The organism is Paeniglutamicibacter terrestris, from assembly GCF_012271785.1.
In the GTDB taxonomy this organism is placed as follows: Bacteria; Actinomycetota; Actinomycetes; order Actinomycetales; family Micrococcaceae; genus Paeniglutamicibacter; species Paeniglutamicibacter terrestris.
Genome location: NZ_JAAWVT010000009.1, coordinates 1 through 174,331, shown reverse-complemented (window position 1 = coordinate 174,331; position 174,331 = coordinate 1). Strand labels below are relative to the sequence as shown.

The following is a 174,331-nucleotide window of genomic DNA, read 5'->3' as shown; positions in this document are numbered from 1 at the left end:
GAATTGTCTTGACGCCCTTTGGGGCACAAAAAAGCCAAGGCTCATGAAGATGAGCCTTGGCTGAAGTTTAGGTCCGGAGCGCTAGTTCTCCGAAGGGTTGGCCGGTACTGGCCTAGGAAGAACCGTGTTCGTCGCGTTTACGCTGTTCCCACTTGTTTTCGAGATCGCTCATGAATCCGGATTTCTGCGGCCCCTTTGGGGCGCCTGGCAAGCCAGTCTTCTTGGTTCCACCACGCCGAGAGAGCGCGAGGTACACACCGGCAAACATTACGATGAACCCAAGAACACCGATAAGGATTAGTTGACTCGAAACCCCATAGATCAGCACTCCGAGTCCTACGATGCCGGTCAAAGCACCCAAAGCTAGGTTTCGCGTTGAGTAGTTCCCCGCCGTCGACGCAGACTTCATCGTCGAGGCAAAGCGATGATCCTCATGTAGCTGCTTCTCCAGCTGCTCCAGAAGACGTTGCTCATGCTCGGAAAGTGGCATCGTCTCTTCCCTTTCACTTCTCGGTCAAGGCTCTCGCCTATACCTACTTGAACGTATAACGTCTTGGCAATGTTCCCGGCCGATCAGGCTGGCTGGCTACTTCTTCCAGAATAGTCCCGAAACTTCCTAATAAGGTAGTCAGGATTCAACTCTGAGCATACTCACGGCTAATGAGTCAGCGAGTTACTCAGTCTATTTGTCCTTTTGACCGCGTTCAAGCAAAGATGCTGGTCGCAGAGCGCCAGCAGGGAACCGCGAACTGATTAAATCCATGGTCGCTTCAGCTTGTCGCCAATTGTCATCACGTGGATCAAAACTCAATTGCATTCCCCCTCCAGCCTCCGTCAACTTTTCGGCCCGAATCCCGACCAGACGTACCGCTTGGGGCCGGGCTCCAAGTTTTTCGAGTAGGCCTTCGACGGCTCCCACCAGTTCGCCGGCCGCATTGCTGGGCACGGGGAGGGTTCTGCTACGCGAAAGTGTGGAGAAATCGCTGTACCGCAATTTCAGGGCTACAACCCCAGCGACCTTGTTGGCTTGACGTAGCCGGGCAGCCACTCGATGACCCAGATGAAGAATTTCACGCCGCAGTGCCTCTTCGTCCCATAGATCTACGGCGAAGGTCGCTTCGGCACCGATACTTTTTTCCTCACGCTCGGTTTCTACTGCGCGGTCGTCGCGTCCCCACGCCAAGGCATAAAGGTGGTTCCCCGTCGTGCCAAGTCTCCTACTTAACGTGTTCTCCGGTGTCGCGGCCAGCTGTGCCACGGTACCGATGCCCATCTCCCGAAGCACCTCAGCCGTTTTGGCTCCGACCCCCCAAAGTGCGCCCACGGGCAACGTGTGGAGATATTCCAAGGTCCGTTCTGGCTGAATTACCAGCATGCCATCGGGTTTCGCGCCGGTTGAAGCAACCTTTGCCACGAACTTGGACGAAGCAATTCCCACGCTGGCCGGCAGCCCGAGCTCATCGCGAAGGCGTTTTCGAATCATGGTGCCAATGACCGGAGGCGGCCCCAGCCGCCGCATGCTTCCCGTCACATCCAGGAAGGCCTCGTCCACACTGAGTTGCTCCACCAGTGGTGTCACCTCGCGGAAGATCTCCATGATTCTTGCGGAGTACGTACGGTACAGCCCTTGTGTTGGTTCGATCACTATCGCCTTCGGCGCCATGCGGGTAGCAATAGACATCGGCATGGCCGATTTCACGCCCAGCGCGCGGCATTCATATGAGGCCGAAAGGACCACCGAGCGCTCCCCCACATGCCCCACAATGATTTGTTTCCCCACCAGCTCGGGGCGAGTGAGTAGTTCGACTGACACGAAAAAGGCATCCATGTCGACGTGCAAAATCGCGCGAACCTTACCCTGAACCATATTTTGAAGTCTAGCCAAAGACTCCGACAATCCACTGGGTGACGGTGGCCCAGCTAGAGTTAAGGAGACCTCACTTTGCGCAATCTCTGGATGGGAATCATGACTCTTAATGCCGCGGACACTTCCGACTCGAAAGCGGCACGGGAAATTTCCGCAAAATTCTCGGAACGATTGGAAAAACTACTTTCGACGTTCCTCGCGCGGCAGCATGAAGTCATCTCCGAGATTGCCCCCGCAGCTGCCCAAATCGTCACCGCCATTGATGATCTCACCAAGGGCGGAAAGCGCCTACGGCCGCTCTTTGCCTTTTGGGGATATCTCGGAGCCGGCGGCGATCCCGAGTCCAATGACATCGTTATTGCCGGTGCTGCTTTGGAACTCTTCCAGGCAGCAGCTCTCATTCACGATGATCTGATTGACCGCTCCGACACCCGTCGCGGCCAGCCGAGCGTACATCGCCGGTTTGAGTCCTTGCACCGCGCCTCGGGCTGGCAGCGAGACGCTCAGCGCTTCGGTGAGGCGGCATCGGTCTTGGCCGGGGATTTGTGTCTGTCCCTCAGTGAACAACTTTTTGCAACCATCAACCCGGTGGTTCCCGAAGCACGCTCGATCTTTGATCGAATGCGGGCGCAGGTCATGGCCGGCCAATACCTTGATGTGTTGGAAGAGTCGGCCGGCCCTTCCTACGGCCCGGCCGAAGCGGTCAAGCGTGCCCGAACGATCGTGCGCTATAAATCGGCGAAGTACTCGGTGGAAAATCCGACGCTATTAGGCGGTGCGCTGGCCGGGGCCGAGGCGAATCTGTTGGAGGAATACTCTCAGTTCGCGCTTCCCTTGGGGGAGGCTTTCCAGCTGCGCGATGATGTTTTGGGCGTCTTCGGGGATCCGAGCGTCACGGGCAAGCCCGCTGGCGATGACCTTCGTGAAGGCAAGCGCACGGAAATCATTGCCCACGCACTCACGCTCGCATCCGCCGCCGATCAGGAATTCATCCAGTCACGACTCGGTGCCGATGACCTTCGCGACGATGAAGTCGAGCGCATGAGTGGTCTTTTGGAATCCTGTGGAGCCCTCGCTGCGACCGAGCGTTCCATCGCCGAGCTCTCAGATCAGGGACTCGGGGCACTGGATGGACTCAGTGTTCCTCCGCTGGCTCGCCACGGACTGCGGACTCTGGGCCTGGCGGCCATCCGCCGCACCTCCTAGGACAGACAGCAAAACGGCGACGTGCTGACATTCCAACCGGAGGGGGGGAATTGATGCACGTCGCCGTTTTGCGTTGTCCCTCATGCAGGGACGAATATCATCGAAAGGTTATTGGCTACCAGCTCAAGGACTGGGCGCGACGACGGATCTCCGTCTTACGTCCAGCGCGCAGCGCGTCCATGGGAGTTCCGTTCAGGGACTCGTCCGGGGTAAAGAGCCACACCATCAGCTCTTCATCGTTATAGCCGGAGTCTTGCAGCACGGAAATCGTGCCCTTCAGGCTCTCGACAATGCCGCCGTCAAACAGGAAGGCTGCGGGTACGCTGCGAATATTTCGCGCGCCCACACGGACGGCGATGATGGCGCGTTCGTCGATGAGGCTATGCACGCCTTTAATCGATACGTTCAGCGCTTCGGCTAGGTCGGGCAGGGGCAGCCAGTCGGCCACAAGTTTCTCAAGATTGCTCACCATTCCAGCGTCCCACATTCGAGGGTCGATCTGGAGCCAAATGGAAATTTAGTTCGTGGGATCTTTCACAAAGCACTGGCCGTGGTGTAAATTCACATTAGTCACATCCGCAACTTGAGTCACATTGGGCACATGAGTGCATCTCGCGTGTCCCGATGCCGGCTGTTGATACGTCCTTGCCCCAACCCAAAGGATCGCTTCATGTCCCTTGCACACAACAATCGCGTTAGAGCCATTGGCAGCGCAGTCGCTACAGTCGCAATCCCCGCAGTTGTCCTCGGATCCCTCGCTGTACCCGCAGAAGCGGCAGAGCTCCCAACCCGGAATCTGTTGCAGCCCAAGGCGGCTACCCCAGCGATGGTCAAGGCCGCAGAAGCCCGCATCAGCGCCAATCTGGTTGCTGTCCAGGTGCCCGGCGTCAACATTCATATGGCGGCCAAGGGTGGCACCACGACCGTGAAGAACGGCGACACCCTCTCCCACATCTCTGTACGGACCGATCTTTCGATCGCCGAACTGAAAAAATTCAACAAGCTCTCCTCCGATCGAATTTACCCCGGACAGGTGCTCAAGCTCAGCGGAAGCTCATCAAAGTCATCATCCTCGGGCAACTCATCGTCATCCGACAAGGCACAGAGCTACACGGTGAAGAACGGCGATGTCATGGGGACCATCGCCAAGAAGCTTGGCGTCTCACTCTCTGCGGTGCGCAACGCTGCCGGAAACCCTTCAGGCGACACCATTATGGTTGGGCAGACCCTTCGTTTCGGGTCCAGCAAGTCAGGTTCCGGAAACTCCAAGAGCTCGAGCAACGACTCAAACTCTTCGAGTTCCAGCACCTACACGGTCAAGTCCGGAGATTTCCCCTCCACCATAGCCATCCGTCACAATATGTCAGTCTCGGCGTTCATGTCGTTGAACAACCTTTCGGCCAATGACCGGATCTACCCCGGTGACAAGTTGAAGGTCAGCGGTTCGTCGAAGAGCACCTCTAACGGATCCAAATCAAAGTCGACACCCACCAAGACCTCCGGTAGCAGCAGCTACACCGTGGTTTCGGGTGACACCCTGGGCCACATCGCCCTGAAGACCAACACCCCGCAGAACACGCTGCTCAAGCTGAACTCCGGATTGACGTACTCCACGGTCCTGCGTATTGGTCGGGTGCTAAAGGTTAACGGTGGCGGATCAAGTAGCTCCGCTCCCTCCTCGGTGAAGCCGACCAGCAACGCCCCGCGGATTAAGGACTCGTTCCTGGGCCGCAGCTATGGTTCTTCAACCAACCACAGCGCCAATGAGAACAAGGCCGAGCTTCTTTCCCGTGATCTTCCCTCCCGGGCACAGATGAAGTCGATGGTTGCCAGCACCGCACGGCAAATGGGCGTTAACCCGGCACTGGCCATGGCACACGCCTTCCAGGAATCGACCTTCGACATGGATTCGGTCTCCCCGGCAAACGCCGTGGGCGTCATGCAGGTTATCCCTGCAGCCGGCGAGTGGGCCGAAGGCCTGGTCGGGCGTCAGCTTGACCTGCTGGACCCACAGGACAACGTCACAGCCGGCGTTGCGATCATCCGTGCTCACCAGAACAGCGCCGGATCTCGCGAAAAGGGCATTGCCTACTACTACCAGGGTGCCGCTGGTGTGGAGCGCAATGGCATGTACGAGGACACCAAGCACTACGTCGCTAGCATCCTCTCGCATATGAAGAACTTCAGCTAACACCCGCCGAATAGCGAAGGGCGGTGTGCGGATTTCACAAGAAATCCGCACACCGCCCTTCGCTTTTTCTATTTCCCGTCTAATCCGGGGCGGTAGCTAGCGCTTAGCTAACACCGGCAACTCGATCAACACCCGAGTACCGGGGCCGGTGCGATCTTCCCAGTCAATATTTCCGCTTAATTCGCTACTGACGAGTGTGCGAACAATCTGCAGGCCTAGCCCTTCCTGCCGCGGACCGGCGGGAAGTCCCACCCCGTCATCGGTGATGGTGACGATGAGGATGTCCTCGCCTCCGGCATTACGCCGGCGCTCGGCATCTAGTCCCACCGTCCCATCGCGGTCAACCAGACCGTGTTCCACGGCATTGGTTACCAACTCGTTGATGACCAGGGAGAGCGGGGTGGCAAGTTCGGCCGGCAACTGGCCGAAGGAACCCGTCCGTTCGGTGGTCACGTGCTGCCCCGGTGAGGCGATCTCCACAATCATCCGGAATTGCCGATCAATCAATTCATCAAAGTCCACGCTCTCACTCAAACCCTGCGAGAGCGTCTCGTGGACCGCGGCAATCGTGGCGACTCGACGCATGGCCTGATCCAGGCCCTGCCGCCCCTCCTCGGATTTCATGCGGCGTGACTGCATACGCAGCAAGGCAGCTACCGTCTGCAGGTTGTTCTTCACCCGGTGGTGAATCTCGCGAATCGTGGCGTCCTTGGACACCAGCTCCTTTTCCCGCCGACGTAGCTCACTGACATCGCGACACAAGACCAGGGCACCATAGCGGCCCTTGGAGTTACGCAACGGAATCGAGCGCAGGGACAGGGTCACCCCCATCGACTCAATCTCGGTGCGCCACGGCATCTTGCCCGAGACCACCAGGGGCAGCGCCTCATCGGTCATTCTGCGGTCCTTGACCAGCGCCATGGTCGCCTCGGAGAGCGACTTACCCTCGAGCGTTGGTGCCGCGCCCAGGCGACGGTACGCGGAGACGGCATTGGGGCTGGCATATTGCACCACGGCCTTGGCATCCAGGCGGATGAAGCCGTCCCCCACACGCGGCGCGCCGCGCCGCGAACCGGTTGGCGTCGCAAAGTCCGGCCACAGCCCACGGGTACACATGCGCAATAGGTCCTCGGCGCATTGTTTGTAGGTTAATTCCATCTGCGATGGCATCCGCGTCCCGGCAAGGTCAACGTGCACCGAGAGCACCGCCAAGGTCCGCCCATTGCGGACCATCGGCACCGCCTCGATGAGCATCGAGTGCTCCCCGGCGCTCGTGTCTCCGGCATCCGAACGCACGATATCCTGCGACTGCCAGGCGGCATCCACCAGGGGTTTAAGATCCTTACGGATCCGCTCCCCCACAAAGTCGGTATGGAAGACCGTGTGGGAGGTGGAGGGACGTACATGGGCAAGCGCCATGTACGTCCCACCGGGGACCGGGAACCACAACACCAGATCCGCAAATGCTAGATCGGCGACGAGCTGCCAGTCCCCCACCAAAAGGTGTAACCAGTCTTCATCTCCCGGACCAAAATCCGCTGTCTCTCGCAGTTGGTCAGTGAAGATGGCCAAGGGTTTACCTCCGTACGATGGAACGCAACAGCCGCAGGGCTACCGACAGTGACGCCATATCATCGCGTTCCAGCCGGTTCACTTCCGCGAACATGTTCTGTGCACGATCAAGATTAGCCGCGTTCGCTTCCATCCACGTATTCACACGCGCCGCCGGATCAACTTCGCTCGAATCCGTGGCACTGACCACGTCCCGGGTGAAGTCGATGACCGTCGAGTACAGGTCATCACGTAAGGCCGCGCGAGCCAGCGCCTTCCACCGATCATCACGCGGCAGCGCGGTGATCCGTTCGAGGAGCGAGTCAATGCCGAACCGGTCATAGAGCACGTAGTAGACCTTGGCCAGTTCGCTGGGCTCGGTACCGGTGCGGGTGGCCAGCTCGGCAATGTCCAGCAGCACAAATGATTCGAACTGCTCGGACCAGCGCCCGGCCAGCGCTTCGCCCAGACCCCAGCTCCTGCCCTCGGCGGCCAGCGCGGCCACGCGTTCGGCGTCGGCGCCACGCAGTAGCTCCCCGATCCCCGGGCGCAGTGACTGCACGGTGGGGGCCAGCGCGTCGATGGCCCCCTGGACTCCGCGTTCGCGATCCACGTGGTGGACGTACCAGCGGGTGGCTCGATCCAACAAACGACGCAGGTCCAGGTGCACTCGGCACCAGTGCGCCGAGTCGAAGGCGGCCGGAAGCGCGTTGATCGCATCGATCTGCTCATCAAGCATGTAGATCTCGCGCAGCGCCACAAAGGCCTTGGCCACCTGGGACTCCGAGGCCCCGGTCTCCTCCATCACACGGAAGGCGTAGGTGGTGCCTCCGATGTTCACCATGTCGTTGGCCACGACCGTGGCGATGATTTCGCGGCGCAAGGGGTGGGAATCGAGTTCCGCGCCAAAACGCTCGGCCAACTGCGTGGGGAAGTAATTGCGCAGTGTCTGCGCAAAATACGGGTCATCGGGAAGATCCGAGAGCGCCAGTGCCCCGGCCAACTGGATCTTCGCGTAGGCGACCAGCACCGACAGCTCCGGGGTGGTCAGCGAGCCGCCGCTACTCAGCCGCTCCTCGAGCACCTCGGTGGAGGGCAGGAACTCCAGGGCACGGTCCAACTCCGCGTGCTCCTCGAGCCAGTCCATCAGCCGTTCGTAGGCCGGTGACATGGCGGCGAGTTCCTGCTTGTCGGTGACCAACAGGACGTTCTGGTCATAGTTGGTTTTAAGGACCAGGCGGGCGACCTCGTCGGTCATCGAGTGCAGGAAGTCTGCACGCTCCCCCGCAGCCAGCTTGCCGGCAACGACCATGCGGTCCACGAAAATCTTGATGTTCACCTCGTGGTCCGAGCAGTCAACACCGGCGGAGTTATCGATGGCGTCGGTGTTCAGGATGACCCCATGCAGCGCCGCTTCGATACGCCCACGCTGGGTCATGCCCAGGTTTCCGCCCTCGCCAATCACGCGGGCCCGTACCTGATGACCATCCACCCGGATGGCATCGTTCGCGCGGTCCCCCACCTCGGCGTGGGACTCGTCGCTGGCCTTCACATAGGTGCCGATGCCGCCGTTGTACAGCAGGTCAACGGGCGCACCGAGGATGGCGCGCAACAGCTCGTTCGGGGCCATGGTGCTCACGGTGCTGCCCAGTCCCAGGACGTTGCGGACCTCGGGGGAAATCGGAATGGACTTCAACGAACGGGAGAAGACTCCACCACCGGCGGAAATCAACTCCCTGTTGTAGTCGGCCCAGGAAGAACGCGGCAGCTCAAAGAGGCGCTGACGTTCATCAAATGCTGCGGAAGAATCCGGGGTGGGATCCAGGAAGATATCGCGGTGGTCAAAGGCCGCCAACAGTCCGATGGTGCGCGTACGTTGCATGCCGTTGCCAAACACATCCCCGGACATATCGCCCACCGCCACGGCGGTAAAGGGCTGGGTCTGGGTGTCGACGCCGAATTCGGTGAAGTGGCGCTTCACCGATTCCCAGGCACCGCGGGCGGTGATGCCCATGGCCTTGTGGTCATATCCCACCGAGCCGCCGGAAGCGAAGGCGTCACCGAGCCAGTGTCCACGGTCAGCGGAGATCTCGTTGGCGATGTCGGAGAAGGACGCCGTGCCCTTATCGGCGGCCACCACCAGGTAGGTGTCATCCCCGTCCAGGCGGACCACGTTGGCCGGTGGCACCACGCGTTCGCCGTTTTCATCGGCGACCAAATTGTCGGTGATCTCCAGCAGCGAACGAATGAAGATTCGGTAGGCTGCCTTGCCTTCTTCCATCCAGGCCACACGGTCTTCACCGGGATTGGGCAGCTGCTTGGCAAAGAAGCCACCCTTCGCCCCGGTGGGAACGATGACGGCGTTTTTCACCATCTGCGCCTTGACCAGACCCAAAACCTCGGTGCGGAAGTCTTCACGACGATCACTCCAACGCAAACCACCGCGGGCCACCTCGCCGAAGCGCAGGTGCACACCCTCGAGGCGCGGGGAGCAGACCCAGATTTCGTACTTGGGCCGCGGGAAGGGAGCATCATCAATGGTGCGCGGGGACAACTTGAAGGCCAGCGCCGCGGGATCGGTGAAGTAGTTGGTGCGTAGGGTGGACTCGATGAGGTTCACAAAGCGGCGCAGCAACTTATCGGCATCCAACGTCGGGACCTTTTCCAAGGACTCCTCGAGAATTGCCTGGGCGTTCGCGATGGCCGCCGCCGACTGCTCGGCGCTCAGCTTAGGGTCGAAGGTTCCCTCGAAGAGAGCGATGATTCCGCGGGTGACATCCGGGTTGGCCACCAGGGTGTCGGAGATGAACGCGTAGGAGTTTGATACCCCCAGCTGATGCAGGTACCGGGAGTAGGCCCGCAGCAGCGCTACCTGTTGCCAGGAAACTGCCTCCAGGAGCACCAATCGGTTCATGGTGTCCGATTCGGCCTTGCCTCTCACCACCGCGGAGTAGGCCTCGCCGAGCAGTGGGGCTGCCTGAAGCGGGTCAATGCCCGCCGGGAATTTCAGCCCCAGATCGTAGAGGTAGCGCGGTTCGGCGTCGGCCGGGGTGATGGCGAAGGGCCGTTCCTCCACCACTTCCAGGCCCAGGTGCTGGAGTACCGGAAGGATCTTGGACAGTGAGAGCGGCGCCGTGAGGTACAGCTTCATCCGGGCGTTAACCTCGGAATCGATGTCCTCGTCGGGGACGGCAAACTGGACCACCGGGCCCTGCTGGTCGGGCTCCTTGTACTGGCCAAAGCGCTCGATGTCGGCCAGCGCGTCTTCGACCTCAAAATCTACGCGGTAGGTGGCGGGGAAGGCCTCGGCCCAGCCGGAAGCCACTTCGGCACCCTTCAGTGCCCCGTAGCGTTCGTTGGCGGCCATGCCGATCCCCTCGGACCAGGAACGCACCGCTGCGACCAAGCGCGTTTCGAGCGCCGCGCGATCAACCACGGGGGTCAGCCCGTGGCGCTGGAGGCGGATTCGGTAGAACAAACGGACCAGCGAGGATTCGCTCATGCGTGTTTCGAAGTCCATCGACTCCGCGTTGAAGGCGGCCGAAAGTTCCTTCTCGATGCGCAGGCGTACCCCGGTGGTGAAACGGTCACGCGGCAGGTAGACGATCGCCGACATAAAGCGCCCGTAGACGTCCGGTCGCAAGAAGAGGGAGGTGCGGCGGCGTTCCTGCAGGCGCAAGATGCCCAGCACCGTATCGGTCAAATCCTCCACGGAGATCTGGAAGAGCTCGTCGCGCGGGTAAGTCTCCAAGATGGTGACGATGTCCTTGCCGGAGTGCGAGTCCGGGGCGAATCCGGCACGCTGGAGCACCGCGGCGACCTTGTCTTTGACCACCGGGACGCTGCGCACCGAGGAGGTGTAAACGCTCGAAGCGAAGAGCCCGATGAAACGACGTTCACCGTTGACGTTGCCCGCCGCGTCAAAACGCTTAACACCCACGTAGTCCAGGTAGACCCCGCGGTGCACCGTCGAGCGGGAGTTGGCCTTGGTGATCACCAAGGCGCGCTTGTCACGGGCCATGGCCCGGCCGCGCTTGGTCAGGTGCTGAAGCCCGCTGGCCGATTCGGTATTGCGCATGAGCCCCAGACCCGATTCAACCTGCAAGCGCAGCACATCTTCGTGGTTTTCGGTGATCAAGTCGTATTCGCGGTACCCCAGGAAAGTGAAGTTCCCGTTGTCCAACCAGTGCAGCAAGTCAACGGCACCGTCGAGGTCCGGGATCTCACCGGCACCGGTGACGGTGCTCAGCGAATCGGCAATCTCGTGGGCCTTGTTGCGCATCGCTGGCCAGTCATCAACCGCCGCACGCACATCGCGCAGGATCCGTTCCAGGCCCGCGACAAGTGCGGCCAGTGCCTCGTCGCTGGGTTCTCCGCCCAGCTCCACCGAAATCCAGGATTCGATGGCCGTGTCGCGGCTGCGGGCCACCAACGCGGAGATATCCGGGAGCGCGGCGGTGTCACCGCTGGCGATGTGTTCGTTGGCAGCCACGGAGTCAAAGGAGGTGATGTGTCCATCAACGCTGTCCCTGCCCACGAGGAAGGTGGGGTGCACCACGACGTTGATGGCCTGCTTCTGGCGCACGATCTCGGCGGTGACCGAGTCCACCAAAAACGGCATGTCGTCTGTGACCACGTAAACGAGGCTGACTCCATCATGTCGAGACACCGCGACACGGGCGGTTTTCGCCTGCCGTTGCCAGCCGGCGGTGAGGTGTGCCGCCACCCGAGCGTGCAATTGCGCCGGGGTGTAGGACGCAGCATCTTCCGGTGCCAATTGCGCATAGTAGGTGCCGACCAATGTGGGCGTGAGTATCTCAGCGATGAATGTTTCGGACATGCTGGACTCCGACGAGTTCAAAAGAACGCCTCCGTGGTTTGAAGTGCTTTGCGCGTCATTGCGCACTGCTTGTGTTACAACACTATCCCGCCCGGTTACGGACGTCACATCGAGCGGGAGAATCGGCGCAAGATCGGCATTTTCGACCGCGGATGCTGCCCCGCAAGGGCAGAGATGGCCAGACGCAGCTGCGAATTCGGAGCTATCTCTGCTAGCGCGCTGCCCGCCAACAACGCCGCATCGACCGCCGGCGCGTCCTGTGGCAGGTATCCGGCAATGGGAACTTTCGGCCCAAACCGGGCCCAGGTCTCGGCCAGTGCCGTGCGCGGCGAGGCCCCCACGTTGGCGGCCGAGACTCTATTAAACAAGACCTTGGTATCCACATCGCCGAGCACCTCATGCATTTCTTCTAGGGCGCGCACCAACCGCGGTACCCCGATGCTGCTGGCCGTACCCACGGCATAAATCTCATCGGCTATTCGCAGCATGGCGGCCGTGACACCATTGCGTTGCGGGGCCGCGGTATCAAAGGTCAGTTCCTCATCAAGTTCCACGGGAGCAGCAACATCGATCACGATGTCGTCGCAGATCTCCTGCAGTGCCATCACCGCGCGGCGTAAGGCCGTGGGACGCAGCTCTGGCCACCGGCTGGCGCGCGGCAACCCGGTGGCCACCCGCATGCGGGCGCCGGCAATCACCACGGGCGCGCAGATGCGTTCCAGAGTCCGCGCATCAAATCGCCCGGCATCAACGATCCGGCACATCTGGGCGATCCCGGCCGCCTCATCGAGCAGCCCTAGCTGCACGGCCTGGGAGGCTCCGTAGGTATCGGCATCCAGCAACACCACATCTTTTCCCCCTAGGGCTCGCTCCACCGCATAGTTCAGCGCCAACAACGACCGTCCGGGTGATCCGACGGGTCCCCAAAACACCACCACGCGGGCCTTGTGCGTGGACGCCGGCGCCGCAGGTTTTCGTTCCGCGGCCGGATTTTCTCCGGGTTCGCGGTGTCCAAGTTCCGCCCTGGCCCGGGCGACCAGAATGCCTAAGTCTTCGGCGCTAATCGAGACGGCTGCCACGTAGGCCCCGGCCGCGCCGAGTCGGGCTCCCTGGGCGCCGTCGTCGCACAAGACCACCACCGGGACCCCGCGCTCGGCCATGGCATCAATGTCGGCCGTCTCCACCAGAGCGGGGTCCCCGGCCAGGATGACCGCATCGGCCAGCCCGGTTTCACAGAGGGCGATAGTTTCGGACATTTCGGTGCAACTGCGGGCGACCGTGAGCGCGCCGCGGTGACGTTCTAATCGCTCAATGACCGCGCCGTCGTCGCCATGGACCACCACCGAGATACTCACGAGGCACTGGCTTGCGGGTTAAAGACCACGGTGATGCGAGCGTCGTTGGCCATCGCCTCCAAAAGATCGGCCAGCGATTCATCAACCACCAAAATCTCTACCAGCGTGCCATCGGTGCCGCCGAATCCCGTGGCACGCTCGGTGCGGGCCGTGACCTCGGCAGAGGGTAATAGCAGCGAAGGTGGGGCGAAGGCGTTGGCGGTCCGGTCCTTCAGCGATACCCAAACATCAACATGGGCACCGGAGGTGATGGCCGCCGGCAGGGTATCTGGCAGGTTGATGGACACCGGACGCCGGTTGGATCCGTCCGAGAGGCCAAGCGCGCTGCGCGGCACCAGCTGTCCCGATCTGACCAAGCTATTGGCACGTGTGCCTTTCAGCAGCGCGGGGTCCGCAGGCACGTAGCGTTCCTCCAGAGAATCAAGCTTCACGTTCACCACCAAAAGCTTCTCGGCAGTAATTTCCTCGCCGAGGGAAATATCGGCCTTGGCCGCATACATGGGGGTAGTGCGGTCCATGGTGCTGACCAGCGTAATGACCCCGACGCAGGATGCCAATACGATCAGAATACCCAGTAGCAGTCGCGGATCCTTCCAGCTGGGTCTACCCAACCTTTGGGCCATCGGTGTGCCAGCGTCCTTCGCCTTCCCCATGCCAATTCCCCCTCGGTCGATGCCCACCGGTGCCCCTTGGGGGTCACCCTACGCCGCGCTCACGGCCCTGAAAAGGGGCCGATGAGCGGTTGTGGATATCAACGCTGTTGCATCTGGTGCCGCGGGTGCCTCATGACCCGCTGCGCACCCGGGCGATGGCGTGAAAGGGAATACTCACCCGCCCGTTGACCGCGGGGCTTCGGCGGAATTCATCGTGGGGGTGCAAGGCCACCTCCACGAAGTCCTGGCCGACTTGGTCGAGGGTTCCGCTGGCCAGCAAGCGACCGTCGATGCCACCAACCGAGACGCGCGCCCGGTCGCGCACCAGCACGCGTAGCGCCTGGGAAAACTTCACGCGGCTCTCCGTTTGCTCCGCCAACGTCCGGGTCCGCTCCCGGGCCGTCCACCAGCTCACCGCGTTGATCGGGACTAGCTCCTCGGTGCCCGCGCGGTTGAGCATCAGCCAGTCCTTGCCGATGCCCGCTAGCCGCCCGCCCAACCGTTCACCACCGAGTAGTTGCAGATCAACGTCGCCACCCACGGCACTGGCCAGGCGCTGCATGAGTGTCTGGCGGGCGCGCTCGATCCGCACGATTTCTTGGACCTCACTAATCTGGTTGCGCGCAGCCGCGGCCGCGAATTGCGCTTCTAAGTCGGCGAAGAGCGATTCCCATCTCATGTGCACACCATAGATCCAACAAAACGCTCCCGCCTACCCCTAGCAACTTCGGAGATGAAGTGTCATCATACATTTACAAACAACACCAAATAACATCAAACGACATCTAAAGAGGTCAAGATGCTCACTCGCAGGGGCAGGGACGCCCTGACACTCATGGCACTCACACTCCTGTCCCTGGGCATGCTGTGGGCCAGCGCGGTGCTCTGGGCGGCCGTGGGCGCACATTCACTCCCCGAGGCACCGTTGGATTTTTCGTCCCTTGAACGCCTCACGGGTGTGGCTCTCGGTCTGCTTGGCGCCATGGTCTTGCTGTGGTTGGTCGCCGCTTTCGCGTGCGCACTGGGCGCCCGCGTGGCATTAGCCTGTGGGCGGCGCCGGGAATCTGCAGCACTGGCTGCTCTGGTACCGGGCTTTGTGGCCCGTCTGACACTGGCAGGCTTGGGCGGTTCGTTGGCGTTGGCAACGATCACCCTCGCCGCTCCCCCGGCTGTGGCCGGTCCCGCGATGACCGTCGCGGCCGACTGCCAGCCCTTCAGCAAGATATCACCATCAACATCTCCCCTGGCCGACACCGCATTGACATCAAACGATCCGGGCGCTGCCGAGTCCAGCCAGAATGGCGACGAGCTTCTGAGTCCCGGCTGGATCCCGCATCGCGTTCCGTTGCCGTTGCAGCGCCTGCTCGGTGGCGAATCCACACGTACCGCCATTGAGGTGGTGGTCCGTCCCGGCGACAGCCTATGGGCCATCGCCGCCCGCAACCTCCCCGAGGATGCCTCCGTTAGGGACATCGCCGAGGCCTGGCCCCGCTGGTACGAGGCGAACCGCCAGCTGATCGGTTCGAACCCCAACCGCCTTGCCGTCGGAGCCATTTTGCGAGCCCCGCACCATGATACGCAGCGCTCGTAGGCTCCACTGTGCAACACCGTTCGTCGAGAAAGTATCATTCGTCCATCAGGAGCTAACCGATGTCCGTCATCGCAGTTCAACCATCGATTCAGACCACCGAGCCGATCCACGTATTCAGGAATAACCCGCTATCCGGCGCCGACCTGCGGGCACCTCGCACCACGGCCAGACGCTTTCCCGAAGCATTTCGAGCCCCCGCCGTTGCCCGCAGAAGGCGCTGTCTGCGCGATGCCACGGCGCCGCGTGCCCTCCGGTCGCTTCCCGAACCTGCGCTGCAGGCCGTTGATGAGGCAAGGCGCTGCTTTGAGGACGACCCACCGGAGAACTACCCCAGCATGGCCGCGCAGCAGGTATTTGAGAAGCTCTTTCCACCAGAGCTGAGCACGCTGGGGTTAGGGGAATCGGTGGCCGCGGTTGTCCATGCCACGGCACCGGCCGTTCTTGAAGTCCTGGCCGGCGCACGGCCGGTCCGTCAGCTGAACCGGGCACTCAGTCCGGATTGCCTCGGAAAATTGGAGGCACATATGCTCCTGAGTGAACCCCTGCGTCCGGATCCCACCACGCGCTGCTACTCCAACCCACGGGTGATGTGTATGCGGGTCACACAGGTGCTGCCGCTGGTATTTGAAGCTGCGGTGATCCTGCGCGACATGCAAAAAGTCCGTGCCACCGCTCTACGAGTAGAGCGGTGGCACGGACGCTGGCAGATTACTGCCTTGGAGATTGGCTAGCTACGCTTGCCCTTCTTCTTTTTGTTGGCATTCTTGGCTGCGGCTTCCGGTGCACCAGCGGTGCGCTCGGTGTGCGTTACCGCCTCGCCGGTTTCTTCCGGTGCGGTGTAGCGCAGTGTTGACGGTTTAGCCGGAGCGGCCAGTCCCGGAGTATTAAGCACCGGCTCGGAGGTCATCGAACGAGCATCGGTGACACCAGGTAGCGAGATTTGCGGCTCCTGGCGAGTTTCGACCTCAATGTTGAAGAGCATGCCGATGCTCTCTTCGCGAATGGATTCCATCATGGTCTGGAACATCACGAAGCCCTCGCGCTGGTACTCGACCAGCGGGTCACGCTGAGCCATGGCACGCAGACCGATACCTTCCTTGAGGTAGTCCATCTCGTAAAGGTGTTCCTGCCATTTACGGCCAATCACCGAAAGTACCACGCGACGTTCGAGCTCACGCATGTTCGTTTCACCGACGGCTTCCGTGCGGGCTTCGTACTGCAGACGAGCGTCGGAAAGGATTTCACGTTCCAGCAGGCCGGCGGTGATGGCGTCACGGTGACCGGCCTCCTCGCTCACCTCGTCGATGGTGATCGAAATCGGGTAGAGCTGCTTGAGGTTCACCCACAGTTGTTTCAGGTCCCAGCCCTCGGCATGACCCTCGGTCGTGGCCTCCGCGACCATGGACTTCACCACGTCTTCGAGGAAGTGACCAACCTTTTCCTGCAGGTCTCCACCCTCAAGAATCCGGCGGCGGTCCCCATAGATGGCCTCGCGCTGACGGTTCATGACATCGTCATACTTCAGCACGTTCTTACGCTGTTCGGCGTTGGTGCCTTCCACCTGTGCCTGAGCGGTTTCGATGGCCTTGGAAACGATCTTGGACTCCAGGGCCACATCGTCGGGCATCGAAGGGTTGTTCATGATGCGCTGGGCCGCACCTGCATTAAAGCGGCGCATGAGTTCATCGGTCATCGACAGGTAGAAACGAGACTCACCAGGGTCACCCTGGCGGCCGGAACGTCCGCGCAACTGGTTATCGATGCGGCGGGACTCGTGCCGTTCGGTACCCAGCACGTACAGGCCACCGGCGTCGGCAACCTCCTGAGCCTCGGCCTGAACTTGCTGCTTGGCCGCGTCAAAGACTCCGTCCCAAACGCGCTCGTATTCCTCCGAGTTTGCTTCCGGATCAAGTCCGCGGCGCTCCATCTCGGTCACCGCGTGGAATTCGGCGTTTCCGCCGAGCATAATATCTGTACCACGGCCGGCCATGTTGGTCGCCACGGTCACCGCGCCCTTCTTACCGGCCTGAGCGACAATCGCCGCTTCTCGGGCGTGCTGCTTGGCGTTAAGGACTTCGTGACGGATGCCTTGCTTGGCCAGCAGACGGGCCAGGTATTCGCTCTTTTCCACGCTGGTGGTACCCACGAGCACCGGCTGGCCGGTGGCGTGGCGTTCGGCAATGTCCTGGACCACTGCGTCGAACTTCGCGATCTCGTTCTTGTAGATCAAGTCGGCCTGGTCCTTGCGCAGCAGCGGCTTGTTGGTGGGAATCTCCACCACACCGAGCTTGTAGGTGCCCATAAATTCGGCGGCCTCGGTCTGCGCCGTACCGGTCATGCCCGAGAGCTTCTTGTAGAGGCGGAAGTAGTTCTGCAAGGTCACCGTCGCCATGGTCTGGTTTTCGGCCTTGATTTCCACCCCTTCCTTCGCCTCGATGGCCTGGTGCATGCCCTCAGAGTAGCGACGGCCAGCCAATGAACGACCGGTGTGCTCGTCAACGATCATGACCTCGCCGTTGATCACGACGTAGTCCTTGTCGTTCTTGAACAGTTCCTTGGCCTTGATGGCGTTATTCAAGAACCCGATGAGTGGCGTGTTTGAAGCCTCGTAGAGGTTGTGAATACCGAGGTAGTCTTCAACCTTTTCGATGCCGGGTTCCAGGACGCCGACGGTGCGCTTCTTCTCATCGATTTCGTAGTCGGTTTCCAAGCTCAGACGGTTCACAAGTTTGGCGAATTCGTTGTACCAGCGGTTAACGTCGCCGGTGGCCTGACCGGAAATGATCAGCGGGGTACGGGCTTCGTCGATGAGGATCGAGTCAACTTCATCGACGATCGCAAAGTTGTGGGCGCGCTGGACGAGCTCATCGGAGCTCCAGGCCATGTTGTCCCGCAGGTAATCGAACCCGAACTCATTGTTCGTTCCGTAGGTAATGTCGGTTTCGTACTGTTTGCGGCGCAGCTCAGGATCTTGGTTGGACAAGATGCAACCGTTGGTCAGACCCAGGAAACGGTAGACACGGCCCATCAGGTCGGACTGGTACTCGGCCAGGAAGTCGTTGACCGTCACCACGTGTACGCCCTTGCCGCTGAGCGCATTGAGATAGGCCGGCGCCGTGGCGACCAGAGTTTTACCCTCACCGGTTTTCATTTCAGCGATATTGCCTAGGTGAAGTGCGGCGCCACCCATGAGCTGCACGTCGAAGTGGCGCATGCCGAGGGTGCGGTCGGACGCCTCTCGGACAGCGGCGAAGGCCTCGGGAAGCAGGTGGTCAAGGGACTCGCCGTCGGCGATACGCGCCCTAAACTTGTCGGTTTCACCACGCAGCTCAGCATCGGACAAGGCACGGAATTCGCTATCAAGCACGTTGATGGCGTCCGCGTATCCCCTCAAGGTCTTCAGCGTCTTCTTATCGCCGGTACGCAGGATACGTTCAAGCAGTGATGCCACGAGGCAGCTCCCAAATCTCAAGCACAGGAATTCTGGCGTGTTCAGTCTACGTGAGAGATTGCTTTCACTTGTGGCTTTTGGCCGGTTTCGGGTGAGCTCAAGGAAAACTCCAAGGCCGCGGCCAGATTCCCGTGTTGCGAAACAACCACCTCGTTGAGGCCAAGCCACTTCGCCATCAACAGCAATTCGGCTGCCAATTCAACCGCGGTGTCCCCCGGCGCCCCCGGTTCTGCGAAGGATCCGCGGACCAACAGGCGACCCGAACTTCGATCGGCTTTCAGATCAACCCGGGCCACCAATCGCTCCCCCAATAAGAAGGGCAAGACGTAATAGCCATAAACTCGTTTGGCTGACGGCGTATAGATTTCTAGGCGATAGGTGAACCCAAACAGATTCTCGAGGCGTCTGCGATTAAAGACCATGGAATCGAAGGGACCCAGCAGAGCCCGACCGGCAGCCTTTCGCGGGATCTTTGTATCGGGCAGCAGGTAGTAGGTCTCGTTGATTCCGGCGATTTTGGCTCGTTCAAGGATGCTTCGTTCGGCAAGTTCCTCCAGAACGACGGCGCTTTGCCGCAAAGGGAGCCGAAAATAGTCCGCGAGGCAGTGCGCGCTCCCCACACCATGAGCACGAGCCGCAGCCACGAGCAATCGCTCCATGCCGGTACGCCCGTCCGAGGTGGTGGCGGGAATGCCCTTCGGAAACACTTTGTGCAGCGAGGTGTAGCGGCGCTCGAAGGCACTATTTCTGCCCTCGGTGCCAATCAGTCCTTCGGCGAAAAGCGCTTCCAAAGCCCGTTTAACCACCGACCAATTCCAGCCCCACGCGTCGTTAACCTTCACGTGCTGGTGTCCGAGCTCCGTGGAAATCTCCCGAGATGTCATCGCGTGACTCGTATCCAGCAGGTCAAGAATCTGCTCGGCCAGGACTTTGCCGTCCTCATCGAGCGTTTTTAGGCTGCCGATCCACTTTCGACGCTGCCAGGGCACCAGGTCGCCAAAGTGCTCGCTACGGACCAACGACGCTTCGTGTGCCCAGTATTCAACGGCCTGCCGCGGATGGCGCACCGCGAGTCGATCCAGAAGTTCGGGAGCATAGGGGCCAAGACGCGAAAAGATGGGAAGGTATTGCGCGCGAGAAAGCACGTTAACCGAGTCGATCTGGATGAGCTCCAGACGCGCGAAGGTCCGGCCCACCGCACCAAGAGTTACTGGTGTGGCGGGCCGGACCTTGTGCAAACCTTGGGCAGCTACGGCAACACGGCGGGCCTGAGAAAGACTAAGCGACCTGTTCATGAAATAACCGTAGTGCCTGTTCGCTAAGCGTTGACCGAACTAGCCTCGCGGTAACCTCGGGTCTCGACCGTTGCCTCATCTTTGGCATCCGGATCCAGTGTGATGGTGCCATAAGAATATTGCTGGTCTCCCTTGGTCTTTCGAGCGTAGAGGACCGAATGGGCACCGGTGGCCGCATCAACGAAGAGATAGAACGGGTGTCCAATCATTTCCATGCGGTCCACGGCGTCATCAACACTCATGGTTTCTGCAGGGAAGACCTTGCGGCGAATTTCGATGGGCGGGGCGCCGTTTAATGCTGCTTCCTCGGCCAGCCGTGCTTCTTCCTCTTGCTGAGCAAGCCGGGTTGATTCGTGCAGCGGGATCGAGCTGGCCGCTGGTTCCAGGCCGCTGGTCGCCTCGTGGACAGCCTTTGGTGTCCGGGTGCCGTGGTGAACCTTGCGGCGATCTCGTGCCTTGCGCAGACGCTCAAGCAACTTGGCGAAGGCGGTGTCGAATGCCGCAAACTTATCAGCGGCTTTTGCCTCAGCACGGATTGCAGGACCCCTACCCAACACCGTCAATTCAACGGTCAGAGCAGAATCCGCATTTCGTGCGTGCTGCTCCTTGGTGACTTTAATGTCCAAGCGCTGGATCTTCGTGGCAAGTTGATCGACCTTGTCGATCTTCTCGTCTACGTACTCGCGAAAGCGATCCGTAACACTGACATTGCGTCCGTTGATCGTCATCTCCATGGTGTCCTCCATCATTGCTCAGGTGACACAACAGCGACCGAAGAATTCACTCCTTCCGGCCGCTGAAGATGGGTTCCTTTCCCCTTTCGGGGTGCCCATACTTCACCCTATGTCACATGCAATATTAATCAAGGATGTGCGGAGTATTTCTTCATCGCGCTCAGCGAACAGCACGGTTTTCATCAGGTGCCGGAGTTGCTGCTACGACCACGGCTCCGCATACTACAAGCCCAGAATCCGCTAGGCAACGCTGTGCCTCGGCCAGCGTGGCACCGGTGGTCAACACGTCGTCAATGAGGAGCACCTGCGCCCCGCGTGTCGCTAATTGGGCCATTTTTTGTGACCCGTGCGCCTGCATCGTGTTGCGCACCGACACTCTGGCTTGTCTATTCTTGCCCTTTTGCGCACCCGCGAACTGGTACCAGCCGCGATACCTCAGAAGGTTTTCCACCGGCACCGCACTGGGCAATACGCCGGAATGCCTTAGACCTTTCAACAACATACCTACGGGAAAATAGCCACGCCGAGACCTGGCGGCAAGACGAATCGGCACCGGAACCAATACGACCGGCAACCCAAACGTGGTCAGCGTGGCTATGCCTTCGCGCAACGCCCTGGCCAGCGCCGGCACTAAAACCGGAGCGAGGCCAGGCATCTGGCGGTTTTTGAAAGCCAAAATGACGGCCGCCAATTCGTGGTCGTAGGAGCCTGCTGCCAGAACCGGGAGGGGTTGCTGACGCGGATTGAGTGGCAGTGCCTCGGCCCATTGCTCGACCCGTCGCGGGTGCAGGACCCCAGCGCGCAAACCAGTCCCGCAGGCAGCACAGATGGTGAAATCTGGCCGTCCACAGCAGACGCAGGCAACCGGCAGCAACAACGCGGCGGTACCACCTAGGGCGGCACGCATTCTGCGAACTGCGCCATGGTTCCACAGGGCATCGGCGTGTCGGAGCCATGGTGAGGCCCCTCGACGAGCTTTCAGGGGACTTCCGACGTTAGGAACCGAACGAAGCATCGCGCTGCTGAGTTTCATGATTCACACTCTGGTGCCCAGCCGCCGCGGCGCGAATCCAATTCTGCCGGGTTGTGGAGAAGCGCTGGGGGTCTAACCGGGGTACGAAAGATCCCTGACCATCACGTCCATGATGTGCCACGAACTACCCACGCGTGTGTGGATCTTCTCCTTGGTCTCGGCATACACCTGACGGCGATCCCCAGGACCTGCAGAAAGATCTAGTAGCCCCAACAACGGCAGATACGTCACGGTGGTGCCGGCCAGGCTGATCTCCTGTGCTTCGACTTTTTCGGTGGCGCTGGTGGTCGAGACGATGATGGAGATATCTGAGTTCCAGACCGCTTGGGTCACCGGAACGCTGGGGTAAATCTGCTTTGGTGGAGCGAAGCCTCGCGGCGCACCGTCGCTGTCACGCAAAATGCCGCTAATCGACACGCTTGATTCACCGTTTTTCGTCGAAACGATCAGGGCGCGCGTGCCATCGCGGGAGACCCGCAATGATGAAATCTTCGCCTTGGTGAACTCGCTGGCGGTGATCGGTCGAACCTTGCCGTTGACGGCGATATCCTCCGGAACCGCAAGGATTCGGGTGCTGGCCGAGTTATCCACGGTCCAGGTCCACCCGAAAGCATCCATACTGGGGCGGACCAAGTCTGTGCCGGTGGCGACCACCGAGGAAGTGCCCTCCTCATCAATGGCGACCAGCTTCGAACGCGTCGAGTTGAGGAACGCAAAGCGGTTGCCCAGTGGGCTCATGGCCGGCAGTCGCGGCTGGTAGCCGGCGATGTCGTTGATGCCCCCGACCAGGCTGGGTGACTGCCCCTTGAGGAAGTACAGCGCGTTGTCCTTGATGCCGATCTGAGTGTCGGGCACCGCGGGGTTCACCTCGGCCGCCACAAACGCTGGATCGGCGGCGCTGAGCTTGATCTCCGACTGCTCATCACTCATCAATACCGAGCTGACCCCACCGAGACCGCTCAGCGTTAACTCCAACTGCTGCTCCATCTGCTGGCGCGAGAGCTCGGTGGAATCGATAAATGTTGCCGAGGTCAGGTCGACGGTGGCCCGCTGGGACTCGATGGGTACCGAAGAACGGACCAATGCGCTGCCCTCGGGGAAGGCCGAAACAACGGCATTCTCAAGGTATGGAGCGGGTCCGGCTAAGAGCGCCTCGACCATGGAGGCTGCAACGCCGGTGCGGGTGAGGAACCAGCGCACGTCTGGGACGGCGTATTGGTAGCCAACATCGTAGAAGTACAGGGTTTGCGGGGCGAAGACATGCGAGAACTGGTTCTTCTCCATCATGATGCCGTCGGGCAGCTTCGAGATGCGCCACTGGCCGTCGACCTGGACCAGGGAAACATCAACGGCGCGGGTGGTGTGCGGGGGCATTTCGGTCAAAATGCCTGCGGCATCGACCTCGGAGATGACCTCCATCTGAATGGTGAAGGTGTTGGGCTTCTCCCCGGATATCACCGAGGGGCGTGCGTCATAGACCAGGGTCCGCACCGTGCCCTTCCAGATTCCCGAGGCCTTCGGGTTCAGAAATTCGCGGGCTACTTTGTAGTCGTTCTGGGCGTCGATGCCCGCTTCGATGAATCCCTCGACGATTTCGGTTGGTGTGGCATCCGTGACCGGGCCGGTGCCGTTAAAGACCACGTTGTTCTGGTCCAAGGTGCCTTCCGGGGCGATGGACTGCACCGGTGAGTTCCGTGGGATGGACGAACACCCGGTGATGACCAACATGATGGCCGCCAGTACGGCAAATAATCGCATTCCCGCTGCCCTGTTCCTACTCATGTGGGTGTTGCCTTCCTTGCGGGTGCTCGCTGACGGAGCGTTCGTCCTGCCCCGAATTTTCTTCGGGAATCAACGGCGCGGCAGGTTTGAAGCCGATGGCCGGAATTTCCCCGGTCAGCGGGAAGGAGACAACCATTCCGCTGTCCAGGATCGCATCGGCCAGCACGATGGGTTCCAGCGGGAGCGGAGATGCCACAATTTCCTGCCCCAGCTGACGTGGCAGGGTCAGCCGGAAGCAGGAACCTACCCCGCGCTCACCCCATGCCTCCAACCGCCCGGTGTGCAGCCGGGTATCTTCGAAGGCGATCGACAGGCCGAGGCCCGAGCCACCGGTGGTGCGGGCACGGGCTGGATCGGCTCGCCAGAATCTGTCAAAGACTCGGTGCGCAGATTCCGGGCTCATGCCAATGCCACGGTCGCGCACGGAGATGGCAACGGCGTTGTCATTTCCGGCGACGGTGATGTCGATGGGGTTACCCTCACCGTGTTCGATGGCGTTCATGACCAGGTTCCGAACCACGCGTTCAATGCGTCGGGCGTCCATTTCCGCCACGGCTCCCCCGGATGGGGTGCCCAAGCGCAGCACCGAGCCCATGGCCTCGGCATGTGGATTTGCCGCGTCGATGACGCGCCTGGCCACCGACACCAGATCGGTGGGGTCAGCGTCCAGTACCGCCACGCCAGCATCAAAGCGCGATACCTCTAGCAGGTCGTTAAGCAGGATCTGGAAGCGTTCAACCTGGTTGTACAGCAGCTCGGAGCTTCGCTTATTGATGGGGTCGAAGTCCTCACGGGCGTCGTAGAGTACCTCCGCTGCCATCCGCACGGTGGTCAGCGGGGTGCGCAGTTCATGGGAGACATCCGATACGAAGCGCTGCTGCATCTGCGAGAGTGATGCCAGCTGATTGATCTGCTCCTGCAGTGATGTTGCCATGTGATTAAACGAGTGGCCAAGCCTAGCGATTTCATCCTCGCCGGAAACTTTCATACGTTCATCAAGCTCACCGGAGGCTAGCTTCTCGGAGACCTGCGCCGCTGCCGCCACCGGGCGGACCACCGCACGGGTGACGTACCAGGTGATGCCGCCAACCACCAGCAGCAGAATCCCGCCAACCAGACTCATGGCGCGGTTAATGAAGTCGAGGGTTTTTTGCACACTGGTCAGGTCATAGACCAAGTAGAGACCGTATTCGGTGCCCGGTGGCAAGGTCACCTTCGTGCCGAAGATCAGTCCGGGTCCGGCATTGGGACCGGTGTTGAGCTCGATGGATTGCCAGTAGACGGCGTTGGACTCTTGGATCTGCGTGGACAGCGCTTCTGGGACGATGCGGGAGGTGAGATTGCCGCTGGCCGTGGGTCCCACGTAGAGGTTGTCGGCCCCGCGCAGCGGAACCAAAACAAAGTCGCGCGGCACCAGAGCGGTATCACCCTCAAGGATTTTCAGCGTGCTCGTGACCAGTGAGTGGGTGCTGCTGCGATCCGTGGTGGCTGCCGAATCGAAGATTGAACGGACCTGATTCAGCCCACGCAACGACTCGGACTCGACCTGATTAAATCGTTCCTGAAAAAGTCCTGTAGCAATCTGGTTTGATAAGAACGCGCCGGCACCCAGCAGCGCGACCGCCGTTAAGACAACGGCGGAGATCACGGTGCGGAAGAGCAGCGAGCGGGTCCAACGCGAACGGGTCTTCGCCTTGACCTGCACCACAGCCCCCACGGCACGGCCGTACCAAGGAACCTTGGGCGCAGCTGGCACCAGCGCATCCGTTGGCAACACAGTATTGGGCCCCCGCAGGGGTTGGTGCGGCGGGAGAGAATTCATGCTTCCCGTCATGTGCGGGCTCAGGCCTGTCCGGCCTTATATCCGACGCCGCGCACGGTGAGCACAACTTCGGGACTTTCTGGATCCAGTTCCACCTTGGAGCGCAGACGCTGGACGTGCACGTTGACCAGGCGGGTATCGGCGGCGTGGCGGTAACCCCACACCTGCTCGAGGAGCTGCTCGCGGGTGAAAACTTGCCACGGCTTGCGGGCCAATGCCACCAGCAGATCGAATTCCAGCGGGGTCAGGCCGATCGGCGCATCCGCTCGGGTCACCCGGTGCCCGGCGACGTCAATGCTCAAGTCCCCAATTTTCAGCGTCTCCGGGGCATGCTGTTCTCCGGTGCGCAGCCGGGCCCGCACGCGGGCCACCAGCTCGGCCGGTTTAAAGGGTTTAGGGACGTAGTCGTCGGCGCCGGATTCCAGGCCGCGGACCACATCGGCGGTATCAGATTTGGCGGTCAGCATGACGATCGGGACGTCATCTTCGGCGCGGATCAGCTTGCAGACCTCAATGCCATCGAGCCCCGGCAACATCAAATCGAGCAACACCAGATCGGGCTTGACCTCGCGGAAAACTCCTAATGCCTTGGCACCGTCGTAGCAGAATACGGCTTCAAAGCCATCATTCTGCAACACGATGCCGATCATTTCGGCCAGCGCCTCGTCGTCGTCGACAACCAAGATGCGTGCCTTCATAATCTGCCCTTTCGTAGCTATGCTCGGGAGCCCAATAATAGTAGGCACCCGGATACCTCAAGAGTACATGAGCGCACCGGGCAAATCGCTTCGGAAACGGCAATTCACCACGTGCTTTGGCTCCAGAGCCGATGTCGACGAAGCCGCGGCGGCACAGCATGACGCCGCGCGACACCCGGTGGCGCGCCCGGCACCACATTGATGCGACACGCCGCAGGCACCGCCGGGCCAACCACTCACCGATAGCACCGGGAGCCCTAAGCGTCGACGCGTATCTGGTTCAGTGCCTCGGCGTAGCTGGCCAGCCGCCCCAGCAACGTTGTAGCGCCAGCGGGCGAGAGCTCACCGAGCCCACCGGTGGGCATCAGCACCAACGCGCCAAGGTTTTTATCGCTTAAGCCCAGCTGACGCCAGGGCCGCCTCAGACCCGCCACGGCGTCCACAACTCCCGGTGCCTTCTGGCCCGGTTCTAAGCTCCCGAGCCACAAACGCTGACCGGACTCCACGGCACCGGCCAATAATTCCCATCCCGGGACACTCAGTGTTGCGGCATTTGTACCCAGCCCATCGGCTCCCGCCTCTAAGGCGGTGGATGCCAACTTGGTAAAGGTCTCCGGCTCGGCATTCAATCCGAAGACCACCGAGGCGGCGCCGGCGGCGTGCAGGGAGTCGACCAGCTCGCTCCACCACCCGCGCAGTTCGGCCCGGGGCACCGAACGCAGGGTGCGGTATCCGCTGGCCGTGGGCAATGTTCCGTTCAGGACATGCCCGGCATCCGGTTCATCGATGTAGACGGTGATCCGTTGGCCACCGGTGATCCGTGCCAGCGTCGACAGGTGGCGTGCGGCGCCAAGGGCTAGGGACGCGGCAAGGTCGCGACGGGCCCCGTGGTCCACCACTGCTCGTTCACCGCGGTGTAGATAGAGGTTGGCGGCCAGCGTTGCCGGGCCGGGAAACTGAATCTTTAGTTCGGTGCCGGAATTTTCCTCCGCGCCGATGGCGTCGGAGAGCACGTTCATGTCGGTGCGCAGCGCCGAGGCCGCTCGTCTGGCATCAATCCCGGGGGCAGCTGCTAGCCGCCAGCCGTGCGGCTGCAAGTCAACTCTGAGCTCCTCGAGGAGCTGGGCGCCACGACCAATAGTGTCGGATCCGACCCCGCGCGCGGGGAGCTGGTGCAGGTACGGCAGGTTGGGAGCACCCAGCTCGCCGCGAATCACCAGCGCCGATTCCATCGGGTCGGTCCCCGGCATGGGCCCATGGCCGCTGGCCTGTACGGCGCGTTCCATCGGTTCCGGGGTCGAGGGCTCTTGGCTGGGGGTCATCAATTAGTTTCCGGACTCGGCATGTGTTGCCGAAATGGTGTTGTGGTGCCTGATGACCTCGGAAATGATGAAGTTCATGAACTTCTCGGCAAATTCCGGGTCAAGATGCGCCTCATGGGCCAATCGACGCAGGCGTTCGATCTGCGCCTTTTCGCGTCCCGGATCACTCGGCGGCAGGGAGTGCACGGCCTTGAGGTGACCCACCCGTTGCGTGGCTTTAAACCGCTCGGCCAGCAGGTAAACAAGCGTCGCATCGAAGTTGTCGATGCTGCCGCGAATCGACAACAATTCGGCCATGACCTCGTCCTGGACCGTGTCGGCCAGGGATGATGCGGTGGGGTCATAAGGGTCGGTGTCGGCGCCGCCGTCTGCCTGCGGGTTGATCTGTTGGCTCATGGTTTCAAGTCTAGGGTTGCCCGCGCCTCAGCTGGTAACCGTGACACGTCTTTGCGCCAGCGATCAGCGCTGGGCGTATGTTCGGCGCTCATGGCGCGGAACAAGTGGTGGTGGGCGTGTCCCCCAATCAGAACCCACCCACCACCAGACCCGATGACGATCAGGCCTTCAGGAAGGCCGCACGCCGAGCCGCTTGCTCCACTGGGTCCGGCACCGGAAGCGAGGCGATCAGCCGCTTGGTGTAGGGATGTTCCGGGTTACCCATCACTTGGGATCCGATGCCCTCCTCCACCAATTTGCCGCGGTACAGCACGCCCACCCAGGTGGACAACATGTCCACCACGGCCAGGTCATGGGAGATGAACAGGGCCGCGAAGCCCAACTCCGCCTGTAATTCCTTGAACAGCTCAAGCACCTTGGCCTGCACCGACACATCCAGTGCACTGGTCGGCTCGTCGGCGATCAGCAGTTTGGGATCCAGCGCCAGCGCCCTGGCCAGCGAGGCACGCTGACGTTGGCCGCCGGAGAGCTCGTGCGGGAAACGCTGGGCAAAGGCCGCCGGCAGCTGCACCGCCTCGAGCAGTTCATTAACTCGGGTTCGTGCGGCGCGTGGATCAAGTCCCCGGTGCACCAGCAGCGGCTCGGCCACACATTCGCCGATGCTCAGTTGCGGATTAAAGCTGGCCGCCGGATCCTGGAAAACGAAGCCGATGTCCTGGCGCAGCTTCTTGAAGCTGCGTTCCTTGTAATCGAGCATTTCGTAGCCGAGCACCTTCAGCGATCCGCTGCTGATCTTGTTCAGCCCGGCAATGGCGCGACCGATGGTCGTCTTGCCGGAGCCCGACTCCCCCACCAGTCCGTAAACCTCCCCGGCGCAGATCTTCAGCGACACCTCGTCCACGGCCCTGAATCCCGGTGAACCGAGACGACCGGGGTACACGATGGAGAGGTCTTTCGCCTCCACCAGCACCTCCTTATCCTGGCCCGAGCGTTCGCTCATCCCGGCGGAGGCCGAATGCCTGCCCAGGTGTGGGACTGCCGCGAGCAACGCCTTGGTGTAGTCCTCGCGTGGATTGGCAAAGAGCTCCACGCTGGGTGCACTTTCCACGATCTTGCCCTGGTACATCACCACCACGCGATCCGCGAGGTCGGCGACCACGCCCATATTGTGGGTGATCAGCACGATCCCGGTATTAAAGTCGTCCCGTACCGCGCGCAAGAGCTCCAGAATCTCCGCCTGCACCGTGACGTCCAGGGCAGTGGTTGGCTCGTCGGCCACGATCAGTGACGGGTTCAGCGCCAGTGCCGCGGCGATGATGACACGCTGCTTCTGTCCACCGGAGAATTGATGCGGGTAGTAGTTCACCCGCACCTCGGGCTCCGGGATGCCGACCTTGCGCAATACCTCGATGGCGCGCGCCTTGGCTTCCTTCTTACTGATTTTGGTGTGCGCTCGAATGCCCTCGATGATCTGCCAGCCCACGGTGTATACCGGGTTCAACGCCGTGGACGGCTCCTGGAAGACCATCGAGACGTCCTCGCCGCGGGCGGCACGCAATTGTGCCGGGCCCAGAGTGAGCATGTTTTTGCCCTTGAGCAGCACCGCGCCGCGTGCCACGGCCGTATCTGCCAGCAGACCCAGAATGGTGCGGGCGGTGACCGACTTACCCGAACCAGATTCTCCGACCACCGCCACCACTTCCCCGGCAGCAACATCAAAGCCCACGCCGCGTACCGCCGCCACTTCCCCGGCATCGGTGGTGAAGGTGACTTCAAGGTCCTTGATGGACAGGACCGCGCCGTCTACGCGCGTGTCTACGTTGTTCGTTTTCATGCTGCTGCCTTTCCGCCGCGGCGCTTAGCCTTGCGGCGTGTCCGCAGGCGCGGATCCGCCAAGTCATTCATGGATTCGCCCACAAGCGTCAGCCCGAGCACCGTCAGAACGATGGCGACACCCGGGAAGACACCGGTCCACCAGACGCCGCTGGTCGCGTCACTCAGCGCGCGGTTCAAGTCAAAGCCCCATTCCGAGGCCTTGGTCGGTTCGATGCCAAAGCCCAAGAAGCCCAGTCCCGCGAGGGTCAGCAGTGCCTCGGAAGCATTGAGCGTAAAGATCAGCGGGAGCGTGCGGGTGGCGTTGCGGAAAACGTGTTTAAACATGATGCGCCAGGTTGAGGCCCCGATGACCTTCGCGGATTCTACAAAGGGTTCTGCCTTCAGCCGGACGGTTTCGGCGCGGATGACGCGGAAGTACTGCGGGATGAAAACCACGGTGATGGAGATGGCCGCGGCCATGATGCCACCCCAGAGACTCGATTGCCCGCCGGAGATCACGATGGACATCACGATGGCGAGCAACAACGAGGGGAAGGCATAAACGGCATCGGCCAAGACCACCAGCACCCGGTCAAGCCAGCCACCGATGTACCCGGAGACCAGGCCCAGGAAAACACCGATGAAGATGGAGAAGAGCACCGCTACGACGATGACGGCCACGGCGGTCTGGGCTCCCCAGATGGTTCGTGAGAACACATCAAAGCCACCGACGGTGGTGCCCCAGATGAACTTTCCGCCGGGGGCTGCCTGCGTGGGGAAATCCCCGTCGGCGTCGGCCATTTGGGAGAACCCAAACGGGGCGATCAGCGGGGCAAGTGCCGCGGTGAGCAGGAAGGCGACGGTCAGGACCAGGCCCACCACCAACATGCCGCGCTGCAATCCGGCGCTCATGCGCAGGTGTGAGATCACCGGAAGACGGTAGATGAGCGATCGCTTCGATGGCACCGAAACGTGAGTTGTTGTACTCATAACTTAGAACCTCACTCGGGGGTCGATGAGGGCGGCAATGATGTCAACAATGAAGTTGGTCAGTGCGACGATGACGGCCAGCAGCACCACGATGCCCTGCACCGCAACGAAGTCACGCGCGGTGAGGTACTGGGCCAACTGGAAGCCCAGGCCCTTCCATTCGAAGGTGGTCTCGGTGAGCACCGCGCCGCCCAGCAGCAGCGCGATCTGCAGTCCCATGACCGTAATGATGGGAATCAGCGCGGGGCGGTAGGCGTGTTTGGTGAGCAGCCGGTATTCGGAGACGCCGCGCGAACGCCCGGCTTCCACGTAGTCTCGGCCCAGGGTGCCGATGACATTGGTACGCACCAGACGCAGGAACACTCCGGCGGTGAGCAAGCCCAGGGCAACCGCCGGCAGGATCGCGTGCGAGATGACATCGGATGCCGCGCTCATGTTTCCCGAGCGCAAGGCGTCCAGCAGGAAGATACCGCTGGGGTTCTGCAGCCCGGTGAGCTGCAGTTCGGCGTTGACTCCCGCGCGTCCGGCGATCGGTAGCCAGCCCAGCCACACTCCGAAGATGAGTTTGAGCAGCAGGCCGGCAAAGAACACCGGGGTGGCGTAACACAGGATGGCGAAAACACGCAGCAGCGCATCGGGCCAACGGTCACGCATTTTGGCCGCGAGCAACCCGAACGGGATGCCGATCAGCAGTGCGACGATCAGCGAGTTCACTGCCAACTCGGCGGTCGCGGCACCATAGGTCGCCAGGACCTCGGTGACGGCGCGATTATCGGAGATGGTGCGACCGAAGTTACCGGTAAAGATCTGCCCGAGGTATTCGAAGTACTGAACGATGACCGGGCGGTCGTAACCGGCGGCGGAAATTCGTTCGGCCAGCTGGTCTGGGGTTAATCGTCCACCCAGCGCCGCGGTGATGGGGTCACCGGTCACGCGCATCAGGAAGAACACCAGGGTAACGAGGATAAAGATGGTGGGGAAGATCAGCAGGAAGCGTGTGAGCAGATAGCGCGCAAAGCTGCCTCCCGCCTTGGCTGCCGGTCTTGTCGGCGGCGGGGTGACCGCGGGGTTTTCGGTCAAGTTAATCGTGGTGGCCATGGCCAAAGCGTCCTAGCTTTAAAAGAGTGGTTTCCAGAAAAAATGGGCCGCGGGTTCCTCCCACACAATGGGGTGAAGAGGAACCCGAGACCCGTGCACGATGGTGACTACTTAGAGATGGCGCCCATGCGGAACTTGAAGGAAGCATCCAGCGTGGTCTCAACGCCCTTGACGTCGGCACCGGATACGGCAACCTGTGCACCCTGCAGGAGCGGGATCGTGGAGAGATCACCGGCGACCTTGGTCTGGATCTCCTCGATGAGTGCCGTGCGCTTGGCACGATCGGTTTCCACCCGCTGCTCGTTGATCAGGTTGTCAACCTCGGGGTTGTCGTACTTGTTGCCCAGGAAGTTGTCCTTGGCGAAGAACGGCGACAGGTAGTTATCGGCATCCGAGTAGTCCGGGAACCAACCGAGCTGGTAGGCCGGGTAATCGGTGACACGTGACTTTTGGTAGGTCACCCATTCGGTGGACTGCAGGTCCACCTTGAACAGGCCGCCGGCTTCCAGCTGTCCCTTGACCGCCGCGTACTCATCGCCCGAACTGGGGCCATAGTGATCGGGGTTGTACTGCAGCTTGAGGTTGACCGGGGTGCTGACGCCCGCGGCTTCCAGGGCTGCTTTGGCCTTCTCCTGCGACGGCCCACCGTCCTGGCCGTAGAGCTCCTTCAGTGGTTCGATGGCGCCGGTGAAGCCCTGCGGCACAAACGAGTAGACCGGGGTGTAGGTGTCCTTGTAGACCTTGGTGGCGATGGCCTGGCGGTCGATGAGGTTGGCTACGGCCTGGCGAACCGCCAGCGACTTGGCGGCATCCGCGTCATCAGACTTCGCGCCGAAAGGCATAATGTCGAAGTTGAAGACCATGTAGCGCAGTTCGCCACCGGGGCCCTTGTCGACCTTGACCTTCTTGTCCTTGGCCAGGTCGGCCACGTCGGTGGGAGAGAGCGAACGCCATGCCACGTCAATGCCGCCTTGCTGGATGTCCAGCTTCAGGTTGTTGGAATCCGCGTAGTACTTGATATTGGCCGACGTATTCGCCGGAGCCCCGAGCAGGCCCTGGTAGCCGTCATAGGCCTTGAGCGCTACCAGCGAGTTTTTCGCGTAGGACTCGATGGTGTACTGACCGGCAAAGGCCTTGCCCTTGATGATCACGTCATCGGCGACGACCTTGTCGGCTGGGAAGATCTCGTCATCAACGATTGGACCGACAGGGCTGGTGAGCACCTGTGGGAAGGTCTGGTCGTTGCCCTTCTTGAGCGTGAAGACCACCGTGGTGGCATCCGGGGCAGCAACACTCTTCAGGTTGCCCAACAGCGACGAGGGACCATTCGGGTCAGCGATCTTGACCTGTCGGTCGAAAGTATTCTTGACGTCCTTGGAATCCAGGTCGTGGCCGTTGGCCCACTTGAGCCCGGCCTTGAGCTTGACCGTGTACTCGGTCGGGGTGGTGAACTCGGCGGACTCGACGATGTCGTTCTCCGGTTCGGCCGATCCGGGCTTGGAGTTCAGCAAGAACGGGTAGATCTGGTTCATGACCATGAACGAACCGTTGTCATAGGATGCGGCCGGGTCAAGTGACGTCACCTTGTCCGTGGTGCCTACGGTGATGGGTGCGCTGGCGGCACCGCCACCGGACGTGGAGCCGCTGGCCCCTGGCGTTGCCGCGGGGCCGGTGCAAGCGGTCAGGGCCAGGGCAGAAATGCCAACCACGGCTGCGGCGAGACGCAGGCCGTTCTTCGAGCGGGTCATGTGGTTTCCTTAATTTTTGCTTTGCGACGCTGTGATCCAAAACACAGCGAACTACATAGTAGTTGCTTCACATCACAAAAGGCCATGCTTTCTGCCGAATATTTACAGGAAATGTAAATGACATCTTTCAGATCTATGCTTCTTGATGCGGAAAACCAGAAACGGAACTTCGCTTCTCCGCCCGCAGCAACGATTTTGCGGATTGTGGCCTAGGCTTAAAGGTGATGATGACACGTAGAGACGCCGCGATTGCCCTGGACATCTCCATGGAAATGGCGAAGCGACACAATATTCCCCCGCGCATGAGCGAAGCCGAGTTCGCAGCACTGAACGCCAACGCGCCGGCCTGGCTCATCCAGTCTCGCGCTAACAGGACCGGGAAGCGCCCCGTATGGATCCAGCTGACCTGCGCCGTTTGTGGTTTCACCGAGGCCGAGCGACCCAAGAAGTGGTGGCCCAAATTCGACTTCGTACACTGCGCCGAGCACGGTCCGGCCCAGCTGCCGAGTCTCGAAGCCGGCAAGACCCGTTTGGAATACCCCGATATCTCCACTCGCATGTATGGCATCGTCGACGAGGATAAGGCCTAGGCACTCAGACTCTCGACAGCTTGTCCCGCACGTTATCCGCTATTTTGCGGAAAACGGGCGGGACATTTGTTTATGAGGTGCACCACTGACCAACCGCGATTTCCTCCCGAGGCGCACCGTCCCTCGAGCTTGAGATAGCGCACCAGCCTCGCAGCCGTGCTGAAAAGCATTCGGGCGCCTAATTCCTGCGGCGCCCGGCTCCGCCGCGGGGTTCATCCCTGATTCTTGAGATCCGCCACCGAGCGCGAAAGCAGGCAAAACTCGTTGCCCTCAGGATCGGCCAGAACCACCCAGCTGACATCGGAACCTTGACCGATGTCGGTGCGCCGCGCGCCAAGGGCCAGCAAACGTTCAAGCTCCAGAGCGGTGGACACCCCGTCCGCCCGCAGGTCGAAGTGCAACCGGTTCTTCACGCTTTTACCCTCGGGCACCGCGAACACTTCGATGGCTGGCCAGGCACCGTCCAATGGTCCAATGCCGATGCCTTCGTCGTCTTCTTCAATCACGTGCCAACCCAGCACCGCGCACCAAAAATCGGCCACCACGCGGGGATTTGTCGCATCGATGCTGATGGAGGTCAGTCGACTGGTCATGGCCACACACTAGTCGCCCGACCGCGGTCAGGGAACAGAGCACAGGGAACAGGCCCGGAAGCGCCGGCCGGAGGTAGTGGAGCAGCTGCGCTTGCACTCACTCAACGACGAAGGCCCCGCCGGTGCAGCCAAGCAACCGGCGGAGCCTTCAATGAGGTGTGGTGGTTCTCAGGAAATCAGGCTCGGGTCCCATGCCGTGGAGCGTGCCGATTCGATGGTGGCCTGTCCCAGCACCCGGGTGCCCTGGTAGATGACCATGGTCTGACCCGGTGCTACGCCGCGCATCGGGTTGATGATCGTGGCCACCAGCACGCTGGAGCCATCCTCCTGAACCTGCACGCTGGCGCGGGCATCAACCGGATCACCGTGCGCACGGACCTGAACCATGCAGTCGAATTCGGTGCCGGCGCTCGCCTCAGCGATCGGCAGCCCGGCCCAGGAAATCCGGATGCCGCGCAGCTCATCAACGGCCAACAGTGCCTCCGGGCCAACAATGACCTTGTTTTCCTTCGGGCGGATCTCCAGCACGAAGCGTGGCTTGCCATCGGCCGCCGGGGTGCCAAGCTTCAGGCCCTTACGCTGTCCGACGGTGAAGGCGTGAGCGCCCTCATGCTCGCCCAGGGAGGTTCCCTCCTGGTCAACGATCTCGCCCTTGGTCATATGGATGCGCTCGGCCAGCCACCCGCGGGTATCCCCATCGGGAATGAAGCAGATGTCGTAGCTGTCGGGCTTATTGGCTACCGAGAGCCCGCGGGCCTCGGCCTCGGCCCGCACCTCGGCCTTGGAAGGGGTCTCGGCCAGCGGGAAGATGCAGTGCTCCAGCTGTTCATGAGTCAGCACACCCAGCACGTAGGACTGATCCTTGGCCCAGTCCGCGGCGCGGTGCAGTTCCGGATGTCCCTCTTCATCACGAATCACCTTGGCGTAATGCCCGGTGCATACCGCGTCAAAACCCAGGGCGATGGCCTTTTCCAACAGCGCGGCGAACTTGATGCGCTCGTTGCAGCGCATGCAGGGGTTGGGCGTGCGACCGGCCTGGTACTCGGCGATGAAGTCCTCCACCACGTCTTCTTTAAAACGCTCGGAGAAGTCCCACACGTAGTACGGGATGCCGAGTTTATCGCAGGCGCGCCAGGCATCGTTGGAATCCTCCACCGTGCAACAGCCCCTCGATCCGGTGCGCAGGGTTCCGGGCATCCGGCTCAGCGCCAGGTGCACCCCCACGACCTCGTGGCCTGCTTCAACGGCTCGTGCCGCCGCCACGGCGGAGTCAACTCCGCCGCTCATCGCTGCCAAAACCTTCATCGCGTAAACCCTGTCCCTGCCGTTTGAATGCTACTGATTTGTGCGGCCATTCCGGCCTTTTTGGCGCGCTCGTACGCTTCGGGTAAAGCCGCCACCAACTTCTCAACGTCTGAAGTGCCAGTTGTATGCCCGAGGCTGAAGCGTTGTGCGCCACGTGCGGTTTTTTCATCTCGGCCCATGGCCAACAATACGTGTGAGGGCCGCGGGACCCCGGCGGTGCACGCGGAGCCGGTGGAGGAATGGATCCCGAGCATGTCCAGCACAAATAGCAACGAGTCCCCCTCGCAGCCCGGGAAGGTGAAGTGCACGTTACCCGGAAGCCGGGTGCCGGTGTGCTGCGGATCCGCGCTGCCGTTCAAGACCGCTTCGGGGATCAATCTCCCGATGGAAGTGATCAGGCTGTCGCGCAGCGTGGCCAGGCGTTCGTTCTCGGTGCTCAGCGTGGCGGCAGCGGTACTGGCGGCCGCGGCAAAGCCAGCGGCGGAGGCGGAGTTCAAGGTTCCCGAACGCAGCGCACGTTCATGTCCGCCGCCGTGCTGCACGGGAGTCAATGTCACATTTCGGCGTACCAGCAGCGCGCCAATGCCCACCGGACCGCCAATCTTGTGCCCGGAGATGGCCATGGTGGCCAGTCCCGATTCGGCAAAGTGCGTGGGCACCGAGGTGAAGGCCTGCACGGCATCACTATGCACCGGGATGCCATGGGGTTCGGCGAGCGCCACGACCTGGTGGATTGGTTGGATGCTGCCGACCTCATTGTTGGCCCACATGCAGGTGATCAGCGCGATGTCCGCGGGGTTCTGACGGATCAGTGCCTCGAGGTCGGAGAGGTTGATGACCCCGTCGGTATCCACCTCAAGCCAGGAAATGGTGGCGCCCTGCTGGGCGGCCAGCCATTCGACGGTATCCAGGACCGCGTGGTGTTCGATGGTGGGCACGATGATGCGAGTACGGGTGGGGTCAGTCGCCGTGCGGCTCCAGTACAAACCCTTGAGCGCAAGATTGTCCGATTCGGTTCCGCCGGAGGTGAAAATGACCTCAGAGGGGTGTGCCCCGGCCGCGGCGGCCAGTTGTTCCCGGGCTTCTTCCATCACTCGGTGGGCGCGGCGCCCGGCGCCGTGCAGCGAGGAGGGGTTGCCGGTCTGTGCCAGCTCATGGGTCATAGCGCTCAACGCGGCGCCGGACATCGGCGTCGTGGCGGCGTGGTCTAGGTATGTGGGGCTCATGGACACCGAACAATTCTAGCCGTGTTGCGCGGCGACGGCGCGGAGTCATTGCTCACATGCACCCGGGGAGGCCGAAGCCGAGCGCTTGGTGCACTGCCCCGTGCCGAGCATCGTGAGCCCGTCGAACCAGCCGAACCCACAGCGTCCGCCGGTTAGTTCTCCTCGCCGGCGAAGTATTCCCCGGCCAGTTCCTCGGGGTCAAAGGGGGTGGCATCGGGTATCGGCAATTGATTGTGCGTATCCCCCTGAGCATCAAGCCGCGCATCCGCGCTCACCTCCAGTGCTTCAACCCCGGGGCAGGCAAGCAGCGCGTTGATCAGTTCCTTGCTTCCCCCCACGATGGTCGAGTCCTCATAAAGTTCGGTGGACAGAATCCAGGCACGGTCCTTGGGCCAGGCCAGATTCGGGGACTGACGCTGTTCCCCCAGTGAGGTCCGCGCCCACAGCGGGCTGCGCAGATCCGTTCCGTCCCCACTGAACAGGTAGAAGGAACGGTAGCCGGAGCCAATGGTGAGGGTGGGTCCGTTTCTGTCCTCGTGGGAAAAGGCCGGGGCCTTCGCCGCTGCCGCCAAGTCGGCGGCTCGCACGAGGTTCTGCTCAATGCTCAGTGCGGGATCATCCTCGATGGTGATCTCCACCTGATCCCCACCATGGATGAAGGCCAGCCCATTCCACAGCGCCAGGTAGATCTCATCCGGGCTCTGCGTGTTGGCTACCAAGAGGGGGGCGATGGCCGCCAGCTCCTGGGCACCCAGTCCGTCCCACCCCGGGGCCTCACCCTCCCAGGAGTCCTCGGCGAGCGGCACTCCGTCCTCACCGATCCCCGAGAGCGCGGCAAATTGTGCCAGTGGATGCATGGTGGATCCGCGACGTGCAGCAATCTCGCCCCAACTCACCGGCTGCCCGTCCAGTCCCATGGCGGGGTGGAAGATGCGCACGTAGGCGGCATACGAGGCAGGTACCTGTCCGGAGACCAGATTGGCGGTCTGCTCATCGCGTCTCTGGGATTGGAGGGCATCAACGATCCACGCCCCGGCATCGGGCGCCACAAAGTTCAAAGTCATTAAATCAGGGTACCCAGATCCGAGGCCCATGGGCATTTAGCAATGCGAGAGCTACCGTACGTTTCTATTGAGTGTCGTGACGCGCGGGCACGCTGAGCGCACAACAAAGCTGATAGGAATGAACTAACAGTTCTAGCCGAGGAGTTCCCCCATGGGCATGTACCTACCCGCGCTTCGTCACCCCATCCACCATTTTGCCCACCGGAGCATCAACTTCGATTCGAAGGTGGCGTTGATGGCGATCATCAACCGCACTCCCGACAGCTTTTACGACGGCGGAGCGACGTTCGGGCTGCGCAGCGCGGTGGATGCCGCGCTGAAAGCGGTGGGGGCCGGTGCCGACTGGATCGATATTGGCGGGGTGCCCTTCTCCCCCGGGCCGGCGCTGAGCTGGCACGAAGAAGCCGAACGCATCGTCCCGGTCATCGAAGCGGTGCGCCAACAATCCGATGTCGTGATTTCCGCCGACACCTTCCTGCCCGAAGTTGCTGCGGCGGCCATCGGCGCGGGAGCAGATGTTATTAACGACACCACGGGGCTCAGCAATCCGGAACTCGGGCGAGTGGTGGCAGATGCCGGAGTCCACTTGGTGATCACCCATTCGCTGGCGGCACCGCGCACCAGCTATCCGCGGCCCCACTACGACGACGTCGTGCAGGAAGTCACCGGCTACCTGCGGCGCAAGATCGACTACGCGCTGTCGCTGGGCATCGGCGAGGACAAGATCATCATTGACCCCGGGCACGATCTGAACAAAAACACGCGCCACACCCTCGCACTCACCGCCGGATTTGAGGCCATTGCGGCGCTGGGCTACCCCAGCCTGGCCGCGGTCTCCAATAAGGACTTCATCGGCGAGACCCTAGATCTACCCAAGACACAACGCACCGCCGGATCCATGGCTGCCGCCGCCATGTGCATCATGAATGGGGCGCGCATCATCCGCATGCACAATATCCCCGAGTCACTGTCCACCGTGCGGATGCTGGAGGCCGCCATGGGCTGGCGCGAACCTGCCTATCTGATCCACAACATGGGTGAGGTGAACGCCCCAGCACACCCGGGGAACCAAGCACCTGCCCACGCCTTAGCGGCCGGCGGTTCGGCACTGATTAATGCGGCCCCGCACACCACGAACGACGGTGCCTGATGCGCCGGATACTCCCGCCCTGCGCTGATGCTTCGGCCCAAGATGTTGACGACGAAAACTTGCTCACCGGTTATGCCCCGGAACCCGGAACAGAGGCCTTTGTGCGCTTCAACTTCGTCTCCTCGTTGGACGGGGCCGCCACTCATCAGGGCCGCTCCGGCGCGCTGGGCACAGCCGCGGATCACCGGGTCTTCATGTTGCTACGTCGACTGGCCGATGTCATCCTCGTGGGCGCCGGGACGGTGCGTGCCGAGGGCTACGAGGGTGAATTACTTGATGATGCATCCCGCGCCTGGCGCCTGGCGCACGGCATGAGCGAGCGTCCGATCTTGGCCGTGGCCTCCGGGCACCTTGACCTCGATGAACACGGCGCCCTGTTCAGCCAGAACCCCGGGGAAATTCTGCTGCTGACCTCCGCCGCTGCCCCTGCGCAGCGGATTGCAGCCCTCGGTCAGGTGGCTGAGGTCATCACCGCAGAGGACAGTGGTGCCGGTCTTGACCCACACTGGATCATCAAGACGCTGCACGATCGCGGAATGCGGCTGATCCATGCCGAGGGCGGCCCCACACTCTTCGGAGATTTCCTGCGTGCCGATGCCATCTCGAGCCTGGCGCTCACCTACTCCCCGCTGCTGGTCGCGGGAAACGGGCCACGGATCGCCGGCGGAGCTCACCTGGAGGTGCCGGTATCCATGGAGCTGCACCTTTTGCATGAGCAGGACGGTACGCTGCTGGCTGACTACCGCCGCGGCTAAGCTCACCGCTAACTCCTCACCGCTCACCCAGCAACACCCGGTAAGATCGCTGAAGCAAGAACGCGCCGTGCAGCGGAGCGAGCGCAGCACCTCATCTTCAGCAGCGAGCGAAAGGCGGCCCCGTGGCCCAGCGGCAAACCCACTACGAAGTCTTGGGCGTTGCTCCCACCGCTAATGCCACGGATATCAAGTCCGCCTACCGCAGGGCCGCCCGGGCCACCCACCCCGACCACGGCGGAAACGCCGAGGACTTCGCGCGTGTCACACTGGCCTACGAAACCCTCATCGATCCGGCCTCCCGCACGCGCTATGACCGCAGCTACGGTACCGAGTCCAGCTACCTCCGCGGTAAGGCCCCCACCCGTGAGGATGACACCGGCGATGCGGGCCAGCGCGGTTCGATGCGCTTTGATACCTCCGGGACCCGGCCCTCTGCCACCACACCCACCGAGTATCTCCCACCCCTGGACGCCCCGGGCGCCGTGGATCGGGCCACCTCCATCCGGCAGGTCCATGGCACCCCACGCAAACGCGGCATTTTTGGCGCACAGGCCCGACTAGCCCGCGAGACCCGGACCGTAGCGCTGCTCTCGCGCCAGGTGCTCACCGCACTGCCATCGGCCCGGCTCATCAACGGCCTGCATGCCCCGGGCGGTGGCTACATCGACCACGCACTGCTGGGCGGCTACCGGCTGGCGCTGATCCACTCGATGCTGCTGCCCAAGGGCGTGTATCGCTGGGACGGTGATTCGCTACTGCGCGATGGCAAACACATCGAACCTCCCCGAATCACCCCGGTGGTACATCAGATGCAGTCACTCTTCCCGGAACTCAACGTGACCGGGTGGACGGTCCTGCTCGCTCCCGATGGCAACCTGCACGAACCGGTCATCGACTATGTACGCGGCGGTGTCCCCGGGGACATGAGCGTGGCCAACGTGGTGAACGCCATCAACCTGGTGCGCGAAATGAAGATGTTCCTGGGCACCGGCCCTGCCCCACACGTGGTGGATCGCACGATCCTAGCTAGGCTGCTCGGCGGAATGTATTAGGGCGTGACGCGCACACCCCGAGATGCGGATCAGCAAAGATGGCTGGCCCCGCCGGTCGGAGCAGGCTCTTTGGCTCAACGCACAGTAAACTGATGGGCGTGTTCCGAATCCTTTTTTACACCCCAGAAATTCCCGGCAATACCGGCAACGCCATCCGTTTGGCGGCGGTGACGGGTGCCGAGTTGCACCTCGTTGAGCCGTTGGGCTTCAACTTTGAGGATGCCAACCTGCGCCGCGCCGGCCTCGACTATCACGACCTGGCCGTGGTCACCGTGCACAAGGACCTCGCCGCGGCCTGGGAAGCACTCCAACCCGATCGTGTCTTCGCCTTCACCTCCGAGGGCAGCACCACCTATTCAGATATCGCCTACGAGCCCGGTGATGTGTTGCTCTTCGGCCCAGAATCCGTCGGACTTCCGGCGGAGGTCAAGGTGGATGAGCACGTCACTGCCACGGTTCGGCTGCCCATGTTGGAGGGGCGACGGTCACTGAACCTGGCCAATTGCGCATCGATCGTGCTGTACGAGGCCTGGCGACAAAATTCGTTCGGCGGATCTACACACTAAACGCATAGCCTTCTCCCCTAAGCTTGTTCGGTGGTTATTAACCTGCCGCACTCTCCCACTCGAATTCCTAAGGATGGCAACTCATGACCGGCACCGATCCCGTTTACCCCGGGCACCGCGGCGACGAGAACGACGACAATCTGGGCATGGATCTTGTTGACCAGGTAGCCACCGAAAACGATGTTCCAACCCGGCGCCCGCTGAAAAAGTGGGTCCTGGTAGTTGCCGGACTCGCAGTACTGGTCATCGGCGTCATCGCCATCGTGGTGAACCTGCTGCCCACCGACTACGTGTCGAAGGTCGAGGGGGCCTCGGACCAGGTTGTGGTCCAGGCCGAGGTCAAGGGCGGCGGACATGCCGCGCTCACCACCTCTACCAAAGTTGACGCCGGCACCCTGGAACTCACCGACATGCCGGTGCTGGACCCGAGCAAAACCTACACCCTCTGGTTGATCGAGGTAGACACCGACCGGCCGACCCGTTTGGCAGATGTCCCCAGCGATGGCGCCGCCGCCAAGGAGGGCTTTACCGGTCTGGAGAAGGTTGCCTCGGTGATGGTCTCCGTGGAGTCTTCCGATGCCACCAGCACCACTCCGAGCAGCGAGCCACTGGCCGTCTTGGATTTGCCGGAAGCTAAGTAAAAATCGCGGCGAGCTTTTCACCGCAGTAACAACAACACAGCAAACGCCGATGGGCCGCTCTCAAGCGGCACATCGGCGTTTGTTTTGACTGCGTCTGTACTGACGTAGTTGGTGCTGCGTGTGATCCCGGAGGCTTAGAACCCGGCGATGGTATCTGCAGCGTTCACTGCGACCACGTGGAAGGCCTCGGCCAAGGCACCGGGGCCAAGACCCGCCGCAGCCCCCTGCGCGGCAGATTGCGCGCGGACATAACGTTCCATGGCCGGCACATCGGGGTGCTGACTCAGGTGTTGGCGCAGCGCGGCCAGCTTCTTCTCAAACACCGCGGTGATCTCCACCCGGTGATTCTCCCGCTCGGCCGGGGCACCATAAAGCCAGAGCCACGGCAGCTTGTAGGCCGCAAGACCCGCCTCTTCCAGCTCCGGGTAGGCAAAGGGGTTCTCCACCGCCGGGTAGATGGCGCGCGTGACCGCCTCACCACAAGCCAGATGATCGGGGTGCGAACGCTGGATCCGGTCCCAATTACGTTCGGTGTGCATCCCCAGCACCACCTGTGGGCGCAGGGTACGGATCAACGCGACCACCTGCTTCATCACCCGGTGATTGGGTTCGAGGTAGCCATCGGCCTCGCCCAAAAAGTGCACGGTGTCCACGCCCACCAAGGCAGCGGCCGCCCGCTGTTCGGCGTGCCGAGTGGCGGTGATCTCCGCGGTGGTACGCGCATCAAAACCGCCGGCGTCACCATCGGTCATGATGCAATATTCCACGTGAACGCCCGCGGCCGTCCAGGTCGCCACGGTGCCCGAGGCGCCAAAGTCCAGGTCATCCGGGTGCGCGGCAAAACACAGGACCCGGGTGATTTCCTCGCTGGCCGGGTCAAAAATTCCCACGCCCACTTAGCCCTGTCGCCGACGAATTTCGGCGGCGGCCTGCGGCAAGACGCTCGCCAAATCGCCGATGATGCCCAGGTCAGCGATCTCGAAGATCGGCGCGTCGGGGTCCTTGTTGATCGCCACGATGTACTTGGCGCTCTGCATGCCGGCCTTCTGCTGGATCGCCCCGGAAATGCCGGCGGAGATGTACAGCTGCGGCGAGACGGTCACACCGGTCTGGCCCACCTGGGCCGAATGATCAATCCACCCGGCGTCGGTGGCGGCGCGCGAGGCGCCCACCGCGGCGCCCAGTGCGTCGGCCAAATCCTCCACGGGACCAAAGTCCCCATCCACGCCGCGGCCACCGGCCACCACAAAGCGGGCCTCGGAGAGTTCCGGGCGACCGCTAGCGATGTGCGGTGCGGTGGCGGTGATTCTTGCCGCTGGCCCGGATTCACCGAGCTCGAGCGTCTGCACGGGCGGCACCTGCGCGCCGGAGTCCTGCGCTTCGGCCGGCTGAACACTGTTGGCCTTCAGCGTGATCAGCGCGGGACCACGGGTGATACGGGCGCGCACCGTGTAGGAACCGGCGAGCACCGATTTGGTGACGTTCAGTTCCTGATCCACGGCCACGGCGTCGGTGATGACCCCGGAGTCCAGGCGTACCGCGGCACGCGCGGCAATCTCGCGACCCTCCATGGTGTTGGGCAGCAGCACCGCGTCGGCACCCGCCGCACGGACGGCTGCCACCAGCAGCGACACGGCCGGGGCAATGAGTTCGCCGCGCAGCTGCTCCGGTGTCACCGCGCCATAAAACGCGGTGGCGCCGGCACCGTGGAGCCCGGCACGGGCCGCGTCATCGGCGTTGTCTCCGAGCACTACAGCTGCCTCACCGAGGCTCGCGGCAAGGGCCAGGAGTTCGCGCTGACCCTTGGTGGGTGTTTGCGCGGGAGCGTGAATGTAAACAAGAATTTTCAGCATGCTTCTTTTCCCCTTGGGTAGTGCTAGATGAGCTTGGCGTCGGCGAGGAAGTCCACCAGGGCCAGGCCGGCTTGGCCCGAGTCGGTGATGATTTCCCCGGCACTTCGTGGCTCATGTGGTGCCGCATCCAGGACCCGGGTCCCCGATCCTGCGGTGCCCACGGTTGATGCTTCAATGCCCAGCTCGGCTAGCGAGAGGGTGGTAATCTTCTTCTTTTTGGCCGCCAGGATGCCGCGGAAGTTCGGGTAGCGCGGCTCGTTGGCCTGATCCGTGACCGAGATCAGCACGGGCAGTGGCGCGCTCAGGGTCTGTGCGCCATCCTCGCCCATGCGGGTCGCGGTGATGATGTTCGCATCATCAAGTTCCACCGCCGAGAGATTGGTCAGCTGCGCCAGGCCCAGACGTTCGGCCAGCTGCGCCGGGACCAGGGAGGTCTCCGCGTCGGTGGACGCCATGCCGGTGAGCACCACATCAAATCCGCCCAAGTGCTTGATGGCTGTGGCCAGCACCAGCGAGGTGGCTCCGGCATCGGAACCCTCAAGTGCCGCATCACTGATGTGAACGCCGGCGGAGGCGCCCATCTGCAGTGATTTTTTCACCGCGTTGGCTGCGCCGGCCGGTCCCATGGTCAGGGCCGTGACATGGTTGCCACCCTTTTCCCCACCGCGTGACTCGGCCAGTGCCAGGGCGGCCTCGATCGCGTATTCGTCGAGTTCGGACAGGACGGAATCTTGGCGATCCAGCCGGTGGCCATTGGGCAAAAGATGCCGCTCGAATTGGACATCTGGTACGTGTTTGACCAATACAAGAATGTTCAAGGGCGTGCCGGTCTTCTGGCTCATTACTGCCTTTCTGAAAAACGTGGACATCTCCATCGCGGAGCGCCGTGGCCATCGATGCGCACGGTGACCTATCCTTCGGTAATACCCGAGCGGCGCAGGGCTCCGCCATCCATGGTATCGGTGATTTCTGAGTCGATGATTGATGACGGCGCGCGTCGGCACCGTCTTGGACACATTTGTCGTTCGGGGTGCCATCTCACGCAATGCCACGCAATAAAGCGGCGGGGCTCCGGGCGCATGATGCGCTCGAAGCCCCGCCGCCGGGTGTTTATTGCTACTTTGTTACTCCCCGGTGTTTTCGCCCACCGTCACATTCGCGCTGCCGTCCTTGCCATTACGCGTGTAGTGGATCTCCGCGGTGCCGCCGACGGCGATCTCGCGGATGGCTGCCGTCAGCGAGGAACTGTCGGAGATGATGCGCGAATCCACACCGGTGATGACATCGCCCTTTTGCAGTCCTGCCTTTTCCCCGGCACCGCCGGCCACCACGCTGGCAACCTCTGCGCCGACGCTGAAGGAACTGCCGCCGCCGCTGTTATTCACGTCCGCGGCCTTGGCCTGCACCGTAACGCCCAACAAACCGTGGGTTGCCTTGCCGTTGGTGATCAACTCATCGGCGATGCGCTTGGCGTAGTCGATCGGGATGGCAAAACCGACGCCGATGGAGCCGCTCTCATCACCGCTGGTGGAGCCGGAGCCCGAGGAGGCGATGGCCACGTTCACACCGATGATGTTGCCGTTGACATCCACCAACGCACCGCCGGAGTTGCCGTGGTTGATGGCGGCATCGGTCTGAATCACGTTGATGAAGATCGAGCCGGCCGAGCTGCCTTGCTGCTGCTCACCGGGGAACTGGAAATTGAACTGGTTGGAATCGCCCTGGGAATTATCCGAACCCTCGGTTTCCTTCGGAACGGCGGAGGACGCCACCGAGATCGTGCGGTTCAGGGTGGAGACGATGCCGTCGGTCACCGTTCCGGCAAGCCCCAGCGGGGCGCCGATGGCGATGGCGGTATCCCCGACGTTGAGCTTGCTGGAGGATCCGAGGGTTGCCGGGACCAAGTTTTCCGCATCGATCTTGATGATCGCCAGGTCCGAGAGGGGGTCGGTACCCACCAGCGTCGCGGCGTGTACCTTGCCATCGTTGGTGCGCACGGTGATCTTCGGGTCCGATGTCACCCCGCCTAGGGTGACCACGTGGGTGTTGGTCAGGATGTGGCCGGCCTTGTCCATGATGATCCCCGAACCCGAACCGCCGGTGCTACCGCTGGAGACCTCGATGGTCACCACGCTGGGGCTGGCCTTGGCCGCCGCCGCCGTGACAGCTGTGACGTTCTCCGGGTTGTTGATCACCACATCACCCTGTGGGGTGGCCGAACCGGCGCTGGTGGCGGTGACGTTGGAACCCATCACGTAGTTGGCGCCGATGGCACCTCCGGCACCGAGCAGTGCCGCGGCAACCATGCCCACGATCAGCGCGCCGGAGGTGAACTTCTTGCTGGCACTCTGCTTGCGTGGCGGCAGCGCTGTCCCGAAGGCCGAGGTATGTTCTTCCGGCGTGGGGGTGCCATAGGGCCCCGGTGCCGAGGCGTTGGTGTAGGCGTGTTCCGGGGAGGCAGCAGCTGCTGCCTGTGGGTACGTCGGCGCCCCGGGATGTTGGGGTGCCGCTGGGGACTCGGGCATCGGTGGGGTTTCGGAGTGACGGGGCAGCGACTGAGTCTGATCCGCAGCGCCAGAAATTTTGGAGACCGGAGCCTGTGTTGCCTCGGTACCGGCATCGGCGCTCGGGGGGCTCACCGGACGTGGCGGTATGTTGGCCGTTCCACGCGCTCCGTCGTCGTTGCCATCGGTGCCTGGTTTCTCAAAATTGTTCTCGCTCATGGCGGCTGTTCCAATCCCTTGGTGGTCGTTGAACTGGGGTTCTTGGTAATAACTATGCCTGCGCGGGCTGTGGCAACGAAAAGGAGCAGCTGAGTGTCAGCTGTGAGAAGGCATCGGGTATTCAGCCGACAGGCCAATCCACCGGCGATTCTGTGGACGCGGCTCCCCCACCACCCTAGAATCGATATCGACAGCAGAAAACGGATCACCACACGCGTTTGCGCACGTGGCGCCGGGCATCTTCTGCGGCCGACCACGCAAGGTGAAGGAATATTATGAAGTCGCTCCCCCGGCGGATGGCCCTCGTGGCAACCGCAGGAATCCTGTCCATGTTCGTTCTTGCGCCAGCCGCGTCGGCAGATTCACCCGTGAACATTCCACCGGGACAATTTGTCATCGATAAGGCCGGAGTCCTGGGCTCAGATACTGCGGAGGTCAACGCCGCGCTCACCGAACTGCGCAGCGAAACCGGCCAGAATCTTTTTGTCGTCTATGTTGATTCCTTCACCAACCCCGACGATCCGGATCAATGGCTGAAAGAAGTAGTCCAGAAGAAGAAGCTGGGCAGCAGTGACTCGATCCTTGCGGTCGCCGTCACGCAGCGCGCCGCGCGATTCGAGTCTCATGACAATGGTGACATCGTCGAATTCGACAAGGAGATCTTCACCAAGATGATCTCCCCGCAGCTGACGAAGCTGGATTGGTCGGCAGCGGCACTCGGTGCGATCACCGGCATCGAAAACGTTGCCAATGGCAAGAGCCCCACCGGAGGCGAGCAGAGCTCCAGCACGTCCGAAACCTCAGATTCCGGCGGCAATGGTGGCTGGCTGCTGGTCGGCGGAGTCGTGGTGGCCGGTGGCGCCACCGCCTGGGCACTCTCGCGACGCAAGAAGTTGCCCGCTGGCACCCCGCAGGTGGCCGCGGGCCCGGACGGCAAGCCGATTGACCCATTGGCCTCCCTGAGCATCCCCGAGCTGCGCACCAAGGCCGGCAGTTTGCTCATTGCCGCCGATGATGCCATCCGTTCCTCGGAGCAGGAGGTCGGTTTCGCCCAGGCGCAATTCGGCGACGAAGCCATCAAGCCGTTTACCGAAGACATCACCGCCGCCAAGGAACACATGTCGGAGTCCTTCAAGTTGCAGCAGCAGCTTGATGACCACATCCCCGATACCGAGGAAGACCAGCGTTCCTGGCTTGGCGAGATCATCCGCCGCTGTGAGTCGGTCAATGAGGCGCTCGAGGCGCACACCGAGGAATTTGCTTCACTGCGCGAGCTCGAAAAGAATGCCCCTGCTGCAGCCGCGGAGCTCAAGACTCGTATTGAGCCCCTGCGCACCCGCCTCACCACGGTCCAGGGCACTCTCGCCGAGCTCTCCACCACGTACACCGACACGGCGCTGAATCAGGTCCACACCAACATCGCCGAAGCCACCAACCGGCTGGACTTCGCCGATACGGCAGTATCCACCGCCGAGGCAAAGATCACCGCCGCGCAGACCGCCGAGGCAGCCGTTGCCGTACGTGCCGGTGAAGATGCTGTGCACCAGGCCACGGTGCTGCTTGACGCGGTGGCCCATGCCGGTGACGATCTGGCCAAGGCTCGCACCGATCTTGAGTCGATGGTCTCCACCGCCGCGCAGGATCTGGCTCAGGGCCGGGCCCTGGTAGCCGACGGCTCACATCCTGAACTTGCTGGTCCGGTGGCAGCACTGGAACCCGCGCTCGCCTCCGTTGCGACGCAGGTGGGCAGCGGTCGCGTGGATCCCGTCGCGCTGCTGGCCGAAGTTGATTCCGGACACCGGCCCCTGAATGAGGCGCTGAACCAGATCCGCGACACCCAAGAACGCAACCGACGGGCAACAGATCAGCTGGCGTCGGCCATCCGTGGCGCACAAATGAAAATCAGCGGCACCGATGACTTTATCCGTGCCCGCCGCGGCGGTGTCGGAGCCACGGCCCGCACACGGTTGGCCGAGGCCCAGCGCAACCTTGATGAGGCCCTGCGCATGGCCCCCTCTGACCCGGTCAATGCGCTCGCCTTCGCCGAGCATGCCGCGGCGCTGGCCGACCAGGCCGCCCGCGAGGCAGAAAACGATGTTAATGGTTTCGGCGGTGGCGGCGGTTTTGGCGGCGGCGGAGGCGGTAACAATGGCCTCGGCGGTGCCATCCTCGGCGGCATCCTCATCGATTCCATTCTGCGCGGCGGCTCAAACTCCGGTGGCGGTGGCATCTTCGGCGGCGGCGGTTTCGGCGGCTTCGGTGGAGATGGCGGCGGTGGCGGCGGATTCGGCGGCTTCGGCGACGGCGCGGGAGGCAACTTCTAACCCTCACCCCACCCGCACGTTCCGGTGCACCGGGAGCACATCCCGGGTCCCCGGAACCCCAGATTGTTGTACCGCGCTTTCCTCACGGGAGGTGCACACATAGGTAGTTCACTAGTCAGTCAACGAAAGGTCTCATCGTGGTAAAGCAGTCTATTTTCGGTCGTGTCGCCCAGCTGGCCAAGGCCAACATCAACGCCATGCTCGATTCGGCGGAAGATCCCCAGAAGATGCTCGACCAGATGGTGCGCGACTACACGGACAACATCGCCGAGGCAGAAACCGCAGTGGCCCAGACCATCGGCAACCTTCGTATGGTCGAGGAAGATTACGACGAAGACGTTCAGGCCTCCTCCGACTGGGGCAACAAGGCCCTCGCCGCCTCCGGCAAGGCCGATGAATTCCGTTCCGCTGGCGACACCGCGAATGCAGACAAGTTTGATTCGCTGGCTAAGGTGGCCATCCAGCGTCAGATGCAGTCCGAATCCGAAGCCAAGAGCGCCGAACCGAGCATCACCTCGCAGCGCGACGTCGTGGATAAGCTCAAGACCGGGCTGGACGCCATGAAGTCCAAGCGTCAGGAACTGGTTTCCAAGCGCGATGAACTCGTGGCCCGAGCCAAATCAGCTCAGGCTCAGAACCAGGTGCAGGAGGCCGTGAAGTCCATCGACATCATGGATCCCTCCAGCGAGGTCGGTCGCTTCGAGGAAAAGATCCGCCGCGAAGAGGCTCGCGTGCGCGGTGCTGCAGAACTTGCCTCATCCTCGCTCGATGCCCAGTTCAACTCTCTTGAGGATCTTGGCGAGCAGACGGAGATTGAAGCCCGCCTGGCAGCCCTGAAGGGCCCGAAGTCCGCCCCGTCGCTCACCACCGGCACCTCGGAGTAGTCCTTCACCCCAGCAGCATCGGATCGGGGCAGCGCTGTCGCTGTCCATAACGATCCCTAAGTGCGGCGCGTACGCTCGGCATCATGCCGGGGGCACGCGCCGCATTTCTGTATCCGGCGCACCCCCTGACGTGCGCCCGGCGCTCACCGCACCCACTTCCCCGCACAATAACTAAGCCCTTCAGGCCCCAGCAACAGGGCCGATGGGCATCATCCGCAGCGGTTCTCCACAGCTTTCACCTGCCCTATGGCACCGGCATAGCTCCGACGGGCATGCTCGATGTCATGAGCAAGCAAGAGTCCAACCAGCACCAGAGAGATGACCGTGGGTACACCGGCCCGTCCTCGGGGCCCGATCTCCACGCGAGAGGGGCCGAGCGTTTCCGTGCGCTGCTTGCCGCAGAAGACTTTTTCATCACCGCCGCCGCTGAATTGGCGGCAGAAACCCAGTCACCAACGGAGGCCGCAGCGCTGGCTCTGGTGATCGAGCGGGCGCACCGGCAAACGAGCTACCTTCAGGTACTTGCCGCACAAGCCGCACAGCGGACGCTGGCCCACGAATTGCCCCTTACCATCCTCGAGGTACTCAGCGATGCTTTGGCTCGCCCCGAGGACTTCCTAGCCACCGACGCACGGCTCCCAGAAGACCCGGCCACCCATCCCCCTGGCCGACTCCCCCACAAGAACACCACCGAATTTCTCCAGCATCTGCTGGGCTGCAGGTACTTCGAGAGCCGCGACCGGGTCCGGGCGGGAACCGCCATGTTGCCCCATACGGATGTCAACGGGATCCAGCACCCAGCTCGGTACCCACGGCTATCGGCCGATGCCAAGGCCGGAACTATCGATCCCAAGCAGGCCATTCAGGTAGCAAAAAAGCTTGACGCAGCGGCACCAGAAATCCAGTCCAGGCCCGACGCCGCATCCTTGGCCACCACCATCGAAAAGCAAGCCCTCGATTCACTTCATACTCAGGGCCCCGCAGCCACCAATAAAATGATTGCGTCCTGGCGGGCCTCATTGGAGGACACCGCATCCAGCGAACCCAGCGACGAGGAGATCGCTTCCAAGACCGGCATCTTCCTGACTCGGCGCACGGAACACTTCAGCTATTTCAGCCTATGCATGCTCAATATCGAGGCAGAGGTGCTGCTGTCCCATTTCGCCAACGCCGACAATCCCCGCACGGCGGCCGGAAATCGAGAGAAACTGGCCCGGGATGCCACGTCACCAGATTTTTCGGTCGAGCCGAGCAACGACGACGAGAAGCCAGTAGCAGCGAATATGGATGCTGATGCTGATGCTGATGCACCTAGACTCCCAGCTTGGGCAGCAGATCCCGAGACGCCCAAGGATCAGCTCCCGCGGTCGACATACAACGACGTCGGTCTTGCTGCAGCTCATGTCAACCGTCCCCAGGGCGGCAGGGACACAACACCACCTGACTTGTCCTCGTTCAACTTTCTGGACAACGACCCAGGGCAAGATGGGCTCTCCCCGGCTCGTCGGCGCCTCCAAACGATTCTCAACGTTTTACGAAGCGTCAAGGGCACCAAACAGAAGGAGAGCGGGGCGCTGGCGAAAGCGACCTTGGTGGTCCATTGCCAACTCGAAACGTTGCTTGGGCTGGCCGAACGGGCCGGTATCAGTGCACATGGGCTGAGTATCAGCCCCGGCGAACTCAGACGAATGTTATGTGATTCCGGCGTCCTGCCGGTGGTCTTCAGCGGTCAGAGCCAGATTTTGGACATCGGTAGGGAGCAACGATTCGTCCCCGAATATATGCGGCAAGCAATTCTCGCGAGGGACGGCGGCTGCTTGGTTCCTGGCTGTACCGAGTCCCCGGAGCATTGCCAGATGTGCCATATCGTTGCGTGGGAAGATGGCGGTTCCACCAGCGTGACCAACATCGGGCCGGGGTGTAGCGCCCACCACCATGATTTTCATTCAGGAAAGATCCGACTAGTACTGGACGACAACGGCCTGCCCGCGGTCATCTTGCCAAACTATATGGACTCCGAGCAGCTACCTCGCAGAAACGCGCACTGGCAACATGAAAGCCAGACGAATCCACGGCTGTTCTAGCTCCACCTCCGCGGCCCTGCGGTCGCAGCCCGTTTCCATCGGTCATGAGCAGATGGTGCAATGATCACTAAAATTCAAGGCCACGGACCACTGATGATTTAAACCAAGAAAGGCCCGACGGATCAAATTGATCCGTCGGGCCTTCAATGTGGAGATGGGGAGAATTGAAAACCCGTACAGCACATTATTACGTCACATCCCATATCGCTCCCCCGCGAGATCATGCGGATCTTTAATGCATCCGTGCGCATCATTCGGGACCACTGTTGGCGTGGCCAACACTGTTGGCAGCTTATTTCCTTACCAAACCTCGGCAATACGCTTCAATCGCCCTGAGTGGAAGACCTAGCTCCTGAGCGATGAAATTGTGACTGTCCCCGAGACTCTCCGCCTGCGCATAACGCTCGTGACTAATTAGGAGGCGTGCAGCATATTCATCGGCTTTCATCTCATTGGCGGGGCTGCTGTCGAGGTGGCCATAGTGAGCGTGCCCTAGTTCGTGAGCCAGGGTGAAGCGTTCGGTCGATTCGCAGAGCCCTTGATCGAGAATGATCATTCCGAGCTCGTGATAGTAGACGCCGTTGCGTCCATCAAGGTGTCCATACAGAACGCGGATCCCCCGGCGCTCTGCAAGCTCTAATAAAGCGAGCACTTTCCCCCTATGGCAGTTCTTGGTCAATCTCCTGCTGGCGCATGGAATCTTCCGTGCGATCATCAGCAGCAAGTCCGAAGATAGCGGAAGGGTCAGACACTAGCTGGCGCTCAGCTTCCAATATGACCCAGCTAAGTGACAAGCCCATTTCGCTTGCGAAGGATTCGATCTCTCCGATGGAGAACTTGGTGTCCCCACGCAGTTTTGCGCTAAGTGAAGGCTGTGAGATTCCTAGGGCTTTCGCGAACTTATTGGCGCTCAGCCGGCGCTTGGCCATTTCCACCCTGACTACGGCAGCGATAGCTAGTTCAATGTCGGAGAGCTTCTTAGTGGTCATGCGACTACTTTAGAACAATTCCGACAGAACAACAAGAACGACTTGCGTTCCTAAAAGAAAACTTCTAGATTGAATGCATGCCCACTAAGAACATCGCCGACCAGATCATCTCTGAAATCCGCGCAGAGATGGCCCGGCAGAAGAAAAGCGGAACCGAACTAGGTCAAGTCCTCGGGATGTCCCAACGAGCCGCAAGCTACCGACTCAACGGACAGCGCGCCATGGGATGGGACGAAACTTTCACCACCGCAAACTGGCTCGGGCTCACGCTCGCAGAGCTGGTAAAGCGGGCCGAAATCGCACTCGAACTACCCGACCGCACCGAGCTAGCGGCGTGAGCGTCGAGGAAGTAGTCGAAGCATTCTTCCGCACTCCGGAAGAGGTGGCGCCAGAGCTGGGGCTCAAGCCCACCACTCTCCGCCGCCTCTGCCGAGAGACTGGCATCTGCACCCGCCTAGAGCGCGGCAGGATCACTCTTACTGAGGATGACAAGCAGCGCATGATCGCTCACCTGATCGAAGCCAAGAAGGAAGCTGCCAAGGCTGAGGATTACGACCCCTTCGCCTGAGCACCGCACCACCGTTTGTACCAAGCATCTCCCCGGCCCACAGTCTGGCCACCACACCCCCTTTATTACCTCACCACTACCTGCGTGTTTTTTGCGCGGAGATCGGGGCCTTTAGCGTGCCCAATTTACTGCCAATCGTCCTGACCACTGCCGAGTCGAAGGGCCAAGACCTCAGCTTCTCGCAGGCCAAGAAGATCGCACGCCGCTTAGAGAAGCGGTTCGACTCCTACCGCGATGTTGATCCTCTGGCGTATGTCCTGCACTTCTGGGACGAGACGGGCGAAACGGCAGTGAAGAACGTTATGACGGCAAACGCGCTGAGGCGCATCAACCAGAAAGAGAGCATCCCAGCATGAACGCCAAGAATTTGATCGCACGGGCTGAGGCCGCGTTGCGCACGAATCAGCCTAACCTCGCCACGCTGTACATGAGGCGGGCGACTGATGAGACGTTGTGGGATCGACTCGACAACTCCATCGCCCACTTCAATGCCATCCGCAAGCTGAGGTGGGTCCGATGACCACCCCAATGGCTATCTCGCTGGATGACAAGGTGGATTGGTTCGTCCTGGCGAATGAGGCGCTGGATGTGGTGATTGAGTCGCAGCATCTTTTCTCGGCCGATGATTTGCGCGGCAAGGTTCCGGCGCCGGCGCATCCGAATTGGTGGGGTGCATTGTTCAATGCGGCCAGCGCTCAGGGGCGCATCGTGAAGGCCGGCCCGATGCTCTCGCGTTCGAAGTCTCGCCGCGGCGGTCTTATCTGGCAGTGGAAGCAAGTCATTGAGCACGAGGACCGCACACCCTAACTTCTAACCCCATTCCCGGCCCGCAACATGCGGGCCTTTTTTGTACCCAAAACCAAGGAGAACAACTTGCGTTACTTTGCAATATTCCTACTGCTCATGAACACGTCCATCGCGGTCTGGTGCCTCAGTGTCGGATCGTTCGGCTGGGTATTCTCGCTGGTCGGCATCGTCATTGCTATTTACATGATCTTCGCGGACATCAGGCACCGCGCCACCATGGAGCAAATCGACGCTGATCACAAGCGTCGCATGGCCGAAATCAATAGGCGTTGGTCATGAACCGCCGCACCGCACTCAAGGCCAGTGTCTGGTCAGTCCCGGTCATCGCGCTTGCTGTGGCTGCTCCTGCCGCTGCTGCATCGACTGTCGCGCCCACACCAATCTCGTGTACGCCGGTTGAGGGTCAGGGTGCGCGTCACTGGGTTGGCGTGTACAGCGACGGCCAGACGGTGACGATGAAGCACTCGGACGCGATGTCCAGCGTGTTCGGTTCCTTGTGTCGCGCTGCCGGGTCGAATCCGGGGGCTGGGAAATGAGCGTGCTTCTCGACTCAGTGTTCAATGGCGCAGACCTCGCCCTTATCGTCCTCGTGCTCGCCGTAGCGGCATGGGGAGAACGGCGCGACGCCCGCCGGAACGCAGCCCGCGCCGAGCAGGTAGCGGAGTGACGTTTATCGAGGTCGGCCAAAAAGTCATGGCAGCACTTGGCCAGCCCGAATGCATAGCCCGATACAAGACCGACGATCCCGAATACGTGGGAGCCCTAGCGCTCCGACAGAACCACGTGACACACCAAGGAGTGATGACCCAATGAGCAACAATGTCGAAGCAACGTTCCACCCGCACCCGTCCTACACGGCGATGGAAGCCGCATGGGACCCCGTGCGACGTACTGCCTATCCGGGGACATTGGCCGCGCTAAACCCACCCGACCGCCCCAACGACGCATGGGCCAAGTCAGACCTGCCACCCAAACCCACCTACCCCATTGGCAATCTCGCCACACAGAAGAGGAACAAAAAATGAGCATCGCAGGAACCATCGAATCACTCGAAATCGTCAACTTCCAGCGAGTCAGCGCCGTGAAGATTGAACCGACAAACAATGTCATCATGCTGTTCGGCCAAAACGGCGAGGGCAAGACCAGCGTCCTCGACGCCATCGAAACCGGCTTCTGCAAGTTCAATGCGAAGTTCATCAAGCGTCCCATCAAGGACGGATCCGGTCGCGCTGACATCAAGATCAAGCTGACCGATGGCACGTTCCTGCATCAGAAGTTCACCCCTTCCGGCCCGACGCTCGCAGGTACGAAACCGGACGGCGGCAAGCTGGGGCAGCGGGATCTTGACCAGGCAATGAGCATGCTCGGAGTTGATGCTTCTGCGTTCACTACTGTTGGCGAGAAGAAGCAGCTCGAAATTCTGCTGTCCATCGTGAAGCTGCCGTTCGTTCCTGCCGAGTTGGATGCAGAAATCAAGGCACTCGAAGCCAAGCGACTGTTGGCCGGGCAGCAAGGTAAGACGATTGGCGACTTCAACGTAGACAATGGCCTACCGACCGATGAAGTAAGCCTGAATGACCTACTCGGGCGGCATCGCGAAGCGCAGGAAGCGGTTACTCAACGCAGCAACATGACCCGCGCTGTCCAGCATTGGAAGTCCGAGACTGAACGTCTCAAGCACGAGTTGGCCGATGCAGAACGAAAGGCCGTCGAAGCTGAGAAAAACCTCACCGCCCTGCCGCTTGGCGAAGACCCAGTATGGCTGCAAGAGCAGATCGACGGGGCCGAGACCTCGAACGCGGCGATCCGGTCCAACAACACTGCTCGCGAACAGGCCGAACGCAAGGCGGCACTGCTCAAGGAATGGAACACATTCGACTCGCAGATAAAAGCAGTCCAGCAGCGCAAGGCAGACGGACTCGCAACGGCAGAGATGCCCGTTGAAGGCCTGTCGTTCGATGAAGATGGCGTCCTCTACCAAGGCATCCCATTCTCACGGGCATCCGGCGCCGAACAGATCATCGTCAGCGCGGCCATGATCATCGCTACCAACCCTGAGGTTCGCACCATGGTGATCCGCAACGGCAACGTCATGGACGAAGCATCCTTGCAGGTCCTGCAGTCGATGTGCGAAGACAACGAGTTCCAAGCATTCGTTGAGTTCGTCAGCGATTCCGAAGACCACGAATTCCGCCTCGTAGATGGAGAACTTGCATGATCAAGACCGGCGCACGAAAGGAAACTCCGAAGCAGGAGACACCGCCAGTCGCTATATCCAAGACCTACGTGCCGCCCGAAAATCCTGCACGCGCTGAGCCCGTAGACCTTACCGGCACAACGCTGGAAGTCTTCAACGTCGATCAGGGCACAGAAGAGTGGCACGCTGTCCGGCGCGGGATCGTTACTGCGTCGGTCATGCATGCACTCATTTCGAGCACCACGCTCAACGTGTCCACCGGCGAAACGGCAAAGAGCATTCACCGCTTACTTGCGGCCGAACGGATCACCAACTACACCGAGCCGACCGCGACCAGCAGGGACATGGAGCGCGGGAATCTAGACGAGCCATATGCACGAGATCTCTATTCCGAGACTCATGCGCCGGCTGCCACTGCTGGGTTCATGATCCGCACGTTCGCCGGATTCCAGATTGGTTATTCTCCAGACGGCTTGGTCGGAGACGACGGTCTAATCGAAATCAAGTCACGGGCCCAGAAGAAACACGTCGAAGTAGTGCTCGCTGAGGATGACGTCCCTGCCGAGAATATGGCTCAGATGCAGACCGGGATCTTGGTCATGGGCCGCAAGTGGTGCGACTACGTGGACTACACGGGCGGCATGGCGCTGTACGTCAAGCGCGTGTTCCCGGACCCCGCGTGGCAGCAGGCAATCATCGAAGCGGCCAAGCTCTTTGAAGCCAGCGCTACCCAGATGATTTCTGACTACCTCGAAGAAACCAAGGATGCGCCCATTGCCGAGCGCATTGACCACTTTGAAGAAATGGAGTTCTGATCATGGACTTATCGGAGAGCATCATTGCCAAATCCGATCAGCAGAACGCGGCTGATTATCTTTCAGGGCCACGCACATTCACCATCGATAGCGTGTCCCCTGGTAGTCGCGAACAGCCGGTCAATGTGTATCTCGTGGAGGCTCCGGGCAAACCGTACAGGCCTTCAAAGACGATGCGGCGTGTACTGGTGGCGATCTGGGGCAAGGACTCGACGCAGTACGCCGGGCGGCGATTTACTTTGTATTGCGATCCCTCAGTGATGTTTGGCGGCGTTGCGGTTGGTGGCATCAAGATCAGCCACATGTCGCACCTTGAGAAACGTCGAGTTCTTGTGCTCACTGCGACTCAGAAGACAAAGGCTGAGCACGTCATCATGCCGCTCAAGGAGTCAGCCCCGCAGCCCGTTGACCTCACCATCCCCGCGGAAGTGTTGGCAACCATCGCCAAAGCAATGGAAGCGGGCACATTGGCTGACTACCTCGAGTACGCGAACACGAACAACGCACCGGCGCACATCATCGAGCACATTCAGGCGAGTCTCAACAGCCTGCCCGATTAGTCTCCATCCACGATGATGCCGACGAGCTTCCCGCCTTCTGGCACGAGGGCATCGAGCTTGTCACGAGCTTCCTCGTAGGTGGCTCCCTCTGCTTCCACGGTTAGGAAGTCGCCATCAATTTCTACTGCTGAACTAATTTTCACCACCCAATCCTAAGCCCGCCACAGAGCGGGTTTTTTCATGCCCAGAAAGAGGCTCACATGAGTAACGACTTCCCCTTTGGCTGCTCGCTAGTAGTCATTGGCGCTCTGCTGGTCGGCGCGGCCGGTATTGGCATTGCGAAGAACCTCCACGAGGAACACCCGACCTGCACAATTACCGCCAAGGAATCGATTGCCAAGGAAAAGGGCCACGAGTACCGCGTCTTCACAGAAGAGTGCGGCGTGCTCAAGGTTGGAGACACCATCTGGCGGATGCACTTCGAATCCGCCGACGTCTACGCATCACTGCACGAAGGCGAGACGTACGACCTAATCACGACAGGCTGGCGCGTCCCGTTCCTGTCGTGGATGCCAAACGTCGTAGAAGCAACCCCCGCAAAGTAACTACCCACCCCATTTCCGCGAACGCCGTCAGCCTCCCAACTGGCGGCGTTCGTACCCATCCTCAAGGACACACATGGACCCCTGCTGCCAACGATGCCGCGGCGCACTCCAGATCTGCCGCTGGCATTACTGCGACTGCCATAAACGCGGTTCCGAAAAGAACCTCAAGTACGAAAACAAAACACATCGGGATCCGACCGCGGACACGGCGATCCGCAACCTCACCGAACGAAGGAATCGACCATGACCCGCGACGAGGCCCGCACGTATACTCGCGCCGCCGTCGAGACCTACTACAAACACTTCGGCCAGTATGTCGAAACTCCCGGCCAAGAAACCATCGTGCTCGATCTTGGGGCACGCATTGGGCACCGAGTAGCCGAGGCAACCTTCGAAGAAGCACTCGCGATCCACGAGCGCATCGACCAACTCAACGACAACACCCAGACGCTCGCACACGGTGGCCTCGACGTAACCCCACACGATCACGACTACCCGCAAGCCAAAGCCGCCCACATCGAAAGCACCCAACAGGAACTCACCGCCGCAATCGACCGCATCGTCGGCAACGGACCAAAGGGCGAACGATGAACGCACTCAAACAAGGTGACCGCATCAAGGTCACTGACAAACGCAGCATCTACCTCGGATACTTCGGCACCGCCGAAAAGGTAGATGAACACACCGTGCACATCCGCATGGACAACGGCGGGGAAATGAAGAAGTCCATCGAATCCGCCGCCGATCCCAAGCAATTGCGCATTCTCGCATAACCACCCTCACCCGGGCCGCTCACATTTGTGAGCGGCCCTTCGCATACCCAAGGAGAAGCCATGTACCTGCAAGACCTGCTTGATCCGACCGAACTCAAGAACGAGATCGCCGCCGGATACGTCCGCGCCCAAAAGCTCAACGAGCTGACGATCCTCAACTACACCGACAAAGCGCAGTACGACCGCCACTGGAACCTGATCACTACCCAGTGCCGCGGCCTCATCGTCAAGCCCAACGGCCAGGTCATCGCCCGACCGTTCCCGAAGTTCTTCAACACCGGTGAACCCGAAGCCATCCTCGACTTGACTGCACCCGTAACGGTGACGGACAAACTCGACGGCTCGCTCGGAATCGCCTACGTCATCGGCGGCAAGGTCCGCATCGCCACCCGCGGATCCATGAGTAGCGAGCAGGCCATCCACGCGACCGGACTGCTCAACAAGCGATACCCCGACTGGATGCCGCCCGCCGGCATAACGGTCCTCTTCGAAATCATTTACCCCGAAAATCGCATCGTCGTGGATTACGGACCACTCGATGCCCTGATCCTGCTCGGCGCCATCGACATCGAAACCGGGACCAGCGTCACCCCGGCAGAGATTGAGTGGCCGGGCGACCGGGCCACGGTCTTCCCCTTTGAAACTCTGGCCGAAGCATTCGATGCCCCGGCACGCAAGAACGCAGAAGGGTTCGTCGTCCACTTCCACGGCACCGACACCCGCGTGAAGATCAAGCAAGACGACTACGTGCGCCTCCACCGCATCGTCACCGGATGGAATGAACGCACAGTCTGGGAACACCTTGCCGCCGGGGAATCGCTCGCAGAACTCACCGCGGGCCTACCCGACGAATTCCACCGCTGGGCCGACAACATCGGCAAGCAGCTGCTCGACCAGCACAACAACCTCGTAGACGAAGCCGAAACCGCATACCGCACCCTCACCGAGTACGTGCTGCCCGCCGACTTCGACCGCAAAGACTTCGCCCTCGAAGCATCCAAGCACCCACTGCGCCCGGCCATCTTCTCCCTGCTCGACGGCAAAGACATCCACGCCTGGGCATGGAAGCAGATCCGCCCCACCACACAGAAAGAAGCATCCCTTGTCTAAGCTCATAATCACTCGAGGTCTCCCCGGATCCGGCAAAACCACTTGGGCCCAAGCATGGGTCGCCGAAGATCCCGAGAGCCGAGTACGCGTCAACCGAGACTCCATGCGTAAGATGCTCCACTTTGACCAGCGGGCCGCAACCCACCTGACCGAGCAAGTCATCACCAAGGCCTGCGCGGACCTCGTGCGCAGCTACCTGCGCGCTGGGCAAGACGTTGTCGTGGACGACACCAACCTCCGGCAGCGCAACGCACGAGCATGGGCCACCCTCGCGCACGTTACCGGCGCCGAACTCGAGGTCCAGGACTTCACCGGATGCGCACTCGGTGTCTGCCTCAACCGAAACGAAAAGCGCCCAGAGCAAGAGCGCGTGCCCGCTGAGGTCATCAAGAACATGCACATGAAGTTCCTCAACTCCGGGCCGCTACCTCACCCGACTGCCGACGTGGCCACCGCCGAGGAATGGCAGCCATGGGAACCGACGCCAGGACTCCACGACGTCTACCTCGTGGACATCGACGGCACCGTGGCACTCTGCGGAGAACGAGACATCTACGACGGATCCAAAGCCCACCTCGACACCCTCAACAAGGAAGTAGCCCGCATCGTGCTTGGCCTCCCCGGCCAAGTCATCTTCATGACCGGACGCAGTGAAGACCACCGGCAAGTCACCGAAGACTGGCTGCTGGCCAACGGCTTTGGCTGGCCCCGGGTATACATGCGGCCCGCCGGCGACAAGCGCCGCGACGACATCGTGAAGCACGAACTGTTCAACCAACACATCCGCAGCCGCTACAACGTCGCTGGCGTCTTCGATGACCGCAACCAAGTCGTAGAGATGTGGCGAGCAATCGGCCTCACCGTCTTCCAAGTCGCAGACGGCAACTTCTAACCCCACCGGCGCGCACCCCCATCCCAGCCCGGGGTGCGCGCCGCCCATCCCGAAAGGACCCCACTAGATGGCAAAGGACACTCGGGCATACATCACGGTCGCCGACGAATTCCCCGAGCACCCAAAGACCCTCGAGCTTTCCGATGCCGCATTCCGTGCAGTCGTTGAACTCTGGTGCTACTCCAACCGACGCAAGACGGACGGGAAAGTACCAGCGGGCCTCGTTCGTCGCTATGCACCAGACGTAATCGAAGAAATGCTCACAGTCGGATTCATGACCAAGTCCAACGGCAAGCACGCCATGCACGACTACCTCAGTCACCAAAAGTCGAAGCTTGAAATCGAGCAACACATGAGTGACAAAAAAGAAGCTGGACGCCGCGGCGGAATGAAGTCATCGCACATCAGAAACCACGTCAACAAGGGAGTAATCGACCCCAACTGCGAAGACTGCCCGGGCGCCGAACCGGACGAAGAACAGTGAAGCAAGTCCAAGCAGAATCCAAGCAGCTGCTTGTAGCAGAACGGTGTTTTGTTGACGCTCTGCTTCAAGCAAAGTCCAAGCAGAATCGAACTAACCAGTAACCATTAACCAACAAGCTCCTTGGGAGCTTGTCTCACCTAGGTTTCTACTCATCTTTTAAAGAAGAACGGGGAAAGATTTTTCGTCGAATCGTCACCTAAGTTAACGCGAACCAATCCAACAATCGACGAAAGGAATTCATCCGATGATCCACAAGCAGCAAGCCGAAGTTCTCGCCGCACTCCTGGCACTCATGCGCCCCGGCAACTGGCGACCCAATCAAACACTCAGCCTCTTTGCCGAGCACCGAGACGACCCGCACCCCTTCCCAGTCATCGCCGAAGCTGCAATCCGCGCTGCGAATGACCCCGCGATCAAATCACCATCCGGGATCTTCCTGCCCGGCAAGCACTGGCAATTCGAGACGTTCAAAGTTGAGCCCCCGAAAGCCGACCCGTGCCCAGATCACGAATGGGAAGCCGCGCACCACTGCCGAGCCTGCCTAGCCGATGTTCTCGTAGGGGAACGCCGTTCCGATCAAGTCGGCAAAGGGAAGCCCAAACTGTGCAAACCACAACCGCCGCCAAAGGGCTGGCGGCAAGCCGAAACCGTTCCAAGCCCAAGCGAGGCGCGCACCAAACCCTATTCTGAGGCCATAGGCTTCATCCCATGAAGCACTTAACAGACGCCATCCGAAGCGCTGCAACTCAACAAAACTGGTACTCCGCCCTGACACTTGCACTGACGATGCCAGATATCTGCAGCAAGCTCGCTCGGCCGAACGCAAAACCGGGCCCACGCTTTGTTGAATGGGTCGACAAGAATTTCACGCCAAAGTACACATCACCTATGCCAGGTCTGCTGTCCGATGAAAAAATGATCTGGATCAGCGGGACAGACTTTTACGCGCTCAGGTGCGCCGTCCTCCACGAAGGATCGTTCGACACAACCAAGCACATGAAAAACGAAATCGATCGAGTTTTCCGGGAATTCATGTTCACTGCGTCCCCTCCGAACGGCAAAAGTGCTCATTGCAACAGCATCCATACGACCTTGCAGCTAGATGTCCGCACATTCGCCAACGACGTCGCCGATTCAGTTGACGTCTGGGAAAGCAATCTCAAACCTGAATCCGCGACGCTAGGCAGAATGCGCGGCCTAATGACCATCGCAAAAACCGAAGCGGATGGGGCAGTCGTAATGGTAATCCCGGCTCCTCAGTAAAATAGGGCGATGAGAATTATCCCCGACCACACTCGCGTTCGACAGGTCAGCATCCGCGACAAGCTCGGCGTGACCGCACCCAAACCATCGAGAGCTTTTACAGAGTGCTTGGGGACAACGGCACCATCACCCACGAAGCACCCGACCAAATAGAGCGCATCCCCGAAACCTCATAGGATGAACGGATGATCCTCTCAGAAACCTTGAATTGTGCAGGCTCCATCGCGGATGCCCAGACCGTGTTCCAACTGTCTTGCGAGATGCCGGTGCAATCCGAATTCTGGCCTGCTTTCTGGCAAGCAATTGCAGCATTAGCGACACTCGTAGCGGTTGCCGTTGCGCTTTTTCAATCGAAGAGTGCTGGCGACGCAGCTGAACAGGCCAATAAAACCGCGGCTAAAGCCAACGAACTACTGGACCAGCGCCACCAAGACGATCGGTATCGTCAAGCATCACGAGTCATTGCTTGGACCGAGATTGACGCCGGAACGCAAAATCCTAGGGTCTACATTGAGAATGCCTCGGATGACGCCATCTACAAGATTACCGTCACTAACGATGGCTTGCCCGACGGAAAATGGGAGCTCCCAATCATGAGGCCCAGGACGATGCTGGACACCTCGCTGGCTGCCGATTCCCGCATGTACAAACCTAGCGAGATCATTCCAGTCCATCTCAGTTTCGAAGATTCCCTCGGGCGCACCTATGAGCGAGACCCAGACAAGGGAGGATTCCTTTCGGATATAGGACCATGCTGGACATAGCCAACTAGCCGTACCCACGCCGCCTTCGGGCGGTTTTCTTTTGCCCCAAGCCACCGCCCACCCGGTGGCTTTTTTCATGCCTTGGCCGCGACACCGCGGCCTTTTTTGTGCCCAAAACCAAGGAGAAACCCCGTGCCAACAGCAACCCTCGAACGCATCAACCCCGCAAACTTTCCCGCACTCAGCCTCACCGACATGTTCTGCGGCGCCGGCGGATCCTCCACCGGAGCCCAAAGCATTCCCGGCATGACCGTCAAGACGGCCATGAACCACTGGGCCCGCGCCATCGAAACCCACAACGCCAACCACCCCGAAACCGAGCACGTCTGCGCGGACATCCAAGTAACTGACCCGCGCTACATCGCCACCAGCGACATCCTGTGGGCCAGCCCCGAATGCACGAACCACTCGGTGGCCAAGGGTAAGAAAAGGATCTCCAACCAGCCCGACCTCTTCGGAGACAGCATCGCCGACGAATCTGCAGAGCGGTCCCGCGCCACCATGTGGGACGTGCCCCGTTTCGCCGAGGTCCACAAGTACAAACTCATCATCACCGAGAACGTCGTGGACGCGGCCAAGTGGATCATGTTTGATGCCTGGCTGCTGGCCATGACAGCGCTCGGATACGAACACCACATCGTCTACATGAACAGCATGCACGCCCAGCTCGGCGGCGCTCCCGCACCTCAGTCCCGAGACCGCATGTACGTGATGTTCTGGCTCAAGGGCAACCGCCGCCCGGACTTCGACCTGCTCATGCCTCTGGCTCACTGCTCCACCTGCGAAGAGACAGTGCGCTGCGTGCAGTCATGGAAGAACCCGAACTACCGGTGGGGCCGATACAAAGCCCAGTACGTATTCCGCTGCCCCAACACGAAGTGCAAGAACCAGATCATCGAGCCCGGATGGTTGCCGGCGGCCGCGGCCATCGACTGGACCATCAAGGGCCAGCGCATCGGTGACAGGAAGAAGCCCCTCGTTGAGAAGACAATGGCGCGGATTCGGGCCGGGCTCGAGAAGTACGGCAAGCAGGCGGTCAGCATCGACAGTGTGCGTGGCTCGCAGATCATCGCACCGGTGGAATCCGAGCCATTCCCGACACAGACAACCAGCTACACACGGTCCCTGCTCGTTCCTGTCGAAGGACGCGAAGGGAAGGTTGCCACGCCCGTCGAAGGGCTCATGCGAACCCAGACCACCCGCAATGAGACTGGGCTACTCACGCCCCCGACGTCGATGCTGATGGAGTACTACGGCAATGGAGTCATGCACCCGACGAGCAAAGCGATCCCAACGATCCCGACCGTGGACCGCTTCGCCATGATCACAACCATGCGCGGCACCGCGCCGGAACAGATCCAAGGGGCCAGCGCACCAATCTCAAATCCGCTGCGCACGATCAGCGCAGGCGGGAATCACGCGGGCCTCACCGAATGGTCTGTGCCCGAGGTTGAAGACTGCGAGTTCCGGATGCTTGAGCCCCACGAGATCAGCGCGGGCATGGCATTCCCCAAGAGCTACATCATGACGGGGAACAAGCGGGAGCAGGTCAAGCAGGCAGGCAACGCGGTCACGCCGCCGGCGGCCCGGGATCTGATCATGGTGGCCGCGCATTCTTTGGCGGCGGCATGAGCGACGACATCGAATTGCTGCCAGGGCAGGCCGACGTGCTCGACCTGCTGACGGGATCCGTGACCATCGTGGTCCCGGCGCCGTGTGGATGGATCAACACGAACGTCCGAATGCATCGAATGGCCAAGGCGAACCTGACGAAGCAGTGGCGTGCCGCGGCTTGCGTGGCAGCTCGCGGACTTGAACCCATGGCCACACCGGTGCGGATCGTCGCACACATCTGGAAAGCCAGGAATGGGCGCTACGACCCCAATAACCTCGCCGACACCACGAAAGCCATTGTCGATGGGCTCGTGGACTCGGGCTTACTCGAGGACGACAGCTTCAAACACGTCATCGGGCCGGACCACCGCCACGGCGGCAAGGGCGAACCCCGCATCATCCTCACTATCACCCAAGGAGAAACACCATGAGCACCACATTCAAGTTAGGCCAGCGCGTCAAGATCACTGGCACCACCGAGAGGCACCGTGACCGCATCAAATTCGCACCACGGAACAGCAACATGGTTGCCACGGAAGTCAAAGAGCTTTGGCCGGAACTCAAAGCGATGCCCGACAACGGGCATGACGGAATGCTGCGAACCAGCCTCATCGAAACGGAAACGACCGCGACTGAGGGTGTAATCGTTGGCAGTCGCACGATGGCACAAGGCCTCACCTACGACGAGTCATGGCCTGAATCGAACTGCTTCCTGCCATGCGAAACCAACCGTGTATGGCTCGTGGCCTTCCATCTTCGCCGCAAGCCCGTCATGTGCTTTGACCACCAAGTGCAGGCATTCCCAGTCCCGGAAAGCGTGACCGTGCCGATGCCTCACATCCCGCATCCGGGCTTCCACTCGCAAGGCCACTTCATGCGAACCGCCGCCCGCAACATCAAAAACGATTACCCGGTCGGCGGATACAGCGTCACCACCGCCGTCATCAAACTACTCACCGACACCGCAAACGCAATGGAGGAAACCCGATGAGCATGCAATACATCCGCCAACGCTACGCAGTTCCTGCCAAGCGTGGTGCACGCATCCGGTACACGGGAATGGGCGAAAACAAAGTTGGGTCCATCGTCAGCGCAGTCAGAGGCGCGCACCTCAAGGTTCGATTCGATGATGGAACGTTCGGGTACTTCCACCCCACGTGGGAAATCGAATACTTGGATGCCGCCAAGTGATCCCGCCGCGGATCCTCGAGCACGATTCGCTTCTGATCGCGTGGCATGAGGCGGTCACCGTCGTTGATGTCATCGTTCCGGATATTGAGCCGCTGCCCCCGGAAATCTACCCAGCAGGAACCAAGGGATGGTTCCGGCGCACGAGTCGGCACCGGGGAACGTTCCTGCCTGACGTCGACGACAGTGCCGGAGTCCAGATGCACGCCAACGACGTAACCGTGAGCCCCGTCCATGTTGACGTGCTTTACGAAATCAGTCCAAAACAACCCGCACCCAAACCCGTCAAACCGAAGACCCCATGGAAGGACTACTCATGAGCAAGGAATTCCACGCCAGAGTCACCCGCGCTAGCTACGAGCCAGCACGCCGACCCGGCATGACAGAAGTCGTTGTCCAGATCCCTGGCGAAGTTGATCTTTCGTACGGGGACAACGTTGTGGTCGTCATCCCAGAAGGAGAAGTGAAATGAGCCTCAATATGTGGCACCCGGACAGTCCCAAGATCATCGTGGCCAGCAGCAATTGGATCACCAAGCGGTTCCCGTGGCAAGAGGGCTACAAGACCGCCCGATCTAAAGTCCCGTGGTTCGTCATGATCGCCAAGACCAGCGAGACGCTCGAGGATGCCATTAGTGCGCACGTAACCGACGAAACCCAAGGCATGGTCACTGAGTGGGTCGTCTATGCAACGGCCATCGCACCAGACTGCCACGACGGCGAGCGCTGGTACTCCAAAGAAGTCCCGCCAAACCAGCCCATGCACACAACCTTGGGGCTACTCCATAAGGCCACCATCGAAACCGAGGAGACAGTACGTGACCGCTACCGAGACAGCTAGCAAATGCACCCTGCCTGACTGCGACACCGCATCGACACTGCACCTCTGCGAAGAACACCGACTAGAGCTGGCCGACCTGCTGGACAACGTTGACTTCCTCATCGTCAACCTCGACCCCAACATCCAAGCCGGAAAAGTCACCAAGAAAGCAGGAGGACAAGAAGGCGGCAATGGAACCAAGAGCGCAGGCAGCCGACCACCAACCACCGACACCGGCCAACTCCGCTACCTACTCTGGGAACTACCCAAGAACGCCTACAAAGAAGCCCGCGACAACCCCAACGCAGGGCAAACCCTCCACATGGCAAGGATCTGGGTAGGCAACGCACGCAACGCCGTCTACGGACCCGAAGTAGAAGAAGTAGACCACGAAGCCAACCAGAAACGAGTCAAGGAAGAAGCACCCCCACTGCCCACAAGGCAGCTCGTGAAGTTCCTACGCAAGAACGCCAGGATCAGTGTCAAGTCCAAAGACATCAACAACTGGGCGCAACGCGGGAAACTCGCACCAGTCACACGCGACCCACTCCCGACCTACTGGCCACACGAAGTTATCGAACTCCACACACAAAGGATCAAAGCATGAGCTTTTAATCAGACCCAGAATCATGTAAAGTGACTCAAAGCGAGGGGATCATTGGATCTACTCCCAAGCACCTAGCCATACGGCAGGTGCTTTTTTGTTGCCCGAAAGGATGCGCCCCGCCGAAAGGTTGGGCGCATCCTTTCGTTAACCGATCCAAGTTCACCAGCGATACAAGCGCATTAGTCCTTCATCGGATCAACAGGACCATCGGCATCAACATACTGGTCGCAAGCATTGCAGCGCCACACATAGATGGTCATGAATTCCCCCCAAAGTGGATGAGATACAAGCGACAGATCATTCTCAGATCCGCAAATTGGGCAAGCCGACAGACGCGCCATCATAATAAATACTTCCAATCGCTAAGAGGCGTGCCACCACACCCAACGAAGTGAGTATCGCAGAGGCTACCCACAGATACGTTCCACCACACACAACTTGGCTCGCGTGCCTTCCACCGCGAGTCGCGATCTAGGCATCACCCTCGACCCACGTTCGATGCGAGCGAGTGAGTCGATGCCAACTAACCTATGCAAGACGGACGCGACATGGTCTGATCAAGGCACCAGCGGAACCAACCGCCAACGCCAACGAAGGACAAACCATGCCGCGGATGACCACAGAAGAACTCGGACCCCAACCCGGGTCCAGGCACGCCAGGGTCAGAATCAAGGCCACAAAAGAACTCGGCACCATTGCGCTCAGAGGTGCATCAAACGGTCACTCTCTAGAAACTTCCGACAATACATACACCCCAGTGTCCTATGTCTACATCGCAGCAACTGGCGAAATCAAGATGTACGCAACGGACAGGCTAGAGTTCCTCGACAGCCGAACCAGCCAACAAAGCCCGCTCTCACCAACGTGAGGGCGGGCTATGCTATGCGGCAAGATCCTGCCGATCTAGTAGAAGCGTGCAGGATCAAGCTCTCACATGAGCATTAAACCTGCATATCCTGCCGGTTCCAATAGGTTGGAGCGAATCGTCACCTACACCAGTGGCAACTCAACGAACTGAATGGACCCGCCAATCTCAGTCCGATACGTGACCACCAAGCGAGGCGGGTCATCAGATTGAAGGCCCGCCTTAGTGAGCTGACCAAACTTGATGTACTCCGAGGGATGAAGAACACGCACCTCATCCACCCACGTACGCCTACCCCAGATCGCCCCCGCGCCTTCAAGCTTCGCTCGTACCTCATACAAGGTCGCACCCGAAACATTGAAAACACCACCGCTGGTCAAGTTCGACCAACGCAACTCCACGCCTTTAGACATGAGCAGACCATAGCAAGGAGCGCTGACTATTGCCTAGAGCCAAGCGCATCTGCCCCAAGCGAGGCTGTCCACGCATCGTCAACAAGCGCTACTGCACAGAGCACGAGCGCGAGTACGAAGCAGACAGAGGAAGCTCAACCAAACGAGGCTACGACCACAGGCACAATGCACTCCGCAAACAATGGGACATCAAGGTGCAACGAGGCGGAGTCAACTGCGCAACCTGCGGCAAGCCAATCCACCCAGGCACAGAGTGGCACCTCGGACACACCGACGACCGCACCGACTACAAAGGCCCCGAGCACGCGCACTGCAACACCTCGGACGGCGGCAAACGGGCTCACCCAAAGCTCGAAAGCTAACCCACACAACCTATTTTCGGAGTGTGCATAACCTGTCGATAACCCTGTGGACAACCCCACGGGAGGGGGCCTAAAAACCCGCCAAGTCAGACCGCCGGTGAGGTCGCTGCACCTCGCGGAGGGTTCAAAAGTTTTCAAACCCTCCGCTGGCCACATCAGATATTGGCTTTGCGTGCCTCGAATTTGCTCTTAGAAATTACTAGGCCGCATGAGCTGCATTCATAATCCCCCGACCTTTGTCCCATATAGATTTCCTTTCGGAAATGCTCGTGGGCGCAGGCTTCCTGCTTGAGTCTTTCCTTTTCGTCACGGGCGGCATTGAGCTCTGCTTCTGTCATCATTTTTCTCCTAAGGGGTGCTTCATGGGTAGTGGTGGATCTCGGGCCCGAAGTGGCCCGCCTGCTGATCCTACTTCGGGTCGGTCGGATCTCCGCGGCGTGTCATTTGATACTCTTCCCGCCAGCGGATTCGATGGCGCCGTTCCTGACTTCCCTTTGTCCCCAGCAATGGTCTTCAACGAGTATTTCGATACGGAGACTAAAGCCAAGATCAAGGAGACGGATCCCGGCGCTTCTGCTGGTCGCCAAGAGCGCGAGCAGGAGCTTTGGGAGTGGGCTTGGTCAACCCCGCAGGCTTGCGCTTGGGCGTTGGAGTCTTGGCGTTGGCACTCGGTTGCCATGTGGGTTCGTACAGCCGCCATTTGCGAGTCCGCTGATGCTCAGGCCGCGGATAAGAACTCTCTCCACCGGTTCGCTGATCAGATCGGACTCACGCCAGCAGGTCTCGCGGGGAACGGTTGGGCAATAGCGCGAAGTGAACTTGATGTGAAGCGAACTGAGAAGGCAGCCGAGGCTCCCAAAGCTATTTCCGCTCCGGTCCGCCGGATGCGAGCAGTAAATGGCGACGGTTGATCTTGGTTATGTAGTCGATTTCCCGACGCTTGGTGACGTGATTGATGCGTGGATCGAGCAGCATTGCATGGTCCCGGACGGGTTCTCCCGCGGCAAGGCTTTCCGTCAGTACGACTGGCAGTTCTGGTGCACGGCGAATCACTACCGGATCCGCCCAGAGGCTTACTGGAATGAAGAGCAGCCGTTGCTCAACCAGGCGTTCGTGTACCGGCGTTCGCAGATTGTTGCACCGCAGAAGACGGGCAAGGGCCCTTGGTCCGCTGCCGTCACTGCTGCAGAGGCCGTTGGCCCCACCATCTTCGGGGGCTGGGCTGAGGCTGGCGACAAATACGAGTGTGCCAAATTCGGCTGCAGCTGCGGTTGGGTATACGAGTACCTGCCCGGTGAGCCGATGGGCATCCGCCATCCCTCGCCGCTGATCCAGTTGTTGGCAACGTCTGAGGATCAAGTTGACAACATCATGCGCCCGCTCAAGGCCATGATTCGGTTGGGTCCGCTTGGTTCGCTGATGAAGGTCCGCGAGGGTTTCATTCGCATTCTTGGCGACTCGGGCGACGACGACATGGACCGGATCGACGCAGTGTCGTCCAATGCTCAGTCTCGACTTGGTAATCCGATCTCGTTTGCTTTCCAAGATGAGTCGGGCCTTTACACCAAGACCAACAAGTTGGTGACAGTCGCGCAAGTTCAGCGCCGTGGCGCCGCCGGCATGGGTGGACGAACGATTGAGACGACGAACGCCTGGGATCCGGCGATGAACTCGACGGCTCAGCAGACGTTCGAATCTCAGGCGCAGGACGTGTTCAAGTTCTTCCGGCAGCCGCCGAAGGAACTGTCCTACAAGAACCGGCGAGACCGGGCCAAGATGCACGCCTATGGCTACGCGGGTTCGACTCACGTTGACCTGAATTCCATTGAGGCTGAGGCTGCCGAGCTGATGGAGCTGGATCCTGCCGAGGCTGAGCGGTTCTTTGGGAACCGTCTAGTTTCTGGCTCTGGTGCGTGGTTGAAGGATGGTCTTTGGGATGCTGCTTACGCCAATGCCTTGGCTGCCACAGCCTGACGATGGAACTCAGATTTGTCTTGGGTTCGACGGTTCGGATTCGGACGACTGGACTGCAATTCAGGCTGAGACCATCGGTGGGTTGACGTTCACCCCGCGGTATGGGCCAGACCGCCGGCCGACGATCTGGAATCCTGCCGAGTGGAATGGGAACATTCCCCGCGGCGAGGTTTCCGCGGCCGTTGACGAGCTCATGGAGAAATTCAAGGTTCGTCGCTTCTATTGCGATCCGCACGATTGGTATTCCGAGATTGGCGACTGGTCGTTGAAGTATGGCGACGAGAAAGTTTTCGAGTGGAATACCTCGCGCATTTCCAAGATGTACGACGAAATCAAGCGTTTTGAGGTCGATCTCAAGGAACGTCGCGTCACGCACGATGGCTGCCCGATCGCAGGTATCAGCTTTGCGAACGCTCGCAAGATTGCGAAGCCTGGCCAGAAGTACGTGCTGGGAAAGCCTACGCAGCACCAAAAGATAGACGTTGCTATGGCGCGGATCCTTGCGCACACTGCAGCGTCCGACGCTCGCCTTGATGGCTGGGGCGAAGAGACCGATAACCGTATGTGGTGCTTGTAGTGCCGCGGAAATGGAGGGCCAATGGCTTTGACCAGTGAAGTTCAGTCCTCCGTTGATTATTTGGAGAGCCAGCTGGCGGCCACTTCGGCTGCTGACGTTCTGAATGATCGCTACTACGAGGGGTCGCAGCGCCTTGAGCATATAGGGCTCGCTGTCCCTCCAGAGCTTCGACGGTTTGAGACGGCGGCCAACTGGTGCCGTACAACTGTTGATGCGGTGGCCAACCGGCAGAAGATGAAAGCGTTCTATCTCCCGGGCGAGGAAGTTGCTTCTGAGGATCTGATGGAAGGCTGGGACGCCAACAACCTTGGCTCTGAGTCCCAGATTCTGGGCAAAGAGAAGCTGATTCTTGGCCGCGGCTTCGTGTCGGTCGGATCCAACGAGGAAGATCCCGATCACCCTCTTATTCAGGTTGAGTCGGCAACGGAGATCGTGGCCATCGTCAATCGGCGCTTCCGGCGCATGGACGCTGCAGCGCGGTTCTATGATCGCCCGGCGTATGGCGGGCCGGCGAAGGCTGCGACCTTGTACTTCCCGGATCAGACGTTGTGGTTGGAGCGTGGCCCGAAGGGCTGGGTCATTGTTGATCGTGACGATCACAAGCTTGGTCGTGTGCCGCTGGTGATGTTCTTGAATCGGCGTCGTGTTGGTCGCTGGCAGGGTGTTTCGGAGATGAAGGACGTTATCCCGTTTGTGGATGCGGCTGCTCGCACGCTGACGAACTTGCAGATCGCGGGCGAGACGCACTCCGTTCCGCAGAAGTACGTCCTGGGCATGTCCAAGGAAGACTTCATGGACAAGAACAACAACCCGATCCCTGCGTGGGAGGCCTACTTCACTGCGATCTGGGCTAACCAGAACAAGGATGCGAAGGTTGGCCAGTTCACGGCGTCGGATTTGAAGAATTTCCACGACACGACGAACCATTATGGCCAGCTCGTTTCGGGTATTACTGGTCTTCCGATCCGTTACTTCGGTCAGAATTCGGCGAATCCTCCCACTGAGGGTGCGATTGTGGCCGATGAGTCGCGACTGATTCAGAACGTCGAGGCGAAGAACACTGAGGATGGCGCCGGTTGGGGCCACGTCATGGGCTTGTATGAGCGTTTCCGTACTGGCAAATGGGTCGAGGGTAACAGGATCGCTACCGAGTGGTACAACCCCGCGACTCCGACGCAAGCGCAGACTGCGGATGCTGTCACGAAGATGTACGCCAATGGTGATGGGCTGATTTCGCGTGAATCTAGCTGGGACGAGCTTGGCTGGTCTGAGGCGAAGAAGAAGCGCGAGTGGGAGCGCATCGAGAAAGAATCTCGCATGGCTTTGGATTCCCTTGAGAAGCAGGTTGCGGAGGTTGTCTGATGTCCATGCCCGCGGCAGTTGTTCAGCAGTACAAGCTTTCGCAACGACTGCAGGCGATTGGTCAGCTCAAGGCGCGTAAGGCTTGGCAGCAGGTTCAGGTTGGCCTACTGACTGACTCGTGGGCGGTGATCCTGCGGAACACTGGGCTGGTTGACGAGGTGTCTTCGCTGCAGCTCGAGGCCGCTACTGCGGGCGCATCCTATGGGGCGCGCTCGTTGGCCGCGCAAGGTGACTACGAGGCCCCGGAAGCGTTCGTGAATCCTGCTGGGTTTGCGGGTGTTGCGGCTGACGGTCGCTCGCTGGATGGCATTCTTTGGTCTCCGGTGCCGCGCACGAAGGAGCGCATCAAGGAAGGCTGGGATCCGCTGGCCGCGAAGGCGTCGGGCGGGAAGTTCCTCGAGCTCATCGTCAAGACGACCGTGGCTGATGCTGGCCGCGGCGCTGCCGGTGTGGACCTAGCTTCACGTCCTGGCGTCGGGTATGTCCGAATGCTCAACCCTCCGTCGTGCTCGCGCTGTTCGGTGCTGGCTGGCAAGTTCTACCGCTGGAACGCTGGCTTTCGTCGGCATCCCGGTTGCGATTGTGTTCACGTTCCATCGAAAGGCGCTGATGCGGCTACTTCTGAAGGTCTTATCCATGACCCCTACGAATACTTCCAGAGCCTTTCGGAGAGCGAGCAGAACAAGATCTACACGGCTTCTGGCGCGCAGGCGATTCGTGACGGTGGCGACCTCTTCCAAGTAGTCAACAGCCGCCGCGGCATGAAGCCGGGCGGGCTAGTGACCACTGAGGGGACTACTCGCCGCGGGAACTACGGCACGGGCCGCAGGCCGCGACTGACGCCAGAGGGTATCTACTCGCAGAATCTCCCACGCGAGCAGTCACTCAAGTTGCTGGAGTCGAACGGGTACCTGTTGCCCGGCGGTCAGGATCCTCTCGGCGCTATCCGCGGCCAGCGTGAGGGCTTTGGCGCTCTTGCCCGCGGCGGTACTCGTGTTGGTGCGCGGCGTGCTGTTGAGCAGGCTCGCAACACTGGTGTGCGTGATGGTTCGCGATACACGATGACGGAAGCCGAGCGCAGGTTGTTCGATGCCCAGTTGCGTTGGGATGCCGTCCGCGAGGGCCGCTACCCATACAGCAGCAAGAAGCCACTCACGCCTGAGATTGCAGCCAAGGTCGAGGACGATTTCCGACGTTGGCTTTCCACTGGCGGGGAGAAGTTCGCCCGCTGATTTATCAACTATTTTTCCTGCGCGTGAGACGCGTGTGGGGTTATTTGCCGTGAGACGCGGCCAAGAAATGAAGGGGTGCGATTGTGCCTGCAAATGTGAATCCTGTTGTGACAGAGGTAAAGCCCGACGAGAGCGCGGAAGTTACCCCGAGTGCGACACCGGAAGCTGTGAAGCCGGATGAAGATGCTGGCGGATTCAAGTCGAAGGAATCCAAGGATGCCGTTTTGGCTGATCTGGCAGAAGTGCGCAAGGAACTGGCTGCATTCAAGGATCGCGAGGCTGAGGCTGAGAAGGCCAAGTTGAGCGACATTGAGCGCGCACAGGCCGAGACGACCGAGCGCGCAAAGGAAGCTGCTGAGGCGAAGGCCGAACTTGCCCGCTACAAGGTGGCGGCCAAGCACAAGATCACCGATGCGGACGATCTTGAGCTGCTGGCGACTGCTGGTGACGAAGCGGCCATGGAACGGCTTGCTGTTCGACTCGCTACGGCTGCGGCCCCTGGCACCCCGAAGCCCGACCCCTCCGGTGGGCCTCGCAATGAAAAGACCGGCACTCTCGCGGAGCAGATCGCTGCTGCCGAGAAGGCTGGCGATAAGAGCGCAGTTGCTGTGTTGAAAGCACAGCAGCTCGGCGCTCTGGCAAATAACCAAACCTAAACTTAGGAGGCCATTGTGGCTGGAATTACCGGGCAGGGCACTACTTACAACCTGCCGAACTACGTGGGTGAGCTGTTCGCAGCTACCCCGGAAGACACCCCGCTGCTCTCTTCGATTGGCGGCCTGACCGGCGGCGAATCTGTGGGAGCTACTTTCTTCGAGTGGCAGGGCTACGACCTGCGCGCCGGTGAGGATTCTCGCCAGCGTCTCGAAGGTGCCAATGCGCCTGCAGGTGAAGAACGCGTGCGTTACAACGCGTCGAACGTGCTGGAAATCCACCAGGAAGCGGTGGAAATTTCCTACACCAAGCAGGCCGCTACCGGCCAGCGCGCAACCGCCGGCCAGCCGGAAGTGACCGTGGGCGGCACCGTCCTCCCCGCGGACGAACTGGCCTGGCAGCTCGCGCAGCAGTTCAAGCAGAAGGCCTTCGATATCGAGAAGACCTTCATCACCGGCACCTACTCCAAGCCGACCACCAACGCGACCCCGCGTAAGACTCGCGGTCTGCTGGAAGCGATCACCACCAACGTGGGCGTCACCTCCGCCATTGGCGTCCTGTCCGAAGACGATGTCATGAACCTCTTCCAAGACGCTTGGGAGAACGGCGGCATTCAGGAAGGCGAAACCCGCACCGTCATGGTGAACGCTGCGCTCAAGCGCCAGCTCACCAAGATCTTCATCAAGGATGCAGGCTACAAGGAAGACACCCGCGATGTCGGCGGCGTCTCCCTGCAGACCTTTGAGACTGACTTCGGTCGCGCCAACATCATGCTGTCCCGATACATCCCGGCTGACACCCTGATCGTGGCATCCCTTGAGGATCTGCGCCCCGCCTTCTTGGAGATCCCGGGCAAGGGTCACTTCTTCGCCGAGCCACTGGCCAAGACCGGCGCCGCTGACAAAGTTCAGATCTACGGCGAAATCGGCCTGAACTACGGCAACGAAAAGAAGCACGGCAAGCTAACCCTCCGCACCGTCTAACTAGCCCGTTTGAGTGGGGTGCTTTCGAGCGCCCCACTCATTCATTGATTGGAGTTTTCATGCTGATTCTCAGCAAGAAGTACCCGGAGCTTCGGCTCAACGGGCTGACGAAGTTCAGTGGTGGCAAGTCCGATGTTTCGGATCCGGAAGTCATCGAGCGGTTGCGCGGGTTCGCTCACATGGGCGTCGTTGTTCCCGAGGCCACCCCGGCGGTTCCCGAAACCCCACCCGCCGTTCCGGAAAAGGATTCAGGCGACGGCGGCAATACTCCGCCGCCCGCGGACAACGAGCACGTCGCTCCCGGCGCGGAACTCTTCGAGCCGAAGGGCAACGCTTCCGTCGAGGAATGGCGCGCCTACGCGGTCCAGAAGGGCCACGAGTCGGACGCTGTTGCGGATCTCAAGCGCGAAGACATCAAGGCACTCGTAACCGAGTAGAAGGAGGGTGTGGCCATGGCTGATCTAGCAACTTGGCAGGATGTACAGGATCGACTCTTGGACCGCACTCTTACTGCGCCACAGCAGGTCACGGTGGGCGTCTGGATTGGCGATTTGTCGGCAGATGTTCGCCAGCGGATTTCTGATGTGGATGCACAAGTTGCGGCGTCTGAGGATTTTGCGAAGACCGTCAAGCGCGTCATTGCGGGGGCGATCAAGCGCGTCTTGGATAACCCGAAAGGTTTGCGGCAGTCCACTGTCTCTGTTGACGATTACTCGAAGACAGAGACAGTGGACACCACGGGCAGTTCGGGGAAGCTGCAGCTGTCTGAGGATGACTGGGATGACCTGCTGCCTGCATCGTCTGGCGACTCGTTCTCGATTCGCCTGGTTGCCACTCCGGGGTATGCCTGATGGACATTCAGCAGATCACGACTGATGGCCGTGCCCTAGCCGAGTCCCTGATGCTCGACTCCTGCATGGCCTCCCGTCCGGGCCCCAATGTCACGGACCCTATAACCGGCGCGGTGACTCCCAGTCTCACGCCGGTCTATAGCGGTGCGTGCAAGGTCCAAGGCGCGACGGCTCAGGCGGCGAATCCTGAGGCTGGCGGTCATGCGTACGTTATCGAATCCTTGCAACTTCACTTTCCGGTTTCGTCTCAACTGCGGATCGATGACATTGCCACGATCACGGCTTCAACGATGGACCCGGATCTGGTCGGCTCAAAGTTCCGACTGGTCGAGTTGGCGCGGGGAACATTCCGCACGGCCGACCGCTGGAACGTCGAACTGGTGGTGAAGTAAATGGGCGTCCAAATAGTGGGCCTTGACGAACTAAACCAGTTTGGTGTCGAGCTCGGCAAGATCGCAAGCAAGGCGCTTCCAGAGGTTGATGCGGTGCTTGAAAAGGGCTCGCTCAACATCAAGGAGGATCTTGTTGCTGGCGCCAAGTCATCGAAGCACTTCAAGGGCTTAGCTCCTGCGATCAGCTATGACTCCGAATATGGCGCCGGATCTGTCGCTTATGCTATCGGCCCGGATAAGGCGCGCAAGGGTGGTGGCATCGGGAACGTTGCCTACTTCGGAACGTCTCGCGGCGGCGGCACCTTGGATCTCGAAGGGCCGTTGATGCGTGAGGCGCCGAAGACATATGAGCAGATCAACAAACTTGTCGACGGGTGGGTGGACAAGCTATGAGCCTTCACTCTGATTTCTTGGCTTTGCTGGCCGACCATAACGCATACGACAGCGTGGTTCCGGACGCCGATGACACTCCACCCTTTCCAGTGCTCGTGATGCCATATGTTCTCGTGACTCCGTTTGTTCCTCGCGTGGAGGCTCGGTCGTTGAATCGAACTCCCCACATGCGGGGCACGAAGTGGCGCACGACAGTCACGAGCATGACGGCCGCCTCGGTGTTCATCATTGCTAATCAAGTTGTGGCGGATCTTGAGGGTGCACGTATTGAGGGGCAGCGGCTTGAGGCGATCCCGAATGATTTGCCGATCACTGAGGACATGGACGTGACCTTTGGCGGCGCACATCCTCACTACGCCGTCCTTGAATGGCGACTGTCCACCTAATCCAATTCACCTAAGGCGCTCTCTCGTGGGGCGTCTTTTTCTATGCCCGAAAGAAGGTTCCTCATGCTTTTTATTCGCGTGCGCGATCCCAAAACGAGGCACGAATTCGACGTGCCCGAGACGAGCAAGCGCCTTGCCTCTGGCTTTTACGTAGCCATCAAGTCGGACAAGTACCCGCCGGCTATCAAGCCTCGTAAGCCGAAACATTTTGTCGCATCAAAAGGTGTGACACCTAAGCCGTCCGTGGCGGCAGAAAAGAAGGAGGCAGACATTGTCTGACATTCCAGCAACACCGTCCGATGGTAATCAGCTTGTCTTGGCTGTTGCGACTTTCGCGAACATGAAGGCTCCCAAGCTCACCGAGGCTACTGCTCAGGATGACTTGTCCTGCTACATCACGTCTCTGGACGTTGGCTTGGATCAGGCAACGATCACTGATGAGCGCCTGTGCACCACCGATGTTTTCGAGCAGCCAGGGCGCAAGACTCACTCGCTGTCCGTCACTGCGATCGACAACACGAACAGCCCGGATGAGGCGGAGTTCAACCTAGCGGTTGAAACTCTCACTGAGGGCGCCGTCATGGACATCCTGATTCGCCGCGGCAAGGCGTTCGACGCCCCGCTGGCAGTCGGTGACACGGTGCGCATCTACCGCATCAAGGTCGGCGCCAAGGTTGATGTTCCTCACGAGGCGAACTCGACCATCAAGAGCATGTGGAAGCTGTTCATCATCAGCTCCCCGGCGCTCGACGTGGTCATGGCCGCCTAGCTTCACCGCTCCACAATCTCGCGTGCGCTCTGCCCTGGTGGGGTGCAGGGCGCACGCGGTTTCACCCCACTGAAACCCACCCTCAAAACTTAGGAGTCCTCGTGGCTATTTCAATCAAGCGTGCTGAACGACGTGTAACTCTTTGCCTCGATGGTGAGCTGTTCGCGAAGTATGAAGATGCGGATGCGCGCCTCAAGGAAGCGATGCGCAAGCAGTCGGTTGACGGCCGCCTGAATGGTCCGGTGGCGGCGATCCAGAAGGAAGTTCACGCGCTCTTTGAGGCGCAGCGCAACGCGTCCGTGACGTTCGTTGTACGTGCGTTGCCTCGTGTCGATTGGGACGCTCTGGTGGCCGCTCATAAGCCGCGTGAGAAGAATGAACTCGACGCTGATGCTGGCTTCAATATTGCCACGATCTTCGATGCTGCTATGTCCCATGAGAAGCCGACCGCGATTGTTCGCGTGACCGACTCCGAGGGTGTTGCACAGGACTTCAAGCCGTCCGACTGGCAGGCGCTCAGCGATGAGATGTCCCGCTCTCAGTACGTCGAGTTCCAGAACGCGGTCAACACACTGAACCGCGGGGACAATGAAATCCCTTTTTCGCACGCCGCATTCAAGACGAGCCAGGGTTCCGCCGGCAAGTCGAAGTAGCTAGGTCGCTCGGCATCTCTCACCGCAAGTTCCGCGGATGGATGCCGGGTGATCCTGCCGAGTCCGAATGGTCAGATTCTGAGCAGGACAAGATGCTGGCACTCAAGGTCTATGAGGATTCATTGTGCCCGAAGTGCGGCGGGCCTATCTCCGAGTGCACGGACCCGGCCAATGAGGGCAAGTACAAGACGGACCCGCCTACCCGCTGCCACAAGACCACGGCGCAGATTGTTGCGACTGAGGACTGGGATCAGCGGAAGAATACGGGCGCGTTATTGCTGAGTACTCGCCTTGTTTTCAGTGGCTAGCTCGCGGTCAACGGACTGCATGATGAACATCGCCATCGTCGCCGCTGACGTCTTCTTCGCGTAGCCGGTGATCATCAGCAGCAGGCCGAGCACGATGCCCACTAGTGGTATTCCATTGCCGCCATTGAAGAGTGAGACCACGCCAATGGCTAAGCAGAGAAACGAAATGACAATGCCTGTTATTTCCAGCCTGTCACCGGATTTACTGATTATTTCTTGCGCTGGAATTGCCCGCTTATTAGTCATGCCTTTGATCTTATCGGGGCCTTAGTCATTTTGGAGATTCCATGGCAATTCGTACCGTAAAGCTCGTCTTGGACGCCAAAGTTGACGGGCTTGTAAATAAACTCAAAACCAGCAAGAAAGCCACTCAGGACTTTGGTCGCGACCTTGAGTCATGGCGCAAGAAGAATGAAAAGAACCTCGACACTCTGGGGGACGCTGCTGGGAAAGCTGGGCTGGGCATTGCAGCCGGTCTGGGGCTTGCGGCTAAAGCTGCGATTGATTGGGAGTCCGCTTGGGCGGGCGTCACCAAGACGGTTGATGGCACGCCCGAGCAGATGGACGCCCTTGAGGGTTCCCTTCGCGGCCTGGCTAAGACTTTGCCCGCGACTCACGCTGAGATTGCGGGTGTCGCTGAGGCTGCCGGTCAGCTCGGTGTCGCACGCGAAGACGTTGCGGACTTCACCAAGACGATGATCGACCTTTCCGAGACCACGAACTTGTCCGCCGATGAGGCTGCAACGTCGATGGCTCAATTCATGAACGTCATGGGCACATCCGGTGACAAGGTTGACGAGCTCGGTTCTTCTCTCGTGGCTCTCGGCAACGATGGAGCCTCCACCGAGAAAGACATCATGTCCATGGCCACGCGTCTATCTGGTGCTGGCAAGCTCGTGGGCGCGTCGGAAGCTGATGTTCTGGCACTGGCCAATGCAATGTCTTCTGTGGGCATTGAGGCCGAGCTGGGCGGCGGTGTGATGACTCGTGTCATGACTCGCATGTATTCCGACGTGCAGACTGGCGGCGAAGGGCTTGAGGAACTGGCTAAGGTTGCCGGCGTTTCATCTGAGGAATTCTCCGAAGCTTTCAAGAACGACCCGGTGCGCGCCATCGACATGATGGTGAAGGGCCTCGAAGGCGTGAAGCTGTCCGGCGGCAATGTCGTGGACACCATGAAGGATCTGGGCATCAAGGGCACCGAGGAAGTGGGAACGCTCCTGCGTCTCGCTGGCGCCGGCGACCTGCTGTCCGAGTCCCTAGATCTTGGCGCATCGTCTTGGGAAGAGAACTCGGCACTAGCCGAGGAAGCTCAGAAGCGTTACGAAACCACCGAAGCGAAGATCACCATTGCTTGGAACAACATCAAGGATGCGGCGATTGAGGCTGGCGGCGTGCTGCTGCCGATCTTGGCAAACCTTGCGGAGGGTGCGGCCGGTCTGGCTGATTGGTTCGGTGCGATCCCGAAGCCGATACAGACTTTCCTTACTATCCTGGCTGGCGTTGCTGGCACTGGCCTTCTCGCGACTACCGCGTTGTTCAACATCGCAAAGAAGACCGCTGAGCTGAGTGAAGCATTCTCAGCTATTCAGGGAACGGGCGGGCGTGCTCACACTGCCATTGGCAAGGTCTCCAAAGCTATCTCTGGCGCGGTGATAGTTGGCGCGGCACTAGCTGCTGGCAAGTCCATCATCGAGGGCATCAACGAGGCCGCACGGTCCGGTCAGACAGACCTTGAAGAATACTTCAATCTACTTACCACTGGCGGCGGTGCCGGAGTTGTAAGCGGCCTAGATCTTGGCGAGGGCAATGCGCTCTCCACGGGGATGCTCAAGGATTATGCAAATAGCCTTGGCGACGTAACCACCGAGGCTGCGGCGGCCAAACGCGCCATTGAGTACATTGGCATGGCTAAGCTCCCCGGCATGGACTGGGTTTCCCGAAACCTTGGCATGTTCACAGTGCGCGACATGACGAATGACGCTGGCAAGCTTGAGGTTGCCATGGGTTCGCTCGGGCGGGCGTTTGAAATGGGCGAGATTGATATGGCCCAGCAGGGGTTCGCTGACATGGCGGAACAGCTCGCGCTTACCGACGAAGAAGTTGCCACGCTGATCAACAACGTGCCGGCACTCAAGGATTCCTTGATGGGTATCGCGACTGAGCAGGGCTTGCAGATTGACCCGGATAACGAGTTGGGTCTAGTGGATTTGGCATTGGGACGAATCAAGACGTCCGCTCCCGATGCTGCCGGGGCACTGGATAGTGTCGGTTCTGCTGCTGGTGCCGCGGGTGCTGGTGGCGAGACTGCGGCCATGGGAATCGAAGAAGCCGCCCAAGCTGCCGAGGATGCCCAGAAGAAGGTTGACGACTTCTACGATGCGCTGGTCAACATTGGTGCCATCGCAATCTCCGAGCGCGAGGCATTGCGCGGTCTGGAAGAGTCGTTCGATGCTGCTGCTGAAGCTGCCACGAAGAACGGCAAGACGCTTGATGACACCACGGAGAAGGGGCGCGCCAACGGTCGCGCTCTCGATGGTGTGCAGTCCTCAACGATGGCCGCTATGGAAGCGCAGCGTCAAGCTGGGGGCACCATGGCCGAACTTGCGGCAACCATGTCTGCAGGACGTGAAGAGTTCATCAAGACCGCGATCTCAATGGGCATGGGCAAGACGGAGGCCGCGGCTCTTGCGGACAGCCTGAACCTCATCCCCGGCGCGGTGTTCACTGAGTTTGATTCGAATGTTGATGATCTTGGCGAACGAATCCATGACCTAGCTGATGCGATCAAAGCAACCCCGGATAAGTCGATCACGATTGACGACAACTCACCCGAGGTTCGACAGGCGATGGAAGACCTTGGGTACAAGGTCGAAGAGTTGCCCGACGGCAGGATCAAAGTCACCGACAATGGGACGGCCAGCGCTACCGGAAAAGAGATTGATGCCGTAGCGGCCAAGCATCGACAGGCTCAAATCTTGGCGACCGCGAACACCTATGGTGCTGAGGTCGATTTGGCTCACGCGGCTAGGACTCGCACTGCGCTCATCAAGCAACGTGTAGTCAATGGTGGCTCGCAAGTATCGACTGGTCCCGGCGGCCGCGGTGGTCAGCTTGATCACTGGCAGGGCGGGCGTGTTGGTTCATATGAGAATGGTGGCCGGCTTCCATATACGGGCTTGGGCCGGGACATGATTCTTGGCGTCGGGTCAGACGGTCGCCCTACTGCAAACGTGGACGACGGCGAGTGGGTTATTTCGGAGCCCAAGTCAGAGAAGTACGACACGGCTTTGGGGATGATCAACAACGACGATCCTCGCATCCACCACCTTGCAGATTTTGCTGGCGGTGGGCGTCCGGGCAATTCTCCGAGACTGTCCGTGCCACCTTCTCGTGAAGTTAGGCAGCATGCAGCGCAGGCGCAGGCAGCAGGACCGGTGAATGTTTACGTCACGGTAGATGGCGCCGGCGACGCAGACAGGGCCGTTGCGGGTTTCCGTGACGAGCTAAGGAAAGCTCTTGGAGGGGTAGGTGTGCGCGTTGGCATCTGAACTAGTAACCCTTGATGGCTTTCCGCTGTCGGGACGAACTCGCGATGGGCTATGGACGGTTCAGTCACCTATGCCTGGATGGTTCAACAGACCGTCGCCTAAGACTCGCAGTGAGCCCCGCGTAATTGGGGATGGCGGGTTCCGTACTCCGGTTGAGTATGGTTCCCGCCAGATCACTATCAACGGTTTGGTGGAGTCTTCGAACCATGACTATTTGCATCAGGCTGTGGAGCGGATTAATGCGGCAGGGTTTCGCGGGAATGTGAAGTTGTTGGTTGCTGGTCATGGTGCGACGCAGTGGGCGATGGTTGATCCGCGTCCGGGCTCCGAGGTTGACACTGAGTTCCTGACTGAAAATATGCTGCGTTTCCAGATCCCATTGGAAGCGATTGACCCGTTCAAGTACGGGGAGGCTCGGTCATTCTCCGCTGCGGTCGGTGAAGGGTTCGACGTGTATCAGCGTGGAACCGTCCCGGCCATTGCGACGGTCACGGTTACCGGGTCGTTGCCTGGTGGCTATGAGCTACTTCTGGGCGGGCGTCTGGTGACGGTGGAGCGCGCTGTCACTTCGGGTTCACCGCACGTAGTTGACATGCGCACGGGGATCTTGCGAGTTGGTGGCGCGGTTGACCGTGGAGGCATCGTCTACTCCGAGCTGTTCAAGATCGCACCGGGCATGCCGCAGAACTTCTACAGCGTTGCGCGTACTCCCGGAACTGGCACCGTCAAGGTCGCATTCAACGACACGTATATCTAGGAGGCGCCTTGTCTGGTTACAGAGTGTGGAGCTTGTCTTCTAAGACGTGGTCTGACCGGGTAGAGCTCAAGCCGCAATCCTCGCCGTGGGAGCGGGGATTCAATCACGTCTTCGGCGGGTCAACCTCGCTGGTCCTGTCCGATCCGGATGTCGCCGCAACCGCGGGGCTGACTGATACGTACCCGGCGCAGCGCCTCATCATTGTCGATTATGACGATGTGGTGGTGTATGCCGGGCTCATTCGGAGGGCACGATACGTTCGTGATACACGGGCCCTCAGCCTTACCCACGAGGACATCTGGTCCCTGTGGGACGCTCGGCTGATCAGTGAAGTGCGCGATCAGAACATTGTGAACTGGAAGAAAACGTACTCCGGTTTGGAGTACGACACGATCATCAAGCGGATCATCCAGCTGGCAGTTGCCGGTTCTGGTCGCAACGTCCCCATGGTCTACGAGGACGACTACACCGGCGGCCGCACTCGTACTTACTACGGGTACAACATGGACACGGCGCTGGATGCCATGGAAGAGATCATGGATCTTTCCGATGGCCCTGATGTTGATTTCCGTCCGGAGTGGGACGGCGCCGGAGGAATTCGCTTCACCCTACGCACAGGCGACCTTTCACTGAACACCATAGAGGTGAACTTCTCAGCACCCGAGACGCCAGCGAGTGGCTTGTGGATCGAGACCGACGCAAGCGAAGTTGCGACGCAGATGTTTGCGGTCGGCGAAGGGTCCGGGCAGAGAACGGCGAAAAGCCCCGGCATGCTGGTGCGCGAATCGGCGTCATCGAACATTGCTGACTATCCAGCACTGGAACGCACCGAACAGTTCAAGAACATCAAAAAGGGTGACGAGCTGTACGAACAGGCGTCTTCCGCGCTGATCGCCAATAACCACGCAGTTCGGCAGGCAGGTTTCGAGCTCAAGCTCGACTCTCCAATTCTCGGTAACTTGTGGGAGCTGCGTCCGGGAACGATTGTTCGCTGGTACATCAGCGACGACCCATACTTCACTACCGGCTGGCGTGAATGGCGGGTGCTCAAATACTCGGGCGACATTACAGATGACTTTGTGAAGATCGAATTCCAGCCGAAGGGAGGGTGACGCATGGCGCGAACCGTAGACCTGACCGGGGAGAATGTCACTCGGCAGCAGCGTAAGGATCGGCAGTACGGCACCAAGACTGACCTATCTTCAACGGTGGTCGACCGGGGCAGTACTCATTGGATGAACGAATCGTATGTTGCTATTGACGGTGTACTTGATGTCACGGGCACGCTCAATGGAAGCGGAACGAACAACCTTTCTGGGACGAATAATCTTTCGGGCACGAACAACCTAAGTGGATCCAACCACCTAACTGGCCCGACTGACGTTGCGGGAAACTTTGCGATTGTCTCAGGCGGGTTATTCACTGCTGGCGATTCACAGATACGGCCGGATGGTTCGGCCACGTTTGGCGGACTGGACATTTCGCCAGATGGGACGCTAGCGGCGGGATCGTTCGAGTTGAACCCGGACGGGAGCGCGAAGTTCGGACTGTTCGACATTGCTGCCAACGGCGATCTGGTCTCCAAGGGCTCACTGTCCATCGATGGGCCGACGACTCTCAAGAACAACCTGACCGTGGACCCTTCCAAGAAGATCATCCTCGGGGGTTTGGTCCTTGAGAATCAGGGCGCAGGAACGGCGCAGATGAACGTTCCAGGCGGGGCTATCAGTGCGAGCAACGCACTGGGCATGTCGCTGAATCACGACACTGTGCAAGTCTCCGGGCAAAGCAAGGTGACCCTTGAGTCAACCATCATCAACCTCAACGCTCCGCAGACCAGCGTGAACGGAAACTTGGTAGTCACAGGGACCATCAAAGCAGGTGCGACAACAGAGCTATCCCAAAACCGCCTTCGCGTCGGGAGCTTACCCAACACGACCGTGGCCACCGCCAACGTCCACGTCGATTCCAACGGCATTTTCTATCGAGTCACCGCATAGGAGCACCCATGACCGACGAACAAATAACAGCTCAGAGTGTTGTTGATGAGTACCGGCAAGCTTTGGCTGACACTCAGTTCCTTCTGGCCAAGGCGAATGCCCTGGTCAAGATACGCGACCGACGCATCCTAGAACTCGAAGCCGAACGGGCACCCAAGCCCGGCCCGCCTCGTTCCAGCTAACCACTCACCAAGCCACCGCTCACCCGGTGGCTTTCGCTTTTAAGGAGCACCTATGGCGACCGTGACCGGGAACCTGAAAGACATTGGCGGGGTAGCGATGGCTAACCGTAATGGGATTGTGAAGTTCACCCTCAACGCCGGAAATATCACCGCGTCCGGCGGCGGAATCCGACCTGAGAATACGCAGACGGTGACCCCCGGATCGGATGGGACGTTCTCCACGAACCTCGAACCGACCGTGAGCATGCTTCGCGATGCTTGGTACACAGTCCGGATCGAGTGGCTCGACGAAGAGGGCAACCTGATCGCCTACTTGGACTTCCAGATCCGTGTCCCCGCTGGCGGTGGCACCCTATCCGAGCTGGCCAATCTTACCGGCATAGGTAGCGGCCCCGGCGGTGGAGCCAACCCATGGATCTGGTGGGTAGGACTCACCCCGCCCCCAGCTCGCGGATACATCTGGAACTACCTCGACCCCGCAGACCCAGACCGGGAAACCGGACCAATCCCCGAGCTCACTTTGGGCGACATAATCACAAGGTGGTGGTGACACGATGGCTGCAAATTACATCATCGTAGGAAACAATCGCGGACCCCGTGGCCTCAAAGGCGACTCGGGGACCGGCGCCGAAGACGCGCTCAAGTTCAAGAATTCCGTGCCAGCGGGCGCCCTGACCACTTGGACCGGGCTGGCCAACGACGGAATCTACCGCCTACCAACGCAGGCTTTCGTTGACGGGATCGCTGAGCGGCCCTACGGTGCGGGACCCGGTCAGGTAACTATCACGCCCGTCGGTTCAACGACGAGCACCGTCGTTTGGGCAGAGCTTGGCGATCTTGGCCGCACGTGGGAACGCACCATTTCCACTGTCCCAGCCAACACGAGCGGGTGGAAGCTCCGGCCGCAGGCCAAGCGCGTGGGCACTGCACTCACATGCGCTCAGGGCGGCGGTGTCACCACTGCCATCGACGTGGGCCATGCCCTGCCGTACACAACAGCTGTCCGTGTACCTCGCTGGCGCATTCACTTCCGTAACTACAATGACCGTTCCGGTGTCGCTTACACGGGCGCACTGACCATCATGGGCATCAGTATCGGGGAGATGGTTCGCATCTCAAACGGTGATGCGTTTGGAGCCTTCCTGACCGGTACCGGCAAGAACATCGTCGGCAACAGCGGGATCCAAACTCCCTCGACAGGTTCCGAATACGTCACACCATGGGTCGATGACTACCCGCTGGAAATCGAAAGAGACTATGTTATTCGATACGGATACACGTCCGCGGCACAGAACAACCATCTAGCCCAAGGCGGCGGCTGGTCACTTACCGGCGGCTCCGTCGCAGTGAATACACCCAACCCGCCGATGACGCAGGTCCAGGAATCCCCGCTGGACGTATGGATCGAAGTCGAAGTTCCGGAGAACACTCCGGTGCACGCCTATTTCGGGACATCGCTGACTGTGGGCCAGTCGGCCGCCCTACCGGTCTACGACTCTTGGGCTTCTCGGCATGCCCGAGCCAATCGTGCGATCCCCATGTTCTACGCGCATTCGGGCACCGCCATGACTGAGTGGACGAGCACCTTGGCGTGGAAGTTCAACAAGTACATTAGTAGTCTCTACAAGATTGCCCGACCCACGACCCTGTATTGGGACATGTGGTCCAACGATGTGTTTGCCGCAGGCGTAACCCTGGCGAACCTCATCACTCGATTCAACACCACGTTCCCACTGATCTCATCGGTGACAACTAAGAACGTTGTGATGTTGACGTGCCTTCCACGACACGATGCGTCCGCAGCTCAGGAGACGGTACGCCAGCAGCTCAATAAGTGGATCAAAGACACCCTTCCCGGTGGTGCTCTCATGGTCTTGGATGCCGCCGAGGCAATTACCGACCCAAACGGGAAGCAGCTAGATAAGCGGTGGTCGGCTTCGACCGTTGATATTCACCTGAGCAGCGCTGGTTATGCAAGGTTCGCTTCTGCAGCCGTTGGCGCGATTCTGGATACAGGGCAGCGCTACACCGTTTCGGAGACGGCAGGACGTGCGGTCAGGATCTGGGACTACGTCAACGGGCGCGAGCAGCTCGTCTACGGAGAATCCGGGCTTCGGGATATCACCGCACTGGCCCCAAATGTCACGTCGGGAAAGCTATACCTGTCCCGGTCAAGGGACGAGGTTTCGCTCGTGTTTTCTGATGTTGCCATGAGTGGAGCCACCGGGTCTGCCTACGACATGCTCGCAGCAGGCGGCATCCCCGTCGGATTTCGACCACCCATCACGCATTGGTACAACGGGGTCGATGGGCCCCCGGGCCTCCGACGGGTTGGTGTCGCCTCATCGGGCTGGGTCCCGGTGTACCTTTCGCCAGTGCCCGGCGACTTCTACCGCGGGAAGGTCAGCTGGTCAACACAGCAGGCTTGGCCCACGTCCCTTCCCGGAACTGCTGTCGGAACAATCCCCAACTAAGGAGCACCCATGGACCTCAAGACCATGACTGACGACGAACTATACGAACACCTGAATGCTGTCCTAGCGGAGCGGGAACGCAGGCAGGCACTCGCTACTATCCCGGACCAGATCCGGGACCTCACCGCTAAGTATGTTGACGGTGGAGGGGATGTTGAAGATCTACAAACAGCGAAGGCAGAGACTCCTCCGGCCATCGACCCACCGGCGGATTCACCAACCGAATAACCATAATGAGCGCCCGTGTGGAGGCGCATTTTTTATGCCCTCCACACGGCCTCGTCCCCCCGATAGGATCCTTCGAAATGACTGCAGCCGAATTCCTCGCTGCTACGCGAAACGTTCAGGCGTCAGCCCAGAATTTTTACTCAGCCACGGAAAATCCGTGACCGGGTGCGACTGCGGAGACGAAGCCTGCGAAAGCTGGCAACTTGCCCATTCAGATAATTGGTGACCGCCGCTACCGTAAGACGTGAGAGAGTTTTCCACTTCATTCGACGCAGGGTTACCTTAGGCCGCAACCAATTTCGCTTGATCCTAGGCTGTCAGGGCAAATCCTTTATCTTCCTAGCTGGAACTCCGCCAACCATGGTATTTGGCGGCACATCCTTCGTTACCACTGATCCAGCGGCGATTATGCACGATTCACCAATCGTGACACCTGCCGTGACTATGACACCTGCCCCGATCCAGGTACCCGAGCCGATGGAGATCGGCTCGAAAGTGTTTGCTGCTGCGCGTCGAGAAGCCGGGCCTTGAACGTGCCCATCGGTGACAAGTTTTACGAACGGACCAATATTGACGTTGTCGCCGATCGAGACATTAGCCCGAATGTAAGACTTCTGATTAATAAAGCAATGTTTGCCAATGCTGATCGGGCCAACCCATTCACCGTAACGGAGAACGCTCGTCCTTTCTCCGACAGATATTTCTCGCCCTGCACCTGTAATCATCGCGCAGGTCGGGTGTATCCGAGCGCCCTGGCCTTTTGTGACACCTTCAACGGGGACCCAAGATCGGGGAGGACGAAGCCTCGCAACCTCCGCCCTCAACTCTTGCACAACTTCTTCCAAGGCAGCGAGACGATCTTCAATAGTGGACATGGGCTGCAGTCTAGTTGTCGGACGTGTGTGAATTAAAATCTAAGCGCCATCAAATACGCATCTTGCCTAGCGAGTGACAGCAGCAATCAGTCGTGCCCACCTTGCATCTCTTCGATGACGCGCCGCAAATCCGCAACGATCTCCGAGCGGATCCGGTTCAACGAATTGCTGGGGTCATTGTCGAATGCTTCAAGCTCTATTGATAGCGAAGAGTGACGCCGGGTAAGGCGTTGGCGTTGTGGATCCGGAGTTGGGTCTTCCTCGAAAATGGAATCCAACGTCGAGAGCATCATTTCCACAGCAGGATCGATTGCATCAGAATCGCTTTGGTTCACCGGGCGTCCTTGTATGAAGAGGTGAAAATATTGGGCTGTAGATTCAGATTGTAGCCGTTCACACGTATCATCTTCACTTGGGCTACAACTAGATTGGGATGTTGGATGACAAAACGAATTGCGTTTACTGATATTGATGTGTCGGCTGACGGCTGGATACGTTGCAACGTAACTCGCGAAACAACGGAAGAGTTTCGAATTCAACTTCCCTACTCATTCGTCCCTTCCCCGGATCTTATTGCAGCTGCCTATGCTTCGCTCTGCGGACAGGCATTCGACGAAGTAGAGATTGCGCTCCCGATTGGCCCTGAGCAGGTGAAGACAATCGAGCAAGCATTACAAGCTAAGCTGATTCATCTTCACGGGCTTGGCACTCGGCACCGGCCGGGCACTCAACGTGGGTTAAACTTCTCGGGCGGATTCGATTCCCTTGCTGCCAAGGAAATCTTGAAAGACGCCAACCTGATCTCTCTCGATTTCGGCGGGAACTTTAGCCGCGAACGTAATTTCTTCGAGCGCTTCAACCCGTTTACGATCCGCACTAATATGACAGCGCTCAAACTGAACACCTATGGGTGGCAGTTCATGGGAATCGGTTCCATACTGCTGCGTGACGAACTGCAGCTTGGATCGTACTCTTTCGGGTCAATCCTTGCGGGATCTTTGCCACGCCTGTTCTCCCATCCACTCGACCAGAGCACGGGCGGCATTCCTGTTGCGAACGCGCTGGGGATGAAGCTAGAAAATCCTGTGACCGGCGTGACGGAAATCGGAGCTCTGCAGATAGTTGCCAAGAACCACCCTGGGCTTCTAGTTGATGCACTCATGTCTGTTGCGTTGCCGCATGAAGACAAATTCCAGCGAAAATATCAGATGGTTGAAGCCGTCTCGACCGACTTAAACATCCCGACTCAGCTCCCAGAAATTCTCAATCGCAGTACGAAGATAAATTGGGGCGGATCTTTTGCCACTGATTTGTCTTCCCTTTACGTCATCAAGACGATGGGTGTCGACTACATTTCACCGTCCTACGTCGAAGGTATCCCGGCAAACGTCGTTGAAGCCCTCGAGCAAATCGACATCTCATTCATGTCGAAGGTGAACCCGCAGGCTTACCACGGCGTGGACAAACATGTGCTGGGCGATTGGTACAACCGTCTAACGCAAAACAACATCATGCCTTACGACCGCAAAGATTGGTTCGAGGCCGCCAAGGTCATGAGGCTACTCCGGGGCGAATAAAGTTACCAGTTCACGTTTCCGATTGAGTGGGCACGGATATTCGCTTCCCGAACCGCGTGCAGATTCGCAGGCAGAACGAATGTAGAGGGCTTTTCCCAAGGCGATTCAGGTTCGGGAAGTGGTCGCATTTTTCTCAGCCTGTTCAGCGCGAACTTTGCCTCGGCTACCCAGTGCGGCCTCGGAATCCCGACGTGGCCAGCGCCTGTGAATGGCCTTGAAATAGCGAACTGGCCCTTGGCGGCTGAGAACACGTCTGGACGGCTGGCGCCGAGTTCAGCCAGGAATGGTGTCAGATGGTCGTTAACGTGCCAGGTGTCACCCACATTCTGGACGTACTGAACGATGTTTCCCCTGTTCCAATTGCGGTCGTTGTAGATGTCCGCAGTGCGAAACCGTTGAGGGCATTCAGCCATAACGCGTTCATAGCCCATGCCAGTCCAGCCTGCGGCGCGCATGGTATTAGCTAAGGGCCCTTCGCGGTATCGGAACAAGTCGGTTTGCGGGATTTTAGGGACCGCAACGGCGAATCGGAATCGCGCAGCGAACCGCATAGCTGTGAACCCGCCAGCTGACGAACCTTCGACCAGCAGATACTTCGCACCTGTGGCTTCCATCATCCGGCGGACGAGCAGTTCCATCCAATCGTCAGGGTCAACTTCAGGTGTGCCCAGGTACCAAGAGAGGATCGTGGAATCACTAAGGGTCAAAGTGGGGTCTGAAAAGAGTATGTATGGGTCTTCTGACTCTCGCGATAATGCGAGCGGAGAGAACATATGTACTCTGGGGTCTTTGGCGGACTTGGCGGCATGAAAGCCAACCCGGAGCACATCGCTCTCGGTGGTAGGCATCCCGACCATGAGGCCAAGTTCCATTCCATCGCCAATGTTGATTGTATGAATTCGCTCTTCATCGCCAGGTTTCGGCTGAAACGAATCGAGCGAATCCAGGTGGATCACGTCGCTCTTGTAAATCGGGTGGATAGCCATCGTGAGACTCCTTGTACGCAGACAACCCGTTCATTGTCCACTACGAATAGCGAAGATCAAATTTCAAATGGACGACTACGGCAGGTCCTTGATCTTCTTTGCGGGTACGCCGCCAACCATGGAGTTGGGTTCCACATCCTTCGTGACCAGCGAGCCGGCTGCAATAACAGCACCTGCGCCTACATTTACTCCACCCAGAATGGTCACGTTGATACCGATGAATGCACCGTCTCCAACCGTGATGGCAGGAAATGTCCACTGGCCGGCGCGACGTTCACTACTTGCGATTGCGTGAGTGTCGGTGACGAACTTAGCGAAAGCCCCAACGTTTACGTTGTTGCCAATCGTGACATTCGCCCGCATGTACAAGTCTCGATTGAATGAACATCCTGAACCAATGGAAACCGGACCAACTATTTCCGCGCCTCGACGAATCAGCGTCTTCGAACCGATTTTTATGTCACGTCCGTCAGATGCGAATAGCTGACTCGTCGGATGCACTCTCGCCCCTTCACCAACAGTTACGCCTTCTGGGGCAATGAAGTGGAGCGGGTAGGCCCGAGCCACGCGGTTCCGTAGATCCGTATTAGCTTTTTCAAGTTTCTGGACACGGTCTGTCAGTGTCGCGAGCTGCTCTTCAATCGATGACATACCCCGGATTGTATCAAGCCAACGCCGGGTGCCATCGCTTCATGGCCTGTCAGGCCCCAAACCGAAAGGAAACCATGACCAACCCTCAAGCTCCGGAAGGTGCCGCCCATGCCTGAATGGCTCACGAATCTCGTCTTCGGCGAAATCTGGCTGACCACCGTCTGGGGTGGCGCCGCATTAGTCCTCTTCATCAAAATTTGGCGGGTGCTCCGAAAGGTCGATGGATTCCTTGTCGAATGGAACGGCAAGCCTTCGAAGAAAGACGCCCAAGGCAATGAGACCGATGAGGGATCACCCGGCGTCGCTTTCCGGATCAAGACCCTCGAAGAGAAAACCGCGAAGATCCACCACGAGATAACCCCAAACCACGGCGGGTCCATGAATGACGGACTCAAGCGTGTGGAAGAGGGAATCAAGCGAGTGGAAGCTGAGGGCCTCCAGACTGCCGGGAAGCTGACAGAACACATAAAGATCAGTAAATCCAAGGATGCCGAGCAGGAAGAAACCGCCCGGCAAGTAAGTCAGCTCGCGTCCAAATACGTCGATACCGAATAGCACCACCCAGAACCCAAGCCCGAGACCAACTGGTCCGGGCTTTTCTCATTATCTTGAAGGCGGGGAAAGAAAATGAACCCAAGTGACCCGACCGAATCGAAATCGGCCGTCCACCCAAATTGTTGTGGTCCTGCAATGCCGGAAGAGCACGTCGAGTTCCACTGGTGCGAGCCACAAATGGCCAGGTTATTGGTGAAAGAGGGTGCGGATGGTGATGATGGTCAGCTTAATTTGAGGGTGGCGCCTCGGCTAGCGTCCACCAGTAGAGCCGTTCATCAGTGGTTTCTCCGGGCAACCACTGATTCCCGCCGAAATGCGTAGTCGGACCATGACCGTGACTCACCACTATGGACGCCGCGTCTCGTTCGACCAGGTCAATTTGTTTCAGTGTTAGAGCTGAGTCGATCGCGAGCATCCACGGGCGGTCTCCACTCTTGCGAAGGACCGCAATCAAGGGTTGGAGCAATCGTCGGTGTCTAACCTTCAGAAGACCCCAAGGGGTGTCGTTTCTGACGTAGCTCGGTCCAATCGAGTTGCCGACACCATCCCATGTCCTGACTAGCCACTGTTGAAGAATTGCGTTCGCTTCGCCCGGCATCGCCTCGCTGAAGTCAGTCCGGGGAAATCCAACAAATTGCGTGCCATCAGGTTGTTTGCGCTGTATTTTTCGTTGCTTCTTGTTCAAAAGTTTCAAATCGTCGCGCATCACCGTCGAAAGCTGCCTTAGTCCGAGGGTGAGTTGAGTAATGACTGAAAGGCGTTGGTGAAGAGCCATCTCATGAGCCGTCCCGGGCAATGGCACCGCAGCACCATGTATGTGGCTCCAATCCGAGAAATACTGGCCAGCAGCTGAAACTACTTTTTCACCGCCCACAACCAAAATCTTCCGGTAGGCATCGATGATTGAAGACGTATGTGAAGCGACTTTCACACGGGCTTCTCCTAGCCCCAAAAACTCCGGATGGTCAAGGGCAGCTTGCGTGGCCCCTCCCGCAATTTCGTCGAGACCGGCCCACGCTGCCGCAGTGAAGCTTTCATAGGATCGAATTTGCTCTTCCCGGAGCCAAACATTTTTAGATTCATGGGATGACATCCGAGATCCGATAACAACTGCTGTGATACCGCTTAGAGCTGCGATAGAAGAAACGAACAATGTGACCATCTGGAGCGTCGGATCAGCGGCTTCTACGGTTGCGGCTGCCATAGTCAGCACGTGATACCGCCTTTCGATTTAGGGTTCTGGCACCGGGAGGATTCCCGCACGGTCATTTGATCTGATCCCCGTTTTTATCAGCAGAATCTATTTTTAGAAACCAACAGACCAAGAACCATTCTGCCCTGAACGGTTCATATTTCGCCCCGCCATCATGTCGGGGCTCTTTTATTGCCCGAAAGGTAGACCTATGCGAGAGCAACTAGTCACGAGCGCCGCGCAAACTTATGGCGGCACCAACCGGTGCACCAGCATCACGGTTCACGAAACCGCTAATCAATCCCGCGGCGCCGGCGCTCAAGCGCACGCCAACCTGCAAAGCAACGGCAACGTTCGTCAAGCATCCTGGCACATCACAGTCGACGACACCGAAGCGATTCGTTCCTACTCCGATACCGCACAGTGCTGGCACGCCGGCACGCGTGAGGGCGCTGAGTCGAGTATCGCCGTGGAGATCTGCGTGAACTCTGACAGCGACTACGATGCCGCGTTCAAACGTGCCGCCGAAGTCGTTGCCAGCCTCCGAGCCAAGCACGGCATCCCGAGCAGCAAGGTCTATGACCATGCGCATTGGACCGGCAAAGACTGCCCAACCGTCATGCGAGCCACCGGCCGATGGCAAGAATTCCTCAACCTCACCGACCCAAGCCCTCAGGAGGCACCCGTGACCAGATATTCTTCCCCCGTTCCTGTAGGGGCTCGATTCACAAGCGGGTTCTCGAAGGCTCGTACCTTAAACGGGGCTACCGCCCCGCACCTCGGCGATGACTGGGCACCCACCATCGCCGGGGTGAGCGCCCCAATCACTGCGCCCGCTGACGGCATTGTGACCGCGGCCGGAACTGGGGTGCTGGCATGGCATTCAGGCCGCATCGTGATCATCGATCACGGGAAGCTCAAGGACAAGTACGGGTCCGATCATATGGTGTCGAACTTCGGTCACCTGAAATCGATCACCGTCAAGGTCGGAGACAGGGTCAAGGCCGGGCAAATCATCGGCTGGATGGGAGCTACCGGCAACGTAACCGGGATGCACCTGCACGGCGGCATGCGCTGCAACGGTGAATGGATCAGCTTCCGTGACTGGCTGAACCGCAAGGGTGTTTTCCCGGGCCGCACTGCACCGCTGACGGTCGGTTCCGTGCAGCCGGTCGCCACGCCTGCGCCTGCCACGAAGCCCACCGTGATGCCCAAGCCAAGCTCGAGCGTCAATAGCAGGGCCGACAACATTGCCATTGAGAAGGCTCTCAATGCCATGGGCATCAATGTCGGTCTGGCGAACGGCGTTGACGGCCCGATGCAGAAGGCTGGCGTCAAGGTCTTCCAGCGCGCTCACGGCCTCGTGGACGACGGCGTGTGGGGTGCCAAGACTCAAGCCGTTTTCGTGGAGAACCGCTCCGTGCAAAACGCCATCAAGCGAATGAAGGGCGTCCCCGACAACTGGAAGTCGGACGGCTTCATTGGAGCCACCTCCAAGAAGTGGATCAAGTACACCAACGAGCGACAAGGCTGGGGCACCGGCTCCACCGTGAACGATCAGCTCATCCGTAATCTCAAGGCTGCAAAGGCCTGGTAAGGAATCTTCATGTCTAAGCACATCGCAAATACCACTCAAGGCGCGCACCCGTGGCGCGCTACCTTCCGAACCGTGCTGGTCGCGCTTATCGCGTTGGCCGCAACCGCTGAGGTTATCTACGCGGCTATCGCGCAGGGTGATCCCGGCGGAGCTACTGGGGGTGCAGCGGTCGCGCTTGGCATCGCTGGCGCGCTTACCCGCGTGCTGGCTGTGCCCGCGGTAGACGCGTTCCTAGTGCGTTTCGTGCCGTGGCTGTCCGCAGCAGGCCGAGCCGAGCCCGACGCTGAGCCCGACGAACCCGAGTCAATCCCCGGCACCACGCTGGACCTTGGCGCAGAAGAACAGCTGCTGTACGAACCTGAGCAATACGAAAAGTAGGCGCCCTGCGCGCCGCACAAGAATGCCCCCGAGTTATCCAAAATGGACAGCTCGGGGGCATTCTTTGCGTTAAGCGTTACTTGCCCGGAACGGCAATCTCCCAGCCGCCACCGCCATTGTAGAAATCTTCGTAGGTCACCACAGAATCACCCTTTGGAATATCCAGGATCAGCGTTCCGGTAGCCTTTCGACCCGGGCCAAGACTGGTCTTAATATTTTCTTCCATGCAGGTGTAGGCCGCGAAAGACCACGCGTCCCCGTTCATGGTGGTTCCGTTTTCGGCAACAGCTGAAAATGCACTCGTGTTTAAGCTAAAGTCGCCGCTACCCTCACTTGAGGCTTTCGGAGTCACGATTGAAACATCAATACCAACGAAGCGACCGTTTTCGGGATCGTCAACAATCATCTCGTTTGCGTCACACTTCACGCTCGGACGAACCTTGTTGATCGTCATCGTTCCGCTAATGGCCTGACTGTCTGACGCGTAGAAGTCAATGGCGTCACCAACTTCGTAGACAGTAAGCCCCCGATCCGAGGTCGCGTATTTCGACATGGGGACGTTTCCGATAGCCGACTCAGTCGGAGACGACGACAGGGAAGGAGACTCTTCCAGTGCGGCCTCCACGGTCGCTTCCGCCGACGGTGATGTTTCCGTTGCGGCCGGAACCTGCGTCGGATTGGATGATGGAGCACTACCTCCACCGCAAGCGGTCAGTAGAAGGGCGAGTGAAAGGGTTGTCAGTGCGAGTGATTTCTTCATGGGCTTAGCGTAACCGGGAAGTTGAAGTGTCAGGCAAATGTTGCGGCTAGTCCAGTGCGTCGGCGGCGGCTAGGTCATCGCCAGAGGCGAGCCGAGCGTAGACCTTGAGCGTCGTCTGTGGATCTTCATGCCCTAACCGAGCCTGCACGGTATGCACGGGCACATTCTTCTGGAGTAGGTGCGTCGTGTGAGCGTGGCGTATCTCGTGAATCCAAGGCGCTCTGTCCAGCGCTCCCCCGGCAACCAGGGTTCCAATGACCGGCTGCCAAACTTCCTTATGGAAGATTGCGTTGCGCATGTACTGTCCTCCCGGTCGCCTGAATACTAGCTCGTCGGGTGGAAGATCCTTCATGTGCTCGGTTAGCGCCGCCGATAAGGTGACACCGCAGGTCACGTTACGCAACGCCTTCTTTGTTTTAGGAGGGCCGATCTCTTCCCCTCCCCCGATGGACTTCCATGCCCGAGTCACGCGAACGACGCAGCGGCCGGCGCTCGTGACAACATCACGTCGGCGCAGAGCAGTGGCTTCCGAATAGCGCAGGCCTGTCCCCCCGAGGAATTGAACGAAGAGCTGATACTCCTTCGGCATCGCGTCGGCAATCTTGTCGAGGTCTTCTGGGGATAGATACACGGGCTCGCGTGCGTCGTGAAGGTCAGCGTCACCAATTCCTTTGGCGGGGTTGCCTGCCATCTTGCCTTCTTCGGTGGCGCGCTTGAATGCTGCTGAGACGATGGCGTGGACGGTCTGCTTGGTCTTGCGAGCTAGTGGCTTGCCCGGTGTCTGGTTGGCACCCTGGCTGACAGTGAGCCCGTCGAACCACTTGGTGACGCGCTCCGTCGTTACCTGATCAGAGGGCGTTGCCCCAAAGTCTGTGCCATAAATGTGTGAGGATGCCATGCGCCGGTACTTATCTATAGTCCCGGGTTGAGGCTTTCGGAGTAGATCAATGTGCCGCTTCACGGTTTCGCTGACGGTTGGTGCGGTGGAGTCCTTGCGCAGCTTCGCTTCCTTGGCGATCTTGTGGCTGTTGCCGTTGGCGTCGAGGAAGTTTTTGAGGTTGATCGCTTTGTCGTGGTCGGAGAATGACTGCGACTTTAGACCAAGGTCAGGGTCGCGCCAGTTGACCGTGTAGGTACTGGTGCCGTCCTTCTTTGCTCTCGTTCGGATGCTTGCCATAACCGTGCGCTTCCTTGTCTGTCGCGTTTTCTGCCAACAAATAAGGCGGTTCTGCCAACTTAAACAAAACTGGCCCTATTTCTAGGGCCAGTTTAGTGGAGATGGGGAGAATTGAACTCCCGTCCGATGTGGTGTTGCCAGGTCTTCTCCGGGCGCAGTCTGCGTTGGATTTTCTCTGCCCCAGCCGTCATGCAAACAAGCGGCTGGTCCGGGCACAGTTACCTAAATTTTGCAGGTCGTTCCGGTAACACTAACTTCCCGCAGTGGCTATCTAAATGACGTTAGGATCAGGGGCGATAGCATCCCCTGGCTAACGGACTGGTCTGGCTGCTTAGGCAGCGAGAGCGAAGTCAGTGCGCTTTGAGTCGGCACTTATTGTTTTGCAAAGAGCGTTAACGAGATAACTTTGCATCCTCGGCCCGCTTCACATGTCGCGACTCACACCGTCGAAACCGATCATCCCCGTATTTTGTTGTCAATGAGCAACTTTCGCCACCCCAACCACGTGAAATAAATCCACGTGTTTATAGTCTAACGCACATTCGCGCCGCATGCATTCCCGCGACCAACGTGTACTCACGATAGTCCGATGATGCGTCCGCTTCAAAGCAACAGTGGACGACGACCGAGGAACTATTCGCGGACCCCGCGGTTGCGTTCGCGCATGGTGCGAAGCGCTTCACGATTGTCCTGCTTCTCACGCAACGTTTGTCGCTTGTCGTACTCTTTCTTGCCTCGAGCTACGCCAATCTCAATCTTTGCGCGACCCTTTTTGAAGTACAAGCTCAACGGAACGATCGTGAGACCGGACTCGTTAATTTTGCGTTCGATCTTCAAGAGTTCCGCGCGGTGAAGCAACAGCTTGCGACGGCGACGGGCAGCATGGTTCGTCCAGGAACCGTTAAGGTACTCGGGAATATAAACATTCTCGATGTAGAGCTCGTTGCGATAGAACTGGCCGAACCCGTCAATCAGCGACGCTTTGCCCTCGCGCAGCGACTTTACTTCCGTTCCGCTGAGAACCATTCCGGCCTCAAAGGTATCGAGGATCTCAAAATCGTGCCTGGCCTTACGATTGCTCGCAATAATGCGCTCATCAGTGTCTTTCTTAGCCACTTTGGCACCTCCTCTCCACAAGTGGTTTCTTCATCAAGCGAGCTTACAGCCTACCGCTAGAGAAGTCCCAATGGGTTGACTGCTGTGCCATTAACGATTGTCTCAAAGTGCATGTGGCAACCGGTGGAGTTTCCGGTAGTACCCACGTAGCCAATGACCTGCCCCTGAGTGACATGTTGGCCGACGCGCGCCACGATGCTCTGCATGTGGTGGTAATTGGTAGCAAGTGCCTTGCCACCGATCACGCCATGGCTAATGGTCACCTTGTTGCCCGAGGTTCCACCCCAGCCGGCCATCCAGACTTCGCCATCTGCTGCTGCATAAACTGGAGTACCGCATTGCCCGCCAAAGCCCCAGTCAACGCCGGCGTGTACGTAACCACCGCGTCCGCCATAGTCGATGGTTCCTGCGGGTGTGGGACGCCAGCCAAAGCTAGAGGTCTGGTGTCCACCGGACACAGGCTTGATAAGACCCCATGAGCTGGAGCGGGGTGTCTCTGCTTGCGGCTTCGGAGCAACGTATTTCGACTCGACGTAGGTGTCTCTCTTATTTTGCGCAGCGGCAGCTTCCCTAGCCTTTTTGGCCCGGGCCGCCTCTTCAGCTTCGAATTTTGCCTTGGCTACCGCTTGGCGCTTCGCCTCTGCGGCGGCTTCCTTGCGCTTGCGCTCAGCTTCTTCACGGATCAGCCGTTCCTGCCGAGCCTTGATTTCAGCGTTGACGCTGGCCTGTGCCGTCTCGTTCGCCGCCAATTTCTTCTGAATTTGCGGTCGTTGGGCAAGAAGTTCGGCACTAAGCGCGTCAGTCTGAGCGATGATCCCGTCCAGATCCCGCTTCTTGTTCTCGGCGTCATCGCGGGCAGCCTGCTCGCGGGCAAGGGCAGCGTCGGCAGCTGCCTTGAGGTCTGTAATCTCCGCTTCCACTGCAGCTAGTCTGAGCTTCGAGTTGGCGTCGGTGGCGGATTGCTCCGACAAAGCGTCAAGTGCCGCGTTCTGTGAACGCATCGCTTGATCGGCCATATCCATGCCTGCGGCCAAATTGCCGTCGGAACTCGCACTGAGCAACAGCGAAAGATCGGAGGAAACGCCTCCGCGCTTGTAGGCCTCGGTTGCTATCTGACCGATGATTTCCTTTGAATCTTCCAGCTTTGCCTTATCCTCGGCAATTTTCACGTTCAATTGATCTCGTGATTCACGAGCGGCCTGAACCCTTTGCGCGAGATCTGCCGCTTCGTCCGCGGCTTGTTTAACCTTGCCTTGTGCCTCGGCCAAGGCTTGTTCGGCAGCGGGTAGCTGCGCCTGCAGTCCACGGAGTTTCGCATCGGCTTCCTTGATATCCGCACCAAGGAGTTCAAGGTCTTCGGAGAGGTGATCGATGTTCTGCTCAATTTCGACCTTGCGGTCATCTAGCTCATCGGCGTGGATAGCTGCGGTTCCGGAAACCAAGAGCGCGATTGACAACGCACCCACGGCACTCGTTCGCGCAACGCGACTCCATACTGCTTTCGCTAACATAAATGTCCTTCTAGTCTGACGAGAACTGAATTTGATGCAGAAATACGACGCACTAAACCTTCAGGTAGCGGCGCAAGGTTACCAATGACGATACACCAGCCAAAATTACGCCGAGCAAGATCAGCCACGGAGCGACCATGAAGACCTCCCCCGTAGAAATGAATGCGGTGTCCTTATACTCCAACGCTAGCTTGCCATCGATGAGGAATTTAACCGCCGCCCACAGGACGCCGCCGGCTAGTAGCGCACCGATGAGCGCTGAGACGATTCCCTCTAAGACGAAGGGCAGCTGCAGGGAAGATTTCGAGGCTCCAACGAGCCGCATGATGCCTGTTTCACGTCGCCGCAAATAGGCCGAAAGGCGGATCGTAGTGCCAACCAGCAGGACAGCACACAGGATCATGACACCTGCAATTCCAATGGCCACAACGGATGCGATATTGATGATGGAGAACACCTTCTCCAACAGTTCTCGTTGGTCCACAACAACGTCAACCCCGTCCATGGACGAGAAAAGTTCCTTGATGATCTGGTACTTCTCAGGATCAACGAGTGAAACTCGGAACGACTCAGGAAGTTGATCAGCTGTAACGGTGTCAATCATCGATGAGTTTGAGAACTGCTCGCGGAAATGCGTTACTGCCTGTTCCTTTGATTCGTACTCGAAGCTGTCCACATAGGGCTTGACGGCAGAGGAACCCAACATCGATTCAATTTCGCCGCGTTGTCCTTCGCTGACAGCGCCAGTCGTGCAATTCGTTCCTTCGTTATGTTCGCCGCACAGGTAAATGGCCACCTGGACTTTGTCGTACCAGTAGCCCTTCATCTGCGTGACCTGCATCTGCATGAGTGCTGCGGTGCCTACGAACGTCAACGAGATGAAGGTTACCAAGACAACAGAAACCACCATGGAGAGGTTTCGACGGAGGCCAGAGCCTACTTCGCCGAGAATGAATCCGATTTTCATGGCAAGTCGTCCTCAGTGTCGAACGGCGCAAAGGCCTGGCTGCCGGTCTGCGGTTTGTGCCAGGTGCTGTGGTCGGCCTGTCGCAATTCGCGCGTGCCGTCCTGGTTGATTACCGGAATCATCGAGGTGTATTCACCGGCGGTTTCATCTCGCACAATCTTGCCCAGTGACAATTCCACAACGCGGCGGCGCATTGAATTGACGATGCCGTCATCATGCGTGGCCATCAAAACTGTGGTTCCGTTTTGATTAATCCTGTCTAGGACGTTCATGATGCCCACGCTGGTGGCCGGATCCAAGTTTCCGGTCGGCTCATCGGCGAGGAGTATCTGAGGCTTGTTAGCGATAGCACGGGCAATAGCCACTCGCTGCTGTTCGCCACCGGAGAGTTCATCCGGGCGTCGTTTCTCTTTGCCTTCGAGCCCAACAAGCTTCAAGATCTCGGGGACATGGTCACGGATGGCACTTCGGCTCTCTCCGACGACCTGCATAGCAAAGGCCACGTTTTCAAAAACGTTCTTCTGCGGCAGGAGGCGGAAGTCTTGGAAGACAACTCCGATGCCACGACGCAACTTGGGCACGCGCCAAGATGGGATGCGGGCAACATTCTGTCCAGCAACGTGGACGGCTCCACCTGTGGCAACGATTTCGCGCAGGATGAGGCGAAGGAACGTGGATTTGCCGGAGCCAGAAGCCCCCACAAGAAACGCAAAATCGCCACGGTCAATTTCAATGGTTACGTCGTCAAGACCGGGGCGCGCGTTTTCCGAGCCAAGGCGTGACTTCTGGTCATAGACCATCGTGACGTTTTCGAATCTAATCATCGCAGCTCTGCCCGCAGGATCGCCGGCGCGTGATCCAGGCACGGGACTTGGTTTGAGGAAGTTGCATAGCCAGCACTTGAACTCTATCCGCCCGAACAGCACCACCCGACACAAAGCGGGGGTGTGTCACCATTCTGTGAGCCGGATGAAAGGCAGCTGTTCTCGTTTATACACGGAGGTATGCAGACTATTCTCTGTTTTGCTGCCGCTCGGCCACTACCCACCAGAAGCGCTGGCCCAACTACGAATCAACGTAGTTGTGCCACGACTTGGGACGAAGGAACGAACCTTCACCTCATTCCTCGCTGAGGATGATCCAGCTCGCTCTGGCTTTGGGAGCGTTCCAATCCTTATTTTCGAAAAGAAGCCAATGCCTGTGATCTAGCCAACGGCTTCTTTGGTGGTTTTCCGCTATCGAAACGCTTCGTCAGCCACCGAAAATTGCCCAGCAACACCCACAGAACGAACGCCATCCATTCATTCATTCGAGAGCCCATCAATGGTCTCGCTGGCCTAAAACAGCCCCAAAACAGAAATGGGTTACATCGAAACGTACTGAAACGTTTTCGAGTAACCCATCACGGCTTGGCTGTTTAGTCCGTTGGACGACGTTGGGAGGCTCTCCAACGGATGCCAGCATCGATGAAGTCATCGATTTCACCGTCGAACACCGCGGAGGTGTTTCCAACTTCGTGTTCGGTGCGAAGGTCCTTGACCATTTGGTACGGATTGAGCACGTAGGATCGCATCTGATCTCCCCATGATGCCTTCACATCACCGGCCAGCTGCTTCTTCTGTGCATCCTGTTCGGCCTTCTTCACCAACAGCAACCGTGATTGCAGCACCCGCAAGGCGGCTGCGCGGTTTTGGATCTGCGATTTTTCGTTCTGCATCGAAACGACGATTCCGGTAGGAATGTGCGTCATTCGAACAGCCGAGTCCGTGGTGTTGACCGATTGCCCACCCGGACCCGAGGAGCGATACACATCAACTCGGATTTCGTTCTCCGGAATTTCGACGGAATCGTTCTGTTCAATCAGCGGAATCACTTCTACCGCGGCGAAGGAAGTCTGGCGACGGCCCTGGTTATCGAAGGGCGAGATTCGTACCAGCCGGTGTGTACCAGCTTCTACGGACAATGTACCGAAGGCATATGGCGCGTTGACTTCGAACGTTGCGGACTTCAGACCCGCTTCTTCCGCGTAGGAAGTGTCCATAACCTGCGTTGAGTAACCGTGCTTTTCAGCCCACCGCAGATACATCCGCATCAGCATCTCAGCGAAATCAGCAGCGTCCACGCCGCCAGCACCCGCCCGAATCGTGACAACTGCGTGACGGGAATCGTATTCACCGGAAAGCAGCGTAACCACTTCAAGATCAGCCAACGACTTTCGCACAGACTTGAGCTCAGTTTCGGCTTCCTGCAAAGTGTCTTCGTCGTCCTCCATCTCAGCGAGTTCGACAAGTACTTCCAAGTCCTCGATACGAGTACCGATCGTCGTCAGCCGCTCAAGTTCAGATTGTCGGTGTGAGAGTTTCGACGTGACAATTTGAGCAGCTGCCGGGTTATCCCAAAGATCGGGGACTCCGGCTTCTTCGGAGAGCATTGCGATGTCCGCGCGGATGCGCGGCACATCGGAAACCTCTTCAATCGAAGCATAGGTGGAGCGCAGTGAACGGATTTCGGCGGGAAAGTCAGTTGAGGCCATGGTGGTTCCAGCCTACGACATTTACGGCACCACGCTTTGCCCCAGCGCGCATTTTAGCCAGCCTGATCCGAACATGACTTTGGCACGCATCATATTTTTCAGCGTTTTCGGCGAGCGCCGATGCTCAGGCCAGCGTTCGCTCGGAGGACAAACTGCACGATGGTGCGAGTCGTCGAATCCGTACGTCACCGAGAAAGCAAGGTACGAGCATAGGAGTCCACATGGATGGAAACCCCGCGCGGGACAAGCCAACCGATAATTGGCGGATGAACCACCGCGCCCAGTCTCACATGCGCCGTCACCGTGTCGGGCTCGGCACCGGCGCTGATGATCTGAAGATCAGCGAAGTCTGCTCCGGCGCTCACATCCGTGAGGTACTTCTCCGCTGCGCGTCTGACTTCCGCAGAATTCAACCGGAGAGTGGCAACTTGGTCGCCACCGGCCGTGAGTTCGAAGTTGTCAGCAGCAGCGGTGACTGCCCCATCGGCCAGGGACAATAGCTTGTGGGCCTGCACGTTCACGGCAGTAGCCGCCAACATCACACTGATGGCCAACAACGCTATGGCGATCATCCCAATAATTAACACCATAGACTGCCCAGCATCAGGCTCACCCCGGCGTTGGGTAGCGCCGAACCGTCGGATTCGCGTAAGCATCCGATTCTGAAGTTCCTGGCACCTATCCATACAGGTCAACTCTCTGCGTCGCGTTCGATGACACATTGCCAGTGCGCCAGCCCCAGCCCTCGGGAAGCAACGGAAGATTAATCTCGATGCTCACTTGGATGGTCACAGTGCTACCCGGGGACAAGCAAACACCGTTGCAGCTATAGCTAAAGTTGGTTCGATCCGCACTGATCTCCATGTTCGCCGCTGCACGACGGACGGCATCTGACGCGCGGGCCTGAGCCTGTCCTTCTTCTTCGGCGGTGACAAACACCTTAGCTGCGTGATCGGCTGCCCCCACCGCCGCGTAGCTGGCAGCCTGAATGGATGCGGCGCCGACAACCAAATAGACCAACGGCACCAGTAGAAGCACTACCAAGAAAATGAACTCGATTATTGAGGATCCTTCTTGGCGTTCCTCCGTTCGGGCATTATCCATAGCGCACCGATTCCCCGTGAACAATAAATTCACCCACGAATGGGAACAGTCCAAAAACCGGTATCGCTGTTCGCACGGTAATGCGTAGCCCCGGTGTTCCACCAACAGTGGTGGACGTGGCCTGAACATCCGAGGCAAATCGGTCGTTAAGCGCCCCACGGATAATCTCCTGCGTGCGATAGATCCCATCGCCCGGCCCCCGATCGGCCAGCGTGCCGTAGCGGGCGCCGGACGCCGCTGCATCAAGCAGAGTATTCCTAACGTGGAGGGCAAAGGTGAGCTGCAGGATGGCTAGAAACACGGCAATGAGCAGCGCAGAGACCATCACGAATTCGGCAACCGCGGATCCACGTTCGTTGTCCTCGGCGCCCTCATTGGAATACCGTGCTGGCCGAGGCATGATGACTCGCTAGCCCATGCCTGCTACGCGGTCGATGGCTTGGTTGAAGAGTTCCTCCAGACGGGGCCCTGCTACCGCCAAGAGAGCTGCAACCAACAACGCGCTCATCAAAGTGATCATGACCCAGCCGGGAACGTCGCCACGTTCATTACGTTTAATGCGCCCGGCTAACCTCATGAAACTCGTGCTCAGCCAGATCCCCATTCCGGCTACCAACATCCCCACCTGCCGTGCAATCCTCATGATCCTTCTCCTTGCTGGTTTGCGTCCCCGTGCGTAGAACTCACACCGAGACACGTGATGCGTGAATGCTATTCTGTCTGTCCCCGGGATTCCTCACGTTCCGCGGACCGTTGCTCCAGCTGGGTCAGTTCTCGCTTCTGACTCCTGGATGAACCGTTGTTCGCCACGTCCAGCTCGGGCGCAGCTGCTGCTTTGTAGAAACCATGTGTGGGCTTCGTTTACTGGTGTTAGTGCAGGTTGGCCTCCTAGGCTGTAAGTCATTAGTAGTTCATATCGATCAGCGAGAGGCCCGGGAAAACGGCAAAAACGATGGTCAGGGGAAGTACGCCGAAGACAATGGGAACCATCATGCCAATCTCCTTTTTTCCGGCCGTTTCCATCAACTCGCGCTTTGCTGCATCTCGTACGTCCTGAGCCTGCGCGCGCATGACCGCGGCAATGGGGGTTCCGCGTTCGCTGGCCACTGTGATCGCGTCAACAAACCGCGTCATCGCCGTCAGCCGGATTCTGTCCGCCATCTCGGCGAGCGCTTCGGCAAGCGTCGCCCCCGCCCGCACGTGCGCCAAGGTTAACGAAAATTCCTCGCTCAGCGCTCCCTTGGAGGTGCGGGCCACCCGCTCGATGGATCCGACGGTGCTTTCGCCCGCGGCGACCGCCAAGGCCATCAGTTCGGCGATCGTCGGGAATTGGTTAAGGATCCGTCTACTGCGCTTGCTACTTTGCTGTCCCAAATACCAGTCACGCAGTAGGTAGCCTCCGACTGCGCAGAAGATCAACACCACCAGGGCCAGCATCGGATTGAACCGTCCCGCGGCCATGTTGACGCCGATCAGTACCGCCCCTACCAAGGTCATCCCCGCCGACCACAACAGCTGTTGGGCACGGAAGTCGAGCACGCTCATTCGCAGTCCCGCCCGCAAAAGTCGCCGGGCAAGTGCCTCACTGCTGGGATTAAAGCGTTGGGAGATCTTGGCCAGGTCGCCAAGCACGGGGCCGAGGATACGGCCGAGTGGCCCAAAGGGCGTTTGTGCGCTGAAGGGTTCGCCGAGCATTCGTGACCCGTTACGGCCAGCCCGCAAATGCGGAGCCACACGTTGGGAAAACGTCACCGGGCGCATCTGTGGAATGCGTACCAAGACCAGCCACAGGCCGCTGCCCAAAGCCAGTCCCAGTACTAGGGCAAGAATCATGGTGCCACTCATCTGAATACCCGCTCTTCCTCGGGCAATTGGCCGATGCGCATCATGGCTCGGTAGCAAATGAACGACACCACCAGCCCCCCGATCAGGACAAGCATTCCGCTGAAGGTGGAGTAAGCGTAGACGGCGGCAGGTTGGCTGGCGAGCAACAGCAGGATGACCCACGGTGCGGCGATCGCTAGCCGGGCTGCCGAGACGGTCCAAGATTGCCGAGCTTCGAGTTCGCCGCGGGTCCGGGCCGAGTCGCGCAGGAAGGAGCTCAGGGTCCCCAGCATTTCTCCCAAGTCCGTGCCTCCGACTTCGCGGGTGATGCGCAGGGCTTCAACAATCTTGTCGGCCACCGGATCCGCAAGCCGTGCTGCCAAGCGTTCCAACGAGTCGTTAAAACGAGCGGTGGCGCGATAGTCGAGGCCGAAGTCGGAAAATGCCGGGCGTAGAGCCTCCGGACCTTGTTGACCAAGTTGGGTCAGCGCCTCCGGCAAGGACATTCCCGCCCTAATAGCCGAGCGCAGGTGGTCAACGACATCGGGCCATTGCTCGCGAAGGTTCGCCGCACGCTTTGCCGCCTGATGCGAGACCAACATCCACGGCGCACATATGCCAAATCCGGCGAAGGTCAGGGAGATCAGCGGTGCCGCGGTCAAGATCAAGACGATGAGCCCCACGATGACCCCCGAAGTGAGCGAGGCAGAAATGAATCCACCGCGACTCACCTTGTCCAGCCCCGCATGCAGCAGCAGATTTTCAATGCGGCCGGGCGACGCGCCAACGATGGGCCGGATTCGCGGGCTAAAGGCATTGAAAACAAGCAGCAGCCCGAACCCTAAAGTGAGGCCCAGAATGATGCTCATGCCACAAGCCGCCCGAGTTCGGCGATGTCGATCCCGGCATCGATCAACTTCTGATGTGCGAGGTCCGCCGCGGGTTGAAGCCGCAGTGTTCCATCGGATTGGTCAAAGAGAATGGTTGTTTCGATCGCACCGTTTTCTACGCGCCTGCCCAGCGCCATGATCTGCCCAACAAATCGGCGCCCGGTGGCGTCGCGGCGGCAATGAACCACCAGGTCGATGCACGCAGCAACCGTGGGAACCACAAAGGCCGCGGAAATATTTTCTCCGGCGAGGAGTGGCAAGGTGCAGATTTTGGTGACCGCGTCGTGGGCAGAATTCGCGTGAATCGTTGAGAGCCCGGGCAGCCCAGAATTTAAGGCGATCAACATGTCCAGTGCTTCGGCCTCACGAACTTCGCCGATGACTAAGCGGTCTGGACGCATACGCAACGCTTCCTTGACCAGCTTGCGCATGCTAATTTCGCCGGTGCCCTCAAGATTCTGTTGCCGTGTCTGCATCCCCACCACGTCGCGAAGATTAATTTGCAGCTCAAAAATCTCCTCGATGGTGACAACGCGTTCACGACTTCCGATGGAGGAGGCCAGGCAGTTGAGCATTGTGGTTTTTCCCGATTGGGTAGCACCCGAAACGAGAACGTTGAGTCCTGCCCCGACGGCAACGTCCAGGTAGTGGGCTGCTTGCCGGCTAAGGGAGCCGAGCTCCACCAGGTGCTCGAGTCGGCTGGCCCGAGCAATGAACTTGCGGATGTTTACCGCCCAGTGCTTTCGAGTGATATCCGGGATCACCACGTGTAATCGTGATCCATCGACCAATTGGCAATCGACAAACGGCTGAGAAAGATCGAGCCGACGCCCCGAGGACTTCAGCATGCGTTCCACCAAAGCCGGAATTTCGGCTTCGGAGAGCCGAACCGATGTCAGTTCACTGGTTCCACCGCGTGCCGCGTAGACCTCATGCGGCGAATTTAGCCAGATTTCTTCCACTTCGTCGTCATCAAGTAACGGCTGCAAGGCCCCCAGCCCGGCCACCGTATCCATCACCCGCCGGCGAGCCAATGACAGGTCCCCCAGCGCGGGCAGAACACCCAGCAAGGAACGTTGGTCGTATTCACCGACGACGTCATCGATCAGTCGGCGGACCTCGGCAATCTGTGTGGCGGGATCTAGTCCCCGCCTGCGGATGAGTTCACGTACCTCATCCTCGACGATCGCCAATCCTTCTGACATGGTGCTTCTCCGCCCGTAAACCGCTTCCGGGGTAGGTCGGAAACGGAGCCGCTCGACGAAGCGGACGGGAAGGGTGGGACGGGGTGCCTGCCTCGCATGTTCGGTTCCCGTTGGTGCTGGCGATCGGCGATATCCAGTTAGCTGTAGTGCGCAGTACCGTGACCATACTCGCGCACGGCCGCAGCATCAAGGCTCCAGCCACATCTGTGGAGAAGTCATCACGATGAAGCCCTCATCGATCCACAGCCGCGCACCCGTGACCCGGTCGGTACCCCGGCTCACCCCTACATTAGAAACCTGCCGCACAACGTGAAATCCGCCCGTTCGCGGGTCAAAACTCGAGAACACCCCGGCGACTCAGCAGCAGATCAACAACTGGCCCACCAGCGATAGCCCGCGGCAGCCAGGGAAGGAACAGTGGGCGCGGAAGGCCATGGGAAAAGTACTGTACATCCAGCTTGTCTCCCCCGTTCTGGGGATGCCGTTGCTCCTTGAGGTAGCGGCAGCAGAGCCCGTTGCCGGGGCGGTGTTGGCGGCGGAACTTCACCGCCGCTGGCCAACGGTGCGCTGGTTTTGGTCGGATCGGAACCTCGAGCAGGTAGAGCGGCTGCCGCTCCAGGGCCGGATCTTGCTCGGTGATGCGCCGATGGACCCGGCAGCGGTCCGCGGATCAATGTCACTGCGTAGGGGTAGTTCCCCGGTGCTGGTGGTACTGCGCGGTCCCGACCCGGGAGGTTCGCTGCACCTGCGCCGCGGTGTTTATGCGCTGGGCCGGGGCGAGGTTGATCTATCCGTTGGTGACCTCCAGCTCTCGCGCCGACACGCTTTGCTGCGGGTGAATGACACCTCCATCGTGCTCAGCGACGAGGGTTCGGCCAACGGGGTGTTTTTCGCCCAGTTGCCCATCACCGAACGACGGATACTCCTGGGAGACACCTTCACCGCCGGAACTAGCAGCTTTGCCGTACTTCCGGCACGCGGTATGCCCGAGGGAAATCCGCGGTGGCCGCCGGAACCCGTAGTGATCGACGCAACCGAACCAGGAAGTCGTTTAGCGATGTTGTTGGTTGGCGCGTTGGCTCCTCTGGGATTGGGCGTCGGGCTATTTTTGATGACGCATAGCGTGTTCTTTCTGGCTTTTTCGGCCATCTCGCTGCTGACCGGAGGCTTGCCCGCGCTCATGATTTTGAGTGCGCGGAAACGCTTTCGTCGGGCGTGGATCGCCGCGACGCTGATGGATGCCACACGACGTGAGGATCTAGCACCGCCGGTCGGCGCCGTGGCGGCAGGCCTTGCTGGGTCCAGCGCAGTGGGCACCGATAAGCTTCCCGCGTTGGTGATCGGTCGCGGCAGGGGCAGCGCCTGGTTGAAGACCACCGGTGGTGCAGATCCCCCACCGCCAAAGGCCTCTCACCGGCGCGGGGCGAAGCGTCGGGCGCGAAAACGCCGGCAGGATCATGTTCGGCGAGCGCTCGCCACCGATTCTTCGATGGCCATTGAACCCGGGGTCCTGTCCGATTCCCCGGTGCTGTTGCGTCTGCCTCCCGGACGTGGGGTGTGGTTCAAGGGCACCGAGACGACGTGGGGACCAGTGCTGCGGGCAGCCATCGTGAGATGGCTTCCGCTACTGAATTCTGGCGCGCTCCGGCTGGTGGTATTGGGTCCAGCCGGTTTCCTTCCGGCGGAGTTCCTGATGCTGGCCGGCGTCAGGGTCATCCCAACCGGCGCCTCGCTGCCGTCCTCACCGCTGCCCACCATTGTGCTGCGCTGCTGGGCCGCCGAGATGTACCAGAAATCGAACGATGAGCGGGCGCAGATGCCCTCGGCGGGCAGCAGCTGGCTGTTTTGTGGTGGTCCCGATCCGGGCACCGAGGCGGAGGTACTCATCGATGTAGCCGCACAGACCGTGCTGTTGCGATCCGAAGGGCGCGCTCATAACCCCTGGGCGTTGGGTCTACCTGCCTCACCCGGCGGCGGACGGCCCCGGTCATCGGCGTCGGGGCGTGGACGTGGCCGTGGAGGTAGATTCACCGGTGCCTACTCTCCCGCCGGGAACTCATCGGGCGCTTCGCGCTCCGGGGATACATCTGAGCAGCGGAACGCCGGTTTTGATGCCGAACTTCACCCCGAACTAGAGGCGATCTCGATGCGAGCGCTGGCAAACGCCATCGCTCTGCTGCTGCCTTCGGACCTCGGTACAACTCCGGGCACCGGTCTCTCTATCCCCACCGCCAACACGCGTGATGCAGATAGCGGGCAAGACGTCGAAGGAGGTGCGATCGGCGAGGGAATCGAGGAGGTGCCCGGGATCGCTCACCGGCTTACTGCCATCATCGGCGATAGCGAGGGTGGTCCCCTGCATCTGGACATGGAGGCGGATGGGCCGCACCTATTGATCGCGGGTACCACTGGCTCGGGGAAATCTGAGCTGCTCCGGACGCTGGTACTGGGTTTTGCCGCGGGGACGGCGCCCGATGAGCTGGCCTTCATGTTGGTGGACTTTAAGGGTGGAGCGACATTAGCGCCGCTGAGCGGGCTACCTCATGTCCAGAACATTGTGACGGATCTGGACGCCGCTGCCGGGGAACGAATTTTAGAACTTCTGGGACACGAGCTGCAGCGGCGTGAGAAGTTTCTGGCCAGCTACGGTGCCACCGATTGGAAGGATTTCCACCACACGCGCACTGCATCCGATCCCCCACTAGCGCGCCTGGTGGTGGTCATCGACGAGTTCCGCGTCTTTGCCACGGAGCTCCCCGAAGCCCTGGAACGCATGGTGCACATTGCCACGGTCGGCAGGTCCCTGGGGGTTCATCTGGTGCTCAGCACTCAGCGTCCGGCCGGAATCATCAGCGCACCACTGCGGGCCAACATCGGTACCGTGATCGCGCTTCGGACGATCGGCGAGTTCGAATCCAACGATCTGATCTCCACCGGGGCGGCCGCCCGGCTGGATCCGAGCGTCCCGGGGATGGCGTATTTTCGTCGAGGAGCGGGCCCCGCGGAGTTATTCCGAGCTCGGGTTAATGCCCGGCCCAGCGTTCCGGCCGCGGTGCGCGCTTTTGGGTCGAGCCTGGGCACCGAACTTTTTAGTATGGCACTGGCCTTGAACCCCGGTTCCGACGAGGACTCCGCCGATGCCACGGGAGGAGAACTGCAATTGCTGGTGGCATCGATTCGGGCCCGCTATCAGGAGGTGGAACCGGCAGTCAATCCGTTTTCGCCGGCGCTGAAGGCCACGCTGGCCCGGATTCCGCGTTCGGTCGCCCGCCGGGTCCCGCCCGAACAGGGCATCGTGGGGCTGGTGGATCGTCCTGCGTTGCCACAGGCCGAAGCGTTGGTTTTCGACCCTGCCAACACCCCCAGACTGATGGTCTGCGGTTTACCCGGGTCGGGGATCGAGAGGGTTCCAGAACTGCTGATCCATGCCGCCAATCAGCGAGGACTCACGATTCCCGCCATGCTGCTCGATGGCAACGGGACCTTGGAATCACTCGGTGCGCATGGGTCCGTGGGCGGATATTTCGGTCCCGGGGATAGCTGGCGGATCAACGAGTTGCTGCTTCAACTGGGAAATCCTGCGTGTGTGGGCCAGGTTCTCCTGGTGGTCTGCGGGCTGGGAGGTTGGGCGCAGGTGTTGGAGGCGAATGCCTTCATGCGTCTTGAGGCCTTCCTGACCGGCTTTGCCCGTATGGCGCCCCAGCTTGGTCGTGCGCTGGTGATCTGTGGGGATCGTGATCTCACCGGTTCGCGTGCAGCCTCATTGTGCGAAACCCGATGGTATTTGCCCCGTGGAGCCGGCCCGGAAGTGCTGATGGGTTGGCCCCCACTGCGCAAAGTATCCCCGCATGAGGGGCGTGGAATCGTGATTGCCCCGCAGGAGCCGGCTAAAGGTGTTGAGTTTCAATTGCTCGATGGGCCCCCGGATGGCAACCGGGCGGCCGAAACGCCTCCGAAGCTCTGGATCCGCAATCTAGAATTGCCAGATCGGCTCTCCTCCCACGAGCTCTCTCGGCTCGAAAGCTCAAGCACGTTACCTCCGGCCTTGGCCATCGGGGTGTGCGGACCGGACAATGCTGCCTTCATCTGGTCCCCCGGATCCTGTGGGATCGTCATCGGGCGTGAGGGTGCGGGAAAGGAGCGTCTGATGAACCATCTGGCTATGTTGGGACATTCGGAGGCTGGGCACACGGTACGTTTTCGCGAAGAACAGCAGCTTCCCACCGACGCCACCGAGTTCCTCGCCGGGCATCCAGGGGTGTCGCGGGTTCTGATTGAGCGTGCAGATAGGCGTGTGAGCGAAGCTTCGCGGGCCATTCAGGTTTTGCTCGGCGCGAATCTTCAGGTGGTACTCAGCGCGGAACCATCCGCACGCCTGCTCTTTGAATTGGGACTCTCGGCGGTGGTGCGCGATCAGCGCTCGTTCTTGGTACTTGACCCGCAATTCGGAGCGGACGCTGACCCGAGTGGCTTCAGGCTTTCGCCCGTGGTTCGCAGCATACGAGGTCGGGCGTTGGTTTTTGATCACGGGATCATCCGACAGATCCAGTGTGTGAATCAAACGCCCTCGGTAGCCGGGTAGGTCATCGATTCCGCGGACACCGAGACAGCCGCCGTGCTTAGTTTGCCGTCGGGGACTGCGTACCGAGACGGTCGCCCAAGAATGCCGTGACCCTCGGGTCAAAGAGCAGTACCGTGATGGCGGCAGCAGGAACCAACCAAGCCCACGCCATGAGTGCGTCACCGGATTGGAAATACGGGATCGCCAGAATAATTTGGAAGACCTGCCAGAACAATACTGCGGCACGCGTCCAGGCCCGTCCCCGGAAGAAATGGTGAGCGACCAGCAATTGCCAGGCGCCCGCGATCACGATGAGCACCAGCATGAAGATCCGTGCCCCCATACCCAGCGCGCCGGCAGCTCCCAGTTGCAGTGCGTAGCTCAGTGCATAGCCGAGTACCGCGAGGCCCTCTAGAAGCAACAGCACGGTAACGACCCACACCGAGAACGGGCGGTGCTGGGGCGAGGGGAGATTTGCGGTGGAGGCTGGCTGGTTAGTCACCCGTCAAATCTAGTACGGAGTCCATCCCGGACGCGAAGTGGCCGAAGCGCCCGAGGCACCAAGTGAGTCAAAAGTGCCTCAGAACACCCTTGTCACAGCGAGGGAAACCTGTTAGTCACACCCTTGAAACTTGACCTTGTGACCAAGCACTCAAGGATGCGGAGCTATTTGCGACACGGGCCCCTTGTTTACGTGAACGTAACATGAAAACCTTGTTAGGCAGTCGTTCGGGTATAGCAATTCACCCGTCGCATTGCTTTTGCCCCGGCGGATTAGCTAGGGCGATCCCCCTCATTTTCCTACATTCAAGGAGCATCAACAAGCATGGATTGGCGTAGCCGCGCGGCTTGTCTGGACAAGGACCCGGAACTATTCTTCCCGGTAGGAAACACCGGACCGGCTCTGCTCCAGATTGAAGAAGCTAAAAGTGTCTGCCGACGGTGCCCCGTCGTGGACACCTGCTTGGCGTGGGCCATCGAATCCGGCCAAGATGCCGGTGTTTGGGGCGGTATGAGCGAAGACGAGCGTCGGGCGCTGAAGCGTCGGGCAGCTCGGGCACGCCGCGCTTCCTAATTCCAGCGGTGCTCCAGCACATTTCATCATGAGGGACCGGTTCGCAGGTGGACCGGCCCCTCTTTTGTTTTCATCTGGCGCGGCGAACCTCACGATGCTGCAACAACCGGGTGCAGCATCGTGTTGCGAGTTCCGCCTTCCCTTCCAGCACTGGTTACGATCAATAAGTGAGTGAACCACACATCGACCCCCGCATCGGAACAACGCTTGATGAGCGTTACCGCCTCGACGCACGCATCGCCGACGGCGGCATGGCCACCGTGTACCGCGCCATGGACGTGCGACTTCACCGCACCGTGGCAGTCAAGATTCTTCATGCCCATCTGACCTCCGACCCTGCGGTTTTGGAGCGTTTCGCTTCCGAGGCGATCATCGCGGCCGGTCTCACCCACGACAACATCGTGGGCATCATTGATCACCACGTCTCGCGCAATACCGCCTACCTGGTGATGGAGTTTGTGCGCGGGTTGAACCTGCGCGAATCGCTTAACAGCCGAGGCCGTTACACCCCACGTCAGGCACTAGTGGTGCTCCAGGCCATCTGCACGGGGCTGTCGGTGGCGCACGAGGAAGGCATCGTGCACCGTGACATGAAGCCAGCCAACGTGCTGATCTCCGATGAGGGCCGCATCAAGGTGGCCGACTTTGGTCTGGCTCGTGCCTCCTCCGCACACACCAACGCCACCAACTTCTTCGGTACTGCCGCCTACATCTCCCCCGAGCTGGCCAAGGGTGAACCCTCGGATGAACGCAGCGACATTTATGCCGTGGGCATCATCGCCTATGAGTTGCTCACCGGCCGCCAGCCCTTCACCGCGGAAAGCGCCTATGGACTGGCCTACAAGCACATCCACGATCAGACGCCCGCCCCGTCGGCCGCCGTACCGGGGTTATCTCCCGAGCTCGATGAGCTGGTGGCGTACTGCACCAATAAGGACCCCGAGGATCGACCGCAGAATGCTTCCTTCCTCCTCAGTGATCTGAAGCAGATCCACGACTCGCTTTCAAGCGCGCAGCTTGATCTGGGTTCGCAGACCTTAGGTGGCATCAAGGACCTGATTCCGCCGGCGCTGAGCCCGCACACCTCCGTGCATGACCGGCTCGCTCAGGCTCAGGAGTACCGCGATTCGGCCGCCGGACGCCTTCTGGCCTCGGGCGCTGACGCGGACTCCACCGTGGCGCAATCCCCCACTCACGCTGGCGCTACCGGCCAAGACGATGCCACCCGAGCGTTGGCGGGCATCGGGGAGCAGACCACGGTGCTTGGCAATGCCGAGCATACTCAGGTCTTTTCGGGTCAGTGGGACCAGACCAACACGGCAGCGGCAGCTGCGTCGGCAACCCAGGCGATCGCCGTCACCCCGCAACGGCCCATCTCCGCCCGGCAGGCCAAGAAGAATTCGAAGGCCGCCGAGCTGGCGTGGCGGAAGAACGCCCAGATCCCCACCCACGAGCTGGCACCGAGGTCCCCGGCACGGCGCAAATGGCTGATCGGCATCATCTTGACGCTGCTCATCGCGCTGGTTACCGCCGTCAGTCTGTTCTTCGGGATGGGACCCGGCGCACCCATTCAGATTCCACGACTCAGCGGCATGTCGCAGGATGCCGCCGTGGAACGGCTAGCAAAAGCCGGAGTGACGACCGACATCAACGAGATATTTGACGAAGAGATCGGGCGCGGACTCGTGGTGGGAAGTGAACCCGTCGCAGGAGAAACGATCCGTCGATTTCAAGGTCTGACGCTCATGATTTCCAAGGGGCCGGAGCTTTTTTCCGTGCCCGATGTCAAAGGTCAGCAACAAGCTGCCGCCACCGAACAGCTCACGAGCCGCAGTCTGACACTGGGCAAGGTCTCTCAGGAGTACTCGGAGGACGTGGCCGAGGGCCTGGTGGTCAGCCAGAAACCGAAAAAGGGTGAGCAGCTGCGCCGCGATGCCCCCGTAGCGTTGGTGATCTCGCGTGGACCGGCACCGGTAGAGGTCCCCGATGTGGGCGGCATGAGCGCGCAGGAGGCCGAGTCCGCGTTGAAAAAGGCGGGTCTGAAGGGCTCTGCCGCACCAAAGGAATACAGCACCAGCGTTCCGGTTGGCACCGTCATCTCACAGGAACCCTCGAGTGGCACGGCGGAGCGTGGCTCCACTATCACGTACGTGATTTCGCGCGGTCCACGGATGATCGATGTACCCAACGTGCAGGGTAAGCAGCTGAATCAGGCCCGCACCGAGCTTGAAGCACTTGGTTTTAAGCTCGAGGTGCAGGAATTCTTGGGCGGCTTCTTTGGCACGGTCAGCTCACAAGATCCCGCTAACGGTAGCGCGCCGGAGGGCTCAACGATTCACCTGGTTGTGGTCTAGCCCCTGAGCCGGTCCGCTTGACGAGGGGCCGAGCTTGACCCCTCGGCGTACGGACCAAGCACCTGATAGTACTGCCGGATCGTGGGGAGTTCGGGCCTCCCCGAATTTTAGGCGATCCACGCGTATCCCGGACACAGCAATGGCCGGGATGCTGCACCTCACTCATTAAGAGTCAGGTGCAGCACCCCGGCCATCGGCTGGTGCATCGTCTGAGGCGATGCCGGTGGTCCTTATTTAGGCGCGTGGTCCGCGCTTAGCCAGGGCCCCGGAGACCAGGAAGGCCATTTCCAAGGACTGTTTGTGGTTCAAGCGCGGGTCGCAGACCGACTCGTACAGGTCATCAAACTGTTCTTGACGAATCGGATCGGCGCCGCCGAGGCACTCGGCCACATCGTCGCCGGTCATTTCCACGTGCAGGCCACCGGGGAAGGTGCCCAGTGAATCGTGGACCTCGAAGAAGCCGCGGACCTCGTCCATGACGTCGTCGAACTTGCGAGTCTTGTAACCGTTCTCGGAGGTGACGGTGTTCCCGTGCATCGGATCGGTGACCCAGAGCACCTGGGCGCCGGAGGCGGTGACCTTCTCGACCAGGTTCGGCAACTTCTCGCGGATGTTCTTCGCGCCCATGCGGGTGATGAAGGTCAGGCGGCCTGGCTCGCGGTTCGGGTCAAGCTTCTCGATGAGCGCCAGGGCGTCCTCAGGTGTGGTGGTCGGGCCCAGCTTGACGCCGATCGGGTTACGCACCCGGGAGAGGAAGTCAACGTGTGCGCCGTCGAGCTGGCGGGTACGCTCACCGATCCAGAGGAAGTGCCCGCTGGTGTCGTACGGCTGAGAGGTGCGTGAGTCGGTGCGGGTCAGCGCGCGCTCGTAGTCCAGCAGCAGGGCCTCGTGGGAGGCGAAGAACTCGGTGCGCTTCAGGGCCTCGAAGTCGGCTCCGCAGGCGTCCATGAACTTCACCGCGCGGTCAATCTCGCCGGCAAGCTGCTCGTAGGCGGTGTGCGCTGGGTTCGCCATGAAGCCGGCGTTCCAGGAGTGCACCGAACGCAGGTCGGCAAAACCACCCTGGGTGAAAGCACGGATCAGGTTCAGCGTGGCGGAGGAGGTGTTGTAAGCATCCACCATCCGGCGCGGATCATGGGCGCGGGATTCGGGGGTGAACTCGTAACCATTAACGATGTCGCCGCGGAAGGCCGGGAGCGTCACGCCGTCGCGGGTTTCATCGTTGGAGGAACGCGGCTTGGCAAATTGCCCGGCCATACGTCCCATCTTGATCACCGGCATCGAGGCGCCATAGGTGAGCACGACGGCCATCTGCAAGATGGTCTTCACGCGGGCGGAAATCTTATCCGCCGTGGCGTCGCCGAAGGTCTCGGCGCAGTCGCCACCCTGCAGCAGGAAGGCCTTGCCCTGTGCGGCAGCGGCCAGCCGCTCGCGCAGCACATCAACCTCACCGGCAAAAACTAGCGGAGGGCGCGCGCCAAGGGCACTCACCGACTCCGCGTAGTGTGGGTGCTCACTCCACGTCGGTTGCTGGGCAATGGGCAAGGAGCGCCAGATGTCCAGTGCGGGGTCGGCCGAGGGGCCCACCGCGGATTGTCCGGGCAATGAGGAAGTCGAAGATAGCTGAGTCACCATCCAAGCGTAAACCGCCGGGAGCCCACTTAAGCATTTAGTGCGTCATCCGCGACATGAATGGGTCACAGATCTTTACGCGGGACTACTTTTTCTTGGCTGCCTCGCGGCGTTCGGCGTCCAGCTTGGCCTTCACGGTCGCGGCATAGGTGTCGGCATATTCCTGACCGGAGAGGCGCATGATCGCGTACATGATTTCATCGGTCACCGAACGCTGGACAAACCTGTCCTCGCTCATCCCTGCATAGCGGGAGAAGTCCAACGGTTCACCGATGATCATGCCAACACGACGAATCGAGGGCACGCGCTTGCCAATGGGTTGCACCTTGTCGGTCCCGATCATGGCCACGGGGATCACCGGAACTCCGGCTTCCAGTGCCAGCTTGGCCACCCCTAGTTTGCCGCGGTAGAGCCGGCCATCGGGGCTGCGGGTGCCCTCTGGGTAGATGCCCAGTAGGCTGCCATCAACCAGTGCCTGAGCGCCCGCTCCCAAGGAGTTGGCACTGGCGGCCCCGCCGGAACGATCCATGGGGAGCTGGTTGATCATCCGGAAGAACCAGGCGGTGATGCGTCCCTTAATGCCCCGGCCGGTGAAGTAGTCCATTTTTGCGAGGAAGATGACCGGTCGGTCCACCGCCACGGGCAGGAAAATGGAGTCGGATACCGAGAGGTGGTTGCTGGCCAGGATTGCCCCGCCGGCCTCGGGAATGTTCTCGATCCCCTTAACCCAGGGACGGAAGATCACGTTTACGAGCGGTCCGACGATAAACCGCTTCATAAAGAGGTAGAACATGCGGTGGGTGCCTTCCGGGCGCGGGTGAATGGTGAACATATGAACGAAGAACCGCAGCGAGCTGGTGCGGTCGGCCGGTGGCAAAGAGCGCGCCCGGCCTTCGGCACCGATGATCCGGTTCTCCGTTAGGCTCTAACTGTAGGCAAAACAACGCGATCGGTCACACTCCAGGGGTGGAATTCCGCTGGAATTTTCGATGCGCGCCCCTCCGACACCACCTGGAGCGTCCCATGTCAGTTGATCCCGAGGCCGGCACCGGCCCCAATGCGCCGTTCCACCAGCAGGGTTCCAACGGTGCCGCAGTCTTGATATTGCACGGGTTCACCGCCGGGCCGGCCGGTCTGCTGCCCTGGGCACGGTCCTTGGCCGCTGCCGGGTACACCGTTGATCTGCCGTTGTTACCCGGCCACGGCACCAGCTGGCAGGATCTTGCCGGAATAAAGTACACCGAGATTCTCGCCGCGGCACAGCAGCGTTACGCGGCTCTTGCCGCTACTCACCGGAAGGTCTTTGTTGCCGGTCTGTCGATGGGTGGGGCGCTGGCGCTGAATCTTGCCGCGACGCATCAGGTCGCCGGGCTGGCGTTGGTGAATCCGGGGCTGAGCATCGCCTCCCCGCTGGCGCCCTTCACCGGGGTGCTGCGTCATCTGCTGCCCAGCGTGCCGGGCATCGCGAACGACATGGCCAAACCGGGCGGCGACGAACATGCCTATGCCCGCACTCCGGTGGCCGGTGTGCATCAGTTGCGCAAGCTCTTCGCCGAGACCATCACGCTGTTGCCACGGATCACCGCCCCGGTGCTGGTCTTCCGTTCGGATACTGACCACGTGGTACCCGAATCCAGCATGCGCATCCTGCGCCGCGGGCTATCGGAGAATGTCCACCTAGAGGTGAATCGATTGACGCGCAGCTACCACGTGGCCACGCTTGATTATGAGGCGGAGAGCATTTTCGCCCGCACCATCTCGTTCTTTCAGGAAGTGCAGCAGCAGCGGCCATGACCAATCCGTTTCACGAGCCGGCGGAGTCCGGCGATCCCGATGACCCCGTATGGGAAGATTTGGTCCGTCGGCTTCAGGACACACCGGCCTCCGCCGATGGCCCGGGCTCGTCCGCCGACACGTCCGGGGCCGCGCCCGCGGACGCAGCTACGGGCGCTGCTACGGATGCCTCTGCGGACGCATCTACGCGAAGTCGCCCCGGTACCGGCGGCCCCGTAGACCCGAAGCTGTTCACCTTTCACCCGGCGCTGGGTGGCCCCCGCGATTATTCGGAACCCGAGGATGAGCACGACGGCGGCTTTGTGCCCGAGGATCCCCCGGCGCTGGGTTCGGGCAACCCGTTGCTGAATCTGGCCTGGATCGTTGCCGCGGGTGCCCCGCTGATGTTGCTGATCCTGGCCATCGTTTGGCGTCGGGCTCCGATGCCGTTGTGGATCGGGTTGGTGGTGCTGGCGGTAGCTGCCATCGTCTTCCTCTTCGCCCGTTTGCCCCGGCAGCGCCACGAGGGTGATGACGGAGCGCGCGTGTAGTTCATTCATCGTGCCGTGACCTCGCGCGAGGACAGCGTCCAAGTTTGCGCGGCACGGCAATTCACCGTATGTTACTAGTGAGTAATTAAATGTGATTCGAACCACTCTATGATGAGGGGTAGGACGTCACGATCGGGCTGGTCAGGCATCTGCCGCACCGCCTCGGAACCGAAGGAGCCCCAAATGCAGGAACTCGCAGTCCCTCCAATGGTGGACACACCGCCGCAGAGCAACATCACCGATCTTCTGCTGCGCCACGCTCGCTCCGCGGCCAATCCGCCGCTGCTGGTGAAGCCGGGTCCCAATGGCAGTTGGATCGACATCTCCGCCGCAGAATTCGCCGCCGATGCTGCCGCCCTGGCCAAGGGCTTCATCGCCTCGGGCATCGAACCCGGTGCCCGCATCGGGCTGATGGCACGCACCCGCTACGAGTGGACGCTGGTGGACTTCGCCATCTGGTTCGCCGGCTGTGTCACGGTTCCGGTTTACGAGACCTCCTCCCCCAGCCAAGTCGCCTGGATCCTGGGCGATTCCCACGCCGTCGCGGCAGTGGTCGAGGCGCCACGCCACGAGAGCGTCGTCCGCCAGGCAGCTCACCAGGAGGGACTGGAAAAGATCACGGACATTTGGCAGATGGACGGCAACGGCCTGGACGCGCTCCGCAAGGCCGGTGCCAGCATCAGCGACGAGGTCTTGGAGGAACGCCGCAGCTCCACCAACATGGACTCGCTCGCCACCATCATCTACACCTCCGGCACCACCGGACGGCCCAAGGGCTGCGAGCTGACCCACTCGAACTTCGTCGCCCTGAGTGAAAACGCCGCAGCAGCCCTGCCCGAATGTGTTTATCCCGGTGCTTCCACCATCATGTTCCTGCCCCTGGCCCACGTTTTTGCCCGCTACATCTCGGTACTTTCCGTGGCGGCCGGCGTCAGGGTGGCCCACACCGCCGACGTGAAAAACCTGCTGCCGGATCTGCAATCCTTCCAGCCAAACTTCATTCTGGCGGTGCCGCGCGTCTTTGAGAAGGTCTACAACTCCTCGATGCTCAAGGCCGAGGACGGCGGCAAGGGCAAGATCTTCCATGCCGGAGCCGACGTCGCCATTGCGTTCTCCCGGGCCGAGGCCGCCGGCAAGATCCCGCTGGCCCTGAAGCTGAAGCACAAGCTCTTTGATGTCCTGCTCTACTCCAAGATCCGCACCGCCATGGGCGGAAAGGTGGTGCACGCCGTCTCCGGCGGCGCGCCACTGGGCGAACGGCTCGGGCACTTCTTCCACGGCATCGGACTGACCATCCTGGAGGGCTACGGCCTGACCGAGACCACCGCACCGATCACCGTCAACACCCCCACACACCTGAAAATCGGTACCGTGGGCCGGCCGCTGCCGGGCAACGCCGTGAAAATTGCCGACGACGGAGAGATCCTGGCCAAGGGCTTCTGCGTGATGCGCGGCTACTACAACCGCCCGGATCTTGAGGCGGAAACCTTTGTTGATGGCTGGTTCCGCACCGGTGACATCGGCGAGCTGGATGAAGAGGGCTTCCTGCGCATCACCGGGCGCAAGAAGGAAATCATCGTCACCGCCAGCGGCAAGAACGTCATCCCGGCCATGCTCGAGGACCAGATCCGCGCCGACTCGCTGGTCTCCCAATGTGTTGTGGTGGGTGATGCCCGGCCGTTCATCGCCGCGCTGATCACCCTGGACGTTGATGCGCTGCCGGGCTGGCTGGCCAGGCACCAGCTGCCAGCCGAAACCACCATTGCCCAGGCCGCGGAGCTGAGCCAGGTCCACGAGGCGATCTCCGCTCTCGTGGAGAAGGCCAACACCACCGTCTCGAGGGCAGAGGCGATCAAGGAGTTCAGGATCGTGCCCACCGACTTCACCGAGGATTCGGGGCACCTCACCCCGTCGCTGAAGATCAAGCGCGCCCAGGTGCTCAAGGATTACGACGCCATCATTCAGGAGATCTACTCCGGCTCCAAGCCGCGAGCCTGATCAGAACACCAAGCCCGTGACGGGCTCCACATACCGTGGGGTGGACATCAGCAGATGTCCACCCCACGGTATGTGTGCTTAACTCTCCGGCGCCGGCCTACAGCGGGTCGTTGGCGCAAGGACTCATGCCCAGAGCAAGCAGCGCGTTTTCCACCACTTCGCTCAGCGCCGGGTGGATCCAGAACGGGCCGCGAGCCATGGTGTTAACATCCATGCCGGAGTACATCGCCTGAATCAGAGGCTGAATCAACAACGATGCCTCATGCCCCATGATGTGGGCGCCGAGCAGCAAACCGGTGTCCCGATGAGCCAGCAGCTTCACGATGCCTTCCTCATCCTCCATGGCCCAGCCGTAGGCGGTGGAACCATAGGGCTGCACCACGCTCAGCACCCGATCACCGTGCTCGGCACGGGCCTGCTCCTCGGTGGCTCCCACGTAGGCGATCTGTGGGTTGCTGAAGACCGCCGCCGGAACTGCCCGGCGGTCCATGGTGCGCAGGGACTCGGGGTTCTCAAGATTGTTGATCACCACGCGGGCCTCGCGATTGGCCACGTGCTTCAGCTGCTGCGTGTTGGCCACATCGCCCAGCCCGAAGAGACCCTCCACCACCGCACCGTCGGCCAAGATGCGCTGGTAATCATCGACCACCAGCGAGCCGTCCGCGCGCATATCAAAGCCGAGCTCGCTCACCCCGAGCCCATCGGTGTTCGGCGTCCGACCGGTGGCCACCAGGACCACATCGGCCTCCAATATCAAGGACTGCCCATCGCGTTCCAGATGGATGCTCAGCACCTCACCTTCGCGGGTGATGCTGCTGAGCGCGGCGTTCAGCTCAACACCCCAGCGGGTGGTTGCGGCCTTCGTGAAGGCAGCGGAAATATCCGCATCCTGCCCGCGCATCAGGGCAGAAGAGCGGTTCACCTGGGTGACTTCACTGCCCAGAGCGGAGAAGACGGCAGCGAACTCGCTGGCAATGTAGCCACCGCCCAGGATCACCAGGCGCTGCGGCAGGCGCTCCAGCCGCATGATGGTGTCGGAGGTGTGCACGCCGGGCAGGTTGATGCCCGGCGCCTGTGGCAGCACGGCGCGCGAGCCGGCAGCAATGACAATTTTTTCCGCGGTGATGCTCGCACCGCTAGCGGTGCGCAGCTCATGGGACGAGACGAAGGAGACGTGTTCGGCATACAGCGTGACGTTCTCCAGCTCGTTGGCGCGGTAGTTCTTGCCCGCCTCCGAGATGGCGTCGATGCGCCCGAAGATGCGATCGCGCATGGCGGGCCAGTCGGCCCCCGCAAAACTCATCGAGACGCCTAGACGTTTCGCTTCGGCCACGGAAGCCGCCAGCGCGGCAGGGTAAACGAACATCTTGGTGGGGATGCAGCCGACGTTTAAACAGGTGCCGCCAAAGATGCCGGCATCGATGATCGCCACCTTTTTGTTGTCCCAGAACTCGGTGATCAGCGAGTTTCCGGATCCCGAACCGATAATGGCCAGATCGTAGTGCGCCATAGTGTTAACTCTGCTCCTCAAGGATGGACGAAATTTCTTCAACAAGTTGGTCGATGGCACGGCGGGCGGCCCGGCGCGGGGCCCGGCGCGGGGCCCGCGGAGTGAGCGCGGGCAGAGCCAGTGCCGGATCCAGCGGCAGCAAGACCACAGGGTTTTCCAAATCCGCGGGAAGCTGAAGGCCCGCGTCATGCGCGGAACCGAGGTTGATCACGAAGATCGTGCGCCCGGGCAGGGCGGGACGGTTATTTGCGATGAGCCAGCGCAACTTCTCGTCCAGCGCTGAAGTGCTGGACGGATCCGCCGGGGAGACCAATACCAGCGCGTCGGTGTCCGTGAGCATCCCGGAGAACGCCGCGCGACTCAGTCCCGGCCCGGTGGCACGGATCTGCCAGCGTTTGGCCTCCGACCGGTTCCCCAGCGCCGCGGCGACGGTTGCCGCCCCGGCGTGTTCGGCCAGCGAGACAATCGTGACGACGCGCAGTTCTGGCGCACCGGCAGGTGCCGGGATACGGGCATTTGCGGCCGATGCGGTGTCAGCGATGGGATCGGGCGCGGCTGTTTCGGGGTTATCCTCCGAAGCAGTGGCGTTATCCGGGACAGAAACCGGCGTGCCAGTTGTAGCGTCGTCCTTCGGGGCGGGGTCGATCTCCGGAGTAGAAGTCATCTCCGGGGCGATCTTTGATTCCGTTCCGTCGCTGGCAGAGGCCGGGGCCGAGGTCGTTTCGGGCTCCACATCCTGCGCAGAGTCCGTGATGCCAGTAGCGTTCTTCGACTCTTCGGTATCCGTATCGGTATCCGTATCGGTAGCCGCGTTCGTGGGGTCAGCGGCATCGGCAATCGACTCAAGGTCCTCAGCCGAATCCGGCGCTGGAGCAGCAGCTGGAACCGCGTCACCGGAAGTGGGAACCTCGGGCGTGGGAGTCTCGGGGGTGCCACCGCCTAAGGGAACTTCAACTGCCTCGGGACTGACATCGCTCTCCTGATCCGGCACCGGCATCTCAGCGGTGTCCCTCACCGGGGTGTTCAGAACTTCTTCCGTGTCCCCTTCAGGACCCGCGGCGCGATTGTAATTCCCTTGTGCCGACACCTCTTGCTGCACGGTGGTTGGCTGTTCTCGCCGCTTGAAGAACCGTGCAAAAAATCCTGACCCATTGCTGGCCATGGGACCCCACTCCTTCTGGCTGCACCGCATGATGGCGTCCGCCGGTTTGTCTTGATCTGCCGAGGTGCTTGCACCGTCTCTCGCACCATAACACGCAAGCGAGGACGGATTCCGCAGCGCCCCCACGGTGGGAAAGGCAGCTACGGGTCCGTCCTCGCTTGAAGTTGTGATTAGGTGACGTCGGTTCCGACCACGACTGTTGCCATGTGTCGGTGACCGGCCGATGGGAATCGGCCGGTCACCAACGGTTCAGCAGCGGCAGCTATGCAGGGTCGATGACGATCAACAGATCCCCACCCTGTACCTGAGTGGTTCCGCCAATTGCCAAACGAGCCACGGTGCCGGCGACGGTGGAGGTGATCCCCGCCTCCATCTTCATCGCTTCGATGGTGGCAACGGTTCCACCCACTTCAATCGTGTCACCCACGGCAACTTGCGGGGTGACGGCGCCAGCAAACGGGGCGGCAATGTGGGCGGGGTTGGCTGCATCTGCCTTCTCCGCCGTGACCACGGTGGACTCCACCGACGCATCGCGCACGCTCAGCTGACGGGACTGGCCGTTCAGCGTGACGGTCACGGTGCGCAGGCCCTTCTCATCGGGCTCCGAGATGGACTGCAAGATCACCAGCAGGCGGACGCCCTTGCCTAGAGACACCACATGCTCACGACCCTTGACCAGACCGTAGAGGTAGTCACGGGTGTGCAGCGTGGAAACGTCGCCGTAGTTTTCAACCATCGCGTTGTAGTCACGCGTCGGGCCGGCAAAGAGCAGGCGGTTCAGCGTGGCGCGACGAGTCTCGGAATCCGCGTTCAGTGCCGCGGAGTCTTCGGCCAGCAATTGCTCAACGTGAGGACGCACCACGCGCCCCTCCAAGGCCTTGGAGCGGAACGGCTCGGGCCAGCCTCCCGGAGGATCTCCCAGTTCCCCGGAGAGGAACTGGATGACGGAATCCGGAATGTCGAAGGACTGCGGGTTCTTTTCAAACTCCACCGGGTCAACACCCATACCCACCAGCTGCAGGGCCAAATCGCCCACCACCTTGGAAGACGGGGTGACCTTTACCAGGCGGCCGAGGATCGCGTTGGCCGCGGTGTACATGTCTTCGATGGCCTCGAAGCGCTCCCCCAGGCCCAGTGCGATGGCCTGCTGGCGCAGGTTGGAGAGCTGGCCTCCGGGGATTTCGTGGCGGTAAACGCGTCCGGTCGGAGCCGTAAGCCCGGATTCGAACGGTGCGTACATGGTGCGCACCGATTCCCAGTACGGTTCCAGCGAGGCTGCTGCCTCAAGGGAGATCCCGGTGTCGCGCTCGGTGTTCTCCAGCGCGGCAATCAGGGCCGAGGACGATGGCTGGGAGGTGGTCCCGGACATCGAGGCGGCGGCAACATCCACCGCGTCGACGCCAGCGTTGATCGCAGCCATCAGCGTGGCCGACTGGCCACCGGCGGTGTCGTGGGTGTGCAGGTGCACCGGCAAATCAAAGCGTTCGCGCAGGGCGGTGACCAGTTTGGTGGCCGCCGCCGGGCGAAGCAGCCCGGCCATGTCCTTGATCGCCAGGATGTGTGCCCCGGCGTCAACAATCTGCTGTGCCAAATTCAGGTAGTAATCCAGCGTGTACAGATCTTCTTTGGGGTCCAGCAGGTTGCCGGTGTAGCACAGGGCCACCTCGGCCACGGCCGTACCCGTATCGCGTACCGCCTTGATGGCCGGGGCCATCTGTGAGACGTCGTTCAGCGCGTCGAAGATGCGGAAGATGTCGATGCCGGTGGCAGCGGCTTCCTTCACAAACGCGTCGGTGACCTCCGTCGGGTACGGGGTGTAGCCCACGGTGTTGCGTCCGCGCAGCAGCATCTGCAGCGGGATGTTCGGCAGCTCGGCACGCAAGAGCGCCAGTCGCTTCCACGGATCCTCGCCCAGGAAGCGCAGCGACACATCGTAGGTCGCACCGCCCCAGACCTCCATGGAGAACAGCTGCGGCATCACGTGAGCGTAGGCGGGCGCCGCGGCCAAGAGGTCACGGGTTCGCACGCGGGTGGCCAGCAGGGACTGGTGCGCATCGCGGAAGGTGGTATCGGTGACTGCCACCGCCGTGGAGTCACGCAGCGCCTTGGCAAAGCCCTCCGGGCCAAGTTCCAGCAGACGCTGGCGCCAGCCGGCGGCCGGAACCTGATCCGAGGGACCATCAAACGGGCTACGTTCGGGCTGCGAAGCCTTATCTCCGGGGAAAGCCGGCAGCTTCTTGCGCGGATCGATGCCGTCAATGCGTTCACCGTTGGGCTGGTTGACCGTCACGTCGGCCAAAAACGCCAGCGCCTTGGTGCCACGGTCCTGTGACTTCTTGCCCGCGAGCAGCTCCGGGTGTGTGTCGATGAAGTCGGTGGCGGCCTCGCCGGCCAGGAACGTCGGGTCATCAAGCACGTTCATCAGGAACGGGATGTTCGTTGTCACACCGCGAACACGGAATTCTGCCAGGGCACGCCGGGCGCGAGCCACCGCGGTGGGGAAATCGCGTCCACGGCAGGTGAGCTTGACCAGCATCGAGTCAAAGTGCGGGGAGACTTCGGCGCCGGTGTAGATGGTGCCACCGTCCAGGCGCACGCCGGAGCCGCCGGCCGAGCGGTACACGGTGATGGTTCCGACGTCCGGGCGGAAGCCGTTGGCCGGGTCCTCGGTGGTGATACGCGACTGCAGGGCAACGCCGCGGATCTGCAGCTCGTCCTGTCGGATCCCCAGCTCTTCGAGCGTTTCACCGGCGGCAATGCGCATCTGCGCCTGCACCAGGTCAACGTCGGTGATTTCTTCGGTGACGGTGTGCTCCACCTGGATGCGCGGATTCATCTCGATGAACACGTGCTGACCAGCGCGCTCGCCCACGGTATCAACCAGGAACTCCACGGTTCCAGCGTTCTGGTACTTCAGCGACTTGGCGAACTTCACGGCATCGGAGTAAAGAGCCTGGCGGATCTTCTCGTCCAGGTTCGGTGCCGGAGCGATCTCGATGACCTTCTGGTGCCGGCGCTGCAGCGAGCAATCACGCTCAAAGAGGTGAACGACGTTGCCATGCTCATCGGCCAGGATCTGGACCTCGATGTGACGCGGACGCAGCACCGCCTGTTCAACGAACATCGTGTCATCACCAAAGGCGCTTGCGGCTTCGCGCATCGCCGCGGAGAGCGATTCGGCCAATTGGTCGCGGCTATCCACGCGGCGCATGCCTCGCCCGCCACCGCCGGCTACTGCCTTAACAAAGACCGGGAAGCCGATCTTGTCGGCCTCGGCGGTGAGGTACTCAACATCGGAGCTCGGCTCCGAGGACTGCAGCACGGGGATGCCCGCCGCACGGGCAGCCCGCAAGGCTTCGACCTTGTTTCCTGCCATCTCGAGGATTTCCGCGGCCGGGCCAATGAACTTAATCCCTGCTTCGGCCGCAGCGCGGGCAAGATCAGGGTTTTCCGAGAGGAATCCGTAGCCCGGGTAAATGGCATCCGCGCCGGCTTCCTTGGCGACACGGATGACCTCGTCCACATCCAAGTAGGCACGTACCGGGTGGCCTTCTTCACCAATGCGGTACGCCTCATCAGACTTTTGGCGGTGGATCGAGTTGCGATCCTCGTAGGGGTATACGGCGACGGTCTTCGCGCCCAGCTCGTAGCCGGCACGGAAGGCGCGGATGGCGATCTCGCCGCGGTTGGCTACCAAGATCTTAGTAAACATGGTGCTCCTGCGAAATGATAAAGGGGGGTGAATGACGCACACATATCTCAGGTCGTGAGTTTGCGACGTTGGGGCCGCAGTAGTCGCTGGCGCCCCACGTCACACCATACAGTGACCGCGCACACGCACCGCAAAAGATTGCGTGAGGTACGAAACACTGGTGTCAGTCGCTCATTTTGGGTGGTGTCGGCAAAGCCGCCGGAACCCGATTATGATGTTGAGGGAACCAATCGTTTAGTCGCGAGCAACTAACAGTAGAAAAGGGCGTGGTCAGTTCCGTGCAGGTAGTGAGCATTAGCAGCCTTAAAGGTGGCGTAGGCAAGACCTCCGTTACATTGGGGCTAGCTTCGGCCGCCCTAGCCGCTGGTATACCCACACTCGTTATCGACCTTGATCCACATGCCGATGCCAGCACCGGTCTGGGAGTTCGAGCCGAGGGCAAGTTGACGATCGGGCGCATGCTGAAAAATGCGCGCAAGGCGAATCTCTCTGACAACATCGTCTCCAGCTCATGGCAGGCCAAGGCCATCTCCAAACGTTCACTGACCCGTGTTCCGGTATTGGATGTAGCGGTGGGCGATGCCTACACCGGTATTTACGACCGCCCAGATTTACGCGCTCGCGATTTGCGTCGACTCACTCAGTTACTTTCTAAGACTTCGGGTTACGCCCTGGTGTTGGTTGACTGCCCACCATCGCTGAACGGGTTGACTCGAATGGCGTGGAGCGCGAGTGATCGCATCATGCTGGTTGCCGAGCCCTCTCTCTTCTCCGTGGCAGGTACAGAACGTACCCAGCGCGCCCTAGAAATGTTCCGCAAGGAATATGCACCGGATCTTGGCCGCATCGATGTTGTCGCTAACCGCGTCCGCAAGGATTCCGATGAGCACCGCTTCCGCCTGACCGAGATGCGCTCCATGTTCGGGGCCTCCGTTTTGAGCCCGGAGTTGCCCGAGTTTGCCGATTGGCAGCAGATCCAGGGTGCCGCCTATTCGGTGCACCAGTGGCCAGGTCGCCCCGCGCAAAAGACCGCAGGGCTCTTTGATGAGCTGCTGCGGAACATCACCGACTCCCCCAAGAAGTAGCTACATCCCAGCACACACAAGACCGCTTCTCCGTGAGATGAGCAGGACCAACTCACGAAGAAGCGGTTTTTTGCTGTCCCGATGCTTTCCTGCACCCGGTCCGGCGCAATCGACCATCAGCGATCGCCGAAGTTAAAGAGGTGGGCCGGGGTGTTCCTCACGTGTAGATGTGAGGAACACCCCGGCCCAACTCATTCACGAGGGTCGGAGCGGCAAAGGCCCTAGCTGGCCGAGCGCTTCGCGGCCCGGCGCAAGGACAACTCGTCCTGCGGTAATTCTTCGCTGGCTCGTTCGCTGGGCAGCTGGGACAGGGAACCTTCAACTTCGCGCCAGACCCGGCCGACGGCGATACCAAACACGCCCTGTCCGCCCTGCACCAGGTCGATGACCTCGTCTGCTGAGGTGCATTCGTAGACCGAGGCGCCATCGCTCATCAGCGTAATCTGGGCCAGGTCTTCAACACCGCGTTCACGCAGATGTTCCACGGCGCTGCGGATCTGTTGCAAGGAAACGCCGGTGTCCAGCAGGCGCTTCACGACCTTGAGCACCAAGATGTCGCGGAAGCCGTAGAGGCGCTGAGTCCCGGAACCGCTGGCCTCGCGCACGGCGGGCTCAACCAGTCCGGTTCGGGCCCAGTAGTCGAGTTGGCGGTAGGTGATTCCCGCGGCCTTGCACACGATGGGACCGCGATAGCCCGCGTCCTCATCAAGCACTGGAAGGTCCTCGGTGAAGAGAAGTCCTTGAGTATTGTGCTGCGAGGTGGCATGCCTAAGGGGCGTTGCGCGTTGGTCGTCCGTGGGATTCATTGGAATCTCCTTGCTCAAGCATCCCCGTGAGGGAAGGAGGCCTGCCAGGCGTGGGACGATTTCTTTGCGAGTGAAACCGAGAACCTCAGAAGGGCAAACCTTAGTAAACTTATGCTTCGACGGTACGACTACATTGGGGCCGCGTCAAAGACCTTCAAGCTTAACTTGAGGCGTGTCGCGCACAGCCGTCTATTTATCAAAATCTTCTGGCTCAACTTCGTTGAGGAATTCACGGAATTCGCGCACCTGATCTTCTTCACCCTCGGCGACCTCTGCGTCATCAGAAACAAGGACCGAGGCTTCATCAAGCACCTTGTCATCGCACAGAATGGGACATTGCGCCCGCAAGGCCAGGGCAATGGCATCCGAGGACCGGGCATCAACCCGCACATCGTTGGCAAACACCAATTCGGCGGTGAAAACGGCATTTAGCACCGAAATGATTTCGACGCGGATCAACGGGGCACCCAGGGCGTGGAAGGTGGAAATCATCAGATCATGAGTCAGTGGGCGGGGTGGAACAATGCCCTGCTGGAACATGGCAATCGCCGAGGCTTCCGGCGCACCGATCCAAATGGGAAGGTGCCGCGCCGAGTGGATTTCCTTGAGCAGGACCAGCGGCTGGTTGGAGGGAAGTTCGATGCGTACTCCCACAACTTCAAGTTCGTGCATGGTTCCGCTCCTAACTCGGGGCAACTGCTATCGGCAGTCACCGGGGCCCAACTAGTGGTCCATTTTTGCGATGGCTCCATTAACAAGTGCTCCGTGCAGAGCCATGCAAGCGTCGCTGATCTCCCGAGCGGTTTCCGCTGCTCGCGCTCGTGAGGCCATATCGCCGCGGCTACGCTGCGGGGCAACTACTCCCTCAACGAGTCCTACTTCGCGATCGGCCGCTGCCCGGAAGGCGCGTAGATGCCGTGGTTCGATGCCATGGCCGGCCAGTGCCGCCGAGGCAACAGCGATCTTTTGCGCATGCTCATCAAAGCGGTCATTTTCCGGCACAATCATGCCGAAGGCCAACAGGTCCTCTATCAATTCGCTGCTGCCACCGCACAGACCCTGCAGCTCAGCCTTGGTGACGGGTCGGGTGCGCGCCACCAAATCCCTGGTCATCTGCTCGCTGATGCTACGCGGGGCAAGGGTGTGTCCGCCAGGGAGCTGCTCGGGGCGATCTCCCCGGTCAACGGCATCCAAGTAGTCCTTGATGACCTTCAACGGCAGGTATTGGTCCCGTTGCAGGCCCAAAATGAAGCGCAATCGACCCACGTCATCGGGCAGGTATTTGCGATACCCGGCCGATGTCCGCTGTGGTGTGAGCAGTCCCTTTTCCTCGAGGAAGCGAATCTTCGAGGCGGTGACCTGCGCGAACTCCTCATGTAGCTCAGAGAGGACCTCGCCGATATTAAGCGCAACGGCGCGCTGAGAATCGCCGGCTACTACTGCCAGTCGCGGGTTTCGGGCTGCCTGAATCACTAGCTGGGTCTGCTTAGTCGCGGGCGGTGGCCGGGTTGTTGGGCAGCGAGATGTAGAAGGTGAGCCGGAACTTTCCGATGCGCACCTCCGCGCCATTGGTCAAACGCACCGAATCCACTCGATCGTTATTAACGTAGGTCCCGTTCAATGAACCGCTATCGACGACGCTGAAGCCTTCGGCGTTGCGAAGGAACTGTGCATGCTTACGGGAGACGGTGACGTCGTCAAGGAAGACTGCCGCGTCTGGATGTCGTCCGACCTGGGTCATATCCTGATCCAGCAGGAAGCGTGCACCCTGGTTTGGTCCAGAGTGTGCGATCAACAAGGCCGAACCGTGAGGCAGCGCAGAAACGGCGGAGCGCTCCTCGGCGCTCAAGCCATAAAAGACCACAGTTTCCGCCGTCACCGGCGGCAATGCAATGCCTGTGGTCTCGGTTGATGCTTCGTGCCCCTGCTTGGGCACCTGAGCTTCAGCCATTTCCGGTCCTCCAAAAATTCTTTTCATATTTCACGTTTGGCAATGTCCAACCCTAAAGAGGGTTGAGCATCCTACTCTCCAGATTAGCCTACTAGTCGCCGAGGAGTTTTCTTGAATATCGAGGTACTAAATCTCCACGGTTATGCCCTCGGCATGGGAAGATGCACACATGTCTGCATCACAGAACTCCGTCCCGTCCTCATCGGCCGACACTCAACGCGAGGATTCCTCACCCCGTTGGGGCCTGCGCATTGGCTTGGGTGTTGCCGCCGTCATCATTCTGGCCATTGTCTATCTCGTGGTGCTTCTTTTCCTCCCCGTGTGGTGGGCCACCCGCGTCACCAACCAAACACAGGGATCCGTCACCAGCGGAATCATCCTGGGCCTTACCTACGGCTTTGTCTTCACCTTCGTCCCACTGCTGATCGCTTGGCAAGCACGCTACAAAAAGGTGTCCTGGCCATGGAAGGCGGTCATCGTGGTGTTGGCCATCATTGTGGCCATCCCCAACCTGTTGACCCTGAGTATCTACGCCAACTCTTCCGGCGCCGCTGCCAAGGCTAGGTCCATGATTGATATCAGTGCGACCTGGTTCCCGTCCTGGACGATGGGTGGTGCCGCAGCTGCCCTGATTCTGTTCGTGGGTATTGCCACCTTCTGGCACCTCTGGCGTGCGCGGGGCAAGAAGATGAAAAGCCTAAAAACGGAAATGAAGTCTCAGGCCACTGCCAGAGCTGCAGAAAGCGACAAGCAGGCGCAGTTGGCCCGCGATGCCCAACGAAGCGCTCAGCTGGATGCACAACAGCGTCCCGAGCCCACCGGGCTAAATCCCGAGAACCCAGGATCCTCTAACTAGTTCACCGTTGCCGGTTCGTTCACCGCACCCGAAGTAGTGACCGATCGGCTCAACTCAGGAAATAGCCACCGGGGATGAGATCACATCTCATTCCCCCGCTAGATTTCACTGGCCGTCGCCCCTCCCGTTATCTCCTCGAGAATCGGGCCGGGCGGCGGCCTCATTTTTTGACGACGCCTCCCCCGGCGGCAGCTCTGCTGCTCGCAAGGTTGCGCGTGACCCGCAGGATCGGTGCAGGGAGGAATTCCACCACACAGCGCTAGGGATCAAGGCGCCAGAGCTCGCAGCCATGAAATGGGCGGATCATGCTCGCAGTGGGAGGTTTTTGGTGCCGCTCGAGGGTCGGAAGATCCTGGGCACTTTCCATTCGCGCAGACTAGAAGAAACCCGCGGAAGTCCGCGTAAGTGGGGAATGTGCCTAGAGAAAGGAAAAACCCCGGTGATTCAACGCTACTTCGTTGAATCACCGGGGTTTTAACCGGTCGGGCTAGCGGGATTCGAACCCACGGCCTCCTGACCCCCAGTCAGGCGCGCTACCAAGCTGCGCCATAGCCCGGTTGCTTTCGCAGCCGTTCTCCCTCATTTGCATGAAGGTGCCGTCTGCGAAAAGCTCCTTGATTACCTTACTATACTTTTTGGACTACTTCGAACGCTGACGCTTTTCGCGCACGCGCATCGCTACTTCGATGGGGGTTCCTTCGAAGCCGAAGGTCTCGCGCAGGCGGCGAGTGATGAAGCGGCGGTACCCGGGATCCAAGAAACCGGTGGTGAAGAGCACAAAACGCGGCGGGCGTGAGGATACCTGCGTGGCGAAGAGGATGCGGGGCTGCTTGCCACCGCGCAATGGGTGCGGGTGCGCGCCCACAAGCTCACCTAGGAAGGTGTTGAGCTTGCCGGTGGAGATGCGCTTGTCCCAGGACTCAAGGGCCGTGTGCAGGGCAGGTACGAGCTTGTCCTTGTGCCAACCGGTCAGCGCCGAGATGTTCACGCGAGGTGCCCACTCCACGTGCGCCAGATCGGTTTCGATCTCACGCTCCAGGTAGCGACGACGGTCATCGTCCATCAGGTCCCACTTGTTGAAGGCGAGAACCAATGCGCGGCCCGAATCGATGGTCATCTGCAAGATGCGAACATCCTGCTCCGAGAGCACCTCATCAACGGCCAGCAGCACAACGGCAACCTCGGCCTTTTCTAGGGCGGCCTGGGTACGCAGCGAAGCGTAGTAGTCCGAGCCCTGAGCCATGTGCTGACGGCGGCGGATGCCGGCGGTGTCAACAAAGCGCCAGACCTCGTCGCCCAAGACCACGAGCTCATCAACCGGGTCGCGGGTGGTACCGGCGAGGGTATCAACAACCACGCGCTCAGAGCCGGCCATCTTGTTCAGCAGCGATGACTTGCCCACGTTCGGGCGGCCGATCAGTGCGATGCGGCGCGGGCCACCACGCGGGATGATGCCACCGAAGGCGGAGTGGGTAGGCAGCTTGGAGACAACTTCGTCCAAGAGGTCCGCCGCGCCACGGCCGTGCAGGGCCGATACCGGCCACGGCTGGCCGAAGCCCAGGCCCCAGAGGAATGCCGAATCGGCTTCCTGGTTCTGGTCATCAACCTTGTTGGCGACCAACAAGACCGGCTTCTTTTTCCGGCGCAGCATCTTCACTACTGCCTCGTCGGTGGCGGTAGCGCCAACTCGCGAGTCAACCACGAAGAGAATGACATCGGCCAAGTCGGCGGCGATCTCGGCCTGCTCGGCGACGCGGGCGTGGATGCCCTTGGCATCGTGCTCCCAGCCACCGGTGTCAACTACGGTGAAGTTCCGTCCAGCCCATTCGGCCTGGTAGGACACGCGGTCACGGGTGACACCCGGGACGTCTTCAACCACTGCCTCGCGGCGGCCCAAGATGCGGTTGACCAGCGTGGACTTGCCCACGTTGGGTCGACCGATGATGGCCAGTACCGGCGGGATGATCTCGTCGGCATCGTCATCGTAGTCCTCGCCCAGACGCGCCAGCAATTCGGCGTCCTCCGGGTCAAGGTCGTAGTCGTCGAGGCCGGCGAGCAGCGCTGTGGCGCGTGCGTCGGCATCCTCGTCGCTGATTTCGGCCAGGCGTTCGGCGATGTGGTCCTCGTTGAACGGGACGTACTCTTCGCCGCCGTCCGGAAGCAGGCTCTCACTCATGGTGTGGTTCCTTTGCGTTGCGTGCCTCCACCAATCGCGGAAGCCGGTATCAATTCAAGCATGTACCCGGTCTCGGTGCGCAGCTTTCACTGTGCACAGAGACCGGGGGTGATGATCCGCACGCTGCGGACCGGGGTGTGAAGCTATTTATCCTGCGCCGAAATGGCCGCAAGTACTGCCGTGACGGTTTGTTCAAAATCCAGATCCGAGGAGTCAACCGTGGCAACACCATCGGCGGCCACCGTGAAGTTCACGACGGTGGAATCCTTGGCATCGCGGGCCAAAACCTGAGCCTCGAGCGCTTCGGCCGACTGGGTGCCCCCGAGCTGAAGCCCGCGGCGACGCAACCGCGCCTCCTCCGAGGCGGTGAGCAAAATCCGGGCGTTGGCATCGGGAGCCACCACCGTGGTGATGTCCCGACCCTCGGCCACGATGCGTTCGTGGGCGTTGATGATGGCCCGCTGCCGGGACACCAATTCTGCTCGTGCCGCCAAGTTGGTGGCCACCGCGGAGACGGCCTCGGAGACGAAGGGCTCACGGATCGCCTGGGTGACGTCGGTGCCGTGGATGGTGACAAGCTCAAGATCCGGGTCGGTGGAGATGAACAGATCTGCGGCCTTCACGGCCGCTTCAACGGCGGCGGCATCACTGAGGTCGGTGCCGGCATCCAGGGCATGCCAAGTGACGGCGCGGTACATGGCACCGGTATCAAGGTAGGCAGCACCCAGGCGGCGTGCTGCCTCCTTGGAGACCGATGATTTGCCGCTGCCCGAGGGGCCATCAATGGCGACCGTGAGTTTCTGCATTACTGCGCAACCTTCCATCCAAGTGCACTGAGCACTGTGATCAATTCTTCCCGACGTCCGGGGATGACGGAGATATCAACCAGTCCGACCTGGTGACCGGCGGAGTGTTCCATCCGCAGATCCTCGACGTTGATGCCTGCCTCGCCAATGTCCGCCAGGAGCCGGGCTACCTGCCCGGGTTTGTCCTTGACCACGATGGTGACCAGGGCAAAGGCCTGCGGCGGGGCGCCGTGTTTGCCCGGGATCCGGCCCTGACCGGCGTTGCCCTCCCCCATCAATTGGGCGAGGTCCAGCAGGGCACCTGGCGCACTCGGTGCGCTGAGCGTGTGCACCAGTCGATCCAGATCTTCACGCATTCCGCGCAGGATCGGGAGCAACGCGTCGGCGTTGTGGCTCAAAATCTGAATCCACAACTTCGGATCACTCGCCGCAATCCGGGTGGTATCGCGCAAGCCGTTGCCGGCCAACGCGAGGGAATGACCCGGTGCGTTAAGCAACCGTGAGGCGATGAGCGACGAGGCGACCTGCGGGAAGTGCGAAATCAGCGCGACCGCCTGATCGTGATCCCCCGCGCTCATTCGTGAGACGGTGGCACCCAAGTCGATGGCCAGAGCCTCGGCGGTTTTCACCGCGTCGCCCCGAGAATCCTCGTGCGCGCAGATAACCCACGGCATCGAGGTGAAGAGCTCACCGCGGGCCGCGGCCGGACCGGATTTTTCACGCCCAGACATCGGGTGCGTGCCAACATAACGGCTCAGGTGTTCGGTGGTGATCCGCGGATCATTGCGCACTCCGTTGAGGATCGAGCCCTTAACGGAGGCGATATCCACCACGGTGGACATCGGGTAATCCAGCAACGCCTGCACCACGACCTGGGCCGTGACGTCGGGCGGTGCACCCACCACCACCAGTTCCGGGGCAAGCGGTGTCCCCGGAACATGGATGGTGCCGGCGCCGATGTCCTGGGCAACCACCTGCGCGCTGGGCGAGGGGTCAACAAGGCGAACGGATAGTCCGCGTTGACTCAGCCCCAGCCCGACGCTGGTGCCCAGCAACCCGGTACCGATGACCAGGATGGGCCCGGCCAGGTGGGTGGTGGGCATGTGGTTACATCCCCACCATTGCCAGCAGGTGTCCGACTTCCTGGTTACCCAGGGGGCGGATGGTGCCCTGCTTCTGATCTCCCAGACGGATCGGGCCAACCTGGACGCGCACCAGGCGGGTCACCGGGTGTCCGACCTCTTCGAAGAGGCGACGCACGATGCGGTTACGACCCGAGTGCAGGACGACCTCCACGAGCACGTGGCCCGGGGTGGAGTCGACCAGCTTGAAGGAGTCAACCGACTGCCAGCCGTCTTCGAGCTTGATGCCCTTTTTCATCGTGGCACCGATGCCGTTGGCCATCGGGCCACGGACCTGCACCAGGTAGGTCTTGGGGACCTCGAAGGAGGGGTGTGCCAGACGGTTGGCTGCTTCGCCATCGTTGGTCAGCAACAGCAGGCCCTCGGTGGCGAAGTCAAGACGTCCAACGTGGAAGAGGCGCTCCTGGTTCTTCTTGCGCATGAAGTCGGAGATGCACTTGCGGCCCTCCGGGTCCTCCATGGTGGAGACGACGTTGCGCGGCTTGTTGAAGACGAAGTACTTCAAGTCGGCGTTCAGCTGCAGACGCATGCCGTCCACGTGCACGCTGTCGTGCTCCGGGTCGATGCGTACGCCGGGCTCGGTGATGAGCACGCCGTTGACCTCAACGCGGCCATTGGCAATCATTTCTTCGCAGACACGGCGCGAAGCCACGCCGGCGTTGGCCATGACCTTTTGCAGGCGCACACCCTCAAGATCCGAATGTGCGGCAGCTGCCTGGGCACGCTGGGTCGGACGGGTGCGCTCGGAGGTTACCGGGCCAAGGTTCTGGCCGAAGCGTTCCTTGCCGAAGGCCTTGGGGCCGCCGTACTTCTTGGCCGGGGCGCCGGACTTCTTGCCCTGCTTGGGTCCGCCATGGGCCTTGGACCATGAACCTGCCGAGGACTCGGTGCCGCGTTCCGCACCCGAACGTGGGTTGGAGCTGCGATCGGAGCTCGAGCGTGGGCTGGAGCTGCGTGGATTGTCGTTGGAACGTCCAGCACCGGTTGCTCCGCGGCCGCGGCCGTTGCCGGAGCCGGAGCCGGAGCCTTGTGGGCGCTGGTTGCCGCGGCTTGGGCGGGATCCCTGGTTCATGATCTGTCCTTATGTTGTTTCGTGGTTCGCCGATTTCCAGGGCGAATCAACGTCGTAGTCGTCAATGTCACCCACTCCGGGAAGATGCGGGGAGAGCCTGGGCAGCTCGGAAATACTGCCCAATCCCAATCTTTCCAGAAAGTATGAGGTCGTCTGATACAACGTGGCACCACTTTCACCGTCGTCGGGTGCTTCGTGGATCAGCCCGCGCGTGAGTAAGGTGCGCACCACCGAATCGACGTTGACCCCGCGAATCGCCGCGATCCTTCCGCGGGAGACCGGTTGCCGGTAAGCGATCACTGCCAAAGTTTCCAGCGCAGCCTGGGTAAGTCTTGCCGTTTGACCGTCGATGACGAAACGTGAAACGAAGGGAGCAAAATCACGTCGCGAGAAGATGCGCCAGCCGCCGGCCAATTCACGCAGCTCAAAACCGCGTGGTGTATCCCCACCATCATACTGTGCCCGCAGCCTTAGCAGGGCCGCTGTGACGCGTTCCTCACCCACCTCCAGCACCTCGGCCAGCGCCGGGGCGCCAATCGGCTCATCGATCACCATCAGCACCGCCTCGATGCCGGCATCCAGTCCCCCGGGCAGCAAATCAACGGCTGCGGGCCCCTGCGAGGGGTTCGGGGACGGTGCTGCATTGACGCCTTGGCTCATGATGCTTCTTCCTGCGTGCCGGCACTTGGCGTGGCGGATGTCTCGGTTGATTCGTGGGGTGCGGGGCCATATTCCTCATGCAGGGCGTCGGGATCCCACCCATGTTCGGGATTAAGCCAGCGCACATTCAGCGCATCCAGTGGCGCATCCTGGGAGAAGGCGATGACCTTTTCGCGGTACATTTCCAGCAGCGCCAGGAAGCGGGCCACCACTTCCAAGTGGTTGGCGGCGTTGGCCACCAGCGCGGTAAAGTCCAGTGCGCCGTGTTCCTTCAGCAATGCGGTGATAATGGCTGCTTGTTCACGGACCGAGACGTTGCCACCGTGCAGGTGCTCGATGCCCACCTCGGTGGGCGCGGGCGTCTTAGGTGTCAAGGCCCCGAGGGCCAGCCGGGCCAGCTGGTCGGGGGTGGTGGAGAAGATGAGTTCGGGCAGCAGCGCGGCGAAGTGCGCCTCCAGCCCCACCTGGCGCGGGAAGCTGGTTGATTCCTCAAAGAGTGTCCCGGAGATCCATCCGGCCGCGTGCTTAAAGGCCTTGTACTGCAGGAGCCTGGCGAAGAGCAGGTCGCGGGCCTCGAGCAGCGCCATATCTTCTTCGGTCTCCGCCTCATGGTTCGGCAGTAGCCGGGCGGCCTTGAGTTCCAGCAGCGTGGAGGCAATGACCAGAAACTCGGTGGTTTCATCTAGCGACTTTGCGCCATCGCTTTGTTGGAGCACCTTGAGGTAGACGATGAATTCGTCGGTTACCTCGGCCATGGCGATCTGCGTGATGTCCATTTCACGCTTGGCAATGAGCGAGAGCAACAGGTCAAAGGGGCCGGAAAAGTTTTGCAGCGAAACCCGAAAGCCACCTGCCGCATCGTCGGGGACGGTGCTGCAGGTGGCGGTGTTCTCGGCGGCGGGTGCCGTCATTACGGGGCGCCACCGCGGGAGATCAGTTCCCTCGCGAGCTGGCGGTAGGCCTCGGCTCCGGGGTGGTTGGCGGCATAGGTGGTGATCGGCTCGGCGGCGACGTTGGCATCGGCGAACTTGATGGTGCGGCGGATGACCGTCTCAAAGACGGTGTCCCCGAAGGCTTCCACCAGGCGTCCGACAACTTCGCGGCCGTGCAGCGTGCGCGGGTCATACATGGTGGCCAGCACGCCGTCGATGGACAGGGCCGGGTTCAACCGGTCCTGAACCTTCTCGATTGTCTCCACCAGCAGGGCCACCGCGCGCAGCGCAAAGAACTCTGCGGTCAGCGGGATGATGACGCCGTGGGCGGCGGTCAGCGCGTTGACGGTGAGCAGGCCAAGGGAGGGCTGGCAGTCGATCAGGACGATGTCGTAATCATCGGTGACCGAACGCAGGGCACGTTCCAGGACCTGTTCGCGGGCTACCTCGTTGACCAGCTGCACCTCGGCGGCGGAGAGGTCAATGTTGGCCGGCAACAGGTCAACGTTTTGAACGTCGGTGGTGATGATGGCGTCAAGGATGTCGGTTTTGCGGTCCATCAACACGTTGTAGACGGTGACGTCCAGTTCGTGGGGGTTGGTACCAAAACCTGCCGAGAGCGCACCCTGCGGATCAAAATCGACCAGCAGGACCTTGCGGCCGTATTCGGCCAGGGCCGCTGCCAGATTGATGGTGGAGGTCGTTTTGCCGACCCCGCCCTTTTGGTTGACCATGGCGATGACGCGGGCCGGACCGTGGGACTCCAACGGTGCAGGCTCGGGAAAAATTGTCATCGGGCGTCCGGTGGGGCCCAAAGGGGTGGGTTCCTTGAGCAGACCCGCGCTTCGCGACTTGCTGCCCTGTTCCTCGCTCACGGTATGAACCACGCTTCCGTTCGTTGTGCGATCTGGTTGACTACTTGCTTCAAGGGTATCGGTTTTGCGGTGCGCTTTGCCCCATCACTCCCGGCTGACGGCGAGCCTTTACCTTGAAGTTGAAGTCCAACGTTTAAGCTGTCGAGCCTGCTCCGAGGGGCTCCGGGAGCAGTGCGGGAGCGGTGTCTCTCGCCGGCGGGGTTAAACAACACTGGCCGCTGTCCTCATTTTCGCGAGGACAGCGGCCAGAAAATGCTGTGACTAGTGTTCGTTGGCGGTCAGCGACAGTTCGTCGAACGGGCGGTTGCCGGCGAGTACCTCGCGGGCCTGCTCCATATCGATCTCCTTGGTCCACTTGCCGATCAACAGCGTAGCTACGGCGTTGCCGGTGAAGTTGGTCAGCGCGCGAGCCTCGGACATGAACTTGTCGATGCCCACGATCACGCCCATGCCATCGAGGAGTTCCGGGCGGTGCGACTGCAGGCCAGCGGCCAGGGTGGCCAGGCCGGCGCCGGTGACGCCCGCTGCACCCTTGGAAGCGATGATCATGAAGACCAGCAGGGAGATCTGCTCGCCGATGTTCATCGGCATGCCCATGGCGGTGGAGACGAACAATGCGCTCATGGTCAGGTAGATGGCGGTGCCATCAAGGTTGAAGGAGTAACCGGTCGGAACGGTGATGCCCACCACCGGCTTGGAGACTCCGGCGTGCTCCATCTTCGCAATCAAGCGCGGCAGTGCCGATTCTGAGGAGGAGGTGGAGAAGATCAGCAGGTATTCGCGGGCCAGGTACTTCATCAGGGCGAAGATGTTCAGGCCGGTGACGGAGCGCAGCAGCGAGCCGAGGATCACGATGATGAACAGGGCGCAGGTCGCGTAGAAGGCACCCATGAGGATGGCCATGGAGCCGATGGCTGCCCAGCCGGTGGCGCCAACGACGGCGGCGATGGCACCGAAGGCACCGATCGGGGCGATCCACATGATCATCATCATCAGGCGGAAGACCACGGCCTGGATGTGCTTGATGGCGCCGAGTACCGGCTGGCCGCTCTTGCCCATGGACTGCAGGGCAAAACCAACAAAGAGGGCCAGAACCAGGGTCGGGAGCACCGGAATGTCGCCCGGGATCAGCTCCAGCAGGAACTTGACGGTGGCGTTTTCGGCCCCACCCGCTGCGCCTTCGTACTTCTCCAGCTTCAGGCCGGCACCCGGGTGGATCAGGTTTCCGACAAACAGGCCGATGGCCAGGGCGAAGGTGGACATGGTGATGAAGTAGAGCAGCGCCAGTCCACCGACCTTGCCCACCGTGGCGGCCTTGGCAATCGATCCGATGCCCAACACGATGGTGCAGAAGATGACCGGTGCGATGATCATCTTGATCAGCGCGACGAACCCGGTGCCCAGCGGCTTCAGCGCCTTGCCGAGCTCCGGGGCCACCAGACCAATGGTGGCGCCCGCGACCACGGCAACAATCACCATGATGTAGAGCCAGTGGGTCCGGTCTTTTTTGACCGGAGTTTCCGCGCTACCGTTCGGGTCCTTATCTAGAACTCCTGCCGACTCTGGCGTCGTTGCCATGGTGTCTCCTTCATGCGAGTGATGCTGCGGGTCGGCACGAGGATGTGCCTTTTCTCTTCCTCCATGGTGCGGCCCAAAGTGATCCAGATCTCTCTTGTGTTCATAATGGTCATGGTGACGCTTGCGCCGTGCCACCGTTAAGGGGCCTGCCGGGCCCCATCAGCTACGATTTTGGGTCACTGCGGCGCAGTTAACCCGCGAGAGAATCAGGATGAGCACCGCCCTATGCCACCTTTTGTCACACCCGCCGTCACGGCGCGCTCCGAGCGCGGCGGCTACTCATTGGCCACCCGCATCTTCGTCGCGCAGCTGGCCTTGGTGGCGCTGGTGGTCTCCATGGTCAGTGCGGCAGGCTATCTCAACGCTCGGGCCCAGGCCCACGATTTTGCCGCCGGTCGGGTGCTCTCGGTCGCCGAAACCCTCTCGCACGATCCCTTTGTGATCACCGCGGTGCAGCAGCAGGAACCCTCGGCGAAGCTACAACCCTTTACCAAGCAAATCTTGGATCATGCCTCGGTGGATTTTGTGACCATCATGGACACCGACCGCACGCGCTATACCCATCCCACCCCCGGTGAGATCGGGCGCGAATACGTGGGTAGCGTCGAACAAGCCCTGGCCGGCACACCTCAGGTGGAAGACTATCCCGGCACCCTGGGCCCCTCGGTGCGTGCCATCACCCCCATCCGCGATGAGCACGGCACGGTCATAGCGATGGTGGCCGTCGGCGTCACGCTCCAATCCCTGAGCCTCACCCAGGCCGCGCTCATCCCGGCAACGCTGCTGGTGGGCCTGCTGGCGGTGGGACTCGGTGGCATCTTCACCTATGCGCTGAGCCGCTATCTACACCGCGCCACCCTGGGTTATGGCCCGGAGGAGTTGCGCCGACTCTACGCGTACTACTTTTCCGCCCTGCATTCACTGCGCGAGGGCCTGGTCCTCGTTGATGCCAAGGGTCGACTGGTGCTGTACAACGACCAGGCCGCCGGACTGTTGGGGCTGCCCCCTGCCGGTTCGTTGCGCCCACTACCGGTGGGCAAGGTGGGGCTGCCCGAAACCGTCGCCGAGCTCTTTTCCTCCGGCCGGCGCGCAACGGATGAAATCCATTTGACCCGGGACCGGGTGCTGGTCATCTCCCAGCAGAACGCCGAACAACCCGATTCAGACCCCGGCGCGCGGGTGCGCTGGACGCTGCGCCGCAAGCAGGTGGAATCCACCCTGGGCACCGTAGCCACGCTGCGCGATCACACCGAGGTTCAGGCGCTGACCGGGCAATTGGAATCGATGCGCACGCTCACCGAGGCCTTGCGCGCCGCGACCCACGAGCATGCCAACCGGCTGCACACCGTGGCGACGCTCATCGAGCTGGGCCGCGAGCGTGAGGCGTTGGAGTTTGCCGTGGCAGACCGGCAGGAATCGCAGCGACTCACCGATGAGTTTGTGCAGGCGGTTGATGAGCCGTACCTGACCTCGCTGCTGGTGGGTAAGGCGGCCCAGGCCCACGAGCGCGGCATCACCCTGACCATGAGTGCCTCCGGGCATCTGCCGGCCGGGGCCCTTGATGCTAGGGATTTGGTGACGATCACCGGGAATCTGCTGGATAACGCGTTTGATGCCGCCGCAGGCTCCGAACAACGCCGCGTCTGGGCCGATTTTGCCGCCGATGAGGAATCGGTGGTGGTCTCGGTCGCCGATTCCGGTCCCGGTGTGGATCCGGATTTGCTCGATGAATTCTTCCGTCTTGGTGTTTCTTCCAAGCCGGTGACCCCGGGCAGCGGTTCGCGTGGGCTGGGCCTGGCGCTGGTGCGCCAGGCCGTCGCCCGGCTGGGTGGTTCGCTGGAAGTGGATAATGATGCCGGGGCCATATTCACCGTGACGCTACCGCTGAGACCCGGGCCTTCGTTGCGTCCCTGAGCCACACCGCAGTACCCATCCCCCGCCATACACCAAGCCACACAACAAGCCCCCGAGGAAACCCCGGACCATGGATCAGCACAGAGACCTACGCGTTCTCGTCGTTGACGACGAAACCACCACCGCGGCCGCGCACGCAAAGTTTGTCACCCGCATTGACGGCTTCATGGTGCAGGGCATCGCCCACAACGGCCAGGAGGCCTTTGCCGCCCTTGATGCCGCGCAGGAGGCCGGCACACCCATCGATCTGGTGCTGCTGGATATGAACCTGCCGGATTTGCACGGTCTGGACGTCGCACGGCGCGTTCGGGGGCGCGGCAATACCGTGGACATCATCGCCATCACCGCGATCAGGGACCTGAATGTGGTGCGTACCGCCATCTCCGCCGGCGTCACCCAATACCTGATCAAGCCCTTCGGCTTCGCGGCGTTTTCCGAGAAGCTGGAAAACTACCGCAACTTCCGGCTCAACCTGCGCACCGCTGGCAGCTCGGCCTCGCAGGAGTCGATTGATAATGCGTTTGCGGCCCTGCGTTCGGTGGGCCCCGCACCGCTACCCAAGGGGCTAATTTCCGAGACGCTGGGTTCCATCACCGAGACCCTGCGCACGGCGAGCGCGGCACTCTCCGCCACCGAGGTCTCCGAGCTCTTGGATCTCTCCCGAGTGACGGCTCGGCGCTACCTCGAACATCTGGCCGAGACCAAGGCGGTGACCAAGGCCCCACGTCATGGGACGCGGGGCCGTCCGGAATACGAATACTCCTGGCCGCGGAGCTAAGCGATCGTCAATGACGCTGCGCTTATTTAGCGAGTGGGGCGCAAGAACGGCAGCAGTTCATCAATCACGTTGGGGTCCTCGATGGTCGAGGGCACCGTATAGGGCTTGCCGTCGGCGATCTGGCGCATGGTCTTGCGCAGAATTTTCCCCGAACGGGTCTTGGGTAGTGCGGCCACGATGCGTACCTCGCGGAAGTCGGCGACCGGGCCGATGTGGGCCCGCACCATGGAAACGAGCTCCTTGGCCAGCACCTCCTCGGAGATCTGTACCCCGCTCTTGAGCACCACGTACCCGCTGGGCCGCTGGCCTTTAAGTTCATCGGCGACCCCGATGACGGCGCATTCGGCCACCGCCTGATGCGAGCCCAGGACCTGCTCCATGGCACCGGTGGAGAGCCGGTGCCCGGAGACGTTGATGACGTCGTCGGTACGACCCATCACAAAGAGGTAGCCGTCCTCATCAAGGTAGCCCGAGTCCCCCGTGGCGTAATGACCGGGGAAATGCTGCAGGTAGGTCTCGATGAACCGCTGGTCGTTGCCCCAGAGAGTGGCTAGTGTGCCCGGGGGCAGGGGGAGCTTGATGGCGATGTTGCCCTCCTCCCCCGCGGGAACTGCCTCGCCTAACCCGTCAAGGATCCGCACGTCGTAGCCGGGCACCGGAACGGAGGGAGATCCGGCCTTCAGGATCATGTTTTCGATGCCCACGGGGCTGGAGGCGATCGGCCAGCCGGTCTCGGTCTGCCACCAGTTATCCACCACCGGCACGCCCAGCTTGGCTCCGGCCCAGTGGTAGGTGTCCGGGTCCAGTCGCTCCCCCGCCACGAAGAAGTTCTTCAGGCTGGAGATGTCGTAACCCTCTAGGAGTTCTGCCTCCGGGTCGGCCTTGCGGATGGCGCGCAGCGCGGTGGGTGCGGTGAAGAAGGTGTCCACCTGATGATCCTGAATCAGTCGCCAGAAGGCGCCGGCGTCGGGGGTTCCCACGGGTTTGCCTTCGTAGAGCACCGTGGTGGCCCCGGCAATCAGTGGCCCGTAGACGATGTAGGAGTGTCCAACGACCCAGCCGACGTCCGAGGCCGTGAGCATGGTGGAGCCGGGGCCCACGCCGTAGATGTTGGTCATAGAGTAATCCATGGCCACGGCGTAGCCTCCGGAGTCGCGCACCACACCCTTCGGTGCCCCGGTGGTGCCGGAGGTGTAAAGGATGTAGAGCGGGTGGGTGGCGGGGACGGCGACGGCGGCCGCTGGTGTGGCCACGGCCACCAACTCATCCCAGTCCTGCCAGGTGGTCTCGGTGCTTCCGTAGTCGGAGAGCTCGTGGGCGAAACCGTCGCGGTGGGCAACGATGACGGTGGGTACCTTGTGACTGGCCAGATTGATGGCTTCGTCCACGGCGGGAAGGTATTCGATGCGCCGGGAGGGCTCGATGCCGCCGGTTGCTGTCAGGATGGCGAGTGGCGCAGCGTCATCGATGCGTGAGGCCAATTCCTTGGGGGCGAAGCCGCCGAAGACCACGGTGTGCACGGCTCCGATCCGAGCGCAGGCCAGCATCGCGATATGTGCCTGCGGGATCATCGGCAGGTAAATCAGTACCCTGTCTCCCACCCCGATTCCCGCATCGCGCAGGACTCCGGCGAACAGCTCAACCTTGGCCAGCAGCTGGTTGTAGCTGTATCGCTCCTGGATATTCAGGACAGCGGAATCGTAAATCAGTGCGGTGCTCTCGCCGCGGCCGGCCGCAACGTGCCGGTCAAGGGCATTGCGGCAAACATTGAGGGTTCCGTCCGGGAACCAGGCGTAGATCGGGGCCCGACTCTCATCAAGAGCTGTGCTGGGTTTGATTGCCCATTCAATGTCCTCGGCAGCCTTGAGCCAAAAGGCTGCGGGGTCGCTGGCGGCTTCGGCAAATCTTTGCGCGTAGGTCGGTGCCATGCGAACCGTCCATCCATTCATGTCTCGGGGGTGTTCTGGTGCCTCAGAGCCTATGACGCAGCACACGCAATTTCAAGGTATTTGTATACATTGATGGAACATTCTCGGAAAAATGGGGCATGTGACGTGACTTCTGGAGGTTTCTGTATACAATTGGTGGCATGAGGGCAAGCGATAAGGCCTACGAGGCCTTGAGAACCGACATTGTCGAATGGCGACTGCGTCCCGGTGCCATGCTCGGCGAAGTGGAACAAGCAGAACGCCTCGGCGTTTCACGCACTCCACTACGCGAAGCACTGGCTCGCTTGGTGGCCGATGGTTTGGCCATCCAGGAGCGCGGCCGCGGCGCCATGGTCTCGGATGTTTCACTTCAACACGTGGACAATCTCTTCGCCCTACGCCGTGCGCTGGAGATCGAATCGGCGCGCATCGCCGCACATACTGCCGATCCGGCAGTCTTTGCCGCGCTCAGCGCCCGATTCCTCGAGGCGGGCCGATCGGCCACGATCGAAACCCGCGAGTCCTTCTTCCAATTAGCTGGCGAACTCGATCGAAGCATCGATGCAGCGGTGGCTAATCCCTACATCGAGCAGGCGCTGCGATCCTTACGGGTGCATTTAGCCCGCATCCGACGCCTGGCGCAGGATGATCCCGAACGACTGGCCACCTCGGCCATCGAACATGCCTCCATCGCCGCGGCCATCGCCGCCCGAAATCCCGATGTCGCAGCGGCGGCCACGCAGCTACACCTGCACCACAGTCTTGAACACATCAAAAACCATGCCGGTTCCAGAGAGGACACCTAAATGATCAATCACCCAGTACGTGTTTACCGAAGTGAAGAGAATCTTCCCCGCGAGGATCAGCTAGCCCACAAGATCGCCGCCGTTGCTGCAGATCCGGTAGAGGTCAGCGCCGAGGTCACCGAAATGATCATCAACCGCGTCATTGACAATGCCTCGGTGGCCATCGCCTCGCTGAACCGTGGCCCGATCATCGCAGCTCGTGCTCAGGCACTGAGCCATGCCCCATCCACCGGCGGCGAAGGCGCCTCGGTCTTCGGCATCTCGGAGAAGGTCTCCCCCGAGTGGGCCGCCTGGGCCAACGGCGTGGCAGTGCGCGAACTCGATTACCACGACACGTTCCTGGCCGCGGAGTACTCCCACCCGGGTGACAACATCCCGCCGATCCTGGCCGTCGCCCAGCACACCGGAGCATCGGGCAAGGACCTGATCCGCGGCATCGCCACCGGCTATGAGATCCAGGTTGACCTGGTCAAGGCCATCTGCCTGCACAAGCACAAGATTGACCATGTAGCGCATCTGGGCCCCTCGGCCGCGGCCGGCATCGGCACCCTGCTGGGCCTGGATGTTGAAACGATCTTCCAGTCCGTGGGCCAGGGCCTGCACACCACCACCGCCACCAGGCAGTCACGCAAGGGCGAAATCTCCACCTGGAAGGCCCACGCTCCGGCTTTCGCCGGCAAGATGGCCGTGGAAGCCGCCGACCGCGCCATGCGTGGCCAGACCTCCCCGGTGCCGATCTATGAGGGTGAAGACGGAGTCATCGCCTGGATGCTCGATGGAGCAGACGCTGCGTACACGGTGCCGCTGCCGGGCGCCGGAGAGGCCAAGCGCGCCATCTTGGACACCTACACCAAGGAACACTCGGCCGAATACCAGGCCCAGGCTTGGATCGACCTCGCTCGCAAGCTGAACCGCGAACACCCGGAAGCTGCGGATGCGAACAACGTCGCCTCGGTACTGATCAAGACCAGTCACCACACGCACTACGTAATCGGTTCGGGCGCGAATGACCCGCAGAAGTACGATCCGACCGCCAGCCGCGAAACCCTGGATCACTCGATCCCGTACATCTTCACCGTTGCCCTGCAGGACGGCGCCTGGCACCACGTGGATTCCTACTCCCCCGAGCGTGCCGGTCGAGCAGAGACCATCGCGCTGTGGAACAAGGTCACCACCGAAGAAGACCCGGAGTGGACACGTCGTTACCACTCGCTGGACATCAACGAGAAGGCCTTCGGCGGCTCAGTAGTCATCACGTTGATGGACGGCACGGTGATCACCGATGAGATCGCCGTGGCAGATGCTCACCCGCTGGGCGCACGGCCCTTCGCCCGCGAGCAGTACATCAACAAATTCCGCACCCTGGCCACCGGCCTGGTGGCTGAGGAAGAAATCGATCGCTTCATCGCGGCGGCCGAAAACCTGGAGAAATTGGGAGCCGGTGAGCTGAACCAATTGAACATCGTGGCGGCTCCGGGCGTCATCGACCTGGCCGCAGCACCCAAGGGACTGTTCTAAATGTTGTACTCGACGGTCACCCCCGAGCAGAAGCGCCGCGCACTGCGCGAGATGCTGGTCCCCGGTACGGCACGTCAGTTCCCGGGAGCCTTCAACCCGCTCTCGGCCAAACTGATTGGTGAAAAGGGTTTTGACGGCGTGTACGTCTCCGGCGCCGTGCTGGCCAACGATCTGGGCCTGCCCGACATCGGCCTGACCACGCTGACCGAGGTGGCCACCCGCGCCGGGCAGATCGCCCGCATGAGTGACCTGCCGACCCTAGTTGACGCGGACACCGGATTTGGCGAGCCGATGAACGTGGCGCGCTCTATCCAAGAACTTGAGCACGCGGGCCTGGCCGGCTGCCACATCGAGGACCAGTTCAACCCCAAGCGCTGCGGCCACTTAGATGGCAAGAATGTGGTGGATCTGGCCACCATGGTCAAACGCATCGCCGCGGCAGCCGATGCTCGCCGCGATCCGAACTTCCTGATCATGGCCCGCACCGACGTGCGCGGTGTGGAGGGTCTTGACGCGGTGATCAGCCGCGCCAAGGCGCTGGTCGATGCCGGCGCGGATGCCATCTTCCCCGAGGCCATGAAGGACCTGAGCGAATTTGAGGCCGTCTGTAAGGCGGTCGACGTACCAGTGTTGGCAAATATGACGGAGTTCGGCAAATCGGATTTGTTCACCCGAGCGCAGCTGGCAGATACCGGCGTTGCCATGGTCATCTACCCCGTCACGCTGCTGCGCAGCGCCATGGGTGAGGCCGAGCGCGTCTTGGACGCGATCAAGGCCGACGGAACGCAGGAAGCTCGGGTAGATTCAATGTTGACTCGTGCCCGACTCTACGAGCTGGTTGACTATGAGGCGTACAACCGCTTCGACACCGGGATCTTCAACTTCCAGGTCCCGGATCTAGATATCCATTCGAACAACGCGAATCTGTAAGAAACAGGAGCGAAGTGATGACTGAAACTGAAATCAAGAAGGGTCTGGCCGGAGTCGTCGTCGACTACACGGCCGTCTCCAAGGTCAACCCGGACACCAATTCCCTGTTGTATCGCGGTTACCCCGTTCAGGATCTGGCCGCGGCCAAGAGCTTCGAAGAGGTAGCTCTGCTGCTCTGGACCGGCGAATTGCCCACCGCGGGCGAACTGGCAGAATTCGTGAAGGCCGAACGTGCCGGGCGCGCCCTAGCACCGAACGTCAAGGCAGCCATCGATCTGCTGCCGACTAATTGCCACCCGATGGATGTGGGACGCACCGCCGTTTCGGTCATTGGTGCCAACCACGCCCTGGCCGAGGAGTCCTCCCCGGCCGCCGAGTTGTCCAAGGCCAAGGAACTCTTTGCCGCGTTCCCGGCCGTGGTCGCCTACGACCAGCGCCGCCGGCGCGGTCTTGAAGTGGTGGAACCGCGCGAAGACTTGGACTATTCGCAGAACTTCTTGTGGATGACCTTCGGCGAGGAGGCAGCACCGGAAGTGGTTGATGCCTTCCGCGTCTCGATGGTGCTCTACGCGGAGCACTCCTTCAACGCGTCCACCTTCACCGCACGCGTGATCACCTCCACGCTCTCGGATTTGCACTCGGCCGTCACCGGAGCCATCGGCGCCCTCAAAGGCCCGCTGCACGGCGGCGCCAACGAGGCAGTCATGCACACCTTCCACGAAATCGGGATCGACAAAAACGAATCTCGTGAGGATGCCGCGGCACGCGCCAAAACCTGGATGGAGGAAGCGCTGGCCGCCAAGAAGAAGGTCATGGGCTTCGGTCACCGCGTGTACAAGCACGGGGACTCGCGCGTGCCGACCATGAAGGCCGCACTGGATAAGATGATCGAGCACTATGGTCGCGGCGAAATGCTGGGACTCTACGACGGTCTGGAAGCCGCGATGGACGAGGCCAAGGCCATCAAGCCGAACCTCGACTACCCGGCCGGTCCCACGTACCACCTGATGGGCTTCGATACGGAGATGTTCACCCCGATCTTTATCGCCGCTCGCATCACCGGCTGGACCGCTCATATCATGGAACAGCGTGCGTCCAACGCGTTGATCCGCCCGCTCTCCGCCTACAACGGCCCGGAGCAGCGCGCGCTGTAAGCGCAGAAAATGGTCGCTTGGCGGGAGAGTTGTCTCTGGCCAAGCGGCCATTTTTATGCCCGGTGATCTCCAATCCGGATCACCAATACATGACCGAGGTGTCCCCACTTCCACCGGCCCAGTACAGACGCAGCCGCACCACGTAGCGCCGCCCGGCCAGCAACCGCACACGTAGCCTGGCGTTTAGCCCGGTGCCGCTATCATCGTCCCCGCCCAGGTAGCGCAGCGTGCCCCCGTCGTCTTCGAAGAGCACCAGCACCACATCCGAGGCGCCGAAGGTGGCGATCGTGTATTGCCGTGAGGCCTCCGGTTCCAAAACGAAGTCGGCCTGCGCGCCCGGGCCCAGGCTCAGCGGCCGGGAGACGAAGGGAACCAGGACCTCGGGCCCCGGAGTCGAACCCGGATAGAACTTCTTGGCCCATTCGCGGTCCGGTGCCGACAGCCCACCGGCGGGCATCAGCCCGCTGCTGTACTGCGCGGGCTCCAGGATCAGTCCGGCCGGGAACCAATACTCCATCACGGAGTCCGGGTCCCAGGCCGAGCCATCCACCTCGGTGGTGGAGAACTTTTGCAAAACATTCGACTCGGTCTGCGCGCGGGTCCAGAAGTTCGGGGATCCGGTGAAATACGCGTAGACCTTCTCCACGTCCCATACGATGCCGGAGAACGGGTTCTGGTGCTCGTGCGGCAACCCCAGGGTGTGCCCGATCTCGTGTAGCGCGGTGGTATGCCCGTAGTCGTCGGTCAAATCCCAGCCGAAGTTCATGGTCGCCTCAGTGGTGGGAATCCCGAGCACGTCGCGGCCCACATAGGACCAGGAACCGTCGGCCGCGTCGAAGGAAATCCTTACCTCGGAGGCCGCGCGGGTAGTGGTCTCGGTGAAGTTCAGGCCCAGCGGCAGCGCCTTCCATTCGGCGAAGGCGTCACGCACGGCCTTGCGCTGCGGTTCCGCCCCATCGATGAGGAAGTAGTGCAGTTCCGTGCCGTTGACCCACACATTGGCCAACAGTCGCAGGAGGCGGTCGCGTTCGATGGGCATGCCCGGGGGCAGTTGACGTGGTGCCGGGTTCCGCGGGACGCAGAGCGGCTGGTTGTTGTATTTCATGGGGGTTCCTTCACGAGCCGGTGGTGCAGGGATGAGGTGGTGGGTGCGGTGCTGTGCCGGGCACGTGACCCGGCACAGCACCACGTGGAATGGTGCTTCAGCTGACGTAGACCAGTGGCACGCCCAAGTAGTTGGCGTTTCCGCTGGCGAAGTCCAGCTGTGCGGTGGAGCCGCCGCCGCGCGCGTACACCGATAGCTTGGCGCTCACCAGCAGGTAGGCGCGGTCCGCTCCCAAGAGGTCGGAGTAGTACATGGTGCGCCAGCCGTCGAAGCGGTCGTTGACGTTGATGTTGTCGTTGCCCACCGAGAGCACGTTGGCATTTCCCGTGGGCTTGTAGTTGTACTGGTAGCCGGTGGCCGAGAGCGAAATGTCGACGCTGGCCTGCTTCGAATCGAACCAACCGTCATCGGCACGCACGATGTAGAAGCCGTTAAACGGCACATAGACCGTTTGCGCGTAGTTGCGGTTCTCCGGTGCATTAAAGGTGAACCACCAATCCATGTACACCGTGAACGAACCGACGCCGGTGCCGAAGATGCCCGAGCCCGCTCCGTTGGCGTAACACGATGCGTCGATGTTGCCGGGGTTGTAGCCCTGCCAGTACACCGATCCGTCGGAACCGTGCAGCGTTCCGTAATACGGGCTGAGCCAGCCCACGGCAGCGGCCGCCGGCCCGTTGCCGAGCACCAGTTGGAGCGCTGTGGACTCACTCGCCTCCGCCTCCGCCAGCCGAGCGGCGGCGGTTTCACTGTCCTTGAGCGCTGCCGCTGCTACCTTGGACTCGGCCTCTTCCTGCTTGGTGAGGTAGGCCGCGAGTTCCTTGGGCAACGTTTTCTTCAGGCTGGCCAGTCTGCTCTGCCCGCGGGTCTCGAGGTCCGCCAGCTCCTTGGACTGCGCCTTCTGGAGGGCAACAACTTGCTCGCGCCGGGCGGCCACGAGCCGCTCAAAAACGACATCGGTGCCCTGCTGGATGTTCTCCATGGTTTTCTCCCCTTGTGGACTCACCACAACAGACGCCCACGGTGTCAAAACCGCCCTCTTGCCCCTGGTGGCCCCCACCCGTCCGCCGTGTGATGCCTCAGCGTAGGCGGGCACCCGTGACCGGGAAATTACCTGCCCATTACCGCTCCATGACCTGCCGGGGCGTGGAGTGTCGGCGATGCACACCATCCGCGAGCGCTTCTAGATGCTCCACCGATCCGGTCCGCCGACGGAGAACCCGGCGTATGAAGCATTTGCGACACGGCGCACCTGGGTTTCGAGTCGATCCAACGTTGGGGAACCGGCTATGCCCAACTCCTTCCGGGCCCTGCTGCGGAATCCGATGATCGCCTGCAACGCCGAAACGCACTGGCCCAGGGCCAGCTGCGCCACCACCATAATTTCCAGCGCGGCTTCGTCTAACACATCAAGGAACAACCCCTGGGCCGCCGATTCCACGGTGCCGGCGTAGTCGTGGCGAGCCAGGCACTGTGCCGCGGTCCGGCGCCAGTAGGCGGTTCGGGCCTGTAACAGACGGACCTGTTCGTTGAGCACCCAGTCCTCGTACCAACCCAACAGCAGCGGAGTGGTGCCAGGGTGCTTGCGCTCCCCCGCGACGGCAGATCCCTCGAGCTTCTCCCATTCCCGGTGCAGGTCTACCCGGACCCATTCGGAGAGTTCGAGCGCATGCCGATCCGCGCGAATCAAATCCGGTAGGCCGCTGGTCACACGGTGGATGCTCACCCGCAGGTTATCCAGGGCGGAGCTTTCGGGCGACTCTGGCCACAACATTCCCGCCACCAGCTCACGCCGACAGCAGCCTTGGACCGCCAAAACAGCTAAAAGTCGCTGCTGGCGGAGGGAAACCTCGATCTCGCATCCGTTGCGCCACAGCCCCCATGATGGCATCAGGCACAGCCCATAGTGGGATTGCCGTAGCCCGCCCTCAATGCTCATCGTGGGCAGTCCCCCTTCGCCCGTCCGTTGCCGTCTGGATGATTTAGCTACCATTCGAATCGTGCACCCTAGCGGGGCGGGGGTCAAGATGTGGGAGGGAGCGCTGCGGCCGGCGGGTGGAACATCGACTCACCCATCCGTTGGGCGGCGGCGCGTGCGGCATCGACCCCGTCGATCAATTCCTGTTGCCGCCGCACATCCAGAACCGGTTTCAACGCGGCAAAACACAGACGTCCGCCCTCGTCAAAGCGCAGTAGGCCACCGCCGCGCACGATCACCGCCGCCGTGGTGCGCAGGCCCAACTTCGTGGCCTCGGCCGGGGACAGGCGCAGTTCTTGGACAAAGGAAGCCCCGATTTCGGCGACGGCAAACCCGTCGGGGCTGATCCTGAGGCTGGGGCGCACCCTGTCGATGGTGATCTTTGCCGCCGGGTCCAGTTTGGCCGCATCCAATAATGTCGGGTTATCCCAAATGAAACGCAGCACCTCGTCGGGGTCCGAGCCTAGGGCGGAGAGCCGGACCGGGTAGTTCAGCTCCCGCAACTTGGTCAGCCCATCTAGGGCATGGGGCGGCCCGGCTAGGATACCGACCTCGGCAAAGCAGGAGCGCAGCGCGCCGCGGTAGTTGCGCCCATCCTGCGGGACCACCACCGCATCAGCGGCCAGGATCCCGCGCAGCAAATCCTCCCATCCCACATCGACCGGGGCCATGTAGGCCAGACCACGCAGCAGCATGTTCAGCACCCGCTCGCCAATGCGAGCACCGGCCGCTGCCACCTGGTGAACACTTGAGCGGCGGCCCGGGCGCCCCAGCTCCGCCCGCCACAAACGCAGGACGGTTCCCAGCACCGCGCGAATGACCCCGGCGGCACGCCGATGCGGGTCCGTATCTTGGCGCCAGTTCGCCGGCAGCTCCCCGCTCAGCGGATCGCGTGCTGCCTTGTCGTGACTGAAAAGGTTGTCGGCGAAGCGAAAGAGTCCCGAGGCCAGCAGCGTCGAATCGATGGATTCCAGGGTTGCGCCGGGTGTCTCAAGTTCCACGGTGATGATTTTTTCCACCACGGATTCGGCGGTGAAGACCCCCAGCATGGCCACGAGGTCGGCGAGCGCCTCGTGCAGGGCCAACTGATCGGCCCCGGCGTGGGCATCACCCCAGCGCGGCCGGTACCCGTCGATCACTGCATGCGTGACCTCGTGCGCCACCAGGTCCCGGTAGAGCACCAGCGGGAGTTTGTTCCGGTGCCGCGAATCGTGAATCATCCCGAACCTGATGGAACAGTCTTCTGGGGTGTAGCCGGTGTTGCGGTAGTCGATCGGATCATTGGCGTACAGCGTGAGCCTGCGCCCGCCGGCCCAGCCCATCCGACGCCCCAGCGCCCGCTCGAAAGACGCCAGCGTGTGTGCCGCCACCGCGTAGGCCTGCTGGGCCAAGAATCGACGGTCCGTGGGCAGGTCAGCGGGATCCGCCGGCGGGGTGATGTCTTCCGCTCCCCAGTCGCCCTCCGCCAAGACTTGGTTTTCCCGGCGCCCGCGCGGACCAAGCACCACCACCTCTAGGCGTGCGCCCAACGGACCGGTGAGCAACCGTTCGCTGGGGACACGAAGGATGTGGGTCATTAGCTGATCCGCGGCATCTATCAAGTGCGGTCCCTGGGCCAGCACCGTCAGTGAGCTCAGATCCCCGGCGCGATGCGGTGTCGGCACTAACATCGTTCACCCCGAGTGGGGCGCGAAGGCGCTGCCCCACGGCGAATTCTTGGCCGCGACCGGGCCTTCCAGTTGCGCGCGCTGGTCAAAGCGGCCCTTGGTCAGTGACTTGATGACGGCGGCCATTATCACCTTGCGGGTGCGGGTGGGGTCGGTGCGCAGCTCCTGCAGCAGGTAGTAGGTGAACGCGCCGTTATAACGCCCCTCAAATACCGCATCGGCGGAGGTCTGGTCCGAGCGGCAGCCTGCCAGCAGCACCGGGCGAGCCCCGGCGCCCGAGCGTGACACCAGGTCGCGGAAGGCCCGTGGATCCGCCGTCGCCGTGCGCTCCAGGCCGATCGGTGTGGGTGGGGGCAGGAACCGTGGGCGGCGCCCGGGCAGTAGGTCCAGCGCCTTGAGTCCGCTTCCGCTGTGGCAGGTGTCCAGGACCACCTCTACCAGCATCCCTTGCGGCGCCCGGGAAATGAGGTCATGGAGTTCGTCATCGGAGATCAGGGTGGCAGGGTCCCATTGGTCCCCGGCTTGGTTCAGGTCATAGGTGGCAAAGGCCTCGTCCGACTGATCTGCTTCATCACCCGAGGTATCCGGGATCTGGGTTCCATGGCTAGAGAAGGTAAAGACCAGGTGCTTCAGTCCGTCGCTTGCCGCCCGGTCCATGGCCTCTCTCAGTTTGTCCATGACCGCTGCCTTGGTGGCGGCGGCGTTGGTGAGTACCTCGATCTGGTGGTCGGCGAACCCGTACCCAGCTCCCAAGACCTCGGCAAAGTCTTTTGCGTCGTTAACGCAGCCGTTAAGCCACGAGCCGCGCGGTAGGTTTTGGAAGTCGTTGATGCCCACGCAGAGGGCGTAGCGCTCCCCACTTGGGCCTGAGCTGGCGACGTGGCCGAGGACCGGTACCGCGATTGACGGCGCGGGGTTCACGGCGGCAGCCGGTTCCGGGGTCGGCCGGGCGCCGCTGTAGCCGATGACGTCCTCGCGGCCCAGTACCCGGCACAGCACGCTGGTCATGGTATCGGGGTCATCATCGAAGGAACCGTGAGACCGCGCGGCGCTGCGTCCTGACTTGGGTCCGCCTGCGGATATCGACCAGGTCGCATCGGCCCCCGCCGAGGCGAAGAGCTGGGTCAGCGATTCGTCGGAGGCTACCGATTCCGCCAGACCCAGAATCGGGGTGTTCGGCTCGACCTCCAACGAGGCCCGAATCAGGCAGAGCAGCGAGCGCCGGTAGAGACCAATGACGTCATCTTCCTCTTCCAGCTCCGTCTTCATGGAGAACATGCCCAGGTGATCTACCCCGTTGGCGGTTCCCAGCAGCGGCAGCAGCCGTTGCTTGAAGTTTTCGGTGGTGATGGCCGGAGCTAGCAGGTTCAGCGTGGAGAAGCCTTGCCCAGCATCCAGCCCGGCGTAGGCCGGCAGGAAGTGTGAATGGAAGATCGCGCCAGCCGAGTGCCCGGCCGCATGCAGCTGAAGGGCCTGTGGGTTTTTCTGAACGTATTCGGCCAGTTCCCGGGCCACATACAGCGCACCGCCGTCGTCGGCCACCGATTGAGCGGCGCTTAGTTTCATCTGACCCCAGATTTTGGGTCCCACGGGGCGGGCAAGCAGTTCCAAGGCCTTGTTCCAGGCGTCCTGCAGGAAGCCCCGCTCGGCCGGGACAGCGAGCTGCGCCTCGCGCGGGGCGGCTCCGAGCAGGCTGGCGATGGCATCAAAGAGCCCGGTTTCCCAGATGAAAAAGATCGGATAGACCCCGTTGGCCAGCCACCATGGGATTTGGCGCGCTGCACCGAGAATTCCCGAGTTTTCATCCACCAGCCCGCCATGGGCCCAGAAGAGCAGCGGGACGTCGCGTCCGCCGTTGGCGGCAACAAATTCGGGCAGGTGGCGTGCGAAGATCGCTTGGACGTCCTCCGGGGTGGTGCGCATTTGCCCGCCGCTGGAAAAGCGTCCGTCCGACAGGTTGATCAGGTGCCGCTTGAGTGCCTGTGGATCGATTCCTGCCGGAAGGACGCCTCGTGCCGCGCCGTCTTTCTCGGGGTTTGGTTCCCGGGCCGTCAGCAAAACCATGATGCGCTCCTGTCAGGTGCCGTGTTATGGATATCCCTCCACCAGCATGGACCGCCGGACATTACCGCAGCGTTACCGCCCGGTGTTTCCGGTGTCCCCGGACGGTAACGCTGCAGCTCCAGCTACTTGAGCTTCAGTGATGCTGCCACGTCCTGTGCCCGAAGGTACTCGCTGGAGGCCAGGTAGGTGTTGCGTTCTGCCGCGTCCTTGAACCCCATGTAGCCGGTCCATGCATCGGATTGGACCAACTTCCCGTTTAGGTGGAAGGCCGTGGCCAGGTCGCACAGCTTGCCCTGCGCGGCGCTGTCGGCCGGAACCAACGACACCGCCGAGCGCTCAATGCCGAAGTAGTCGGTCTGCGTGATCAACCCCAGTGCCAGCTTCCCCTCATCAACCACGACGGAGGTGGGGCTCAGCCCGTTCAGCGTGTAGGTACCCGCCGGGTCCTTGCAGGTTTCGGTACCGTCCTCGCCGGGTCGGTCGTCGGTGAAAATGGCCAGGTTGAAGACCGTCTTGCCGTGCGCATCAAAGAACCCTAAATGGTAGGTGGCCGCATCCTTCGGGTTCACGGTTGCGGGGTCTAATACTTTGCCGTCGGCGGCGTTCATCGACTCAACCTGAGTCCATACCGGATGAGTGACTTCGAGGACCGAATTGCCATAGGGAACACGTTCGGTGCTGGTCTCGGTTTCCATCCATGACGGCACGTTGGGACCGAAAAGCTCCGCAACGATCTCTGGGTCGATTCCCGTTTCCTTGACGGCCAAGTCCATGCGTTGTTCCGGGGTTTGATCCGCTTCATAGGTATAGCCACGCAGCAGGGGCCAGCTGAGGTATTCCTGGTACACCTCCACACCCTCTCCCGTGAGGTTTGACGGCGAGCTGACCCAGTGCTCGGCCTCCGGATCCCACTTTGCTATCAGCATGCCGCCGGAGGTGTCCTGGACCCGCTCTTCGAGCTTAAACTGCTCACTGGGCGTGAAGGCGGCAAAACCCTCAACACAGCCGATGAGGGAGAAGGCCCTCGTGTCGTAGCCCGGTGTGCTGAGCTTTCCTTGGGCGTCGGCGAGCTGGATCTGGGGCAAAGACAGGGCGCGGCACGCCTGATCGTCAGTAAAGTGCACGCCGTCGTAGGCGGGGAACAACCCGTTGGGCAGTGCACCAGACTCCGGTGGCGTCGTAGGATTCGCCGAGCTGCTTTCCGAGGGCGCCGTGGGGCTCGGGGTGGGTGTGATCGCCGGGCCGGGCTCGGGCAGCGGAGCGTTCCACGGCGACCAGAAAATCACCGCGGCCACCGCGGAGGCGGTGACCATCGCGCCCAGAGCCACCGGTCCCCAAGAGCGCCGCGGCCTCGATGCTTGGCGCACCGGCTGCTGGACAAAGACCGGGCCGGGTTCATCCAGGTTCAGGGGAAGGGGGCCGGCGGATTTCCGGTGCATGCGGGGGTCGGCGTCTCGAAGGAGCTGTTCAATGTTGTCCATCTGAGGTTCCACCCTTCAACATCTGGTTCGGCGCCTTCTTGGAGAAGGCCTTGCGCGCCCTGAACAGCCGTGACTTGGCCGAATCGGGCGAGCATTCAAGGATCGAGGAGATTTCGAGGATGCTCAGCAAATCCCAGTAGGCGAGCATGAGGATTTCGCGCTCCTGCGGGCGCAAGGTGTTCAGAACGTCGCGGACCCCTGAACCGGGGTCATCCTCCGGCTCCGGGCGGCGGGCCAGTTCGGCACCACCAAGCTTCTCAACGAGGCTGCGTTGGCGGCGCGTGGCCCGGAATTCATTGGCGACCAGGTTCCGTGCCGTCACCAGCAACCACGGCAACACATCCTCGGAAGGTTCCTTCTGGTGCTGCCAGGCGATGCGGAAGACGTCATTGGTGATCTGCTGGGCTAATTGCACATCGGTGGTCCGCCGGTAGACGTAGCCGTAAACGCGCTGGGAGTACTGCCGGTGCAGTTCTTCCACATGCAACGCGGTTCTCGCACCCATGGGTTCCCTCCCCCTCAAGACACCCGGTTTCGGGTGCTGCCTGATGCCTAGGTAATGTCCGGGAAGTCGGCTTCGGTTGCATCGATGGCGGGAATCTTTGTTCCCGGCCAGTTGATGGTGGCAAAGTGGTTTACCGATTCGTTGTCGGCGGCAAGGCGCACCAGGGCGTCGAACCGTTCGCCGGCCAGAATTCGAGTCAGCCAGAGTGCCGAATCGTCCCACATTCGTTGAAACGGCAAATTATCCGCCGGATACCACTGCGGGATCAGCTCGGATGAGGCCGCCGGTAGACCGCTGAAGGCGGTGGTGAGGTAGATCGTGCAGTCCATGTCCGCGGACGGGTTCGCGGGGAAGCGGAAGTAGACCCGGGCCGCTGGCAGTAACTCATCGGCATCGGCTATCAGCGCGGTCTCTTCGAATAGTTCGCGGACTGCCGCCTGCTCGCGATTCTCCCCCGCTTCGATCTTCCCACCCGGTGCCACCATCTTGCCCGCACCGAACCCGCGTTGTTTCAGCCCCAGTAGAATCTGGGTGCCGTCGGTGCCGTGTACCACCGGCAGACACAAGACCACCCGGATCGGGGTGCCAAGCGGTGGGTGCGGCATGGTGGAGCGTACCTTCCCTAGTGGTGGGCGCGGGGGTGCGCCGCGGCGTAGATTTCCCGCAACGTGTCGGCGGTGACCAAGGTATAAACCTGAGTGGTGGTCACCGAGGCGTGGCCCAACAGCTCCTGGACCACACGCACATCGGCTCCCCCCTCCAAGAGGTGGGTAGCGAAGGAGTGCCGCAGGGTGTGCGGTGAGACATCTTGTTCGATGCCCGCGCGTTCGGCGGCCTTGGTGAGCACCGACCACGCCGATTGGCGCGAGAGCCGCCCGCCCCGCTGGTTCAGGAAGAGGGCAGCCGTGCCCTTGCCCTTGGCAACCAGCTCGGGCCGCCCGCGCACCAGGTAGGCGTTCAGCGCATTGATGGCGTAGGAACCCAACGGGACGATGCGTTCCTTAGAGCCCTTGCCGAAGAGTCGCACCACGGCCGGGCCGCTGGCCGGGCGTTCCAGGTGCAGGTCATCAACATCGAGTCCCACGGCCTCGGAGATTCGGGCCCCGGTGGAATACAGGAATTCGAGGATCGCCTTGTCACGCAGGCCGGCGGAGGTTTCGGTGGATACCGAATCCAGGATGGCGCTCACATCGGCCACCGAAATGGCTTTGGGCAGTCGGCGCCCGGGCGACGGTGGGTGTAAGTCAACGGCCGGGTTGGTCGGGGCGATGCCCTCAAGCTCCCAGAACTTATGCAGTCCACGCACGGCAACGATGGTGCGTGCCGCGGAGCGAGCACTCAGTGGGGCACCGCCATCGGCTCCATCACGCACGGCCTGGGCGAAGGCGGTCAGGTTGCCCAGGTTCACCTGGGCCGGTTCGTGAACCGACTGAGCACCGAGGAACGCGGCGTAGCGATAAAGGTCCCGCCGGTAGGCACTAACGGTGTTTTTGGCCATGCCACGCTCGACGGCCAGATGTTGGAGGTAGCCAGCCAGGTGCTTGCCGATGGGCAGCTGCGCCGGGTCGGGCGTCAGCTCGGGAACAGGATCCTTGATCGGCTCCAGCACCGCGGTGGTATCGATGATACTGAGCTTCATCGTCTCGGCTTGGCTCATGGCAGGGATCGAACCCAACTTCTGGGTCGCGTCTTCGGTGCCGATGCTCATCTGAGGGCCCGGTCCTAGGTAGCTTGTTCGGACGAACGCAGCCGCGGATGGACGTCGAACGGGGTATCCACCGGACGCAGCGAAGCATAATTGCCAAGCCGTGCCGCGGAAGCAGCCAGCAGGCCGGCCACCGCCGAGGGGTTATGGATCCGCCCGGCCAGTACCGCGTTAATGGCGTCATCCAAGGGAACCCAGGAGATGACCATGTCGGCTTCCTCATCGGTACGCTCATGGCGTTGATCCAGCGGAATTTCGCGGGGGTTGCGCGCCAGATAAATGCGAATCGCCTCCGAGGAGGAACCCGGGGAAAGGAAGAGATCTACCAGCACCGCCCAGTCCGAGGCGATCAGATCTGCTTCCTCGGCCAATTCCCGCGCGGCGGCCAGATGGGGCGCTTCGCCTTCGATATCCAAGAGACCGGCGGGAATTTCCCACAGGTTCATGCGCACCGGGTGACGGTACTGATTGATCATCAGCACCTCGTTGGCGTCGTTGAGCACCAGCACTGCTACGGCACCGGGGTGCTCGATGTAGTCACGAACCAGCGGCGCCATCTCTGGCGCATATTCGAAGGTGTCCTGCACAACGTCCCAGATACGTCCGTCATAGACTTTCTCGGAAGAAAGCAGGCGGCGAGGGCTGAACGAATCGCCCAGCGCCTCGCCGTCTGTTTTTGCCATGATGTTATTTGCCGGCCTTCTGGTGGTCCAACGCTGCCTTGACCAACCCTGCGAAGAGCGGGTGTGGGCGGGTCGGACGGCTGGAGAGCTCCGGGTGAGCCTGCGTGGAGACGTAGTACGGGTGTACGTCCTTGGGCAGTTCAACGAATTCAACCAGCTCGCCATCCGGCGAGGTGCCGGAGAAGACCAGTCCTGCCTCCGCGAGCTGCGCGCGGTAGGCGTTGTTGACCTCGTAGCGGTGGCGGTGACGTTCGGCCACGGCGGTCTTGCCGTAGGTCTCTGCCACGACCGAGCCCTCGGTGAGCGTTGCGTCGTAGAGGCCCAGGCGCATGGTGCCACCCAGGTCGCCCTTGCCATCAACGATTTCCAGCTGCTCCTGCATGGTCGCGATGACCGGGTGCTTGGTATCTGGCTCGAACTCGGTGGAGGAGGCATCGGCCAGGCCGACCACGTTGCGGGCGTATTCGATGACCATCGACTGCAGGCCCAGGCACAGGCCCAGGGTCGGCATGCCGTTTTCGCGGGCGAACTTCAGTGCGCCCAACTTGCCTTCGAGTCCGCGGATGCCGAAGCCACCGGGTACGCAGATGGCGTCAACGCCGGCCAGTGCTTTCTTGGCACCGGCTTCGGTGGAGCAATCGTCGGACGGGACCCAGCGGATCTGGACCTTGGTCTTGTTGGCGAAACCGCCGGCACGCAGTGCTTCGGTGACCGAGAGGTAGGCATCGGGCAGGTCGATGTACTTGCCGACCAGCGCGATTTCCAGGTGATGCTTCGGGTTGTGTACCGCGTCGAGGAGCTTGTTCCACTTCGACCAGTTCACATCCTTGAACTTCATGCCCAGGTGCTGAACGATGTAGGCGTCCAACCCCTGGGAGTGGATGACGACCGGGATGTCGTAGATGCTCGGGGCATCGGCGCAGTTGATGACCGCTTCGGGGTCAACGTCGCAGGTCTTGCCAAGCTTGACGCGCATTTCCGGGGGAATCTCGCGGTCCGAACGGATGACGAGAGCATCTGGCTGAATGCCGATGGAACGCAACGCAGCAACCGAGTGCTGGGTTGGCTTGGTCTTCAGTTCCTGGCTCGGGCCGATGTACGGCACCAGGGAGACGTGAACGAAGAAGACGTTGCCGCGGCCGATGTCCTGACGGACCTGGCGTGCCGATTCGAGGAACGGCTGAGACTCAATGTCCCCGACGGTTCCACCGATTTCGGTGATGATCACATCGGGAGCCTTCTTGCCCTTGCCCGGCTCGGTTGCCGGCAGGCGCATACGGCGCTTGATCTCATCAGTGATGTGAGGGATGACCTGAACGGTGTCGCCAAGGTAGTCGCCGCGGCGTTCCTTTTCGATGACCTCGGAGTAAACCTGTCCGGTGGTCACGTTCGCCATGCCGTTGAGGTTTTCGTCCAAGAAGCGCTCGTAGTGACCGATATCAAGATCGGTTTCTGCGCCATCATCGGTGACAAAGACTTCACCGTGCTGGAAGGGGTTCATTGTGCCCGGATCCACATTCAGATACGGGTCTAGCTTCTGCATCGTTACGGAGAGACCACGCGCACGAAGAAGGTGACCGAGGCTGGAAGCCGTCAGTCCCTTTCCGAGGGACGAGGCCACACCGCCGGTGACGAAGATATGTTTTGTCGTTTCAGACGACCGGGAATCACGAGAAAGATTACGTTGCACCACGGGGTTCTACCCTATCACCTTTTCGTTGTTTGACGTTTGGGAAAGACTCTACAGGCTCGTGCACAGCAACGGGCTCGAGAGTGTTGATTAGCTCAGTGAACTCACCAATAGTTGCGCCTCACCGAGCAGTTCCTCGGCATGGGCCTGGGCGGTGGATGAGTCCTCTTGGCCAGCTAGCATCCGCGCCAATTCGCGCACCCGCTCCCCCTCGTCCAACAGCACTACGTCACTGGCGGTGAAGCCGGCGCCGTCGGCACCCTGGGCGTTGGAGGACTTAATGACGCGCACATGACGGTCGGCATACGCTGCCACCTGAGGCAGGTGGGTGACCACAATCACCTGGACATGCTTGGCAAGCATCGCCAGTCGTTTTCCGATTTCGACGGCGGCCTTGCCACCGACTCCGGCGTCAACTTCATCAAAAACGAACGTCGGAACCGGGTCAACGGCCGCGAGCACCACCTCGATGGCCAGCATGACGCGAGAGAGCTCGCCGCCCGAGGCGCCCTTGCCCAACGGGCGCGGGGAGGAGCCTGCGTGGGGTTGGAGCAGCATGGTGATGGAGTCCAAACCGTAACGGTGCGGTTCGGTGAGCTTCTCGATCTCCAGCACGAACTTCGCGTCCGGCATGGCCAGCGCCGCGAGCTCGGCCGTCACGCGGGTGGCCAGTTCTTTGGCGGCCTTGGCGCGTAGCTTGGAGAGCTTGCCCGCCAGCTCCAAGACCTCGGTGCGCAGTGATTCGGTTTCTGCTTGCAGCGACTCGATCCGGCCATCATCGCCCTGGATTTCTGTGAGCCGGGCACGTGAGGTGCTGGCCCAGGCAATCACTTCATCAATGCTGGGTGCATACTTGCGAATCAGTCGGTTCAAATCCGACCTGCGTTCCTCCAGCGAGGCCAGGCGTTCGGGGCCCTCGGCATCCAGATCCGAGAGATATGCGGCCAAATCCGTGGAGATTTCCGCGGCCAAGATGCCGACCTCGTTCAGTCGCTCGGCCAGTGCCTTGATATCAACGTCGTCGGCAGCCACCTGATCGAGGGCATGTTTTGCCGCCTCGACCAGGGAAATGACGCTGGCTGCTTCGTATTCCTCGCTATTAAGCGACTCGTGGGCCAGATTGGCATTTGACCGTAACGCTTCAACATTGGAGAGCTTCAACGACTGGTTTTTCAGATCCACGTCTTCGCCCGGCTGCGGATCAACAGCGTCGATCTCTTCCAGGGCACTCTGCAGAGATTCTGCCTCGCGGATGCGTTCGCGCGATGCCGTCACGAGCTCCTCAAGTTCGGCTCTGGCGCTCCCCCACCGGTCAAAGGTCTGCTGGTAGCTGCTCAAGACCTTGGCCAGCGGGGCGCCAGCAAACTTATCCAGTGAGTCGCGTTGTGCAGCAGCGCCCTTGAGCCGCAGCTGGTCGGTTTGACCGTGGATGGCAATCAGATCTTCGCCCAGTTCAACCAGCACGCCCACCGGGGCGGCGCGGCCGCCAACAGAGGCACGACTGCGACCTTCGGCGGAAAGGGTACGGGTGATGATGAGTTCGGCTTCGTCATCAAAGCGTTCAACCAGGGCGCCAGCTTCCTCGGCACGGTCAAGCACCTTGCTGGTGGCCGGGAGCAGAATCGTTGCGTCCGCGACGGCTTGCTTAGCTCCGTGGCGCACTGCCCCGGCATCTGCACGGCGCCCAAGGAGCAGGCCTAGTGCGGTGATGACCATGGTTTTGCCGGCACCGGTCTCACCGGTGACAACGCTGAAGCCAGGGCCCAGCGGCAGGGTCGCTTGGGAGATGACGCCCAGGTCGCTAATGCGGATTTCTTGGATCATAGCTGCCTCCGGTGGTCCTGGTGGGCAAGGGAATCCGGCTCCGCTTTGGGGTCGTGGTGCCGTGGTTCAACTACTTGCATTGAGGGGGTGATCACCGGCAATGCGGTGGTGGCGGTTTCCCGCTCGCGCGGCTCAACCGGTCCGCGCCAGCCCTGAATGGGAAGCTCAAACTTGTTGACCAGACGTTCGGAGAACGGTGTCTGATTCACTCGGGCCAGCCGCACTGGTGTGTCGGAGCGCGTCACTTCGATACGGGCACCGGGCGGTAGCTCGATGGTTCGCCGTCCATCGCACCACAGCACCGCCGCAGCATCGGTGCGGGTGAGGATCTCGATGGCCAGCAATGAGGTGGGAGCCACAACCAATGGTTTGGCGAAGAGTGCATGCGCGCTGATGGGAACCATCACCAGGGCCTCAACCTCGGGCCAGACGACGGGGCCTCCGGCGGAGAAGGCGTAGGCGGTGGATCCGGTGGGGGTGGCCATGACCACGCCATCACACCCGAAGGTACTCAGCGGACGCCCGTCGACCTCCATGACCACCTCGATCATGCGTTCGCGGTTGGCTTTTTCGATCGCGGCTTCGTTTAACGCCCAGGTGTGGGCAATGCGGCGGTTATCGAGCCAAACCTGCACGTCAATGGTCATACGTTCTTCGACGGTGAAGAGTCGGTCGCAGATGCATTGGACAGTTTCTTCCAAAGCCGTGCGTTCGCTTTCGGCGAGGAACCCCACGTGCCCGAGGTTGACACCTAGCAGTGGAACTCCCGCACTCCGAACGAGTTCGGCTGCGCGCAGCACGCTTCCGTCCCCGCCTAGCACCATCCCGAGTTCGATCGATTCGAGGGCAACATCCTCATCGAGAATTTCAACCTCGAGATTTTCGCCTTCGGGGATATTGCGGACCGCTTGCATTTCCAATCGACGCATGACCGGGATCAGTCCGGCGGCTCGCAACTTGGCGCATGTTTCCACGGCAGCGAGAAGGGCATCGGTTCGGCCTGTATGGGTGAGGATCAAGATCCTGCGCATGATTTCCTTCCTCGGCGGACCGAAGGTTGGGACATCGATTCAGATGCCGGCAAGTCTAAGAATAGTCAACGTCCGGCCAGGCAGCTGTCCCGACGCGGGATTGTGGAGAAGCCTGAGTTTTTGGATCCGTGGTTCGGCGCAGCCAGAGGAAGAATTCCACATTGCCGTCTTGTCCAGCCAGTGGGCTCCGGGCCAGGCCGCGCACACTTAGGCCGGCACCGAGTGCGGAGGTAATCACAATGTCGACGGCCTTGCGCCGTTGGAAGGCGCCGGAGACCACACCGGTGCGTCCGAGTTGCTCGCGGCCGATCTCAAATTGGGGTTTGACCATAAGCACCAGATCGCCGTTGGGCTCGGTGGCGTTGGCCAGTGCGTTCATGACCATGGTCAGGGAGATGAAGGATAGATCGGCCACAACGAGGGCTACTTGTCCCCCAATGTCCTCGGCCTTGAGGTAGCGAACATTCATGCCCTCATGGACATGCACGCGGGCATCTGCGCGTAGTTCGGCGACAAGTTGTCCGTGTCCCACGTCTACTGCTTCAACGTGGTCTGCGCCGCGGCGTAGGAGCACGTCGGTGAATCCGCCGGTTGAGGCACCAGCGTCGAGGCAGCGTTTGCCGCCGACCTCGATCTGCGAGAACGCCGCTAGGGCGCCGGCCAGCTTGTGCCCGGCACGGCTGACGAATTCCTCGGCGTCTGTAGGCTTCACGGAGATCTTTGAGGTCTCGTTGACGGTCTTTGCGGCCTTGGCGGCCACGGCACCGTTTACGATGACGCGCTGTTCCGCGATGAGACGGGCTGCGTCGGTGCGAGAACGGGCGAGGGAGCGGGTGACCAACTCCTGGTCAAGGCGGCTCACGGGCGGTCCTTTGAAGTGGAGTCAAGATCAGCTGTCAGGGACGCCTGCAGCTCCTCGAAAACGGCCAGATGTTCGGCAACGGGTCGTTCGGCGAGGGTTTCCAAGACATCAAGGTCGGTGCTTGGTGCCTGCGGGTTCAGCGGCGCCGCGGGACGCGGGCCGGGTACCGGAGCGGCCGGTCCATTGCTTCGAAGTGTATTGGGGTGCTTACTCATCATCACTTTGAGCCTACGGCGTGGTGAGGACAGTTTGTGAGAAGACCACGGTGGGTTGCACGGCTGTGTCCTGATGCGGGTGGGCCAACCACCATGCCGAGCACGCTGCGCGCCAAGCGTCGAGGTCTGACTCATCACCGACAACGGTGATAGTTCCGTCTTTGACCGAAGCGAGTGCCGAGCCACAACGGATCCCGAAACCAGTGACTTCGATAATCGGGTATGTCTCATAGAGACCCGAGAGGTCGCTGATGATGTAATCGGGGCGCTCCGCTGAGCGTGCTGCCAGAGCACTGTGAACGGAATCTACCCCGGTCAGGACCAACACGGTGCTGTATCCGGCCTTGTTACCGCCGAGGATGTCGGTGTCCAATCGGTCACCGACAACAAGCGGGTGCGTGGCTTCAAAGGTCTCGGCCGCGCGGCGGAAGAGCAGTGGTTCAGGCTTTCCGGCGACCAACGGTTCGGTGTTGGTCGCGGCGCTGACGGCCTCGACCAGCGAACCGTTGCCCGGGGCAATGCCTTCGGCGCGCGGGATAGTCCGATCGGTGTTGGTGGCGATCCAGATGGCGCCACCGTGGATTGCATAGGCGGCATCGGCTAGATCTTGCCAACCGATCGAGGGATCAAATCCCTGGATGACGCCCACGGGCTTATCGAGGTGGCTGGCGACTATTTGCATTCCAAAGGAACTGACGCAGTCGCGCAGGTAAGAACTGCCCACCACAAGGACTCGGGAGCCCTGTGGCAGTTTTTGTGCGAGGAGTTCGGCTCCCGCGTCTGCCGAGCCAAAAACTTGCTCGGCAGACGCGGGTGCACCTAGCTGAATCAGGTGTTGAGCAACTGCACCCGGAGATCGTGAGGCGTTGTTCGTAATGTATGCCAGGACAACCGAGTTTTCGTCCAACCGCTTCAAGGCATCTATAGCCTTGGGGATTGCTCCGTTACCTGCATATACGACGCCGTCAAGATCGGAAAGCAGTGCGTCAAAACCTGAAATCAGCATGGATTATTCGAATTCCTACTTTTCGTCGTTTTCGTCCTGATCGATGGCCGGGGAAGCACCCTGGACATCCGATACTGCCGAAACTTCGTCGTCGAGCTCCGGGTTGGATTCCTCGGTTGCTTCGGTCAAGACCGATGCTTCAACCTCTTCGACGGCGTCTTCGTCAGCGATGCCATCTTCAGGGGCGTCTTCCGACGTTGCGTCGCCCTCTTCCGAGGAAGGAGTCTCAGACTCAACGAGATCACGGGCACGCGGACGGCGGGCATCGCTTTCATCGTCTTCACCGAGGTCAACGATCTCCGGCTCGGCAAATTCGCCGGTACCGAGAGCTTCCTCGGCTACGGAGATCTGCTTGCGCCAGGTTACTGCTTCGTCATTGCGACCCAAGTTCTCAAGAGCGTCGGCGTAAGCCGAGAAGAGACGCGGGCTGTAGCTGAACGCGCGGTTCATATCCAGCTGCGGGATCTCGAGTTCGGCCAAGGCTGCGTCGAGGTTACCCAAGTCGTTCTGAGCACCGGAAGCGACCATGGCCATTTCGACCTTGCCGTTGGTATCCAGTGTCTCGATGACATCGCTGTGGGCAATTTCCAGCGCCTTTTCCGGACGACCAATTCCACGTTCGGAATCGGCAATCAGGGGAAGGTGCAGGTTGTTACCGCTGATGCGACGGTGCGTACGGAATTCGCGCAGTGCTTCGGCGAAATCACCGGCAGCATACGCGGCTAGACCAACGGCTTCTCGAACAACTGCAACGCGGCCGCCACGACGGGAAGCTGCGATGCAGTGCTCGTACGCCAACTGCGGATCGATAGCGATCAAGCGGCCGGCCATGACCAAGTGCTTGGAGACCCATTCGTTGTTGACGTCGTCAAGGTAACGCAGTTCCGCGCGGGTAATGCGGTCCAGTTCCTTGCCGGTTACATCGTCATCAATTTCCGGTGAGCGTCCGCGTTCCGGGCTATTCGAGCTGCGCAGGTCCGAAGGGTTGTGCGCACGGCGCGAAGCTTCGTCGCCACGCAGAGCTTCGAGATCAGCGGTGCTGGATTCTCCACGGGGCTTGAAACCACCGCGATCTTCGCGAGGCTTGAATCCGCCGCGATCTTCGCGAGGCTTGAATCCGCCGCGATCTTCGCGAGGCTTGAATCCGCCTTCACGACGGTCTCCGCCACGGTCCTCGCGGGGCTTGAAGCCGCCTTCACGACGGTCTCCGCCACGGTCCTCGCGAGGCTTGAATCCACCGCGATCTTCACGGGGCTTGAAGCCGCCTTCACGACGGTCTCCACCACGGTCTTCACGGGGCTTGAAACCACCGCGATCTTCACGGGGCTTGAAGCCGCCTTCACGACGGTCTCCACCACGGTCTTCGCGAGGCTTGAATCCACCGCGATCTTCACGGGGCTTGAAGCCGCCTTCACGGCGATCGTCGCCGCCACGGAATCCACCGCGATCTTCGCGAGGCTTGAATCCGCCTTCACGACGGTCTCCGCCACGGAATCCACCGCGATCTTCGCGAGGCTTGAATCCGCCTTCACGGCGATCGTCGCCGCCACGGAATCCACCGCGATCTTCGCGAGGCTTGAATCCGCCTTCACGGCGATCGTCGCCGCCACGGAATCCACCACGGTCTTCGCGGGGCTTGAAACCACCTTCACGGCGATCGTCGCCGCCACGGAATCCACCACGGTCTTCGCGGGGCTTGAAACCACCGCGATCTTCGCGGGGCTTGAAACCGCCTTCACGGCGATCGTCGCCTCCACGGAATCCACCGCGATCTTCGCGAGGCTTGAAACCACCGCGATCTTCGCGGGGCTTGAAACCGCCTTCACGGCGATCGTCGCCGCCACGGAATCCACCGCGGTCTTCGCGGGGCTTGAAACCGCCTTCGCGACGGTCACCGCCCTGGTATCCGCCACGGTCTTCGCGAGGCTTGAAACCACCGCGGTCTCCGCCACGGTCTTCGCGAGGCTTGAAACCACCGCGGTCTCCGCCACGGTCTTCGCGGGGCTTGAAACCGCCTTCGCGACGGTCACCGCCCTGGTATCCGCCACGGTCTTCGCGAGGCTTGAAGCCACCTTCACGGCGATCGTCGCCGCCACGGATTCCACCACGGTCTTCGCGAGGCTTGAAACCACCGCGGTCTCCGCCACGGTCTTCACGGGGCTTGAAACCGCCTTCGCGACGGTCACCGCCCTGGTATCCGCCACGGTCTTCACGGGGCTTGAAGCCACCCTCGCGACGGTCACCGCCCTGGTATCCGCCACGGTCTTCACGGGGCTTGAAACCGCCTTCGCGACGGTCACCGCCCTGGTATCCGCCACGGTCTTCACGGGGCTTGAAGCCACCCTCGCGATTGGAGTCGCCACCGCGACGGAATGCACCGTCGTTGCTCGACTTTGAACCGTCACGGTCGCGGTTGTCCTTTGACCCGAAGCCCTTGTTTTCGTATGACACTAGATGTGTTCCTCTCAAAAGGGTCTTCAGTTTTGGACCCCACGCATAAACTAGTGGACCACCGCATCTCACGGAAGCCCACACTAAAATCTTGTTGCCCTCATAGGGCACTCGACGCCTTCATCTATCTTAGTCGAGGGTACCCAGTCGGCTTAGTGAATTGTGCCAATAGTGCGCAACGCAACTGACCAATACTACGGCATTGGATGTAGCAGATGGAAAAAGTTCCTGGCTATTTCAGTGGCCGGCCCGCTGGTGGTGT

The 174,331-nt window shown here is 60.8% G+C and carries 171 protein-coding genes, 1 tRNA gene and 1 other RNA gene; 82 read left to right on the top strand and 91 right to left on the bottom strand.

What is annotated here, in order from left to right:
* Window positions 1-112: 112 nt before the first annotated feature.
* Both HED64_RS16465 and dinB read right to left on the bottom strand, forming a co-directional pair.
* Window positions 113-490 (bottom strand): DUF3040 domain-containing protein, encoded by a 378-nt coding sequence (locus tag HED64_RS16465; protein WP_168153074.1) that lies wholly within the window; start codon window positions 488-490, stop codon window positions 113-115.
* A gap of 192 nt (window positions 491-682) precedes the next feature.
* A complete protein-coding gene (dinB, locus tag HED64_RS16460) occupies window positions 683-1,867 on the bottom strand; it encodes a DNA polymerase IV (protein ID WP_168153073.1) in 1,185 nt (394 codons plus the stop codon).
* A 99-nt stretch (window positions 1,868-1,966) separates the two neighbouring features.
* Between dinB and HED64_RS16455 the strand changes: the two genes are divergently transcribed.
* Complete coding sequence (locus tag HED64_RS16455; RefSeq protein WP_168153072.1) at window positions 1,967-3,073, top strand: polyprenyl synthetase family protein; 1,107 nt, start codon at window positions 1,967-1,969, stop codon at window positions 3,071-3,073.
* A 115-nt stretch (window positions 3,074-3,188) separates the two neighbouring features.
* Here HED64_RS16455 and HED64_RS16450 read toward each other — a convergent pair whose 3' ends face one another.
* Window positions 3,189-3,545 carry an Rv2175c family DNA-binding protein gene (locus HED64_RS16450; protein ID WP_210149847.1) on the bottom strand — a complete coding sequence of 119 codons (357 nt, stop codon included), beginning with the start codon at window positions 3,543-3,545 and terminating at the stop codon, window positions 3,189-3,191.
* 198 nt (window positions 3,546-3,743) lie between these two features.
* Here HED64_RS16450 and HED64_RS16445 point away from each other — a divergent pair, with 198 nt between their 5' ends.
* Entirely contained in the window at window positions 3,744-5,264 is a 1,521-nt protein-coding gene (locus HED64_RS16445) for a lytic transglycosylase domain-containing protein (RefSeq protein ID WP_168153071.1), read from the top strand.
* Between the two features lie 96 nt (window positions 5,265-5,360).
* Here the strand turns inward: HED64_RS16445 and HED64_RS16440 are convergent, their stop codons facing one another.
* From HED64_RS16440 to HED64_RS16420, 5 genes are all read right to left on the bottom strand, one after another.
* Window positions 5,361-6,836, bottom strand: coding sequence for a sensor histidine kinase (locus HED64_RS16440; protein WP_168153070.1), 1,476 nt, complete (start codon window positions 6,834-6,836; stop codon window positions 5,361-5,363).
* A gap of 4 nt (window positions 6,837-6,840) precedes the next feature.
* Window positions 6,841-11,655 (bottom strand): NAD-glutamate dehydrogenase, encoded by a 4,815-nt coding sequence (locus HED64_RS16435; protein ID WP_168153069.1) that lies wholly within the window; start codon window positions 11,653-11,655, stop codon window positions 6,841-6,843.
* 104 nt (window positions 11,656-11,759) lie between these two features.
* Entirely contained in the window at window positions 11,760-13,010 is a 1,251-nt protein-coding gene (locus tag HED64_RS16430; protein ID WP_168153068.1) for a CpaE/TadZ family protein, read from the bottom strand.
* Window positions 13,007-13,690, bottom strand: a complete 684-nt coding sequence (locus HED64_RS16425) for a CpaB family protein (protein ID WP_168153067.1) — start codon at window positions 13,688-13,690, stop codon at window positions 13,007-13,009. Before HED64_RS16425 ends, HED64_RS16430 begins: the two co-directional genes overlap by 4 nt.
* Window positions 13,691-13,793: 103 nt before the next feature.
* Entirely contained in the window at window positions 13,794-14,342 is a 549-nt protein-coding gene (locus HED64_RS16420; RefSeq protein WP_168153066.1) for a hypothetical protein, read from the bottom strand.
* A 156-nt stretch (window positions 14,343-14,498) separates the two neighbouring features.
* Between HED64_RS16420 and HED64_RS16415 the strand changes: the two genes are divergently transcribed.
* Window positions 14,499-15,254: a LysM peptidoglycan-binding domain-containing protein gene (locus tag HED64_RS16415; RefSeq protein WP_168153065.1), complete on the top strand. Its 756-nt coding sequence runs from the start codon at window positions 14,499-14,501 to the stop codon at window positions 15,252-15,254.
* A gap of 59 nt (window positions 15,255-15,313) precedes the next feature.
* Window positions 15,314-15,985: an Rv3235 family protein gene (locus HED64_RS16410; protein ID WP_168153064.1), complete on the top strand. Its 672-nt coding sequence runs from the start codon at window positions 15,314-15,316 to the stop codon at window positions 15,983-15,985.
* On the opposite strand, the gene secA is transcribed toward HED64_RS16410, so the two are convergent.
* The 13 genes from secA to HED64_RS16345 all read right to left on the bottom strand — a co-directional run bounded on the left by secA (window position 15,982) and on the right by HED64_RS16345 (window position 33,438).
* Entirely contained in the window at window positions 15,982-18,705 is a 2,724-nt protein-coding gene (gene secA, locus HED64_RS16405) for a preprotein translocase subunit SecA (protein WP_168153063.1), read from the bottom strand. The two genes, HED64_RS16410 and secA, sit on opposite strands and share 4 nt — an antisense overlap.
* A gap of 41 nt (window positions 18,706-18,746) precedes the next feature.
* Window positions 18,747-20,000 (bottom strand): winged helix-turn-helix domain-containing protein, encoded by a 1,254-nt coding sequence (locus HED64_RS16400; RefSeq protein WP_168153062.1) that lies wholly within the window; start codon window positions 19,998-20,000, stop codon window positions 18,747-18,749.
* 23 nt (window positions 20,001-20,023) lie between these two features.
* Entirely contained in the window at window positions 20,024-20,734 is a 711-nt protein-coding gene (hpf, locus tag HED64_RS16395) for a ribosome hibernation-promoting factor, HPF/YfiA family (protein ID WP_168153061.1), read from the bottom strand.
* Window positions 20,735-20,894: 160 nt separating this feature from the next.
* Entirely contained in the window at window positions 20,895-21,641 is a 747-nt protein-coding gene (locus HED64_RS16390; protein ID WP_168153060.1) for a ComF family protein, read from the bottom strand.
* Between the two features lie 198 nt (window positions 21,642-21,839).
* The gene (locus HED64_RS16385) at window positions 21,840-23,549 is read right to left on the bottom strand and encodes an LpqB family beta-propeller domain-containing protein (RefSeq protein WP_168153059.1); all 1,710 of its coding nucleotides are present in this window, start codon (window positions 23,547-23,549) and stop codon (window positions 21,840-21,842) included.
* A complete protein-coding gene (gene mtrB, locus HED64_RS16380) occupies window positions 23,542-25,371 on the bottom strand; it encodes an MtrAB system histidine kinase MtrB (protein ID WP_168153058.1) in 1,830 nt (609 codons plus the stop codon). Before mtrB ends, HED64_RS16385 begins: the two co-directional genes overlap by 8 nt.
* Before the next feature lie 20 nt (window positions 25,372-25,391).
* Window positions 25,392-26,069, bottom strand: a complete 678-nt coding sequence (mtrA, locus tag HED64_RS16375) for an MtrAB system response regulator MtrA (RefSeq protein WP_132364771.1) — start codon at window positions 26,067-26,069, stop codon at window positions 25,392-25,394.
* Between the two features lie 257 nt (window positions 26,070-26,326).
* Window positions 26,327-27,391, bottom strand: a complete 1,065-nt coding sequence (locus HED64_RS16370; protein WP_168153057.1) for a uroporphyrinogen decarboxylase/cobalamine-independent methonine synthase family protein — start codon at window positions 27,389-27,391, stop codon at window positions 26,327-26,329.
* Between the two features lie 3 nt (window positions 27,392-27,394).
* Window positions 27,395-27,787 (bottom strand): chorismate mutase, encoded by a 393-nt coding sequence (locus HED64_RS16365; protein ID WP_168153056.1) that lies wholly within the window; start codon window positions 27,785-27,787, stop codon window positions 27,395-27,397.
* 160 nt (window positions 27,788-27,947) lie between these two features.
* The gene (locus HED64_RS16360) at window positions 27,948-29,621 is read right to left on the bottom strand and encodes a dipeptide ABC transporter ATP-binding protein (protein WP_168153055.1); all 1,674 of its coding nucleotides are present in this window, start codon (window positions 29,619-29,621) and stop codon (window positions 27,948-27,950) included.
* On the bottom strand, window positions 29,618-30,592 hold the full coding sequence (locus HED64_RS16355; RefSeq protein WP_168153054.1) for an ABC transporter permease: 975 nt from the start codon (window positions 30,590-30,592) through the stop codon (window positions 29,618-29,620). The genes HED64_RS16360 and HED64_RS16355 overlap by 4 nt, the downstream gene beginning before the upstream one ends.
* 3 nt (window positions 30,593-30,595) lie before the next feature.
* Window positions 30,596-31,690, bottom strand: coding sequence for an ABC transporter permease (locus HED64_RS16350; protein WP_168153053.1), 1,095 nt, complete (start codon window positions 31,688-31,690; stop codon window positions 30,596-30,598).
* A 107-nt stretch (window positions 31,691-31,797) separates the two neighbouring features.
* On the bottom strand, window positions 31,798-33,438 hold the full coding sequence (locus HED64_RS16345; protein ID WP_168153052.1) for an ABC transporter substrate-binding protein: 1,641 nt from the start codon (window positions 33,436-33,438) through the stop codon (window positions 31,798-31,800).
* Window positions 33,439-33,662: 224 nt separating this feature from the next.
* Between HED64_RS16345 and HED64_RS16340 the strand changes: the two genes are divergently transcribed.
* On the top strand, window positions 33,663-34,028 hold the full coding sequence (locus tag HED64_RS16340; protein WP_168153051.1) for a hypothetical protein: 366 nt from the start codon (window positions 33,663-33,665) through the stop codon (window positions 34,026-34,028).
* Window positions 34,029-34,240: 212 nt separating this feature from the next.
* Here the strand turns inward: HED64_RS16340 and HED64_RS16335 are convergent, their stop codons facing one another.
* From HED64_RS16335 to HED64_RS16320, 4 genes are all read right to left on the bottom strand, one after another.
* A complete protein-coding gene (locus HED64_RS16335) occupies window positions 34,241-34,621 on the bottom strand; it encodes a VOC family protein (protein WP_168153050.1) in 381 nt (126 codons plus the stop codon).
* Window positions 34,622-34,789: 168 nt separating this feature from the next.
* Window positions 34,790-35,926 carry a tRNA 2-thiouridine(34) synthase MnmA gene (gene mnmA / locus HED64_RS16330; protein ID WP_168153049.1) on the bottom strand — a complete coding sequence of 379 codons (1,137 nt, stop codon included), beginning with the start codon at window positions 35,924-35,926 and terminating at the stop codon, window positions 34,790-34,792.
* Entirely contained in the window at window positions 35,923-37,152 is a 1,230-nt protein-coding gene (locus tag HED64_RS16325) for a cysteine desulfurase family protein (RefSeq protein ID WP_168153048.1), read from the bottom strand. Before HED64_RS16325 ends, mnmA begins: the two co-directional genes overlap by 4 nt.
* Window positions 37,153-37,304: 152 nt before the next feature.
* Window positions 37,305-38,216, bottom strand: coding sequence for a hypothetical protein (locus HED64_RS16320; RefSeq protein WP_168153047.1), 912 nt, complete (start codon window positions 38,214-38,216; stop codon window positions 37,305-37,307).
* 151 nt (window positions 38,217-38,367) lie between these two features.
* Here HED64_RS16320 and folP point away from each other — a divergent pair, with 151 nt between their 5' ends.
* From folP to HED64_RS16295, 5 genes are all read left to right on the top strand, one after another.
* Window positions 38,368-39,366, top strand: coding sequence for a dihydropteroate synthase (folP, locus tag HED64_RS16315; protein WP_168153046.1), 999 nt, complete (start codon window positions 38,368-38,370; stop codon window positions 39,364-39,366).
* A complete protein-coding gene (locus HED64_RS16310) occupies window positions 39,366-40,121 on the top strand; it encodes a dihydrofolate reductase family protein (protein ID WP_168153045.1) in 756 nt (251 codons plus the stop codon). The genes folP and HED64_RS16310 overlap by 1 nt, the downstream gene beginning before the upstream one ends.
* Window positions 40,122-40,243: 122 nt before the next feature.
* Window positions 40,244-41,173 (top strand): DnaJ domain-containing protein, encoded by a 930-nt coding sequence (locus HED64_RS16305; RefSeq protein ID WP_168153044.1) that lies wholly within the window; start codon window positions 40,244-40,246, stop codon window positions 41,171-41,173.
* 98 nt (window positions 41,174-41,271) lie between these two features.
* A complete protein-coding gene (locus HED64_RS16300) occupies window positions 41,272-41,739 on the top strand; it encodes a tRNA (cytidine(34)-2'-O)-methyltransferase (RefSeq protein WP_132364741.1) in 468 nt (155 codons plus the stop codon).
* An 83-nt stretch (window positions 41,740-41,822) separates the two neighbouring features.
* Complete coding sequence (locus tag HED64_RS16295; RefSeq protein WP_168153043.1) at window positions 41,823-42,380, top strand: anti-sigma factor; 558 nt, start codon at window positions 41,823-41,825, stop codon at window positions 42,378-42,380.
* A 134-nt stretch (window positions 42,381-42,514) separates the two neighbouring features.
* Here HED64_RS16295 and HED64_RS16290 read toward each other — a convergent pair whose 3' ends face one another.
* The 4 genes from HED64_RS16290 to HED64_RS16275 all read right to left on the bottom strand — a co-directional run bounded on the left by HED64_RS16290 (window position 42,515) and on the right by HED64_RS16275 (window position 46,956).
* Window positions 42,515-43,270, bottom strand: coding sequence for a PIG-L family deacetylase (locus HED64_RS16290; RefSeq protein ID WP_168153042.1), 756 nt, complete (start codon window positions 43,268-43,270; stop codon window positions 42,515-42,517).
* Window positions 43,271-43,276: 6 nt separating this feature from the next.
* Window positions 43,277-44,233 carry an electron transfer flavoprotein subunit alpha/FixB family protein gene (locus HED64_RS16285; protein WP_168153041.1) on the bottom strand — a complete coding sequence of 319 codons (957 nt, stop codon included), beginning with the start codon at window positions 44,231-44,233 and terminating at the stop codon, window positions 43,277-43,279.
* 23 nt (window positions 44,234-44,256) lie between these two features.
* Window positions 44,257-45,075, bottom strand: a complete 819-nt coding sequence (locus HED64_RS16280; RefSeq protein WP_210149841.1) for an electron transfer flavoprotein subunit beta/FixA family protein — start codon at window positions 45,073-45,075, stop codon at window positions 44,257-44,259.
* A gap of 282 nt (window positions 45,076-45,357) precedes the next feature.
* Complete coding sequence (locus HED64_RS16275; protein ID WP_168153040.1) at window positions 45,358-46,956, bottom strand: S1C family serine protease; 1,599 nt, start codon at window positions 46,954-46,956, stop codon at window positions 45,358-45,360.
* A gap of 275 nt (window positions 46,957-47,231) precedes the next feature.
* Between HED64_RS16275 and HED64_RS16270 the strand changes: the two genes are divergently transcribed.
* From HED64_RS16270 to HED64_RS16260, 3 genes are all read left to right on the top strand, one after another.
* Window positions 47,232-49,280 carry a TPM domain-containing protein gene (locus HED64_RS16270; protein ID WP_168153039.1) on the top strand — a complete coding sequence of 683 codons (2,049 nt, stop codon included), beginning with the start codon at window positions 47,232-47,234 and terminating at the stop codon, window positions 49,278-49,280.
* 137 nt (window positions 49,281-49,417) lie between these two features.
* Window positions 49,418-50,164 (top strand): PspA/IM30 family protein, encoded by a 747-nt coding sequence (locus HED64_RS16265; RefSeq protein WP_168153038.1) that lies wholly within the window; start codon window positions 49,418-49,420, stop codon window positions 50,162-50,164.
* A gap of 284 nt (window positions 50,165-50,448) precedes the next feature.
* Complete coding sequence (locus tag HED64_RS16260) at window positions 50,449-52,248, top strand: HNH endonuclease signature motif containing protein (protein ID WP_168153037.1); 1,800 nt, start codon at window positions 50,449-50,451, stop codon at window positions 52,246-52,248.
* A gap of 292 nt (window positions 52,249-52,540) precedes the next feature.
* Here the strand turns inward: HED64_RS16260 and HED64_RS16255 are convergent, their stop codons facing one another.
* Window positions 52,541-52,900 carry an ImmA/IrrE family metallo-endopeptidase gene (locus HED64_RS16255; protein ID WP_168153036.1) on the bottom strand — a complete coding sequence of 120 codons (360 nt, stop codon included), beginning with the start codon at window positions 52,898-52,900 and terminating at the stop codon, window positions 52,541-52,543.
* Between the two features lie 7 nt (window positions 52,901-52,907).
* Window positions 52,908-53,237 (bottom strand): helix-turn-helix domain-containing protein, encoded by a 330-nt coding sequence (locus HED64_RS16250; RefSeq protein ID WP_168153035.1) that lies wholly within the window; start codon window positions 53,235-53,237, stop codon window positions 52,908-52,910.
* 77 nt (window positions 53,238-53,314) lie between these two features.
* Here HED64_RS16250 and HED64_RS16245 point away from each other — a divergent pair, with 77 nt between their 5' ends.
* The 11 genes from HED64_RS16245 (at window position 53,315) to HED64_RS16200 (ending at window position 58,184) form a co-directional block, all read left to right on the top strand.
* Window positions 53,315-53,575 carry a hypothetical protein gene (locus HED64_RS16245; RefSeq protein ID WP_168153034.1) on the top strand — a complete coding sequence of 87 codons (261 nt, stop codon included), beginning with the start codon at window positions 53,315-53,317 and terminating at the stop codon, window positions 53,573-53,575.
* Window positions 53,572-53,805: an RWP-RK domain-containing protein gene (locus tag HED64_RS16240; RefSeq protein WP_168153033.1), complete on the top strand. Its 234-nt coding sequence runs from the start codon at window positions 53,572-53,574 to the stop codon at window positions 53,803-53,805. Before HED64_RS16245 ends, HED64_RS16240 begins: the two co-directional genes overlap by 4 nt.
* A 116-nt stretch (window positions 53,806-53,921) precedes the next feature.
* Window positions 53,922-54,161 (top strand): hypothetical protein, encoded by a 240-nt coding sequence (locus tag HED64_RS16235; protein WP_168153032.1) that lies wholly within the window; start codon window positions 53,922-53,924, stop codon window positions 54,159-54,161.
* A gap of 160 nt (window positions 54,162-54,321) precedes the next feature.
* Window positions 54,322-54,612, top strand: a complete 291-nt coding sequence (locus HED64_RS16230) for a hypothetical protein (protein ID WP_168153031.1) — start codon at window positions 54,322-54,324, stop codon at window positions 54,610-54,612.
* Between the two features lie 66 nt (window positions 54,613-54,678).
* The gene (locus HED64_RS16225; protein ID WP_168153030.1) at window positions 54,679-54,891 is read left to right on the top strand and encodes a hypothetical protein; all 213 of its coding nucleotides are present in this window, start codon (window positions 54,679-54,681) and stop codon (window positions 54,889-54,891) included.
* Window positions 54,888-55,148, top strand: a complete 261-nt coding sequence (locus HED64_RS16220) for a hypothetical protein (protein WP_168153029.1) — start codon at window positions 54,888-54,890, stop codon at window positions 55,146-55,148. The genes HED64_RS16225 and HED64_RS16220 overlap by 4 nt, the downstream gene beginning before the upstream one ends.
* A 2-nt stretch (window positions 55,149-55,150) precedes the next feature.
* On the top strand, window positions 55,151-55,279 hold the full coding sequence (locus HED64_RS20090) for a hypothetical protein (RefSeq protein ID WP_281069252.1): 129 nt from the start codon (window positions 55,151-55,153) through the stop codon (window positions 55,277-55,279).
* Between the two features lie 142 nt (window positions 55,280-55,421).
* Entirely contained in the window at window positions 55,422-55,637 is a 216-nt protein-coding gene (locus HED64_RS16215; protein WP_168153028.1) for a hypothetical protein, read from the top strand.
* Window positions 55,634-56,830 carry an AAA family ATPase gene (locus HED64_RS16210; RefSeq protein ID WP_168153027.1) on the top strand — a complete coding sequence of 399 codons (1,197 nt, stop codon included), beginning with the start codon at window positions 55,634-55,636 and terminating at the stop codon, window positions 56,828-56,830. The genes HED64_RS16215 and HED64_RS16210 overlap by 4 nt, the downstream gene beginning before the upstream one ends.
* Window positions 56,827-57,624, top strand: a complete 798-nt coding sequence (locus HED64_RS16205; protein WP_168153026.1) for a lambda exonuclease family protein — start codon at window positions 56,827-56,829, stop codon at window positions 57,622-57,624. The genes HED64_RS16210 and HED64_RS16205 overlap by 4 nt, the downstream gene beginning before the upstream one ends.
* A 2-nt stretch (window positions 57,625-57,626) precedes the next feature.
* Window positions 57,627-58,184 (top strand): hypothetical protein, encoded by a 558-nt coding sequence (locus HED64_RS16200; RefSeq protein WP_168153025.1) that lies wholly within the window; start codon window positions 57,627-57,629, stop codon window positions 58,182-58,184.
* Here the strand turns inward: HED64_RS16200 and HED64_RS16195 are convergent.
* Window positions 58,181-58,327 carry a MoaD/ThiS family protein gene (locus tag HED64_RS16195; protein ID WP_168153024.1) on the bottom strand — a complete coding sequence of 49 codons (147 nt, stop codon included), beginning with the start codon at window positions 58,325-58,327 and terminating at the stop codon, window positions 58,181-58,183. The two genes, HED64_RS16200 and HED64_RS16195, sit on opposite strands and share 4 nt — an antisense overlap.
* Window positions 58,328-58,384: 57 nt before the next feature.
* Between HED64_RS16195 and HED64_RS16190 the strand changes: the two genes are divergently transcribed.
* The 17 genes from HED64_RS16190 (at window position 58,385) to HED64_RS16110 (ending at window position 68,243) form a co-directional block, all read left to right on the top strand.
* A complete protein-coding gene (locus HED64_RS16190) occupies window positions 58,385-58,729 on the top strand; it encodes a hypothetical protein (protein WP_168152925.1) in 345 nt (114 codons plus the stop codon).
* Between the two features lie 243 nt (window positions 58,730-58,972).
* A complete protein-coding gene (locus HED64_RS16185) occupies window positions 58,973-59,320 on the top strand; it encodes a hypothetical protein (RefSeq protein WP_168153023.1) in 348 nt (115 codons plus the stop codon).
* The gene (locus HED64_RS16180) at window positions 59,317-59,502 is read left to right on the top strand and encodes a hypothetical protein (RefSeq protein WP_168153022.1); all 186 of its coding nucleotides are present in this window, start codon (window positions 59,317-59,319) and stop codon (window positions 59,500-59,502) included. The genes HED64_RS16185 and HED64_RS16180 overlap by 4 nt, the downstream gene beginning before the upstream one ends.
* 60 nt (window positions 59,503-59,562) lie before the next feature.
* Window positions 59,563-60,612: an RNA ligase gene (locus HED64_RS16175; protein WP_168153021.1), complete on the top strand. Its 1,050-nt coding sequence runs from the start codon at window positions 59,563-59,565 to the stop codon at window positions 60,610-60,612.
* Window positions 60,605-61,504 (top strand): phosphatase domain-containing protein, encoded by a 900-nt coding sequence (locus tag HED64_RS16170; protein ID WP_168153020.1) that lies wholly within the window; start codon window positions 60,605-60,607, stop codon window positions 61,502-61,504. Before HED64_RS16175 ends, HED64_RS16170 begins: the two co-directional genes overlap by 8 nt.
* A gap of 67 nt (window positions 61,505-61,571) precedes the next feature.
* On the top strand, window positions 61,572-61,988 hold the full coding sequence (locus HED64_RS16165; RefSeq protein ID WP_168153019.1) for a hypothetical protein: 417 nt from the start codon (window positions 61,572-61,574) through the stop codon (window positions 61,986-61,988).
* Between the two features lie 244 nt (window positions 61,989-62,232).
* Window positions 62,233-62,700 carry a hypothetical protein gene (locus HED64_RS16160; protein WP_168153018.1) on the top strand — a complete coding sequence of 156 codons (468 nt, stop codon included), beginning with the start codon at window positions 62,233-62,235 and terminating at the stop codon, window positions 62,698-62,700.
* Window positions 62,697-63,251 (top strand): hypothetical protein, encoded by a 555-nt coding sequence (locus HED64_RS16155; RefSeq protein WP_168153017.1) that lies wholly within the window; start codon window positions 62,697-62,699, stop codon window positions 63,249-63,251. Before HED64_RS16160 ends, HED64_RS16155 begins: the two co-directional genes overlap by 4 nt.
* Before the next feature lie 185 nt (window positions 63,252-63,436).
* Window positions 63,437-64,015 (top strand): hypothetical protein, encoded by a 579-nt coding sequence (locus HED64_RS16150; RefSeq protein WP_168153016.1) that lies wholly within the window; start codon window positions 63,437-63,439, stop codon window positions 64,013-64,015.
* Between the two features lie 132 nt (window positions 64,016-64,147).
* Window positions 64,148-65,647 (top strand): DNA cytosine methyltransferase, encoded by a 1,500-nt coding sequence (locus HED64_RS16145; protein ID WP_342590752.1) that lies wholly within the window; start codon window positions 64,148-64,150, stop codon window positions 65,645-65,647.
* Window positions 65,644-66,060: a RusA family crossover junction endodeoxyribonuclease gene (locus HED64_RS16140; RefSeq protein WP_168153015.1), complete on the top strand. Its 417-nt coding sequence runs from the start codon at window positions 65,644-65,646 to the stop codon at window positions 66,058-66,060. Before HED64_RS16145 ends, HED64_RS16140 begins: the two co-directional genes overlap by 4 nt.
* Complete coding sequence (locus HED64_RS16135; protein ID WP_168153014.1) at window positions 66,057-66,620, top strand: hypothetical protein; 564 nt, start codon at window positions 66,057-66,059, stop codon at window positions 66,618-66,620. Before HED64_RS16140 ends, HED64_RS16135 begins: the two co-directional genes overlap by 4 nt.
* Window positions 66,617-66,820: a hypothetical protein gene (locus HED64_RS16130; protein WP_168153013.1), complete on the top strand. Its 204-nt coding sequence runs from the start codon at window positions 66,617-66,619 to the stop codon at window positions 66,818-66,820. Before HED64_RS16135 ends, HED64_RS16130 begins: the two co-directional genes overlap by 4 nt.
* Complete coding sequence (locus tag HED64_RS16125) at window positions 66,817-67,137, top strand: hypothetical protein (RefSeq protein ID WP_168153012.1); 321 nt, start codon at window positions 66,817-66,819, stop codon at window positions 67,135-67,137. The genes HED64_RS16130 and HED64_RS16125 overlap by 4 nt, the downstream gene beginning before the upstream one ends.
* Complete coding sequence (locus HED64_RS16120) at window positions 67,134-67,289, top strand: hypothetical protein (protein ID WP_168153011.1); 156 nt, start codon at window positions 67,134-67,136, stop codon at window positions 67,287-67,289. The genes HED64_RS16125 and HED64_RS16120 overlap by 4 nt, the downstream gene beginning before the upstream one ends.
* The gene (locus HED64_RS16115) at window positions 67,286-67,657 is read left to right on the top strand and encodes a hypothetical protein (protein WP_168153010.1); all 372 of its coding nucleotides are present in this window, start codon (window positions 67,286-67,288) and stop codon (window positions 67,655-67,657) included. The genes HED64_RS16120 and HED64_RS16115 overlap by 4 nt, the downstream gene beginning before the upstream one ends.
* Complete coding sequence (locus HED64_RS16110; protein WP_168153009.1) at window positions 67,635-68,243, top strand: hypothetical protein; 609 nt, start codon at window positions 67,635-67,637, stop codon at window positions 68,241-68,243. Before HED64_RS16115 ends, HED64_RS16110 begins: the two co-directional genes overlap by 23 nt.
* A 1,795-nt stretch (window positions 68,244-70,038) precedes the next feature.
* Here the strand turns inward: HED64_RS16110 and HED64_RS16105 are convergent.
* Window positions 70,039-70,221, bottom strand: a complete 183-nt coding sequence (locus HED64_RS16105; protein ID WP_168153008.1) for a hypothetical protein — start codon at window positions 70,219-70,221, stop codon at window positions 70,039-70,041.
* 559 nt (window positions 70,222-70,780) lie between these two features.
* On the opposite strand from HED64_RS16105, the gene HED64_RS16100 reads away from it, so the two are divergent.
* The 14 genes from HED64_RS16100 to HED64_RS16035 all read left to right on the top strand — a co-directional run bounded on the left by HED64_RS16100 (window position 70,781) and on the right by HED64_RS16035 (window position 80,109).
* Window positions 70,781-71,857, top strand: a complete 1,077-nt coding sequence (locus tag HED64_RS16100; protein ID WP_168153007.1) for a terminase — start codon at window positions 70,781-70,783, stop codon at window positions 71,855-71,857.
* The gene (locus HED64_RS16095; protein ID WP_245326047.1) at window positions 71,820-72,434 is read left to right on the top strand and encodes a terminase; all 615 of its coding nucleotides are present in this window, start codon (window positions 71,820-71,822) and stop codon (window positions 72,432-72,434) included. Before HED64_RS16100 ends, HED64_RS16095 begins: the two co-directional genes overlap by 38 nt.
* Before the next feature lie 21 nt (window positions 72,435-72,455).
* A complete protein-coding gene (locus HED64_RS16090; protein ID WP_168153006.1) occupies window positions 72,456-73,796 on the top strand; it encodes a phage portal protein in 1,341 nt (446 codons plus the stop codon).
* 5 nt (window positions 73,797-73,801) lie between these two features.
* Window positions 73,802-75,028, top strand: coding sequence for a hypothetical protein (locus tag HED64_RS16085; RefSeq protein WP_168153005.1), 1,227 nt, complete (start codon window positions 73,802-73,804; stop codon window positions 75,026-75,028).
* 107 nt (window positions 75,029-75,135) lie between these two features.
* Window positions 75,136-75,684, top strand: coding sequence for a hypothetical protein (locus HED64_RS16080; RefSeq protein WP_168153004.1), 549 nt, complete (start codon window positions 75,136-75,138; stop codon window positions 75,682-75,684).
* Window positions 75,685-75,699: 15 nt separating this feature from the next.
* Window positions 75,700-76,665, top strand: coding sequence for an SU10 major capsid protein (locus tag HED64_RS16075; protein ID WP_210149839.1), 966 nt, complete (start codon window positions 75,700-75,702; stop codon window positions 76,663-76,665).
* 59 nt (window positions 76,666-76,724) lie between these two features.
* A complete protein-coding gene (locus HED64_RS16070; protein WP_168153003.1) occupies window positions 76,725-77,102 on the top strand; it encodes a hypothetical protein in 378 nt (125 codons plus the stop codon).
* Between the two features lie 15 nt (window positions 77,103-77,117).
* Entirely contained in the window at window positions 77,118-77,516 is a 399-nt protein-coding gene (locus HED64_RS16065) for a Gp19/Gp15/Gp42 family protein (RefSeq protein ID WP_168153002.1), read from the top strand.
* Window positions 77,516-77,908, top strand: coding sequence for a DUF6093 family protein (locus tag HED64_RS16060; protein WP_168153001.1), 393 nt, complete (start codon window positions 77,516-77,518; stop codon window positions 77,906-77,908). The genes HED64_RS16065 and HED64_RS16060 overlap by 1 nt, the downstream gene beginning before the upstream one ends.
* Window positions 77,909-78,301 (top strand): hypothetical protein, encoded by a 393-nt coding sequence (locus HED64_RS16055; RefSeq protein WP_168153000.1) that lies wholly within the window; start codon window positions 77,909-77,911, stop codon window positions 78,299-78,301.
* Window positions 78,302-78,468: 167 nt separating this feature from the next.
* A complete protein-coding gene (locus tag HED64_RS16050) occupies window positions 78,469-78,687 on the top strand; it encodes a hypothetical protein (RefSeq protein WP_168152999.1) in 219 nt (72 codons plus the stop codon).
* Between the two features lie 63 nt (window positions 78,688-78,750).
* On the top strand, window positions 78,751-78,966 hold the full coding sequence (locus tag HED64_RS16045; protein WP_168152998.1) for a hypothetical protein: 216 nt from the start codon (window positions 78,751-78,753) through the stop codon (window positions 78,964-78,966).
* Window positions 78,959-79,456 carry a phage tail tube protein gene (locus HED64_RS16040; protein WP_168152997.1) on the top strand — a complete coding sequence of 166 codons (498 nt, stop codon included), beginning with the start codon at window positions 78,959-78,961 and terminating at the stop codon, window positions 79,454-79,456. Before HED64_RS16045 ends, HED64_RS16040 begins: the two co-directional genes overlap by 8 nt.
* 101 nt (window positions 79,457-79,557) lie before the next feature.
* The gene (locus tag HED64_RS16035) at window positions 79,558-80,109 is read left to right on the top strand and encodes a hypothetical protein (RefSeq protein WP_168152996.1); all 552 of its coding nucleotides are present in this window, start codon (window positions 79,558-79,560) and stop codon (window positions 80,107-80,109) included.
* A 272-nt stretch (window positions 80,110-80,381) separates the two neighbouring features.
* Here the strand turns inward: HED64_RS16035 and HED64_RS16030 are convergent, their stop codons facing one another.
* Window positions 80,382-80,663, bottom strand: coding sequence for a hypothetical protein (locus HED64_RS16030; protein ID WP_168152995.1), 282 nt, complete (start codon window positions 80,661-80,663; stop codon window positions 80,382-80,384).
* A 41-nt stretch (window positions 80,664-80,704) separates the two neighbouring features.
* Here HED64_RS16030 and HED64_RS16025 point away from each other — a divergent pair, with 41 nt between their 5' ends.
* The 8 genes from HED64_RS16025 to HED64_RS15990 all read left to right on the top strand — a co-directional run bounded on the left by HED64_RS16025 (window position 80,705) and on the right by HED64_RS15990 (window position 89,609).
* Entirely contained in the window at window positions 80,705-83,968 is a 3,264-nt protein-coding gene (locus HED64_RS16025; RefSeq protein WP_168152994.1) for a phage tail tape measure protein, read from the top strand.
* Window positions 83,969-84,230: 262 nt separating this feature from the next.
* Complete coding sequence (locus HED64_RS16020; protein ID WP_168152993.1) at window positions 84,231-84,725, top strand: phage tail family protein; 495 nt, start codon at window positions 84,231-84,233, stop codon at window positions 84,723-84,725.
* Window positions 84,726-84,748: 23 nt separating this feature from the next.
* Window positions 84,749-85,837 carry a hypothetical protein gene (locus tag HED64_RS16015; RefSeq protein WP_168152992.1) on the top strand — a complete coding sequence of 363 codons (1,089 nt, stop codon included), beginning with the start codon at window positions 84,749-84,751 and terminating at the stop codon, window positions 85,835-85,837.
* Between the two features lie 3 nt (window positions 85,838-85,840).
* The gene (locus tag HED64_RS16010; protein ID WP_168152991.1) at window positions 85,841-86,725 is read left to right on the top strand and encodes a hypothetical protein; all 885 of its coding nucleotides are present in this window, start codon (window positions 85,841-85,843) and stop codon (window positions 86,723-86,725) included.
* 8 nt (window positions 86,726-86,733) lie between these two features.
* Window positions 86,734-86,907 (top strand): hypothetical protein, encoded by a 174-nt coding sequence (locus HED64_RS16005; protein ID WP_168152990.1) that lies wholly within the window; start codon window positions 86,734-86,736, stop codon window positions 86,905-86,907.
* 52 nt (window positions 86,908-86,959) lie between these two features.
* Window positions 86,960-87,457 (top strand): hypothetical protein, encoded by a 498-nt coding sequence (locus HED64_RS16000; RefSeq protein ID WP_168152989.1) that lies wholly within the window; start codon window positions 86,960-86,962, stop codon window positions 87,455-87,457.
* Between the two features lie 4 nt (window positions 87,458-87,461).
* Complete coding sequence (locus HED64_RS15995; protein WP_168152988.1) at window positions 87,462-89,381, top strand: SGNH/GDSL hydrolase family protein; 1,920 nt, start codon at window positions 87,462-87,464, stop codon at window positions 89,379-89,381.
* 9 nt (window positions 89,382-89,390) lie between these two features.
* The gene (locus HED64_RS15990; RefSeq protein ID WP_168152987.1) at window positions 89,391-89,609 is read left to right on the top strand and encodes a hypothetical protein; all 219 of its coding nucleotides are present in this window, start codon (window positions 89,391-89,393) and stop codon (window positions 89,607-89,609) included.
* A 317-nt stretch (window positions 89,610-89,926) separates the two neighbouring features.
* On the opposite strand, the gene HED64_RS15985 is transcribed toward HED64_RS15990, so the two are convergent.
* Window positions 89,927-90,484 carry a DapH/DapD/GlmU-related protein gene (locus HED64_RS15985; RefSeq protein ID WP_168152986.1) on the bottom strand — a complete coding sequence of 186 codons (558 nt, stop codon included), beginning with the start codon at window positions 90,482-90,484 and terminating at the stop codon, window positions 89,927-89,929.
* A gap of 86 nt (window positions 90,485-90,570) precedes the next feature.
* Window positions 90,571-90,819, bottom strand: coding sequence for a hypothetical protein (locus tag HED64_RS15980; RefSeq protein WP_168152985.1), 249 nt, complete (start codon window positions 90,817-90,819; stop codon window positions 90,571-90,573).
* A 105-nt stretch (window positions 90,820-90,924) separates the two neighbouring features.
* Here HED64_RS15980 and HED64_RS15975 point away from each other — a divergent pair, with 105 nt between their 5' ends.
* On the top strand, window positions 90,925-92,061 hold the full coding sequence (locus HED64_RS15975; protein ID WP_168152984.1) for a hypothetical protein: 1,137 nt from the start codon (window positions 90,925-90,927) through the stop codon (window positions 92,059-92,061).
* 2 nt (window positions 92,062-92,063) lie between these two features.
* On the opposite strand, the gene HED64_RS15970 is transcribed toward HED64_RS15975, so the two are convergent.
* Both HED64_RS15970 and HED64_RS20285 read right to left on the bottom strand, forming a co-directional pair.
* Window positions 92,064-93,047 (bottom strand): hypothetical protein, encoded by a 984-nt coding sequence (locus HED64_RS15970; RefSeq protein ID WP_168152983.1) that lies wholly within the window; start codon window positions 93,045-93,047, stop codon window positions 92,064-92,066.
* Between the two features lie 75 nt (window positions 93,048-93,122).
* Window positions 93,123-93,410: an acyltransferase gene (locus HED64_RS20285; RefSeq protein ID WP_425351812.1), complete on the bottom strand. Its 288-nt coding sequence runs from the start codon at window positions 93,408-93,410 to the stop codon at window positions 93,123-93,125.
* A gap of 396 nt (window positions 93,411-93,806) precedes the next feature.
* Here HED64_RS20285 and HED64_RS15960 point away from each other — a divergent pair, with 396 nt between their 5' ends.
* Complete coding sequence (locus tag HED64_RS15960; protein WP_168152981.1) at window positions 93,807-94,253, top strand: hypothetical protein; 447 nt, start codon at window positions 93,807-93,809, stop codon at window positions 94,251-94,253.
* 226 nt (window positions 94,254-94,479) lie between these two features.
* Here the strand turns inward: HED64_RS15960 and HED64_RS15955 are convergent, their stop codons facing one another.
* Complete coding sequence (locus HED64_RS15955) at window positions 94,480-95,466, bottom strand: hypothetical protein (RefSeq protein ID WP_168152980.1); 987 nt, start codon at window positions 95,464-95,466, stop codon at window positions 94,480-94,482.
* A gap of 190 nt (window positions 95,467-95,656) precedes the next feature.
* Here HED64_RS15955 and HED64_RS20085 point away from each other — a divergent pair, with 190 nt between their 5' ends.
* Together HED64_RS20085 and HED64_RS15945 are read left to right on the top strand one after the other, a co-directional pair.
* Window positions 95,657-97,042 carry a peptidoglycan DD-metalloendopeptidase family protein gene (locus HED64_RS20085; protein ID WP_168152979.1) on the top strand — a complete coding sequence of 462 codons (1,386 nt, stop codon included), beginning with the start codon at window positions 95,657-95,659 and terminating at the stop codon, window positions 97,040-97,042.
* A gap of 9 nt (window positions 97,043-97,051) precedes the next feature.
* On the top strand, window positions 97,052-97,420 hold the full coding sequence (locus tag HED64_RS15945; protein WP_168152978.1) for a hypothetical protein: 369 nt from the start codon (window positions 97,052-97,054) through the stop codon (window positions 97,418-97,420).
* Between the two features lie 76 nt (window positions 97,421-97,496).
* Here HED64_RS15945 and HED64_RS15940 read toward each other — a convergent pair whose 3' ends face one another.
* The 15 genes from HED64_RS15940 to HED64_RS15870 all read right to left on the bottom strand — a co-directional run bounded on the left by HED64_RS15940 (window position 97,497) and on the right by HED64_RS15870 (window position 110,507).
* Window positions 97,497-98,180, bottom strand: coding sequence for a DUF4352 domain-containing protein (locus tag HED64_RS15940; protein ID WP_168152977.1), 684 nt, complete (start codon window positions 98,178-98,180; stop codon window positions 97,497-97,499).
* Between the two features lie 46 nt (window positions 98,181-98,226).
* Window positions 98,227-99,357: a tyrosine-type recombinase/integrase gene (locus tag HED64_RS15935; RefSeq protein WP_168152976.1), complete on the bottom strand. Its 1,131-nt coding sequence runs from the start codon at window positions 99,355-99,357 to the stop codon at window positions 98,227-98,229.
* Between the two features lie 93 nt (window positions 99,358-99,450).
* Window positions 99,451-99,821: a transfer-messenger RNA gene (ssrA, locus tag HED64_RS15930) on the bottom strand.
* A gap of 169 nt (window positions 99,822-99,990) precedes the next feature.
* Window positions 99,991-100,473 (bottom strand): SsrA-binding protein SmpB, encoded by a 483-nt coding sequence (gene smpB / locus HED64_RS15925; RefSeq protein WP_132364727.1) that lies wholly within the window; start codon window positions 100,471-100,473, stop codon window positions 99,991-99,993.
* Between the two features lie 56 nt (window positions 100,474-100,529).
* Window positions 100,530-101,939, bottom strand: coding sequence for a peptidoglycan DD-metalloendopeptidase family protein (locus HED64_RS15920; protein ID WP_342590751.1), 1,410 nt, complete (start codon window positions 101,937-101,939; stop codon window positions 100,530-100,532).
* Between the two features lie 97 nt (window positions 101,940-102,036).
* Window positions 102,037-102,951 carry a permease-like cell division protein FtsX gene (gene ftsX, locus HED64_RS15915; protein WP_168152974.1) on the bottom strand — a complete coding sequence of 305 codons (915 nt, stop codon included), beginning with the start codon at window positions 102,949-102,951 and terminating at the stop codon, window positions 102,037-102,039.
* A complete protein-coding gene (ftsE, locus tag HED64_RS15910; protein WP_132365018.1) occupies window positions 102,948-103,775 on the bottom strand; it encodes a cell division ATP-binding protein FtsE in 828 nt (275 codons plus the stop codon). Before ftsE ends, ftsX begins: the two co-directional genes overlap by 4 nt.
* Window positions 103,776-104,368: 593 nt before the next feature.
* Window positions 104,369-105,484 (bottom strand): peptide chain release factor 2, encoded by a 1,116-nt coding sequence (gene prfB / locus HED64_RS15905; RefSeq protein WP_168152973.1) that lies wholly within the window; start codon window positions 105,482-105,484, stop codon window positions 104,369-104,371.
* 185 nt (window positions 105,485-105,669) lie between these two features.
* On the bottom strand, window positions 105,670-106,074 hold the full coding sequence (locus HED64_RS15900) for a hypothetical protein (protein ID WP_168152972.1): 405 nt from the start codon (window positions 106,072-106,074) through the stop codon (window positions 105,670-105,672).
* An 88-nt stretch (window positions 106,075-106,162) separates the two neighbouring features.
* Window positions 106,163-106,588: a hypothetical protein gene (locus HED64_RS15895; RefSeq protein WP_168152971.1), complete on the bottom strand. Its 426-nt coding sequence runs from the start codon at window positions 106,586-106,588 to the stop codon at window positions 106,163-106,165.
* Window positions 106,581-106,988, bottom strand: a complete 408-nt coding sequence (locus HED64_RS15890; protein ID WP_168152970.1) for a TadE family protein — start codon at window positions 106,986-106,988, stop codon at window positions 106,581-106,583. The genes HED64_RS15895 and HED64_RS15890 overlap by 8 nt, the downstream gene beginning before the upstream one ends.
* A gap of 9 nt (window positions 106,989-106,997) precedes the next feature.
* A complete protein-coding gene (locus HED64_RS15885) occupies window positions 106,998-107,192 on the bottom strand; it encodes a hypothetical protein (RefSeq protein ID WP_245326054.1) in 195 nt (64 codons plus the stop codon).
* 299 nt (window positions 107,193-107,491) lie between these two features.
* The gene (locus tag HED64_RS15880; RefSeq protein ID WP_245326046.1) at window positions 107,492-108,433 is read right to left on the bottom strand and encodes a type II secretion system F family protein; all 942 of its coding nucleotides are present in this window, start codon (window positions 108,431-108,433) and stop codon (window positions 107,492-107,494) included.
* Entirely contained in the window at window positions 108,430-109,281 is an 852-nt protein-coding gene (locus HED64_RS15875; protein ID WP_168152969.1) for a type II secretion system F family protein, read from the bottom strand. The genes HED64_RS15880 and HED64_RS15875 overlap by 4 nt, the downstream gene beginning before the upstream one ends.
* Entirely contained in the window at window positions 109,278-110,507 is a 1,230-nt protein-coding gene (locus HED64_RS15870; protein ID WP_168152968.1) for a TadA family conjugal transfer-associated ATPase, read from the bottom strand. Before HED64_RS15870 ends, HED64_RS15875 begins: the two co-directional genes overlap by 4 nt.
* A gap of 433 nt (window positions 110,508-110,940) precedes the next feature.
* On the opposite strand from HED64_RS15870, the gene HED64_RS15865 reads away from it, so the two are divergent.
* On the top strand, window positions 110,941-115,089 hold the full coding sequence (locus HED64_RS15865; protein ID WP_168152967.1) for an FtsK/SpoIIIE domain-containing protein: 4,149 nt from the start codon (window positions 110,941-110,943) through the stop codon (window positions 115,087-115,089).
* 37 nt (window positions 115,090-115,126) lie between these two features.
* On the opposite strand, the gene HED64_RS15860 is transcribed toward HED64_RS15865, so the two are convergent.
* Window positions 115,127-115,570: a hypothetical protein gene (locus tag HED64_RS15860; protein ID WP_168152966.1), complete on the bottom strand. Its 444-nt coding sequence runs from the start codon at window positions 115,568-115,570 to the stop codon at window positions 115,127-115,129.
* 324 nt (window positions 115,571-115,894) lie between these two features.
* Here HED64_RS15860 and HED64_RS15855 point away from each other — a divergent pair, with 324 nt between their 5' ends.
* Window positions 115,895-116,143, top strand: a complete 249-nt coding sequence (locus tag HED64_RS15855; RefSeq protein WP_007271814.1) for a WhiB family transcriptional regulator — start codon at window positions 115,895-115,897, stop codon at window positions 116,141-116,143.
* A gap of 167 nt (window positions 116,144-116,310) precedes the next feature.
* Window positions 116,311-118,497, top strand: a complete 2,187-nt coding sequence (locus HED64_RS20200) for a Stk1 family PASTA domain-containing Ser/Thr kinase (RefSeq protein ID WP_168152965.1) — start codon at window positions 116,311-116,313, stop codon at window positions 118,495-118,497.
* 234 nt (window positions 118,498-118,731) lie between these two features.
* Here the strand turns inward: HED64_RS20200 and HED64_RS15845 are convergent, their stop codons facing one another.
* Both HED64_RS15845 and HED64_RS15840 read right to left on the bottom strand, forming a co-directional pair.
* Window positions 118,732-120,132, bottom strand: a complete 1,401-nt coding sequence (locus HED64_RS15845; RefSeq protein WP_132364701.1) for a class II 3-deoxy-7-phosphoheptulonate synthase — start codon at window positions 120,130-120,132, stop codon at window positions 118,732-118,734.
* A gap of 82 nt (window positions 120,133-120,214) precedes the next feature.
* Window positions 120,215-120,922 carry a lysophospholipid acyltransferase family protein gene (locus HED64_RS15840; RefSeq protein ID WP_168152964.1) on the bottom strand — a complete coding sequence of 236 codons (708 nt, stop codon included), beginning with the start codon at window positions 120,920-120,922 and terminating at the stop codon, window positions 120,215-120,217.
* 230 nt (window positions 120,923-121,152) lie between these two features.
* On the opposite strand from HED64_RS15840, the gene HED64_RS15835 reads away from it, so the two are divergent.
* From HED64_RS15835 to HED64_RS15825, 3 genes are all read left to right on the top strand, one after another.
* A complete protein-coding gene (locus tag HED64_RS15835; protein ID WP_168152963.1) occupies window positions 121,153-121,923 on the top strand; it encodes an alpha/beta hydrolase in 771 nt (256 codons plus the stop codon).
* Entirely contained in the window at window positions 121,920-122,453 is a 534-nt protein-coding gene (locus tag HED64_RS15830) for a hypothetical protein (protein ID WP_168152962.1), read from the top strand. Before HED64_RS15835 ends, HED64_RS15830 begins: the two co-directional genes overlap by 4 nt.
* Window positions 122,454-122,636: 183 nt before the next feature.
* Window positions 122,637-124,451, top strand: a complete 1,815-nt coding sequence (locus tag HED64_RS15825; protein ID WP_168152961.1) for an AMP-dependent synthetase/ligase — start codon at window positions 122,637-122,639, stop codon at window positions 124,449-124,451.
* Window positions 124,452-124,548: 97 nt separating this feature from the next.
* Here HED64_RS15825 and HED64_RS15820 read toward each other — a convergent pair whose 3' ends face one another.
* The 3 genes from HED64_RS15820 to HED64_RS15810 form a co-directional block, all read right to left on the bottom strand.
* On the bottom strand, window positions 124,549-125,961 hold the full coding sequence (locus HED64_RS15820) for a mycothione reductase (RefSeq protein ID WP_168152960.1): 1,413 nt from the start codon (window positions 125,959-125,961) through the stop codon (window positions 124,549-124,551).
* Window positions 125,962-125,965: 4 nt separating this feature from the next.
* Window positions 125,966-127,123, bottom strand: coding sequence for a hypothetical protein (locus tag HED64_RS15815; RefSeq protein WP_168152959.1), 1,158 nt, complete (start codon window positions 127,121-127,123; stop codon window positions 125,966-125,968).
* 262 nt (window positions 127,124-127,385) lie between these two features.
* Window positions 127,386-130,835, bottom strand: a complete 3,450-nt coding sequence (locus tag HED64_RS15810) for a pyruvate carboxylase (RefSeq protein ID WP_168152958.1) — start codon at window positions 130,833-130,835, stop codon at window positions 127,386-127,388.
* Between the two features lie 266 nt (window positions 130,836-131,101).
* Here HED64_RS15810 and HED64_RS15805 point away from each other — a divergent pair, with 266 nt between their 5' ends.
* Entirely contained in the window at window positions 131,102-131,920 is an 819-nt protein-coding gene (locus tag HED64_RS15805; protein WP_218818311.1) for a ParA family protein, read from the top strand.
* Window positions 131,921-132,141: 221 nt separating this feature from the next.
* Here HED64_RS15805 and HED64_RS15800 read toward each other — a convergent pair whose 3' ends face one another.
* The 4 genes from HED64_RS15800 to HED64_RS15785 all read right to left on the bottom strand — a co-directional run bounded on the left by HED64_RS15800 (window position 132,142) and on the right by HED64_RS15785 (window position 134,677).
* Complete coding sequence (locus tag HED64_RS15800; protein ID WP_132364687.1) at window positions 132,142-132,726, bottom strand: MerR family transcriptional regulator; 585 nt, start codon at window positions 132,724-132,726, stop codon at window positions 132,142-132,144.
* 189 nt (window positions 132,727-132,915) lie between these two features.
* Window positions 132,916-133,398 (bottom strand): bifunctional nuclease family protein, encoded by a 483-nt coding sequence (locus HED64_RS15795; RefSeq protein ID WP_168152957.1) that lies wholly within the window; start codon window positions 133,396-133,398, stop codon window positions 132,916-132,918.
* 51 nt (window positions 133,399-133,449) lie between these two features.
* Window positions 133,450-134,199: a transcriptional regulator FtsR gene (gene ftsR / locus HED64_RS15790; protein WP_342590750.1), complete on the bottom strand. Its 750-nt coding sequence runs from the start codon at window positions 134,197-134,199 to the stop codon at window positions 133,450-133,452.
* A 13-nt stretch (window positions 134,200-134,212) separates the two neighbouring features.
* Complete coding sequence (locus HED64_RS15785) at window positions 134,213-134,677, bottom strand: FHA domain-containing protein (RefSeq protein ID WP_168152955.1); 465 nt, start codon at window positions 134,675-134,677, stop codon at window positions 134,213-134,215.
* Window positions 134,678-134,846: 169 nt separating this feature from the next.
* Here HED64_RS15785 and HED64_RS15780 point away from each other — a divergent pair, with 169 nt between their 5' ends.
* Window positions 134,847-135,533, top strand: a complete 687-nt coding sequence (locus tag HED64_RS15780; protein ID WP_168152954.1) for a hypothetical protein — start codon at window positions 134,847-134,849, stop codon at window positions 135,531-135,533.
* Between the two features lie 482 nt (window positions 135,534-136,015).
* Here HED64_RS15780 and HED64_RS15775 read toward each other — a convergent pair.
* From HED64_RS15775 to HED64_RS15735, 9 genes are all read right to left on the bottom strand, one after another.
* Window positions 136,016-136,089 (bottom strand) — tRNA-Pro (locus tag HED64_RS15775).
* Between the two features lie 84 nt (window positions 136,090-136,173).
* Complete coding sequence (der, locus tag HED64_RS15770; protein ID WP_168152953.1) at window positions 136,174-137,709, bottom strand: ribosome biogenesis GTPase Der; 1,536 nt, start codon at window positions 137,707-137,709, stop codon at window positions 136,174-136,176.
* Window positions 137,710-137,852: 143 nt separating this feature from the next.
* Window positions 137,853-138,515 carry a (d)CMP kinase gene (gene cmk / locus HED64_RS15765; protein WP_210149835.1) on the bottom strand — a complete coding sequence of 221 codons (663 nt, stop codon included), beginning with the start codon at window positions 138,513-138,515 and terminating at the stop codon, window positions 137,853-137,855.
* The gene (locus HED64_RS15760) at window positions 138,515-139,618 is read right to left on the bottom strand and encodes a prephenate dehydrogenase (RefSeq protein ID WP_168152951.1); all 1,104 of its coding nucleotides are present in this window, start codon (window positions 139,616-139,618) and stop codon (window positions 138,515-138,517) included. The genes cmk and HED64_RS15760 overlap by 1 nt, the downstream gene beginning before the upstream one ends.
* Window positions 139,619-139,622: 4 nt before the next feature.
* Window positions 139,623-140,729 (bottom strand): pseudouridine synthase, encoded by a 1,107-nt coding sequence (locus tag HED64_RS15755; protein ID WP_168152950.1) that lies wholly within the window; start codon window positions 140,727-140,729, stop codon window positions 139,623-139,625.
* Between the two features lie 9 nt (window positions 140,730-140,738).
* A complete protein-coding gene (scpB, locus tag HED64_RS15750) occupies window positions 140,739-141,389 on the bottom strand; it encodes an SMC-Scp complex subunit ScpB (RefSeq protein WP_168152949.1) in 651 nt (216 codons plus the stop codon).
* Window positions 141,386-142,300: a segregation and condensation protein A gene (locus HED64_RS15745; protein WP_168152948.1), complete on the bottom strand. Its 915-nt coding sequence runs from the start codon at window positions 142,298-142,300 to the stop codon at window positions 141,386-141,388. The genes scpB and HED64_RS15745 overlap by 4 nt, the downstream gene beginning before the upstream one ends.
* Entirely contained in the window at window positions 142,300-143,196 is an 897-nt protein-coding gene (locus HED64_RS15740) for a ParA family protein (protein WP_342590749.1), read from the bottom strand. Before HED64_RS15740 ends, HED64_RS15745 begins: the two co-directional genes overlap by 1 nt.
* Window positions 143,197-143,457: 261 nt before the next feature.
* The gene (locus HED64_RS15735; RefSeq protein WP_168152947.1) at window positions 143,458-144,774 is read right to left on the bottom strand and encodes a cation:dicarboxylate symporter family transporter; all 1,317 of its coding nucleotides are present in this window, start codon (window positions 144,772-144,774) and stop codon (window positions 143,458-143,460) included.
* A gap of 225 nt (window positions 144,775-144,999) precedes the next feature.
* On the opposite strand from HED64_RS15735, the gene HED64_RS15730 reads away from it, so the two are divergent.
* On the top strand, window positions 145,000-146,688 hold the full coding sequence (locus HED64_RS15730; protein ID WP_168152946.1) for a sensor histidine kinase: 1,689 nt from the start codon (window positions 145,000-145,002) through the stop codon (window positions 146,686-146,688).
* A gap of 70 nt (window positions 146,689-146,758) precedes the next feature.
* A complete protein-coding gene (locus HED64_RS15725; RefSeq protein WP_168152945.1) occupies window positions 146,759-147,466 on the top strand; it encodes a response regulator in 708 nt (235 codons plus the stop codon).
* A 26-nt stretch (window positions 147,467-147,492) separates the two neighbouring features.
* Here HED64_RS15725 and HED64_RS15720 read toward each other — a convergent pair whose 3' ends face one another.
* A complete protein-coding gene (locus HED64_RS15720) occupies window positions 147,493-149,394 on the bottom strand; it encodes an AMP-binding protein (protein WP_168152944.1) in 1,902 nt (633 codons plus the stop codon).
* A 161-nt stretch (window positions 149,395-149,555) separates the two neighbouring features.
* On the opposite strand from HED64_RS15720, the gene HED64_RS15715 reads away from it, so the two are divergent.
* Genes HED64_RS15715 through HED64_RS15700 form a run of 4 tightly spaced genes read left to right on the top strand, consistent with a single transcriptional unit; the run spans window position 149,556 to window position 153,802 of the window.
* Entirely contained in the window at window positions 149,556-150,200 is a 645-nt protein-coding gene (locus HED64_RS15715; protein WP_168152943.1) for a GntR family transcriptional regulator, read from the top strand.
* Window positions 150,201-151,718 carry an MmgE/PrpD family protein gene (locus tag HED64_RS15710; protein WP_168152942.1) on the top strand — a complete coding sequence of 506 codons (1,518 nt, stop codon included), beginning with the start codon at window positions 150,201-150,203 and terminating at the stop codon, window positions 151,716-151,718.
* Window positions 151,719-152,648: a methylisocitrate lyase gene (prpB, locus tag HED64_RS15705; protein WP_168152941.1), complete on the top strand. Its 930-nt coding sequence runs from the start codon at window positions 151,719-151,721 to the stop codon at window positions 152,646-152,648. It abuts the gene before it with no gap.
* 17 nt (window positions 152,649-152,665) lie between these two features.
* Window positions 152,666-153,802, top strand: coding sequence for a bifunctional 2-methylcitrate synthase/citrate synthase (locus HED64_RS15700; RefSeq protein WP_168152940.1), 1,137 nt, complete (start codon window positions 152,666-152,668; stop codon window positions 153,800-153,802).
* Between the two features lie 79 nt (window positions 153,803-153,881).
* Here the strand turns inward: HED64_RS15700 and HED64_RS15695 are convergent, their stop codons facing one another.
* From HED64_RS15695 to HED64_RS15615, 17 genes are all read right to left on the bottom strand, one after another.
* Window positions 153,882-154,907, bottom strand: coding sequence for a M12 family metallopeptidase (locus HED64_RS15695; RefSeq protein ID WP_245326045.1), 1,026 nt, complete (start codon window positions 154,905-154,907; stop codon window positions 153,882-153,884).
* 97 nt (window positions 154,908-155,004) lie between these two features.
* Window positions 155,005-155,889: a hypothetical protein gene (locus tag HED64_RS15690; RefSeq protein WP_168152939.1), complete on the bottom strand. Its 885-nt coding sequence runs from the start codon at window positions 155,887-155,889 to the stop codon at window positions 155,005-155,007.
* Window positions 155,890-156,090: 201 nt separating this feature from the next.
* The gene (locus HED64_RS15685; protein WP_168152938.1) at window positions 156,091-156,846 is read right to left on the bottom strand and encodes an AfsR/SARP family transcriptional regulator; all 756 of its coding nucleotides are present in this window, start codon (window positions 156,844-156,846) and stop codon (window positions 156,091-156,093) included.
* Window positions 156,847-156,929: 83 nt separating this feature from the next.
* Window positions 156,930-158,555, bottom strand: coding sequence for a gluzincin family metallopeptidase (locus HED64_RS15680; RefSeq protein WP_168152937.1), 1,626 nt, complete (start codon window positions 158,553-158,555; stop codon window positions 156,930-156,932).
* A gap of 3 nt (window positions 158,556-158,558) precedes the next feature.
* The gene (locus HED64_RS19950; protein WP_245326044.1) at window positions 158,559-160,616 is read right to left on the bottom strand and encodes a caspase family protein; all 2,058 of its coding nucleotides are present in this window, start codon (window positions 160,614-160,616) and stop codon (window positions 158,559-158,561) included.
* A gap of 122 nt (window positions 160,617-160,738) precedes the next feature.
* Entirely contained in the window at window positions 160,739-162,097 is a 1,359-nt protein-coding gene (locus HED64_RS15670; RefSeq protein ID WP_168152936.1) for a hypothetical protein, read from the bottom strand.
* A complete protein-coding gene (locus HED64_RS15665) occupies window positions 162,084-162,602 on the bottom strand; it encodes an RNA polymerase sigma factor (protein ID WP_168152935.1) in 519 nt (172 codons plus the stop codon). Before HED64_RS15665 ends, HED64_RS15670 begins: the two co-directional genes overlap by 14 nt.
* A gap of 47 nt (window positions 162,603-162,649) precedes the next feature.
* Window positions 162,650-163,207: an 8-oxo-dGTP diphosphatase gene (locus HED64_RS15660; RefSeq protein WP_168152934.1), complete on the bottom strand. Its 558-nt coding sequence runs from the start codon at window positions 163,205-163,207 to the stop codon at window positions 162,650-162,652.
* Between the two features lie 17 nt (window positions 163,208-163,224).
* On the bottom strand, window positions 163,225-164,310 hold the full coding sequence (xerD, locus tag HED64_RS15655) for a site-specific tyrosine recombinase XerD (protein WP_210149833.1): 1,086 nt from the start codon (window positions 164,308-164,310) through the stop codon (window positions 163,225-163,227).
* 14 nt (window positions 164,311-164,324) lie between these two features.
* Window positions 164,325-164,990: an NUDIX domain-containing protein gene (locus tag HED64_RS15650; protein ID WP_168152933.1), complete on the bottom strand. Its 666-nt coding sequence runs from the start codon at window positions 164,988-164,990 to the stop codon at window positions 164,325-164,327.
* A 4-nt stretch (window positions 164,991-164,994) separates the two neighbouring features.
* Window positions 164,995-166,683, bottom strand: coding sequence for a CTP synthase (locus tag HED64_RS15645; protein WP_168152932.1), 1,689 nt, complete (start codon window positions 166,681-166,683; stop codon window positions 164,995-164,997).
* Between the two features lie 87 nt (window positions 166,684-166,770).
* Window positions 166,771-168,504, bottom strand: coding sequence for a DNA repair protein RecN (recN, locus tag HED64_RS15640; protein ID WP_168152931.1), 1,734 nt, complete (start codon window positions 168,502-168,504; stop codon window positions 166,771-166,773).
* The gene (locus HED64_RS15635; protein WP_168153075.1) at window positions 168,501-169,538 is read right to left on the bottom strand and encodes an NAD kinase; all 1,038 of its coding nucleotides are present in this window, start codon (window positions 169,536-169,538) and stop codon (window positions 168,501-168,503) included. Before HED64_RS15635 ends, recN begins: the two co-directional genes overlap by 4 nt.
* A gap of 52 nt (window positions 169,539-169,590) precedes the next feature.
* Window positions 169,591-170,397 carry a TlyA family rRNA (cytidine-2'-O)-methyltransferase gene (locus tag HED64_RS15630; RefSeq protein WP_168152930.1) on the bottom strand — a complete coding sequence of 269 codons (807 nt, stop codon included), beginning with the start codon at window positions 170,395-170,397 and terminating at the stop codon, window positions 169,591-169,593.
* Window positions 170,394-170,615 (bottom strand): hypothetical protein, encoded by a 222-nt coding sequence (locus HED64_RS15625; protein ID WP_168152929.1) that lies wholly within the window; start codon window positions 170,613-170,615, stop codon window positions 170,394-170,396. Before HED64_RS15625 ends, HED64_RS15630 begins: the two co-directional genes overlap by 4 nt.
* Before the next feature lie 10 nt (window positions 170,616-170,625).
* Entirely contained in the window at window positions 170,626-171,618 is a 993-nt protein-coding gene (locus tag HED64_RS15620; protein WP_168152928.1) for an HAD-IIA family hydrolase, read from the bottom strand.
* Between the two features lie 15 nt (window positions 171,619-171,633).
* Window positions 171,634-172,449 carry a tetratricopeptide repeat protein gene (locus HED64_RS15615; RefSeq protein WP_168152927.1) on the bottom strand — a complete coding sequence of 272 codons (816 nt, stop codon included), beginning with the start codon at window positions 172,447-172,449 and terminating at the stop codon, window positions 171,634-171,636.
* Between the two features lie 156 nt (window positions 172,450-172,605).
* On the opposite strand from HED64_RS15615, the gene HED64_RS15610 reads away from it, so the two are divergent.
* A complete protein-coding gene (locus tag HED64_RS15610) occupies window positions 172,606-174,015 on the top strand; it encodes a hypothetical protein (RefSeq protein WP_168152926.1) in 1,410 nt (469 codons plus the stop codon).
* The last annotated feature ends 316 nt before the right edge of the window (window positions 174,016-174,331 follow it).

Bases quoted from the DNA above. Each gene is read 5' to 3' on its own strand.
- HED64_RS15650 (WP_168152933.1), bottom strand. From the start codon at position 164,990: ATGGCAAAAACAGACGGCGAGGCGCTGGGCGATTCGTTCAGCCCTCGC.
- HED64_RS16415 (WP_168153065.1), top strand. From the start codon at position 14,499: ATGGCACTCACACTCCTGTCCCTGGGCATGCTGTGGGCCAGCGCGGTG.
- HED64_RS15820 (WP_168152960.1), bottom strand. From the start codon at position 125,961: ATGGCGCACTACGATCTGGCCATTATCGGTTCGGGATCCGGAAACTCG.
- HED64_RS16175 (WP_168153021.1), top strand. From the start codon at position 59,563: ATGTACCTGCAAGACCTGCTTGATCCGACCGAACTCAAGAACGAGATC.
- HED64_RS15995 (WP_168152988.1), top strand. From the start codon at position 87,462: ATGGCTGCAAATTACATCATCGTAGGAAACAATCGCGGACCCCGTGGC.
- HED64_RS16200 (WP_168153025.1), top strand. From the start codon at position 57,627: ATGGACTTATCGGAGAGCATCATTGCCAAATCCGATCAGCAGAACGCG.
- HED64_RS15685 (WP_168152938.1), bottom strand. From the start codon at position 156,846: ATGAGCATTGAGGGCGGGCTACGGCAATCCCACTATGGGCTGTGCCTG.
- HED64_RS16100 (WP_168153007.1), top strand. From the start codon at position 70,781: ATGGCGACGGTTGATCTTGGTTATGTAGTCGATTTCCCGACGCTTGGT.
- HED64_RS16060 (WP_168153001.1), top strand. From the start codon at position 77,516: ATGGACATTCAGCAGATCACGACTGATGGCCGTGCCCTAGCCGAGTCC.
- HED64_RS16260 (WP_168153037.1), top strand. From the start codon at position 50,449: ATGAGCAAGCAAGAGTCCAACCAGCACCAGAGAGATGACCGTGGGTAC.
- HED64_RS15735 (WP_168152947.1), bottom strand. From the start codon at position 144,774: ATGGCAACGACGCCAGAGTCGGCAGGAGTTCTAGATAAGGACCCGAAC.
- HED64_RS16050 (WP_168152999.1), top strand. From the start codon at position 78,469: ATGCGGGGCACGAAGTGGCGCACGACAGTCACGAGCATGACGGCCGCC.
- HED64_RS15625 (WP_168152929.1), bottom strand. From the start codon at position 170,615: ATGATGAGTAAGCACCCCAATACACTTCGAAGCAATGGACCGGCCGCT.
- HED64_RS15900 (WP_168152972.1), bottom strand. From the start codon at position 106,074: ATGGTGTTAATTATTGGGATGATCGCCATAGCGTTGTTGGCCATCAGT.
- HED64_RS16450 (WP_210149847.1), bottom strand. From the start codon at position 3,545: ATGGTGAGCAATCTTGAGAAACTTGTGGCCGACTGGCTGCCCCTGCCC.
- HED64_RS15880 (WP_245326046.1), bottom strand. From the start codon at position 108,433: ATGAGTGGCACCATGATTCTTGCCCTAGTACTGGGACTGGCTTTGGGC.
- HED64_RS15885 (WP_245326054.1), bottom strand. From the start codon at position 107,192: ATGGGGATCTGGCTGAGCACGAGTTTCATGAGGTTAGCCGGGCGCATT.
- mnmA (WP_168153049.1), bottom strand. From the start codon at position 35,926: ATGAAGGTTTTGGCAGCGATGAGCGGCGGAGTTGACTCCGCCGTGGCG.
- HED64_RS16420 (WP_168153066.1), bottom strand. From the start codon at position 14,342: ATGAGATGGGAATCGCTCTTCGCCGACTTAGAAGCGCAATTCGCGGCC.
- HED64_RS15690 (WP_168152939.1), bottom strand. From the start codon at position 155,889: ATGGAGAACATCCAGCAGGGCACCGATGTCGTTTTTGAGCGGCTCGTG.
- dinB (WP_168153073.1), bottom strand. From the start codon at position 1,867: ATGGTTCAGGGTAAGGTTCGCGCGATTTTGCACGTCGACATGGATGCC.
- HED64_RS15680 (WP_168152937.1), bottom strand. From the start codon at position 158,555: ATGTTAGTGCCGACACCGCATCGCGCCGGGGATCTGAGCTCACTGACG.
- HED64_RS16140 (WP_168153015.1), top strand. From the start codon at position 65,644: ATGAGCGACGACATCGAATTGCTGCCAGGGCAGGCCGACGTGCTCGAC.
- HED64_RS15620 (WP_168152928.1), bottom strand. From the start codon at position 171,618: ATGCTGATTTCAGGTTTTGACGCACTGCTTTCCGATCTTGACGGCGTC.
- HED64_RS15970 (WP_168152983.1), bottom strand. From the start codon at position 93,047: ATGGCTATCCACCCGATTTACAAGAGCGACGTGATCCACCTGGATTCG.
- HED64_RS16190 (WP_168152925.1), top strand. From the start codon at position 58,385: ATGAGTAACGACTTCCCCTTTGGCTGCTCGCTAGTAGTCATTGGCGCT.
- HED64_RS16275 (WP_168153040.1), bottom strand. From the start codon at position 46,956: ATGAGCGAGAACAATTTTGAGAAACCAGGCACCGATGGCAACGACGAC.
- HED64_RS15730 (WP_168152946.1), top strand. From the start codon at position 145,000: ATGCCACCTTTTGTCACACCCGCCGTCACGGCGCGCTCCGAGCGCGGC.
- HED64_RS16435 (WP_168153069.1), bottom strand. From the start codon at position 11,655: ATGTCCGAAACATTCATCGCTGAGATACTCACGCCCACATTGGTCGGC.
- HED64_RS15815 (WP_168152959.1), bottom strand. From the start codon at position 127,123: ATGGCCAGCAATGGGTCAGGATTTTTTGCACGGTTCTTCAAGCGGCGA.
- HED64_RS16350 (WP_168153053.1), bottom strand. From the start codon at position 31,690: ATGGCCACCACGATTAACTTGACCGAAAACCCCGCGGTCACCCCGCCG.
- HED64_RS16335 (WP_168153050.1), bottom strand. From the start codon at position 34,621: ATGACCAGTCGACTGACCTCCATCAGCATCGATGCGACAAATCCCCGC.
- HED64_RS15760 (WP_168152951.1), bottom strand. From the start codon at position 139,618: ATGCCCACCACCCACCTGGCCGGGCCCATCCTGGTCATCGGTACCGGG.
- HED64_RS15755 (WP_168152950.1), bottom strand. From the start codon at position 140,729: ATGAACCAGGGATCCCGCCCAAGCCGCGGCAACCAGCGCCCACAAGGC.
- HED64_RS16025 (WP_168152994.1), top strand. From the start codon at position 80,705: ATGGCAATTCGTACCGTAAAGCTCGTCTTGGACGCCAAAGTTGACGGG.
- HED64_RS15700 (WP_168152940.1), top strand. From the start codon at position 152,666: ATGACTGAAACTGAAATCAAGAAGGGTCTGGCCGGAGTCGTCGTCGAC.
- HED64_RS16340 (WP_168153051.1), top strand. From the start codon at position 33,663: ATGATGACACGTAGAGACGCCGCGATTGCCCTGGACATCTCCATGGAA.
- HED64_RS16370 (WP_168153057.1), bottom strand. From the start codon at position 27,391: ATGACCCCCAGCCAAGAGCCCTCGACCCCGGAACCGATGGAACGCGCC.
- HED64_RS16090 (WP_168153006.1), top strand. From the start codon at position 72,456: ATGGCTTTGACCAGTGAAGTTCAGTCCTCCGTTGATTATTTGGAGAGC.
- mtrB (WP_168153058.1), bottom strand. From the start codon at position 25,371: ATGAATTCTCTCCCGCCGCACCAACCCCTGCGGGGGCCCAATACTGTG.
- HED64_RS16410 (WP_168153064.1), top strand. From the start codon at position 15,314: ATGTCCGTCATCGCAGTTCAACCATCGATTCAGACCACCGAGCCGATC.
- ftsX (WP_168152974.1), bottom strand. From the start codon at position 102,951: ATGAAAATCGGATTCATTCTCGGCGAAGTAGGCTCTGGCCTCCGTCGA.
- HED64_RS16120 (WP_168153011.1), top strand. From the start codon at position 67,134: ATGAGCAAGGAATTCCACGCCAGAGTCACCCGCGCTAGCTACGAGCCA.
- HED64_RS16135 (WP_168153014.1), top strand. From the start codon at position 66,057: ATGAGCACCACATTCAAGTTAGGCCAGCGCGTCAAGATCACTGGCACC.
- HED64_RS15890 (WP_168152970.1), bottom strand. From the start codon at position 106,988: ATGCCTCGGCCAGCACGGTATTCCAATGAGGGCGCCGAGGACAACGAA.
- HED64_RS16295 (WP_168153043.1), top strand. From the start codon at position 41,823: ATGACCGGCACCGATCCCGTTTACCCCGGGCACCGCGGCGACGAGAAC.
- HED64_RS16045 (WP_168152998.1), top strand. From the start codon at position 78,751: ATGCTTTTTATTCGCGTGCGCGATCCCAAAACGAGGCACGAATTCGAC.
- folP (WP_168153046.1), top strand. From the start codon at position 38,368: ATGGGCATGTACCTACCCGCGCTTCGTCACCCCATCCACCATTTTGCC.
- HED64_RS15810 (WP_168152958.1), bottom strand. From the start codon at position 130,835: ATGTTTACTAAGATCTTGGTAGCCAACCGCGGCGAGATCGCCATCCGC.
- HED64_RS15615 (WP_168152927.1), bottom strand. From the start codon at position 172,449: ATGGCCGGCCGCTTGATCGCTATCGATCCGCAGTTGGCGTACGAGCAC.
- HED64_RS15670 (WP_168152936.1), bottom strand. From the start codon at position 162,097: ATGGACAACATTGAACAGCTCCTTCGAGACGCCGACCCCCGCATGCAC.
- HED64_RS16185 (WP_168153023.1), top strand. From the start codon at position 58,973: ATGACCCGCGACGAGGCCCGCACGTATACTCGCGCCGCCGTCGAGACC.
- HED64_RS15990 (WP_168152987.1), top strand. From the start codon at position 89,391: ATGGACCTCAAGACCATGACTGACGACGAACTATACGAACACCTGAAT.
- HED64_RS16445 (WP_168153071.1), top strand. From the start codon at position 3,744: ATGTCCCTTGCACACAACAATCGCGTTAGAGCCATTGGCAGCGCAGTC.
- HED64_RS16105 (WP_168153008.1), bottom strand. From the start codon at position 70,221: ATGACAGAAGCAGAGCTCAATGCCGCCCGTGACGAAAAGGAAAGACTC.
- HED64_RS16220 (WP_168153029.1), top strand. From the start codon at position 54,888: ATGAACCGCCGCACCGCACTCAAGGCCAGTGTCTGGTCAGTCCCGGTC.
- HED64_RS15875 (WP_168152969.1), bottom strand. From the start codon at position 109,281: ATGAGCATCATTCTGGGCCTCACTTTAGGGTTCGGGCTGCTGCTTGTT.
- HED64_RS15865 (WP_168152967.1), top strand. From the start codon at position 110,941: ATGGGAAAAGTACTGTACATCCAGCTTGTCTCCCCCGTTCTGGGGATG.
- HED64_RS15780 (WP_168152954.1), top strand. From the start codon at position 134,847: ATGTCTGCATCACAGAACTCCGTCCCGTCCTCATCGGCCGACACTCAA.
- HED64_RS16065 (WP_168153002.1), top strand. From the start codon at position 77,118: ATGGCTGATCTAGCAACTTGGCAGGATGTACAGGATCGACTCTTGGAC.
- HED64_RS15710 (WP_168152942.1), top strand. From the start codon at position 150,201: ATGATCAATCACCCAGTACGTGTTTACCGAAGTGAAGAGAATCTTCCC.
- scpB (WP_168152949.1), bottom strand. From the start codon at position 141,389: ATGAGCCAAGGCGTCAATGCAGCACCGTCCCCGAACCCCTCGCAGGGG.
- HED64_RS19950 (WP_245326044.1), bottom strand. From the start codon at position 160,616: ATGGTTTTGCTGACGGCCCGGGAACCAAACCCCGAGAAAGACGGCGCG.
- HED64_RS15835 (WP_168152963.1), top strand. From the start codon at position 121,153: ATGTCAGTTGATCCCGAGGCCGGCACCGGCCCCAATGCGCCGTTCCAC.
- HED64_RS16000 (WP_168152989.1), top strand. From the start codon at position 86,960: ATGGCGACCGTGACCGGGAACCTGAAAGACATTGGCGGGGTAGCGATG.
- HED64_RS16355 (WP_168153054.1), bottom strand. From the start codon at position 30,592: ATGAGTACAACAACTCACGTTTCGGTGCCATCGAAGCGATCGCTCATC.
- HED64_RS16150 (WP_168153016.1), top strand. From the start codon at position 63,437: ATGATCCTCTCAGAAACCTTGAATTGTGCAGGCTCCATCGCGGATGCC.
- HED64_RS15975 (WP_168152984.1), top strand. From the start codon at position 90,925: ATGACAAAACGAATTGCGTTTACTGATATTGATGTGTCGGCTGACGGC.
- HED64_RS16390 (WP_168153060.1), bottom strand. From the start codon at position 21,641: ATGCGTGCCGCCCTAGGTGGTACCGCCGCGTTGTTGCTGCCGGTTGCC.
- HED64_RS20085 (WP_168152979.1), top strand. From the start codon at position 95,657: ATGCGAGAGCAACTAGTCACGAGCGCCGCGCAAACTTATGGCGGCACC.
- xerD (WP_210149833.1), bottom strand. From the start codon at position 164,310: ATGAGCATCGGCACCGAAGACGCGACCCAGAAGTTGGGTTCGATCCCT.
- HED64_RS15985 (WP_168152986.1), bottom strand. From the start codon at position 90,484: ATGTCCACTATTGAAGATCGTCTCGCTGCCTTGGAAGAAGTTGTGCAA.
- HED64_RS15800 (WP_132364687.1), bottom strand. From the start codon at position 132,726: ATGAATCCCACGGACGACCAACGCGCAACGCCCCTTAGGCATGCCACC.
- HED64_RS16325 (WP_168153048.1), bottom strand. From the start codon at position 37,152: ATGAGCCCCACATACCTAGACCACGCCGCCACGACGCCGATGTCCGGC.
- HED64_RS16055 (WP_168153000.1), top strand. From the start codon at position 77,909: ATGGGCGTCCAAATAGTGGGCCTTGACGAACTAAACCAGTTTGGTGTC.
- HED64_RS15825 (WP_168152961.1), top strand. From the start codon at position 122,637: ATGCAGGAACTCGCAGTCCCTCCAATGGTGGACACACCGCCGCAGAGC.
- HED64_RS15785 (WP_168152955.1), bottom strand. From the start codon at position 134,677: ATGGCTGAAGCTCAGGTGCCCAAGCAGGGGCACGAAGCATCAACCGAG.
- cmk (WP_210149835.1), bottom strand. From the start codon at position 138,515: ATGCAGAAACTCACGGTCGCCATTGATGGCCCCTCGGGCAGCGGCAAA.
- HED64_RS15940 (WP_168152977.1), bottom strand. From the start codon at position 98,180: ATGAAGAAATCACTCGCACTGACAACCCTTTCACTCGCCCTTCTACTG.
- HED64_RS15725 (WP_168152945.1), top strand. From the start codon at position 146,759: ATGGATCAGCACAGAGACCTACGCGTTCTCGTCGTTGACGACGAAACC.
- prpB (WP_168152941.1), top strand. From the start codon at position 151,719: ATGTTGTACTCGACGGTCACCCCCGAGCAGAAGCGCCGCGCACTGCGC.
- HED64_RS16345 (WP_168153052.1), bottom strand. From the start codon at position 33,438: ATGACCCGCTCGAAGAACGGCCTGCGTCTCGCCGCAGCCGTGGTTGGC.
- HED64_RS16215 (WP_168153028.1), top strand. From the start codon at position 55,422: ATGAGCAACAATGTCGAAGCAACGTTCCACCCGCACCCGTCCTACACG.
- HED64_RS16010 (WP_168152991.1), top strand. From the start codon at position 85,841: ATGGCGCGAACCGTAGACCTGACCGGGGAGAATGTCACTCGGCAGCAG.
- HED64_RS16095 (WP_245326047.1), top strand. From the start codon at position 71,820: ATGCTGCTTACGCCAATGCCTTGGCTGCCACAGCCTGACGATGGAACT.
- HED64_RS15855 (WP_007271814.1), top strand. From the start codon at position 115,895: ATGGATTGGCGTAGCCGCGCGGCTTGTCTGGACAAGGACCCGGAACTA.
- HED64_RS16360 (WP_168153055.1), bottom strand. From the start codon at position 29,621: ATGAAAACGAACAACGTAGACACGCGCGTAGACGGCGCGGTCCTGTCC.
- HED64_RS16005 (WP_168152990.1), top strand. From the start codon at position 86,734: ATGACCGACGAACAAATAACAGCTCAGAGTGTTGTTGATGAGTACCGG.
- HED64_RS15745 (WP_168152948.1), bottom strand. From the start codon at position 142,300: ATGACGGCACCCGCCGCCGAGAACACCGCCACCTGCAGCACCGTCCCC.
- HED64_RS16455 (WP_168153072.1), top strand. From the start codon at position 1,967: ATGACTCTTAATGCCGCGGACACTTCCGACTCGAAAGCGGCACGGGAA.
- prfB (WP_168152973.1), bottom strand. From the start codon at position 105,484: ATGGCCTCAACTGACTTTCCCGCCGAAATCCGTTCACTGCGCTCCACC.
- HED64_RS16365 (WP_168153056.1), bottom strand. From the start codon at position 27,787: ATGAGCCAACAGATCAACCCGCAGGCAGACGGCGGCGCCGACACCGAC.
- HED64_RS16030 (WP_168152995.1), bottom strand. From the start codon at position 80,663: ATGACTAATAAGCGGGCAATTCCAGCGCAAGAAATAATCAGTAAATCC.
- HED64_RS15895 (WP_168152971.1), bottom strand. From the start codon at position 106,588: ATGGATAATGCCCGAACGGAGGAACGCCAAGAAGGATCCTCAATAATC.
- HED64_RS15830 (WP_168152962.1), top strand. From the start codon at position 121,920: ATGACCAATCCGTTTCACGAGCCGGCGGAGTCCGGCGATCCCGATGAC.
- HED64_RS16285 (WP_168153041.1), bottom strand. From the start codon at position 44,233: ATGCTGAAAATTCTTGTTTACATTCACGCTCCCGCGCAAACACCCACC.
- HED64_RS20285 (WP_425351812.1), bottom strand. From the start codon at position 93,410: ATGCGGGCGAATGTCACGATTGGCAACAACGTAAACGTTGGGGCTTTC.
- HED64_RS16130 (WP_168153013.1), top strand. From the start codon at position 66,617: ATGAGCATGCAATACATCCGCCAACGCTACGCAGTTCCTGCCAAGCGT.
- der (WP_168152953.1), bottom strand. From the start codon at position 137,709: ATGAGTGAGAGCCTGCTTCCGGACGGCGGCGAAGAGTACGTCCCGTTC.
- recN (WP_168152931.1), bottom strand. From the start codon at position 168,504: ATGATCCAAGAAATCCGCATTAGCGACCTGGGCGTCATCTCCCAAGCG.
- HED64_RS16270 (WP_168153039.1), top strand. From the start codon at position 47,232: ATGAAGTCGCTCCCCCGGCGGATGGCCCTCGTGGCAACCGCAGGAATC.
- HED64_RS16205 (WP_168153026.1), top strand. From the start codon at position 56,827: ATGATCAAGACCGGCGCACGAAAGGAAACTCCGAAGCAGGAGACACCG.
- HED64_RS16160 (WP_168153018.1), top strand. From the start codon at position 62,233: ATGATCCACAAGCAGCAAGCCGAAGTTCTCGCCGCACTCCTGGCACTC.
- mtrA (WP_132364771.1), bottom strand. From the start codon at position 26,069: ATGAAGGCACGCATCTTGGTTGTCGACGACGACGAGGCGCTGGCCGAA.
- HED64_RS16310 (WP_168153045.1), top strand. From the start codon at position 39,366: ATGCGCCGGATACTCCCGCCCTGCGCTGATGCTTCGGCCCAAGATGTT.
- HED64_RS16085 (WP_168153005.1), top strand. From the start codon at position 73,802: ATGCCCGCGGCAGTTGTTCAGCAGTACAAGCTTTCGCAACGACTGCAG.
- HED64_RS16155 (WP_168153017.1), top strand. From the start codon at position 62,697: ATGAAGCACTTAACAGACGCCATCCGAAGCGCTGCAACTCAACAAAAC.
- HED64_RS15715 (WP_168152943.1), top strand. From the start codon at position 149,556: ATGAGGGCAAGCGATAAGGCCTACGAGGCCTTGAGAACCGACATTGTC.
- HED64_RS16280 (WP_210149841.1), bottom strand. From the start codon at position 45,075: ATGAGCCAGAAGACCGGCACGCCCTTGAACATTCTTGTATTGGTCAAA.
- HED64_RS15695 (WP_245326045.1), bottom strand. From the start codon at position 154,907: ATGAAATACAACAACCAGCCGCTCTGCGTCCCGCGGAACCCGGCACCA.
- hpf (WP_168153061.1), bottom strand. From the start codon at position 20,734: ATGGAGATGACGATCAACGGACGCAATGTCAGTGTTACGGATCGCTTT.
- HED64_RS16250 (WP_168153035.1), bottom strand. From the start codon at position 53,237: ATGACCACTAAGAAGCTCTCCGACATTGAACTAGCTATCGCTGCCGTA.
- ftsE (WP_132365018.1), bottom strand. From the start codon at position 103,775: ATGATTAGATTCGAAAACGTCACGATGGTCTATGACCAGAAGTCACGC.
- HED64_RS16115 (WP_168153010.1), top strand. From the start codon at position 67,286: ATGAGCCTCAATATGTGGCACCCGGACAGTCCCAAGATCATCGTGGCC.
- HED64_RS15840 (WP_168152964.1), bottom strand. From the start codon at position 120,922: ATGTTCTACCTCTTTATGAAGCGGTTTATCGTCGGACCGCTCGTAAAC.
- HED64_RS16230 (WP_168153031.1), top strand. From the start codon at position 54,322: ATGACCACCCCAATGGCTATCTCGCTGGATGACAAGGTGGATTGGTTC.
- HED64_RS16070 (WP_168153003.1), top strand. From the start codon at position 76,725: ATGCTGATTCTCAGCAAGAAGTACCCGGAGCTTCGGCTCAACGGGCTG.
- HED64_RS15945 (WP_168152978.1), top strand. From the start codon at position 97,052: ATGTCTAAGCACATCGCAAATACCACTCAAGGCGCGCACCCGTGGCGC.
- HED64_RS16465 (WP_168153074.1), bottom strand. From the start codon at position 490: ATGCCACTTTCCGAGCATGAGCAACGTCTTCTGGAGCAGCTGGAGAAG.
- HED64_RS16245 (WP_168153034.1), top strand. From the start codon at position 53,315: ATGCCCACTAAGAACATCGCCGACCAGATCATCTCTGAAATCCGCGCA.
- HED64_RS15935 (WP_168152976.1), bottom strand. From the start codon at position 99,357: ATGGCAAGCATCCGAACGAGAGCAAAGAAGGACGGCACCAGTACCTAC.
- HED64_RS15720 (WP_168152944.1), bottom strand. From the start codon at position 149,394: ATGGCACCGACCTACGCGCAAAGATTTGCCGAAGCCGCCAGCGACCCC.
- HED64_RS15660 (WP_168152934.1), bottom strand. From the start codon at position 163,207: ATGCCGCACCCACCGCTTGGCACCCCGATCCGGGTGGTCTTGTGTCTG.
- HED64_RS15960 (WP_168152981.1), top strand. From the start codon at position 93,807: ATGCCTGAATGGCTCACGAATCTCGTCTTCGGCGAAATCTGGCTGACC.
- HED64_RS16180 (WP_168153022.1), top strand. From the start codon at position 59,317: ATGAACGCACTCAAACAAGGTGACCGCATCAAGGTCACTGACAAACGC.
- HED64_RS16320 (WP_168153047.1), bottom strand. From the start codon at position 38,216: ATGACTTTGAACTTTGTGGCGCCCGATGCCGGGGCGTGGATCGTTGAT.
- HED64_RS16385 (WP_168153059.1), bottom strand. From the start codon at position 23,549: ATGAGTAGGAACAGGGCAGCGGGAATGCGATTATTTGCCGTACTGGCG.
- HED64_RS15665 (WP_168152935.1), bottom strand. From the start codon at position 162,602: ATGGGTGCGAGAACCGCGTTGCATGTGGAAGAACTGCACCGGCAGTAC.
- HED64_RS16210 (WP_168153027.1), top strand. From the start codon at position 55,634: ATGAGCATCGCAGGAACCATCGAATCACTCGAAATCGTCAACTTCCAG.
- HED64_RS16165 (WP_168153019.1), top strand. From the start codon at position 61,572: ATGGCAAAGGACACTCGGGCATACATCACGGTCGCCGACGAATTCCCC.
- HED64_RS15870 (WP_168152968.1), bottom strand. From the start codon at position 110,507: ATGTCAGAAGGATTGGCGATCGTCGAGGATGAGGTACGTGAACTCATC.
- HED64_RS15845 (WP_132364701.1), bottom strand. From the start codon at position 120,132: ATGGTGACTCAGCTATCTTCGACTTCCTCATTGCCCGGACAATCCGCG.
- HED64_RS15795 (WP_168152957.1), bottom strand. From the start codon at position 133,398: ATGCACGAACTTGAAGTTGTGGGAGTACGCATCGAACTTCCCTCCAAC.
- HED64_RS16400 (WP_168153062.1), bottom strand. From the start codon at position 20,000: ATGAACAGGTCGCTTAGTCTTTCTCAGGCCCGCCGTGTTGCCGTAGCT.